This is a genomic window from Paenibacillus sp. CFBP 13594 (assembly GCF_014842675.1).
Taxonomy (GTDB): domain Bacteria; phylum Bacillota; class Bacilli; order Paenibacillales; family Paenibacillaceae; genus Paenibacillus; species Paenibacillus amylolyticus_B.
This window is the reverse complement of record NZ_JACYVQ010000006.1, coordinates 288,358-519,043: the sequence shown is the minus strand read 5'-3', so window position 1 is coordinate 519,043 and position 230,686 is coordinate 288,358. Positions and strand designations below refer to the sequence as shown.

Sequence of the window (230,686 nt, the reverse complement as noted above, 5' to 3'; positions counted from 1 at the left end):
TCTTCACGGTTACCCACAATCAGCAAGCTTCCAGCGTCAATATAACGGGCCATTGCCTGTTCTTTCATCGCACCAATCACATACTTGTGCAGCGGTTTGGCGAGACCTTCGTTCCCCCCCAGCACATGGCCTTCCACAATGGTCACAACATCAGCAAAGGTCAACTGTTCCGACATGCCCCGAGGTCTCTTCTCGATCCGCACCGTTCCAATTCGTTCTTTGGTCACGACCAGCCCGAAGTTCTCCGCCTCTTTCACCGCACGATATGCTGTCCCTTCACTTACACCCAACTCCCGTGCAAGTCCACGTACTGATATTTTGCTGCCAACCTTCAGTTGTTCAATATGTTGAAGTAACTGTTCATGCTTCGTTACGTTCTCTTCCTGTCCGTCCAACTGTACCACCCCCGAAGATGCATCTGTACTATACTGTATCTATTATAACACGGCTTTAGGAAAATAACCCCATATCCTATCCCGCTCTCAGGGGAATGGCACCGAATGAGTTCACTCTTCCATGTTGTACGCTAATCCGTTATATACCAAAAAGACCGGACCCCTTATGCGCAAGGTAATCCGGTCTTATTCCAGAGGCAGAACCAACGCTGTTGGCCCTGACGTGCAGAATGTATTTCCACACCTTATACAGACTCGCTCCGCTCCTGCTTGTCCAGCAGTTTCATCTCCCACTGCCGCAGCTTCGCCCGGCGGACGGCTTCCAGTGCACGCTTCTTCTCTTCATCCACACCGAGAATAAAATGCAGATGTGCACCAACGATTAATAAAGAGAACAGCACCCATACGATGCCAAAAATATTAACCCAGTCCATTCCTCCAGCAAAGGAAATCCGCGGCAGTGCAATGACCAGCATCGACAACGCAATAAGCAGATAGATCACATGTTTTGCTTTTTTCAACCTCTTCACCATTCACAGCTCCTTCGTTCTTGATCGACTCTATATGTCTAGTCTATGAACGATAAGGAGCCAATATGAAAGGTTCAGGTAAAAAAAACAAGACAACCTTTTTGAACTACCTTTTTACGCTTCAGCGCCACCGTACAGATGACCCAGACTATCAGCAATAATTTTATTCACGTCTTCAATGATGACACTAAGGCGACGCTCCGCATCAAACAAGCGACGGATGTTCAGATTCAAGCTCAGTACTTCAAACAGTTTCTCCATTTTCTCCATCTCATCCGGAGCTGGCATATCCCCGCTCATCATACGTTGTTGCAATTCCATTTGTTGATCACGGAAGTTATCCAGCATTGCTTTTGCATCCGGATCAGCTTCAATCAGCTTCATCGCGGAAGTAATCTCTTCCACCTCGCTGCTTTCTCTCAGTGCTTTGGCCAAATCATTGGCTTTGTCATAAATGTTCACTATTATTCCTCCTCAGATTGGTTTGTTCATCCGTGTTAATACACGCTTTTCTCTCCTGTCAAACAAGGACGATCTGAAACAGGCCATCCATAACCTGCCTTAAATCAAATGCATTTAATCCATATGGGTCAATCACCAAGGGTTATATGTCCTCATATGATGAAGCACATGCCATGTTCAGATGCCGTTCAACTTCGAGATCAGACATCAAGTTGCCGCCCGGAAGGAGATCCGTGATGTCCACTAAAAAAGTAACGATTCAGGTTACCGGCTCGGGCATCCTGCAGGACGACGTCATCATGCTGGGCGAAGGGGTGCTTAAGGCGCTTAAAATCCCTTCAGGAAGGCCGCTTCAGCTGCAATTTGGCTCTTTCCGCCGCGAAGTCACTGTTATTCCGGTACCAAGGTATGACGGGCTGCGCATCAATCAGACAGTTGCCACCAAGACCGGTCTCGTTCCACGTTCGGTCCTGAGGGTATCCTATCGTTCAGCCAGCCGTACGCTTCGCCTTGGACCCTACATCAGTGTACTGGTTAGCCAGGATTATCCCGATCAGCCCGATCGGCCCTTTGGCTCCATCACGATGTTCTGTCAAGAACTGGTGAACGCCTGCCGTAAGCAAGGCGCCTATGTATCCTTTTTCACACCGGAGGATATTGGAGCGGTAACGGGTTATATGAAAGGCTGGGTGTATGATGACGGCTGGAAAAAGACTGTTCTGCCTGTAGCAGACGTCGTCAATAACCGGCTAACGTCCCGCAAGCTTGAGAACAAACCTAGCGTACAGCATTTTATGAAAGAAGTAAAATCGCTCTACGGCACGCAAACCTTCAATGAAAAGTTTCTGGACAAAAACGAAGTGTTTGACGCACTCAAGTCCATTTCAACGCTTAAACGAGTTCTTCCCGAGTCTCATTTGCTCAAGACGTCCGCCATGCTCAAGACGATGTGCAACCGACATCCGGTTGTATTTCTGAAGCCCGTACGCGGTTCTTTGGGCAAAGGGATCATCCGGGTCTCACGTCAGACAGACGGAAGCTTCCTGACTCTGGCGACTGGCGTCGGGGGGACCCGGAAACAAACGTATACTTCTCTGGATAAACTGTATGCCAGTATGTCTGGGAAAATGAAAACAACGCGTTATCAGATCCAACAAGGGCTGACTCTCATTGACAACAGTGGCAGACCCGTGGATTTCCGTGCGCTCGTGCAAAAAAACCGTACAGGTAAATGGAGTGTAACCTCCATCGTCGCCCGGATTGCAGGCGGGAGTCACTACGTATCCAATCTGGCACGGGGTGGAAGTCTCAGCACCGTCAAGGATGCTGTTGCCAAAACACAGTTGTCTGGATCAGCCAAAGCTTCCGCGTATGCAGGATTGCACACCGCAGCACTGGATATCGCAAAAGGGATCGAGAGTGCCATCCCTGCTCATTTTGGTGAACTTGGTATTGATCTGGCTCTGGACACCACTGGGCGCGTATGGCTGCTCGAAGTCAACTCCAAACCATCCAAGAATGATAATACACCACTGAGTGAGAGCAAGATCCGCCCTTCCGTCAAAGCCATGCTTGAATACTCTACGTACCTGGCGGGTTTTTGAAAAGTTATTCCCTATTGGAAACAAATCTGATAGAGGAGAGGTGCAGCGTAATGTTTCCATCATCTCAGACCAAGATACTGGCCATTCTGGTACGTGCAACCGAAGGCTCACCTCCCTTTACAGATGAACTTTTCTGCCGTCGTCTCAGTTTGGGGAGCATGCGATACGCCCTTCAGATTATTGTGATTCCGATATCGAATGATGCAGTCCATCTCCCTCTTCAATGGGGATATGTCTATCATCAAGGGAAGTGGAATTCGGTACCTGTTCCTGCAGTCGATCTCATTATGGATCGTTGTCTTCGCCCTATCTCCAGGTACGTCAGACAACAGCTTAGGGAATGGATACCAACCAACGGCACAGATCAACACCGTTATTGGTCTGCTTCCCTTCCAGGAAAATGGGAGGTACATCGTGTGTTGTCCCGAAATCCTGAATTGAGGTCTCAACTTGCTCCCACAACCCGGATCGGATCGCATATTCCTTGGGAAACATGGCTGGACCGTTGGCCCAAAGGACTGTTCTTCAAACCGGTATCCGGGACTCATGGCAAAAATACCTTTCGCCTGTCTCAGGGAGCGACTCCATCAACATGGGTCGTGGAGGGGCGTAACAAGGACAATGAACCCTTTTTTCTTACATTCAACCATACCCAGGCTGTATCTTCCTGGCTAGCATCACATCAGGCTGAGCGTAAGATGATCGTACAGCCATATCTGGAGCTTAGCCATCATGGAAGAGCATTCGACATACGGGCTCTAATGCAAAAGAATGGGCAAGGTCGCTGGACGCTAACCGGATGTATGGTACGGGAAGGACCTGAAGGGTCACTCACGTCCAATCTTCACGGTGGGGGTAAAGCATATCCTGCCCACGCATATCTGCTCCAGCGATATGGAACGATCCGCACGGAAACTCTGCTGAAGAGCATCCGGCAGACTGCTACTCTTATCCCCACCCTGCTGGAAAGCCGTTTCGGCAGGTTAGCCGAATTGGGGCTTGATTTCGGAGCAGATGCAGAGGGCCAACTCTGGCTAATTGAAGTCAACTCCAAACCAGGCCGCACCTCATTCGCAGAAGCGGGCGACCGACGCATGCATACCCTGACTTATACCCGGCCGCTTGCCTATGCCCGTTATCTGTTGCAACAACATGTTCTCACGGACGTCATTCGTCCAATGAAATTGCCGAATACATCCAGCAAAGCTGGCCTGAAACCCATCCCGATTCACGGCGGCTGAGGCCCGCAGCGCCCGCTTGCCATGGAGCCCAAGGATCTTTTCAGGATAGGAGGATAAATCATGAGTTTGACCTTTTGCAATCTGCATTTCACCAAGCAACCGGATAAAGTGGTTTATGTATCCAACGCTTTAATGAAGAGCCTCAACCTGTCCGGCAAAAAAACGGTGCACCTTCGCTTCGGGCGTGACCGGGTACCTGCAACGATCAAACCAATCAAAAAAGCAGGTAAACATCTGTATCTCGCTTCAGGTATCCGTAATATGATGAACGTTCCCAAACGGGGCAGTATTTATCTCCGTAATTTGCAAAATGATGAGGTCCAGTTAGGTCCACTGATCGGCGTACTCTCTGATGGGCCTGCGACGAGCACGAATCCATTCGGTTCTCGTACTGGTTTCATCAAACAGTTACTCCGTGAAGGTAGCCGTAAATCCTACATTTACGCATTTACTCCTCGGGATATCAATTGGCAGAACGAGACGGTATCGGGTTTTTTCCTGAATGATAACGGAAGCTTCACCCGCAGAACGGTACCTCTGCCCGATGTTGTCTACAACCGATTACCGAGCAGACGCTCAGACTTCTCACCAGCAATCAACCAGCTGCGGGAACGATTTGTTCGCCGAAAAATTCCGTTCTTCAACTGGAGCTTCTTCAATAAATCGGATATCTATACGTTGCTGGAGAACGAGCCGGCGGCAGGACGGTATATCCCTGAATCGATTACCAACCCTTCCGTTGAACAGATGAAGGAAATGTTGGAACGCCATCAGTTCGTCTACTATAAGCCTACTGCAGGAAGTCTGGGGAACGGGATCTACCGCCTGACTTATTCGCCCAAACGTGGATATTTCGCACGTTATCGCAAAAAAGGTGGTAATGCACTCCTGCGTTTTGGGTCCTTCAACAGTCTGATGCGTATGCTTCAGGGAAGACATGGCAAACAGCTACGCGGATATGTAGTTCAGCAGGGAATACGTCTAATTGAGATTGATGAGTGTCCAATTGATTTTCGTTTTCACATGCACAAAAATGGTAACAATCAATGGGTTGTTGTCGGGATTGGAGCCAAAAAGGCAGGACGTGGCAGCGTCACAACACACATCAAAAATGGCGGCTCCCTAATGACTCCTGAGCAGGCGCTCAGTCGCAACTTCGGCGATCGTGCGGGAGAAGTTCTTCAGCATGCCAAATCCGTCGCTATTACACTGGCCCAGGCGATTGAAACCCAGCACCAGCATCTGATTGGTGAGATTGGCTTTGATCTGGGCATTGATCAGGAGGAACATGTATGGATGTTCGAAGCGAACGCCAAACCCGGGCGCTCCATTTTCCGTCACCCTTCACTCCGGGTGGAGGGCAAATCGTCGGTGGAGCACATCTTGGAACACTGCCTGTATTTGAGCAAGTTCCGGAAGAAGGAAGAAATTTGATGAGCCTTCATGATGATTTCAAACCTGTCATTGCTGTTTTGACCATGCATGATAAACAGCGCATGTTCAGGGGAAATCATCAAAATTTTCAGGATATCTTACAAACAGGCGAGAGCATGGGATACGTGGTTTACATTGTAACTGTTCGGGATCTGAACGTGAGTGGTCCCACCGTAAAAGGATACACGTACAACAAGGGGAGTGGAAAGTGGGTTTCACAACCTTTCCCCCTTCCCCATGTTCTGTACAATCGTATTCCCAACCGGGAGGACGAAGGAAAACCTTCCGTTCAGCGTAAAATTGATGAATGCATGCAATCAGGAATCGAACTGTATAACCCATTCTTTTTCAACAAATGGGATCTGTTCGAATGGCTTAAGAAATCCAAATCGACTCAGCAACTGATCCCTTATACTCGGCGGATGCGGAGTGCTTCTTCTCTGGGTGCCGTTCTACGGGCGTATCCCTATCTGTACCTTAAGCCCGAGAGCGGCAAAGCTGGTAAAGGAATCATGATGCTTAAATTCCAGGAAAAAGAACGGCTTCCCTATCGACTCAAAATACAAACCACACGTAGGAGCACGACCTATAAAGCATCTACACTTGCCAAGTTATGGGCACGAATTCGCAAAGAAACCGGACATACGCCCTATATCATGCAACAAGGCATTGAACTGGCATCCTCTCGTAAACGCCCCTTCGATTTGCGTGTTCTTGTACAAAAGAACACCAAGGGCCAATGGAGCGTAACCGGTGTAGGAGCGAGACTTGCTGGCTCCCGCAGCATTACAACGCATGTGCCGCGCGGCGGGAGCGTAGAAGACCCTGAGAAGCTGCTGACCGAGCTTTTTGGCGAAGAAATGTCAACAACCCTGATGAAACGTGTGAAATCCACTTCATTAATGATTGCAAGACAGGTAGAACGGGGATCAGGTTACACGCTCGGAGAAATGTCCATGGATCTGGGCATTGATGACCTAGGGGAACTCTGGTTCTTCGAAGCCAATGCAAAGCCCATGAAGTTTGATGAACCACAGATCAGACGGCGATCATTGGAACGTATATTTCACTACAGCGCTTATCTTGCCCGTCAGTCCAAACGATGATAGACAGGAATACTGCAAAAAGAAGGTGATTGTTTGTGTCCTCACCTGTTCTGGGCATTATGACGTTGTACTTAAATGAACATCGCGCTCTTGAAGAACGAAGCGTTTATCGCAGAATGATTCTTGAAGGGCGCAAGCGGGGACTCGATATCTATGTATTCACACCAGCCGACGTACACCCCGGCGGCAAACAAATTGAAGCCATGGTTTTTCATGAAGGAAAAGGCTGGTCCAGGGAGTGGCGATCATTCCCGGACCTGATCTTTGATCGCTGCCGAATTCAGCGTAACCGAAGGTTCCAGCAATTGCTTGCTTTTCGCGAGAAATATGGGCATCTGCTCTTTCTGAACAGGCCACTGCGCAATAAATGGACCATCCACCAGACCCTTTTACAAAAAGCTAACTTTCGTGAACACCTGCCGGAAACCGCTCTATTTCAGGATATGTCCGATGTAAACCGGATGCTCAAAGTTTCTTCTCTGGTTTATCTCAAACCCATTAATGGAACAGGTGGACGTGGTATTCTGCGCATTGAACGCAGCAGTAGCGAGGCTAATACGGTGCTTGTTCAGGGGCGGGATCAGAAGCGTCGTATCATCACTCCACGTAAAGTTCATTTATCACGACTTGGCGCGTTGCTCCAGCACTGGAACATGAAAGACAAGTATCTTGTACAAAAGGGCATTCAACTTCAGCTTCCGAATGGACGTGTGCATGATTATCGCATGCTCGTTCAGAAGAACGGTGAAGGACAATGGGAGCTTACTGGATGTGCTGGACGCATGGGTGCAGAAAAAAGCGTGACCTCCAATCTGCATGGCGGCGGTCAGGCAATAGCGATGGACCGACTCATGAAGCAATGGATCGAAGATGACGACCTCCGGGCAGAAATTAACACAACTGCAGAGAAATTCGGTATTGATGTTGCTTCGTTTCTGGAAGATACGTATGGGGACCTATGTGAGTTGGCACTGGATTTGGCGATTGACAGAAGCGGGCGTATCTACCTGCTTGAAGTTAACCCCAAACCTGCACGTGAAGTATTCGCTCGCATCGGGGAGCGGGATATCTATTATAAAGCCATCACTCAGCCGCTGGAGTATGCCTTATGGGTATATCGCAACAGACCTCCCGGAACGGCCAGAAAGCCAGCCATTCCTAGGCCCGTTACGCAAAAATCACCCAGAGTAAAAAGAAAAAGGAAAGCCAAGTGAGTGAAGAAAAAGCAGGAGTCTATGTTCGCCAAGTGCGAGCATCTGCTCCTGCTTCACTGTTTTTATTTCTGTTCTTTCGTCCATTGCAGCGTGTCGTTGTCAATCACAATATACCCTTTTTCCTCACCTTGCACATAAGATAATGACAATCTCATCAGGTCAGGTTCCAGTTGGCATGTGGTAACACGTGTAACCTGGTCTGTATGATCCGCGGGCAGGCACAACGTCAGAATACCCACTTTACCCGAGAAATCAGCCTTGCCCTGGATGACCGATGTTTCCGACTTGGAACCATACACCTCAGATACCCAGCCGGGCTGCTCCGTCAACGCGAAGGCTCCCTTTCCCATGCCTGCCGTAACCCATTGCATCGTCAGCGTTATAGAGGATGCCTCATAGCTCATATCCGCCGTCATTTCTCCAGCTTCATTGATCCTCAACGCAATATCCGTTTGCGGATGCAGGTGAAAACGTTGCTCCAAAGTATGCTCTGCTTCAGCCTCCAGCCAATCCACAATGAGTAGTATAGGGGTTTCCACCCCTGCCAGCATCCACCGACGATGTGTAACTGGATCTGACAAATGCGTATATCCATCCTGCGAAGCATCAATGAAGTGATAGCTGTCATTGCTCTCCCAACGTAACGTTGTGGCCTGAGCCTCCGGTTCACCCCATTGCTGTGTGGAGAGATAGGGTGTCTGATCCAGACCATCCACCGTGACGGTATTGTGCGCCCGCGTACTTTTGAAGTACCGACGCCATTTCCCTTCTTCATACGTATAACGTCCGGTGTCCGTGAAGAAAAGCTGGTTCTTCCACATCCACTCCACATTCAGCGCATCGGCATGTCCGTGTGCTCCGCCCATGGCAGCCGCATCAAAAAAAAGATATTGATACTTGTCCCTCATGACATAATATCCTGTCTGCGGGAAAGCTCGGGTCGACAACGCCGGAGAAGAAGAAGCCTGTAGTCGGAGGCATCGCTCATATTTCTCCACACCCAGCAACCAGAGACACTCCGAGCTATCCGTTCCGCGAGCCATCAAATCATCATCGTCCAGGATCGCGCCAAGCAAGGTCAGTCGTTGTCGTCCATCGCCAACCCAATCCGAATCACCAATACCGGTAGACTGATGATCTGGTCGGATCAGCGCCTCGGTGAATGCAGTCATTTGGCGCAGACAGCGGGCATACCATGCCGAGAAAGGATGCCCTGAAATCTCGCCCAACCGATAAGGCGTGCCAAACATCTCGATGCTGGCATTGTGGTAATGTGTTGTCAGTTCAACCTGTATTCCTTCTTCACCCAACTGATGCAGCAAACACAGCTCAAGACGTTCCATCGCCACTTGACGCCAGTATGGACTTCGCGGGTGCTGGTGGTAGAACGTAGCAATCATGAATAACCCTTGCATATGCATAATAGCATGATTGATTTCCGTGCTGCCGAGGTAACGGGTCAAAAACTCGGCGTGCTCGTCCAGACCTTGTCGAAACTCCGCCTGAAAGCCTTCGTCTATCAGTGAACTCGCTTCCATATATTTATATGCCGATATCCAGGACTGTACACGTAGCCCCGTCTCCAGCAGGCGCCACGGACCGGGTTTTTGAAAGAACACAGCCTCGTCGTAAACCAGATTTACAGGTACCGGGTTTTGCTGTCTCCAACTACGGAAGTGGTCAATAAATGCTGTTACATATAGCGGATTGCCCTTCATCAGATACGCCTTGCCCAGATCGAGCATATGCCAGTGTCGATTGATGCCCCATGTGAACTCCAGATCATTGGTCGGGTTGTGAAGCCAGTCCACAGGTGTCCCCATCGGAATCCAGCGATTCAGATCGTTGGTATAAGGAACGATAAATTCATTCAGGATGGCACGATTGGCAATCGTGAGCGAATTTCGGGCTTCTTCCGGAAAATGTTTTTCATAATATTGGGCAGCCCGTTGCAGATCCGTTGCCGAAAGGTAAAAATCGCTCATTGGGATGCCTCAAGGAAATCCTGACGGAACGGGGTAAATACATCCAGAATGACGGAGTCCTCCAGTGCCTTGACCCCATGCGGGACGTTAAAGCCGGCATAAAAGCTGTCTCCTGCTTTTAAGATGCGAGTTTCTTCACCGACCTGAACCTCAAAGCTGCCTTTGACGATATAACTGACCTGCTCGTGCGCATCATGGGAGTGAACTTCTCCAATACCACCTTTAGCAAAAGTAACCTCCACCATCATTAATGTACCGCCCATACCCAAGATCTTGCGGGAACTCGTTTCGTTCACGATATGTGCATCGATAGACGCATGATTAATAATCATTTTGCTTTCCCCTTTCCTTGTGAATAAGCGACCGAAGTAGTTAAACCACGGCCGCTATGAACGTTTATTAGTCTTCTGTGGACAATTTACCCTGAAGTTTGGAAGAATCAAACGAAGGATCAGCAGTTATGTTGGTCAACCCTGCCGCTTTGGTTTTCTCCAGAGCCGCATTGTACCTTGTATCCAGATCTTTGATCACAGCATCGAGATCGCCACCCGTGAATACAAAGATTGAGAAAGCCTCACCCCATTTGGTGCCTTCCAGTGAACTCTCGGTCACCACACTTGGATTTGCCGGGAAAATGGCATCATAACGTTTGGGCAGGAAACCTTCAATGCCCGGAATGCTTGGTTTTTTGTCAGAGCTTAATACAGCAGGAATCAGTGAGATTCCGTATCCTTTTTCGTAGTATTCACTCTGAAGATCTGTGCTGTACACATACGCCATAAACTTCCATGCCGCTTCCTTGTTGGCAGAATCTGCATTGATGCCGATGTAGGAGCCCCCGATGACTTGTGAAGCGCCCTTGATTGTTCCATCATTTGTTGGCACAGGAGCGGCTGCCCAATTTTCTTTTGTAGGAAACTGATCTTTATATACCCCTGGTTCACCGGAGTGGTTAATGTACATTCCGATTTTGCCTTGAGCAAACTGGGCTCTGAGCGGATCGATGTCCAGACTTTCAACCCCTGGCAGCATGCTGCCATCCTGATTCATCTGGCGAAGTGCCATTGCAATATCCTTGTACATCCCAAAATCAAATTGGCCAGTCTTGTAGTTGTAACCATCGATACCAACATTATTGCTTGCACCTGCAATCGTATTGGCTGCTCTCCAGAAGCCGCTGCTGCTCTTGAACGGGCTGGCAAAGCCATAGATGCCTTCACTTTTACCAGCTTCGGTAATTTTTTTGGCATCTGCAACCAACTCAGCCAACGTTTTTGGCGGGCTCTCGATCCCTGCCATTTTGAAAATATCCTTGTTATACACAAGTCGCCAGACCTGCCCTGTATTGGGGAGGGAATATATTTTTCCATCAATCGTGTTTTTATTTTCAATCAAGCTGTCTTTAAATACGGCTTTCATCTCATCACTCATATATCCATCGATCGGGGCGAGATACCCCTTCTGATAATACGTCTGAAAATCATTAACTTGCAGCACATCGGGTGCCTGCTTGCTGGCAAAAGCAATATCGACCGCTTGTGGATAGTTGTCCCCCATCACGGTCATCTCCACTTCAATGTTGTCCTTGTTCGTCTGGTTGAACTCATCGATCTTGGATTTCATAAAATCAGCATCATGGCGGTCCGGTGTCCAATATATGATTTTGGTTTTCCCTCCGGCATTCTCCCCGCTCGTCCCAGATTCGCTATTTGCCGAAGTACCACTGTCAGCAGAACAACCTGCCAAACTTAGCGCCAGTAATGCACTTAGCGTAGTCACCATCCACTTTTTAACCATTGATATGCCCCCTTATGCTTGTCTGGACAACCCGTTTGGTTATCCGTTAACGTAATGATAATCGCTACGCTTTCATGGAGGTGAGGGACATTCTGACTTTGCATGGTGGGAAAAATGACGATCCGTATCTGTTTTCAGTTCTCATACATTTGCCGGAAGCAGGTTGGCGTCATGCCGCAATATTTCTTGAACAAACCGCTGAAATAAGGCCTGTCCTCATAACCCAGCCTCTGGCAGATCTCTTGCACCTGTACACCTGCAACCAGCAACTCTTTTGCTTTTTCCATCCTCATCTTGGTAATATATTGAATCGGCGTTATGCCGGTTTCCTTTTTGAAGGCATTGGCAAAGTAACTTGGACTTAAATGCACGGATTGGGCACAGGCATGCAGCGTCAGATTTTCTGCAAGATTCAGACTGATATATTCCTGCGCTTTGCTAATCGCCTGTTTGACATCGGTGAGTCGTTTTTTGTCCATAATCTCACAACCCATACTGCTAAAATGCTTGATATATCCCCTCCAGCCCTCAAACGTCAAGGAACGCATCGCCTCAAGCACTGTCAGGTCGGCCTCCAGACGCAAGCGTTCCTCTGCTGTAATCTCATCACAAAAGGCACGGTAGATGGCAAAAGCCAATCCAGACAGCAAACGAATCATCGTGAGCGGCTCGGGAAAACCTTCGGAAACCTGCCATTCTTCGAGAATTTCATCAATGATGCGGTGACAGGTACTCTCATTACCACATTTGAGTGCGTAAAAAAGCTCTTTCTCCTTCTCCAAAGGATACACCGGAGCCACACAGGCCTGATTCTCCAGTTCAGCGTACTTGAGGATGCAATTTCCTTCACTGTAAAAACGATAGGATATCGCCTGATCTGCATGTGCGTAGGACGTCCAGACTTCCTGTGGTCTGCGGGCAATTGTACCAACACCAAGCGAGACTGTTTTTTTGCTGAATCGCTCCACATTTTGGCGGCATTGCTCCAGTAGCTCGGAGACATCTATGTGGCTTGGTGTGTTAAATATGGCTGCGAGCCGGTATCGGTTTTCCCGTAAAACAACGCCCTTGGTGTAGCGGTTTATGGTTTCTCCCATAATATTTTGGACCGCAAAAGGAACGATTTCGGCATCCAGATGCATCGTGTAACCATATCGCGTATATCCATCCACCTCGATGACCATGACGAGAAGATTGGATGAATCGAGATCAATATGCAGCTCGTTCCAGCGACTTTCATTCAGGAATCCCCCGATTTCATGACGCAACAAACCCAGTAGATAGCTGTGACGCTCGTACTGGCTGCTGCTCTCCACCTTCTGCTCCAACTGTTCCAACTGTTTGCACTGTGCCTGTTCTTCCTTAATCACCTGTCTTACCTTCAACACCGCACCGAGTATTTCTTCAGGGGTAAACGGTTTGAGCAAATAGTCGGATGCACCCAGCTTGATGGCCTCCTGTGCATATTGGAAATCCGAATAACCACTGATGAAAATAAATTTGGCTCGCAGTCCGGCATCCAATGCCCGCTTCATTAGCTCCAGCCCGCTCAACTTGGGCATCCGGATATCACTAATCACGATGTCGGGTTGCTGCTCCAGCAACAAGGACCAACCGCGCTCTCCATTATTCGCCGTGCCTACAATCCGAACCTGATGATCTTCCCACGGAATAGTTGAAGATATGCCCCTTACAACTGCCTGGATATCATCCATAACACACATCGTCAATTGGCCCATACTGCCCCTCCTCAGGTGATCGGAATCGTGATAACAACTGTTGTCCCTACATCTGTACTGCTATGAAATACAATCGAGGCCACATCCCCATAGTGCAGGCTTAATCTGCCATGGAGATTGGATAGGGCATAACCTTTGCGTCCCCCGTCAGGAGCCTCCTCAGCATAGATACTGGCTACATCCATACCACATCCATTGTCAGCCACCTCCAGCCGTAGTGTGTCACCCTGACGATCAATGCGGATCAGGATAACGCCCAAATCTTCTTTGTCATTGAATCCATGCAGGATGGAATTCTCGACCAAGGGCTGGAGCAATATTTTTAAAATATCGACAGCGTAACAAGACGGGTCACCCACCTCAATCCGATAAATGAACAGATCCTCATAACATTTTTGCTGAAGCTGCATGTATTGTTCGACATGTTTGATCTCCTGCTCCACACTGGTGATGTCTTTGCCATCATTCAGACCTAGACGGAATAACAAGGATAAGGAAACGATCATCTCACTTACATCCTTCTTCTCTCCGCTCTCACTTTTCCAGAACATCGTATTAAGCGTATTGTAGAGGAAATGAGGATCAACCTGCGCCTGAAGCGCCTTGACTTCAAACCGCCGTTTGTCTTGCTCCGTTGTCCGTACTTCTTCAAACAGAATCTGAATCTGGTCCAACATCCGATTGAAACGATGCCCTACGGCGCTGACTTCATCTTCATACTTGCTGCGAAACCGTACATCCAGATCATTGGACTCCACCTCAACCATTAGGCGTCGCAATTTGTTCAGTGGCTTCAGCAGAGCGGAGGCCAGCAGCCTGGACAACCCGAGTGCGAGTAAAATGCAAAACAACATAATCAGGATAATCAGCCAGCGTATCTTTTGTAGAGGAGACAACAAGTCAGCCTTGGACTGTACACTTACCATGACCCAATCCTCGTTCATCGACAATGCCGAATAGTTAACAAGCATGTCCTCTCCCTGATCGTTCCTGTAGATGAAATTCCCAGCATCGTCACGGCTAAACTGTTGGGTAAAGTCAGGCTCCATAATGAAATCGTAATTTCGGGACCTGGGCCGAATGACTTCATTTCCGTTTTTGTGCAGCAAAAACAGTTGAATCTGGTTATTCATGAGATCCTGCGTCAGAATGTCTCGCATCGCCTCTTCCTTCATATTGACGACCATATAGACATTGGAATAGGTATGATTATCGATCACAATGGGTTTGAGCAACAGAGATAACACATTTCCTCGGGATTGGAATAACTGACTCTGATGTGAACCAAACCACATCGTATTCCAGCCTTGCAGCTTCACGTAGCGTCCGTATTCCCTGTCGAACGAGTTATTGCGATTCGGAAAATCTTTGGTCGAGAAAAAATCACCGATGGGTGTTGTCAGATAAGCGGTATCAATCAGTGGCTCTACGAGCTTCAATTGCGCAAACGACGTTTGCAGCAGCGAGAGATTCTGATAATAATGAGATGTGTTATTTTTTCCCACGTCCTTCATGACCTGGGTGAACGTTTCATTAAGCATAAAAGAAAAAGAGGATACAACAATGTGCCTTAGATGTTCATCCATAACCTGCACTGATTTGTTCAGAATGCTTTGTTTCAGTTCAAGTGCATTCTGCTCAATGCTTCGTGCAGCAAAGAGATAAGAGCATATCCCGGTCACACTGATGCACAAGACTACAAGAAAAATGTACAACAGCTGTATTCTTTTTTTCAGGGACATTTTATAAAAGTCGAATATCATCGGCGCTCGCTCCTTGAACACGGCTTGGCCCGTCCGCTGTGAATTAAAATGAGTATAGCACAGTGGAATTACCCGTAAAACCGTTTCCATGATTGTGCTCACGCCTATCCTTTCACAGCTCCCAAGGTCACCTGCATGAATGATTTGTTGGCAAAAATATAAACGATGAGCAGCGGCAAAATGGACAGACAGGCTCCGGCCATCATCAGTTGGACCTCAGCCGCAGCTCCGATGCCATATCGCAGATTAGCCAGCCCAACCGGCAAAGTCTGCAAGTCCGGATTGCTCATGGTGAACACAAATGGAAGAATATATTCATTCCAAGAACTCTGGAATACACCCAGACCTGCAACGGCGAGTCCGGGCCGCAGGAGCGGAAGAATAATTCGCCAGTATGTGGTGAAAAAATTACAGCCATCAATCATCGCCGCTTCATCCAGTTCGCGCGGGATGCTCTTGAAGAATCCAATCAGAATAAAGTATGTGGCAGCGTGAGCGCTGATCAGTATAATAATAACGCCCCACAACGTGGTATTCAGCCCCAGCTTGACCATGAGGTCAAATTGCGGACGCAGCACAACTGCGCCTATGGAAATAAACAGAGTGGATGCCATGAGCAGGGTGTACCCCTTTTTCCCTTTGAAATTCACTCGATCCACAGCGTAGGCTGACATCGAAGCTACCAGCAACGTACCAACTGTTGTACTTATGCTAACAAACACGCTGTTCATCGTAAAACCCGAAAAATTGGCGGTTTTCCAAGCCTGAGCATAGTTGGAGAACTGCCAAATCTTCGGCCAGATGGTGGCTCCTCCGGTCAATTCCTGGTTTGTTTTGAAGGAACCGAGCAATACAAGTATGATGGGGAACAGCGACAGCAGAGCGATTGCGATCAAAAACAGCCAAAGTACCGTTCGCTTGGTCCAGCGAATGAGTTGGGGAGACCCTGAGGGAGCAAGTACGTTTTGAGTCATCATCGTTTCCTCCTGAATGGGATTAATAGACATCATTGAGCTTTTTGGATATCCGGAAATAAATGAGCGTCACAGCCCCTACGATGAGAGCCGTTGTGAAACCGACTGCACTGCCATATCCGAGCTGCTGGAGTGATTGTGTGTCAGCCGACACGGGAAACAACAGTTTGAACAAATACAGATACATCACCTCTGTTTTGCCATACGGTCCCCCTTCCGTCAGCACCATAATACTCTCGTAACCTTTCAGCGCCGTGGTAATTGCCAGCATGATGATCATCTGCAAGACAGGACCCAGCAACGGAATCGTTACATTCCGCAGTTTCTGAAACTCACTCGCTCCATCCAGCGATGCCGCCTCATATAACTCTTCAGGAATGCTCTGAAGACCCGCAATGAACAACAACATATAGTTGCCCACAGCCCCCCAGATGGCGATGATGATGGTTGTTAACATGGCATGTTCAGCCCCCAGCCAGCTAATGGATTCGGAGATCACATGATACTTAAGCAGCAATTGGTTCAATATTCCGTTATAAGAGTTGAAAATAATAAAAAATACAATCGCCATGACCGAAGCGCTAAAAATAGTGGGAAGATAATAGATCGCCCTAAAGAGGGATCGCCCTCTCCATTTACGATTCAGAATAATCGCCAGAGTTAACGATAGTGGAATTGTAACGACGAGTTTGCCCAGGGCATACACACCCGTGTTGCCTACAGAATCCCAGAATTGGCCGTCACGCAAAATTCGTCCAAAATTATCAAGCCCGATGAAGACAGGTGTCCCGATGCCTTGATAATCATAGAACATGTAACGCAGCGCCCATAACAGCGGATAGATCCCGAATACAACAGTTAAAAAAAGACTTGGAAAGATGAACATATAGGCATGTATTTTGGATGGTTTCACCAGAATCGAACCCCCTATAGCTTTTGAATGAAGTATAGAGGGAATATGAAGGAAAGCGGGATAGGGAAATCAACTTTCTACAGGGGAGAATGTGACTGCATGATCATACAAAAAAACCTGTATTCAACGAATTTCCGTTGAGTCTACAGGTTTATATCATGTGGTTCGTAATCTTAAATCTCTCAGTATACTTATACAGCGTAGAGGCTACTCTGCTTCATCATACAGACGCAGCAGTTCTGTAAAATCAGAGATGAGCACATCTGAGTCTGCAAGCTCCTCATCACGTCCGAACCCGGCATAGGCACAGCCGATGACCGCCTGACCGTTCATTTTACCCGCTTCCACATCAGAAGAGCGATCCCCTACCATCCATGCGTCCTGAATACGATGTTTCTCAAGCAGGATCTGCACCAGATTAATCTTGGAGGGAGTCTTGTATTGGCCTGCACTGTATACCCCTTCAAAGAAAGGCATAATCTCGTGTGCAAACGCCACACCCTTCACATAGTCCTCCAGCCCATTACTTGCGACAAAAAGACGCACTCCTTGTTGTTTTAATGCTTGCAGCGTTTCCTTCACACCCGGATACAATTGAGAACTTCCTTGATCAAGCCCCTCAATCTCCAGTTGAAGCAACAGTTCGTCTGCACGGCGATGTGCCGCTTCCGACGCCTCAGGCATAACCACTTTCCATATATCTTCGAGCAACATGCCCAAACTTCCCAGCATGCGTTCCTCGGGTGGAGTTTCTCCTTCAAAATGCCCTTCGGCACGCAATGTATCAAATAGTTGCTGGTAAGCTGGCAACAACAGGGTCTCTGTCTGGAATAGCGTACCATCCATGTCAAAAATCATCGCTTCCGGTTTGAGCAATATCTTCTCTTTAGTCATGTCCAATGTTCCTTTCGGATTGGGATATGTATGTGTAATTGGAATCGTTCCCTTCCCATGATAAACATAACGTTTGAACGTGTAAACCAACGATTGTAAACATCATTAACTCTAACCTTATACACAGTAGGCCAAACGTTATATAATAGTTAAACAAACTATATACAAAATAACTTTCTTTACGTATAATACTAAAAAATAGTGCTTTAGACACCTAATCTAAAGACCTACCATTATGACATTTCCGCTTTTTTCGACAACTACATATACCCCATAGAGAGGAATAACAAACATGAAAAAGCGTAAGACCTTTAAGATTTTTTATAAGATCGGATTAGGATATTTACTCGTACTGGCTGTACTGGCTGGTTGCATCCTGCTGATTCAGAACAGCACAAGTCAGCTCCAACGGGAACTGGATTTTCTGGTCGATCACGATATGAGGGTACATGCCCTCACCTATGAACTCGAAAGAAACATGGTAGATATGGAAACAGGTCAACGCGGTTACATCATCACGGGTCAGGACAATTATCTCGATCCCTACACCCAAGGAAAAGCGCAACTTATTACACTCAGAGATGAACTTGCTGCTTTAATTTCGGATAATCCGGCTCAACTTGCACTTTTGGAAGACATACATACTAATATGGAGAACTGGGTCCAGGTCGCTGGTGAACCTATGGTCGCCCTTCGCCAAGCCAATAATACACAGGCCATTCGAGATTTTTTCGCAGATGATCCAGGTAAAAGAGACATGGACCAGATTCGGACTGCTCTCGATACGTTTCGAACCAACGAGCATACGTTAACCGATAACCGTACAGAAGCACTGAAGCAAAAAAACACACTACTGAACTTGGAACTGTATGGGGCACTTATCGTTGTGGCCATTATCTCGTTCATTACTGCTTTGGTCCTGTCACGTGCCATTGTTAGAAACATTCGTACCGTAAAGCAGGCATTGAATGACATCGGTTCTTCCAATGGTGACCTGACACTGAGAATCGCTACGCCAATGAAAGACGAAACTCGTGAACTCGCGGAGGCAGCCAATACAATGCTCACTGGTTTGCAGCAAATGATGCTGGACGTTCAAAGCAATGCCATGATTCTGAGCACAGCTTCGGATCGATTGGATAAAGGGGTTGCCGATAGCCATCTTGCAGGAAAAGAAGTTGCCACTGCCATGGAACGCGTGGCTGAAGGCGCTGATGAACAGGTTGCTCTTACGCAAACCATGGTAGCTGCGATGCAGCAATCCCTCAATGGGCTTAATCGTGTCGCCTCCTCGGCAAGTGACGTGGCAGGCCGTGCAGTTCGTACCGAATCCATTGCTGTGGATGGGCAACAGCGCATTGATAATGCTGTAGGTAAAATGAGTTCCATTGAGCAATCCTTCCTCTCTGTACAGGAAGCCATTAATGAAATTTCGAAGATGTCTGATCAAGTGATCAACATTGCAGATTCAATGTCGGGTATTGCGAGACAAACCAATCTGCTTGCACTTAACGCTGGAATCGAAGCTGCCCGCGCTGGCGAAAATGGACGCGGCTTCGCTGTCGTTGCTGCGGAAATTCGTAATCTTGCAGACCAAAGTGCAACATCAGCCAAAGAGATTACAAGTATATTGGAAACCGTGGTAGCAGGTGTTCAAAGTACGGTGCAGGTGGTTGATGAGAGCACTCTACATGTGAATGAAGGGTTGCGGACCATTGAGGATGCAGGTAATGCTTTTTCAACCATTACTCAGCATATTCATAACCTCAGTGGTGAAGTTCTGGAGGTATCTACTGTTGTCGAGGAGTTAACTTCCGGTAGTGAGGCTGTGATGAGGTCAATCAATGAAGTATCGGCTGTTGTGGAAGATACTGCATCAGCTACAGAAGAAGTATCTGCGATGACGGAGGAACAACTTGCTTCTCTGCAGGAAATGTCTGACACGTCCAAGCAGTTGAATGAAATGTCCGATGCACTTGATCAGCTGGTTAAGCGATTCAAGCTTGCATAATCCGACTCAACCTAGTAATCGAGTATCTAAATAGCTGTATCATGAGCATATATCAAAGGAAAGAAGCATCGCAGACAGACTCACCCGAGCCTCTGCAATGCTTCTTTGTGTTAAGGAGAGCTGAATCAGGAAAAGGTGCACCGGGCACCTCATATGAAAAAACCTAAACACTCCTTTTCTTATCTCGATTGTTCCGTGTTCCGTAGCGCTTCCAGTATCAATTGTGCCTGATACCCATCGTTAAAATCATATATCTTAGCTGGTTTGCCCTGTATACGGGCAATAACATGTTTAAGAACCGGCAATTCACTGGCGGATTCAAGCACTTCTATTGGAGACAGTGGTTGCCCCACCAGACCCGTCTTCAAATCTTCCCAATTTTCCAGGGCAATCGTGCCTTCTGTGCCGTACACCACCATGGATACACGTTCTTCCCCCGCAAATTGAGAGATGCCATTTAACTGAATTCGAGTCCCGTCTTCCAGTTCCATTGCAGCCTGTACTTCTAGTTCACAGTCTCCATTCTCAGGATATTGAACCTGAGTGCTCACTACCCGGATGGCTCCAAACACCTTTTGAATCATATGAATCCAGTGAATCCCCACTTCAAGAATAAATCCACCCTGTTCCCGGCTCGTAATCCATGCATTCTGTTGCCATGATCGTGGCCACTGCGGGAATTGCAAAATGAGATCTATTTTGCGAATGGCCCCCACTGTACACTGCTCAATCATCTCTTGCAACTTCAGCACGGAAGGTTCATGCGGCATAGAGAAGTGGATGGCATGAACTACGCCCGCCTGCTCTGCTGCATCCAGCATCTTTTTGGCTTCTTCTACACTATTGGCAAGTGGTTTCTCGCAGAATACATGAATTTTGCGTTCCAGTGCTTCCATGACAACAGGGTAATGAAATTTAGGCGGAACTGCAATATACAGCAGATCAATCTGATGTTCATTCATCAATTGCTTGTAATCCGTATACGTCCTAACTCCCCGATGAGAAGCTGCAAAAGACGCCAAACCGTCCTCATTCGCATCACACACCGCTACAATCTCAATCTTTGTATCCATCTTTGTATTCTCGATTAGATGAACCATATGTAATCCCATTTTACCCAGCCCAATCAGAGCCATCTTGATGACTGTCATCCCATCCCCTCCCAATTCCTTTCCAGTATAGCAGAAAGCAAAGAATTGCGAATGCGATGCGTTGTTACGAAAAAAAATAAACCTCTAGCTTTCAAGTTGCTATTAGAGGCTGAAATTCTTCATTTACAGTCATCATTTTACATTATTTGTAATTCCGTTGCGATTGGGTAATTCGTTGCAGGGATATATAACCAATTATTTTCACTTTATCCAGCAACACTTAAAGCGTTACCAACTTAAGAATCAGGAATTCAGACTCATAAAAACAGGTTGACAAAAAACCACAAAAAAAGATACTCTTCCTAATAACAATGAATATTTCCTCTTACAACCTTAGACTGTAACTTGCATTCAATAAATGGAATATGCGTATGGTTCTAATAACCTATTTCATGAAGCGAGGTGTCCCGCATGAGAACAGTTGCGGACTATTTGGCAGAAACTCTGCGTAATCTAGGCGTTACTCATGTCTTTGGTATTATTGGTAAATCCATCTGTCCTGCTGTACTGAAAATGGTGGATTACGGATTAGAGTTCATTCCAGGCCGTCATGAATCCAGCTCAGGTTTTGCCGCATCCGGTTATGCATTACAGACAGGTAAACTCGGCGTTGCCTTTGCCACATCCGGTCCAGGCGGAACCAATCTGCTTACTGCAGCAGCCCATGCAAAGGCCAACAATCTGCCTGTACTGTTTATTACGGGTCATCAATCCATTCAGGAACTGGGGCTCCCCCAGTGTCAGGATTCTTCTTCCTATCTGGCTGATCTGGCCGAAATGTTCAGACCTGCTACACTATTCAGCAAACTGGTTGAGCGTGGAGATCACTTCGGCACACTGCTGAATCATGCCCTTTCCATTGCACTCGGCCCTAATAAAGGTCCGGTTCACCTCTGTATTCCTTTTGACGTACAGACTGAATTGTTATTCCAATGCCGGATTGTTATTCCCGAAACGGAACCTCTGTTTAGCGTATCTAATCTGAATCGCATTTTTCCTCTCATTCAACAATCCAACCGCCCTTTAATTATTGCTGGTAAAGGTGTAAGTCGCGCCAGAGCCCATGATGAATTGCTTCAATTGGCCGAATCGTTCAACATTCCCGTCATTACTACTCCTGGTGGAAAAGGAGCGATTGCGTGGGACCATCCCCTATACCATGGACCTTGTGGTGTTGGAGGTTTCCCGCATGCAGACGACATGTTGAACCAAAGTGACCTTTATATCGTACTCGGTTCACGTCTAAGTGACATGACCCTCTGCAATCTGAAGCCTGAACATCATCCGGTACACCTCATTCAATTTGACGCTGATCCTACATTTGTAGGCAAGATTCTGAGCGCTCAAACCTTACATATCACCGGTGATTTGAAGGACAACCTGCAATATTTGCTGGGCACATTAGAAGACCTCCCTACTCCTGTGAGAACCACTGCACCCATGGATTACACGGTCCCTTTACCAGATCTCCCCCAACTGTCTCTGGCTTCTGTGCTAGACGGAATGAGCGATCTGCTTCCGTACGATCATAAGCTGTTTGTTGATGATGGCAGCCATGGATTTCATGCGGTCCAGCGCTATAAAGTCAAGAAACCAGGCAGCTTTGTGTTTGACGCTTACTTTGCCTGCATGGGGAACGCCATTGGTATGGCGATAGGTGCAAAGGCCGCTTCACCTGAAGAGACCGTTGTATGTATCACCGGGGATGGATGTTTCATGATGCTTGGGACGGAGATCCATACCGCGGTATGCAACAATCTGAACGTCATCTTCATTGTTGTTAACAACAAACAACTGGACATGGCACTCAAAGGAATGGAAAAAACAACGGGCAGAATCGATGGTACTTTATACGAAGTTCCTATGGATGCAGCCAAATTCGCCGAATCTCTCGGTGCAGTTGCGTTTCGAGCAGAAACTCTTGCTGAGTTCTCATCTGCGCTGAACACAGCCCAGACGTTGAATCAGGTAACTGTTATTGAGCTTCTGACCGATCGAGATGAAATTCCACCCACGGCTCACCGCACCGTAACTTTGAATTAGGAGGAGCAGATCATGAGTGAACATGTAACTCAGGGACTAGACCGTTTCGCGAAGCTTTCTGGGGAGTACGGTGCAAGAGCCCTCGCCCCCATCAAAGAACATTTTCCCGAATTGTCGGAATTTATTATGGGGACGGCATACGGGGATATTTTTCAGCGCACCACGATTTCGGATCAATGGAAGGAAGTTGCTATCATCTCTTCGTTGATCACCCAAGGCCAGTATGAACAATTAGGGGTGCATTACACCATGGCTCTGAGCGTGGGAGTGACGGTGGATCAGCTCAAGGGAATATTGCTACATCTGGCACCATGTGTGGGTGCTCCACGCATTATAAGTGCATTTAATATTTTGCTTGTCACCTTGGACGAAATACAGTAATTCACTTTTCTACATTTTTATACATGATTCGACTTTTTTATTGATCTTTTTACATTCCTACCTTTATAATATGGTTAAATTATCCTTCGAACCAGCTCTCATCTTAGAAGCTTTCAGCAGAGGCCCTATGGGGCTGTGTATCCATTAGCAGGATAGCCTTAACTCATTTAAAGGAGAGAGATCAAACATGGGAAATTTCATTCTGAAGACTGACGTTCCAAACAAGGTGTTAAACATTGAACTGGAGGGTTCTTTCTCTCAAGAAGACGGTTTGCGTTCCATCTCGGCCTATCAGGATACGATCGCTTCTATTAACACCAAGGAGTATGACCTGAACATCGATTGCAAAAAGTTGAATGTTACTGCTCCGGAGATTGTTCCTCTTCTGGAAGGCTGCCTTCAATTGTTCAAAAAAGATGAATATAAAAAAGTCGTGTTGACCCTCGAGAACAACGCGATTCTAAAAATGCAATTGTCCCGGCTCGGCCGGTCAGTCGGTCTGGACAATCTCGAAATCATATCTACCGTTACCACTTAATAAACCAGGCGGACAAGCTGTGTATTCACCCTTCCGCTCAAGAGGAGAATGAAGATGGCCGGAATTCGTATTGTAGATATCGATATCTATCATCCAGCAACCAAGGTGCACAATGATTTTTATATTGAACATTTTGATGCAAGAGGTGTAGATATTCGTGGATTGTTACAGGCACTTGGTCGTGATACACGTTATAAAATTGACAACGATGACGAAAATTCACTAAGCATGGCCTATGAGGCAACCAGTAATCTACTGGAGAAAACCGGACTCACCGGTGCAGATATTGATCTGATTGCTTATGCAAGCCAAACGCCAGAATACATCTTTCCTACGAATTCCCTGATGATCCATCGCCTGATTAACGGAGCTTCTCACACGATCTGTATTGACAGTAACGCGAACTGTGCAGGCATGACCGCTGCTTTCGAACAGGTTAGCCGGCAGATGCTGGGCAATCCTCGAATTCGCCGGGCATTAATCATCGGCTCCGATTACGTGGCTCCTCATGCCAGTCCAGATGATCCCGTATACTTTGCCAATTTCGGTGATGCAGCAGCGGCGGTTATTGTAGAGCGGGATGAACATGCTGTCGGTTTCATTGATTCCATCTATCAGACGGATACCTGTGTGTATGGTAATTCTCTTTTTCCTGCAGAAGGCTTGGCGAAATTGGGCAAAACAGGTGTAGATGCGGGTGCCTTTCATGTGAAATTCATCCCATTTGATGATTCCATCTGTGTGGATGCCGCTTCCGAGTCCATTCGTACTTTGCTGACACGTAACGAGATTGGACCAGACGAGATCAAAGCCGCCTGCTTCTCCCAGCTATCTATTAGTAACATTCGCGCAGTATCCGAGAACGTCGGCATCGGTGATGACATTGCTGTCTATATCGGAGATGAGTTCGGATATACCTCAACCAGCAGTCCGTTCATTGCCTTGCATCGAGCGGTTACAAACGGGCAGATTCAGCGTGGTGACAAAGTGTTATTCTGGACCGTCGGAGCCGGATGGCAAAATGTTGCCATGGTGGTTGAATACTAGTTATACACTTCAAAATCCAATAAAACCATCTCTGGTACCACTACTGGGGATGGTTTTTTGTCTCTCCATTTTCCACCTATTACGTTCATTTAAGATTTATTACCTTTTATTGTGAAAATAGTCACTTACATATTATTACACAAAAGATATGATTTAGTAGTAATTAACATCCATAAAAGGAGATGTTTATGTTCAAGTACGATCTACCATTATCCTGAGTTGCTGCATTCGACGTAGTTAAAAATTCATTGCTAGTTATTCAACACACATTCCATTTGAGAGAGGAGTTTTTAGATTGAAGATAAGAAAATCGCTAACTTCATTATTATCCTTAGCTTTGTTATTAACTCCATTCAATCTTGTATTCGCAGATGGTAATATGGACACGATCACCATGAACAACGAACTAAAAAAAAGTATCGAAGTCAATATCGATTCATCAATCACAGGAAATGAGCGAGAAGTCATTGCTGACGTGATGGCCCGGCTCGACGAAGAAGATCGAGAAAATGTCATCTATGTCGCAGAAGACGGTGTCATTTACTCTAACAAGTCGGAACTTAAAGAGACGACAGAAGTATATGATCTGGTTGAGAACAATATCTATGAAAGTGCATCCGGAAAAGAACTTGTCGGTCCTGGAGTACCCACGAATGATTTTTCAGCATCTGCCGTTAAAGATGACACACAAATTTCGCCCGCTGCCGAAGTACCTAATCCAAGCGGAGGTTCCGGTCCTTATCGAAGAGTTTTCTCAAATAATGGATACAACTGGTTAAGTACGTATGTAACCATCCCAGGTGCCCCTTACGTAAAAGGTAATGTTTCGACAGATGTTCCTTATGTATACTTGGGAGGTTGGGGATCTAACGGAAATGGGATAGATGCAGGTTTACAATACAGCACAGCCTTTGATAATTGGTCCCCCACGACGCTAGCAAATGGATCGATGGTTCCGAGTAATACTCGCTATCGTTCAAATCAGGACATCTATATGAAATTTTATGTGACTAATCCCAATGAATGTACGTTGGCAGTATCAGGAATCACAACGACTGGCGAACAACTAACAACGACGATTGTAAGAAGCGGGGTAAGTGGCTGGGATAAAAGCGGTATAGGGATGAGAGTAAAACGAATGACCACCATTGGTCAAAAACCCGAGAATATGAACACAGGTTCAACCATTAAAAATGTGCGCTGGCACGATATCACTGTAGGCTACTATTCAGGAAGCAATCTGATATATAGCAGCTGGGGCAGTGGACAAACCGGAGGATATCACTCTGTGCCTTCCAATAAAGTAAGTGTTAATTATGTAAGCCCTGGTGAAGAAACCGTCAGCATACAACTGTAGTATCTATTTAATTGATGTAGTATTTATTTAACTAAAAAAGATGTTCTGAATAAAAAGTAGCAGTTTCAAGATTATTCAATCTTGAGAACTGCTACTTTTAAAACTTTTATAAAATCGTTGTTATAAGAATCTGAAGACGAAGTTTAATCTACCATTTCTGATTATCTGTAAACGGTCCCATCGTATCTAGCAGCAACAATTCCATCCACCGTATGATAACTAACCAACACCAAGGTGCCTACATAACCGTCTGGCGTTTTATAGTCCGTAAGATATTTTGGTACTCCAAAACCTACAGGGTAATAATGAACCACAGTAAAAGGTTTACTTTCAAGCATAGGAGTTACTACGTCTGATACACTTGTACTGGTATTCGGTTGGATAGTTGCCGCAGACACGCCTCCACTTGAAATGGAAGTGGTCAGAATAAAGGAACATGCAGTCAACATAAGAACTTTACTAAGTCTCAAAATGATCATCTCCTTAATAGAGTTTTTAACTACAATTTCAGTGTATAATATGTCAGTGTATTTAACAACAATATTTGTAAATTATATTATTATATGTAATTTAATCTTAAAAATTTTTTATTTAATTTTATTATCTTTTCATACAAAAAAGCAGCCCTACTGGACTGCTGAACTTCTGCCTCTATATCAAATATTCAGAAAATTTTCTTCGTATCCCGATCGTCTTTCAGAATCTCCACAGCCTCCCGGAAACGTAAGGAATGCACGATCTCCCGTTCCCGCAGAAACTTCAGACTATCCTGCAGATCTACGTCATCGGTCAGATCGATTAACCATTGATATGTAGCCCGGGCTTTCTCTTCTGCCGCAATATCCTCGTACAAATCCGCAATAGGATCACCCTTCGAAGCAATGTATGCTGCAGTAAAAGGTACACCTGAGGAATTCGTGTAAAATAAAGCAGAATCGCGCTGAGCATAGTTAGGCCCGAGGCCCGCTTCTTCTAGTTGCTCCACTGACGCGTCCTTTGTTAACTTGTAGATCATGGTGGCAATCATCTCAAGGTGAGCAAACTCCTCCGTGCCTATGTCGTTCAGCAGCCCGATAATCTTGTCTGGAATTGTATACCGCTGGTTCAAATACCGCAGAGCTGCTGCCAACTCACCATCCGCTCCTCCATATTGTTCAGCCAGCAATTTTGCCATATGAGGATCACATTTGCTAACCCGAACAGGATACTGCAATTTTTTCTCATACACCCACATGCAGAGCCCTCCTTTTTGAATCAAATCAATCTTGCTGGCATATTCCCCGAGTCCCCGGCGTGGCAATTTTGCACGGAAACCCGAGGAGATTGTTTCACACTTGCCATGGCCACGGTGTCTGTGACCATTCCCATGGATATTTGGAGAATGCATGACCAAAGTTCATCAGCGGTCCGTACAATTGTTGAAATTCATGTGCAACTCTCATGCGCTCCTGACTGAATTTGTTGTACTGTTCAATACTCTGAAAATCCCCCGGATGGGTGTCCAGATACAGATTCAGCTCAACTAATACAAAGTCCAGTGCCTGGAGCTCCTCTAACAGCTCATAATACCTTGCATCACAGGCTTTGGGCACTTCAGGCTCCATCCGATTCCACCTTCCTCCCTTTCGATCTTGCTGGTGTATAAGGGCTGTATAATGCAGGCCACAACGTTCCAATTCTTAAGGCTTCTGCCGGGCTGTACTGCGGCCAACCCATAGGTTGAAATGGAATAAATAATTGCGGAGGAACCAGATACGTTCGAATTTTTACGGGTGGACAAGGATCAAACGGTCCCACAAACGGGACATAAGCACGAAGCTGCGGATCTTTCATAGAACTACGCTCCTTTCTCAAGGTTTACTTGTATGCAACATACATTTCAAACGATTGTTTCCCGTCTCTATATCCATATGTTTCTGTTCCGTAAGTTAATCCCCTTTTAGCTGACACATCAAAAAAAACCTCTGAAAATCCACCACAGAGGCGGTACTTTCAGAGGTCTATTTATTGTGATGACTGATCTTCCGAATTCATGTCTTGAGGAACAGATTGCTTGAACACTCGAACCCGAGTAATCCGCAAACGAGAAGACTCTTCCACTTCAAAGACGTATCCATTCAGCTCCCGAGTTTTGCCCTTGGCTGGACTACCTCCAAGCTCTTTAAAAAGCCATCCGCCAATGGTATCCACTTCTTCATCCTCAATGATGGCTCCGGTCCACTTATGAACTTCTTCAATAAGCGAACGACCATCAATGGAAAAGGAATCTCCACTGCGTTCCATATGCGGACGCTCATCCTCAAACTCGTCATACAAGTCTCCAACGATCTCTTCCAGAATTTCTTCCGCAGTCAGCAATCCAGCTGTGCCGCCATATTCATCCACAACCAGCGTCATCTGAGAATGTTTCTTCTGCATCAGACGCAGCACATGGCTGATTTCCATGGATTCAGGAACGTTTAAGATTGGACGGACGAGTAAAGCCAGATCATGTTGTTGCTCCGGTTTAGCCAGCAACAGATCGGTGATGTGTATAAATCCAATGATCTCATCCTTGTCTTCTACTGCTACGGGATACCGGGAATGTTTGGTTGCATTAATGATCTCCAGGTTCTCTTCCAAAGACATATGTGTGTACAGACAATCCATGTCTGTGCGTGGCAGCATGACTTCACGTGCCAACATATCGGAGAAATCAAAGATATTGTCCATCAGTTTGATCTCATCTTTATCGATGACACCACTTTTAGCACTCTGCTTCATCAGAATACGAAGTTCATCTTCCGAGTGAGCTTCGCCTTCACTGGCAGGTTCGATACCCGCCAGACGCAGCAATGCATTGGCCGATACATTCAGTACCCAGATGAACGGGAAGAAGATTTTGTAGAACAACAGCAAAGGCGCAGATAAAAACAATGCCACTCCGTCTGTTTTTTGAATAGCTAACGATTTAGGTGCAAGCTCACCCAACACAATATGCAGAAACGTAATGATACAGAAACCGATAATGACCGACACGGTCGAAATAAGCCCTGTATCTCCTACACCAAGTTTAAACATGAGTGGCTCAACGAGCAATTCGGAGATGGCCGGTTCTCCCAGCCACCCGAGTCCAAGCGATGTCAGCGTAATCCCGAACTGAGTTGCCGATAGATAGGAATCCAGTTTACTATTCACCTTCAGTGCATAACCAGCCAAACGGTTTCCTTCACTCTGCAATTGAGTTAAACGTGTTTGCCTTACTTTCACAAGGGAAAATTCCGCTGCAACAAATACGCCATTCAAAAATACGAGCAAAAAGACACAGACCAGATTAAATACCAGCTGTCCAAGATGAAATTCGGTATGAATATCCAAGTTGAAACTCCCCTTTTCTATCTATTTCAGGAATACACCTGGAATATCAACGTGTGATTGCCTTTCTCGATTTGAAATCTACACCCTTGTAATACATATCTGCCACTAGCAGGTTTGGTCCGCAACAGGATGCAATATCGCAATGGCAATTGACCGTTTGATTCAACGGATGTTCAGCTGACCATTCATGGAACACTTCATCCAGTTTACGATCACGAATGTTGCCAAACGCCGGGATATCCGCAAAATCCGTCACATACACATTACCCGTGAACATGTTAACGTTAACGCGGTTGCGTCCGTCCGGATCGTTACGTACCGTCACATTTGGTTCGCTGTATAAACGGTTGATCAGTTCCCGATCCTGCTCTGCTGCACTGCACGCGAAGAATGGCAGGGTCCCGAATAACATCCACATATCTTTGTCACGCACATCAAGCAAACGATGAATCGCTGCTCTCATATGATCCAGTGATAACACGGGCAGTGACGAAGCAAAGTTCGAATTATACATCGGATGCACTTCATGACGAACACAGCCCATCTCACGAATCAATTGGTGAATACCATCCAGCTTGTCGTGTGTACGGAAGTTAATCATCGACTCCGCAGAGATAAACATGCCTGCTTCACTCAGTTTGCGTGAATTTTCAATCATTTTCTCATACATCTTCACCGCGACTTCACGTTTCACAGGTCTGCCACTATTCGCAAATCCAACTTGATGGAAATCGTCAGCATTCAGATAGTTGAATGAGATATGCATAACGTCCAGATAAGGTAAAAGTTGCTCATATCGACTGATATCCAGCGTTAAATTCGAATTGATCTGGGAACGAATTCCACGTTCCTTGGCATATTTGAGCAGCGGGATAATCATCTCATCCACTGTTTTCTGGCTAAAGCTTGGCTCGCCACCCGTCAGACTAATCGTCTGCAGATGCTCCACTTCATCCAACCGTTTCAGCATCAGAGGGAGCGGAAGAGCCGGCGCCTCACGCATCGTAAGCATATCTCCCACGGCACAATGCTCACATCTCATATTACACAGATGTGTCACGGTCATTTCTACACTGGTCAGCACATGGCGTCCATATGTACGCAAAGAGCCGATCGGATCCCATGGATCATTCGTTGGCGATAAAGGCATCGGTTGTACCGATCCTGAGTTTAGCATGGTCATTGTTCTTCACCTTATTCCTTTTATTAACCTAAAAAGTTTTATTTACATCATACCTTGTGTTTCTCTTTTTGGAGTTATCTTTTATCATAGCACAATTTTGAATGCTCCGGCATACGCAGACCCTGTCCATTACATGACAAAAAACGCTCAGGCAACTCTGGACCGAGTTACGAAACGGTCCGGATATTACGACATGAGCGCTAATCATCTTTCAAGTTGTTCAGCTTTCCACCTGTTCACTTTGAGCCGCTGAAGGTGTATCCTCCACACCCTCTACACCTGTGATCATCACAGACAGTGCTGTAGACAGGTTAATTTCGTAGGGCGAAGATAAGGTCTGGCCGTCGGCATCCTTGAGCACCCGGATAAGTGGACGTTGAGGAACACGTGGATGAATCGCTGCGACCACCCCGACCTCTCCCGTACTGAGCGTGACCGATAGACCCACGGGGTAGATCGCTACACAATCCCTGAATCTCTCCAGCATTCGTTGTTCATAAAGCGTTCCTGAGCCCGTATACAGCACCTCTACGGCCTGATGTGGCAGCAAGGCTTGCTTGTAGACTCGATTCGTTGTCATGGCATCATACGAATCAGCAAGAGCAATCCATTTGGCATACTCATGAATCTCTTTATCCTTTAGCCCAAAGGGATATCCACTGCCATCAATTCGTTCATGGTGCTGCAATGCACAATGCGCGGATAGAAGCGGTATACCTGGTTCATCTTTGAGAATACGGTGTCCATATGTAGTGTGCTGCTGAATGATTTTGAATTCCTCGTCACTCAATCTGGAAGGTTTATGCAAAATTTCTGGTGCAATCTGTGTTTTGCCGATATCATGCAACAAAGCGCCCAGACCAATCTCCATTAATTGCTGGCGTGTATAACCCGAAGCGACACCAAGAACCAGCGTGTACACACATACATTCAGAGAATGGTTATATAGGTCAAAATCACTGGAGTTCATGTCCATCAGCATAATCATGGCTTCCTTTTGGCTGCCGATGTCCTCCAGAATCGCATTCATCACACCACTAAGCGCTTTACCGAAATGAGGAATCCGATTCTTCGTTTTCATTCCCGACATGCTCTGAAATTGCTGTTTGATCTCGACCAGTGCTTTCCTTCGGGTCTCTTCCTGCAACATTTCAGGAACGATGATGTCCTCTGTCGCAGCATCTTTAATATACACATAACCGACTCCGAGATCCTTAAGGCGTCCAATCAATCGATTGGTTAGCTCTACATCTTCACTAAGTAATACAAGGCCTTCTTCACTATAAATACGTTTCCCCAGCTTCATGCCAGGCTGCAATAAGTTTATATGTACTAAACGCACAGCCTATCCTCTCCCGCTCCGTAGATGTAATTACCACTAGCCGCCGCTTCAGCAGAAGGCAAGTACTTTAAATTTAGCTTTGATGCCAGCGGGCTCGCAGGCTGTCGTCCAGAGCCCCTGGTCGTTTTATTTCCGTTTCCAGCAAATCGCGTATGAATTCCGGAAGATGATAGAGCGTACGGGTTCCATGAGCAAGAGGGGGATACCCCACATTGAACGTAAACATGTCCAGTGTCCCAACGATATACTCACATTGTTCGTCCATAGGCTCCCCATTGATGGATATGGCCTGGATCTTCTCATAGGCTGGCGCATCTGGATTGTATTGAACTTCCATTCCGTCCATACATAACGTGCCTAGAATATGACCACGAAAACCAAATCCCACAATGGGCTTACCTGAAAACTCGTCCAACAAGGACTGCTCAAGTGCTTCACGAATATGACTTCCACTCAAGCATATTGTACAAGCATTTATAGGAGATGGACATAGGGAATGCAACATTCCTTTTGTAATATTACCTTGTGGAAGATCTCCGAGAAGCTGACCTGCATTCACCAGAGACAGCTGTGCCCCCGTGAAATGACGTACAGCTTGTGCAAGCAAGGTTGCAAACGGGGATTCCCGGTCATACGTGATGGGCAGCACCCGATCCGTTATCACTGCCGTCTGATTGAGTGTCCTTTCAGCCTCCGTACGATTCGTAGCGATTGCCAGCGCGACCTGATCATCCAGTAATATACTCTTGGCAGCCATACAACCGCTACTTACCAGTTGGAGAGGTTCTCCCACACTTGTTCGTTCCAGAACCACTTTCCCAAGCCATTGACCAAATTTCCCGGCTGCGCCCAGCACGGTCTGACCAATGACTAAGGGTTCTTCGAGAACATGATGGGTATGTCCACCGAGAATAACATCAATTCCAGTAATCTGCTCTGCCAGTCTCCGATCTGTCGAAAGCCCCAGATGTGAAAGAACAACCACTACATCCACTTCATCACGTAATGCTTCCACTTGAGCTCTTAGTGACTCCACAGGGTCCAGAACATCCCACCCAAGCAGTTCATAAAACGTGGTAAAAGGGGCAGTTGCCCCCAGCAGACCAACGCGAAATGGACCTTTCTCCATAATCAGAGAAGGTTTCATCCACACTGGCGGAAGGCCAGTATCTTGCTCCACAACATTGCCGCATACCACAGGACACAGAAGTCCAGCGTATAACTGTGAGAGCTGATCTGGCGTAAAGGTTAGCCCTTCGTTGTTACCGATTGTAATGGCATCGTAGCCCGTCAGGTTAATAACATCAACATTAGCCGTCCCCAGCGTCCCTTCTGTCTCAACGGCCATCCGGTCCATATGATCGCCGATATCCACTACAAGGAAGTTGCCACCCAGGTCACGTTCCTCATTGATCATAGCGGCGATGGTGCTCATGGAGCCGAAGTGGCTATGAATGTCGTTGGTGTGCAGAATCGTTAACGTTTGCTTCTCCCTGGTGCTCATCACACCGCCTCCCCTGCTCTTCAATAAACGTTCATTCTTCTAATGGATAAGCATAACATTTTCCGCGTCGTTATGATATATTTATAGGGTTTAGAGATCAAAAAGAGGTGAGTCATATCTATGAAATTGACAATTCAACTATTTGCAGGCATTGCAGAACGTTTAAATACATCCCTTCTGGAGTTTGAGTACATTGGAGACATTCCAACCGCTGCCAATTTAAAAGAAAAACTGAGTTTGGCCTACCCGGAGGCAGCTTCTCAGATAAGGACATCCTTTTTGGCAGTTAACCAGCAGTACGCTCCTGCCGATACTATACTTAGCTCAGAAGATGAACTTGCGTTGATCCCTCCCGTCTCTGGAGGTGATGGTACGGATATATCCGATGAAAAGCTTCGCTCTACCGTTCCAGAGCATCGGACTGAAGATGGCCTATTTCTAATTACAGAATCCACTTTGTCCGTGGAAGCAACAACGGCGCTAGTGATTACCCCGAATCACGGCGCAGCTCTTACTTTTGTAGGTACAACTCGTGAAATGACCGGTGAACAGCGCACCGTTCATCTTGAATACGAGGCCTATGTGCCGATGGCTCTTTCTCAGATGGCAGCCATTGGTGTGGAAATCTCGGATCGCTGGCCTGGTGTGTTATGTGCAATCAGTCACCGAATTGGCAAAGTGGATGTGGCAGAGATTAGTGTAGTCATTGCCGTTTCCTCGCCTCATCGCAACGACTGTTATGATGCAAGCCGTTACGCCATAGAGAGACTCAAACAGACCGTTCCGATCTGGAAAAAGGAAATTTGGGAAGATGGATCTGAATGGAAGGGACATCAATTAGGACCATGGAACCCCATGGAGAACTAAATAATGAGTCTTTACACCTTTTAGGTAGAGTGGGTTAATAGTAAATAAGTCGTTGTCAACCCATTTTTTTCTTGTTATTATAATTATATGTGTCGATATTAGTCGAGAAAAGGTGGTTTATACGTGAGAGTGCATGTTACTGATCTTAAACCGGGTGACCTGTTAAAAAATGATGTATACAACAGTTCGGGTCTCCACATGCTGATGAAAGGTTCCACCCTCAGTGAAGATGACCTATCCAAACTGTTGCAACATGGAATCGAGTACGCAGATGTAGAACACACAACATCCGACCTACACTCTGATGCACAAACCTTACCTTCCGATCAATCCCGTCTGTTAACTAACTTGTTTAACGATACGATCAAAGGTACTGAATCTCTATTTCAACAAGCGATGGAGAAGGGTTTTATTGATGAGACACAGGTCGATGAGATTTTGTTTACCCTAACAGAACAGTTGGAAAAACAAAAAGATGTTGTCTCCTTGTTGCTTATGCTGGACGGGGATAGTGATTATACGTACAACCATTCATTGCAAGTCGGAATGCTCGCTTTTTATATCGCCGGCTGGATGGGTTACAACCCCGAGGAATGTCTAACGGTAGCCAAAGCAGGATATCTTCATGATATCGGCAAGTCTAAGATTCCTTCTGAGATTTTACATAAACCTGGTAAATTGACCACGGAAGAATTTGACGAAATGAAGAAACACACATTCTATGGGTACGATATCATTAAAGAATCCACGCAGGATGAAATTCTGGCAATGGTTGCACTTCAACATCATGAGCGCGAGGATGGGAGTGGTTATCCTCATGGACTGCGAGGAGACGAGATCCACCCATATGCCCGTATAACTGCTGTAGCAGACGTTTACAGCGCCATGACGACGAATCGGGTATACCAGACCAAACAGGAACTGATTTCTGTTCTGTGTGAGCTGTACAGTCTCAGCTTTGGTCAGTTAAATGCTGAAGCAACGCAGGAACTGATCAAGCACATGCTGCCTAATTTTATCGGTAAAAGGGTTCTGCTCACCACGGGTCAGACGGGACTCATTGTGATGAATAATCCTGCGGATTATTTCCGACCACTCGTTCAGACCTCTACGGCCTTTATCGATTTAGCGAAAGAAAGAGATATTGCTATCGTTGAGATTTATGTACAGTAACTGTTCATTGTACACAGCATGTATACGAAGAACCCCATAGTAACTGAAATAACCAACTCACAGGTTGGCATATGACAAAAGGGAAGCCATCATCGGCTTCCCTTTTGTCTATTCCGATTCGATCATGTTGGATTACACGCAGAATGCTTTTGTGATGATAACCAACAGAATGAACAGTACCAAGATTGCACCAGTGTTTGTGAACATATTGTATCCGCCAACGCCGCCTACTCCGCCTACGTTGCCACCACAGCCATATCCTACTTCGCTCATGTGATTGCCTCCTCTTCATCAGGTATACCCTAACATATGACGTTTCCGTTGGAATGAACCGGGCGAACAGGCAACATTTGATAAATGGTTGTCTGTCTGCATCTACCTGAGTGGGTTAGCCTTTTGTTATTCCCTGTTCTTTGCAGAGATCTATATGTCGGACTCCGAATGAACCTGGATGCCTTTTTCCTTGCGGTACATGATAACAAGTAATCTCCAAAATTCATAACTGCCTTTGTCATTCATAATAAACGGTCGATAATAATCAAATGCTTGCTGCGCCCATGCGGGACAATCCATATTGGAAAGTTGCTCCTGTTGCTGAATCCATCCCCCTTGAATCTCCAGCGTTTTCTGCATGGCTTCAAACACTTTCTTCTGCTCAGTGGTCATCTGCGGAGCCTCCTGTTCCTGAGATGCAGTTCCGTATTCGGCCTGTAGATAGGCACCCGGTTCCGTTACACCATCTTCGCTGGCTGTATACCCGTACGATGGCGCACTTGTTTTACGAATTTCATAATGTACATGCGGGCCAGTACTCTGACCCGTGCTTCCCTGATTACCGATAAGCTGCCCTCGCTTCACACGCTGCCCAACGGTTACGGCAATCCGCGAAAGGTGAGCATAACAATGCAAGTAGCCACGATGATCTTGAAGGGCAACTGTAAGCCCGTAACCACCGAATCCGGAGCCTGTAACTCCTTCGGAAGCAAAACGTACCCTACCTTCCATAAAGGCATAGACGGGGCCATTCCAAGGCTCTGTCACGAGATCAATTCCGCGGTGAAATGTCTGTCCACCATGAATAGGATGAATTCGATAGCCGAATGAACTTGTAATCCGATATCCCTCGAAAGGGTTCACGCTCATACACTCACATCCTTTTCTATCATTAAATGCTAAAATCTATGAAATGGCTTGTGCTAATGGTCTTATTTTATTCAACAAAAATACCGCTCAGAATATTATTAGGGAAACCAAATGGTCTCTCCAACGTATATCCCAAGCGGCGCGCTATGCTAATATGATTCCTCTATCAGTTACATATACTATGTTTTATTTCCACCACTACACACTCCTAATTCAGAGGTCTGTAGATGACCCCCAGCTGATCCAATTCCTGTCCTGCTCTTCCATAAAATCCGGCTATATACCACCCTGCTGGTGCCTCAAGTTTGATTTGATCCGAGGTCTTTTGTCCGCCTTCAACTTTATTCCCAAGATTGGTGGACAACTCCACGTAAAAGATCCGTTTATCTCCATTACGTGTCCCCTGACCAATTGTTGCCTCGGTTAAGTACTCTCCGTCTGCCAAGTTCAGTGTGGCAATGTTGGATTGACCACCATGTGCCAGGTTCGTTCCATCCCTGTACAGCGTTGAAATGCCGTCTACACGGTTGCCTGAATTAAGCACTACTGAGCTAGGTCTGGCATCGGGAATCTGATTCAGATCATTAAACCCAGTTCCTCCAGATCCTCCGATTGTTGAACTTAGTTGGTACTGAGAAGATGTGCTGTACACAAATTCCGCTGTAATCGGATAATGATCGGAGAGTTGCTTTCCACTCGGGTCAACAAACGTTTGATTTTCTAACCGAAAGCTCTGTGCATTAAGGGACAACGCTTTACTTCCGCGATACAAAATTTTGTCCACTATCTCATAGTTGGGTCCATTTAAATTGCTTGCATCCATAAGGGCGTCTCCATCAGCGGGAATACTCCCACCTCGAATCAAATCGATCCACGGATCTCTTAAACCATTCTCAGACATGAGTAGCTCTATATTATCAGCCGCACGGGTGTACCGTGTATTGGTATCCCCGAATACGATAACAGCGTTCCCGTCCGAGTGCTCCTTTATGTAATTGGAGAGTTGTCTGATATTATCTCGTCTGGCCTCAAGCGATTTATCATCGCTACCTGCGTCCGCATGCAAGTTGTACACGTCCACTTTCACCTGAGGTGTGATCTCATATGTAGCTGCTGTAAATCCTTTTGGAGTCAATTCATCACTTCCATTGTCAAAAAGACCAGATCGCTTATCCCAGGTAATACGTTTCAAGTCACGGAATGGATATTGGGACAGACTGTTCAACCCACTACCAAAACCCGCAATTCCGCTTGTTGTCGTCAAATACGGCAGAGTGACTTGGGATATCAGCTCATTATGATAATTAAAATCCTCTTGCACATTAATGATGTCATAGTCATTTAATTTTGGGGAAATCTGAACGGTGTACTCCTTGGGGTTGGAGCTGGATACCAGATCCGGAAGGCCACCTACATTGTAACTAAGTACCTTAAATGAACCCGATACCGATCCACCTTCTGCAGCACTCGCCGAGGATAAAAATAAAGGAGAGCTCGTAAAGGCAACAACAGCAGACAATACCAAGGCTGCTCCTTTTTTAACTATACTTCTTCGCATCATATACCCCCTTATATTTTAATCAATTCAAATATATGTAATATTCATTAATGGAAGAATAACGCTGGTCTATTCATTTGTAAATATACAATTTGAACTAAAGAATATTTACACTTGCCACTCCGATGACAGAATAACCTTCTGATCGCTGTTATCCCCAGATTTTTTAATAAAAATACCCCCTAGAGAGACTTTTTAAAAAGTCTGCTTTAGAGGGTATTCGATCACATAAAACTATATCTACCGCTAAGCATCAGCAACTAGCTTCAACTTCACCGCTTCAAAAAGCGCTGCATTGGATTAACCAATAGAGCCTTCCATTTCGAACTTGATCAATCTATTCATCTCAACGGCGTATTCCATTGGCAATTCCTTCGTGAATGGCTCAATGAAGCCCATGATAATCATCTGTGTTGCTTCTGCATCAGTCAGACCACGGCTCATCAGGTAGAAGAGTTGATCCTCAGACACTTTGGAGACTGTAGCTTCATGCTCCAGCATGATGTTATCATTCATGATTTCATTGTAAGGAATTGTATCCGATGTGGACTCATTATCGAGAATGAGTGTATCACACTTGATGTTGGATTTCGCGCCCTCAGCTTGACGTCCAAAGGAAGCCAAACCACGGTACGTTACTTTACCACCATGTTTACTGATGGACTTGGATACAATCGTAGATGTTGTATCCGGAGCCAAGTGGATCATTTTCGCACCTGCATCCTGATGCTGGTTTTTACCAGCTACAGCGATGGAAAGTACGGAACCTTTAGCTCCACGGCCTTTCAGTACAACCGCTGGATATTTCATCGTCAGTTTGGAACCGATGTTACCATCGACCCATTCCATCGTTGCATTTTCTTCTGCAACCGCACGTTTCGTAACGAGGTTGTAGATGTTTGGTGCCCAGTTTTGAATCGTTGTGTAACGAACACGAGCATTTTTCTTACAGATGATCTCAACAACCGCACTGTGCAGTGAGTTCGTGCTGTAGATTGGAGCTGTACAGCCCTCTACATAGTGAACGAAGCTGTCTTCGTCCGCAATGATGAGTGTACGCTCAAATTGTCCCATATTCTCAGAGTTAATCCGGAAGTAGGCTTGCAGAGGCACTTCACATTTAACGCCTTTAGGCACGTAGATAAAGCTTCCTCCGGACCAAACCGCACTATTCAATGCAGCAAATTTGTTATCTGCTGGTGGAATAACTGTTGCAAAATATTCACGCAGGATTTCCGGATGCTCTCTGAGAGCCGTGTCGGTATCCATGAAGATTACACCTTGGTCTTCCAATTCCTTTTGCATGTTGTGGTATACAACCTCGGACTCATACTGAGCCGATACACCTGCAAGGAACTTTTGCTCTGCTTCAGGGATACCCAATTTATCAAAGGTTTCCTTGATTTCAGAAGGAACTTCCTCCCATGTTTTACCTTGTTTCTCCGAAGCACGCACATAATACTGAATTTCATTGAAATCCAATCCGTCGAGATCTCCGCCCCATTTCGGCATTGGCATCTTTTCGAATTGTTTCAGGGATTTCAACCGGAATTCCAACATCCATTCCGGTTCGTTCTTAATCTTGGAAATTTCGGTAACCACTTCTGCAGTCAGACCTTTACCGGTTTGAAAGATGGATTTGTGCTCGTCGCGAAAACCATATTTGTACTCTTCCATTTCTGGTGCTTTTTTAGCCATCTTGCTCTACCTCCCTATCGTTATTGTACTTTGTTCTCTTCGTCAATCCCTTTGCGTAATGCATTCCAGGCCAGAGTGGCACATTTGATGCGTGCAGGGAACTTGTTCACACCGGATAGGGCTTCGAGATCTTCATAATCGTCGAAATCGACTTCTTCACCTTTCATCAGTGAGGAAAAACGGTTAGCGATATCGAGTGCCTGTTCCATCGTTTTGCCTTTGACGGCCTCTGTCATCATCGATGCAGACGACATGCTGATGGAGCAGCCTTCACCCGTATATTTGGCTTCCTGGACGATTCCGTCTTTCAGCAAAATTTGCAGTGAAATCCGGTCGCCGCACGTTGGATTGTTCAAATTCACCGTGACAGCGTCATTATCAAATGTTCCGCGGTTACGCGGGTTTTTGTAGTGGTCCATTATAACACGTCTGTACAGATCATCAAGTTGCATCGCCAAAATACTCCTTTGTCTGGATTAAGGCGCTGACAAGCCGATCTACATCTTGTTCGTTATTGTATAGATAGAAGCTGGCACGAGCTGTTGAGCTAACTTCAAGCCAGCGCATTAGCGGTTGACAGCAATGGTGTCCAGCACGAATAGCTACGCCACTCGCATCCAGTACGGTTGCCACATCATGCGGATGAACATCACCCAGGTTAAAGGTAACAACACCCACATGCCGCTTGGCTGGGCCATAGATCGTTAACCCATCAATTTCGGACAGACGTTCTGTTGCATAAGCTGCCAGCACACTCTCATGATGTGCGATCTCATCCATACCAATCTGCTCCAGAAAATCAATGGCAGCTCCCAACCCTACCGCACCTGCGATAATCGGGGTTCCGCCTTCGAACTTCCAGGGAAGCTCTTTCCAGTTGGATTCGTACAGACCCACATCATCAATCATTTCACCACCGAACTCAATGGGTTCCATGGACTCCAGCAGCGCCTTTTTGCCGTAGAGTGCACCGATTCCGGTTGGTCCGCACATTTTATGACCGGATAATGCATAAAAATCACAGTCCAGATCCTGAACGTCCACCTTCATGTGAGGTGTGCTTTGTGCGCCATCAACAACGATGACAGCACCATTGCGGTGTGCAATTTCAGCAATTTGTTTCACAGGATGGATCAGACCCATAACATTGGATACATAAGCGATTGCTACAATTTTAGTATTGTTCGTAATCGTCTTCTCGACATCAGCCAATTCAATATGACCGTCAGGCTGAAGCGGAATGTATTTCAATGTTGCACCTGTCTCCTTGGCAACCTGCTGCCAAGGAATCAGATTACTATGGTGCTCCATTTGCGTGATAACAATTTCATCGCCTTCTTTGCAATTGGCGCGGGCGTATGATGAAGCCACCAGATTCAGGGCTGTCGTTGTCCCGCGGGTAAAGATAATCTCCTGTGTACTACGTGCATTGATAAACTTGGCTACCTTCTCACGTGCGCCTTCGTAAGCGTCCGTTGCACGGCTTCCAAGGGTATGAACACCACGATGTACGTTGGAATTCTCATACTCATAATAATGTTTAACCGCTTCAATCACAGCACGAGGCTTTTGTGAAGTTGCAGCACTATCTAAATATACGAGCGGGTGTCCGTTGATTTCCTGGTGGAGGATCGGGAACTGCTCGCGAATGGACGGGTTCATTGACCCAGCTTCTTCTCAATCAGGGACTGCAATTGGGTGCGCAGTGCTTCCAGAGGAATATCCGCCACCACCGGAGCCAGGAAGCCATAGATGATCAGGCGTTCGGCATCCGTACGGTTAATTCCGCGCGACATCAAGTAATGAATCTGCTCGGCATTGACTTGACCAACAGAAGCCGCGTGACCTGCTGTTACATCATCTTCATCAATAAGGAGGATTGGGTTCGCATCTCCACGTGCTTTAGGGCTCAGCATCAACACTTTCTCTGTCTGCTGTCCATCGGCTTTGGTAGCGCCTTTCTCAATCTTCGTGATTCCGTTAATGATTGCAGAAGCTTCTTCACGCATAACTGCACGTGTAATCATCTGACTTGGTGTATTCTTGCCGAAGTGACGAGCTTCTGTGGTGTAGTTGATTTTCTGCGAACCGGAACCTACAGCGATGACTTTGGAATCAGAACTTGATCCATTACCTTTAAGCACAGTCATCGTGTTGCTGGCTGTGTCGCCATTATTCATTTCGCCTACAATCCACTCGATGGAAGCATCATTCTCCAACACTGCACGACGGAATGAAACATCAGTTACATTTACACTCAGTTGATGAACCGATGCGAAACGTACTTTAGCACCAGATTTTGCGAATACTTCCACAACACCATTATGGAAAACAGGTGCGGACAATTCGCCAGATACATAGTTATCAACATAAGTTACTGAACTGTTTGCTTCTGCAACCACAAGCACGTGAGGTGCAAAAGTTGCAGATGCGTCATCTGTAAGCAACACTGCTTGCAGTGGTACTTCGATTTCGACATTTTTCGGAACATACAGGAAGACCCCGCCATTCCAAAGTGCCGCATGCAATGCAGCGAGAGAATGCTCATCCGCTTTCACCGCTGTGTTCAGATATGATTTTACCAAATCGCCGTGTTCGCGAACCGCTGTAGCCAGATCCGTGAAGATGACTCCTTTTGCTGCCAGATCAGCAGACACCTTGGAGTATACCGTACCGGAATTGCGCTGGATAACCAGACTGCCTTCAGCTTGATCCTGAACCAGATCTTTGATAGAAGCAGGTACTTCTGTCAAAGAAGAAATAGCTTCACTTGTTTTATATGTTCCGTACTCGCTGACATTCCAGCGTTCAATTTTTTGTTTTTCCAGTTTAGGAAGCGCAAGCCCGCTCGCAAGCCTTAAAGCTTCGAGCCGCTGTTCGGTCAACCAGCCGGGTTCATTGTTGCTTTCCGACAAGGCGCGAAGCGCTTCAGATTCAACCGGAAGAATTGTTTGTGTAGTCATTGATTAATCCTCCTCCGTTTTGTCTTTACGCTTCTTGGCCTACAGTTTCGTCTGTAATTCCCAGCTCTGCCTTTACCCAGTCATACCCTTCCGCTTCCAGACGGTGAGCCAATTCAGGTCCGCCGGATTTCACGATACGACCTTGCATCATTACATGAACATAGTCAGGCGTAATGTAGTTCAACAGACGTTGGTAGTGAGTGATGATCAGGAAGCCACGATCTTCGCTCTTCATAGCGTTCACACCGTCAGCCACGATTTTCAAAGCATCGATGTCCAGACCGGAGTCAATTTCATCAAGTACTACGATTTTCGGATCAAGCAGCATCATTTGCAGAATCTCGTTACGTTTTTTCTCACCACCGGAGAAACCTTCATTCAGGTAACGGTGAGCGAACTCAGGGTTCATGTCGAGTTCTTTCATTTTACCTTCCATTTGACGAATGAACTTGATCAGGGAGATCTCGTTACCTTCGCCACGACGTGCGTTAATTGCACTACGCAAGAAGTCGGAGTTTGTAACACCTGCAATTTCACTTGGGTATTGCATAGCCAGGAAGAGACCTGCACGTGCGCGCTCATCTACAGCCATATCCAATACATCTTCACCATCAAGCGTAATTTTACCGTCTGTTACTTCATATTTAGGGTGACCCATCAAGGCAGAAGCCAGAGTGGATTTACCTGTTCCGTTTGGTCCCATGATTGCGTGGATTTCTCCACCTTTCATTTCCAGGTTGATGCCTTTCAGGATTTCCTTACCTTCGATCGTCGCTTTCAGACCTTCAATGACGAAATTCGTAGCCATGTGTATTGTTTCCCTCCATTGATTAAATTGATGTTGTTGTCGAAAACGAAAAAGCGCCTATTATATCTGAACAGGGCTTCCCCTGAATTTCTCTTGTACTCGAATCTTCAAAGCAAGAACACTTTAGAATAATTCTAAACTGATTCTCAATGATAATCAAGTCATTTCCTAAGAACGTTGGTCCTTACAGGAAACATTATTCTTTCTGATTCTATATTAAAAGACAAATTGAATCAAATCAGAAAACATCTTACGCAGAAATGTACAGTGAGAAAAATCACGGCAATTCAAGCTTTTATGTCCTCTGCTGTATACTAATCTAAAAAAAGGACTTATCCAAATTATGGACAAGTCCCTCCGTTTACCATTTACAATTTGAGCATCTCGTTAATCTTCTGTACCTGTTCGTCAAAATCCGCAACGTCCACCACCGGCGTCATTTCGCGCGGCACCGGACCATTCGGAATAGAAATCCATGAACGGCAACCATTATATTCAGGCAGTACGGGGATTTCCATCGGTTCTTTCAAAAGGTACACACGTAAAATCAATACATGGAGCGGATCTTTCCGTTTCCATTTCAAACGGTCTTCGGCAAAATCCGCTGTCCACATATGAAAGTCAAGAAGTCGATCCAGCATCTCCTGATCTCGTATCTCCAGATCCTGCGTTACTTCGGCATATGCAGTAATACGGATTGTCGAAGCTTCGGGCACCCATTCGGCCAGTGATTCTTCAACATAGGATTGATCCGAGGACTTAATCAGTTCTTTACGCTGATGTTCATAAGTCGGATACAGGTAAAACGCCGGGCTTTTCAGCTCAAAATGTCGGGTTTCCTCTACAATACCACCTTTGCGCATCACCATAATCTGGCGACCCGTTTCCAGTGCTTTGATTGCAGATGCCCATTCTTTTAAAGCCGGTATCGTTGGTTCTAACATAAGCGGTTCCCTCCCCTATCGTTCTTGTCAGCAGTATAGACGCTCAGTGCGTTTCTGACAACATGATCCGGGCTCAGAAAGCTTACGTAAGAGACCATTTGTATTAGGCAAAATCTTGGCTATATTAACCCAGGAAAGAGCGAAGCATCCACATGTGTTTCTCAAGGTCAGCCTTGAAACCTGTCAGCATATCGGATGTCGGTTGATCTTCAGCTGCATCTGCAACTTCGATACCTTCCTGATATTCATTCGAAAGTGTAGCGAAGTCCTCGATCAGGTTTTGCACCATTGTTTTTGCGTCTTCTCCACCTGCTGCTTCTTGGATAGAGGAAAGCTCCAGATACTCTTTCATTGTAGCCGCCGGGCTACCTTTCAGCGTAAGGATACGCTCTGCGATTTCATCCATTTGTACTGTAACTTCGTTGTAGAACTCTTCGAATTTCACATGCAACGTGAAGAAGTTAGGTCCTTTAACGTACCAGTGATAGTTATGGATTTTAACATACAATACGTTCAGGTTAGCTACCTGACGATTAAGTACTTGTTCCACCGATTTTGCCTGATCTGTTTTGTTTTTTGTAGCCATATTAATCCCATCCTTTATTTAAAATTAGTCTGTCATGCCGTGGTAAGCAGGTTGTCCCGCAATGCATAACAGAGAGTTAATAATGTGTCACCACATGTAGTGGAGAGGCTTGTTAACGGCGTTTCTCTCAGCCGTCCGGCCTATTTGTTTTTACCCTTGAACCGGAAGTTCGAATCAGGATCGACTTAACTTGTCTCAAAAAAAAGTTCAAAAACAGCGCTATTTCCGATATACTGACATATACCAAGCAAAGAAGTGGGTTTTCCTGTTTCTTCATATATATGGAGGTGGCACCTTTGTCCCAATATCGCCCGTTTACCCCCCAGGATGCAATTGAACTGGCCAAAACATTACCGGGTCCATTTGCGGCAGATGCAAATCTGGATTGTCACGAGATCGGCGACGGCAATCTGAATTTGGTATTCCACATCACGGATCAGAACTCCGATAAAAGTATCATTATCAAACAGGCGCTTCCTTATGCGAAAGTGGTTGGAGAATCATGGCCACTCTCTCTCGTACGTGCCCGAATTGAGCGTGAAATTCTTCAAGAAGAGTACCGTCTGTGTCCAGGGATGGTACCCAAAGTGTATCATTACGATAATGACCTCGCGTTAACCGTTATGGAAGATCTGAGTGATCATGTGATCATGCGTAAGGGCCTGATCGAAGGTGTTTCCTATCCTCTTTTTGCTCAGCACATTGGGGAATTCATGGCAAGAACGCTGTTCTTCACTTCAGACTTGGGCATGGATCAGCAATTGAAGAAGGAACAACAGGGCAGATTCATTAATCCGGACCAATGCAAAATAACGGAGGATCTGATCTTTGATGAACCCTACCGGATCGCCGAGAAAAATAATTATGATGCTTCCATTGAAGACGAGGCTGAAGCCCTTCGCACAGATGGAGAACTTCACCTTGAAGTGGCATTACTACGGGAAAAATTCCTGACACATGGGCAGGCACTGCTTCATGGAGATCTGCATACAGGCAGTATTTTTGTTACACCTGAATCAACAAAGGTCATCGATCCCGAATTTGCATATTACGGCCCCATGGGATTTGATGTTGGTGCAGTCCTTGCGAACCTGCTCTTGAATTACTCATCCCTGCCAGGATGGATTCAGGATGAGACTGCTTTGCGTGAGCGTGAGACGCTTATGCTGAATATGGTTCGTGATGTATGGACTGAATTCGAATCTCGTTTCCGTGCCCTCTGGGTTCACGACCTCGTTGATCCGATGGCAAAAACGTCAGGCTATCAGGATCTGTATGTGCAACAATTGTTCAGAGATTCGATCGGCTTTGCAGGTGCCAAAATGGTTCGTCGTATCGTGGGACTCGCTCACGTGGCAGATATAGATACCATTCCAAATGCGACTGAACGTGAACATGCTCAGCGTAAAGCGTTGTCCATTGGTAAAGCATTGATCAAGAACAATCGTCGCTTGAATACCATCGGCGAAGTAATGGATATTGTATCCACAGCTGTTACTACTACTAAGGCTTAACATAAGGAACGGAGGAATCACCCATGACAACCCCTGAATATCAGCCTCTGTCCTCTCTCATCTGGAAAAAGGACAAGCTTGAAATGCTTGACCAGCGTCTGCTGCCCGAAACGATCCTCATGTTGAAACTGTATACACCCGAGGAAGTATGGGAATCCATCCACTCCATGAAAGTACGCGGTGCTCCGGCGATTGGTATTGCTGCTGCATTTGGTGTTGTATTGGGTGCCAAATCATATGACGGAACAACCGTTCAAGGTTGGTTAGACCACGTAAAATCCATATGTGCTCATCTGGCTACTTCCCGTCCAACAGCGGTGAACCTGTTCTGGGCATTGGATCGCATGATGCAAAAAGCAAATGAGGTCGTTGAATCCGGCCTGAGCCTGGATGAGGGCAATGATGCTCTTGAAGTAGAAGCTCTGTTAATTCAGAAGGAAGACGAAGAAGTATGCCGCATGATCGGCGAGAATGCACTGCCTTTATTCGAAGATGGCATGGGTGTTCTCACTCACTGTAATGCAGGCGGACTGGCTACTGCGAAATATGGTACGGCAACTGCTCCAATGTATCTCGCACAGGAACGTGGCATTCACCTGAAGGTATTTGCAGACGAGACTCGTCCCGTACTTCAGGGTGCACGCCTAACTGCATTTGAGTTACAGCAAGCCGGCATTGACGTTACGCTGCTCTGTGATAACATGGCAGGCATGGTGATGTCCAAAGGCTGGATTCAAGCTGTTATCGTCGGAACGGATCGTGTTGCAGCTAACGGTGACGTAGCTAACAAAATCGGAACATACAGCGTGGCCGTGCTTGCCAAGGCTCACAATATTCCGTTTTATGTAGCGAGCCCATTGTCAACCATCGATTTGTCTACTCCATCCGGAGATCTTATTCCGATTGAGGAACGGGCTGCGGAGGAAGTGACCGAAGGATTTGGCAAACGTACCGCACCGCAAGGTATCAAGGTATTCAATCCAGCATTTGACGTAACGCCTAACGAATATGTAACAGCTATTATCACGGAAAAAGGCGTTGTTCGCGCTCCTTTCCAAGAAAATCTGGCTGCCTTGTTCGCAAAGGAAGAAGCTTAACTTAATAAGAGTATTCAAGAAAAAGGTTCGTGTATAGAGCTAGTAGCTACTGATGTGCCCGGCTCTGTATTAGAAACTAAGACGCTAAAGAAGGGCTTCCCACATGGGGAGCCCTTTTGTTAGTGCTTAGATCATTTTCAACAAAGCCTCTACACCCGTCATGCCAACCGTAATGCCCATGGCCTCGGCTTCTGTTGTCACCGACTCCATAGGTGCATGTAACAATTGCTCCAGTGTACGCACACCAACCGCTCGAGCTGCAATAATTTTTCGATCCCCGAGCTTCTCATTAAGTAATCCCACGTCGAGTGCTCCGCACATGATATATCCTTTGGATGTGTTAATGGTCAACAACGTTGTTTTCGGTAGCTTGACTTCTACCCCAACCAATACATGCTCTCCAACTATAATGGGCTCCATCGTCACCATAATTTCCCGATCCACCTCCTCTTCCACAGGTCACGATAATTGTATGCCTCATTCTGGATTGTCGTGTGGACACCTGCCGTGTTTGAGAAAATGTAGGTACTTACAGTTCAAATATATTGTTGGTAATTCTTCTCGCAGACTTAGATTGTAGATAAATGCTTTAGTTGGAATATAAAAAGCCACCTCACCCAAAGTGAGTCAAAGTGGCCCTTCCTTAAAACGTATGCTCATCATTCTTTAATCGTCTTATCTCCGTTAACTCTCTTCTAATTCCCAGTACACGTCTATGAAGTACACTGCGGTCTATTGATTCAGCTACCGACTTTTTGAACTGGACATCCAATTCACTGAACGGCTCATGAGCTAGTTTCTTTTTATGTATTGATTTGACTTGAAGATTATCAGTTTCAGACTTAATCGGCCTCAATCTCTTCTGCTTCATAATTTGTTCAAATACGCTGTCCTCTTGACGCATGGTCTTCATTCCTTAATATATGTGATGAACACATTGTATCATAACGAGAAGAGGACTGTTACATAATAAAGTACAGATGCTTAGAGTTGGGCAAGAGCCTAAACGCAAAAAAAGAGGGCAAATGCCCCCTTATATAATTAACTCATTTTATAAAATGTAAAAATACGCTTGATTCCCTGGACTCTTCACAATTACTGTGGTCACTAAGTCACTGGCATCCCGTTTACGGATACTTGTGATCGAACCTAACTCTTCATTCGAAATAACTCTCGGTTGGACATAAGCCGCCAGATCAGGCTTGGAAATTGTCATTTCAGTAGCCATATCCTCAATCTGTCTCACATCTACCGTAGACTGCATATCCTTCCACTCTCGCACCTGAAGATAGCCGTCCAAGTATTCTCTTTCTTTGATACTAATGTGGCCATCCAATACATCCATGTACTTGACCTCAATGCTGGAAAGTACATCAGGTCTGGAGATATATAATTGCCCAGGCTGTTCTTCCAAATAAGGAATCTCAAGACTCCCTGCTCTCTCATCATGATCTAATGCTCTGACTTGAAGAACACTATTCAGATCAGGCTTATTAACCTTAATCTCCGAAATGAAAGTCGAATCACCGTCGTACATGACCGTTAGCAAAGACCCCAACGTTGAAGTTGCTTTTATATAATTGGAGACTTCCAATGAAGCATGAAGATCAGGTATGGATACAATTAGACTCGTAACCCGTTCATCTTCAAACAATTGTGATATCGTTAACGTACTGACCAGAGACATTTGTCTATCTACCGTAATAGCTGAAGGTAAGTCAGGATGAGACACTGCGATTTCTACAGTTTTTTCGTCGTCCAGACCTGTTCTAACGGCAAGATTACCGTCTGTATCTTTAGTTGTTCGTATAGCAGTAATGAACTGCGAATGAAGCTCGGGTTTAGAAACAGCAACCCATGTTTCCTTCTCTTCTGTCCTACTTTCAGCAATAGAGATGTTCGAATCCAGTTCCGCATCTATACGTTTAGCTACTATCAGATCTACATCTAAGTCCGGACGGCTGACTGCGATTACTTGAGGTATATCATGATGCATGTGATCCTCATAGCGGTGGACGTACAACTGAGATTTGAGCCAGTCCAGCCCAATATCACTGTGTACAACTAACGTTGAAGCTATATCCTTGCGACCTACACCATAAATAAAAACTTCACTTTCAATTTCGGTTCGACCGATGGAATAGATCTGAGAAGTGATATATCTAATCTGCAAAACAGGTGGTTTGGAAGACTCACGAGTGTTGAAATATATCGGCGTGTTACCGCTAGACTGAATAACCATTCCAACGTTCGAAAGAATACCTTCTATCCACATTTGAATTAATGCCATCATATCAAACTCAACATAACGTTCAGTCGTATCAATGATATAATTGGACGATAAGAGCTGAATGGACTGAGGTCTGTTCGCATACGTAATCCCGTACTCCCGCCACAGTGTATCCGGCTGATGCAGCTCAATGTGTGCTCCTGGTGCCAGAGTTCCTGTGTAATATAACCTCAATTTAGCTTCTTCCAAATGTAACAAATCGGGTATTCTGGTATCCAGATCACCGAAATGTATAAACGATTCGAATTGTTCCATCTCGTCTCTGCCGATCATCATACGCTGTGTATCACCAAAGTTGATCGTCTGCAAGTGAGTTTGACTTCGCGTGGTTGCATCAGCAACAGGCTTAAGATTAACAGTTACACGCGGTGCTTCCAGTAATTCATATTTGCCATGTGCACGATTATGTGGCCGAACGTACAACATGCCTTCAAGATCAACTTTGGATGCCGCTTGAATGGTTGCGCTCAGATCTCCTTGCGCCTTGTACATTACATATAGCGAATTGCTCAATTCTTCTGACCGTCTGACACGTACGGATACACTAGAGACGATCTCGGACACTTTTCTTGTAGCAGCTATTAGAGTCGAAGACAGTTCTTCATCGACTTGATTGTACAGGATATACTTTGCTGCAAAACGATTTTCCGGACTTTTAATATGTATAACACTATCTAATAGAGTCTCCCCGTTATTAATTCCACTCACTTCCTGTCTCATTGTATTGAGAGCTATACACGGTCTGCTGTGACCTTCATTTCAAAATTACCATTCGGGTTCGGCTTGGCATGAATATCCGTTGCGATGCGAATATAAAAATCGATGCTATCCTCCGGTTGGATCAGACCATAGGTCAGATAATCGATTGGAAGAAACGGATCGGCCTGTCTGGATAATTGGACTTCAACACCGTCCGTTTCGAATTTCTTATCCATCTCCAGGTATACATGATCCACAGCATATCCGAGCATGTTTTTGATTCTGACTTTCTTCGTTAACGTCGTCTGTCCGGCAATGATCACCCCATAATCGAGTTGTTTCAAAATTCCGCCAAAGGTATCTGACAGAAAGTCTCCAGACTCATCCATAAACATTAATCCAGAATACGATCCGATAAACTTGGTTTCCCTGGATTCTACGGCACCCCAATAGTCCTGAAATTCAACCTTCAATATATTCTCTACGCCAAAATTAACATTTCTCTCGTCGATATTGAGTTCAATATTGAATGGTGAAGCTACTAATCGCGTAAAATTTCCATCCGCCGGATAATACGTTTTACCGTTCAACAAGACGCGGTATTTAACCTTGCCCTGATCTGCATCATCCAGCACACCTGTAAGTTTGTTACCAGAGAAGGTCAGATTGATTGTGGCCGTGGTGTTTAACAGTTGCAGTGACATATCTCTAAACTCCACTGCATGTCGCGGTGCATCAACGACCATCTTCACTTCGTCAAGCAAATAGCTGTTTTCATAATGCTTACTGCTATCGAAATAATAGGCGATTCGTGTTAAACCGATTAGATCCTTTTCAGGGATCGCGTTGAGTGTGTCCAGATTCATTCCTTTTCTTTTGAATAAGGTTATATACTTCATATCCATATCGAACCACTTGTTGAAACGGTATGTCTTCCATGTGAGCCCTGAGTCGAACGAAGCAGCCATTCTTAATGTACCTTCCGGACTGTTCTCCGTTACTTTCGTAGCGACAATCTTTTTCAGATCTCCATAGAGTGCTATGTCTGTTGCTTGCACAATTAATTGCTCAAACGGTAGCGCGTGATACGTTAGCATCATGTCCCGATTACCGGCAATTACCTCTTCATCATTCGTCCACGTAACCACATCAAAATCTCCCTCAAGTTCATCCAATGGGGAGTAGTTAGCTGTAATATTCAGTTCCGCTGATGTTTTGGATGGATCGTCCGTGTAGTATAGAACATCTACACTGTCACCTAATTCGTCATAGATGGTAAAAGGTTCAGTTTCAATTGTAATCGTTGATTCGGTTTGATTTGGGTCATCAGTGTATTCAATGATTTTTATCTCTTTGTCTTCCCATTCTTGGGCTAGGGTAAAGGGATCAGTTTCAATTGAAACTACCGATTCTGTTATTGTTGGATCATCAGTATAATAAAGCACTTCAATATCCTTGTCTGCCCATTCCTCTTCAAGAGTGAAGGGTTCGGTTTCGATGTTGAAGGAGGCTTCTGTTTTTGTTAGGTCATCCGTGTAGTAACACAGTTCAACTTCGCCAGTGAGTTGTAACCATACTGATTCAGGTATGGTGGAGATGTCGTCCATCCCATAGTCAATGTAATCTTGCTCCGTTGGTGTACTGTTAGATATCTTGTTCCATGCATTTGAATAATAGTAATATGACCCACTAAAATGAAAAAGTGTATTATAGTATTTCTTATCATAAATATCTATTGCATCAAAAAGAACGTAAGAAGCGTCATTTGTTGTTATTTTAACTGTGTGAATCCCTCTACTTAATGTTTTTTCGTATAACAATACTTGCTGGAGGACCGATTTTTGGTTATATTGGCTGTAAATTTCAGTAACTCCATCAATCATAATAGAGATATTAGATGATCCCATATTATGACTGTTACCAATTATTCTAATCTTAGTACCTTCAAATTGGAACTCTACGGTTGAATTTATTGACGATGAAAGCCTAGAAGTTCCGTTGTAATATACAGCGTTTGGAGAGAAAACGAATCCACTAGAGTACTTGAAAATATCGCTCGTATCATCGTACCTTTTCCAACCCTCTTCTGGAAGCGGTAGTGCTTGACCTAAAGTTGCCATTATCTCATCCCCCTTCTATATTCTAAATATATAGTTCATTTTATTAGCTCATGTAATTGATGCTTTCTTGATTGGGATTTCAGTTGTGTTGATTTTTTGTTTGAAGACTTTCCCTGGACCAATTTTTTCACTATCTTTAACCAACGACCTTCTTTCGCTGAATTCATCTTCTAGGTCAATAATCATTCCTTTATCCAGTCCATGTTTAAGGAAACTCGCTTCCAAATTGTCTACGGAAGATATGTATTTATCAAGTTCATACATACCTAAATCACCAATCGCCAAGAAGTCTCCCGCGCCTTGATTGGCAGTTACATTGATCCTGTATTTTTTATAAGCAACTTTATTTGTAAACTCGTAGAGACGATATTCCTCTCCCGCAAAGTTTGGTTCATTCATTCTTGAGTCTAATACAGTCCATTCTGATCCATTCCAACCCTCAAATGTCCAAGTTTTTGGAGGTCTGTTTACAGGAGTGGTTCCTGCTTGAATTGAATAGGCGCAGATTGTTTTAGCTGAATCAAATTCATAACTTAACCATCCAGTTAGAACATTGATATTAGCAACCCATCCATTTGGATCAACAATTCTATCAAATGCTTTCCATGGGTAAAATGTTGTATAAAACGAACTTGCATCAGCAATACCGTTTGGACTAGTACTAGATGTCATGGCAGGAATAGCATTATCTTTGTATTTATTTGTAATGCTGTAGTGCTGGCCCTCTGACGAAATCAAGAACTTATAAGAGTACACCAAATTGTAAGCTTTATATCCACTAGGAACGCTATATGCAAAAGGACTCGCACCAAAATTGATTGTTACAGTTTTACTATTTGAACTAAATGATCCCAAAGTGGGATAAACTTCTCCTAATTCCTTTACATTAGTGTGACTAACGCCGATACTAACACCATTCTTAAAAAACTCTAATGTTCCTTTGTTAAGATCAAGTGCAACACCCACAACATTCCCAACATCCCATACTGTACTATATGCTGAATTTTCTGGATACTTGTTGCCGCTATTCCCATAATAAGTTCTCCACATTGAGCTATCTGCAACAATATTCCCTGTTAAAGAGAATGATTTGTTGGATACTCCAATATGAACGTTTTTTACTCCAGCATCATATTTAACCTCCCAATACCATTTACCATTTGACTTACCGTGTGTAGCACGAATAGCACGATAATCAGTTGAGGTGACTATGGTGAGGTTACCATTAGATAACGTGAATCCAGAACCCATATCGTTCGGGTTTAATGTAACTGAGATTATTTCCATAATTGGAGCATCTCCTTTCAAAATAAATTGAACACCCCATATAGATGTACTCATAAAATCTAGCCTAATATAATCTTGTGTACTTGATGCTTAGACCTGTCCATGTTGTGTTTAAATATTTTTCCTGACCCTAATATACTATTGTTGCTATTTTGAAATGAACGTATCTCTAATTCAAAATGCATATCTATTTCATCTTTAGTGTTGCGCCCATAATTCAAGAAGTTTAATTCTGACATAGTATCTAAAAACTTCATTTTGGGAAATTCCAATATTTCATACATTAACAATTCTGCAACCTGTATTATACTACCACCATTATTGCTAGATATATTAATTCTATAAATTTTAAAACTGGTTGTATTTTTAAATGAAAAGCTTCTGACCTCTCCAAGTGTCCAATTAATCTGATTTATTTGTTCGTCCAAAGTTATCCAATGAACCCCATCATTTGAACCCTCAAATTTCCACGTTTTAGAATTGTTTTCGGTTGTGTATCCAATCAATGAGTATTTCCCAATAAGTCTCGGCTGAGCAAACTCATACTGTAAAGTTATTGGAAATGATGCTGTAGCATACCACGTTCCACTAGCATCTCCGTCAAATGCCCTATAAGGAAATGATGGGCTGTTCGTGCTACTTGCACTTGCCACACCCGAAGGAGCTGTATTGGATGTCATCTTTGAAATTACAGTGCTGTCGCTATGCTTTAAGGGTGAAACTGAATAATGATTATCTTCTAATGAAATCAAGAATTTGTTGTAAAATGCTCTTTCATACAATTCCAGACGACCAACAAGAGTGAAACTAGAGTACCCGCTGTTTGCTGTAATATTTAATCTGTATCTGGTATAGCTAATCTGATTTTCTATCTCATAATTCTTTTTCTCACTTTTAGCGAAAATTTGATTATTTTGCTTATCCAGTACAGTCCAATTAGTTCCATCATTGGAACCTTCAAAAGTCCAATTCTTAGGTGCAGCAGTTATAGTGGAACCAGTTGTCGCTAACAGTGAATATTTTTCTACCTTCTTAGATTGTCGTAACATAATCGCAATCCAACCTGTAACTCCGCGTGTTGCCCATTCACTATTAGACTCGTTAAACGCCACAAATGGGTCATTTCCTGATCCGAAGTAACTACTCGCACTCGACGTGTAACCTAATGTTGAATTACTTGTCATAATAGGGATAATGTTTTCTCCATACAACTTCGGAATAGCCATTAAATCATCTCCTTTCAAAAACAAATAGAACATACCGTATAGATGTGCTCCTCGTAAATTTAACCAAGCGAAACACTGTCCACTCGGCGCTTTGACATATCAATTGTGTGTTCAAAGGTTTTGCCTGATCCTACTGACTTTGTATTAGTGGAGATATCGTGCATTTCTTCAAACGATGTTAGTTCAATTCCACCATCTATGCCATACTTCATAATGGCGCTCTCGTTTACATCGTCTAACATTTTTACTATAGGAACTTCAATGGTAACATTGGTTGCTATGCCATAGTCTTCGCTTCCTATAGTATTTATAACAACATTATTTTCTAGTTTTTGTTCAAATCGATAGAACGCGCTCATTTTCCTTGTGATATTGTCGTATCTCTCCAATTGATATTGCTCCCCAGTTCCAGAGTCATATCCGCTAACAAAAATGATATCTTTTAGATTTGTGTTGCCTGAACCACTGCCAATATGCATTGTTCCGCTGTCAGCAATTTGACTGGCTTGTCCCATACTAGTCCGAGTAGCGTCAGGGTTTGTGAGATCATCGATATAAATATGCATTGTGTTTCCAGAACTATTTCTAGTTGTTTGAAAATAAACCACGACATCGTGCCATAATCCATCATTTACAGTTTTAGCTGATTGCAATGTCCCATTGCTGGCTCCTGCCAGTGATACATAAAATCCTCCTTGATTAAGTTGTATAGTGTAAATTACTCCTGTATCATTCCGACTTCTGAATAGTTGACCAGTTGATTCCATAGTTTTAATGCGAAACATTATGGCGGTTCCATGATTGTTTCTCATGTATTTGCTTGCAGGGCTTATCAATATATTAGAATCAGTTCCGAAGTGCGCGCCTTGATTTTCAGTAATCGAATAATATTTATCACCTGATGAAAGTAAGATTCTACTTGAAATTGCAGTTTCAATGAACCATTCGGAATCCAATCTAAATGCAGTTCCATATTCAAATCTATATCGTCCCGATGGAAGATCCAATATAGTTTTCTCCCACTGTGTTTCAGCAATCTGAGTCACTGTTTGAAGATAATTATTTGTTACATCTACATATGACGATCCATTCCAATACTTAATTTTTAATGAGCCTATGTATTGCTTCCAGCTAGTGGTTCCTGATCTCCAAATATTCACTTTTGGAGTTGATATATTTATCTCAATGAAGTTATCCGCAGTCTGCCAATACATTACTTTCAGAGTGTTCCATTCATTTGGATTATTTCCATCAAACAAACCGGGCAACTGCACTGTTCCACCTGAACCTTGAGACCCCACCAGTGAAAGTACTTGATATGAAGCTTCTTGTCCTAGATTTAATATGTTGGGCTTTGATTTTCCAGCCATTAACCCATCTCCTTTCTAATTAAAATCATTATTTTACAAACAAAAAGAAGTAGAACATTCAAGCCCTACTTCACAATTATTTTTGTTATTTCAAAGTACTTGTTCAAATCAATACTTGCCTTGAACAACTTACCTGATCCAAGTGATCCATTAGCAGTCATGGTTTGAACGATATTTTCGTCTTTCCTATCTAATACCGATAAATCATCCATTCCATCATTAATAAAAGTTTCTTCCGAAGGCAAAGTTGCGGATATTGTCTTCCACGTTGCATTGTCTACTTCGTACTTCTTATACGATCCATCACTATTTAAAAAGTGCTTTATCATAAGCAGATTTGGTAACATTATCATTGGTCTAAAACCAGTAGCAGTAGCTAATGTCGTATAAGAAGTTGGATTATATCCACTCGACCCCACACTAATACCACCTCGTCCAGTTCTATGAGTTGAGCCAGCAATATTAGTTGTAGAAGTCCACGATGCCATGCCATGCCAATTCCATAGACTGTTTTCTCCTGCTGTTATCTTACCATCCAACGTAGAACCCACAATATACTTATCCCACTCGTTATCTTTGTCTGTAGGAGATATGCCACCAGTTAAAAGTCTAATTGATAACGGCTTAGTGGTGATGATTGGGTCTGACTCCCAAAATTTAAACTCTGCAAGACCTGTATTAACAACACCTACAGTTGCAGTTCTATAGGATTCTGTTACATAGATCCTATAATAACGAAACGCATTATCGTTATTAAAATCGAAAGTACTGCTTACTCCTGCCGAAACACCTGAATCAATTACTGTTCTGAAGTCTATCCAATTAGCGTTATCGTTGCTTCCTTGAATGATGAAATTTTTAGGAGAGTAGTTATATGTGTGACTAAATCCATATAATCCAATTCTACTTATAACCCTTTCCTTCCCTGCTCCAAAATCATATCCTATCCATTGAACACTTGCCACAGCATCACTATACCAATAGATTGAACTACTTGAAACTATTCCATCAAATGCTTTGTCCGGTGTTCTTGATGCATCAAGTGAAGTACTTGCAAAGGGAGTCCCCTGTAGCTCTGTTGGAGTTAACTCTCTTTCAAAGATAGTATCTACACCATATACCATACCATCCTTATTAAGAGCATCCCAACTGATTAGATTCTGTACATTTCTATCTGCGATTAATCTTAAATCTCCATTCCAATTTTCAACTACTATAAAATAAAAGTCTCCATTTGGAGTAGAGATAGAACCTGATGTGGGTATAAACGAGGAATTTTCCTTCCCTAAGCCACTAAATGTACCCAACACACCAGAAGTAGAAGCTTGGAAATGACATCTGATACGCTTCCCAACTTCAAGCCCAATTATGCTTGTGACTTCATCAGGGTGAAATAATCTACCATCAGAATTAATATCTATGGCATCAAGCGCCATAAAGGTTGTCTTTGCATTTGTCGCTGATTCGCTGGCCTTGTTGACAATTTCCACTCGATGTCTTGCTTGGGTTAATCCAACAATTTCAACCTGAAGCGTCTGTGCAAGCTCTGACCCTAATTGTGAATGCGTCCCATGCAACTCGCCATCCACATAAACTTCGACTAAATCACTTCGATTGGTATATCTTGCTACAATTATTCTAAGTTTAGTTCCTTCAAAGTCAAAAACAATTTTGTCACCTATTGTTGAAGTGTAATTAGAGTATCCATTGTATGCACCAGCACCAACACCGTTAATGAAACTTCCAACATATTTAATTGAGGATATATTATCATCATACCTCTTCCAACCTGTTTCTGGAGAAGTTAGAGCGTATCCGCTCAGATAGCCTGACTCATTAATATCTATAGCATCCATGATGAAGTTAGTACGATTATGCCCTACTGTAATTGTAACTGTGTGAAATCCAAGGGTTAAGTTCGTTTTTTCATAGACGATTGCATTTAATACAGCAGTTCCCGATTTGTATGTATTAAATGATTCAGTTACACTATCTACAGTAATCGTATTATCAGAATGCCTATCTTGTGCAATGTCAGATATAATCCTAATCTTCGTTCCATAAAAACTAAATGAAACATAGTTGTTATCTGCGGCTTTGGTTGTTACATTCACACTGCCATTAAAATACTTATCTCCAGTTACTTTGTACCAACTTCCTGTATACTTAAATCCTGAATGTGTATCATCATAGCGCCTCCATCCTGCCTCCGGTTCTTTTATTTGATCTCCTACAGCTGCCATCATTACACCTCCTTATATTCAAATACCGGACGAAAGCCCACTGCTACATTGGAGTAATTGGAAGCTGTACTCCAAAATCTATCTTTGCTGTTTGTTGTATTTTCAGAACGCACTGTTCTGCCACCCGTTGTCCAGCCTCCGGGTACTGTTCCAGATAGAGATATTGTCGTTTCTTCACACCATGTCATGCACTTAAAGTTCCATACATCATTCAATGATTTTCCAGAAAGAATCTTATTCATTGGGAATTTAACAACATATGTATCCCACTCATTTATCGTAGGCCAAGCTCCATACCCTGTATTAGTTGTAGTTAAAACTTTATTTCCACTAGAATCGGCATATGCAACACCCCCACTTGGGCAACGCACAACACCTGATGTTTCACTTATAATGCGTGGCGAACCTTCGACGAACTTATTGGAATTTAACCAATCCCACGTTATCGAGTTACTTACAATTCTATCTGCTATTAACAAACTTTTATCCACTTTGATGGCATACCAGAAATATTTCAGAGGCATACTGGCTAATGGATTTCCTGTTAGCGGAATTTCTGTATAACCCGCCGTACTTCCTCCGAAAATGTATCCACTTATTGTATTGTCGTACTTCCAGACAATATAATCTCCGATCTCCATCTCAGAAAGTTTTTCTCTTAACTGCCCTGTAGTCGCTGGAACTGCCATAAAATCACCCCTTACTCACTCTAATCCTATCTAATTTCTTGAATTTCACTTTTTCAACCTTCTGACTTAGCACCATCCCTGTTGGAGTATCCAAGGCTCGTTCCATGTTCAATTGATATATTTTCTTTAAACCCAGTGAACCCGATTCACTTTCAATAAAGGGATTACTGTATTTCCCCTTCTGATTAAAATCGTCTATGTAGAAATTCGAATATTCTTTCTCAGTAACAATCTCAATTTTCACCTTCGCATACTTTGCAGGAGGTTTAGGGGCAGTCACATCTGCTAAAATTTCCTCATACGCCCCCCACTCAAAGCCATCCTCAGATGTACTCCAGTAGATTTTGAATGATGCTCCTCCCAATGCGTCTACACTTGCAGCCACACCTTTAAATGAAGCGATTTTGTCCTGAATTCGAATCGCGGTGGACTCCCAAGATCCATTAGCTGGATAGATTGAATTCCCGTCCGCATCCTGACTCAACTCTCTTAATTTCAATTTCTGATCCTCGAATATCGTATCTTGAAAAATACCTACAGATAGATCTATATCTAATGCAATTTCTTGAATCGCCATACTTTCACCACCTATCTCATCTCAAAATCCAACTCAACGAATGTCCCAGTTTATGATTCCTGCATGATTTGCCTTCAGAGGAGCTATGATTTGATCTATGACAAAGCCATTTTTACGAATAACCAATTGCCCAGGCAGGTCCTGATCTGAGGTAATTTTAATTTGGAGAAAGGCCGTTTCTTTCAAAGGCAGTGAACACACACACTGAAAGTTAATCTGCACATCATTCAAATTCATTGTTTTTTTGTATCCGAAATTAAAACATTCAATTGTATTATTGAAAGCCCCTGAGCCCCCAGGACCTGAGTGGCCACTCATGTTCACATCTGAAGAAACATTCTTGAACTGAATAATGTCACTATATAGAAAGGTCCTACCTGTTAGCGGGTATTCTTGATCGTCACATACGTATGATATAGAGTACCTATCCGCATTAATATGAAATACACCGTTGGCAACGTTGTGATACACGTGAGATCCTTGCCCGATCAATCCGAAAGAGACCATCTTTTCCTTGTTAATTTTATAAAAACTGTTTGATTGTTGTGTCTGCAAATCGAATTCGCTTAAATAAGTACCATCATAGTAATCAGCAATCCATACATAAGCTTGAGATACAGGTGAGCGTGTAAATTGTGTATTACCTAGAATCACAGCATTTCCCCCTTTTAATAAAAAGGACAGGCTGCAATAGCCTGTCCACATAATTATTTCTTTTTTACACGTAACGATAGGAGATACGTTTTTTGAACTGTTGCTTGCCACTTTTTGCATTCAGCGGTACTACACATTGAATGGAAAGGGTCACATAGTTACCAGCCGCATCTTGAGGATTTCCATTGTTACTCACGCCCAGGATTTCTTTCGGTCCCGGTGCAAATGGTGTTGCATAAGCGGTTCCTGTATAATCTTTGGTTGTCTTGCCTGTTGTTCCAATGGGTTTGGAAAAATCCCTGCCGATACGAGAACTTTCTTCTTCCAAATCTGTCTCTCCCAAGGAATCAACCTGAACGTGGAACCAGTTATTCTTCACCACTTCTACATCATGAGCCTCCGTGTCTCCAGTACCACCAGTCATATCTCGCGTTGTAATCGTGCAATCTTCCATTTTAGATACGTCCGAAGCACCATTCTTATTGTTCCACACATTAAAAATACGAATTTCACTTTTGGTATCTGCATCAATAACACCATAATCAAACGGTGCTACAATCTCCTTGCTGTGTGTTGCGTCCATCCATGTAATAATCGGTTGTGTCATTATATTCCATCTCCTTTTATTTATGTTCTGATCGTTAATTGAATCGTAAGATGTTGAATGTTTGAACCTGCTTCGATGATGTTGATTCTGAAGATATCTCCCGCCTCCACTTTTTTCAACCCAAATGTAGCCTCACCGTCATCTTGATGTTGATGCACTTCAAACTTCAGTGAACTCCCCATCACATCCTGCCAGTGAATGAGATCCTTGGATCGTTCAATTCTTATTTCAGTTGCAGTATCTCCAGAAACTCCACAGTAGCCCTTTACATGTAAAATCTCGCCATCGAATGGAAAAGGGGCTAAAATCCCCAGTACTTCCGGGTAAACCCGTGATTCTTTGCAAAAGACCATAACACGATCCTGTACTTCCAATGGAATCTCATTTAATTTCAAGTGTTCAGCTGTACTCATGAGCCCATCCACATCGGAATTAACCACCTGAAGGTTTTGACCAAATACATCAATCTCTACCCATGCCTTACCGTCATATCGATATCTCTTGCCATCCTTATACGTTTGTACCGTCCAGCCTATTTCAGGAGAAGGGTACTGCACACTTAACTCCTCAAAATCAGCAACTGGACTCTGGTACACAAGTCGAGTCGTTTGATAAGCCTCTTTTGCTTTTCCGGCAGCTTGCAAGGCTTCGCTAGCTGCCTCCAGTGCACGCTTGATGGCGAGTTCAGTTTCGCCAGTGTCCCCAGGCTGTCCCGGACTGCTATGTTTCACCGCTTCTCTAATTAATGACTCTACATGTGCTAAAGTTATCCCATTTGACATAATTCACCTACCTAAGCGTTATGTAGCATATTTTCTTCATAAGACTGTTTCCAAGTTGATACCTCCCCCATAACTAGGAAACCTGTCTCTGGCTTATCATTAAAGAAATTCTTGAACAACCATGCAAAGCATTGCTGTGTCTAGCTTTAAAGAAGTTTTCTAATGGGATAATTACCGGCTTTCTTGCATTCCTTGCAGTATTTCATTCGGTTCGATTTTGCCAGCATCCGTTTTCCGCATACGGTACAATTTTTGATATTTTCTCCTTTCCAGCGAGAGTACTCCAACACAAAGTCATCGAAGCGAACTAACTGGAAGGCAACCTCACCATGCTCCGCAGCGAACAAAACCTGTACGTTAGTTGAATCGACGCGTTGACTTTCTTTGAGGTACCCTAACTGAATAAGTTTGTGTACCAATAACCCCTGATCTTTTTTGCTTACGGCCATTTGACTATCACCGTAGATTTCTTTCCATTCATTATTAATCCAGTACGTATCATTTTCATTGATTCGATTATTAATCTTGCTGTAGACCAGTAAAACAAAGGCCAATTTCTCGAGTCGTTTACTTTTAAGTTGTTTGATCTTTTGAAGTTCTTCGAGTGTTACAGGTACATGATCAATCTCGATTAGCGTGCTCTTGCTTGTCTCCTCCCTTATCTTGATATACTTCTGCGACTGCTTAATGATCCGATTGAGAAATGTATCCCACTGGACAGCATTGTAGTCTGGATAATACTTGGTCATAAACTGATTTAACAACGCATATGCATCTTCAGCGTTCTTCCCCTGTTCAAGCCCGTATTTAGCTAAACAAATCAACGTTTTGGTTGGCTTCTTATCCATTTTCCCATGTGCAATTGCTTGCTCGGCATGATGACGTTCATTTAGAATGATTTTCAAGGGCGCTGCTCCTTCACATGCATTTGGGTCATTTTAAAGGTTCTTCCGGCATACTCAATATCGCCGTCCGGGTCTCTAACCGGATAATGGACGATGTGTTCATTGCTATGCAACAGATTGCGAATAATCTGATCTCCCGACACATCCCATACAAATTGCTTCGATTTCTCGACATTTCGATAACACATGTCCACAATCATATTGCACAGATCTTCTTCGTTATTACAGATCTCCAGCGCCTGCTCCTTAAAGCGTGAAACAAACAACTGCCATCGGGCAGATCTTTCTTCCTTTTTCACCTTACTCTTGCGCAAGTTAGTCATATAACTACGTAATTCTTCGTTATGGATCTGATATAATCGTTGAATCTCTTTGTAACGAGCCTGGGAATATTTCTTGGTACTCATCAATATCGTATGATCAAACGGACTTTCATTCTGATTTAACTTTAACTTGTTGAACTCATCTTCCACTTGATGGCATAACCGGTTCATCACAGAAGGTGCTGTGGATACAGGCATTCTCTGTTCATACTGTGCCAGGAACTGTTCCTGCTCCGGAGATAGCTCCTTCCTCGAATACAACTCATCCACAGTCATGCCAAATAACTGCAAGCACTTCTGACTCGTTTTTTCTATATAGGTGGTATATTCTTTTTTCTGTTCCGGGTCATTGTATATGAAAAAATAAGGCTTCTTGTGTGCTACCATTTTCAAGGCAGACTCGTCCGTTACCGCAGCGCGAATATCATACCAGTGCTTCGGCATTTTTTTGCATTCAATACCTTTGGCCTGATCAATGGCATTTTGTTGATAATGCTGACCACATTGAATTCGGTACATCATTTCCTGATATTCTGCACTTTGCTCCTCATAATTGGCTAAAATATCGAACATCGACGTAATTTTGTTCGTTGTAAAACCGATCAGATCACCAAAGCTGTCTTTGTTGGCCTGAATTAGATCCTTTTCATCCGGAATTTTTTGGGCTGAGGTTTTCTGTACACATACAATCGCATCAAGCTCCTGAATAGCCCCAAGAATTGTGTGATTGTCTGTAGTTAAGACCTGATCACTATCCATATCTGCACCATTTAAGGAATGCGTCGTCGTATCCCATGAATTTAAGATCGTGACCGTGTTCATATAACGATACCAATGCTGCATCTCATCTGTATTTTGAAAACGAAGCACCTTGATATTGTTATGACAAGTCATCGGAGCTCTGAAGCAAGCTACACGGTCCACATGGCGTCCGTTCCAATATTTGGAGTAGAACTCACCTGAACTCAGCAATCCTGTTAAAGGCAAACCAAATATGCTCTGACACAATGTATAGGGATCGCCAGCTATAATGCTGAAATTGCCTTTCACTCTTAGAACTCCGATCTTGGCTTCATTCATTCGTTTACGTATTAAGGTATGAATTTTGCTTCGCACAAAAGGATCATCTATAAGTCGTCGGTCTACCATCAACCCTTTAATATAATCATCTGGACTATTTCTATAATCGTTCTCATGGATGTGAATTCCTTTGAGAAATAACAGTGCCTTGCGATAGTCTTCACCTAGTACATCTTTAATCGAGTCTATCGTGGGACGAATAAGTTCACCAATCTCGTTATCATCCAATTGGAGTGACTGAATAAACTGGTAATTTAAATGACGCTCATCCTCCAGTTCTTCGGGTGTAACCTTCGTTACACTGAACGTGTAGCCATAATAACCGCAACATAACAGGTAATCATCGATACTGTTGTATGAGCTCCATAGTTTGAGCATGGACGTTGTGATGATCAGGTCTACCTCACGAATATCCACAGGATTACCCCAGGCATCGTCCACCATATAATTGCCTGCAACTCGATCTGCAAATTCGTGATAATCAAATGTAAATACCATCCCTTTACAGAAGCTATTACGAATACAAAATCCACCCGGGATATATGCATGTCCCAGCTCGGTTGCCCATCGTTCACTAAGTGCAGGAGAGATAAGACCAAATCCGTCACTCATATTCATCTGAATAGGCTCATTTTTCCTACTCTCAATGCGAGGGTATTCTGTCTCGGTATCATCAATCTGAATAATATCTGCGCCAAATTCAGTTATACAATCATGAACAACCAGTACCCGTTCCGGATGTGACACAGGCGTGCTTGTACTGCAAGCCAGGGCCTTATATGCCTCCAGTTTGGCAGGAACCAGCTCTTTATTGGGATCTCTGCCGTTATTCAATCTTTTCTCCAACAGCGGATGAATATCCTCACTCACATAGATGACTGTCGAACTTTTGGCTCCACCTGTCGTAGCCAATAACCGCTTATATTTTTTGCCGTTAACAGAGAAGGATTTCGATGAATTCAGCCGGTCATAGTCTTTATTATTTTCAATGACCAACAGCAAGTAATCATCGGCAAACTTCAGATTTTTCAGTTCTTCATGCAATTTCTTCATTGCTCTTTTATGTTCAGCATTGGTTTTCAAGGTTTTTAATCGCTCTATTTCCAGCTTGATTCTAGCCAGATCTTGTTCCCTCTCCTTATAGCCTCGAATACGATCGATAAAACGAAATACCTGATGGTTTCCAATAGATGCCACTTCTCCATTTACTGTCGCTTCTTGATAAGTAAGATGCAGATTATAATCCGCTTTTCTAATTCTGGAAGATGTAATTTTATAAACGTATCTCAATCGATCCTGATATGCATTGCCCATTCCCGATTCCCCCTGTTGATTCCTGTCCTGATTAAATAAATTATAGAGTAGACCCGCATGACTGACGCAGGCAAACAGGACGATCAGGGGATGAAAAAAGAAGATTATTTGTTCTATTCTGGGGAGAAATCAAGGGACACTCCGGGACTCGATTCATTTCGAATCGGCATATTTCTGCGTCTCTAGCACTATGATAATTTCCTTTTTAATGATATAGTGAATTGAAGCGTTTTTTTGAGCTGACATACTTTTTAACGGGGCTGGGATGAATGAAAGAAACCTTATCCAATCAAGAGGACATCGGCTTTTTATTTAATGTCGATATACTTATTAAGAGCCGCTCAAATGCATTGGCACTGCAGTCCCTGTTGGAGTTCATAAACAATGAAGAACAAATTGCGGACTTTCGGATTCAATCCGGCATAGAGCTAGGCAAAATTATTGAAGCGACACTCCAGTCCAAGAAGGACTCTTTCGTCACACTTCACAACGAACGCAAAAAAGCCAACGCAGCACAGAAGGCGTCCACTGCAGCTCAGACACCTGCCTCACCTGCTCCAGTCAAAACACAGAATCAACAAGAAAAACCGGTTAGCGAGAAAAAGCCTGCCACCCAAACATCCAATGTTTCCGATGGAAACTCGTTTGACGCGTGGATTGACACGCTCATTAAAGAGAATAAACTCACCCGTATTGTTGTCAATAACAAGAACGGTAAACATCAGAGCATTCCTTGCCGTATTCTGAATTTTGATCGTGATACCAGTATTGTGAGCATCTACCATGTCGATGAAAAACAAGTGTATACGTTCCGAACCAATGAAATCGATGAGTTTCTGTAACTAACTTCATCGGATTAAAACAAAAAGCAACTTGCGTTAGAATGACGGAACATTCTAACGCAAGTTGCTTTTTTAGTTCTATGGTTCATGCAGGATTGAACCCTCCGAGATTTGTTTGGACCGATCAGGAGCGATCCTTACCTCGCTGCCATACATCTAATGCCAATAACAACCATCCGGCTATGAAGGCTACCCCACCAATCGGTGTGATAGCACCCAGAATCTTGATGCCAGAAATACTAAGCACATACAAGCTGCCTGAGAACACGATAATTCCGATAAACAACAAACGTGCTGCCCACTTCAGTTTTGTAGATCCTCCAAGTTGACCAGCGGTCAAGCCAATAATGAGCAAAGCCAATGCATGAATCATATGATATTGCACACCTGTCTCATATGTAGCTATGGCCGCCGGTCCAATCGTATCCTTGAGCATGTGAGCACCAAACGCACCTATCGCCACTGATAGCATGGTCATTACAGCTCCAAGCATCATCCATCTTCGTTGCATATAAGTTCTCTCCCTTAATTCAACTCTTCCTCCTATTATTGTAGCGAATCCCCTCCTCCTTTACCAGTCGGGGTGGAGCTTCAAAGATCATATGTCTGTTTATACTTAACAATTCTATCCCTGCCCTATAAATTGTAGGAAACAAGCGTAAATCCTTGATTTTTATCGATATTTATGGAAAAGTAAACAGGTATGTAATCGTTGTATTTTAAGTGCAATTTCAAAAAGATTGGTTTTTAGTACCGAGAAGATGGGATGAAGCTAGTAATTACTCATCGATTAGGTTAATAACACTCAGTACGATGATTAAGGGAGGCAAGTCAACATTATGGATAATCGTGATTCCTATAATTCAGGTTATAACAACACGGATCAGAACCCTGGCCATGCAGATCCATACAATAACAATGGGTATGAAGCCTACCCGCCAGATCATGAGAGGCAACCAATGATACCACTGAAACATTCCGGACCTGGGATCGCCAGCTTTGTTATTGGATTGGTTGCAATCTTGGGTTATATTCTGATATTCTTTATTGCCACAATGGCTGTAAACGAGTCCATCGGAGTTCTCACCCCGTTGCAGACAGAAGAGATCGCCTTGCATCCAGCAGTGGTTCTGGCTTCATTAGCCATTCTGGTCTGCCTGATTCTCAATTTGGCCGGAGGCATCGTCGGAATTATTGGTCTTGTCCTCAAGAATCGAAAGAAAGTTTTTGCCATTATCGGAACCATATTAAATGGGATCATGATTCTGTTATTCGTTGGACTTATCTTGGTAGGCATGACGCTGATGTAACGCTTTGCATCAGCGTCATGTTTCCTTATAATTAAAATGAATGGGTTTACACATAAGTATAATCTATATTTTTTGCCAAAATCATTGTTTTTAAAGGAGATTGACATGTCACGAATCAAAATTTTTGCGGACAGCACAAGTGATCTGGCTCCAGAATGGATCCAGCAGCACGATATCGGAATCATCCCTTTATATGTCGTGTTCGGTGAAGAATCACTGAAAGACGGTGCTGAGATTAAACCTGAACAGCTATATGAACGTGTTAGCCAAGATGGGCGTCTCCCCAAAACAGCTGCACCTTCCCCCGCTGACTTCATAACGGCATTTCAACCTTACATAGATCAAGGGGATGAGATTTTATATATCAGCTTATCTTCTGAACTTTCTTCTACCTATCAAAATGCACGACTAGCGAGTTCCGAGTTCCCGGAAGGTCGAATTTCGGTCATTGACTCAAAGAATCTTTCATCAGGAATTGCTCTTATGGTGATGAAAGCTGTGTATGCAGCCGAAAAAGGTCAGACGCTGAATCAGATTACACACCTGATTGAGGCAATGAAATCAAATGTACGCACGGAGTTTGTCATCGATACACTGGAGTATCTGCATAAAGGCGGACGCTGTTCGGGCATGCAGAACCTGATTGGAAGCCTGCTCAAGATTCGTCCTGTCATCCGGGTAACGGATGGCAAGATGGCACCTGCCTATAAAGTGCGCGGCAAACGGGAGAAAGCTCTGGAACAAATGCTGAATAATACGCTCAGCCATAAGGATCAGATCGATCCAGACCTGCTGATTGTTGTGCACACCATGGCTGAAGAGGATGCGCTTGACTTGCAGAAGTCTTTGCAGGAACAAACCGGTGCCCGAGTTGAACTAACCACTGCTGGTTGTGTAGTATGCAGTCATTGCGGCCCGAAAACAATTGGAATCATCTATAATACTGTTTTATAGTATTACACGTTACATCGTATCGTATTACCCAATCCTTTCTTCTGGATCTGTATGTGGTACATCCATACTTGGACTGGCATACCGTTATAACTAAAAAGGGCATTCCGAGCTTAATCGCTCAGGATGCCCTTTAATATTTCGCTAAATTTTTTGATGACTTACGTTTGGTCCATTGTTCATTACGATACAGATCAATAATTTTTGGTCCGCAGATCATTCAGACTTTTGAATGCATATCCTTGCTTGCGGGCCTCATCAATAATGGAACCCAGAGCTTCCGTGTTATCTTTGGATACCGAATGAAGCAAAATGACAGCGCCCGGATGGAGTTGTTTCAACACCTGTTGATGAGCATATTGTGCGCCACGCTGCACATTGGTATCCCAATCTTTATAAGCAACAGACCAGAACACATTCACATAACCCTGAGCATGACTCTCTGCAAGCGTACGATTGTTAAAAATCCCGCGCGGTGGGCGTAAAAAGGGCGCTTGTTGACCCGTCAACCGATTGACCTCTGACTTGACCTTCTCAAGTTCCTCTCTAAGCTTTTCATTGGAGATGCGGGTCATATCCGGATGACTCCATGAATGATTACCGACAATATGACCTTCAGCCGCCATACGTTTGACCAACTCAGGCTGATCTTTCAGATAATGACCTGTCACAAAGAAAGCCGCTGGCACCTTTTTGGTACGCAAAACATCCAGTATGGCAGGTGTGAATCCATTCTCATACCCGTTATCAAACGTGAGATACAACTCCTTTTGCTTCGTATCCCCCAGGAAAATGGCATCGTTATGTTGTAAGATCGATTTAAAGCCTTCCTGATCAATGGAGGGCAGTTGACCGTTTTGACTTTTTTTGAAGCCAAAGTGATACGCTCCGGTAACCGGTGATGCTTCAGTCAGTGCCGGCACCATACTGATGGATAACAGTGTCACCAGTATATATAGAACCATTCGCTTCATTCCATCCGCTCCTGTTCCTGAAAATTCGGTTAGTCGTTTGCACACACGAACACCTTCAGGTAATATGCCACAGGAACAGCTAATGTATGTAAATCCTTAACGATCAAAACGTTTATTTTCAGGTTGTGGCGGAGATTGATAGAACAATTCAAGCAAGGTCTGGGGTTTGCCACTGGAGGCAAGCCATTCCCTCACGGTCTGTATGGCACGAGTTTGTCCATCTCCCCGATCACGCCATGTAAGCAACTCGATAACTTTGATAATCAAGGCAGACATATTATGATTATCCAGTTCAGATCGTTCTGCTCTCAGCTTGTGATATAACGCCTCCTGTTCCCAATCCAGAAGAATTTCATCACCAATGGTTGGCTTCAAAAGGGTGTACGCTCTGTCACAACCTTTACAACGAACTGTGCTGACCTGTTCATCTATAAATTCCACTCGAACCTCCTGATGGCAATCCGGGCATTTGAATCCAACTTGTATGTTTTGTATGTTTTCGTTCATGACATTGTTCCTCCTGCGATGTGAGCATTTTACATCATTTCATGCAAAAAACTCCTTGGATATATGCATAATGCTTATGTATGTACTACATCTATACCCGATATTTTGTCGATTCACGCTTATTTTGAAGAAATCTGTAAGGTGCTATAATCTTGTAAATATGTTAAAATATTATACATATCATGGTAGGGAAAAGGCGGGATACTCATGTCGAAGGAAGAGCGCAATATAACCTGGCAATCATCCAGCATCAACAGACAGGACCGGGAGAAACATAATGGGCACCGTAGTCGTGCCATCTGGTTCACCGGGTTATCAGGTGCAGGAAAGTCATCCCTTGCATTTGCCCTGGAGCAGTATCTTTACGACCAAGGCGTACGCTGTTATGTTCTGGACGGGGATAATGTACGTCATGGACTGAACCGTGATCTCGGTTTTACAACAGGGGATCGTCAAGAAAATTTGCGGCGAATTGGAGAAGTATCGAAGTTAATGGTAGATGCCGGGTTGTTTGTACTTTCGGCTTTTATCTCTCCTCATGAACAGGATCGGGAGATGGTTAGACAGTTATTTGAACCAGATGATTTCATTGAAATCTATGTGCGCTGTTCAATTCAAGAATGTGAGCGTCGTGATCCCAAGGGTCTATACAAAAAAGCCCGCAATGGTGATATCCCGCATTTCACAGGCATTTCCGCCCCCTATGATGTACCAATATCTCCTTCATTTATTATCGATACAGAGCAATGGTCCATTGAGGAAGCCGTGCAAGAGATCGTACAGCATTTGGAGCAGATCGGTGCTCTTCAACTGCCGCTTCCTACGAAAACAGCTGTTGTTCATTAATCCTTGGTCAATATACGAACCACCAACATGAAAGGCGCGCCCATCGTGGCGCGCCTCTTTTACGTGAACCCATTGCTGGTTATACCATCAATAAATGAATACAGAGAAGAAGATACACATGCTCTACCATCGCGTTTGAACGTCTTCTAATGTCCACTCACTTACTTACTCACTTACTGCCCCACGACACCCGCTTGCATATTAAGAAGCTTTCTGAACGTCCCTACCGGATCTGTAGATAACTGCTGGTACCCGCCTTCTTGAATCACCCGACCTTCATCAAGCACAATTACACGATCTGCCGTCCGTATCGTGGACAATCGGTGTGCAATCACGATAATGGTCACATGTCCTTTTAGCCGTTCTAACGCCTCATGAATGTACTGTTCATTCTCACTGTCCAGCGCACTCGTTGCTTCATCCAGTACCAATACAGAAGGATTACGCAGCATAGCCCGGGCAAGCACCAATCGCTGACGTTCACCCCCGGATAGACGAATACCCCGATCACCAATGATCGTATCCAGACCCTGAGGCAACTTCCGTACAAATGCCGCAGAGGAGGAAAATTGCAAAGCCTGCCACATCTGTTCTTCACTTGCATTTGGATCAACAAGACGCAGATTCTCACGAATACTCGTATGAAACAGGAATGGGTCCTGGGAGACATATCCGATGGAACTTCGCCAGCTCAATAATCGTTCTTCTGACAGAGGCACTCCGTCAATCAGAATACGACCAGATTCAGGCCTTACGAGGCCCATAATCAGATCTATCAGCGTGCTCTTGCCTGCTCCGGATTTCCCCACAATTGCGGTCATACCCCTTGCTGGAATCGAAGCGTGCACATTTCTCAATGAGTACGCATCACTTCCCTCATAGCGATAGCAGACATCCTCACAGGTGATAGATTCCTTCAGTTCCATAGGTTGAATCCCATCAGTTCCAACGTCTCCTGCCGAAGCAATCTCTGCACTAATCTCACGACTTTTCGCCGTCTGCGCTTGCAGTTCTCTGACTACCCGAAATGCAGGCAGCATGGAGCTGATGTACTCCAGATTGGACTGAATCGCCGTAAACCTTGGCCATAACCGGGAAAAGATAAGGATAATGAGCAGCAGACTTGCGGGTGGCACCGTCATTACACGGAGAGAAAGATAGATGAATGCCGCAATGATGATTGCCGCGGACATCCGGTGAATCAGCTGTGTCCCACTGTTTAATTGGCTAAATTGAATGACATTGCGTTCTATCTGTCTGCACATGCGCTCAAACCAGTTCATGTGTGAGCGCTCAAGCATATTGCTCTTAATATCTTTAATGCCGTTAAAATGCTCGGTAATGCCGTTATAATAACTTTGTGAGAATTCAGAGGTCTGGTCTCCGATCTGCTTGGCCCGCTTGACGAATTTTCGTAAGACGATAAATAATAACAATCCACAGACCAGCACAAGTGCCGTCAATTTGGCGGATAACCAGAAAGCAAGACCGATCTGAATACCCGTAAAGATCAGAGAGGCTGCCATTTGCAGCATAATGCTCGTTCCCTGGCTCACACGTGCAAGTTCAGTCGTTAATATATGGTTGAAATCGGATTTTCGTTTTTGGAGAAAAAATGACCACTGCGCCATAATAATAGCAGCATAGGTTTCCATGCGCAGCGTTCGTACAAATTGCTGCTGGATTCGAGTATTGCGGATCGTCTGGAGACGTTGCATCCAGGCCTGTCCGGAGACAATCAACACAAAGGTGAACAATACGAGTAACAATTGGCTATTATCAGAAAAACGATTCAACACCTCGCCAAGCCAGGGAATGTTTAAGCCTGTGGAGCCCATCTCAAATATGCCAATCAGACTCAGCATCGGAACAAGCATGTAGATACCGATCCCTTCCATGAGACTGATACAGATCATCCCTAGCAGATTCCAATATAAAATGGGCCCCGTGACATGATGCAACTTTCGCATGAAATACCTTAATTCCGAGATCATACTTTACCCCTTTCCGTCACCGTATACCTTTTAATTCGCCGCCAGAACCAGAGAAACGGACGTAACGGAAAGTATAGAAAAAACAAAGAACGTGGAAGTGGCAATTGATCCACATCCCATGTACTTGGATATAAACGCTCAATAAAGAAAAACCATTTCTGTTTTGTACTTCGAAGTTTAAACAGATACGATGGATAAGACTTCATATCAGCCGGACTTTCCAGCATGTCGTTCATGAACTTTGCACCTTCGTTGGCTAATCGCTTGCCTGTACGGTCACTCAAGGACATCAAGGACCTGTACTCTACATCCAGCGACGTATTCAACAGATCTGAGGCTAAGTGAAGAGCCTGCGAACCGATCGATAAACGTCCCTCCGCTTTCAGACGTCTCTCTAATTTCTTCACATCAAGTGGCATGCTGCGGATCATCTGGTCGATATCCAGTAACCAGCGCAGTCTGAACCAGCCGTGTCGTGCACCATGGGTTACGAGATAGGCCCATAGATCTTCTTGTTCAAGCATACGGACAGGTGTCTGTGTGTATGAACTGAACCGGCTGCGTTTCCACAGCAATTCAAAATCGGTTTCTTTGCCCGAATCCGGGTTCAGGCGCCAATGGATCTCCACTTGAGTCCTTTTGACCGGATGGGTGTAACAGATATGATGTTCCCGCCATTTCCAGCTGCGCACCGTAGGTGCCCGCTCCCCTTCCTTGGATACGTATCCGAGGGTAGCCAGAATGCCTTCAGCTGCTTCCACATCATCAAACGGAATCAGGATATCCAGGTCTTTGGAGGTTCGCATGGATACATCGCCATAGAGATCATGGGCGAGCGCTGGTCCCTTTAGTGTAATATTGCGGATACCGCGTTCACGAAAAGCTCCACAAACCTGTTCCATTTCAGCTGTCAGATGTAACATGCGGAACGTATTGACCGTATATTGTTGTCTCAGACTCTCCATAACATCTGCAGGAATGATTGCAGAGTTCAATTCTTTCATTTTCAAATAAAGGACAGAGTATAAGCGGTGATGATAGACAAGCCGCAGAAAGAGCTGCCAATCGGTTCCTTGCAAACCCGCCTTGAGTTCTTCAGGGGATAGAGCCGTCAGATCACCTCTAATCATGCTCAAAATCAGCTTAAGCTCCTTTGGAAACCCTGATGAATAGAGTTCACTTTCATGTATCATAGACAATCTCCCCAGATCCCTTCTCCGGACACCGTTTGCCAAACACACCGACAACCGTATATTGGTCCATAGTATCAGCTCCGGTCACGATCAATTTACCACTTCGCAGCCAGGCATGAGCCATCATATGTCCTTGCTTATTCCGCGCAGTCCCCATATATAACGTACTCTCTATCTTGCGTCGCTCAAGCATCTTCATCCCGGCAATCGCCATTACAAGGCAGCGGCTTTCCCATAACGTATATTTGCTGGCGAGCGAAATCGCTTTGGAAATATTCCGTATAGTAATGACCTCGCTGCGATCAAGTCCTGTCATCGGTGTTTCTACCATAGGCGTACCCAGCCCTGGCGCGATTTTGGCAAATGGCATAGCCTTCTGTATGCGTGCCCAGCCAAGGAGGATATAGGCCTCCCATACCAGTCGACGCATTGACCGCGGGAGCGAGAGATAAGCCTTTATTTTTCGCAACATGATTCTACACTCCGCGAGTAACGTCGATTAAACCTTCACGGGACAGATGTTCCAGGAATTGCACCACCTGCTCACGACATACATCTGGCTCAATCTCGTACTCCGCAGCAAGTACCTCAACAACTTCACCCAGCGTGCGTTCTTCTGCGATCAGGTCCCAGATTCGTCCACCGGTACTCCCCAGATTGTAGTATTTTCCAGAGCTAATGCTCATCATGACTTTCTCACTGCCCATATCACTGACCAGATTGCCTTCCTTCCGGGTTACCCGGTCTTCCACATTCATCGGCGTAGTCGCTGTCATTGTCCTGTATGCACTCCTTTACGTATATGATCTGTGATCCGATCCACCATCTCAAATGCTGTAAACTCAGCACCCGTTCTGACCAATCTGCCAATCTCCACACTTGCTGAAAGTCTTGAAGCCGTCTCAAACAACCATTGTGCCAGCCCCTGTCTTGCAACGAGTCCACCACGGAACGTATGCGAGCATAACAGATGCAGTCGTTCTAGCCCCGTCACTTCAACCAGTTGAACAGATGTTTGGTTTTCTTCCGGTTGGGGAGCAAGTTCGAATATTCCACCAAGTGGTACGGCCATCTCATGAAAATAGTGCTGAACAGGTATCGCATACTTCGTAATCTCTGCGTGAACCGTGGCATAATCCTGTTCCTTCATGCCGAAACCATCCAGACTGGGCTGCCACAATTTCTGCTGCGGATAACCAGGTGATACGATGGCTCTTCCCCCGGCATCCCAGGTCAGTGCGACAACATCATCGGTGAGAAGCGGATACCCACGTGATGCCAGTGCAGCCGACAACGTCGATTTTCCTGCCCCCGAATGTCCGACAAATGCGTAAGCCCAGCCATCAATAACCACAGCACTGCCATGCAATGGAAGAATACCACGCTGCATCATAATGACAGCCATACATGTGCCCAGGATGAATAATCTGACCTTTTTCTCGTCCGCTCCAGGCTGAGGGGATACAATGATACGCTTTCCATGCTCCATTAGAAACAGGCCTGCATCTTCGATTTTGAAAAAAAGGCTGCCATCCCGTGCCACAAAGTTGTCGTTGCCTACATCCCAATCCTCCCACAATGGGGTCAGATCTGAAGACTCGATGTGCACATCCACGACATCAAAATCAGTCTCCGCATCCTTGGGTGCAATCTGTAGTTCAGGCATTCGAATTTGGCTCGACCAGCGCAGACCATACGCCACATAATGCACAGCTAACAATGAACGACGCCTCCTTCGTAATAAAATGTAAAAAAAGCCCTTATATTCATGTTGCTCAATATAAGGGCGGAGGCGAAAAGCTGGATTTGTTGCATTTCCGCCCTTTAAGTATGATGACACATTTTGGAACTAAATAACTTAGGAAGTTGGATCGTACAGATCCGCATCGTGAACCGTGATCCAGTCAATTTGTCTGTAGCCAGTACCGGCCATTGTTTGATTGACTTCCAACACTTCAAGAGCTGGTGCTTGCCATTCCTTTTTTTCCATTTGCATCGTATTCACCTCCTTTTCGCAGTTCTAAGTATGATGGCATATGGTAAAGCTTTCTAACTAGTTCCGTAGAGATCCGCATCGTGAACCGTAACCCAGTCAATATGTTTGTAACCTGTGCCCGCCATTGTTTGGTTGACTTCCAATATTTCCAGTGCTGGTTCTTGCCATTCCTTTTTTTCCCTTTGCATCGTATTCACCTCCTATCATGAGTCAAATGTAAGGAAAAGCCGGGCCCACAGTTCACCGGGCTATATCAGAATTTCCGAATGAACCGATAGACGATCAGACTATGCATCATCAATCGCAGATCTGGATGCGAAGCAAGTTCAGGTCTTGGACTCGGAAAATTGGCCAGGGCAGACTTGATACGCTCCGTGTTTAATATGCCAGCAACCTTGCTGTCAGAACACAAAGCACGTAACTCAGCCGTAAAGGCATCCCAATTCGGAATGATGCGATGTAACCAATCTGCAGGCTGCACACCCCGTACCCGTTGATTCAATCTGACCTTGTCAGGCAACTCCGGTGAAGTAGCCCGGCGAATCAATGAACGATCCGTCCCTTGTTTCACATATTGTTCAATCGGAACGGACAAACAGAACCGGATGACTCTGGCATCACTTGTCGGATCACGTTCCCAAGCGCGGTAACGCAGAGAACATTTTGTAGCTACAGCACCGTTTTTGTTCGCAATAGCCAGGTTATTGAATTTCTCGGCACGTACTTTGAGTGCATCAGCCTGGGCACCGCCCTGCAAAACAATAATGGATTTGAGTCTTTCCAGTACACCTGTTCTTTGAGCAAAATCAGGATGGATCAACTGCACGGACGCGGCCTGGCTTGCTCCTTTGGACTGAGCCTTGAACCACTCCGGATATGCCTTTTTCCCGGTGATCTTAGCTATACGGGAGAAGGGCATTCCGGTCCGCTCACTATACTGCTGCATCTCACGGAACCAGCGATACCAGCGGCCACTTTTCAGTAGACTGGCGTAATAATCCAGAGCCGGCCCCCAGGAGATCGTGAAATTACCACGTGCGCCTGTGAGCAGGATGCCTGCATCTTGCTGGCTCGCTTTTTCATAGAATCCGCGAATCCAGAATGAATTTTCAAAGTATTTATAGGGCATTTCCATAATGTCGAGCCAGGTATCTACTTCACTGAGTGGACTTCTGCCTTCAAAATCAAGGTAGTTCTCTGTGATATTGCCGACATGATTAATGGTTGAACGTATGAAGGGCCGTTCGTCTGCGAGCAACGTTTTCGACGTATAATCTGTGAAATCCGGTACGGGAACATAACTATAGGCCTGCAGCCGTTTGCCCTGACTTCTCAGTGTTCCGGAAGCAAAACCAACCACGGCTCCCGAGTCCAGTCCGCCACTTAAAGCAGCAGCCACCTGCCTGTGAGTTCGCAATCGCGATCCAACCGCCTGCCCAAAGACCTCCCGAAACGCTTCTACATACTCACCATCGGATTTAAGCCTCAGAGGTTCGACTTCATTCCAGCGATGATATTGCTTCAGTTCCAGTCTCCCATCCCGAAAGACAAGTGTATGTGCAGAAGGCAGTTGGCTTATTCCCCGATATACGGTCGAATTGATATCTGCTGAATCATGCATGTCAGGAATGGCAAGGAATTCGGACAGCCAAGTCTCATCAAGTTCTTTATGTACCCCTTCAAGCCCAAGCAACGGATTCATGAGTGTGCAGAAAGCAAAACGTGAACCATCATGTCGGTAATAAAAAGCTCTCATGCCTGTAATGTCTCTCGCTGCATACAGTTTTCGATTCCGCTCATCCCATATCGCGAATACAAAATCCCCCAGCAATCGGACAGCCACATCGTCTCCCCAGCGTTGATAGGCACGCAGGATCAGTTCACTATCCGCCAACATTGCCAGTTCAGCTCTGGATATCTGTAGTTGATCAGCCAGTTGTTCCCGGTTATCCAGAATGGCATCTGCCGTGATGGTCAGACCACTTTCCTCATCATATAAAGGCAACTTCTCGCTAACCGATTCCGGTGTAATCCATTGGGCATGACAGCTGAGGAACGCCTCGTTGCCTTTCCACACCCCTGTTGTATCCGCAGGGACATGCCCCAGGCTTGCGTACAGACGCCAGCTGTCTTCCCATAGCGCCTGCTGACCATCGTTGTGTACAATTCCTGCTATGGCGCTCATGACTTGCCTCCCCGTAGAATCTTGCGCTGTGAAGCCCAGGCGCTGATCTGGTGACCAAATGGTACCCATGATTTGATACGCTGTATTTTGCTTTGAGCAGAAGCCAGCTGGACTTTCAAGCGTTCTCGCTCACTGTAACCCCGTTCAAGACGATGATCCGCCGCCCGTAATGCGGCTTGCAGCTGTCTGATCGTTGCCAGTGCAGCCAGTGTGGGATCTATCTTTTCCGGTTCCTCGACAACTTGGTCATTAAGATTGCCAAGCGGATCATGTACGACAGAATCTGCCGGTTGCATTCGGTATTGCGGTTGCCACTGGCAACCTGTCGCTGCTGTCAACTGATGCGTGATTCGATCAATGACCTCTTGATCCGGACTTGCATCATAATGTACACCCGTCCATTGTTCGGCTTCTGCCAGCTGTTCACTGTATCCCATCCGGTGGAACAGATCTGCCCCCATCACACGGCAATACAGTTCAACTTCATGCGGTTCTAATATGTTTTTCCAGTTGTTAACAGAACCCTGATGTGCCTTTTGATGCGAAGAGAGGAATGGATCACCCACGCCCATACTGTAGAACATGTCAGACTTGGCACTGTCCAGAAACTGTCCATACTGCTCCATACCCTGTTCATATCGAATTCCCAGAAACGCGCATAGTTTCTCGAGTTCTTCCTGAGGATTGGAAACCAATCGTTCATATTGCAATTCATATGCATTGGAATGTGGTTCGGCAAAATACTCATTCAAGCGGAGCATACCCAGTGTAAGATCTACAGATTTCATATTTAATTTGGGGCTCTGCAGACTATGAGTCAGGTCGAATCCTTCTCCTGTGTGGCGGTTTACCTTTTTGAATGATGCTGCTATGGCCAGAGGATTACGCTGGAGATGAATGCGCTTGGACTGAGGGAACAGACGATCCAGCCATTCCAGCATGTAATAGTATCGTGGAGATTTATCAACGATGAAGTCTGCTCCGCTCCCTTCCAGGAATCCATTATAGATCTCAAGAGCAAAACTTCTGCACGCCTTTTCGAAGACATCCTCAGATACCATGGCATTGTAGAACTGACGAATGATGGAGCTGCCACCATAAGCACGTGAATCAGCTTTGTTCAAATCGACAAGATTCATCAGAAACCACATTTCCTGGGTGGCAAATATACGACTATGATTTTGCAGCATGACGGTGGATAAGGAACTACCACTGCGGGGAACACATAGTAAGAAAACAAGTCCGTTACCTTGAGCATCGATCAATGGCAGCCTCTCCTCTGTTCATTAGTATAAATATGTAGCTGGGATAGACCAGACTCTACCTTTGTGTTTGGCAAAACGAGTAATATGCACGCTATAGGTCAGCGTTTTGCAATACTCCGTCGAAAGTTCACCCGGGAATGAAGCAAAACACTTGGTTACATTCGACAACTCTCAGATACAATATGTATTTATAGTTTTACTCTATGATACAAAATGTATCATGTCAATCTTTTATTTTCACCTTTTCATAAATTCATACTCTTTCACTGTATTCTGTTGTCTGTCATTTAAGCACTTATTCATGATCAATTATGTTCTGATTGCACAAACGCGAATAAGCTCCAGACATGTTCTGTGAGGAACAATGCCTGAAGCCATACGTAATCCGTTGAGAAACTTAATATGAAACCGGGTGAACAACCATCAGGTAAACCTTACATTTGAACTTTTCCCAGGAGCTCCAACACTCCCATTTCGCTCTTCTTCCTGATCTGCCTGTGTAGCATCCTGCATCCCCTTCTGTACCTTCACGGTTAACAATACAGCAATTCCCGCGACGAAAAAGAAGATGAGCGACAGAATACCCCAACGCGTGGAACCCGTGATCTGCCCAACATAACCAAACACAAATGGACCAAAGATCGCAGAGAATTTGCCTGTAATATTCACAAAACCAAAATACTCTCCTGTTCTGCCTGCCGGCATCAGATTGCTAAACAGGGAACGCGCTGTGGATTGACTCACACCCTGCACGACACCAACCAACCCGGCGAGTACATAGAAGTGGATCGCTTGTGTCATGAAATAACCTAGAATCACAATACATATGTAGACCGATAAGCTAACGATTAATACCTGCTTTGCTCCCCAACGCTGTGCCCACGCTCCCAGTAACAAAGTGCATGGGAAACCGATGAACTGGGTTAACAGTAGCGCGAGCATCAGGTCGGCTGTGCCTATGCCTATACTTGTTCCATAGATGGTAGCCATCAGAATGATGGTATTAATACCGTCATTAAAAAACCAGAAAGCCACCAGCATGCGGATTAACTGGGGAAAACGCCGCATCTGACGAAAGGTCTGCCGCAGTCTGCGCACGCCCACCGCAGTATACCTTCTCCACGAGCCGGGCATGTCCGGTGAAGCAGGCCGTCTCGGAGCATGGCGAAAGATCGGTATGGAGAACAGCAACCACCACAACGAGACGGAGATAAACGCAAGTCTTGTGCCTGCCAGTGTACTGCTCATCCCGAACCAGCCCGGTTGCTGAATCATCAGCAGGTTCACCGCAAGCAACAAACCTCCTCCAATATAACCATAGGCATAACCTTTGGAGGATATCATGTCCCTTCGTTCCACGGGTACCAGATCCGGCAGCATTGCATCGTAAAAGGTGTTACCACCTGCAAAACCGATCGTAGATATGACCAGCAACGCGGAAGCAAGGAACCAGTCCCCTTCACCGATTGCGCTGAATCCCAATGTAGCAAGGACGCCTATAATTGCAAATACACGCAGGAAGTCGCCTTTCCGTCCTGACAAATCAGCCAGTGTGCCTAGCAACGGTGTTAGCAGAGCTACGAACAACATGCCAATGGAATGGGTATAGGCCAGATAGGAAGCCGCGGTATCCGTATCCAGCGTTGCGGCAGCCACCGAAGCATAGAATACGGGCAGTACTGCCGCCAGTACAGTTGTCGCATAAGCCGAATTGGCCCAATCATACATAATCCAAGCCTTGATCGCCTTTTTATTCACATGAATCCTTCCTTTACATGCATCTCTATTGGATCGTGTTCATGAAATCTGGTTTTCAGTATCGAGAAAAGGAATGAAGCTAGAAATGGAGTAGATGTACTTCTCCTATTGTATAGGAAGGATATCACACTTGTTCACTGTTTCTGTAAAAAATGGAGCAATTCTGTTCTTACGACTCACCTTACCTCTGAGGTGAACTTGCGTAATTGTATCATTTTATATCCACTCTCATCACATATCGTCCTCGCCCGTGAATATACTTAATTACCGACAGGCCAAACTGTGCCGCGTAATCAATGGGGGTGCCTACATGTCAAATTCACACCAGCCTTACTCGTTCGTCGTGTCGAAGGAAGATTGGTCGCTTCACCGCAAAGGGTACCAGGACCAACAACGCCATCAGCAAAAGGTGAAAGATGTCATCAAACAGAATCTGCCTGATCTGATTACGGAAGAAAACATCATCATGTCTGATGGAAAACAAATCATCAAGGTACCAATCCGCAGTCTGGATGAGTACCGTTTTGTGTATAACTACCAGAAGCAAAAACATGTTGGTCAAGGAGACGGTGACAGTCAGGTCGGAGACGTCATCGGTCGTGATCCCTCTGCTTCTCAGAAACCCGGCAAAGGCGAAAAAGCTGGCGATCAGCCTGGTCATGATATTGTGGAAGCCGAAGTGAGTATTGAGGAATTGGAAGATATGCTCTTCGCTGAGCTGGAATTACCCGATCTGAAGCAGAAAGACAAAGACCTGATTGAGACACATACGGTGGTATTCAACGATATTCGCAAAAAAGGCATGCAGTCCAATATTGACAAGAAACGTACCATTTTGGAGAATCTGCGTCGCAATGCAACGACCGGTACGCCAGGTATCCATCACATCAGTCCGGATGACCTGCGCTACAAGACATGGGAAGACAAAATCATTCCACAATCCAATGCCGTTATCATTGCCATGATGGATACATCCGGGTCCATGGGTTCTTTTGAGAAATACTGCGCGCGCAGCTTTTTCTTCTGGATGACCCGTTTTCTACGCCGTCAGTATGAGAAAGTTGAGATTGTTTTCCTCGCCCATCATACAGAAGCCAAGGAAGTTACCGAAGAAGAATTCTTTACCCGTGGCGAGAGCGGAGGTACGATTTGCTCCTCTGTATATATGAAGGCGCTGGATATTATTGACAGCCGATATCCACCTTCCAGCTACAACATCTACCCCTTCCACTTCTCTGATGGGGATAATCTGACCTCGGATAACGAACGGTGTGTGAAGCTGATCGGGGAGTTAATGAAGCGTAGCAATATGTTTGGATACGGCGAAGTGAATCAGTACAACCGCAGCAGTACACTGATGTCGGCTTATCGTCATATCAAAATGGATCAGTTCATGTATTATGTGATCAAAGAAAAAGGCGAAGTGTACAAAGCTTTGCGCAGCTTTTTCCAGAAACGGGAAGGAGGCAGCGTTAGATGACAGATGAGATCCGCGACCTAGAATACGCTATTGCCGAGATTATGGAGATTGCCAATGGTTTTGGTCTGGACTATTACCCCATGCGGTACGAAATCTGCCCATCGGATATTATTTATACATTTGGAGCCTACGGCATGCCTACCAGATTCAGTCACTGGAGCTTTGGTAAAACATTTCATAAGATGAAAATGCAGTACGATTTTGGGCTCAGCAAAATTTATGAGCTTGTCATCAATTCCAACCCTTGTTATGCCTTCCTGCTGGATGGCAATTCCCTGATTCAGAACAAATTGATCGTAGCCCACGTCCTGGCACACTGCGATTTTTTCAAAAACAATGCCCGCTTCTCCAAATCCAACCGTAATATGGTCGAAAGTATGGCTGCTACGGCGGATCGGATCAGCAATTATGAGATGGAGTACGGAACGGAAGCGGTTGAAGCCTTTATCGATGCCGTGATCGCAATTCAGGAACATGTGGACCCACAGCTGATTAAACCCCGCCATTTGGACAAACAACGTTATATGGAGATGAAAATGCGGGAGCAGCGCGGTGAGAAAGCACCCAAGCCGGAAGGCCGCTATGATGATTTATGGTCGCTTGATGATGTGAAGACCGAAGAAAAACCGGCCGAAGGCATACAGGTCCATCACTTTCCCCCTGAACCGGAGAAGGATGTCATGTGGTTTATTCAGGAATTCTCGGAAGTGTTGACCGACTGGCAGCGGGATATCATGAGTATGATGCGTGAAGAGATGCTTTATTTCTGGCCACAGATGGAAACGAAAATCATGAATGAAGGCTGGGCATCCTACTGGCATCAACGCATTATACGTGAGCTCGATCTGAACAGTGAGGATACGATCGAATTTGCCAAACTTAACTCCTCCGTGGTGCAGCCATCCAAACAAAGTCTGAATCCGTATTATCTGGGACTGAAGATTTTCGAGGATATTGAACGGCGCTGGGATAACCCAACCCGGGAAGAACAGGATCGTTGGGGCCGTAAACCCGGTCAAGGTCGTGCCAAAATGTTCGAGGTGCGTGAGTTCGATTCCGATACCTCCTTTATCCGCAACTACATGACCAAGCAATTAACCGAGGATCTGGACCTCTACGTATTTGAGAAAAAAGGACCGGACTGGAAAATCACCGACAAGTCCTGGGAAAACATACGGGATCAGCTCGTATTTTCACGTGTCAACGGGGGATCACCCTATCTGGTTGTACAGGATGCCGATTATCTGCGGACAGGGGAACTCGTGCTGAAACATCAATATGAAGGCATTGAGTTGGATCTGAAATATATGGAACGCACCCTGCCTTATCTGTATCGCCTCTGGGGACGTACCGTACATGTGGAGACACGTGTCGAGGATAAACCGATCTGGTTTACGTATGATGGCAAGAAACACCACCGCAAGTTTATGTGAGGTTCCAACAATCCTTTCCTTTTTAAAAAAGAGAACCTTCGTATCACGTATGAAGAATGGCGACATACCATAAAAAAACAAAAAAAGCGGCAAGCTCCCGACATACACGGGGACTTGCCGCTTGGCATACATAAAATTAGGATGGTACCGGTGGTGCACCATTCCCCTGCAATCGCAGCGGTACAAAAAAATCATGCTCCACTTCACTTGCCGGCAGTGGGCGACTGAAATAATATCCCTGAATCTCCCGGCAATCATTCTGCATCAGAATATCCAGTTGGCCTTTCGTCTCAATGCCTTCCGCAATGACTTCCATCTTGAGATTCTGTGCCATCGATATAATGGTCGCCACAATGGCTTGATCGCTGTGACTCTCTGTAATGTCCGTCACAAACGAACGATCAATCTTGAGCTTGTGAATCGGGAAATGCTTCAGATAACTCAGTGAACTGTATCCCGTCCCGAAATCATCCAGGCTGATCTTGACACCCAGTGCGTTAAGTTCATTCAGAATTGCCGTAGAGACCGTGGCATCCATCATCATGCTCTCTGTAATCTCCAGCTCCAGGTACCGTGCCTCCAGCCCTGTCTCCAAGAGTGCGTTCTTGACCTGTTCTACCAAATTCGATTGATGGAACTGCTGGCTGGACAAGTTTACCGATACCGGAATGAGCGGCCCACCGCTGGCATGCCAGAGCTTCATCTGCCTGCATGCTTCGCGCAGCGTCCATTTGCCAATCTCATAGATCATACCTGTCTCTTCTGCAAGCGGAATGAACACATTGGGTGCGAGCAGTCCTTTGAGTGGATGGTTCCAACGTATAAGAGCCTCCACACCAATCATGCGGCTATCCTCGGTACGAATCTGTGGTTGATAGTACAGGACCATCTCATCGCGTTCCAACGCTTTACGAAGATAACCCTCCAGCTCAATGCGTTCATATAGTTCCGAATCCAGTTGGGCAGTGTAGAATTGGAAACCATTTTTACCGTTTTTCTTCACTTCATACATGGCGGAGTCCGCATGTTTCAGCAAAGCATCCACGCCAACTCCATGATCCGGGTACATCGCAATTCCAATGCTGGCGGTTACGTAAAAATCATTCTCCTTCAGTCGATAAGGTAACTGAATGGCTTCAACAATCTGTTTTGCAAGTTCTGCCACTCTTACTTCTGTCGCTTGATCCTGGGTCACAACGAGTGTGAACTCGTCCCCGCCCATCCGGGCCAGCATGACATTCTCCATAGCTAAGGGATCCGAAGATTCTATGGCTTTCATGATCCGGTTGCTGACTTCTCTTAGAAATACATCTCCAATGGAGTGTCCCAACGAGTCATTAATCATCTTGAAACGATCTATATCCATCACCATAACCGCAAAAGAATTCCCTTTTTCTGCTGAATCGTTAATCGTACAAGCCAGCACATCATCCAACTTGCGCCGATTGGGCAACCCCGTCAACGGATCATGCAAAGCTTGGTGACGAATCTTCTCCTGAGCCTGTTTCTCCTCCGTAATATCCTTGATCAGAATGTGGCTTCCCACATGGTTACCATCAATGACTACAGGAACCACAACAATACTAAGATCCAGAAGTTCACCCTGTATATCTCTCATCTTAGCCATATAATGCGCCTGCTCCAGCTTATGATCATCCCAATCGATTGAATCGAATTCACTGATCCATTCTATATCGATCTGCTGAACAATTTCATCAATGGAGCGATCCATGACCCTTGTTTCAGGATAACCGGTGATTGTTGTTACCGCAGCATTAATACCTTTGACAATACCTTCCTTGTCCACTGAAATAATGGCATCCGAATGGTTATGATACAGGGCCTGATACCATTGCTCATTCTCATGAATCCGTCGATCTTTCTGTGACATTCGCTGATTGATAAATATGCCGAACAACGTCAAGCCCAAAGCAATAAATGTGCCCGATGCGATCAAATAGGCGAGAATGCCTGGCTCAATCTGCATCCCTGAACTTACCATCGAGCCATGTGAATGATGGAAATGTGCGGCTGACATCCCGGTATAATGCATGCCAGAGATTCCAATACCCATAATGAGACCGCTGCCCATCTTGTAAACCCAGGTATGTCTTGATTGATGATAACGGAAGTAAAACATGAGCCACAATGCCGCAAAGGAAGCAAGTGCTGCAATCAGAATGGATAATACCACTCTGCCTGGTTCATACGTAACCGGAGTTGACATCGCTGCCATTCCCACATAATGCATCGAGCTGATCCCTGCTGTCATCAGTACTCCAGCAATCATCAGCTTGCTTATCCTGCCCGTTTGTCTACCCGCAATGTTCAAGGCCACCCCCGATGCAACAATAGCGAGTAGAACAGATAAAACAACCTTACCGGTAGAATAGGAGACTTGCGTAGGCAGAACAAAAGCCAGCATACCTACGAAATGCATGGACCAGATTCCCAGCCCCATTGAGAATGCACCGCAGGTAAGCCATACATTCCGCGCCATTCCGCTAGCCTGACTTACACGGCCTGCAAGGTCAAGGGCTGCGTACGAAGCTAACGATGCAATAATATAGGATAAAATAACAAGTTCTAAGTTGTACGTACCATGTAGGTGCTCCACTCACTCTGTCCTTTCAACCGGGAAATGCTTCGTATGTATGCAAAAATGTAAAAAAGAAGCGAGTGCGCTGTCTGGATGACAGGCACTCCCTCCGCATCATTTGACTCGTGACAACAGACTTAGTTGAAGCCGTTATCATACATTGGAACCCGTTTATTTGAATGTATATAGTCTAAACGTCCCAGCCTTTAAAATCAACACTTATTTCCAGATATACAATCTTGAATAGCTAACATTCTCATATTCTAATTCGCAACTAAATATTCTATTTACGAGTCAGTAACAGACTGCCAAAACCGGAAGTATCTTGATAAGAATTACCTGATGAATCGCTCCAGATGGACACACTGCTTCGCTTGCCATCTCCCGCGCCATCATCATTAACTTGAAGATCAAACCCAATCCATCTTTGCTCTTCAGCACGAACGCTATCTAGTGGGATTGCCACTTCAACTGTATACCCTCCGCTTGTTAATCGGGTAGCTGATTTGAAACTTTCTTTCCGTGCATTTCCTCCAAAAGAAGTCTCATTATCAAAATTGACCCGGTACTGGGCGTCATCCTCCTGATAAAATGTTGTCTGATCTTTGCTCGGGTCGATAAAAATCTCGATCGAATCCTGCTCATGTGCATTAGAGCTTAATTTGCTTCGCAAAGGATCTTTCACATCTGCCAATACGTACAGGTATTTCTCATCCCATAACAGTTGTGCAGTCACCGTTGCACCGGAGTTTCCGACCACCCAGACATCCGTTTTAACAGATGCAGCCTTTTTCCAGACGTTATCCTTTTTCGCATCAATTACAGGTTTGCCATAAGTGACCTTGGTTTGTTTCAAGACAGAACCGAGCTTCAGTTTGCCCCGGTTGGCTGGTTTGTCGGGCTGTTGATTGGAAATATCATTCCAAACAATGGTCGCTGTCTTTCCAGCAGCATATTCATCCGTAATCCGAAAATCCAGAGACAAGACCTGGCCTTCGGTAAGTAAAGCAGCTGACATAGGCAGTGATGCGTATACAACATAACCGGTTTTTGTCTCCTGTACGTTGTAAGTATTTTTATCTTTGCCTTTACCGCCATCCCGTTTAAATGTATATTGACCATTTGCAGACGGCGGATTTTTCTTCTTGGCTGACAGATCAGCTTCAGCAGTTGCAGCGCCTGTCCCCTTGACTTCTTCCGCGAGGAAAACCTGCACCTGATCCCCTTTGCGACGTGTGGTGTCCTTCACTTCCACTCGTAAATTCACCTTTTTCGCATCCCACATCATACGAGCCTCACCCGTAACCGCAGATGTACCATCTGCCAGGTGATTAATTTCGAGTCCTTTCACAGCACCCCAAAGAATATCTTCCTGTCCTTTGTGATTCGGGAAAGAAGGGCTGGCCTTCAATGCTGTCCATTCATTACGATAGATCGGAAGAGTGGTAGCATCCACCAGTGCCCAATAGGCCGGTTTTGCTTTCAATTTACGATCAAACAACAATGGTGCATCTTTGCGTCCTTTAACTGGATGGTTGTCAAGCCATGTACCATCATCCGCAAGTCCCCAAACGGTAACACTGTCCATTACGCCGCGTTTTCCCAACTCGTCAAACAGGTCGAACAGTTCACGATAACGGTAAGCTTGTTGCAACATTAATTCATCTGTGACAGGCATCTCCAGTTCAGAATTACTTGAATAGATCGAAACGTCCAGCTCCGTAACCTGTACATTCACACCAAGAGCAATCACTTTCTCAAAAGCCTCACGAATGAGCTTTACATCCGGTCCGTACATCGACACATGCATCTGGAATCCAACCGCATCAATCGGTGTTCCTTTGGCAAGCAGCTTCTCTACAAGCTTCACCATATCATTCACCTTGTTTCCATTGCCCTCCATTCCATAGTCATTAATAACCAGTACAGCATCAGGGTCAGCCTCACGTGCATATCGGAAAGCCAGCTCAATGTAATCACTGTCATCTCCGTCGCCATCTACATCCCCAATAATATCTCTCCACTTGGAATTACTGGCCTCATTCCGCAAGCCGCCTCCGTCCGCGATGACTTCATTGACGACATCCCATGTATGAACCTTTCCTTTGTACCGGGTAACGATGGTTTGAATATGGGTTTTCATCCGTGCAAGCAACTGTTCCCGCGTGGCAGGTTTGGAAGCATCATTCGGATCGGTAAAGAACCAGTCCGGCACCTGACTATGCCATAACAGCGTATGACCTCTGATTTCCATATCATTTGCTTCGGCAAACTTCACCAGGCGATCTGTCTCTGACCAGACAAACTGTCCTTCCTGAGGTTGCATCGCATCCATTTTCATAAAGTTTCCAGCTGTAATACTATTAAAATGTTTCGTCAACAGTTGGGAATGCGGATCTTCCGCATCCAGTGCAGACTGGTCGATTGCCGCTCCCATTGCATAGTGTTGTCCCACAACATCCACTAGATTCGGAATGTTCGGCTCTATTTCAATTTTTTCGGCTTCCGTGATCAGTACATCATCCACGTAAAAAGTAATCGTATCCGCCGGCGTCACTTCCGCTGACGTCTTCCAAGGTGTCTCTGCATACATGCGGAATCCGGTGATGCCGCTATTTTCTCCAGGGATCACCACATCTGCCTCGATTTTTTTCCACTGTCCCTTGTTCAGAGTTGCAGAGGCAAACGTAGCATATTCTCGACTTGAAGCGTCGTTATTGTACTCTTTCTCCAGTGAACCGTTGATGACCTGACTGTCCGGTCCTTCATCGTACATGGCCCAAAACGAAATATGAACCGTGCTGCCCTTCTGTACATGGTCTATGACTTCAATTAAGGGTCCATGGAACGTTTCGGTACGGGAAGAGGTTCTCAGGCTGCGTGTACTGTCGTGACCTGCTTGCGCTACGATATCAAGCTTTTCACTCGCACGTGGACGCCATTGTCCCAACACACCATCTTCAAAATTAGCCTCGAACAGTACTCCATCATCGCCAGTCTTAACGTCCGCAGCCGCAGCACGTGTCCCTCCTGTTCCCACACTTGGGAACAAACTGAAGATCAATACAGCCGACAAGCACAAGCTCCACCATTTTCTCAAATGCATCCGATCTCCTCCTTGGTTCGTTGTTTGTGAAGAATAACCTTTGCTCTGCCATGTGCCAGCCTTTTACAAGATCGTTATTCAGGATGGATAGATGCTAATGGACAGAAAATTGTAAGCACTTTCATTATACGATTGCCAGTAAACTTTGTTTACCCGTTAAACTATAGGACTTGCATCACTCCATTAACCATATGTTTCCAAGTTAGATATAGAACGACAAAAAGCACAGCTTATTAGCTGTGCTTCGCGTAAACATCTTTACTATTTACATTTTTAGGATTTTAAGGGTGCTGTCGTCTGACGGACGACCAGATTGGAAGGTTCCGTCACCACAGGAGGAGAATAAGATGGATTCTCGATCATGGCAATCAGATATTCGATGGACTTAATGCCAATAGAATAGATATTCTGATTCACCGTGGTCAACCCCGGTTTGAATACCTCAGCATAATACGTGTTATCGAACCCGACAACCGAGATATCTTCTGGTACACTCAGTCCATGCTTTTCAATTTCATGAATCGCACCAAAGGCAGACATGTCTGAAGCACAGACAATTCCCGTTGGTTGGTCCTGAAGTGCCAGCAATCTCCGGGCAGCCTTGCTCCCCCCGTCGAATGAGTAATCGCAGACTTCCAGATATACCGTAGAATATGGGATGCCGCATTCTCGCAGCCCTTCCCGATATCCTTCCAATCGCAGATTGGCTACTGCAGGTCCAAGTGTCCCTGAGATATAGGCAATTTTGCGGTGCCCAAGCTCATGCAGATGTTTGACACCCATCGAGATCCCGTTCGCGTTATCCGTAGTAATGTAACCAGCACGTTTGCCCAACATGTCCGTATCAACAAACATCGTTGGAATTTCTGCATCCACCAGTTCCTGAATACTCGCGTTTTCTCTGCCTTCCCCGAATACCACAACGCCATCCACATTACGACTGCGGCAATGTTTGATAAACGAGTACGCCGGATCATCGAATCGAGTAGACAACCGGACCAGGTCATATCCACTGTTCTCCAGCGCTGTCTTGATCCCTTCCAGCAACTCCGACACAAAAGGGTTCGTAAACGGAACTGTTAACAGCACTCCCACCGTCCATGAACGGCGTTTGACAAGTCCACGTGCGACCACATTGGGTTGATATTTCAATAATTCGATGGCTATATTGACTTTTTTGCGTGTTTTTTCACTTACATCAGGATAATCGTTTATTACTTTGGAAACGGTTGCAACAGATACTCCCGCTTCCTTGGCTACATCATGGATAGAAGCCATCTGATCACCTCAACCTCTTTCGAATCCCCTGTCTCCGGCTGCATTTTCTATAACATCGGCAGGTTTGTCTACCCATTATAGCTTAAAACAGCCTGAAACGGTATGGAAGGTTCCTAATGCTTTTAAGCTCTATTCCTGCTGTTCCAGATTCTTCAAATCCAGAGACAGTTTCTCCATTGTTGTTGCGAATACAGCGAGTTCAGCCGAGCGTGAAGCTTGGCTACGTGCCCCTCTGGACGTATGATCCGACTCCTGCTGCACACTGCTCAGTTTCTTCATGATCTGCTCCAGATTAGACTGAATCTTCCCCTGGGCATCCCGGGAACTGGCTGCAAGCTTGCGCACCTCACTAGCGACTACTTCGAAGCCACGTCCGAACTCTCCTGCATGAGCAGCTTCAATCGCTGCATTCAGACCGACAAGATGACTCTGATCCGATATCTCGCGAATGAGTTCACCCATTTTTCCAATCTGCTGGATCTCCCCTGTCAATTCGGTGAGCAGAACTTGGGCCTGATCCTGAGAAGCCGCTGTTTCTTTGGCTACACTCGATATAGCCATTGCACTCTCATTTAATTCACTAATCATGCCTGTAAGCTCTTGGGTAATCTGCGTAATCGCGTGCAATGTATGCTGTTGGTCATCGGCAAGCTGATGTAACTTTTCTTTTTCTTTCTTCTCATATGCCTCAAGGACAAGCTGTGAATCCAGATTAAACATTTTGCTGAGCGCCTGAATAACAAGATGCCAGGAATCAGGGATAACCTGTTGGAATATGCTCGTTGCAATATCAAGGTATACCATATAGGTACCCAGATAATAATCTTCGGACAGGCCAATACGGGAATGCACTAGCCCAATTGCAATCCGTTGCTCAATATATGCGTCGTCCACGATTCCATCTGTCATCGATAACCAGTACATCTTCTGTGTTTCTTTTAGACGATCAATGGTAGAGAATCGAGCGATCAGATCTACCAATTCAGGATAATTTCCCACATGATTGTAGAAATGATCTACTACTTCATTAACGACTTTTTTAAAAACAGGCCGATGATCGGCAAGCAGTTTTAGATCCCCTGCGGTTAATCCCATGTAATCAAGTTGCTTCTGTCTTGTTGCGGAAATACTACTCATATCTGGTTCAGTCAGCTCCTTAATAAACACTAAATTACTTTAAATTGTAAATATATGTATTGATTATAGACTAAAATACCTAAATATACATATACCATTAGAACTAATTCTCTTTAAAATTAACCCTATTTGTCAGCTTTTTAGACTAATATGGACCTTCATGTAATTAAAAAGGCCCTGACCCTGCTGTGAAGGAGCCTCACAGCAGACATCAGGAGCCTGATCCGGAATGGTTTGTTGCCGATTAGCGATTAAGCAAACTGCCCACATAACGTAACAGTTCATTCGCGCTGGCTGCGGTATATCCATGTTCCTCAATTAAGCGTTTAATGACTTCATTCATACGTTTCAATTGTGTTGCATCCGGTGTTTTGGTTGAGGTTGTGATCTTGACGATGTCTTTCAGATCGGTGAACAACTTCTTCTCAATCGCTTCACGCAAACGGTCATGGCTGCTGTATTCGAACTTGCGCTCCTTGCGGGAGTATGCCGAGATTCGGATCAGAATCTCTTCTCTGAACGCTTTCTTTGCATTCTCGGAGATCCCGATCTGTTCCTCAATGGATCGCATCAGACGCTCATCCGGGTCCATCTCTTCATCCGTGAGCGGGTCACGAATCTTGGACCAGTTGCAGAATGCTTCGATGTTATCGAGGTAATTCTCGAATAATGTTCTTGCGGATTCCTCGAATGAGTACACAAATGCTTTCTGCACTTCCTTCTTGGCCAATTCATCATACTCCTTGCGTGCAAGAGCGATAAAGTTCAGATAACGCTCCCGCTCTTCCTTCGTGATCGAGGCATGCTGGTCCAGACCATCCTTGATCGCCCGCAGAATGTCCAGCGCGTTAATGCACTGAAGATTTTGCTTGATCAAAGCACTGGAGATCCGGTTAATGACATACCGTGGATCAATGCCGGACATTCCTTCATCCAAATACTCATTTTGCATCTCCCGAAGATCGGCTTCTTTGTATCCTTCCACTTCTTCACCATCATACATGCGCATCTTTTTAACGAGATCCATGCCTTGTTTTTTCGTTTCCTTCAAGCGGGTAAGTATGGAAAAAATGGCTGCAGTCCGCAGTGCATGCGGTGCAATATGAACATGCTTCATGTCACTTTGCTGAATGAGCTTGGCATAGATTTTCTCTTCCTCGGACACTTTCAGATTGTACGGAATCGGCATGACAATCATCCGGGATTGCAGTGCTTCATTCTTCTTGTTGGAGATAAAAGACTTATACTCCGATTCATTCGTATGCGCCACAATCATTTCATCCGCACTGATTAAGGCGAAACGTCCTGCTTTGAAGTTCCCTTCCTGCGTGAGCGACAGTAGATTCCAGAGGAATTTCTCATCACATTTCAACATCTCCTGGAACTCCATCAGTCCACGGTTTGCCTTGTTCAACTCCCCATCAAAACGATAGGCACGTGGATCGGATTCGGAACCAAACTCGGTAATGGTGGAGAAGTCGATACTCCCCGTCAGATCGGCAATATCCTGTGATTTCGGATCGGATGGACTGAACGTTCCTATTCCCACGCGATTATCTTCGGAAACAATGACCCGTTCCACCGGCACCTTGCTGATATCACCACCGTATTCGGTACGCAGTCTCATCTGGCAGGATGGGCAAAGGTTACCCTCAATACGGACTCCAATTTCCTTTTCCACTTCAGGACGAAGCTCCAGTGGAATCAGATGCAGCGGTTCCTCATGCATCGGGCATCCATCAATGGCGTATATGGCACCTTTCTCTGTCCGCGAGAACTGTTCAAGCCCCCGCTTCAGCAGCGTCACCAGCGTCGATTTCCCTCCACTTACGGGACCCATCAGGAGCAAAATCCGTTTACGTACATCCAGACGACGTGCAGCCGAGTGGAAGTATTCTTCAACCAGCTTTTCAATCGAACGATCCAGTCCAAAGATCTCCTGTTCAAAAAACTTGTACCGCTTATGCCCACCTACTTCTTCCACGCCAAACGATTCAATCATCTCATACACTCTGGCGTGAGCCGTCATTGCCGGAGTCGGGTCCTCTCTCAGCAGTGCAATATAATCTTCAAATGTTCCGTTCCATGTCAAACGGTCACTCTCTGCCCGATGTTCCGCAACGCGTTCAAAAATATTCATGCTTGGTACCTCCCATGGCTCCTTTAGTGTGATTGTCAACCATTCCGAATGGTATGAAGAAATCAATAGAATTGCGGCTCCTGCTTGAATACCAATCTTGCGGTCCTGTGTAGTCCCGCCACCCTCTGTCCAAACGTCTTGTTTTGTTGTGAAAAGTGTATTACATACCTATGCGGCAATTCGGATAAGTTGACCTCTTTTTTTCAATCAACCGCTTCGAATTTTGGCTTTTCCCTGTTCTATCAGACATCTTGTGCCTTCAGAAAAAAAAGAACGAATATGATATAATGAGGGTTCTAAATTCAGGATAACGGACAACACCTGGTCAGAGACAGGCCACTTCTGGAAAGGAGCACGGACGATGGCAGTAAAATACGAAACCGAATTATATTCGCCTGTGAAGGCTTTCTTCGAGCAGCGTGGCTTCGACGTCAAAGCGGAAGTCAGACATTGTGACCTCGTAGGGGTCAGATCGGACCAGGACGAACCACTCATTGTGGAGATGAAAAAAACATTTAACCTCTCCCTGTTGTTACAGGGTATGCAGCGCTTGAAGCTTAGCCCGTTCGTGTATCTGGCCGTCGAGCGCAATCGCAGTAAACGCGGAGCTGTGAACCAGCGCTGGAGCGAACTGGCTGCACTATGCAGACAACTTGGTCTGGGGCTGCTGACTGTCACATTTTACAAAACCAAAGCTCCCCTGATTGATGTACTGTGCGAACCTTCCGCCCAGACGCCCCCTACTAGCGCCAATCAAGTTGCCCGCAAAAGCGGCGTTCGACGGAAACGATTGCTCAAGGAATTCGACGAACGCAGTGGAGACTACAATACGGGAGGCAGCACACGCAGACAGCTGGTCACAGCATATCGTGAGAAGGCTTTACGTGTCGCATCCGCTCTGCGGACAAACGGAGAAGCCTCTCCGGCCAACCTTGCCAGACAGACAGGCGTAGGGTCTGCAGCAGCTATTCTGCAAAAAAACTATTATGGCTGGTTTGAACGCCTCTCCCGTGGAAAGTATATTCTGACAATTAAGGGAGTACAGGCGTTAACCGAGCATGCACACATGCTTGAGGATAATGATATGATTGAACGAACCATTAATGAACTCGATGTAACGTATTCTGTATCTGGTGAAAATAAGGACGACCTTGCACACATTGCTGAATCAGCGGAGTTTTACTTAAAAAATACAGGCAGGATCTAAACTGGAATCATCTGAAGTAACGGATGTGAAAAAAATGAGAATGCAAAAAAAACACCTGTAATCTCCACTGGAGACTACAGGTGTTTTGATGTGTTCTATATAGAAGATTGTTATTAGAATTTTACTGCTACTTCGGAAGCCAATTTCAGACCTGCAGTAACGATTTCTTCAGCACGATCTGCAGAAGCATTATGTCCTTCAACGATAACTACTTCAGGGTTTTGAATGCCCCACAAGCCGAGAACTGTTTTCAGGAAGTTCAGGGACATTTCAGCAGCTGCCATTGGGCCTTCGGAATAAACGCCACCACGTGCGTTAAGCAAAGCTACTTTTTTGTCGCCAGCAAGTCCTACAGGACCTTCAGCAGTGTATTTGAATGTTTTACCAGCTTGGCTCAGGTAAGCAATGTAGTTTACCAATGGAGCTGGAACAGTGAAGTTCCACAGTGGGAATGCAAATACAACTTTGTCAGCTGCCAGGAATTGATCTTGCAATTGTGTTGCAAGTGCAGCTGCTTTTTGCTCGTCAGCTGTCAGTTCAAAACCGTTAGCTGCTTTGTAAGTACCTGTGATAGCAGTGTTACCATAGAATGGGAATTCTGTATTGTAGAGATCCAACTCAGTAACTGTGTCACCTGGGTGGGACTCTTTGTATGCGCTCAAGAATGCATCGTACAATTTAACGCTGACTGCTTGATCTGCAGGACGGTCATTTGCTTTAACAAATAAAATATTAGACATGTTGAATTTTCCCCCGTTAGATAAAATATATGAGTGCTTTTCCTGAACTGGCCACCATTGTAGCTTATATAAAGAAACCAACAACTCATTAATTCATATTATATATAAAAATGTTAGTGGATGCAATAACGTAATCACTTTGGTCATGAACCAATTTTTATTTTTGCTACAAAATCTATTTTTGATCTGACTTAGCTACGAGCCGTAAATTCGGAAATGGCTTCACTAATCAGGTTCATGCCAAGAAGCAATTCATCCCTGCCCGGATGGCTAAAGTTCAATCGGATGTAACGTTGATCCTGTACACCTGTGGAGCATAGTGATCCAGGAAGAAAAGATACACCTTTGGGCAAAGCCGCTTTAAGCAAAGCGCCACTATCCAATCCTTCCGGCAACTGTACCCATAGATACATTCCGCCCTCTGGAATGTTGTACTGACACCCTTTCCAGCCCGGTCTTTTCAACAGTTCAAGCATCAGCTTGAGCCTTGTCTTGTACTCCCGATTCAACATGGATAAGTGATCACTCCAACGAAAAGGGGAATGAGCAAGCAATTGATACAACAGCCGCTGATTCATCGGACTGGACTGACCATCTGCAATTCGTTTAACCGAGGCCATTGCCTGAATCAGCGCAGGATGTCCAGCGGCCCATCCGGTTCGAAGAGCGGGCGCTACTGTTTTGCTGAATGAACCAATGTAGAGAACATGTCCACCCTGATCGGCAGTATCCAGTGCAAAGAGTGAAGGATATTTACGATAGAATTCCGTTGGCTCAAGGCCATCGAAATGGAGCTCTCCGTAAGAATCATCTTCCACAAGCAGTACACCATAGCGCGAACACAGCTCAAGGACAGCCTCCCGCCGCTCCATACTCCACAAAGCACCGGTCGGATTTGAGAAACTGGGTGCAGCAAAAAGCAGCTTCGGTCTAACCTGCTGCATGTGATGCTCCAAAAGGTCTGGCAGTATGCCGTCCCGATCACCCATTACGGGCACAATCTTGGCTCCTTGCATCTCCAAAACCTCAAGACAGCCTGGAGATGTGGGATGTTCAACCAGTACAGAATCTCCTGGCTCAAGCAATAGACGCATCACCAGATCGATGGCCTGCTGGGTACCAGTGGTCAACAGAATCTGCTCGGGTACCGTTCGTATGCCTTTGCGTGCATTCCAGTCTTTGTTCAACCACTCTCTTAGGGGTGTGTAGCCTGCTGGCTCTCCATATTGCAATGCGGAGGGGCCTGAACTAAAGACAGACACCGCTGCTTCTTCCAACAATTTGAAAGGAAACAACTCCTCCGCAGGCAATTCTTCTGCCAGAGAAATGAAATAATCCCTGCCAGACATCTCACGTATATCCCTCAGTGGTGACGACAAAAGCCTGTTGGTACGGGAAGCAAAGAAATATTTCATCGATCCGTTCCCCTTTCATCCCTATTCCGAAACTGTACTCGCAGTCCGCAGCCCTACAACCTATTCCTGCTCGCCATCGAATATGACCGGATGCATACCGAACTGTTGTGATCATGGGAAGAACAAACCTGTTTCGTCAGGATCCCGTCTTCACTTGTCTTGCGTGCAAGGCATAACGTTCAATGGCCTGCGCTCTACTGCTTACTTCCAGCTTCACGTATATTTTACGCAGGTAATTATCAATGGAACGTCTGCTAACGTTGATCTCATTCGCTATTTTATCATAGGTTACACCCTGAACAATTCTTTCCATGATAAAAGTTTCGGTTTCTGTTAATTCAATGACACGTGATTCTGTCGGAGATTCCACAGGTTGCGCCCACTCCGCACTGTTTAACCACGCCAATGGAATGGACACATGGCCCTCACGTAACCCAGAGATCAGATGAATCAGCTGGCTAGGGGAAGCCTGTTTGGATAACATGCCGCTTGCACCAAGACTCATCAGATGACGAAACAGCTTCACATTGTCTTCATCCGTCAGAATGATGATGTGACTGTGAGGTGACAGATTCTTCATCTGGGCAATATATTGATCTGCCTGTCCCTCTGGAAGACGATAATCCATCAGAATCAGATCAGGCTGGTGAATATTCACCAGATCGAGCCCTTCTGTTCCGGTCGAAGTCATGCCACGTACCGTCAGATCTTGCTGCTCTTCCAAAATCAATTTTGTACCGAGCATGCTGGTGGGGTGGATATCTATGATGACCACCTGCCATACTTTTTTCATTGTTGTTCCCCCTGTTATGTATTGGACAAATAACTTTTAAATTCTGCCATGATGATTTCATCGTCTATGCGACAATCCGAGTATAGAAGAAGCATAGGTCGGATTATGTCGAAAAACAGAAAAATACAGGAGGCAGCCGATAAAAAAGCTCTATTTTCACTGTATTTTGTTATAAAAACACCATAACGTCCATCTTCCCATCCCCGGAAAGGTCAAAATATAGTATAAACTTCCTGCATTTCTATCTAAAAAAGTCGAAAAACCTGCCCAAAGTTCCTACTTATTGCATCTATAAGAAATTGTATCCTAGGACTTCCTTCCGATGCAATCTCTTTTTACTCTATTAAGTAAAGAATTTCATTTTTGCGTAATCAATAGGGGCATGATAGAATGAGGACTGGAAATTTTTTTGTACCTATTAATGACCAGGAGTGATGATATGAAACCATCTGCCCCGTCCTCTGACATCCATCACACCCGGAGCGCCAAAGGCAAGGCTGGATCTTCAATCAAGCTGTTTCTGGTAATGTGGATTGTTCTCATTGCACTAGGAGTCGTTGGAACCTACTATTATAGTAACCATCTCCAGCAACAGATGATTAATCAGCTTCAAGCCCATAATCAGCAGCAGATCGCAGCGCTAAAAACCGACTACGAAAATCAGCTAACAACGATATCAAAGGAAGTAGAAAACCTGCAGGGACAGGTTCAATCCTTTAATGAATTGCTGACTTTCACCAAGGATAATGCAAGTGACAAAACGGATAACAGCAACAAACTGTATACCCAGCTGAGCGAAGTCAAAAAACAACTGGAGACACTCCAGAAAAAGATGGACCTGCTCAAATGATTACACCCGTCAAACAGGTTAATCGTTTTTTTATGCTTGCACTCGCTCCTTTTGTTGGATTGATAATATGCCTGCTGCTGCTTCGTCCTCCACTTGAACCCGGAGGTTTGACGCCGACCGAACTGTCAAAGGATACGATTACACCCCGGACCCAAGCAATTAGCCAAGAGCTTGCGGGGGCAAAAGATGCTGCTGTCCAGACTTCTTCTTCTATTAAAAGAACGACACAGCTCTATAATAAAACAACAAGTACGATGTCTACACTTGTGCAGAAGGCTTCTGCCCAGGCGGATCGTCCGGAAACGATTTACAACAAACGGATTTCATCCAAGCTTGGCGTTCCATTTGAACGGGTAGACAGTGACCGGCTAACGATTGAAATGTACAGAGTGAATCCTGGCAGCTATAAGGGCTATGCCATGAAGATCAAGCTAAAAGACCCTACAGCCATGCAGATGGCTCTAGACAGTGAACCTGGGCGTTCTGAGACGACCATGCAGGCTGTGAAGCGTAACGGTGCAATTGCCGGAATTAACGCAGGTGGATTTGCTGACAGTGGCGGCAAACGTTATCCACTTAGCACAACCGTCATGGACGGGAAGTACGTGAACGGTTTCCAGGCCAGTTTCAAAGATCTGTTTTTTGTAGGACTTAACGATACCGGCAAACTGGTCGGAGGCAAGTTCTTCGACAAAAACTCACTGGATCGCCTGCAACCGCAATTTGGGGCTACGTTTGTTCCGGTGCTGCTAAAGAATGGGCGTAAAACCACAATTCCTGCCAAATGGAAAGTATCACCCAAACGAGCACCACGTACAGTCATTGGCAATTATAAGGATGATCAGTTATTGATTATTGTAGTTGACGGATATAATGAGGGCGGAAGTTCCGGTGCTACCCTTGAAGAGCTGCAAGGGCGGTTGTACAAGCTTGGGGTGATCGACGCCTATAATCTGGATGGCGGCGGATCATCCTCGCTTATTCTGAATAATCGGGTTGTGAATAACCCTTCAGATGGCAACCTCAGACCGGTGCCCACACACTTTTTATTTTACAAATAATAGGGTGAAGCATTTCTTTTCTACCTATAATGGTTATAATAGAAGAAAATGAGCTTGTGCAGGAGGTGCGAAGGGCATGTCATTTTCACTGACATTCTGGATTATTGCAATCGTATTGACTCTCTTCATTACAGGCATTCTCACTTCATCCTACAACAATGACAAAACAAAAGGCTTGTAAAGGCCAAGCCTCTCTCTGGAGAGGCTTTTTCTTTCTATTGCTTCATCCTCGAAATAGCAAGAGACAAGGCTTAAAAGAATGATTCGATTCTTCTAAGCCTTGTCTCTTGCTGTATTCGGGATCAATAGCTAACCGCCCGGTCATTCCGCATGGATATAACCGAATCAGACGGAATAGGCCCACTCACCGACCCACCCTCAACTAATGTCACATAAATTCGTTCATGATCGACGGGTTCTCCAGCAATAATTTTGATCAATTGTTCAGCAGCGAGCGATCCCCACTTGCGCTTGGAATAATCAATACTTGCCAATCTCGGCTGGACGTATTTGCTCAATTCAATATTGTCGAATCCGATGACATCAATCTCCTGACCAATACCAAGTGCACTGTCTGCCAGACGATCACACAAGCCAATAGCCATCTCATCATTGAGGCAGAATACCGCTGCGGGTCCATCATACACCTGTACAATCTGTTCTGCGGCTTGTTCTCCACCACTCTTCTCAAAATCTCCCGTGATCTCAATCCATTCCACATCGGCTTCACGTTCCGCAACCTGTCTCACAGCCTTTAACCGCTGCACAGAGTCAAACGAACCTTCCGGCCCTGTCACCACATAGATTTTCTTATGTCCCTGTTCAATAAGATGTTCCATCGCAAGTGTCGCCCCGGCTTTGTTATCCAGCAGAACCTGATTAATGTTGGGATGATCCATCTCACGGTCCAATACAACGATTTTGTGCCCACGATCGGCGTACTGCATCAGTTCCTCACTTGCAAACGTATGATCCAGAATGATCGCACCATCAATCATCCTCTCTGGAAGCATGCGATGGGATTGTTTACCACTGCACACGATCAGGTCATAACCTTGAGCATTACATACGGATTTCATGCCACTCAGCAAGTCCCCATACACATCTCCTCTAAAATCGGTCAAGAATACACCTAGAATTTTGGATTCCCTCTTCTTCAGTGTTCTTGCTGCGGCATTTGGAACATAGTTCAGTTCTTTGGCAATGGCCAAAATTTTGGAACTCGTCTCATCGGTCACTTTGTTGCTGCCATTCAGCGCATATGACACAGTAGAGATGGAAACTCCCGCCTGTTTGGCGATATCCTTGATACTGACCACATTTTTCGCTCCCCTGTTATGTTCATCAGGCCTTCCATAACAAAAGGCCTGACACATTACTCTTTCCATTCATCGGATTAAACAAGTCTGAATGATTTCTTCTGAGTATCCCGACTGTTTGCACCCACGAGAATATGGAACTCGCCTCGATCACTGCGGTAGCTTAAGTCAGAATGGTGATAACGAAGCTGTTCTTCATTTAACGTAAACGTGGCTGTACCACTCTCGCCTGGCGCCAGTGCAAGTTTCACATATCCTTTCAGCTCACGCATAGGACGAACGACTTCACCCGTTACATCACGAACGTACAACTGAACGGTCTCCACGCCTGCGCGCTCACCCGTGTTCGTTACACGTACTTGAATGCTCAGGGACTCTTCGGCAGTCATCTCGTTACTTGACACTTCAAGATCACCATAAGAGAACGAAGTGTATGAGAGACCATAACCGAACGGAAGCAAAGGTTCATTCGGGCTGTCAATGTATTTGGAGACATAACGTTCTTCCGTCTTCTCCGGGTTCAGCGGACGACCTGTATTGAAATGGTTGTAATAGACCGGAATCTGACCTACGGACTGCGGGAAAGACATCGTCAGACGTGCAGATGGATTCACTACACCTGTCAGAACATCTGCGATTGCTGCTCCGCCTTCACTACCTGGGAACCAGGCTTCAAGAACGGCATCCGATTCATCGATTACACCATGCAGATCCAATGGACGGCCGTTGAAAATAACGCTGGCAATCGGTTTTCCCGCTGCTTTGAGCTGTTTAACCAATTCCAATTGGGCTGCTGGCAGACGAATATCCGTGCGTGATCCACCTTCTCCACTCATCTCGGAGTCTTCACCAAGAGCGAGGACAATCAGATCTGCTTTGCTTGCCACTTCAAGGGCTTCCGCAATCTGCTCAGCTGTAATCGTATGAACATTACTGCCTTGAGCAAATTGAACTTTTCCATCCTTCGTCAGGCGTTCTTGCAGAGCTGTTCCGAGCTTGACTGCATCTTCCTTAACTCCTTCACAGGACCACCAGCCCAGAATATCAGGACTCTGTGCAAAAGGACCAATAAGGGCTACATTAGCGTCAGGTTGAAGTGGAAGCACGCTGTCATCATTCTTCAACAGAACAGCTGATTTTGTTGCCAGTTCGTACGATACCTGACGGTGCTCTTTGGAGAATACAATCTCACGTTCACGTTCAGGATCAGCTGCACGAAGTGGGTTATCAAACAATCCCAGCTTTTCTTTCAGTTGCAGAATTCGCAGAACGGCTTCATCAATGAGTTTCTCATCCACTTCACCACTCTCAATCAGTTCAGGCAAATGATGCACATAACAAGGTGTCATCATCTCCATATCTACTCCTGCGCGAATGGCACGATATGCCGCTTCACGATCATCTTCCGCAGCACCATGCGCAATCATTTCGCGAATGGAAGCCCAGTCCGAGATCAATACACCATCAAAGCCCCACTCGTCACGCAAAATGCCGCGCATTAACTTCTCATTGCCACTTGCCGGAATACCGTCAACCGTATTGAACGAAGTCATGACCATCTCCACACCCGCATCCAACGCTGCTTTGTACGCCGGCAAATAGTACTCACGCAAGTTACGCTCAGACATGTCCACCGTATTGTAATCCCGACCACCCTCAGCCGCTCCATAAGCCGCAAAGTGTTTAACACAGGCTGCAAGACGATCTGGCTCATCCTTCAAGCTGTCGCCCTGATATCCACGTACAAACGCAGCCGCAAACAAGCTGTTCAGATAAGGGTCTTCTCCTGTTGTTTCCATCACACGACCCCAGCGCGGGTCACGAACCAGATCCACCATCGGTGCAAAGGTAACATGCAAACCGGATACAGCTGATTCACGTGCTGCAATTTCAGCACTTTTCTCAGCCAGTTCTGTGTCCCATGAACAACCGATCGCCAATGGAATCGGGAAAATGGTTTTGAATCCATGAACTACGTCAGCCATGAACAAAAGCGGAATGCCCAAACGGCTTTTTTTCATATAAGCTTGCTGTACATCAATGATGGCCTGCGCACCCGACAATCCCAGAATGGACCCACTGGCATCCACGGACTGCTCCGTAATTCCCATCTCTTCCATCGGCCCTGTGATCTGACCTTCAACATTTGTTCCTTCATAGAAGTTGGCAGTTAACTGAAGAAGCTGAGCTGTTTTTTCCTCCAACGTCATCTGTTTTACCAGGTCTAACAACTGCTCGTTATTCATCTGATCATATCCTCCACTACAAGTTGTTGAAATAAAGAACCCGGCTGCGTTCGGGGAGAGACCGCGCACCGGGTTCAAAATTAATTACTGAATGATTACTAGAATTTATCGTTTAGCTCATCCAGATAAGGTTGAACCAGGGACATTTTACTGTTTACCCATTCTTTCCAGTTTGCCTCTAGATCTCCGTTTTTGAGGATCAAGTTGGCATATTCATTCTGGTAGTCGAATGAAGCCTGACTCTTAGCTTTGGAATCGTACAGGTTGACATCCCAATCGTATGGTGCAAGCGATTTGCCTTCTGTACCAAGTTTTGCTTTTTCTTCGAACAATTTAACGGCTCTATCACGGTAATCTTTTTTGATTGCAGGGTTTACAACACTGAAGTCGTCACCGAGCAGATACAGACCTTCGAAACGTGCTGGATATTTATCTTCCAATACCGTTCCTTCTGGCAACAAGCTAACGAGTTCGTTGTTTTCATCATATTTCCAATCTTTTCCTTCAAAGCCCATGTTGATGAGCAACTGTCCTTCTTTTGTTGCGGAGTAATCGATCAGATCCATGATCCGTTCGAATTTCTCGTCACTAATTTCTGGATTGAAGATCAATGCCGACCAGAAGTTGGCTTGCTCCATGTTACGGTATTTACCGTCATCGCCTACTACGATTGCTGTGTGTACCAGTTCATCACTATCTACACCCAGATTTTTTTTCATATCGGAATCCAGACCTTGTCTGTACGAAGCCAGTCCGCCCAGACTTGTTACAGCAGCTGTACCTGTTACTTTGAAGTTGTTTTGACCTTCATTGTTTTTCCATGTGTAGAACTCAGGATTGAGCAGTCCATCTTTATAGGCTTTTTGCATCAATTTAAGTCCTGTCAGCGTTTCAGGATCTGCTGGTCCCCAGTGAAACTTACCATCTTCACCTTTGTAGAACGGAGAGTCAGTCATGGCATGCACACTGTTTGGCATAATCATGTTTGTCATGGCATCTGCCGCATTGTAGGACAGAGGTACAAGTTTGTTACCCACTTTGCCTGGATCTTTTTCTTTCACTAGCGCAGCATATTCGTTCAATTCGGTTGTTGTATAAGCATCTTTCAGTTCAAAACCAACTGCTTCAGCCCAGTCTTTACGAAGCGCAATGACACCAATTTGGTTCGTGAGTGGGTCAGCCGGTTTGTTCTCGAAATAGATTGGTCTAGGCAGGACATATGTTCCACCTGTCAATTCTTCCAACTTGTCTCCAAGACCCGTCAAATTGTAAGCTGCTGCCACGTTAGGCCAGCGTTCTTTCCAGTCATCCGGGAATTTGTAGAACAAACCTTGTTCAATGCTGTTAATGGCATCGCCATGTACGTAGTTCCATACCGCTACATCCGGCAAGTCGCCAGAGTTGATCCACAGACGAAGCTTCTCGCCCCATGAATCCCAATCGATATAGTTGTAGTCCCATGTTAAATTAAATTTGTCTGTCCAGAACTTGTGGAAGTCATTATCCAGGTTCCCGTTTTTGATTTCTGTCAGGTTAGCTACAGAGATGGTCAGGTTGTCTTTGTAATTTCCCTCTGCATCTTTTTCGTTACCACCTGAAGCTCCTTGACTGGAACAAGCGGTCACCATCAGTATAACTACACTAAGCGTGATGGCAAAGAGAGCTCTTACTGACAACTTTTTCTTCGTTTTCATGTTTTACCCCCATGTTTTTGTGTTGAATTTTGATACAAAATCCTATACGTATATCAGGTTTTGATTGCCCCTGTTAATACCCCTTTGGCAAAGTGTTTTTGCAGCATTGGGAAGAAACACATAATTGGTACCATGGTGACAAATACGGCCGCCATCTTCATGCCCATTGAGAAGTTGCTTGCCTGGGCAGCATCCACACTGGATGCATTGGATGCATTCGTCGTAGATGTCACGATAATATTTCGGAGTACATTCTGGAGCGGTAACTGATCCGCTTTTCGAAGGAATATCATCGCATCATACCAACTGTTCCAGTAAGCCACACCGTAGAACAACGTGATTGTAGCCATAATTGGTGTAGCAAGCGGAAGAACAACGGAGAACAAAATTCTCCACTCTCCTGCTCCATCCAGTCTCGCCGATTCCATCAGCGATTCAGGCAAGGTGTAGAAGTAGTTCATCATCAGAATCATGTTAAACGCACTGAAGCTTCCCGCCAGGATAACGGACCACAGCGTACCTGTAAGATGAAGTGATTTCATGATCAGGTACAGCGGTACGATACCACCATTAAAGATCATGGTGAACAATACCAGGAAAAAGAGAAACTTCTTAAACGGAAATTTGTTGCGACTAAGGCCATATGCCATGCTTGTTGTCAGGAACAAGCTGAGTGGCAAGCCGATGACTAGCAATATAATTGTATTTTTGTACCCCGTCAGAATCGTTCCGTCAGCGAACAATGCCTTGTAGGAATCCAATGTCCATTCTTTAGGGAACATCAAAAATGGATTGTCAGCATATTCTTTTTGTGTCGCAAATGAAATCATGATGACATTCCAGAACGGAATCAGGATCATCAGGGCAAGCACTAATAATACGGCGAAAATAATGTAATCGAGAAGTGTCATTTTTTCTGTACCAATTCTCGGTTTTTTGTTAGCTTTCTTGCTCATCTCATTTTTCCTCCTCTCTTATCGGAACAAACCGTCTCCGCCAAGCCACTTGGCAAATCTGTCAGCAAGAAGCAGCAAGGCCATATTCACCAGGGAACGGAACAAGCTGACCGCTGTCGAGAATGAGAAATCGGTAGATGACTGGAACGTAATCCGATAGATATATACATCGAGTACTTCCGATACATTTTTGGTAGCGGCATTTGCCAAGTTGAAGATCTGGTCAAACCCGGAAGACATCAATCCACCAACCGAGAGAATAAACATGATTGTGATGGTTGGAAGGATGTTCGGTAAAGTAATTTTGAACATCTGTTGCATACGGGAAGCCCCGTCAATCTGTGCTGATTCATACTGATCCTGATCAATACCGGAAATGGCAGCCAGGAATATAATCGCGCCCCATCCACTTGATTTCCAAATATCAGTTAACAGCAACATTGGTACAAAGTTGGATTCAGACCCCAGGAAGTTAATCGTTGGCAATCCGAGTAATCCGAGCGCGCTGTTTACCAGTCCGTCATATGCCAGCACATTGATGACTACCCCGGATACGATGATCCAGGACAGGAAGTGCGGGAATGTAAGAACGGTTTGGAACAATTTTTTCCCTCTGCGCATCCGCAATTCATTCAGCAACAGCGCCAGAATGATCGGGAACGGGAACTGAATAATCAGTTTCAGAATATTGATGTACAGCGTACGCCATACTGCATCGATAAAGGTTGGATCACGGAAAACATATTTGAAATTCTCGAATCCGCTCCATGGACTTCCCCAGATGCCCAGGTTGGCCTTGTAATCTTTGAATGCCAGAGACAGGCCACCCATCGGCATGTAGGCAAACAGAATTAGCCAGACAAGCCCCGGAATAAGCAGGGTGTATGTCATTCGGTGCTTCCAGATTTCAGTCCAGAGCGAATTGCCCTTCACGTTTCCCTTCAGCTTTTTGCTAGGTCCTTCGGCTGCAGGTTTCACATTGCATCTCCTCACTCTACTATGGTCTTGTCGTTGTACAGAAAATCAAACATTGTTCTCAGGTGGTGCTCCCAAAATTTCCATTCATGAGCCCCCGGCGTCTCCACATACCGAAAATCAAAGGCAGTCCCTTGCATGTATCTCGCATAGTCGCGATTCATCTCTACGAAGGGGTCACTATCGCCACAGCAACTGAGGATATCCGGTAAAGGAACACCCTGTTCAAGCAGCTTGGCCGACAGTGCGTAAATATCCTGATCGGCTTTTACCTGTAAACATTCTCCAAAAACCGCTTTCATTTCCTTGATCATGGTCGCTGGCATATGGGGATCATGGAGTCGTGTCTGGATATCCGTTACGCCGGATAGGGACACTACTTTGCGATATCGCTCTGGATAAGTTAGTCCACATTTCAGTGCACCATATCCACCCATGGATAAACCGGCGACGTATGTTTTCTCCGGATCAGGATTCAGATTGAGCAGACGCTTGCATATTTCAGGTAACTCCTGAGTGATGTAGTGGAAGTAATTCAGGCCGTATTCCATATCGGTGTAATAGCTTCGATTCGCTTCCGGCATAATGATAGTACAGCCATATTGCGCTGCATACATCTCAATTGTGGTTAACCGCTGCCAGGTACTCGCATTATCGCCTGCCCCGTGCAACAGATATAGTGTACCGCCTGAAGTCTCTCCGGAGTCACTGGACACAACATGTATGCTGGTATTCATGCATAAGGTTGGCGATCCAGTTTCGATCGTTATATGTGCCATAAATGTAACCCCTCTCATCATCGCCTGCTGTCTTTACTCATTCGTTTCTCTGGCGTTGGATTGCAGGCTGTTGTAGATTCCCTTGTATTACGATGGGTTATCGAAACGATTTTCTCGAATCGTTTCAAAACATAGCCAACGTTGATTCACATGGACTTCATTACAACACTTTTAATGTGGAAGCGATTTCTTCGAATCGTTTCGAATAAATCATAAGCCCGATGAGTAAATCCTGTCAATAACCTTTTTACAAATTTCGCGTTTTTTTCTCGAAAAAATGCTCTTTTAAGTCTAAATTTGCGTCCAAAGACACTATTATTACGAAAATATGAAAATTTAGTAAGTGCTATTACAACTTTAATTGACACCAAACCAGGTTTATACTAACATGGGTTCTGATTTTGCATTCAAATTACGGAAACGTTTCACCAACCGATTTTACTCAGGTTTCACCTGATATTAGGGAGGTTAATATGTCTGAGCAACTCAAAGGTTTCATTCATTCGATTACGGAGCAACAATTGAACGTTTTTTCCATTCGTATATTACAAAAAGGGCATCTGCTTGCCCATTGGGACCGGGATAAGGATCAGCGCAGGGTACAACATTCCATCAGTAAATCCTTCACGTGTATGGCCGTTGGTCTTGCGCTTGAAGAAGGTCTGATACATCTGGATGCGACACTTGGTGATTATTTCTCTTATGATCAGGTACCCTCTGCACAGCGCAATCTCCCATCGCCGCAGGAATTGAAACTACGTGATCTTCTCCGAATGTCTTCGGGTCATGACTCTCCCCCTCTTTGGGCTGATGAGCGAGCTTCATTGACCGAAAAGGACTGGGCGAAATATTATATGTCTCTGCCTCTGGACCGGGTACCTGGAGAACAATTTACCTATAGCAGTGGGGATACATTTATGATCTCAGCCATGCTACAGGCTGCTACCGGCCAAACCGTGAAAGATTACCTGACTCCACGGTTATTTGATCCACTTGGCATCCATGATGTAGAGTGGGAAACCTCTCCACTCGGCGTAACACTTGGCTGTGCAGGTCTTTGGATAAGTAATGAGGAACTGAGTCGATTTGGACAGTTACTGCTGCAGGAGGGCTTTTGGGAGGGCAGACAGCTTGTTCCTGCGGATTGGATTCGACAGGCTACGTCCCAGCAGATCGAAACGACTGGAGACGGTGATTGGGGAAAAGGTTACGGGTATCAGTTCTGGATGTGTTCCCATGATGCTTACCGCGCCGATGGCGCCTATGGTCAGTTGTGTATCGTAATTCCCTCAAAGGAAGCTGTCATATGTATTAATAGTGAGGAAGAAAATATGCAAGGCATCCTGAATGCCGTCTGGAATGAGGTTTTACCCCTTTACACCCAGCGTTAGTCTACTTATTTTATCTTTTTTCAATTTGCAATTATGCCATCCAATTGATAATAAAACAAAAAAAACGCCACGGGGTCAATGGACCCCATGACGTTATTTCTTATCCGTGTTGTGGAAGCTGAGTCATTTCATCTAAACATTGTGCGCATATGTAACGCTCTTTGAACTCGTTGACTTCCTCGATGGATCCGCAGAAAATACATTTTGGACGATATCTCTCCAAGATAATATGGTCCCCTTGTACTAAGATTTCTACAGGATCTCCCTCATTCATTTGATACCTTTTACGCAAAGATTTAGGCAATACGATCCTACCTAATTGGTCAACTTTGCGAACTACTCCAGCTGGCTTCATAGCTACGGCACACCTCTCCTATCTTACTCTAAATTTCTAGGTACATTTGTACTATGTTTATAGATTCGCCAAGATTTTGTCGAATCCTGCTGGAAATAAACATTTTTTGTCCTTTTTTTTGAAAAATGTTTTTTTACCGAATTCTAGCCGTCATTTATAACCTCAATTTATCCTTCTAACCCCGGGAAATTGAGCTGGCGCAACGCTTCATATACAATAATTGCTGCCGAATTGGACAGATTTAATGATCTAACGTCACCAGTCATTGGCATTTTCATGCATGTATCGGGATTCGCAGCAATTAATTCAGGTGGCAGGCCTTTAGTCTCTTTACCAAACACGAGGAAATCTCCATCCTGAAAATTAAAATCACTGTATCGGTTCTTGGCCTTCGTAGTTGCGTAGAAGAAACGACCTTCCGGATATTTTTCCTGAACCTCAGCAAATGAGTCGTGGTATTCAATATGAACAGCATGCCAGTAGTCCAGCCCTGCACGTTTCAATGTAGCATCATCTGTTCGAAATCCAAGTGGACGTACGAGATGCAGATGGGTACCGGTTGCCGCACAAGTACGCGAAATATTGCCTGTGTTCGCCGGAATCTCTGGTTCAACCAGAACGATGTGTAAAGCCATATGTGTTCAATCTCCTTTTCATTTCATGTTGACGACAACCCTCTAATCTTAAAGAAAAGCCCTCCACACGTCAATGTGGAAGGCTCTGGTAAGACACAGGATTAGACACGAAGGTCCATTACACCGTACCTATACTTAATTATCCATTTATCTTCTGGAAGTGGCTCATAAAGTCTGTCAGTGCCTTAACACTCTCATAAGGAGCAGCATTATAAATGGAGGCACGGAGACCACCCACACTGCGATGTCCTTTCAGACCTACAAATCCTTCTTCCTCTGATGCCTTGATGAACTTTTTCTCCAGTTCCTCAGAAGCAAGACGGAAGGTTACATTCATCAGGGAACGATCTTCTGTTTCCACACAACCACGGTAGAAATCGCCGGAAGCGTCAATTGTGTTATAGAGCAATTCCGCTTTTTTCGTATTTTTTTGCTCAATACCAGCCAGTCCGCCCTGTTCTTCAATCCATTTCAATACTTCATTCACCATATATACCGAGAAGGATGGCGGCGTATTGTACAGGGAGTTGTTATCTACATGTGTGCTGTAACGAAGCATGGTTGGAATCGTTTTAGGCGAATCGCTCACCAGTTCCTCACGAGCAATTACAACCGTAATTCCGGATGGACCCAGGTTCTTCTGTGCACCCGCGTAGATCATGCCGAACTGATTAAGATCAAATGGTTTACAGAAAATATCACTCGACATGTCCGCAATCAGAGGTACTGAACCGGTATCCGGGAACGACTTGAATTGCGTACCTTCAATTGTTTCGTTGGAAGTCAGATGTACATAAGCCGTACGTTCTGGCAAACTCAGATTCGAAACGTCCGGCAATTTCATAAACTTCTCTGCTTCTGAAGATGCAGCAACATGTGTCTCGCCGATCAACTTCGCCTCAGACAGAGCCTTTTTGGCCCAGCTGCCAGTCATCACGTAACTTGCAGTCTGCCCTGCACCGAGCAGGTTCATTGGCAACATCGCGAACTGAGTGCTTGCACCGCCCTGCAGAAAGAGAACCTTGTATCCTTTTGGATTGCCTAGAAGCGACAACAAGCGCTCCTGAGCTTCATTATGTACAGACTCGTACACCGCTCCACGGTGAGACATCTCCATAATCGACATGCCTGTATTACGAAAATCTACAAATTCCGCCTGTGCACGCTCCAGTACCTCAAGTGGCAACGCCGCAGGTCCTGCATTAAAATTATACGCTCTTTTTGTCACAAAGTCCCCCGCCCTTTCCATCCGTAACTCTGACATATTAGGTGAATATTATCGCTATGATATCAGTATTCTCTATCTGCTTCAAGGGCAATATGCACTGAAGTGTTGAATTCAGGTCATCAAATTCCTTTATCACCCTGCAAAGTTAAAGCACTACATTGTTTAATTCAAGGAAAAGCCTCCGAGAGCGTGTCCCGGAGGCTTTAAGTTGGAACAAAAACTGTTCCGACCCCGACCGATTAGCAGTCGAAGTAGAGGCTGTACTCGTGCGGATGAATGCGAATCGCTACTGCTTTCGCTTCATCACGTTTGAGGTTGATGTAGTTTTCAATGAATTCTTTTGTGAATACGCCGCCTTCAGTCAAGAACTCGTTATCAGCTGCCAATGCATCAAGTGCTTCTTCGAGGGAAGCTGGCACACTGCGGATGTTTTCTTTATCTGCATCAGACAGGTCATAGATGTTTTTATCGAGCGGACCATATCCAAGCTCAGTTGGGTTGATTTTGCGTTTGATTCCATCCAGACCAGCCATCAACATTGCGGAGAATGCCAAGTATGGGTTAGCTGTGGAGTCTGGTGTACGGAACTCGATACGACAACCTTTTGGTGTCACAGCTGCAACCGGAATACGAACTGCTGCGGAACGGTTACCTTTGGAGTAAACCAGGTTAACTGGTGCTTCGTAACCAGGTACAAGACGTTTGAATGAGTTTGTACTAGGGTTAGTCAAAGCGATCAGTGCCGGAGCATGGTACAAGATACCTCCGATGTAGTGCAATGCCATTTCACTCAGGTTAGCATATCCCGCTTTGTCATAGAACAATGGGGAATCGCCATCAAAGATAGATTGGTGAACGTGCATTCCGCTACCATTATCACCGAACAATGGTTTTGGCATGAATGTTGCTACTTTACCATATTGACGTGCAGTGTTGTGCACGATGTATTTGTATGCAAGCAGGTTATCTGCTGTTTTCTTCAGTGTATCAAAACGGAAGTTGATTTCAGCTTGACCCGCTGTCGCCACTTCATGGTGATGACGCTCAATCGACAGGCCTGCTTCTTCCAAAAGGCGACACATTTCGCTACGAATATCTTGTTGTGTATCCACTGGCGCTACTGGAACATATCCACCTTTAGTGCGAACTTTGAAACCCAGGTTTCCGCCTTCTTCTTTGCGGTTAGTGTTCCATGAAGCTTCTTCGGAATCTACATAGTAAGAGGAGCTGTTCGTGCCGCTCTCATAACGTACATCGTCGAAGATGAAGAACTCGGATTCAGGTGCGAAGAATGCCGCTGTACCTACACCGCTCTCTTGCAAATAAGCTTCTGCTTTAACAGCGATGCTGCGTGGGTCACGCTCATAACGCTCGCCATCCGGAGTGAAGATATCACACATAACATTCAATGTAGGGTGTGCAGTGAACGGATCGACATAAGTCGCTTCAGGGTCTGGCATCATAACCATATCGGACTCTTCAATTCCGCGGAAACCTTGGATAGAAGAACCGTCAAAAGCTACTCCATTTGCGAACGTGTCTGCATCAACAGCCGAAGCTGGCAAGGAAATGTGATGTGCACGACCAGCTAAATCTACAAAACGAAAATCTACCCACTCGATGTTGTTCTCTTGAATTGATTTCAATACGTTTTCAACCGACATGTATTCGTCCTCCCAAATATTCCGAACATTAAACAACCCCACTAAGAAAATGTCTAAATTCGAATTTTTTTCTGTCGTCATTATAAATTTTAAAACCTGACATCGTCAATACTTATGTAAGGTATTTTTTGCGAGTATGTTAGCTATACTCACATTTTATAAATAACAAAAATTCATATAACAACTAGTTTCATATACATTTAACTGGTTTAATGCGGTAAAGCGACCCCTTTTTTATCCTAAATCATGGAAAAAACTTCACATCATAAATGTTTCTTATCACTATTGATTAATAAATACGTTCAAAACTGCAAAATATGCAAAAAACCGAGCATCTATCTGTTTCCGTTGCAATGAACGAGACCAGATGAGATGCCCGGATGATAATCCAGACCTTGACTATGAAATTCTTATTACACGCCTACACGTGCCGGGAAAAATTCTGCCGGTTGTTTGGCTGTGCTGAATGATTTACCCACGATTGGTGCCAATTTCTCCAGATCCTGCAACAGGTTGGCGAATTGGTTAGGGAACAAGGATTGCACGCCGTCTCCTGTCATGGAGTTATCCGGATCGGTATGCATTTCAATGATCAGGCCATTGGCACCCGCAGCAACGGAAGCTTTTGTCATCGGTTCCACCAGTTCACGTCGTCCAGTACCATGGCTCGGGTCAGAAATAACCGGCAAATGGCTGAGAGACTGCAGAACAGGGATCGCGGACAGATCCAGCGTATTCCGTGTGTAGGATTCAAACGTACGAATACCACGTTCACACAGCATGACATTTGGGTTACCACCTGCAAGAATGTATTCAGCCGCATTCAACAATTCATCGTATGTCGCACTGAAGCCACGTTTCAACAATACCGGTTTGCCACACTCGCCCAATTTGCGGAGCAGGTCAAAGTTCTGCATGTTACGTGTACCTACTTGCAGAATATCTGCGTACTCGGCGCAAATATCCACATACTCAGGTGTCATGACTTCTGTAATGGTCAGCAGATCATGTTTCTTGCCTGCTTCCGCCATCATGATCAATCCCTCTACGCCCGTTCCCTGGAAGCTGTAAGGACCTGTACGCGGCTTGAATGCACCACCACGTAACACTTGCCCACCAGCAGCTTTCACAAGCCCCGCAATCTCATCAATCTGCGCAGCGGATTCAACTGCACATGGTCCACCCATGACGACAAGTTCTTTTCCGCCGATATCTACACCTTTGATGGAAATCACCGTATCTTCCGGATGGAAGTCACGGCTTGCCAATTTGTAGGATTTCGAGATTTTCACGACATTCTCGACACCTTTCATTTGGCGAAGATGCTCTTGCATTTTAGGTTCAACTTTGCCAATCAAACCAATGATCGTACGATCCTCTCCGCGAGAGATATGCACCTGAAGCCCTTCTTTTTCAATAACTGCAACGATATCCTGAATCTGTTCCTCCGGTGTAGCTTTGCCTGCAATAACGATCATATTAATTCCCATCCTTCCTTGTATGAGAGCACCATAATTTCTTAACGTGCGTCTGATTAAATGTAAAAACTCTGTCGCGCTTAAACGCTTGTTCGCTTTTAAGCTTTTATCCGTTAAAGTGAATATACCATAGTTATCTTATTGCGTCAAGGTACACATTCCTTATCCATATACAAAAAGAATCCTGCTCCACAGGCTCCGACATTCGGATCTGCATAACAGGATTCTTCTCATTCACATCTCGTTTTTAACTCACATACACTTGGACTTACTTTTACATTACCTTTGCCCTAAGGTGTACGTGTTTTTTCTCTAACTGGAGGCAACAGTTTGCTCATGTTCACGGTACGTTTGATCTCCCACGTCTCCGGCTTGTCATGTTCATACTGCTCCAGGTAAAGGATGACTTCCTTCGTGATCGGTGTTGGTGTTGATGCACCCGAAGTAACCGCCACCTTATTTACACCTTTGAGCCATTCTTGCTGAATCTCGGAAACATCAGATACACGGTAGGCCGTAACACCCGCAATCTCCTCCGACACTTGTGCCAGACGGTTAGAGTTATTGCTGCGAGGATCACCCACCACGATAACCAGGTCCGCTTGACCTGCCTGTTCCGCGACAGCTTCCTGACGAACCTGAGTTGCAAGGCAAATCTCATTATGAATCTCTGCGCCCGGAAACTTCTCTAGCAGACGGCTCATGATGTGTTTGATATCCCACTGGCTCATCGTGGTCTGATTCGTAATAAGGATTTTGCCTGGAGATACGTTCAGTGCTTCGATCTCTTCTTCCTTCTCGATCAGATGAACGAGATCTGGTGCAACACCAACGGCACCTTCTGGTTCAGGATGATTCCTTTTGCCGATATAGATGATCTGATAACCCTCTTTTGTCTTCTCCCGAATGAGATCATGGGTCTTGGTGACATCAGGGCATGTTGCATCCACTGTTGTCAATCCTTTGTCCCGTGCCAACTTGCGCACTTCAGGAGATACACCATGAGCTGTGAAAATAATCGTGCCACTCTCCACTTGGCTCAAAATATCCATCCGGTTCGGACCATCCAATGTAATAATACCTTCATCTTCAAAGGAATCCGTCACATGTTGGTTATGCACAATCATACCCAATATATAAATAGGTCGTGGTAAATCCAGATTGCGTGCCGCTTGACGCGCGAGCACCATCGCATCCACAACGCCGTAACAATATCCCCGCGGCGAAATTCGTAGTACTTCCACTTGGTTGCCACCCGCTTTCTTTCTCGGCAACGTTGCCGATGTAATTGCAGTCCTGTCTATTATACCTTTATTCGATAGGCGGAGCAAAGACAACCGGCAACCAGATAATAAAGGTGGTTCCTTCTCCACGTCTGGTCACAACCTCAACCGATCCATGGTGTTCCTCAATAATCCACTTCGCAATCGAAAGTCCCAGACCTATGCCCGGTGTAGCCCCGCGGGATTCGTCTGCCCGATAGAAGCGATCAAAGATGAACGGCACTTCGTCCCGATCCATCCCAATACCGGTGTCGCTGATGCGTAGTCCCACCTGACCTTTGTATAATACGGCATCCAGCGTCACAGAGCCTTCAGGTGTGTATTTAAACGCATTTTCAATGAAAATAAACAACATCTGTTGCAGATAGTCCTTGCTACCGTTCACATAAATGCCGTTAAGGATGGAAAAATCTCCTGGAAGCCAGTCTGCCTGACGATCCAGAAATTGTGCTCTGCGTGCCACTTCCTGTACGAGTATCTGCAGCGGGATCGGATTCAGTTCAATTTTCTGACCCGTATCCGCTCTCGCCAGCGATAACATGTCGCTGATCAGCCTGCTCATACGTTTTCCCTCGTCCGCCATGTCTTCAATGGCTTCCAGCGACATTTGCTTGACAGTCTCCTCATCCAGATTCGGTCGGTCGGTTCCCTCCTGATCCCACAGCTTCTTCAGGAAGTCTACGTTCCCGCGAATGGTGGTCAGCGGCGTACGCAGTTCATGCGATGCATCGGATACAAAGCGGCGCTGGGCAGCATTTGTCTCCTCCAAACCACGGAATGACAATTCTGTACGTTCAAGCATATTATTCACCGTTTCAATCAGACGCCCAATCTCATCCTTCGGCCCAGCATATTGAATACGTACACTTAAGTCATCTCCAGATTGAATCTGATTGGCGGCATCAATGACAGTCACGAGCGGACGCATCGACTTGCGGGCCAGCACAAGGCCTGAGGTTATAGCCAATGCCATCGCTACCAGCCAGCCAAAAACTAAAATATTAAGCAACGCTTCCAGCAAGCGCTCTTGTGAACTTACATTCGCACCAACCTGAAGAATTCCACGTACTTCATTGGTTCCCTGAAGAGAAAGGGGGAGCTGATTCACCAGAAACGGCGTTCCATCCACATAGATCTTGGATATGCCTCGCTTTTTAAGTATCTCATTGGCTTTTAATACCGGAAACTGAATCTGCAGTTTCTCCATATTACCCGAAATTCTGCCTGAGCGACTCTGATAATCCCAGAGTTGAATATAGATTTGTGCCTCCTGAAGCTGACTCTCTGTAAATGGGTCCAGATCCAACGACTGTGAAAGAGGATTAACACCGATCTGCTCCGTAATCCGGGTACTCTTCACTTTCAGTTGCTGTTCGACTTCCTGATAGGAGTTAAAATACACAAAGGCATAGATTACAACGCCCCAAAAAATAAGCACAGCCGCCAAAATGCCAGAATACCATGCGGTTAGTCTTAACCGGATGGACATATCAGGAGTCACCTCTCAGGATATAGCCGGCTCCCCGGATGGTCTGGATTAGACGCTTGCCACCGTATTCTTCGGTCTTCTGTCTGAGCATGGCAATGTACACTTCGAGCACGTTAGATTCGCCGCTGTAATCATAACCCCAGATTTTATCCATAATCAGATCGCGAGATAGGACCCGTCTTGGATTTTGCATGAACAGATTCAACAGCTCGAATTCTTTGGCAGTCAGCTCCAGACGCTGCCCATCTCGCAAAACTTCGCGTGAGTCATTGTCCAAAATGATATCTTCATACATTAAGCGGTTGTCCGGCGTGCCCCCACTATCAGACTTTCGGCGGAGCAATGCGCGGACACGTGCCAATAATTCTTCCAGCGCAAAAGGTTTTACAAGGTAGTCATCGGCTCCTGTGTCCAGTCCGGTCACCCGGCTCTGTACTTCATCCTTGGCCGTCAGCATTAGCACAGGCACTTTGCTGCCTGCTTCTCTCAATCTGCGACATACCTCAAATCCGTCAATCTGCGGCATCATCACATCCAGCACAACGATGTCCGGTTCCTTGTCCATCAGTTTGCTGAGGCCTTCGGCTCCATTGGAAGCCGTCTGTACCTCATATCCTTCAAAAGCCAGCCCCCGGCGAAGCATGGACACAATTTTTTCGTCATCATCGACAATCAAAATAGTTGAGCGCATGGTGGTCTTTCTCCTTTTTCCTAACGTTTTATCCCATTGTAACAGGCAGAAGCACAATCTGCATCTTCAAGTAGGCGGTCTCCAATCCGTACTGGTCCATTGTAACCTTGCTCAATCAGGGCAAAAAAACGGAAGGGCCTTCAATCCCTTCCGTTCTGTTAATCCTTGCCCGATATTTATGGTTGCTGCTGTTGTGTATCTGTTGTTTGTGAAGTATCAAAATCATTTTTGTTGCCGATTTTGATTTTCAGATCCATTTTCTTACCATCACGCACCACATTCAGTGTAACTTCACTGCCGATTTCCTGTTTCTTGATAAAATCAATCAGATCCTGACTTGTGGCGTACGGCGTACCGTTGGCACCTGTGATGATGTCATATGCACGAAGATCTGCTTGGTAAGCCGGTGATTGGAAGATCGTGCTGGCTACCACTGAACCTTCGGTAACATCTGTTCCCATTTGTTTAGCAACTTCAGGCGTAAGAGCCATCAGAGACGCGCCGATAAATGGTACTGGCTCTTTGGGAACTTCTTTGTTCTCTTTGAGATATTTAACGGCTTCAGAGATGACGCTCGATGGGATTGCAAAACCAATTCCCTGTGCATCTGCGCTTACTGCAACGTTCATTCCGATAACTTCCCCATTCAGGTTAAGCAACGGACCACCGGAGTTACCCGGATTAATCGAAGCATCGGTTTGCAGCAAATGGCTGTACTCACGTGTTTTTCCTGTTTCTTCATCTGGAATGCTGATTGTACGTTCTTTGGCACTCAGTACACCTGCTGTAACGGTGTGTTCAAATCCTTCCGGGTTACCAATAGCTACAAGCCATTCACCGACTTGGGTACTGTTGGAATCACCCAGTGGAGCTACAGGGAACGCATCGTCACCACTGTTTTTCTCAATTTTCAATACAGCCAAATCCAGATCAAAGCTGCTTCCCAGCAGTTTAGCTTCATAAGGCTTGCTGTTGTTCTCCAGGGTTACCTGGATTACGTCTGCACCCTGAACAACGTGTTGATTCGTCAGGATATATCCTTCTTTGTCAAAAATGAACCCGGAACCAATGCCCATAGGTACAAGCTGATTACTACTTTGTGGTTGCTGGCTTTGGCCTTGATTGCCTTCCGTTCCACCGCCATTACCAAAGAAGTATTGGTACAACGGATCACTTGTGTTTGATCCACCCTGACCCAATCCTGTACGTGAGGACTGCTTCGCGAGTGTTTCGATTTTGACGACTGCTGGACTTGTACTCGTCACTACGGAAGAAACATCTTCTTTGCCTGTTGGCAGTAACGACGCTGTGACATTGTTGCCTCCGCCTGTGTTTGTGGATGCTTCCTGTCCTGAACTTTGATTGTCCGTGTTCGTAAGTGCCGTCTCCGGTGTGAACATGTTTGTTCTGTCAGCTGTGTACATGAGAACGGTGATGACCAGCATACCGGCAATAAAGGAAAATAGAAGTGATCTTACGGAAGAACGCGGTTTGCGGTTATTATAGTTCCAGTTGCCTTTGCCGCCATTCCCTTGATCTCCACCGTTACCTGAGCCGTTTCCACCGCCTGCTGATGATCTCTTCGCTTGTTCAGATGATTCACTATTATAGTAAGTAGGTACGGGTCTCACCGGATCAGGTTTTGTAATCTCTACATTTCCTTCTTCACGTTGATTATTGCTTCCCATGTGATTTGCTGTATCTTCCTGATTCACGGACTGAAAAGGTCCATAAGAATAATAATAGGAGGATTCGTCCGTTCCGGAAGAATTGCGGTTCTCCGTTTGTTTGGTTTCGTTTTCCTCGTCTTGACGGTTCGATCTATAGTTGCGTTCGTCCATGCCTCTCTACCTCCCAATCTCTTATTCCCAAGAGATATTCTTTAACTGTCCTTATTTTGTACTTTAAACCTTAACCGTACCTTAAAAACAATTAAAAAGGAGATAAAAGCACGTAAGAATAGACTCTGTTCCCCGTCACGACAGCATTTTACCCTTTCGTTTTCACCCAACCCTGACGATGCGCATAGATGGCCAATTGTGTACGATCGTCCATTTCACATTTCATCAGCAGGTTACTTACATGTGTTTTGACGGTTTTGATACTGATATGTAATTCTTCTCCGATATCTTTGTTGGTCTTTCCCTCTGCAATAAGCAGCAGCACTTCCTTCTCCCGTTCAGTCAGACCGGATTCACTCTCTCTTGCTGTACGTTGTCTGATTCCCCGGGTTAACGCCTGCGACACATCACCTGTCATAACAGGCATGCCTCTATAGGCCCCTTGCAGAGCATAGATCAGTTCTTCAGCAGAGACTGTCTTCAGTACATAACTTACCGCACCCGCTTCAATCGCTTGCACAACCAGATCATCCTCCAGGAAACTGGTGAGCATTACAATTTTCATCCCTGGAAATTCAGTCATGATGGCTTTTGTTGCTTCAGCGCCATTCATTATCGGCATCATCAGATCCATCAGGATCAGGTCCGGCATTTCACTATCATTTAACTTACGTAACTGATCAAGCGCATCCTTCCCGTGGCCCGCTTCTCCCATCACATGAAAAGTTGGTTCCAGCATCAGATATGTTTTCAACCCCATGCGCACCATATCATGGTCATCCACAATCATCACGTTTACTTTACCACTCATTCAGTCTCCCCCTCTGGTTCACTCAGGAACGTTCGGGAATTTCGGGATCAATACCCGCACCGTCGTTCCCGCTCCCGGTTTCGATATAATCTGAACTTGCCCCCCAAGCTTCTCCGCCCGTTCACGCATGGTAGATAACCCGTATGAACCCGGACGCTCCGCTTGCTGCAAAAATCCCTGACCATCATCGCTGATGCTCATGCTAATCTGATGTTCACTTTCCCGTATGGACAGACTGACCACCCCTGCCTCTGCATGCTTCACGACATTGGCAACTGCCTCCTGAATAACAAGAAACAGCTGGTGCTCAATGGCATCCGAGATTCCGCCATCCAGTTCCAGCTCTTTAACACCTTTAAGACCATTCTGCCTGCAATAATCAGGAAACCAGCTATCCAGTGCTGCGGTGAGGTCACGCCCTTCCAGCTCCACCGGTCGAAGCTGAGCAATCAGTCCTCGCATCTGACGCTGTGCAATATGTGACATCTGGATTAACTGGTCCAGTACTTTACCACCATGTTCCGGATTCATCTCCAGCAGACGAGGTAAAGACGAAGCCGACATATGCATGGCAAACAGCTGCTGGCTAACCGTGTCATGGAGGTCCCTTGCCATTCGTTTGCGCTCTTCAAGCACAGCCTGCTCCGAAGCTTGCTCCTTCTCAATGACTTCCTGCTCACCGAGACGCTGAAGCAGTCTCATCTTTTTCTCAATCGAATCCATCATGACATTGAACTCCTGGTAGACACGACCAAACGAAGCGTCATCCGCTTCAGGCATGCGCACCGCCAGATTACCCTTGGACACTTTCAACATGTTGAGATCAAGCAGGTCGATCTTGCGCTGAAGTCGTAATGCAGCGATATATCCGGTGATAACGGTGGCCAGCACAACAACGGCCACATAGGTCCATGCCCGCTGACGACCAGCCCCCATCAACACCTCTCCATACAATAGATAGAATCCGCCCAGCGTAATCAGACCAGTTAGCGCAAAATACATCATCAGTTCCCATTTATTAGCTTTGAGAATTGTTCGAATCATGCGTTAACCCACCTTATTCACTTTGACGTCTCCGATAAACACACTTACAATAATCCGTACCTTTTTGCTTGCTTCATGGTAATGGGCAGTTTCAGCCTGGGCACTACTCAGGAATCCGCCACGTTTCTGGTTCAACAGTGACATATCTCCAATGAAGGAATTTGTCGTCACCGTCACACCCAGATCCATATCTTCTGGAACAAATACTTTCACATCCCCAATAAATGAAGAAATAACAATCTTTGTCTCACCGTATGGAATCTGTGCTTTGGTCAAATCAATTACGGTATCTCCGATAAAAGCCGAGATGTTCATTGGTTTTAACGAGAAAACTTCCTGCCCCATGTACAGATCCCCGATGAAAGCCGATTTGTTAATGGTATTGCCATTGCCATAATCCCCATAACCATTTCCGTAGCCATCATCATAATGTTCTCCATATCCGGTATCATTAGAGTTATACGATTGATGTTTCTTCTTATATTGATGCTCTTGTGATGATGAATCCGTTGATCCTGTGAAATGAGGGCCATGTGCATCATTCTTCTGTTCCTGTTTTGGTTTGCCAAATGTTTTCTCGAACTGTTCGTCAAACGATGACGGCATCTCCAGATCCTCCGGAGCCAACGGTTTATAAGGTTGCTCAGGTGCTGGAGGTGGCTGCATCTTGTCATGATGTTTCCGATCACGACGTCGTGGCCCAATCAGTACAAACAATCCTCCGCCAATCAGCATAACCGGGATCAGATAACGAATGAACTCTCCCATGGAGTAATCAATCCATCCCAGGTTACGGGCAAGAAAGTAACCACCAATCGCCAGTACAATTACGGGTCCAATAAAGGCGTAACCCCCGTTGCGACGAATCTCGGAGATTCCTTTGACCCCCCACCAGATTAGAAATAACGGCCAATATGTTCTGAAAATATATCCTACATCAATGTCATATCCCAATTGTCTGAACAAGATCATCGCACCAATAGCAATAAGAGGTATGCCAACCCACCAGCGGTCACGCGTCGATCGTTTCATCACCCATGTCTCCTTTGTCTGTATTATGTATCCAGTGTAACTCAGACAAGACAATGAGAACAGCGGCGGCAGGTGGAATTCATCTCGGTCTCGAGACTGAGATGGGAGGATATTAATGTAAAAAACTTCGCATATGTAAAACACCCCGGAGCTGGTGCTCCAGGGTGCTGAATCATCATTTGATTAATGAATCTTCAATTATTTTTTGTATTTTGATGCTTTGCCTTGACCTTGGCCAGTTTGGCCTGTGTTTTCTACACCGAACTCGGCATTGTATTTTTCATCAGGTGTTTGGAAATTATCTTGTACTTTGTTTTGAGCGGATTGCTTCACTTTTGCTGCTGCATTCTCTTCTCCAAACTCTGCATTGTACTTCTCGTTTGGCGTTTGGAACCCTTGTGATTTTTTAGCCACAACGAATCACCTCTCTCTTCATATTTACGATGCATTGCTGCACCGCGGGGTTCGTCCCCAGTCAGTATTATGTGGAGAGAGCACTTCAGTTATTCATTTGACCATGTGAAATTAAATGGCCTTGTCCAACCACGAATCCGGTACGGATTTGTACACGTCGATTGCATCGGCCAACTCGCTGAGCATCTTTTCTGTACACTTTCCAGCGCCTTGCCTGATCACCTGTACCTCCACATCCTTTTTGCCCCACTCTTTGTACACTTGCTTGGTTGTCGGGAAATACAGATCGATTTTATTGCCTTTGATCGCTGAACCAGTATCTGCAACAATTCCGTAACCATAGCCCGGAATGTACAGAATGGAACCCATCGGGAACAATTTTGGATCAGCTGCAATCGTGGAAACTGTTTCTTTATCACGACGTACTTTTACACCAGAATACGTAATTCCGTATTGAGGATGTTTTGGTCCTTTTCCTGTAGACTCTACACCTGCCGTATATCCCGTTGCTGTAACCTTTTGTGTACCCAGGATTTGTTCTGACCGCGGAGCAAGCACCAGCATAGACGGATCTGCCACTTGTTTCTCTGGAAGCTCACGTCTTGGAATGACCATTGGTTGTGGTGACCACAATAAAGCCATATACACCATGGTAGTCAGCTGGGCCTCATCGCTGTATTGATGGCTGACCTGTTCTGGAAATTTTTGATCAGACTTGTTCGAAGTTTCATTAATCAGGACTTCACTGCCGCTGCTCTGACTCTCGACATGCAGTACTGTACTTTCCTCTTCAAATGTATAGGCATCCGCCTGATTCAGGTTAATCATCATCCCGGCGAACATCGCACAGCTAACCAATAAACCCCGTATATGTTTCTTTTGAATTGAGAATTGCTTTTTCATTGTATAACCTCCCCCTCACTGCAAAGGTTTTCCAAAAAGCAATTAATCTATACTTTTTACTGCAAACACTACGAAAAAACGCCTGAATAACATAGGTCAATCCCATGTTATCCAGGCGTTATGCAGAGTGATCAGCACAATTTATGCACTGGTTATCTAATAGATCATTTGTTCATTTTATACCAAACGTGTTGCAATTTCTTCTTTCAGTTGAGCGATAATTTCATCGACCGGTTTCATGCCCAAATCGCCTTCTCCACGCTTACGTACGGATACTGCTTCTGCATTACGCTCATTCTCACCGACAACAAACATATAAGGCATTTTCTCAAGCTGCGCCTCACGGATTTTATATCCAAGCTTCTCATTCCGCAGATCGGCTTCCGCAGAGATTCCCGCACGTTTCAGCTTCGCTTCCACTTCACGCGCATAATCGTCGAAGTTTCCGGATACCGGGATCACTTTTGCCTGTACCGGAGACAACCACAATGGGAAAGCTCCTGCAAAGTTTTCCAGCAAGAATGCTGTGAAACGTTCCATTGTACTAATTACACCCCGGTGAATAACAACCGGACGATGTTTCTGTCCGTCATCTCCCACATATTCAAGTTCAAAGCGCTCAGGCAACAGGAAGTCCAGTTGAACTGTAGACAATGTCTCTTCTTTGCCCAGGGCTGTTTTGATCTGAACATCCAGTTTCGGACCGTAGAACGCCGCTTCACCTTCAGCTTCATAGAAAGGAAGGTCAAGTTCTTCCACAACTTCACGCAGCATGCGTTGGGACATCTCCCACATCTCGTCGTTCTGGAAGTATTTCTCGGTATCCTTCGGATCGCGATAGGACAGACGGAAACGGTATTCGTTAATACCGAAATCCTTGTACACGGTTTGAATCAACTCGATAACACGAGCGAACTCTTCTTTGATCTGATCCGGGCGTGCAAAAATGTGTGAGTCGTTCAGTGTCATTGCACGTACGCGGTGCAGACCTGTTAATGCCCCCGACATTTCATAACGGTGCATCATACCAAGCTCTGCAATACGGATTGGCAGATCACGGTAGCTGTGCATGCTGGACTTGTACACCATCATATGGTGAGGACAGTTCATTGGACGGAGAACGAGTTCCTCGTTATCCATAACCATTTTTGGGAACATATCTTCCTGGTAGTGCTCCCAGTGGCCAGATGTTTTGTACAATTCCACGTTACCTAGAACCGGTGTGTATACATGCTGGTATCCCAGGCTTTCTTCCAGATCCACAATATAACGCTCCAGAGTACGGCGCAGCTTCGCACCGTTAGGCAACCAGATTGGCAGGCCTTGACCGACCAGTTGGGAGAATGTGAACATTTCCAGCTCTTTACCTAACTTACGGTGATCCCTTTTGCGAGCTTCTTCGAGGAAGTGCAGATGCTCGTCCAGCTGTGCTTTTTTCACAAAAGCCGTACCATAGATACGTTGAAGCATTTTGTTTTTGCTATCTCCACGCCAGTAAGCACCCGCTACATTCATCAGTTTGAACACTTTGATTTTGCTAGTTGATGGTACGTGAGGACCACGACACAAGTCGAAGAATTCACCTTGCTCATAAATCGTAATCACGCTGTCCGCTGGCAAATCACGAATCAACTCAAGTTTGTAAGGATCGCCCACTTCTTCGAACGTTTTGATCGCGTCCTCGCGGCTAACTTCCTTACGTACAATTGGCAAGTTCTCATTCACAATACGTTCCATTTCCTTCTCGATCTTTTGCAGATCTTCAGGATTGAGCGCATGTTCGAGGTCCATATCATAGTAGAAACCATCTTCAATGACAGGGCCGATACCGAGGCGTACCTCTTTGTTACCATATAAACGTTTCACTGCTTGAGCCATCAAGTGAGCTGTACTATGACGCATCACTTCAAGTCCTTCTGGTGAATCCAGAGTTACGATCTCCACCAATGCTCCCTCATGAAGTGTTGTGGACAAGTCCACCACGATACCATCCAACTTGCCGGCTACGGCATTTTTGCGCAATCCGCTGCTAATTGAAGCGGCTACGTCCTCAATCGTGCTGCCATCCGCGTACTCACGTACCGAACCATCCGGTAATTTAATGTTCACTGCCATTTGTCTCATTCCTCCTGTTAATGTAACCTTCGTGTCCAGATATTTATGGACTGATTATCTATTGCTATTCCAGTCATTTTGCAAAGGAACGCAAAAAACACCCGTCCCGGCAAAGGGACGAGTGATATATACTCGTGGTTCCACCCTAATTCAGCTGATTCATCCATATTCGGAAATACAGCCCTCATTGGCATGACGATAACGGGCATGACCCGGCAGATCCTTACTCGCGGATAATCCCAATAAAGGCGATATTCTAACTCCACTTTCAAAATTGCAGCTACAAAGGGGTAAACCATACGTGATATCCGGAGGAAATTTCAGCCTTGGTTCCTCTCTCTGCACCGATCTTGCGTGTGGTTGTTGTCTTTGTCAACGCTTTTGGTTCAATGGTTCACATAAAAAATTCATGGATCAACAGTTATTATAATTGCCGAGATCACTTGCGTCAAGACCTGTCAACAATCCTGAGCGCAGCACTTCGCATTCCGGGCAATGATGACATATTTGCACTTTGTCTTCAAAGATCTGGCATATGGTCGAGATGATTGGCAGATCCGGGGTGCTTGTATGGAGCATGACCTTCTCAGGAGAGATGGAGATGAGTGTACTTACAATCATATCTTCGATATCCATCTCCAGTTCCAGACCCGGCATTTCAACAACAACCTGTTCATCCTTTTGCACGGGTAACAGATTAAGTCCAGCATCCAGCACCTGAAATTCATGCATTCCCTTGTGTACAAGATGAACCAGAGGTACTTTGGCTTCTTGAAAAAACACAAAATATTTTAACAGTCCCATAAACTCTTCATACTGCCGATCCATCCAAAATTCATCCAGCGCATACTCCACTAACTCCTGAAGTTCCTGCTTATATGGCCGTATACGGAAATTGATAATGCCTTCAAGGTGAAAAAAGTGAACATCCTCCAGATCCTGCCGTAGTCCACTGGCTAACGTAGTACGGCGGCGCTCCCGAAGTCCGGGCTGATCCAGATCACCATTTAATAGAAGTGGCATGCAGATTCGATTGACCTTTTCCACTTCATGCTCATCCATGACAGAACACGCCTTGGCGATCATATCCTCCACCATGCTCCGTTCTTGTGTCTCCATAATGAAGTCGGCGAGTCCAAGGGAGAGCAGATCACTGATCCGGGGAAGCCATTGCTGGAAGTCTTCGTGATTCTCATTCCCTCTGCACACCCAGGTTGCTCTTCCATCATTATGTTTGAAGGTGAGCCGAAATCCTCTTTTACTTATATGTAAACCTTTGGTTTTTTCCTTGACACAACGATAAAATTGATCCGCTTCCTCTTGCCCCGATACATCGGTCCATACAGCAAACAGTTCCACAAGAATCACTCCTTTCCTTCCTGTTCAAAGTATATGGCAAGGCCGATGGGGATATACGAAGCGGATTGATGGAAAGCGTGTCATGATTTCTCAGTATATTATGAAGAGGTTTGGAGTTAAGACAAAAATGTGTTATTATTTTAATAACAGTATGTTTCACGGGAAAGGAGGGAAGCCAAAATGAGACAACAACCTAGAATACTCCACTACACTATCATTATCATTTTGTGCGTTTTCCAAGCCTTGTGCTTCCCTATTCCAATGCAGACCGAATCTGCCGTTGGGGTGTCTGTAGAAGCAACTTCCAACAAGGAAGTGCTGTTGCAAATACCCGAATCCCAGCAGAAATCTGTCATTCGCAAATACCCACAAGTCATGTCCAAGCTGATTGCGGTTACGCATAATAAGCCTGTCTTTCTTGTCCTCGCATTGTTATTGATGCTGCGAATCCCTACAACGGGTCTGTCCTTTAAACCGTGGTATTGTCTGTTTAAACGCAAATTATTTCTGCTACCTATTAAGTTTACCAGCATGTATGTATCCCTCACCCCTATAGCACCTAAGTACGTGAACGCTCTTCACTAGCCGTTGCGACGTATTTACAGGTTGCTTTTGCATGGAGACACCTCTGTATTTAAAGACGGTGTGCTTGTGCATAACTTATAACCCTTTTAGCACACGTTAGATAAACCCATGTTTATAACAGTACCTATTTTTGTTGTACCCACACCGACAAATTCAAATCATATGGCTGTGTCAGGAATTTCTGGCTCTGTTTACCCGTATCTTTTGATGTTCCCTTGAGCAGCAGATTAATCATTTTCGGGAAATAAGCCTGTCTTCTGTGGCCAGCCCCTAATTATAAGGAGGCAACAATCCATGGATGTACGCGAAACAGACTTGCCGGGAATCGGCAAAAAATTTCAGATTGAAACAAGCAGCGGTGATAAAATTGTCATTATTATTCACGATGACGGTCGCCGGGAAATGTACCACTTTGAGTATGATGATCCCGATCAAAGCATCTCGATGATCACACTTGACGATTACGAAGCACGACAGATTGCTGCTATTGTTGGCGGATTAACTTACAAACCAAAGCAGCTTGAAAATATTGAAGTAACGTTTAACGACCTGATTATCGAGTGGTACAAAATCGAACCCTCCTTCGGAAGTATCGGTAAATCCATCGGTGAATTGGACGTACGTCAAAACTCTGGGGCAACGGTTATCGCCGTTGTAGAGAAAAATCACAAAAAACATATCAGCCCAGGTCCGGAGGTAGTTATCAGTGCAGAATCCACGGTGGTAGCCGTTGGCGAACGCAATCAGCAGAAACTGTTTAAATCCCTCCTCCTGACTGGAAGGGGGTAAATAGATGGATCATTTGATATTCGAAGTAGGTCTGGCCCTTGTTCTCATTGCAGCAGCCGGCCTTTTATCGGCAAAACTAAGATTTTCGGTCGTTCCATTTTATATTCTGATCGGGATGGCCGTGGGGCCACATGCCATGAAAATCTGGCATCTGGACTTCCGTTTTATTGAGAGTCAGCCTTTTATTGAATTTATGGGTCGGATCGGTATCCTGTTCCTTCTCTTCTACCTTGGACTTGAATTCTCGGTAGGTCGTTTAATTAAATCGGGTCGCTCTATTGCAGTTGGCGGCTCGATCTACATCGGCATTAACTTTACGCTGGGATTAATATTCGGTTTTGTGTCCGGTTTCCCAGTTGCAGAAGCACTTATTATCGCAGGTATAACTACCATCTCTTCCAGTGCCATTGTGGCCAAGGTACTCGTTGATTTGAAACGAACGGCCAATCCGGAAACAGAGATGATATTGGGTATTATCATGTTCGAAGATGTATTCCTCGCTGTATATATCTCGATCTTGTCCGGACTTGTGCTTAGTGATTCATCCTCCATCGGAGGCGTCATCATGTCTGCACTTATTGCCCTCGGATTCATGCTTATCGTGATTATCCTTGGACGCAAAGCAACACCGCTACTAAACAAATTGCTTAAAATTCGCTCGAATGAGCTATTCTCTCTCGTTGTATTCGGAGCCTTGTTCCTGGTAGCTGGTTTCTCTGAAACTATTCATGTTGCCGAAGCGATTGGTGCATTACTGGTTGGTCTGGTGCTTGCTGAAACAGAACATGCAAAACGGATTGAGCACTTGATTCTACCGTTCCGTGACTTCTTCGGAGCAATCTTCTTCTTCAGCTTTGGATTGTCCATTGATCCGTTGTCCTTGGGTGGCGAAGCCGTATGGTTAGCTCTGATTGCAGTTGTTATTACATTGTTCGGTAACTTCCTGGCGGGTATGCTGGCCGGGCGCAGTGCAGGACTATCACCCAAAGCATCGGCCAATATCGGATTAACCATTGTGTCACGGGGTGAGTTTTCCATCATCTTGGCCAACATGGGTAAAGCCGGAGGACTGTTGCCAATGATTCAGCCATTTGCCGCGCTGTATGTCCTAATTCTGGCCATTCTGGGTCCTTTATTAACCAAAGAGTCCAAACATGTATTCCGTTTATTGGATAAAATATTCAAGTTCAAAGATCCTCGGAAAAAGAAAGAAGAACCGAAGGTTCTGCAGAAAGAAGGATAACTCCTATGTCTGTACAGAACAGATATACTAACGTACTTCGCGGCTCTACGCCGATCTTTCTGTGACTAACCCAGGGAGAATGGCTCGAAAGCCGCACTAAGGAGGATGACCTATGAAAGCACCTCTGATATCGGCTAATCCGGTGCCAAACACCGCCAAGACCAGGATATCGTCTACCCGCCGCTGGTTAAACCTGTTTCTCGTTATTGCGGGCGGAATTCTGGCCTCCGTGGGACTTGAATTGTTCTTACACCCCAATAAAATTATTATTGGAGGCATTACAGGCATTTCCTCACTCTTCGCCCACTGGACCGAAATGAGGATTGGTTTGTTCCTATTTTTATTCAATGTTCCGTTTATATTTCTGTCTTACAAGATTGTGCAGAAGAAATTTGTACTGGTTACTGTTCTGGGTCTGGTTGTCTTTTCGATCGGTGCCATTGTGCTTCATCCCATGCCGCCACTTGTAGAGCATCCGCTGGCTGCCGCCATGTTTGGCGGATTATGCCTCGGACTCGGAATTGGACTCGTCGTGCGGTATGGCGGGACACTGGATACGCTGGAAATCGGTGATCCGTCTTCCCGCCCACCTGAACGTGTATTTAGCGGAAAACGGATGCTTATCGAAAAAATAATCATGCTGCTTAACTTGCTGATACTGACAGCCGCTGGTGTTGTCTTTGGCTGGGACCAAGCGATGTATTCCGTAATCGCCTACCTTATTGCTTATGAAATGGTGTACATTGCGTTCAGGGGCTTCTCTTCCAAACGCAAAGTATGCATTTTGACCACACAAAGCTCTCAAGTTGAAAAAGCTGTACGCAAACGGCTGCGCCGTGAACCTGGAACGCTGAAAGCCACTTCTGAATCAACACAACTCGCGATGGCGGAAGGATGGATCAAGCAAATCCCGGGTGCACTTTATTATGAGGTACATGTGCTCGAGATGATCTGGTTGAAGTCCATTGTGCGTCACATTGATCCACATGCGGGCATTGTGACAAATCCGGAAAAATAAAAAAACGCTCTCTTCCCCTATGGATGGATGGTATTGTCCACCAAGGTCAGAGAGCGTTTTTTTGTTATCCGATTTACTTGTGTTTATAGTTCAACGATGGCTTTGACTACATGTGAATCTGGCAATAGCCATTGGTCTATTGCAGTAGGTAACTCATCAAATTCCACGCGGTGTGTGATATATCCATCCATACTTAATTTCTTTTGACGCAAGATTGACAGGACCTGTTCAAAATCTTCACGGGTTGCGTTTCGACTGCCCAGGATGCTCATCTCCCGCTTGTGAAACTCAGGATCATGAAAGGTAATATCCGCTTTCACCAGTCCAACAAAAATGAGTTGACCACTATGCGCAACATATTGAATGGCCTCATTCATGGAATTCACGTTACCGGTTGCATCGAAGACAGCCGTAGCATAGTCACCTCCCGTGATTTCAGCCACTTGTTGTACAGAATGTTCATTAGCCTGAACCAAGTCATCCGCTCCAGCCCAAGTCCGGCTAAGCTCCAGCCTGTCCAGATTACGATCAACGGCAATAACACGTGCCCCCGCCTGTTTGGCAAATGCCATCACGCCAAGTCCAATGGGGCCAGCTCCAATCACAACCACATGCTCACCAGGCTTGATTCCTGCTCTTCTGACGGCATGGGCTCCAATGCTTAATGGTTCTACCATTGCCGTTTCATCCAGCGTCAAACCTTCTGCTGAGAGCAGATGTGAGACAGGAACACTGATTTTTTCTCTCATGCCTCCGTCTACGTGCACACCCATGACTTGCATGGACGCACAACAATTGGTTTTTCCACTGCGACATGCAATACAGTGCCCGCAGTGCAGATACGGAATAATACTTACCTGATCCCCAGGCTTTAATCCTGCCTCGTTCGGACCGATTTCTTCAATAACAGCCGCCAGTTCATGACCCAGAACACGAGGATAGGTAAAGAAAGGTTGGTTGCCTTTGTACGCATGCAGATCCGTTCCACAGATCCCAATCCGCCGAATGGCAACCAACGCCTCTCCTTCTGCTCGTTCCGGTTGAGGCAGGTCCTGGAGTTTCAATTGATCTATTTCTTCACATACAATGGCTCTCATCGTTGTTCCCCCTTGGATGCTTCTGCTGACGTGTTGCTTGGCTTCGTATTATATTCAGGTCGTCCGCTTGACCACGTCTCGTTATGCAATGGGGCCAGAATGCGCAGCACTTCATCCAGCAAGCTCTGATCGATCGGTTCCTCTACCCAGGCTGCATTATTGAGGATATTGCGCTGGCTGGCACTGCTCACCAGTGTTGTTGGAATTCGTTCATTCGACGTAGAGAATTGCACGGCCAGCTTGGCAATGTCACTGCCTTGTTCTGCACAGAAGCGGGCAGCCTTCAAGCAGAGCTGTTTCACCCGATCATCTGCCGGATGCCAGGCAGGAGCCCCTCGGGTACTCAACAAGCCCATAGAAAGAGGTGAAGCATTGACGAGGCCAATTTCTTTTTTTTCCAACAGGGGCAATAACGATAATAATGAGGTATCATTCAATGAATAATGACAATACGAGATGATCGCATCTGCATCGATCTGTGGCAGAACCTTCTCGAACAACGGTAAGGGTAATCCACAAATGCCCGCATGTCGTATAACTCCCTGCTCTTTCAGACGCAGCAACGTTGGAAAAGCTACTTCGATAATAATCTCTGCTGGCACAAATTCAATATCATGCAGGAACAGAATGTCGATATAGTCTGTATGCAGTCGATCCAGGCTCTCTTGCACACTATTCAGAATTCGCTGACGTGAGAAATCAAACTCATTTTCCCCATACCGTCCGGCTTTGGTTGATAACATATATGAACTGCGCGGCAAGCTGCGAATGGCCTCACCCAACACTGTCTCCGCCTTTGTCAGCCCGTAGTAAGGCGAAACGTCTATGTAATTCATCCCTGCATCTACGGCCGCATGTACAGTGCGAATCCCTTCGTCCCGGTCAATGTCACGAAATACAGAACCGAGTGAGGATGCTCCAAAGCTCAATACAGGTACGTCCAGTTCCGTCTTGCCAAGTATTCTTCTCTTCATCGGTTTAACCCCTTCCAGCGTGTCTGACTACACAAGTTCCCTTTCATTGTAACAGTTCAATTTCAATATAAAATATCGCCAATTGCGTAACATGTACTGTTTGATGACCTCGAACCGCAGAAAGAAATCAAAAAGCCCGCCGTCTCTCCAAACGGAGTAGTCAGCGGGCTTGGCTTCATAAATACTTATCTAACGATCAGCATTTATGGGAGTAGTATTCAAATAATCAGGATTAGTTCTGCATTACGAAATCTTCATGTACGGCATTCTCTTCATCGAACATACGCACGATGTCATATCGGGTATTACGTTGTGCCGGGATATAACCGGACTCCCGAATTAAACGCAGAATCGATTCGATGTTAACTTTGTAAGTTGCACCAGCAGCAGATACAACGTTCTCTTCAATCATCGTGCTACCGAAGTCATTACAGCCAAATTCAAGCGACTTCTTACCGATCTCAGGACCCATCGTTACCCAAGAGGATTGCATGTTCTTGATATTATCCAGCACCAGTCGGCTAATAGCTACAGTCTTCAAGTACTCTTCCGGAGTCTGACGCTCCAGCTTAAGGTTGGTATTGTCTGGCTGGAAAGTCCAAGGAATGAATGCCAAGAAACCTTCGGAGTCATACTTGTTCGCAATACATTCATCCTGAGCCTCACGTACACGGAGCAAGTGTAATGCACGCTCTTCCATCGATTCACCAAGTCCGATAACCATCGTTGCCGTGGTGTTCATACCGATGCGGTGTGCAGTTTGCATAACGTCCATCCAATCCCGCCAAGAACCTTTCAAACGGCTGATCTTCCGACGTGTGCGGTCATCCAGAATTTCAGCGCCGCCGCCAGGCAAGGAATCCAGTCCAGCTTCGTGAATGGCACGAACAACTTCTTCCAATGTAAGGCCATCGGATACTTCAACCATTTTCATAATCTCCGCTGGGGAGAAAGAGTGCATCGTGATGTTTGGGAAACGCTCTTTGATGGCTTTCAACAGGTCTGTATAATAGCTGAAAGGCAAGTTTGGATTCGTTCCACCTTGCATCAAAATTTCGGTACCATTCACATCTTCCGTTTCCTGAATCTTCTGGAAAATCACTTCGTCCGGAAGCACATAACCTTCATCCGAACCAGGTCTGCGGTAGAAAGCACAAAAACGGCAGTACACATCACACACGTTTGTGTAGTTGACGTTACGCCCAATTACAAATGTTCTGTATGGTTCAGGGTGCATGCGTTTCATAATGACATTAGCAGCTGCCCCGATTTTGTCCACTTCATTGGATTCAAATAGCTGAATCGTGTCTTCCAAGTCCAAACGTTCGCCCCGAAGGGCTTTATCTAAGATACGGTCTACCGTACTCATCGTAAAAAAGCCTCCCTCATGAAGAGAAATTATATAACGATCCGTCCCAACTTGTTCAAGAGAAGCAAGTTCTGGTGGCAACATCGTATTTCTGTACTCCACATATCGTAACACAGGTTACATGTGAAAAAAAGCACCTTATGTACAGGTGCTTTAAAAATAAGTAAAAATTTTTACATATGGAAAAGAATTAGTTCGAGATTAAGTGATACGCATCGGCGTATTCGGGCATCCACTTTTGTTAGGATTCCTGAAGTGCTTGTTCCAAATCTACAATCAGATCTTCGATATCTTCCAGACCTACCGAGAAGCGCAGCAACCCATCTGTAATGCCACGGTCACGGCGAACGTCAGCCGGCATTGCCGCATGAGACATCATCGCTGGGTAGGAAAGAATACTCTCCACAGCTCCCAGGCTTACTGCAACAATGGGGAGCTTCACCCGGTTAAGAACTGCTTTTGCACGATCGCCTGAACCGACGTCAAATGAAACGACAGCTCCATATCCTGTGGACTGGCGCTCATGTGCCTCACGGCCCGGATGATCCTCCAGTCCAGGATAAAAGACAGCGGTAATATCACTGCGCTGATTAAGCCATGCCGCCAGTTTGGCTGTGCTCCGTTCACTATGAGCCATGCGAGCCCCTAAGGTTTTCATACCGCGCATCAGAAGCCAGGATTCTTGTGCCCCGAGTACAGTTCCAAGTCCATTTTGCAACTGTTTCAGTTGTACACCAAGTGATTCCGTGCGAGCAACCGCTAACCCTGCCAGTACATCACTGTGACCTCCGAGAAACTTCGTAGCACTATGTACGACGATGTCCACACCAAGCTCAATTGGACGCTGATAGTACGGTGTCATAAAGGTGTTGTCCAGAATCGTGATCAGGTCATGTTCCTTCGACCAGTCAGTTACAGCAGCGATATCCGTAATTCGCAGTGTAGGGTTGGACGGTGTCTCCATATAAACTGCCTTGGTGTTTGGTTTGAGTGCCGCTTTTACTTCATCTATATTGGTCATGTCTACAAAGGTTGTCTCGATCTGCATACGGCTTAATATGGAAGTAAGCAAACGATACGTACCTCCATATACATCTTCCGTTACAATCATGTGGTCCCCTGCGGAGAACATCATGAACACGCTTGAGATCGCAGCCATCCCTGAAGAATAGGCAAAACCTCGTGCCCCGCCCTCCAGCAATGTGATGTAATCTTCCAAAGCCTGACGTGTCGGATTACCCGAACGACTGTAATCATGTTGAGGCGGATTGAAGATATCAAAATGATGGAATGTTGATGCTTGGTAGATCGGTACACTCGATGCTCCAGTCGTTTTGTCAATTTCATCGCCAAAATGGAGCAACTTGGTATCAAATTTTAACTCGGAATTGGGTTTGTTGTTGGACTCACTCATGAGTGCACGCCTCCTTCCACTTCCTGTTGTGCAACTGTCAGAGCATTGCCGAGATCTGCAATCAGATCATCTGCATGTTCAATGCCTACGGAGAACCGGAGCAGACGGTCATCCACACCTACGGCTTCACGAATTTCAAGCGGAATATCTGCATGAGTCTGTACTGCGGGATAAGTCATGAGTGATTCAACTCCGCCGAGACTTTCGGCAAAAGCAATGAGTTTGATATGACGCAGCAACGGTTCAACATAACGTGCATCCTTCACTTTGAAAGAGAAGATACCTGTGTTACCGGTGGATTGTTTATTCTGTATTTCATACCCCGGATGATCGGATAGGCCTGGATGATACACTTCAACCACCGCTGGGTGCTCAAGCAAGTATTTAGCAATAGTAAGTGCATTGTGCTCATGACGCTCCATGCGAAGAGCCAGCGTTTTCATCCCTTTCATCAACTGGTAGGAGTCACTTGGAGACAATACCGCTCCAATGGAATTATGCAAGAACGCCATCTCTGCAGATAACGCTTCACCTTTGGTAATAATTAGTCCAGCGAGCACATCATTGTGTCCACCCAGATATTTGGTAGCGCTATGAATGATGATATCGGCACCCAGTTCAATCGGACGTTGGAAAAATGGAGTCAACAACGTGTTGTCAACAATGGTCAACAGGTTGTAACTTTTCGCCCAGGAAGCAACGGCTTCCACATCGGTGATCATCATCAGTGGATTGGTTGGTGTCTCAATAAATACCGCTTTGGTATTCGGCTGACGAACCTTCTCCAGTGCTGCAAGGTCATTCGTGTCCACATAACTTGCAGTTACGCCGAAACGGGACAGAATACGTTCCAGCAGACGATAGGTTCCACCATACAGATCCAGCGATACAATCAGATGATCCCCTTGACCAAACATGGCAAAAATCGTTTGCAGCGCGGCCATTCCCGAGCTACAGGCAAACCCTGCATCACCGGACTCCAGCGCTGCAGCGGCTTCTTCCAATACTTTACGGGTTGGATTAGTCGTACGAATATAATCAAACCCCGTGCTTTGTCCAAGCTTCGGGTGGCGAAACGCAGTGGATTGATAGATCGGAAAGTTAATGGCGCCTGTTACCGGTTCATTGATGGACCCAATTTGTGCTAAGCGGCTTTCGATTTTCAACTTGTTGTTGTCTTCCATTGCTGCATCCTCCTGTAATCTCGATTAGATTTGCGGACCAATATCATAAGGTGTTTCTTGATACACATAGTAATTGAGCCAGTTAGAGAATAATAAGTTGGCATGAGCGCGCCAAGTAGCCGGTGGCACACGGGAAGGGTCGTCATTCGGATAATAATGTCTAGGCAATGCGATATCCAACCCTTTGGCTGCATCCCGGTCATACTCCCACTTTAATGAGAACGGGTCATACTCGGCATGTCCTGTGGCAAAAATCTGTTTGCCGTCTTTGGTAGCAACCAGGAAGATCCCCGCTTCCTCGGATTCAGCCAAAATCTCTAAATTCTCATTCTTTTCAATATCTTCGCGTCTCACTTCCGTATGACGGGAATGTGGAACGTTGAATACTTCATCGAATCCACGCAACAACGGAACATGTGGTTTATTAATGGTATGTGGGAAAACGCCAAAACACTTTTCATCAAGTGCAACCTTGGGTACGTCAAAATGATGGTATAAACCTGCCTGGGAAGCCCAACATATGTGGAGGGTTGAAGTCACATTGGTTTTGGTCCATTCGAAGATCTCCTGGATTTCATTCCAATAGTTCACGTCTTCGAAATCCATCTGTTCCACCGGGGCACCCGTAATAATCATTCCATCGAAACGGCGGTGCTCAATCTCATCGAAGGTTTTATAGAACAGATCCAAATACTCCTGAGACGTATTCTTCGACGTATGGGATTTGGGATGTACGAGAACGACATCCACCTGAATAGGCGTGTTTCCCACCAGACGAAGCAATTGTGTTTCGGTCGTTTCCTTTGTGGGCATCAGGTTTAATATAGCGATACGGAGTGGACGAATATCCTGCTGATATGCAGAAGTTTCATCCATGACGAAGATATTCTCTCCTTCAAGTACTTCTTTTGCTGGTAGAGTATCAGGTATTTTGATTGGCATAGTAAATCTAACTCCTCCTTGTGCATAGATAGATGCAGCCACCCCTGGCTTGATGTCTTCACATCAATACAGTTATAGACTGCCTTGAGCTTGTAAAAACATTGAATTGTTCTTTCATCCAACGTTACAAACAACCTCAAGTTCCTTAGCGAAAATCACTGCTGAGAAGTCGGGGCATATGACAAAGACCTTCCTCGGATTTCGAGAAAGGTCATATGTAAAATAGATATGCGCCTCTCTCATCTCTCAGTTACAACAGTGCCACTTGACACTTAGTCGCTGCAAGAATTAGCACCGTGCGGTATACCGCCGGTTGCCGGGTTTCATCGGGCCAGTCCCTCCACCTACTCTTGATAAGATTTCGCTGTATTAGATTGTAATTTAATATGGTTCACCGTCTACTTTATTACATTAATGCCCTCACGTCAAGATGCAGTTCGATGTCTGCTTCCCAGATCGGAACCGTTCATCATCCGTTGTCATACACTGCCTCAGGGCGCGAAATAGACACATTTTTGCGCTTGAAAGCACCTTGTACCAGCGGTATACTAAACAAGGTGTTATAAACCCTTATGTGAGAGGTGACATATTAAATGGATGGCGACCCGAGGCCTGACTGGCAGCCGAATTCCGACAAACTGCATAGAGAATTGACATCAGCATGCCGGCAGCGGGACGTGACTTCCGTTTGATTTTATAGTGAACGCAGCCCTGATCTCCAGGCTCCGCTGCCGACCGGCTGATTTGTTCTTTTTGCGCCCATAATGATAATATCCGCCAAGTTGGCGGGTGCAGAAGGAGTAGATTAACGATGAAAATCCGGTTGGTAAACAACGGTGTATTTATTCCGGTGGACGACATTCAGCAGGCGCTGACTCCACCAGCGGAAGGATTTTACTGGATTGATGCAGACGTAGACGATTTGGCGGTACTTCAGCCGCTGTTCTTGATGCATGATCTGGCTGTGGAAGACTGTCTTAGTGACGAAGAACAACGTCCGAAGATTGAAATTTATGAGAACCATTATTTTATTGTGATTAATAGCATCCGTTTCGATGATGAAGAGATATTTCTACGTGCGGTGAACTTATTCCTCGGCAGACATTTCATTATTAGTGTTACCAAGCAAAAGGTCAGCGAATTGCGCACACTGAAACCCATCCTGTGGGAACAGGAAATCAGCACACCGGATCGTCTGCTGTATTTGCTGGTTGACTTGATTGTTGATAATTATTTCACCGTAGGTGACCGAATTGAAGCACGGATCGAGAAGCTTGAGGAAGACATTCTGATGCACACCAAAAAGTCACATCTGAATGAAATCATCGGGCTGCGCAGTGAGATTCTGTGGCTGAAAAAAGTCCTTGGACCTCAGAAAGAGGTCATCAACACCCTGAACAAAAAAGATCTGCGTCTCATCGATGATCAACTGCAAAAGTATTTCAGTGACATCTATGAGAATGCTGTAAAAATATCTGAAACCTTTGAGACTTATCGCGACCTGATGGGCAACTTGCGAGAAGCCTACCAATCCAGTATTGCGAACCGGGCGAATGAGATCATGCGTGTATTTACCGCCATTACCACGGTCTTCATGCCGCTGACGGTCATTACCGGTATATACGGCATGAACTTTACGAATATGCCAGAGCTTAACTGGAAATACAGCTATTTTGTTGTAATTGGCCTGATGGTTACACTGGGCCTGAGCATGTTCTTCATTTTCCGCAAGAAAGACTGGGTATGAACTCGTATGAAATGAAAAAAGACGAAGCGCTCCTCCGGGAGAAACGCCTCGTCTTTTTTCATTTCTGATCATTAACCAACATTCTTCTCTGTCTCTGCGTGCCGACGGAAGCGAATTCGAATCATGCGCAGTCTTTCATAGACCTGCTCCAGACTTCCTCCATCGGGTTTCTCTCCTCCATACACCTTATGTAATACTGGCTTCAGGAACGTATCTCCCAGCTCCTCATACGCACTCCATACGGCCTCTTGTTCGTTCTCTGGCATCACTGCCAGCTCCACATCAAGAAGACAATCGGTGTCATAACCTTCGTGATCCAGTGCCTCTAACAGCTCAACCAACTCACGTCGGGATAATCCGGATCGATTAACAATCTCCTCTAACGTATACCCTTCCTTCATGCCTTCAAGCACCTGCTTACGCGTGGTGAACTTATCAAGTTCCTGCTTATACTTCTGCTCTCTCTGCTTGTATAACCAACTCTCATACTCTTCCTCCTTCAGCGCCGTGTATACCCAGTCCAGCGGGAATGTCGTTGAACGCTCCAACCCGTTTGTAATCTCCATCCATTCCGTACCATACTCAGTTGCTTTGCTCTCTCCTACGCCCGGCAGTTGCATCAGTTCATCCAGCGATTGCGGAACAAAGGCACTGATCAAACGCAGCAAACGATTTGTTGCAATAAAATACGGTGCCTTCCGGTCAGACACAGCTCTCTTCCTGCGCCATGTGCACAGATCCGTATATAATTGCTCATTGCCGTATAACTCACTGTAACAATGGAGCCGCTGTCCACCATAACTGCGTGACTTCAGATCATCATTCTCATGAAATAACCCCTGCAACTGCGGTCGGTACCCCTCACTCATCTGTATGGCAAGCTGATGACGGTAAATATGAAGCAGCTCCTCCCAAGAAGTCCCTTCATACCAGATGCTGTCCTCACGCTCTCCTTCCTCGTAGCGACTCCATCCCAGCTGCCAACTATCTTCCTCTTCCCCAATCCATAACTGTGCATACTCTGCATTCTGATCCGACATTCTGGACAATCTGTTCATGAAAATGACTTCCATTTTCGTTCCCTCCCTTTGAATATTCAGCTTATACGAGTTAGAGATACTACCTATAGGCAGCAAAAAAAAACACCCCTCCTGCAAAATCCATGCAAGAGAGGTGCTTCCTCATTAACCGTACTATGCTGTTGCCCATATCATACCACAATGGTAAAATTCGTCAATCCCTTAATGACCTACTTATTCAATGCCAACTTGGCAAGCGCCAGCGAACCACACAGCCCTGCATTGTCGCCAAGTCCTGGTGAAACAACATACTGGTCAATGTCGGATTGAAGTGCCGGATGCTGAACGTATCCAGCCAGCAACTCCTGCAGTTTGCTACGCACCATCGGGAACAGGTGCTCCTGCTTCATTACTCCGCCACCCATGACGATTTTCTGCGGAGAAAGAATGAGAACATAATTCATCAGTGCATGTGCCAGGTAATGTGCTTCGATCTCCCAAGCTTTATGATCTGCAGGCAGTTCATAAGCCGGTTGCTCCCAACGTTTGTTAATGGCCGGTCCTGCTGCAAGGCCTTCGAGGCAGTCACCATGATACGGACAGAAACCCTCGTATGTATCCTCCGGATGTCTGCGTACAATGATATGTCCCATCTCTGGATGTGACAATCCATGGACCATTTTACCGCCAACCACAGCACCTGCACCAATACCTGTACCCACAGTGATATACAGACAGCTCTCAAGGCCTTGTGCAGCGCCCCAGGTTGCTTCTCCAAGTGCCGCACCATTCACATCCGTATCAAATGTCATCGGCACATCAAAATGCTCCTTGAGCTTGCCTATCACGTTATACTGTCCCCAATGTGGTTTAGGTGTTGTTGTGATATATCCATATGTTGGGCTTCCTTCAATCGGATCAATCGGACCAAATGAACCTACGCCCAGAGCTTCAATGCCTTTGCCTTCAAAAAACGAAATCACTTGAGCCATGGTCTCTTCCGGTGTTGTTGTTGGAAAACTTACGCGTTCCAAAACTTCTCCGTTTTCTGTGCCAATACCACATACAAATTTGGTTCCGCCTGCTTCAATTGCGCCTAAGATCGTCATGTTAGTCACACTCCCAAGTTAGTTTAAAAAGGAATTCGAATTGCTTTACTTGATGACACTATAATTACCCTGCTACTTGTTCTCCAGCTTGGACAATCGTTTCATTAACGTTTGCCTCCAGCTGTCTGACAGCGCAGGAATGGCCAGCAACGCCTGAATACCTTCGACATTTTCTTTCCCCTGATGCATGATTCGATTGGCTTCAAGAACCGTCATTGAGGCTGGACCGGTGCTGATCCGTCGAAATATCGATGAAGGCCCTACCTCACCTTCTTGCAGTACACGAAAGTAAAAGCCGGTATATCCACTCTCCTGAAAATAAACAGGCAGGTCCTTAAAGTCATACCTTGCACCCAGCTTGAAGCAAGGTTGTCTGGGCTGACTGACCTGCACTGTAGCTTCGCCCAACTCGTACACATCACCAATCCGGACGTCTTCTTCGGCACAGCCTTGAACTGTCAGATTTTCTCCACAAGCTCCCCAATCCAGCGTGCGATCCATCAGTTGTTCCAGCGCCGGATAACGACTGTAATCGTATACACAAACGGCTTTGTCAGGCCCACCATGATGCACCAGATCCGCCTGCGCATCCCCTGTCATTCCAGTGAATGACAGGAAAACCGCGCCGGATACAGGATGTTTCACAATGCCGCTCAGCACCTCACGCTTCTGCCCAGGGAGCGGCTGCGGCAGTCCTACATTAATGGCCAGAACAGCTGTATTGTCCTCCCCTGGCTTTCGATCCGATGTGAGTGTCATTTGGCATCATACCTCCCATAATCACTTTCTTTTAACGCACAGAGCCGCCAAATACGAGTGTATTACTCAAGAGCCGGCCTGGTGAAGTCAGCATTTTGCCCCCGGCATACATACCCGAGGAAGCACCGCCATCCAAATTCATGGCCTGTTTGGCACCAAGCTTCTGCATCACCGCTGCCCACTCCTTGATTGTTGCTCCGGAAACGGTAGCCAGCATAACAGAACCGTCCGCCATAATCGCAATACCACTTCTGGCTCCAGAAGCATTAAGAATCTTGGCATCCTTGAAACCTTCGCTCGTCGGATTGACAGCTACCTTGCCGTCTTTCACCAGACGGGGTCCTGCTCCCACAGCAGTCACTACATCTTGCCAAGGGATCTCTTTGCCTGCTGCGTTCGTATACTTATAATTCATTTCTACGGTCGAACCAACGGTAAAACGGTCCGAAGAAGACTTCTGATTACCTGTGAAGACCAATACCGAGCCATTCTTAGGAATCGCTACATTGGTATTGGGCACTTTTTTGGTCACGATACCTTTCTCCATGACAACCGCAGTGCCACCTTTGAACCCAACTGTGGCACCTCGTTCAGGCGTATACAGCATCGTAATGCTTGCGTTCGCTGAAGGGGTTCGATTAATAAAAGTCGCATACCAACTGCGTGATTTACCTTTTTTATCCGTTACTTTACCTGTCAAACTCACCTGAAGTGAATCCATGATCGCCGAGCCGTCTTCCTTAAATCCGATGGATGTTCCATATCTTCCAATATGTATGACCTTACCATTTGCTATTAACATGCCATATGGATCTGGTGCTCCGTTATATGCTTCAAAAAATGCTCCGTTAATGGCTGCTTGCGCACCATAGGCTTTCACGATCGATGGCAATGTTGCCGTCTGGCCAACTTGCTTCTTCGCGAGTCCGACAGTAACCGGTGTTCCCTTTGGAATCGAAACGGTCTGTACGGTAAAATTACGTCCTGCTGCTTTTACTTTCTGTACTTTGGTACTAATTGCTGCTTTGGCATCCACTGTCTGTGGTGCACTTACTGCTCCCGAAAGAATTACGGGCAAGGCCAGGACAAGGGCCATAGCCCCTGTCCACCACTTTTTGCCTGTTCGTACGTTCTTCATGTTGCTCACCCTATTGCCACTCCCATCCAAGAGCCAAGGCTCTTCATCTCAAGTTGTTCAAACTTGTCCATCACCATATCCGGATCAAGACGCAATTCACAGATATCCAGCGCACAGGCAACCGGAACAGCACAATGAATCTCTGCCAGTTTGCGAGACAGATGAAGCATGTCCAGATCATTCTCAATCTTGTTACGCACCGAAGGGGTCAGTTTATCCATGTTGCTCAAAATCCCTTCAATGGAGCCGTATTCCTGTACAAGCTTCAACGCTGTTTTCTCACCAATTCCCCGTACGCCGGGATAATTGTCGCTGGCATCTCCCATCAGACCCTTCATGTCAATCACTTGACGAGGTGTCAGTTGTTTCTCGGCCATGAGCGTTTCAGGATTATACACCATGTAGTTGCCATGGCCTTTTTTCATAATAATGATACTCGTGCGGTCATTAATCAGTTGCAACATGTCGTGGTCACCCGTCAGTACCATAACATTCATATCTGTCTCTTCGGTATAATACTTCGCAAGCGTCCCGATACAATCGTCGGCTTCGAATCCTTGTGCACCTATATTCGGAATACCCAGGCTATCCATCACTTCACGAATCAGGGCAAACTGGGGAATCAGGTCATCCGGAGCTTCGGCCCGGTTGCCTTTGTAGGCTGCATATTCTTCACCGCGGAACGTCTTACCGCCCATATCCCAACAACAAACGACATGACTTGGTCCAAAAGTCTGAACCGCATCCCAGAAATAACGGATAAATCCGTAGACTGCGTTGGTAGGCAATCCTGCCTTTGTACGTCTGATATATCCGCTTGCAGATGTCGCATAAAAAGCACGGAACAACACCGCCATACCGTCTACCAGCAACAAAGTAGGTTCATTACGTTGATTCACTTGAATTTGTTCTCTCCTATCTAAATCTAGCATATAAAATACGAAACTAATTCTATCATTATAGCATAGTTCCGCCAACCATCGTTCAGCCAAAAAAGCCCTGAATTTTGAACAATTCAAGGCTGATATTCAGCGCGTTTATGCGTTGTTCCATTCCTGCTCATACGTTTCTTCCTTGAATCCAACCGTCACCTTTTCTCCATCCGTAACGATCGGACGTTTGATCAGCCGACCATTGGAAGCCAACAAACGAATCTGTTCATCAGCGGACATGCCCGGAAGCTTATCCTTCAATTGTTGTTCTTTGTACACTTCCCCGCTCGTATTAAAGAACTTTTTCACTTCCAGTCCACTCTTTTGGATGAGTTCTGTTAGTTCAGATTCGGATGGCGGTGAGTCAAAAATAGGGATTAACTCCAGCTCATGTCCTTGCGCTTCAAGCCATTTTACAGCTTTGCGGCATGTGCCGCATTTGGCATATTGATATACTTTTAAGTTACTCATGTGTGTGTTCCTCCAAATGCTCCGGTTTCGACTTCTCGCTTCCCTTGGTTTGCTTCGCAAATCCAAAAGTCGCTCCAAATCGATACCATCGCCATGTAATTTTACTGATTTTTGCGAATGAGATCAAAAAAACATATTCGCTATATTTTTTTGGATCAAAATCTTACAGCTTTTATATCTTTAAAAGCTTCAAAAGATTTGAAATCTTAAAAGATTTAACATGAAAATGCTAAACATCAATACATTAACGATAGAACATAATGATTAGCCTACGGCATGTTGTTCGGGTGCATGGTGGATCCCTCACGCAAGTTAGCCAACCAAGGTTAACTGCCAAACAGGACAGGCCGTGCAGGAAACTGCGATACGAGGTGCAAAACTAAGAGCCCCGTCGCAGCTTCCTACAGTTCTTCTCTGGGAGTTGCCTCATCATTCAAACGCTGCTCTAGCGCGGCCATATCTGCTGGAAAAGGGGCTTGGAACGTTATGCGTTCCTGTAGAATGGGATGTTCAAATGTCAGCTCACAGGCATGTAATGCCTGGCGTTCGATCCAGGTATCCCGTTCTTCTCGAACAGCCATGGTCTGCTCATCGATCTCGTGCACAGGTAATGTCTTGTACATTCGATCACCGATTAATGGACAGCCGATGGACGTCATATGTACCCTGATCTGATGGGTTCTGCCACTTTCCAGCTTGAGGCTTATCGCACTGGCGCTGCCTTCTGCCCAGCGTGTTAAGGTTGTGTACAGCGTTCTTGCAGCGTAGCCATCAGGTGTAACGATTCGGCGGTGTGGCTCTTCAGGATCGCGATCAATCGGGCCATCTACTGCCCCCTGTTCTGGGACAGGGCTGCCGTGCACAAGTGCAATATATTTCTTATCCACTGTTCCTGCAATCATCTGTTCGGACACATGCTGATGCACATAAGGGTTCTTGGCTATGGCCAGCACACCTGACGTTTCCTGATCGAGTCGATGAATCGGTCTGAACCGGAAGCGCTCGCCCTTGGATTTCCAGTAATGAACAACGCCATTTGCCAAAGTACCCGTGTAATGTCCATGTGTCGGATGAACGATGATGCCTGCATCCTTGTTTACAACAAGTAAGTGCTCGTCTTCATACAGAACGGTAAAGGGAATAGGTTCAGGCAGAATATCATCCGATTCCTCTTGCTCCATCCGAACTTCAACGACATCACCCGCAGCTACCTTGACGCTAATGTACACGCGCTCTCCATTAAGCATGACACCTTGCTCAGTCAGCTTAATTTTAGATAAAAGCTTACGCGACACCAGCAACCGGCGCTGAAGCACGGTCTTCAGCAGCCAGCCATCTTCTTGTTCGGTCACCGTGTAGACAATCGGCGAATAATATTGGCTCATTCTTTGCGGCGGAAGACTTTTTTGCTCCGCACATATTCAATATCCGCCACCTGTTGTCTCGCGTTGGCCGTCCGTGCAACCACGAAGAAATAATCAGACAGTCGGTTTAGATACCGTCGTACAGACGGATTAATATCTGTATGTTGTCCAAGTGTTACCGTGCGACGCTCTGCGCGACGACACACAGTACGGCATACATGAAGAGCAGAAGACAGCTGACTGCCACCTGGAATAATGAACCGTTCCACTTTTGGATTCTCTGCATCATACTGGTCGATCCATTGTTCCAGACGTGTGACCATTTCATCTCTCACCTTATATTTGGTCTCACTAATCTTCACAAAGGCCAGATCCGACCCACAATCAAACAGTTCCTGCTGCACTTCCAGCAGATGTTCACGCAGATCCTCGAATTCGCCCTGAGCAGAGTCAATAAGGCTGATCGCCTGACCGACAAAACAGTTCAATTCATCAATCGTGCCATAAGCCTCTACTCGGTCATCATCCTTGATGACGCGTCCACCAATAACCGAAGTCTGACCTTCGTCACCTGTTCGTGTATATATGCCCATCGTTACCCCTCCAATTGTTAATATCATTAATGAATACGGGAATGCTATTTTTCAGAAACCCGCCTATCGCTTTACACGTATATAAGAATTGGTGTGCTCTGCCGAGTATACGACAAATCGAAGGAAACCAAAAGTAAAGGAGACGATTATGCAAAACTGGATAACCGATTTCATGGAACAATACGGCTACATAGGCATTGCACTCATTATTGCTCTTGAGAACGTATTTCCCCCAATTCCATCCGAGATCATCTTGCCGTTTGGCGGTTTCATGACCACTTATACCAGCCTAACTCTTCCAGGGGTTATTATCGCCGCTACCATTGGCTCCGTCCTTGGTGCTGTGATCCTGTATGGTATTGGTCTACTCATTGACGTCGAACGCCTTGAGAAAATTGTGGAACGCTGGGGACATGTTCTGCGCATCAAAAAAGAGGATATTCACCGTGTCGATGCATGGTTTGACAAATATGGCATGTGGACCGTATTATTCTGCCGAATGGTTCCCCTCGTTCGTAGTCTTATCTCCATTCCCGCAGGCATGTCCAATATGAAATTTGGTTTATTCCTTCTCTTTACAACCATTGGTACATTGATCTGGAATGTCATTCTTGTCTGCGTTGGTGCTGCGCTTGGCGCATCGTGGGAGAGCATTTTGCACTTTATGGACGTCTATTCCATTGTAGTGTACGTCATTCTCGCCATCATTGTCATCGGATGTATCATCTGGTGGATCAGACGTAGCAAAAAGCAGAAATAAAAAGGACAGCTTAATAAATGAAGCCTCCTCGCCACCAATTCGTGGTTAAGGAGGCTTCTTTATGTCACCCGTTTATGTCATCTCGCTATCGTTCATCTTCATTTCGCATGCCCTGACTCTTAAGATCGATAGCCAGACCAGATACCAGCATGTACATCTTTTCAGCATGTATCTGCAGCATCCGATTAACCGAAGCCATTCTCGCTGTAAATATTCGTTCTTCCTCGGTAGGATGCAATGTGCCATGCATTTCATTGGTAATCACAAGCAACTTCCCCTGATAAGACAATAGAGCATCAAGCAAAAGCTGTGTCTCTGAACGCTGATGATCCAGATCCTCTGTTGCCCTGAAACCGGCAGCCATCCATGAGGTCAGACTGTCTACAATTACAATTCGCTGATCCGCCAAAAACAGATTGGATTCCCGATTAATCTGGGTGATCACCTCTGTCAGATGCTGACCGTTCCCGGCATGAATGGCACGATAATGAGCGGATGGCAATTCGGGAATAACGGGATCATGATCACCGGTGGATAAATATACACCCTCCCGGCTAATTCCGGCTGCGTACTTGAGGGCAAACCGGGTTTTACCACTACCTATGCCGCCTGTGACCGTAATCAGCAATCCGCTTCCCTCCTTCCATAGCCATTCTGAATTTTCTTTACTCTGTCAGCGCCTTCAGCACTTTTTTGGATTCTTCGACATTGGAAGATGACACTGGAATGGTAGCGAACAGATTGCTCGCAGCATATTCTACATCTTTAAACATTTTCATATCTTCGAGCGGAATGCCGTAAAGATGTGATTCTTGTTTGATATCTGAACCTCCATCTCCTTCACCCTTCTCTACCAATACTCCACCCTCAAATACACCCCGTTCAAACTTCTTGGGATCAAAAGTATCATCCAGCGGAACATTGGAGCCATTACTTCCGTATTGTTTCATGTCGGACTCAGGCAAAATGAAAATATCATGTCCTCCAGCCGCATACTCTACCATAATTTTCTGAACATCATACATCGCACTGGTAATCACTTCCACCTTGGGTTCCTCACCCAGTTTCTGTTGCAGATTGGCCTGTAACTGCTCTGAGATTACAGATGGATTTCCTTGGTTATCAATGATGAATATGGAAAAACCATCTTTACCTCCACAACCAGCAAGCAGAAAAACGATAGAAATGATTGCAGTAAGCCCCCAAAATCTCTTCATTCCAGTTCCCCCTTTAGTCTCCTATGTCCAATATATCACAATTGTTCCACTCAAAAAAATAACCTGGCTTATCGGGGGATCACCCTGCCTTTACACACAAAAAAAAGAAGACCTTCTCAGGTCTCCCTTTCTAATTCGATTAATGAAACGTTTCAATCCAGCATAAACGTTATTTTGCTTTAATCGGGTTAGCCTTCATATATTCATTAATCTTTAAATCCAGCAAACTGCTGATTTCAATTACAATATCGGATGTGAATGATTTCTCTTCGAGGAAGATCTGTTCCATCTTGCGACGAAGCATATGAATTTCATCTTCCAAGGAAATGTCATGCAAAGATGCGTTATCGGGTTTCACCGACCATCGGTCGCCATGATCGCCTTCTGCCAGAACGTGCCCACGATTCGTCGGTAAATCATATTCAACACAAAACAAAGCTAACCCCTCCTTGGAAAAATGGTTTCCAAATATATGAAAACTTATTTCAAATTTGAATTATATCACACTATTTTGTAAAAGAAAGTTATTTTTTTCCAATGATAACAATGTCACAATTGTAAAAAGATTCTACTTTAGTATTAACCCTCTTTTTGCAGTTTGTAAACAAAGTTTCCGATTCGTTCCAAAGCTTCATTTAATTGGGTTACAGAAGTAGCATAAGAACAACGCAAGAAGCCTTCACCCTGAGGGCCAAAAACATTGCCCGGAACAGCAGCCACTTTATTCTCCGTTAACAATCGCTCAGCAAACAGGTCGGAACTCATACCCGTCTTTTGAATGCTCGGGAATGCATAGAATGCTCCCTGAGGTTCATGACAATCAAGTCCAATATCTCTGAAGCCCTGCACAATTAAACGTCTACGCTGATTATACGATTCTACCATCCGATCTTTCTCACCCAAACCATTCGTCAACGCCTCAAGTGCAGCAACCTGACCCATGGCCGGCGCACACATTACCGTATACTGATGGATTTTGAGCATGGCTGCAATAAGCTCAGGATGACCACACATGTAACCGATCCGCCAACCTGTCATTGCAAAAGCCTTCGAAAATCCGCTTACGAGAATGGTCCGCTCCTTCATGTCAGGGATAGCTGCAAAACTAACATGTTTTTGCGTATACGTCAATTCAGCGTAAATTTCATCCGCGATCACAATCAGATCATGCTTTTTAATCACTTCAGCAATAGGCAGCCACTCTTCATACGTCATGATGGCTCCAGTGGGATTACTCGGATAACACAGAATAACCACTTTCGACTTCGGTGTGATGCCAGCTTCAAGTGCTTCCGCCGTTAACTTGAACTGATCTTTTGCGTAGGTTTCAACACCAACTGGTATACCGCCACCGATTGAAGCGATTGGTGAATACGCCACGTACGAAGGTTCAGGAATGAGAATCTCGTCACCAGGTACGATTAATGCGCGCAAAGCCAAGTCTATCGCTTCACTGCCACCCACCGTAACAATAATCTCATCCTTGGGATCGTATTTGGTATCAAACTGAGTATCCAGATATTCACTGATGGCTTCTCTCAACTTCGGCATACCTGCGTTGGATGTGTAACTGGTCATACCTCTTTCCAGCGAGTATACACAAGCTTCACGCATATGCCAAGGGGTAACAAAATCAGGTTCACCCACACCCAATGTGATAATATCCTTGTTGTCTCCAACCAGATCAAAGAATTTGCGAATTCCGGATGGAGGTATCTGCTGCACGAGGGGTGCCAGATAAGATGTCATTTTCTTGTTGTTCCCGGTTGTCTGTTCATTCACTATCATGACACATCTTCCTTTACGGCGAGATCATGAGACGGTTGTCTTCTTGATGGTCTTCAAAGATAATCCCGTCCTGCTTATATTTTTTAAGAATAAAATTCGTTTTGGTTGAAAGTACAGAGTCTATCGGAGACAGTTTCTCCGACACAAAATTAGCGACTTCACGCAGGTTGCCACCTTCCACTTCTACGAGCAGATCGTATGCACCGGACATGAGATATACGGACTTCACTTGCGGATAGAGATAAATGCGTTCGGCAATCCCTTCAAAGCCACGACCACGCTCCGGCGTGATCTGCACCTCAATCAGAGCTGTTACTTTTTCATCATCTATTTTGCTCCAGTTCACGACGGTAGCGTATTTTACGATGACGTGGTCTTGTTCAAGCTGTGCAACGGCGTTCTTGATCTTGTCTTCCGACTCCCCCAGCAGCGTCGACAGCAGTGCGGGAGTCCTTCTCGCGTCTTCCTTCAGCAGATCCAGAACTTTTAATTGCAGATCGTTCAAATCTTTCATGGTTTTCCCTCCAGCATCATCCAGGTTCCTGAAAATGAATTAATACTTATATTACATGAATTTGACGTTGATGCATAGACAAAAGACCGCCTGCCCTGAATTCAGGCAAGCGGTGGTATGGTCCTTTACCATTAGGTGCTTCAAACCTCTTTTGCAAAGGTTACATGTAATAAGGGTTACCGTAATTCGGTTGATGCTGCGGCACATTAGGAGCTTGGCTATATGAACTGTTCTGCGTATTCTTTTCCTGAATGAATTGCTGACACTTTTGTTGGGTCTGGTGGGCGGACTGAATTTGCTTGTCCACATCCTGACGAAGTGCTTTGGACGAAACAGAATACATGTTGTTTTGCTGCATCAGATTGAACAGTTCCCCTTGTAATCTTAGGGTATCGTTTGTCAGGTCTGTGAACATTCGACGTGTCATGGGGCAGGAAGCTTCCGTTGTCGCAGTCGTATATTCGCGCGAGGTTCGTCTTAAATCTGCAAGAATCGACTTCAGCAGATCCTGCTCCTGCATAAAAGCGCCATTAGATGATGGAGATTGAGAATACATGCGTTTTCCTCCTATACAGTTAGAGTTGTTTTCAATTACTGACTTGCGCCGGTGCAAGAGACTGATGTTGTTGCAGTGCATTGACAAGCGTGTTCAGATGTTGTTCATGTGAGCGAACATAGTGATTCAGTGCCTGTTGAATTTGTGGATTATGTGTGATGGAAGCTGTAGCTGCACACTGCTTAATCAGCAGTTCTTCATTGGTGATAGAGTCCGCAATGTAGTTCAATTCCTTGGGACTCAGCGCTTGCATAGTCTGATTCTGCATGTTTCGATGGCCTCCTCGGCATAAAGTTTATGCGCAATTATTGTTAACCCGGTCGCACAAAAGTATACAAATTCAAATTATAAAGGAGATGTTTCTAATGGATCTGGTCTATGGCACACCTTTCTGGCCCTCCACTTTCAATTCAACATTTAATTATTCTGCTCTGCAAGAAGACATCTCTTGTGACTGCCTCATCATTGGTGGGGGCATGGGGGGCGCATTAACATCTAAACTACTTACGGAACAGGGTGTTAACACTGTTGTGATTGATAAGCGAGACATTGCCAACGGCAGCAGTTCTGCCAATACAGGTCTTTTACAATATACCAATGACAAAACATTAACCTCATGTATCCATACTTTTGGTGAAGCAACAGGCGTACGTTTTTATGAGCTTTGTCGTGAAGCCATGAAACAACTTGCTCAAATTGCAGACAGCCTGGATACAGACCCTTGGTTTATCCCACGTACAAGTCTTTGTTTTGCGAGCAATGAAGACGATGTGGCCCTATTGGAGGAAGAATATCAGACCTTGAAGCGTTATGGTTTTGAAGCGGAACTGTGGGATGCCGACAAAATAAGCCAGCATTTCCCCTTCAGCAAACCCGCTGCACTGTACACAATGGGAGATGCAGAAGTGAACCCCTATCGTTTTGTTCATGCCTTGTTTGAATCCGCCAATAAGCGTGGCGCTCGAATCTATGGTCAGACAGAGATGATACACTGTGAATACAATGAAGATGGTGTAGTATGCCACACTTCCAATGGTAAAATCCGTGCGAAGAAGGTCATATTTGCTGCCGGTTACGAAACTCAGGATATCAAAAAGGATCGTGGAGCCTATTTGAAAACGACCTACGCGATTGCTACCAAACCGTTGTCTGATCTTAGTGAATGGTTTGAACACAGCATGATTTGGGAGACAGCACGTCCTTATTTATATATGCGAACAACACCCGACGGCCGAATCATCGCAGGCGGTTTGGATGAAGAAACACCTCGGGAGGATCAACGTGAAATACGGGCATATCATCGGGGAGATACACTCTTGGAAGAAGTTCTTTCCTATTTCCCTTTAGATGATCTTGAAGTCGATTATGCTTGGGGTGCTGTGTTTGGTAATACGAATGATGGCCTCCCCCTGATTGGCACACATCCGGATTATCCGCATTCGTACTTTGTAGAAGGGTATGGAGGTAACGGAACCGTATACAGCATGATTGCTGCTTCCTTAATTGTGGATGCTATTACTGGCAAACGAAACCCTGATATGGACCTGTTCTCTCTCACACGTACAAGTAAACCATCTCCTGTATAACATCAAAATAAATCAATACAAACAGGGTACAGCACACGGAAAGTTCTCTTTCCCCGCCGCTGTACCCTGTTTATATATTGGGGAGCCTGCTAAGCCGAAGGCTCTTGCCCTTCCGTTCGGTTCAATAACTTGCGCATAAAGATCCATCCAATTAGCGGAGAAGCACCGAGGACAAAAATAAGCCAGGTTAACATGCGTAGAGACGGAGCATTTAAGACCGTCACAATAAATATGGCCAACCCACATAGTCTGCCAAGCATCAGGCATAACTCTCTCAAAACGACAAGTTCAACCCTTTTCTCCACATTTTCGCCACTTGTACCCATCATGTCGAATCCCGCTGATATCATCGGCAGTACATATAACGGCATCGCAACAGCACTCCCAATCCCCATGATTAACAGCGTTCCATAGGTCACTTTCCAGAGAAGAGGAAGAAGCACAACGAGCAGAATGAGGGCTCCGATGAACATGCCTCTTGATCTATACTGTGGTTTGAACCATTTCCCGGCTGCCCAATAACTTACTAGTGCCACAGCTGAAGTGATGAGTGAGAACTGCCCCAATTTGTACTCCTGTGCGGTAGCCAAATATACAAGCAGTGCAATCAGGAAGGCAAAGACACCTTCACGTGCACCCTGAGCGAATAAACCCAAGCCTAAGGTCCTCCAGGGACTATCCCGCTTGGATAACTGTATCCAAGGTTCCGACCAGCGGTATGTACCGCTCACCTTTCTTTTTTTCAGAAAAAAACTAAAAACTACCGCTATGACATAAATAACGAGTGATACCGTGAAGATGAGCCGATATCCTGTGTTGTCTGTCATGCGAGTAATAATCAGACCGGAGAACCATGGACCTATAATTCCTGACATCGAACCAAGTAACCCCACCCAGCCGTTGAATAGATCCCTGTTTTCCCGATCCGTTATTTCAAAATACACAACATTAAATGCAATCCAGAATAGCCCCAAGGAACAACCTAGTAGCATACCCAGAGGCCATATCCAGTCTACAGCTTTGGAACCAGCCCAGAGGACGATCATATAAAATATGCCGGACAGCGCAGTACCTAGTCGTAGTGCACTCATTTTATTGTGTTCCTTGACCCATTTGCCAGCAAGCCAGAATGTCAGTCCAATGGCCAGTTGCTGGCTGAGAGTGAACCACCCCAACATGGCATAATCCGGACGGCTTTTCCACAGAAACACATTCAAAAAGGTTCCCGACAGCGCTCCGGCTAACGCAAACAATCCATTCACGCCCAAAAGCAGAATGGATTGTCGGCCTAAAGTAATCTTCATCTGCTCCTCCTTCATCCACCTGAAGTGAACTATGTACAGGTAGGTCTTAGGGTTAACGTACCCCAAGCAAGAAGAAAACATGATGAATCTTCAGGATTGCTATGAAATTGGTTATAATCTCCGAAATAAATGTTTATTCCTGCGTACTTAGGTTCTTGATCAGACGCAGACGATCTTCCTCAGACAGACTGTATTGAACTTGGAAACATCCCGAGCATACATAGGTCAATACTTTAAACGGTGATGCCAATAGTGACCCTTCGCCTGAAGCTGCGTTAGCAACTGGTGTGAAGTTATCCTGCGTTGCAGCTTGTGTACCTACGAGAATCATGAATTCCCGGCAATTCGGGCACTCTGGTACTTCTTCTTGATGATCAAGTTGCTTCTGTACACCTTGTTCATACTGAATGAGATCATTACCTTCATCCGCGTATTTGGTTAACGTTCGCAACTCCGGCAATTTGAGTTCGACTTCATCCCCCCACAGATCAGAAAGATCCGTAGTCTGTTTCTCGTTCGTTACATCATCTACATCATAGATGTCGTCCTCAGCTTCATCGTTCTCTTCATCATCGATGTTAATGTTGAGCGTACGGTATCCTTTTAACTCATTGTGGCAATAAGGACACTCTTCTTCAGGACCGAGCTCCTCATCCCATACAATCTCCGTCTGACACCAAGGGCATACTGTTGTTTCCATATTAATCAACCTTTCTCTTTCATATCATCATGTATTCATAACATAGATGACACCGATGGCAAAAAACACGATCGATGCCGCAAACAGAATCCGTATCAATATCTTCATGACCGGTCCCCCTAGATAATGCTCGCGCCAATAACAAACGACAGCGAGACTGAAATAATCATGGATATCAATCCGACAGCTCGGTTATCCGATTCGATCTCCTTATCAATGGAGAACACGGGTGTCAGGAATTCGAACAAAAAATAGGCAATTAGCAGAAGGATAAACCCTACAAATGACCACGTCATGGCTTCATACACCGAAGATTTCGCTTGTATGCAGAACCGCAATACGTTGCAGATCCCGAAGATCTTGCCTCCTGTAGCCATCGCAACGGCCACATTACCCTTCTTGATCTCCGTCCAGCATTTATACTTAGTCACCAGTTCGAAGCAAGCCAGAAATACGAGCAGCTCCATAATCGCTACCGAGAAAAAACCGAGTACCATCCCCAAGGGATGAGACAGCAATTGGTCAATGCTTTCTATCACGCACCGTTCCCCTCTCCCCATCTGCGACCTTCATGAATAAGTCGCAGAATATCATTGATTCATGGACCGGCTACTCCAATTCTGCGACGGTCACACCGTTCCCGCCTTCTCCGTAATTTCCCAGCCGGTAGCTTTTAATATGTTTATGCTTACGCAGGTAATCCTGAATACCGGAACGTAAAATTCCTGTACCTTTACCGTGAATAATATAAACTTGGCCCAGGTTGGCAAGGAAAGCTTCATCAATGAACCGGTCTGTCTCCATCAGGGCTTCTTCCAGGTTGGTACCACGCAGATCCAATTCACTTTTCACATTGTCATCACGTGTGCGCTTCATACCCGTTACCGGTTTTTGCTTTGGTTTGGCTGCGGGAGCCGATTGCTGCAGTTCCAAGTCATCCAGGGATACTTTCATTTTCATAATCCCCAGTTGTACCATAGCGTCTTTGCTGCCCGCCATCTCTACAACATGGCCTTTTTGATTCAAACTGTAGACAAGCACTTCATCACCAGGACCGATGGCACGAGTCTTCGGCGCTGTTGCCGTCTTTTTGACCGTTTTCCTGCGTTTCTCCGGTTCAGCCTCGTCCAGCTGTTTGCGGGCAGCAATGAGTTTGTGCTCCTTCACAGAAGCACCTTCTTCCATAGCCAACAGGCGAAGATCGGCTATAATCTTCTCCGCTTCCGCGCGAGCCTTGTCCACAATGCTGCGTGCATCTTCTTCTGCTTTTTCAATCCGGCGATCACGCTGCTGTTCCAGCTTCTCCAGTTCGGTCTGATGACGACTGCGTAATTTCTCCATATCCTGGCGCAAGCTCTCTGCCTTCTCACGCTCTTGTTCAGCCGTAAGACGGTTCTCTTCAAGAGAAGCAATCATGTGCTCAATTCGTTGATCCTCTTCCTTCACTTCGCCACGGGCGTAGTCGAGAATGTAACCCGGCAATCCCAGTCGCTCTGCAATGGCAAATGCATTACTTCGTCCAGGTACACCCACCAGAAGGCGATAGGTTGGACTCAGTGTGTTGATGTCAAATTCCATGCTGGCATTAATGACACCTTTACGCTCATATGCGTATGCTTTCAGTTCACTGTAGTGAGTGGTTGCAACCATGCGACATCCCGTCCGGTGCATATGCTCCAGCATAGAAATCGCCAGTGCGGAACCTTCAGCCGGATCTGTCCCTGCGCCAAGTTCATCGAGCAATACCAAACTTTTTGGTGTCATGTTTTTCAGAATACGAATGATGTTGGTCATATGACTGGAGAAAGTACTCAGATTCTGCTCGATACTCTGCTCGTCCCCAATGTCTGCATAGATCGCATCAAATACACATAACTGACTGCCATCCTCAGCCGGAACAAATAAACCGGACATGGCCATCAGGCTCAGCAATCCAATTGTTTTGAGCGTTACCGTTTTACCACCCGTATTCGGACCTGTCACGATAATGGATGTGTAATCATTGCCCAACTCTATGTCAATTGGAACCACGTTTTCAATCGGAATCAGTGGATGACGGCCTTTCTTGAGCTTCAGGAACCCGCGGTCATTCATGCGAGGCAATGTTGCTTTCAGTTCACGAGCGAGACGTGCTTTGGCAAAGATAAAATCAAGTGATCCCAGCAAGTCGACATCATACAACAGCCACTCTCCCTGCTCACTGACAAGTGCCGTCAATTTCTGCAAAATAATTTCTATTTCGCGTTCTTCCCGAATCCGGGTTTCGCGTAATTTGTTGTTCATTGCAACAATGGATTCCGGCTCAATGAACAATGTCGCACCCGAACCGGATTGATCGTGCACAATCCCGCCAAAGTACGAACGATATTCAGCTTTCACCGGGATAACAAAACGGTCTCCTCTGATGGTGATGAGCTGATCTTGAAGCATCTTGGATACGGTAGAGGATCGAATCATGGAATCCAACTTTTCGCGAATACGAGCTTCTCCGCCTCGCAGCTCACGACGAATCTGCGCCAACGTTACGCTTGCACTGTCGGCAACCTCTGCATTATCGTCAATACAGATTTTGATGGCATCCTCAAGCGTTTTTTGCTCTGACAGTTGATCACTAATATAGAACAATGATTCGATGGGCTCATCTTCATGCAAAGTACCAATCTGACGTTTCAATCGCCGCGCCGCATAGGTTGTATTGGATATTCCCAAAAGTTCGTGAGGGTTAAGTGTGCCTCCAATTTCAGCACGTTTAATGGAAGCCGTAATATCTACAATTCCCCCAAACGACGGTGAGCCTTTCAGGCGATCAAATGTGAAGGCTTCATCGGTTTGCTGCAGCAACCGCTTCACTTCTTCAAGTTCACTGCTTGGTTCAAGTTGCTCCGCTTTCTTTTTTCCCATAGTTGTCTGGGCAAAGCTAAGCAATGTATTTAAAATTTTGCGATATTCCAATGTGTGTAAAATTTTCGTGTCCAAGTGTACAACTCCTTCCAAACTATATCTGTATTATAACGAAAGAAACTTTCTTACGCTATTTAACGAATCCTTCCACACATAACTTCAACCATAACACCACAAACTACAGGTGTCAGGATTGTGCAACCTCTCCATCCCCTTGGAGTTGCCCTGCTCAGTTCAATCCGAATAAAAGGAGGTAAACACCATGAATTTCCTGGGACATGTCGTGCGATTTATCATCGCTGCAATTGTATTAATGGTGGTTAGCTGGATCGTTCCCGGATTCGCCGTTGGTGGCTTCTGGAGCGCCCTGTTGCTTGCTCTTGTCATTGCCCTGCTCGGCTGGATCGTTGAAGGTATCTTCGGCAAAAGAGTCAACCCGTTTGGTCGCGGTATTGTCGGATTTATCGTTAGCGCACTGGTGATTTGGCTTGGTCAATATGTTGTAGATCATGTTGAAGTCAGCCTGCTCGGTGCCATTCTCGCTGCGCTGGTTATCGGGATTATCGATCTCTTCATCCCGGTATCCACCCCTTTTGATGCCGGACGAAGCTCCAAAAGTTAATCTCCACTTCACCTTAACGTCCCCATGAATTCTCCTAAACCTCTGAAGGCCCTGGGCCGGAAGGGGTTTATTTTATTCGGGCAGTACGGACGCTCTGCTGTACACGTACAATTTTCAAAAAAACGACATACGCAGCGTGTACAGGCATCCACATATTGCGGTATGATGACTGGAGCAATCATTCAAATTTTATCCATATCACGCTTTAAGGAGGCACATGATGAAGAAAGGCATAACATGGCTTGCTGCCTGTATGTTAATTCTGGTCCTAACTGCATGTGGAGGGGCGAAACAGTCCGCAGAATCTGGCAGCAATGGAACCGATGCTGATGCTGGAGTCACAGCCAGTGAAGAATTGGTGATCAAGGCAAGTAACTATGAATTCGATCAACCTGAGTACCATCTTAAAAAAGGCGTTCCCGTTAACATTGTTTATAAAAATGAAAACGGAAATCACGGTATCCTTGTGCCTGAGCTGAATCTTCAACTGGATACCAGAAATAGCTCCAAAGTCATAACCCCGGACAAAGTTGGTGAGTTTGAAATGTCCTGTTCTGTCTTCTGTGGTTCAGGACACAGCAGCATGATCTCCAAAATTATCGTTGAAGAATAGGTTTCAAGACAAGGAGCCCCCGCAGCGACGGGAGCTCCTTCTTTAGTATAACAAATTGTACCAGAGTACGTTGCCCACGAGCCAGTTCTGCTACATTCATTCCGCTAGGTCTGGTCCTGTTCAATCAATTCAATCCATTCGTTATATTCCGTCTGCAATTTCGTATATTCATCATGCAACTGACGATATTCCGTGTTCAGCTGCTCTGCTTTCTCCTGCTCCATTTCACGTTCAACCTGTAACAAACGTAATTGATTGGCCGCTAGTTCGTAACGTTCACCCATCTCAAGCAGTTCAGTTTCCATGATCTCTTTCTCTTGGGTCGCTTCTGCACGTAACTTGTCAAGCTGCTGTCGTTCTTGCTCCAATCCCTCCAGCAACTCACTACTTGCCGCACTTTCTTTCTTCCAAACCGTCAGTTCATTCTCAAGTGCAGCCCAGCGTTCCTGCCAGGATTGTTCCTGAGCCGCCCATTCATCTGCACGGCGTTGCCACACCTGGTCGTTCCGCTCTGCTTGTTCAACACTTGAGCGAAGTTCTTCTTCACGTCTTGTCAACTGCTCCAGACGGGATACCAACTCGGCCTGTTTGGCTGACAGTTCTTCGTGTTTGATCTGCCACTCCAACGCTTCTTCCTCAGTCTGGGCTAGCCGGCTCTCTTGCTCCGAGTAGCGCTCGGAAAGTTTAACTGAAGACTGTCTTGCTTCTTCAAGTGCGCTCACAATCTCTTGTTTCTCTTTGCTCAATTCATCCAGCTTGGAACTGTAATTCTCTTCCCGTTGTAATGCATCACTGTAATCATTACGGATTTGTTTATAGTTATCCTGAAGTCGGTTCAGCTCTTCCCGAACAACATTTAGCTCAACTTCAAGCTGATTGCGTTTCTCTTCCAAAAGCTCTGCATCCTTCTGGTATTGCACAGCCTCTTCATGGTTGAAACGAGACTCTTCCTTCACCACGGACAATTCATCATGAAGGGATTGCACACCAGACTCCAACGTTTCATTTTGTTCAGCAACTTCAAGAATCTGATTCTCCAGGTCTCCGATCTCAGCTAACCGCTGCTCTGCAAGGTCCTTCAAGGACTGCTCACGTTCCGTAAGCGTCCCGATCTCATTCTGCAATGTACGCACCGCAGCATGAGCCTGTTCAAGCACTTTTTGCAGTCTGCGCTGTTCCTCTTCCGACTTCACTTCAGCCTCACGAAGCTTTTGAGCTTCCTGTTCAAGCTGTGCATGTTGCTCCTGAAGTTTGCGTAGCTGTGCTGTGAGAGAGGTTTCTCTATCCACAGTTTCATTATACTTCTGCTTCCATTGTTCCTGTGAATCACGGGATTGCTGGGCAGCCTGTTCCGTTTCACGCAGAAGTTCCTGCAACTGGGAACGGTCTTCTTTCAACTGCTCCAGTTGTTGCTCCAGTTCCGTAATTCGGCGAGTCTGAACTTCCTGCTCCTGTTTACGGACCCCATGCTCATGACGTAACGATTCCAATTGACCACGCTCGTGCTGAAGCTGCTGTTCTTGCTCTGCAACCATGTCCTGTGCACTGATGAGCTGGGTCATCACTTCTTCTAATTGCTCTTCGACATCTAATAGTCGAGTCTCCGCCTGTTTACGTTGTTCCTCAAGTTGCTGTTTGAGCTTGCCCTGTTCTTCTTGCAATAAGGCCTCTGCCGCCGCTGCGGCTTCTTTCGCCTGGGACGCTGCTGCTTCCTTGGCTTGCTGCAATTGTTCCTCGAGGGCTGCTTCTTTCTCCATCCATTCGAGTTCCAACTGCTCGGATAACGTCTTGAACTCCGCAGTCAACTGATTTATCTCAGTCAGGCGCTTCTGCTCCGCTTGTTCCTGCAAGTCAGCCCGTTCCTGATTCGCCTGATTCGTGAGCTCTTGTGTCTGTTGCAACGCTTTTTCTTCAGCCTGTTGAAGACGAAGTTCCATTTGTTGCTGAAGTTCGTTATATTGCAGCGCTGCTTCTTCCTGAGCTTTCTTCAGATTTCTCTCTGCCTGCTCCAACTCGGACAAAATGGCCGACTCGGCTTCTTCCTTGGCTGTCTGAATCTGCTGCGCAGCCTTGGCTTCAATCTGTTGACGTTCTGCAACGGCGCGGCTTTCGGCTTCTTTTAATTGAGCTGCAGTCCTGTCCTGCAACTCTTTATATTGCGCCGCAGCTTTGGCCTGCGCCTGCTGCAATTCGGCTGCAGAACGGTTCTGAGCTTCTTTGAGCTGGGAAGCTGCCTGTGCCTGTGCATTTTTAAGCTGATTAGCCGCTTTCTCTTCCATTTCCTTCAGCTGTTTCGTTCCCTTGGCTTCTGCTTCCTTCAGTTGTGCCGTCGCTTGGGCCTGCAATTTCTGCACTCGCTCCGTTGCTTGGGCGCGCTCTTGCTCCAGCAGCTTATTCAACTTGGCTATCTCTGAATTTTTGTCCGATTCGGACTTTTGCAACGCCTGCTCTGCTTCAATCTTCAGCTGTTGCAAATCAGCAAGAGCCTGGTCACGCCGTTCCAATTCTTGTTGATGTTCATTTTGTATGGCGTTTAACCGATTCAATTCGTTTCTCAGTTCTGTACGTTCTCCAGTAAGCATCTTCAGTTCATTACGGATTTCCTGAGTCTGAAGAGACTGTTCAGCCATATGTACAGCCGCCAGTACCGCAATACGCGGAGTATCCAGACGGGAATTTTGCTTGGAGATTGCGCCCATACGCTCATCTACCAGGTTAGCTACTTGTTTCATATAGTCGGCACTGCTGCCAACCAGTTTATAGGAAGTCCCGTAGATCTCTACGGTGACGCGTGTACGATCAGGTGTAGTCACAGTTGTGCCCTCCTTCAAGTCTGTATGTTGATTCTAAGCTGTAATCACAAAAAAGTCACATCGATCCTCTAATGCTAAGGATTCGATGTGACTTCAAACAATTCCTGCTAATCTTTGTTCAAAAAATCTTCTTTTGTCCTATTTACGCAATTCCGCTCCGAATTGCTCTTCCAGACGAGCCACTACACGGGCATGAACTTCAGTGACTTCCTCATCGGTGAGTGTACGTTCACGATTCCGGTATACCAGTGCCATCGCCACGCTCTTCTTGTTTTCACCCAGTTTACTGCCAGTAAACACATCGAATACCTGTACGTTTTGTAACAATTCACCCGCCGATTCACGAATGGCGCGCAGCATATCTCCAGCTTCAACATCCTCATTCACAACAACCGCGATATCACGTTCCATGGCTGGGAAACGCGGAAGCTCACGATAACGAATGTCAGCGTCTGCTTCGCTGTAGATCGATTCAAGTGCAATCTCTGCGATGTACACATCATTCAGATCATACTGCTGTTGCAGTTCCGGATGCAATTGACCCAATGTACCGATCAATGTGCCTTCCCCGCCATCCTTACCTTCCAGGTAAACCGATGCGGAACGTCCCGGATGGAATCCTTCAGGGCTGTTTGCTACCAAGCGAATGCGTTGTTCAAGCCCCACATAGGCGAACAGATGCTCAAGAGCACCTTTCAGATCGAAGAAGTCTACTTTCTCCGCTCCAACATTCCACTGCTGGCTTGCACGATTCCCGGTGAGCAGCAGCCCCAGTACTGGGATTTCATGCGGTTGTTTGGTCAACTGATCTTCTTCGGTGAAGAACACATTGCCCACTTCAAATACAGCCAGTGAATCCTGTTTACGGTTCATGTTATACACCGCTGCATCCAGCATTTGTGGCAAAATACTCGTACGAAGCACACTGCGGTCCTCGCTCATAGGCATCGCGAGTTTCACGGCTTTACTTCCTTGTGTCAACGCCGGGAACAGGGTCGCTTTATCCGGGTGCACAAAGGAGTAACTGATCATTTCCTGCCAGCCACTGCCTGAGAGTAATCCACGAATCGTGCGACGCATCGCTTGAGAGCGTGTATATGCCCCTGGAGTCGTGGGTCCTTCAATCCATGTGGTTGGAATGTTGTCGTATCCGTACAGGCGTGCAATCTCTTCAAACAAGTCTACATCGAGCGTAATATCCCCTCTGCGTGTTGGCACTTCCACATCCAGCAATCCTTGATCAGCATCACCACATGCAAAGTGCAAGCGAGCGAAGATCGTTTTTACCTCAAGCAAAGACAGATCAGTTCCCAGATAACGATTCAGTCGGTCCAGCGACAATTGAATGACACGTTTCTCCGCAGCTTCTGCTCCAGCTTCCACGATTCCTTGGTGCACTTCACCTTCAGCATAACGCTGAATCAGTTCAGCCGCACGATCCAAAGCCGTAATCACCGCACCCGGGTCTACTTCCTTCTCAAAACGCATGCTTGCTTCGGAACGCAGCCCCAGTTGGCGCGACGTTTTCCGAACGGTCCCGCCGTCGAACTTGGCGGACTCCAAGAGCAGATTCACCGTGCCTTCCGATACCTCGGAATTCTCGCCACCCATAACCCCAGCGATGGCTACAGGTTTCACTCCATCCGTGATGAGCAACATGTGCGGCTCCAGCTTGCGCTCCTGTCCATCCAGCGTAACAATCGTTTCGCCTTCGTTGGCCATCCGCACTTCAATATGGCCCTTTTCCAGCTTATCCGCATCGAATGCATGTAGCGGTTGACCGTATTCCAGCATGACATAGTTCGTGATATCAACGATGTTATTGATTGGGCGAACACCTGCCGCCATGAGACGGTTTTGCATCCACAGCGGGGAAGCAACCAGCTTAATGCCAGTTACATAACGAGCTGCATAGTGACTGCATTGCTCCTGTGCCTTAATCTCTACAGAGATATGATTCGCGGCTACATCACCAATTTCAACCAGTTGGTCTTTGGGACTTGGCAGCTTCACTTCACGACCCAGAATGGCACCCACCTCATAGGCAACACCACGCATGCTGAGACAGTCGGAACGGTTCGGTGTCAGGTCCAGTTCAAGCACATGATCGTCGAGACCAAGAACCTGGCTGATTGGCGTGCCAACCTCCGTTTGTTCCGGCAGAACGAGAATACCTTCCTGCTGATCTTTGGGAAGCAATTTGTCGTTCATGCCCAGCTCTTTGGCGGAACAGATCATGCCAAGGGAGACAACACCGCGCAGTTTGGCTTTTTTGATATCCATTCCACCAGGGAGCTTCGCTCCAACCAGTGCTACGACTACTTTTTGGCCTGCATCCACATTTTTCGCACCACACACGATCTGCAGATCTTCTTCCTGGCCGGCATCGATGACACATACATTCAGTTTGTCTGCATCCGGGTGTTTCTCCTTGCTCTTCACATAACCTACAACAACTTTATTCACGCCCTTGTTGCGGTTCTCCACTACATCAATTTCGACACCCGCACGGGTGATTTTCTCCGCCAATTCCTGTGGCGTCACACCTTCAAGGGAAATATAATCAGACAGCCAATCTGTCGATACTCTCATGGACGTTCACTTCCTTCATCTATAAATTGGTGTTCCCAGTTCATTCGCTTGCTCTATATGGTTAATCTTTCTTGTCTTAAAGTTATAGCCGTCCGAATTGCTTCAGGAAGGTCAGATCGCTATTGTAGAAGTGACGGATATCATCAACACCGTACTTCAGCATCGCGATACGCTCTACGCCCATACCAAATGCGAAACCACTGTATTTCTCCGGATCATAACCACCCATTTCCAGTACTTTCGGGTGAACCATACCGCCCCCCAAAATCTCAAGCCAGCCTGTTTGCTTACATACGCGACAGCCGCTGCCGCCACATTGTACACAGGTTACATCCACTTCCGCACTTGGCTCTGTGAACGGGAAGAAACTTGGACGCAGACGAATTTCCGTGTGGGAACCGAACATTTCGCGCACGAATTGCAGCAGGGTCCCTTTCAGATCGCTCATACGAATGTTTTCGCTAATGACCAACCCTTCAACCTGGTTGAATTGGAAAGAGTGCGTCGCATCGTCGTCATCACGGCGGTATACTTTACCTGGGCAGATGACTTTGACAGGCACTTCGCCCTTCATGCTCTGCATGGTACGTACTTGAACCGGCGATGTATGGGTACGCATCAACAAGTCTTCGGTAACATAGAAGGAATCCTGCATATCGCGCGCCGGGTGATTCTTCGGTAGATTCAATGCTTCAAAATTGTAATAATCCATTTCGACTTCAGGACCTTCCGCAACGCGGTATCCCATACCGATGAAAATATCTTCGATCTCCTGTACCACTTTGGTCAGTGGATGCAGTCCGCCTTGACGTCCACGACGTCCTGGCAGAGTCACATCAATTTTCTCGGATTGCAGACGCTTCGCCGTCTCTTCCTTCTGGAACTGATCCTGCTTGCTGTCGATGACTTCCTCAATGGCAGCCCGAACATCATTGGCTACTTGACCAATAACTGGACGTTCCTCCGCACTAAGTGCACCCATACCGCGCAAAATTTCAGTTAATGCACCCTTTTTCCCCAAATACTTTACACGCAGATCACCGAGCGTCTGCGGATCATTCACACCAGACAACTGCTCCAGCGCTTCGATCTTCAATGCCTCTAATCGTTCTTTCATGTGTAATTGCCCCCTTTTTGTGGTGTTTTTGCAACAAAAAAAGGCCTTCTCTCCCCTGAAGGGACGAAAAGACCGTGGTACCACCCTTGTTAGACATCCATTGCTGCGTGGCCCTTCTGGCCTGCAACCGGTTCTGTCTCACTTTGTACGGAATAACGACCGTTAACCGTTTGCCCCTACTGTTGCCTCTGTGTCTGCACACAAACAGGTTCAGGGAACCGCTTCGGAGTGAATTTCGGCAGCCTTGTTCTACAGAAACGCTCTCAATCTACGGCGCTTCCTCCCTGTCCAGAGGCACTGCTTACTTATCTCCATCATCACGTTTACTTGTTAGTTAAACCCATATCGATATAATCATCGATGATCGTTCATAATTATATGCAAAATAGATCGAAATAGCAAGCCGTCCATGTTCTAATTTATGCTTGCACCCTTATCTTTCAATTGTTTTAGGCGCTGCTGGATTTCGCGAATCTCAGCTGCCTCGATTGCTCGCTCATTCGATTGCTCGCGCTGTGTCAGAATGTCTTTTCCAGCATTGCTCACAGGAGACAGCAACTCCGACAGGCGCATCTCCAATCGCAACCTCTCGTCATCGAATTCCCGGGTCTCCAGCGCATGCTTCCGAAGTTTGCTTGACTGCTCCCAATCCGACACGCCTCCTTCAAACAAAGTTGTTGTGCCTCCAGCCTCCAGATCGCACAATCGATTCGCGAGTGTCTTTGTCAGCATCCGGTCATGGGATACAAGCACCAAAGCACCTGAAGCCTGTTTTAATACATTCTCCATGACTTCCTGGGTATCAATGTCCAGATAGTTCGTCGGTTCGTCCAGCACTAGCAGATTTGCTCCGCCAAAATACAATCTCAAAAATGCCACTCTGCACTTTTCTCCCATGCTCAAATCCCCAATGCGCTTGAACACATCATCTCTGGAAAACAGAAAACATCCCAGAATGGTCCGTGCCGCACTTTGTGTCATGGATGGAAGGGTAAGCAAGCTGTCCAGCAGGGTCAGATGCTCGGGAAGTCCCTCCAGTTCCTGTGAAAAGTAACCGATTCTCAGCTGTGGATGCCGTGTGACCTTGCCTTGCGAAGGTTCCAGCTCACCAATCATCAGCTTCAACAGTGTAGTTTTTCCTGTTCCATTGGGGCCTCTTACGGCAAGACGGTCTCCACGTTCAACAGTGATTCGAAGGTTGCGAAGCACTGGCTCGTTACCCGTGTATGAAAAACTCACTTCTTCCAGCGCAAGAAGCTGGCGTGCAGCCAGTGGATTCATCTGTAATTCCATGTTCAACTTTGCAGCTTCACGAGGTTTATCCACCCGTTCCCGCTCCAAACGTTCCAGCTGTTTTTGTTTCGCATGGTATCGTGAAATATTTTTGTTGGCTTTGGCCTTGTAGAAGCTCTGGGTGATTTTCACCTCCACATCAGTCGCTGAATTATGCGCTTTATGGAACCATTCCTGATAATTTCGAATCGTTTCTTCCAGCGCCTTACGTTCCAATTCCTGCCTGCGGTAGATCGTTTCCTGTTCGCGTAATTCTCGCTCTTTGTGGAGCTTGTAGTCGGAATATCCGCCCTTGTATTTGGTCAGTGCATCTGGACTGAACTCAATGACTCCTGTTGCTACCTGATCAATAAACGTACGATCGTGTGATACAAATAACAGCGTACCTTCATATGAGGATAACCACTCTTCAAGCCAGCGCATGCTTCCCTCATCCAGATGATTCGTCGGTTCATCTAGAATCAGGAATCTGGGTTCACTGACAAGCAGTCCCGCCAAACGAGCCTTTGTTTTTTGTCCACCGCTCAAGGAATGATAGGGTCTATTCCAATGCTCTGCAGATAATCCAAGGCGAGTCAGTACTTTCTCTACCTCAGTCTCCCACATATAACCGTTCAACTGTTCATATTGCTCCATCACTTGTGTATAAGCTACAAGCAGCTCTTCGTCCGCTTCAGTGCTGATGCTCAAACGTTGTTCCAGTTCTTCCAAGTTCCGTTTTACTTCATAGATCTGACCGCTCTCACGCCGGACCGCATCCAGTACATTCATCCCGGCCTCAATCTCCGAGCGCTGGCGCATGAACCCCCATTCCTGCTGAGGGATATGACGTTCAATCCGTCCACCACCATGCTCCTCACCCAAAATGATGCGTAACAACGTTGTCTTGCCGCATCCGTTGCGACCCAGAATGGCGAGTCGTTCGCCCTCATTAATCTCCAAATTCAATCCTGTAAACAATTCATTACCGTTCCACTCTTTTGATACTTCATGTAAGCGAACCAATGTCATCATGAGGCCTCATCCTTCCTGCATCCTTTTTGCTGAATAAAAAAAAACGCTGGCATCAGCCGGCGGTTTGGCAATTCAGGGTTGGATCAAGCATTCAAAGACAGATCTAAGGTAAGCTACGGCATGAACAAAGAAACCCCAAACACAGGGTACACGTAAACCTCAATGGCTTACTTGTTCCATACCTTTTCCCATAGCTGAATTTGGACACACGAATCCCCTCATTGCTCAGCCGCTCTGGCTGACTGCTTCATAAAACCGTCTGCAGTTAACTGGGGTTCAATTCATGTGTTTTACTTCATGGGACGTATGGTTACCTCTCATTCATGTGTAGTATCAATTTCTCCGTTATTGTACCAGATCATTGTAAAAAAGCAAAGGTTATATAAATTAAACTAAAGAATACTTACTTACTCGCCACTCCGATGACAAAACAACCTTCTGCTCGCTATTACCACGAGATTTCCTTTAGCCCAATAGAAAAAAGCCCCTGCATCGCAAGGACTCCGGTACTGCTTCGTTAAGCGGGTGATGGGAATCGAACCCACGCTATTAGCTTGGAAGGCTAAAGTTCTACCATTGAACTACACCCGCATGATTGAAGATTTAAATGCTAAGTTCCTTAGGAATTTAACAGTGATTTTACAAATAATAATATACCATGATCCTCTATAGCATGCAAGTCATATTTCCCATTTTTTTCATTACGCATCCATCAAAAAAAGCAGGAGCACCCTCGCACCCCCGCTGTTCCCTAGCCTGTAGGCTTATCCACATCTCTCAAAAACTGCTTTTCAAATTCAGCGGCTTTAATCGGTTTGCTGAAGAAATAACCCTGAGCCTCGTGACAGTGTTGATTGCGAAGAAAGACCATCTGATCTTCGTTTTCCACGCCCTCAGCTGTGACTTTCAGTTGTAAATGATGTGCCATTGAAGTGATGGTAGATACGATCGCGGCGTTATTGCTGTCCTCCATGACTTCATTCACGAATGAACGGTCAATCTTGAGCCGATCAATCGGCAGATCCTTCAGATAGTGCAACGAGCTGTATCCCGTTCCAAAATCATCAATACTGATATGCACACCAATTTCTTTGATTTTGCGCAACTGTTCGAATGATCGGTCTTTGTCAAATGTCATGCTCTCTGTAATCTCCAGTTCAAGCCATACAGGCTCTAGTCCCGTCTCTTTGAGAATGCCATTGATATTGTCCAACAAATGGGAATGCCTGAATTGTCTCATCGACAGATTCACCGAAACACACAGTTTACGATAACCGGCTTCCTGCCACTGTTTATTCTGTGCACACGCTTCACGAAGCACCCATTCGCCCAGTGGTACAATCAGCCCACTTTCTTCTGCCAGAGGAATAAATTCCGCCGGAGATACCGGGCCTCGCTGCGGATGCTGCCAACGCACCAAGGCTTCCATGCCAACGATTAGCCCACTTTGCAGATTAACCTGCGGCTGGTAAACCAGGTAGAACTGACCTCGATCCAACGCCTTGCGCAGATCATTCTCAAGCTGCAAACGCTCCTGTGCCTTCATCTGCATCGCATGGGCAAAACGATTCAGTTCCATTCCTTGTTCCTTAGCACTGTGCAAAGCCGTATCGGCATTCTGAATAATCTCCAGTGGTGACTCGCCATCATGTGGGAAAATGGCCATCCCGATTCCAAGTGTAAGATGATACTCATTGCCATCAACCAAGACCGGCTTCTCAAAAAGTTGCAATATGGATCTTGTCCGACGCAATGCTGTATCGGTTGAACTGAAATCTGTCATCGTTAATGCAAACTCATCTCTTCCCAATCCAAAGACTTCTTCTCCTGGAAGTGACAAATGTTTCAGTCGTTGGCCTACCTGACGCAAAACCCGGTTAGCTGCTTGCTGTCCGAGCGAATCATTAATGGTTTTGAACCGATTAATATTCAGGACCAGTACACCAACAAGCTGTTCCTCCACCACGGCATCATCCATCATCTTTTTCAACCGCTGTGAAAGGCGACGACGGTTTGGAAGTCCCGTTACATCATCATGATGAGCAATATAGTTCATCTTGGCTTCCGCGACCTGCTGTTGCAGGAAAGGCGTGTCCACTACGGATGTATACAGCCCTTTTTGAATGAAAAAATAGGCCATACAATTACTCAGCAATCCTAACAGCAAATTGAGATCGTTCACCCCAGTTGCTGAAACAAAATAACATTCACCAAAAAAGAAACACAGAATGCCACACAGAATGGTTGGTAGATCACCATCTTTGGTTTTTTTCCATTGTACAAACAGAAGAACGGCAATAACGCCATAGAGCAATCCGACCATAACATGAACTCGGGTGAAGGTCCCTCCAAGCACATCTCCATCAAGCATACTTGGCAACATGCTCCATTCCTGAATAGCCAGTATGTACAAAATAACAAAGGTGCCCAATGTCCCGCTGAACAGTAAAAATTTGCGCGGTAATGCAATTTCTTTCTCATTTAAGGTATACACGAGCAGTAAACCTACGGAACATACCAAAGATCCCATGGTTGACATCATTAAGGAGAACTCCGATTCCATCATGGCTCCATTTGGAATCTCTTCTGCAAATGAAACGATATGTACCAGTTCAAACAGCCCAATCAATAAAAAGAGTGTTGTTAATAATGCCCTCCGAAGCGTTAGCTTCTGTGTCCGAAACAACCAGCTTTGATTATAGATACCGATACAAGCGGCTGCCGCAGCGAATCCACCCAAGAGTGTCAAAACCGGGTAACCCGATATGATCAGATCAGAGCTTGAAGAAGAACGAAACCATTGACTTGCGACGAAACACAACAAGCCGCACACAGCGACCCAACTTATTTTTCTCTGATCTTGCAGATTAACCTTCATGCCGTGTTGTCCTTCCCGGGATCACCTATCCTGAATTACATTAACCAAACTTAACAACTTACTACACAATTCGACAAAAAAACGTATTAACCAACGTTCAATTCACATGCATACACATGCTATCTGGTACATAATAACATTTAATTTTGTATCCGTGAACTAAAAATTAGTTACTCCTAGGAATATTTATTCATAAATCAAGAGATAAACAAGGCATTAAGAACTAAAAAAACATGGATCTCCAGTTAGAGTCCATGTTTTCCTAATTTGCAACTGTATTTTAGACTATATTACTTATCAAAATTCACTTCAGGTGTTGTCAATTTATCATAGAAATCAACCACATTGTCTTTGTCTTCCGATGAACGAAGCGCCATCGCAGAACGTGGATGCTCGTCCAATGCACCTGTGATCATGTAAGGCAGAATGTAGCCCCATTCTTCTTTTTCTCTAAGAGGTACCATCAGCTGTTCCAATACACCGAGTACTGGGCGCAGATTGTATTTCGTACCTTTCAGATGAGCTACGAGCAATTCGGTTGGGCAGTTACCTGCCGCACGTCCCATACCATATACAGAAGCATCAAGCAGCTCAACTCCCAGTTCCGCCGCAACCAATGTGTTGGAGAACGCAAGCTGCATATTGTTATGGGTGTGAACGCCAAGACGCTTGTTAGGCAAGTGAGTCTTGAACTTCTCTACCAAGTATTTCACATCATTATGATCCAGGCTACCGTATGAATCGACAATGTAAACTACATCTACGGAGCTTTCTTTGATCAATTCAAATGCTTCCAGCAACTCATTCTCCATAACATTGGAGAGTGCCATAATATTCAGTGTTGTTTCATATCCACGATCATGGAATGTTTGGACCAGTGCAAGTGCCTTGTCTACATCTTTGCTGTAGCAGGCAACCCGGATCAGATCCAGCATGCTCTCGCTGCGAGGCAAGATATCATTCTCGTCCACACGTCCAACGTCAACCAGTGCAGACAGTTTGGTATTGCCTTTTTGAGGAATAACTTTACGCAGGAAATCATCGTTCAGGAAACGCCATGGTCCTGCTTCCTCGGCACCTTTCAGTAACTTCGGAGAGTTTTTGTAACCAATTTCCATATAATCAACGCCAGCTTCGTTCAACCCAGCATACAGCTGCTGAACAAAGTCCACGCTAAAGTCCCAATTATTCACCAGTCCGCCATCACGGATCGTACAATCTACAATTTTACAATGATTTGTCTTCATTAATGTCTGCTCCTTTTCTGACCAACTTGTGTATTCCTCTCATGATACTTGAACGTGACAAGAAAAGTAAAGGGATTCCGGACTTATTTACTTCGATAAGATTTCCAGATTCGATCAATCTCAACCATATCTGTTTGATCCGGAACCTTCCCTCCATACCGTACGCTGTTATACGTATCTGGCAGTCTCGCAGACAGTTCATCTTCTTCTAACTTCACACCATTCTGAATAATGGTCTGTGCAGCCTCGAGCGGAGTGTGCGTCCCCTGTATCCCCACTCCTCGATGAGTAGCTCTTTCTATCCAAGTCCGATAGTAATACCGAACACGTTCAGCATCCTGTGCAGGTATCATTTCTTTCTTCCGAAACCAATTCTTTCGAACTTTTGCTGGTGCATCAAGCGTCTCACTCACATCGATATATTCCGTCCGTGGTTCTGCCTTTTTTTCACCAGGCTGTAACATTCCCTTGAATCGGTCCATAAGTCTGTTTATCGTTTTTTGCCCCAACCTCAGAAGCAGCCACAGGATTGCTCCTGCTACAGCACACATCACTACCCATCCGAGGATGTTCCAGAAGACTGAGGGCTCGGATGGCGGCTCTCTCCAGTCATTCGGTATATTTAGCGGCTGATTGGGGTTATCCATTGGCAATTGTGGCTCCTCGCCGGATATCGGACCAAACCATCCCCTGATCCATGCAAGCAAGCGGTCACGTAGCGGCCCCAGCCAGGCAGCTAGACTTGGGAAAGCACCGATCGCGACGATGACAATAATCATCCACATGAACCGCTGATGATTCGCACGTGCAAAATCTCGTAATACCAATCTTCTCTTGCCGTCATTGAGCATTGCCTGATCTAGTTGCAACATATATCGTCCAACCAGCCAAAAGGCAAAGCTGATCACTCCCGCAATATAGATCCATATACTGTAAGTTCGAATCGGCTGCATGAATTCCAACGAGTTCGAAGCAATCATAAGCACGATCGCACTGATTACACCCATAATCTGCAAGCGCCATAACAACACAGAATGAAAGACTGGCTGGAAGGTCAGACCTGCATAAGCCGAGATGACTCCACACAGTACCAAGGTGATGATATCCGGCAACGGTAAAATGAGACTCATCCCAACAACGAATGCGAAGATAAATCCTACGACGAGTGCCGTTACTCCACGAATGAATGAACTTTTCTCGCTAAAATCCGAAATTTTATGCTGAATGAATTGTCCCATCCCACCCAGGAGTACAACCAGGATGAATAATATATACGGCAAATGTTCCATTGCATAGAATGAAGCGAGCGTAAATATCGGAAATAGGTATATAGCAGCCATCAAGACGGCAAGCATCGCTATAAGTCCCTTGGTTGTCGCTACATGTCTGTTCCTCATGCACTCACCGCCTTCGTATTCCCCTTAACGTCCTCTACTGGCAGAATCGTCACACGATGTCCTTGTTCGTGCAGACGCGCAATCTCGTACTCCATAGCGGCAGACACATAGGATGTAATCAGCAGATAGCTGCGGATTTGCTGTGCTTCTTCATTCAGACGTACTTCATCACTCAGGAATTGCTCCATGGGCACCATGCATTTCAATTCTGTCTCAGCCATAGCTTCCAGTAACTGCTCCAGATGGGGCGTACCATAATCCGGCTCAATCCGAAGGGTATCGCGGCCTCCACCCACATGATAACCATTATGGGCAAAGCCTGCCGGCAATCCTCTACCGATGGCATCCACTGCAGCCGTAGCAGCATAACGAAGTGCCCGTTCAATCTTTTCCGGTCGCGTGACAACACTCCACATATCTGCTGATTCCTGAATGTTGACTACAATCCAGGATTGCGGATCAGCTGTCCATCCCTGTTTGTAAACTTGTAATTCACCTGTACGTGCACTCGCTTTCCAGTGAATACGATTCATAGGGTCGCCTGCACCATAAGGCCGAACACCCAGAATCAAGAAAGGATCTTCAACGATCCATCGAGATACTTCCACTTCTCCCTGCCATACCTGATAAATTGCAGGAAGTTCCTCTACATTCACTAATGAAGGATACACGACCATAGACATTTGCAAAGGAATCGGTTTGGTGGAACGCCACACACCAAAGAGATCCCCCCCTGTCATCGTTGCTGAATTTAATGGATAAATTCCACGCTGAGTACATGTAAAAGGGTGTTTGCGCGTAATACGAGTAAATGGTTTTAACGTAAAAATACTCTTATGATTTTGATAGATTTCGCCTTGGCTAATATCCATACCTGAGCCGGAACGAAATACAAACGACACGGGCATCATCGATTCAAGTCTGAGCCACGGTACGGAGACTCGTTTCTCATTCGAGATCGTCTCCACCATCTCAAGTTCATCTCCAGCGTAACAACGCAGCTTGCTGAATTGTCTGCTGTACTTGAGGTTTCGCAGTGCAGGTCGTCCGAACCACATACCATGTATAACAACGACAATGCCTCCTACAAGGACAAGCCATAATAATGCCATAAGACTAACGCCCGCTTGTAGCGAGGTTCTCCGTTGGCACTTCTGTCTGATTCAGAAGTTCCTGGATGATACGCTCTGCCAAGCCTTCTTGTTGTCTGATCCGGTTACGGAATACAAGTCGGTGGGCGAGCACGGGTTCCGCCAGAACTTTAATATCATCCGGCAAAACAAAGTCTCTGCCATGAAGTGCAGCCCAGGCCTGACTCGCCTTGAGTAATGCCTGAGCTCCGCGTGGACTTACGCCAAGCGAGAGTTCGGGATGTTGCCTTGTCGCTTCGGTTAACTGAATGATATACCGCAGCAAATCTTCGTTGATTTGCACGGTTTTATACGTATCCTGCGCCTTCAAAAGTTCTTCACGACTGATCACTGACGTGAGATCATCAACAGAACGACTGGCTACCGTACGTCTCAAAATTTCTACACTCTCTTCACTGCTTGGATAACCCATGCGAATTTTCATCATAAACCGATCCATCTGAGCCTCGGGTAGTGGAAAAGTTCCTTGGTTATCCACGGGGTTCTGGGTGGCAATAACGATAAATGGCCGTTCCAGCTGTCTCGTTGAGCCGTCGATACTGATCTGGCGCTCTTCCATGCACTCCAACAAGCTTGATTGCGTACGCGGTGTAGCCCGGTTAATCTCATCGGCTAATACAAGATTAGCGAACAGAGGCCCCGGTCTGAATTCAAAATCACCTTCTTTTTGATTAAAAAAATGAATACCTGTTAAGTCAGAGGGCAACAAGTCCGGTGTAAACTGTATCCGCTGGAATGTGCAGTCCAATGAAGAGGCTACCGATTTGGCGAGCATCGTTTTCCCGGTACCTGGTACATCCTCCAGCAGCACATGTCCTGACGCTATGATCGCTGTCATCACCAACTCTATGGTATGCTCTTTACCCACAATTACTTTTCCCACGTGATCCATCAATTGTTGATTCATTCGTTCCATGTCTTGGATTTCCATCTGCATCTCATCCTTCCGTTATGGAGCTTATGTATTCGCATTCATTACTAACTATAACCCTAATTGGCAACATAAAACAAAGGAGTCGGCAAATGGCCAACTCCCTTATTCCCCGCTTTTCTCAATATACCAAGGGTAACATAATCATAAACCGTGTACCTTCGCCCTTTTTGCTATCGACAGAGATGGTACCTCCATGATTCTTGATGATCCGGTAACTCACCGAGAGTCCAAGCCCCGTTCCGCTCTCCTTGGTCGTGAAGAATGGATCAAACAGACGTACAAGCGTGTTATGGTCCATTCCTTGACCGTTATCCTCAATGGAGATCTGCACGAACTTGTTTTCCGTAGCAGTAGATATTCGAATTAGACCGGTATGCTCTTCGCCGACTTCCTCAATGGCATCCATTGCATTTTTTACCATATTCAAAATAACCTGCTTAATCTGTTTGACATCAATGGACACATTCAGCGGGGCATCCCCTTCATCCAGTATGATCTCGCACCCTTTCATTAAACCTTCACTTTCTGTCAGCAAGACCACCTCTTTGAGCAAAGAGTCAACGGACATCACGGTCTTCTGTGGAGCTGACGGTTTGGAAGAATTCAAAAATTCGTAGATGATGTCGTTCGCCCGATCAATCTCCGTCAGTATGATTCGAGCGTACTCGTCTTTGCCGAGCTGCAGCAAATGGGGTCTAAGCAATTGGATGAACCCACGGATTGCGGTCAACGGATTACGAATTTCATGAGCAATAGATGCTGATATCCGCCCCAGCATCGCAAGTTTGTCATTTTGATAAGCAGTCTGTTCAATTTGTTTATAATCAGATACATCCTTGACACTGAACAAGAAGTCGCCATCCATCTGATCACCATACGTTACAGTAACCAGCCAATGCCTTCCGTACTCATCAATCAATTCATGATAGCGCTTACGGTGGAAGATGGTTTCCCGATAGATTCGTAGAATTTTCTTTTTCTTGAATCGGCTCATTTGTGGATGATGCAGCATTTGCATCAGGGTACAGCCGCTCAATAGACTTCTTGGAAGCTCCAACAACTTTGCCATCTGAACGTTAATAAAGGTCAATACACCGTGACTGTCAAACAACATAATACCGCTATCCAGATGCTCCAGTACGTTCTCATACTTGTTGTAATCCAGATGCACAGGTGGGAATCCGTCCGTTGATTGAGGCACTGTATCCTGAAATTCACTAATCACGTCAGGTTCCTCCTTTTCACGTAAATGATAAACTTGCCATTCGGACATCATATCATCACAGAAACAGGAAGGGCCGATTTTATTTTTCATTACCGGTGCCCTTTCGTTGGGGGGTGAGCCGAAAATATGGATGGCATGTCCGGAACTCAAGTTGGACTATTCCCAAACACGAACATTTTTTGCTCCGCCTCTTTTGCAAGTCTGTTTTTATCATAGACAAGTTTATAGAAGAGAGTCAATCGGAGAAAGTGTCGAATGGAAATTATTTTAAAAAAAACCTCGAATTAGTCCCAGAACTAACGCACAAAAACGAAGCCGTCTCACCCCCTCGGGCAAATCAGCTTCGTTTTTAATATCTTTAACTTGTGATATATTCAAGATTATCTATAGTCCGGTCTTATTATGCTGAATTTTCAGTCTGCGCTGACTCATCACAGCTAATCGACGTTTAAGTTCGCTTTCCCACTTCTCGTCTTTGGTTTCTTTGGCGAGCCTTAGCAAATCCAGAGCCATATCAATCTGGCGCTGTACAATGACCATGGCGTCCTCACTCTCACGGTTCACACAGTTTTCGAAAATTGCATCCTCGTCTTCTGTAACATAATCTTGAAAGTCGATCTCAGATGCACCGTCACCATGCGCATATTCAGCCAGAATTTCATATTCGTTTTCAACTTTATAATGCACCTCAACCCGATGACACACCGGGCAAAACAGCAGGGGAACATTATGAACCTGGGTGCGGTAATGCTTCAGCGTGCCCTTCGTTCCAACCATACTTGCCCCACAACAGTAACTCATTTTTGTTCACCCTCCTTATTACGTGCCGGGACTTTTTTGTTAAAATGCAATCCCGTACACTTCCAGCACTTCCGAAAAGGAATAGTTCCATCAGTGTATCACATTCATGTACAGATTATAAATGCAGAGCACCGGAATATTTACCGGGTTTCCATACCCTATTCGCCTTAAAGGCCATCAATTCCTCTTTCAACAGATAAAAGAAGACTTTCTTCTAATATATTATTAACACGCTTAGCTGCTTGTTCAAACACTTTTGATTAACTTCGTGATAAATTTAGGCAAAAGGGTGCAAAAAGCCCTCAATCCCTAACGGGATGAGGGCTTGAACAAAAACCGTTCAAGTTAACCTGGCTTACAGGTTAGTGTCGCCTGGTTTCCAGTTCATTGCACACAATCCGCCGGATTGCAGTGCTTGCAGTACGCGAAGTGTCTCTTCAACACTACGGCCTACATCGTTGTGGTTAACCACTTGATATTTCAATTCGCCTTCTGGATCGATGATGAACAAGCCGCGCAATGCTACGCCCTCTTCTTCGATCAGAACGCCGTAATCTTTAGCTACTTGCTTCGTGATATCGGAAGCCAGTGGGAAGTTCAATTGACCCAGACCATTGCTGTCTACAGGTGTATTGATCCATGCTTTGTGGCTGTGTACGGAGTCTACGCTCACGCCAAGGATTTCAGTATCCAAAGCTTTGAATTGCTCGGAAGCAACGCTCAAAGCTGTAATTTCAGTTGGGCACACAAATGTGAAGTCCAAAGGATAAAAGAAGAATACAAGCCATTTGCCACGATAATCGGACAGTTTAACGGAACCAAAATCTTGTCCATCTCCCGATACTGTTTCCATTGCGAAATCCGGTGCTGGTCTACCAACCAAACGTTCTGCCATAACTAAAAATTCCTCCTTTGGGATTATGTAAGCATCCTTACGGATTGCTCATCATCAAGAAAAACGCGAACGCTTTTCCTGTAATTAAAATGATTTGAACCTTGATAACAAGTACAAGTAAAATGTTATCATCCGGACTTGCCAAAGTCAAGATTATAAACATTATTTTTTTATAATAATTATAAATAAGGATTTTTCGTGGCAAAAATCAGAAAGGAACAGCCCTCTGTTCATTCCATAACTGGAAACAAAGGGCTGCCATATTGGTGGTAATATAATTACGCCTGTTTCTGAATAGCCGCTACGATCAAATCGCCCATTTCGGTCGTGCTGATCGCTGTGCTCTTGTCTACAGCAATATCACTTGTGCGGTGTCCTGCGTTCAATACATCCGACACAGCTGCTTCAATGGCATCTGCACCCTCTGTATATCCAAAGGTCGTGCGGAACATCAACGCCAAAGAGAGAATGGTTGCAATTGGATTAGCTAGGCCTTGACCTGCGATATCAGGTGCAGAACCGTGTACCGGCTCATAGAGTCCGAAGCTGCCCTCTCCCAGTGACGCAGATGCGAGCATACCGATGGAACCAGTCAACATCGCTGCTTCATCACTCAAGATATCTCCGAACATGTTCTCCGTTACGATGACATCGAAGCTGGCTGGGCGACGAAGCAATTGCATCGCGCAGTTGTCTACAAGCACATGCTCCAGTTCAACATCCGGATAATCTGGTGCTACCCGGTTAACGACTTCACGCCAGAGACGGGAAGTTTCCAACACGTTGGCTTTGTCTACAGAAGCCAGCTTTTTGCGACGTCCTTGCGCAATTTCGAATGCTTGACGAACGATCCGCTCTACTTCCGTTACATTATATGCACATGTATCTACAGCTTCTTCGCCCTGTGCACTTTCACGTCTGAACTTCTCACCGAAGTAAATTCCACCTGTCAACTCACGTACCACCATCAGATCTGTACCTTCAAGTACTTCCGGCTTCAGAGTTGAAGCATCCTTCAGGCAATCAAATACGACAGCCGGACGCAGGTTGGAGAACAATCCGAGTGCTTTGCGGATTCCCAACAGGCCTGTCTCCGGGCGAAGCTCCTTGCTGTTGTTATCCCATTTTGGACCGCCAACTGCTCCAAGCAAGACGGCATCTGCACTTTTACATACGCTCAGTGTTTCTTCAGGAAGAGGTGTGCCCTTCTCATCGATTGCAATTCCGCCAAACAGCGCGTGCTCTGTCTCAAAACGATAACCGAATACTTCCTCCGTACGTTTAAGCACTTTCTCAGCCTCAGCTACGACTTCAGGGCCGATTCCGTCACCTGCAATAACTGCAATTTTTTTCACGTCTGCCATTGGGTTATTCACTCCTTATATTTCACTCATTAATGATTCTTAATGTAACGTCTCATATTAACTCTCTCTTTTGTATCATATTCCAAGGTCATTTGACCAAGATATACAATCTATGACTTTAATAGATTTTACCTATAAGCCAATAGAGAATAGCCTTTCCAAGTTGTTCTGACCTCCCGGCTGAGTTAAAATATAGCTGAATTCAAATCAGGTACGCAGGAGGGATAAGCAACATGCAATATTCGTATTTGGGTAAATCTGGACTCAAGGTCAGCCGAATCTGTCTCGGTACCATGAATTTCGGGCCCGCTACAGATGAAAAAGAAGCTTTCCGCATTATGGATGCAGCACTCGATGCAGGCGTAAACTTTTTTGATACCGCTAACATCTACGGCTGGGGTGAAAATTCTGGGCTTACCGAAGAAATTATTGGACGCTGGTTCAATCAGGGCGGAGGCAGACGCGAAAAAGTGGTTCTGGCCACTAAAGTTTATGGCTCCATGCATGATGATACCGACGGTCCCAACAACGAAGCCGGCCTCTCTGCCTACAAAATCAGACGTCATCTGGAAGGTTCCCTCCGCCGCTTGCAGACGGATCATATCGAGTTGTATCAGATGCACCATGTAGACCCTGCCGTATCGTGGAACGAGCTGTGGGGCGCATTCGAGAATGCCGTTCACCAGGGTAAAATCGGTTATGTAGGATCGAGTAACTTTGCTGCATGGCAGATTGCAATCGCTCAAAGCGAAGCCAACAATCGTCACTTCCTCGGCCTGGTTTCCGAACAACATAAATATAGCCTCAACTGTCGTTTGCCTGAGTTGGAAGTACTGCCTGCCGCCAAAGAGCTGGGTCTCGGCGTCATTCCATGGAGTCCACTGGATGGTGGATTACTGGGACGGAACGCTCTACAGAAACTGGAAGGAACGCGCAGCGGAGGCATCGCTGGACGGATTGAGCAGCAGCAAACTCAGCTTGAAGACTTCGCCGCACTCTGTCGTGATCTCGGCGAACCGCAGGATACGGTGGCTTTGGCATGGGTTGCAGCCAATCCGGCAGTAACTGCCCCGATTATTGGACCACGTACACTGGAGCAGTTTGAGACCGCACTCAAATGTCTGGATGTGACTTTGGATGAAGCCGTGCTCAAACGTCTGGATGTGATTTTCCCGGGTCCAGGTGGACATGCACCTAATGCATACGCGTGGTAATCACTTGATAGCGTAATTCAATGCAAAAAGGTACCCATAAAATGTACTGTGTTTCATTGCTATAATCATATAAATACAAACAAAAGAGTCTGACCCTCGACAAGAGAGTCAGACTCTTTACGCTTCTCAGTGAACAGAGCATAGCAGGCGGAAAAATCCCTTATCCAAATAAGGAGTTAAAATAGATCATCCTGACAGATGAATTCCAGCTTGAATTTCAGTTCACTAAAGAATTCGTGCTCACTGCACCGGAACCCTACAGGTTCACGTTAACACGGTTCGTATATGTCTTGCGTTTTTCAATCAATTGATTCAGGCCGTCCACATAAGCACGTGCACTTGCACCAAGTATATCTGTGCTTACGCCACGTCCTTGTACCGAAACCTGGTTTTGAGTCAGCACAACATGTACTTCACCCAATGCATCCTTACCATGCGTTACCGATTTGATGGAGTAGTCAGATAACGTTACGTCTTCCCCACTCACTTGGTCAATTGCATTGTAGATTGCATCTACTGATCCGTTACCCTCTGCCTGCTTCTCAATCGTATCCCCGTCAAGCATTGCAATGCGGACTTTGGCCGTTGGAACCGATTCATCTCCGTACGTTACGAAGATGGATTCCAGTTTATACACCTCAGGTGCATCCTGCAATTTCTCTTCAATGACGGCGAGCAGATCTTCGTCAGTCACTTCTTTCTTCTTATCAGCTAAATCTTTGAACTGAGCGAAAGCACGATTCAACGCTTCTTCTTCCAACTCATATCCCAGATCAATCAAACGCTCACGGAAGGCATGACGACCGGAATGTTTACCCAGTACGAGCTTACTTTCCTTCAAACCGATAGACTCTGGCGTCATAATTTCGTACGTGGTTTTTTCCTTCAGCATGCCGTCCTGGTGAATTCCGGATTCATGTGCGAAGGCGTTCGCCCCAACAATGGCTTTATTGCCTGGCACAACCATACCTGTCAAACGGCTAACCAGACGACTGGTCCGTGCAATCTCAGACAACTGCAGTGAAGTTTTCGCCTGGAAAAACTCCTGACGTGTCTCCAGCGCCATAGCGATCTCCTCGATCGCCGTGTTGCCGGCACGTTCACCAATACCATTGATCGTACCTTCGATCTGATCGGCTCCGTTGAGAATAGCTGCAAGTGTATTGGCAGTAGCCATACCTAGGTCATTATGACAGTGGGCACTTAGCTGTACTTTTTCAATACCGTGCACATTCTCCTTGAGATGTTTAAAAATGTTTCCGTATTCATATGGGCTCAGATAGCCAACCGTATCCGGAATATTCACCACGGATGCACCTTCTTCGACAGCCATATTCACCATTTCCACGAGGAAATCATACTCGGTCCGACCCGCATCCTCAAGCGAGAATTCGATCTTCGAAAATGTTTTCTTCGCATAACGAATCGCGGAACGAGCCGTATCCAGGACCTGCCCTTTGTCCATGCGCAATTTATGTTGACGGTGAATAGGCGAAGTTGCCAGGAAAACGTGAATGCATGGGTCCTGTGCACTTTTAAGTGCTTCCTTAACCGCATCAATATCTTGCTCTCTCGAACGGGACAAGCCAATTACAGTTACATTTTTGACCGCTTTTGCTACTGCATTGACAGCCGCCAGGTCACCTGGAGATGCCGCCGGGAAACCAGCTTCCATCCGGTCAATACCAAGCCGCTCGAGCTGATGGGCAATTTCCACCTTTTCACGAGTGTTCAGATTGACTCCCGGGGATTGCTCTCCATCACGCAGCGTTGTGTCAAATACATAGATTTTACGCACGCTTCGCACCTCCTGTACTTGTATTATAATGTTTCTCTGAACCAGCAATAGCGGCTCACGCATAAGCACGGCCGCTATTCCCAGTTAAAGCTCTAAGTTTACTTGAATACCTTAAAGTGCATATTCTATAAGTTAATGCTTACTTCTTGATCCAGTGCATCATCTCACGCAATTGTCCGCCAACCACTTCGATTGGGTGTTCAGCTTCGTTACGACGAGTTGCTGTCAAGAATGCACGTCCGGATTGGTTCTCCAAGATGAAGTCGCGAGCGAATTTACCTTGTTGGATATCCGTCAGCACTTCTTTCATTGCTTTCTTCGTATCTTCAGTTACAACGCGAGGTCCAGTTACGTAGTCACCGTACTCAGCTGTGTTACTGATGGAATCACGCATACTTGCGAGTCCGCCTTCATACATCATGTCAACGATCAGCTTCAGTTCGTGCAGACATTCGAAGTATGCCATTTCAGGAGCATAACCCGCTTCTGTCAATGTTTCGAATCCAGCTTTTACCAATGCACTCACGCCACCACACAGAACAGCTTGCTCACCGAACAGATCTGTTTCTGTTTCTTCACGGAAGGAAGTTTCGATAACCCCTGCGCGTGTACAACCGATACCTTTAGCATAAGCCAAACCGATTTCTTTCGCTTTACCTGTTGCATCTTGCTCGATCGCAATCAGGCCCGGTACGCCAAAACCTTCCACATAAGTACGACGTACCATGTGACCAGGGGACTTAGGAGCTACCAGCAATACATCACTGTTTTTTGGAGCAACGATTTGACCGAAGTGAACGTTGAAACCGTGTGAGAAGAGCAATGCAGCGCCTTCTTTCAGGTTTGGTTCGATTTCGTTTTTGTATACGGAAGCTTGAGTTTCGTCTGGCAGCAGGATTTGAACTACATCTGCGCGGCTTGTAGCTTCAGCCGGGGACAGAACTTCAAATCCGTCATTTTTTGCGGAGTCGAAGGATTTACCTTCACGAAGTCCGATGACTACGTTCAATCCGCTATCACGAAGGTTTTGGGCTTGGGCGTGGCCCTGGCTACCATAACCGATTACCGCAATCGTTTTTCCTTTCAATACGTTAAGCTCTGCATCCTGTTCATAATAAGTAGTTACTGGCATGTTTATAAGTCCTCCTTTTATTGTAAAGAACCCTTCATTAATGAGCGGGTGTCTCAAGGGACCGACTCGTTTGGAGTGTCCAAAGCATCGCTGGTCTGATCGATCCGTTCAGACACCCGCCCATTAATGCGGGAATGTAGCTATATTTTCAAGCGTTACATCACTAAAATGTTACATTACAACTATTAAGGGACTGACATTCACCTAAGATCAACTATATATACGTTAGCTAACCGTCGTCCCTCTTCATTCATTATAACTTTATACGTTGCCGCGTACCAATGCAGTTATGCCTGTACGGGACAATTCACGAATGCCATATGGCTTGAGCAATTCAATCATGGCATCAATTTTGTCCGTATCTCCGACCACCTGTACAATCAGACTGCCTGGCCCAACATCTACAACGGATGCGCGGAATGTTTCTACCACACCCAGAATCTCAGGACGCTCGGAAGGCTCTGCTTTAACTTTGATCAGGGCAAGTTCACGGGCTACCATCGGCTTCAGGCTAAAATCAACCACTTTAATAACATCGATGATTTTGTACAATTGTTTCTCAATCTGCTCCAGTGTTTTATCGTCACCAATGGTGACAATAACCATCCGGGAGAGTCCGGGTTCTTCCGATTGACCTACTGTAATACTCTCAATATTAAATCCGCGTCGACCGAACAACCCTGATACCCGCTGAAGGACGCCAGGCTGATCGTTTACCAGTATCGAGATCGTATGTCTTATCATTCGTCAGCATCCCCCATCAGCATTTGATCAATTGTCGCTCCTTGCGGAACCATTGGATATACATTTTCTTCCTTGCGTACTACGAATTCAACAACGACCGGTCCCGGTGTATCCAAAGCTTCCTGCCAAGCACGCTCGGCTTCTTCCTTGTTGGTTGCGCGCAAACCTTTTACACCATAAGCTTCAGCCAATTTTACAAAATCCGGACTTCCTGCCAGATCGATATGGCTGTAACGGTTCTCATAGATAATTTCTTGCCATTGACGAACCATTCCAAGTACCTGATTGTTAATGATTACAATTTTAACCGGTATATTGTTAATGGCACAGATCGCAAGTTCTTGGGAACACATCTGCATTCCGCCGTCACCGTTAATGGAGATAACGAGTCTGTCCGGATTGGCCATCTGAGCACCTATGGCAGAAGGGAATCCAAAGCCCATTGTTCCGAGACCACCCGAAGTTACCCATGAACGCGGTTGATTAAATTTATAGTACTGTGCTGCCCACATCTGATGCTGTCCCACATCCGTAGTCACAATCGCTTCACCTTTGGTTGTATCATTCAGCATTTCAACAACCCACTGTGGTTTCAGCACTTCGTCTGAATCGGTATAGCTATAAGGTTTCTCTTGTTTCCACTGTTTGATCTGGTCTCTCCATGCATCTGCACGCTCGGCACGTCCAACTTCTTTGTTGGCTATTTCCAGTACGGTCTTCACATCACCAACGATTGGAATATCGGTTGCAATGTTTTTACCAATCTCAGCCGGATCAATATCGATATGAACGATCTTGGCATGTGGAGCGAATCCATCCAGCTTACCTGTAACCCGATCATCGAAGCGTGCGCCGATATTAATCAGCAGATCCGCTTTTTGAATAGCCTGATTGGATGTGTACGTTCCATGCATACCTGGCATACCCGTCCATAATTCATGACCGCTTGGGAATGCGCCTAGACCAAGGAGAGTCGTTGTGATTGGAATACCTGTCTTCTCAACAAACTCGAACAGTTCTTCATGTCCTCCCGAGTATACCACACCGCCACCAGCCAGAATCATTGGACGCTCTGCTTCCTGAATGGCTTGAGCCAAACGGTCAACCTGCAGTTTGTTTGGTACTGTCCGTGGATTGTACCCTCTCAATATAACAGGTTCAGTTGTCGGTTCAAACAATGTTTTGTTCGCCGATACATCTTTTGGGATGTCGATCAGTACAGGACCTTTACGACCGGTATTGGCAATATGGAATGCCTCATGAATTATGCTGGACAGATCTTTTACATCTTTCACCAGGTAACTGTGTTTCGTGATTGGCATTGTAATCCCGGTAATGTCCGCTTCCTGGAAAGCATCTGAACCGATCAGGCTCGAAATAACGTTCCCCGTAATGACTACGAGTGGTACTGAATCCATATACGCTGTTGCAATACCCGTAACCAGATTCGTTGCTCCTGGTCCGGAAGTAGCGATGCAGACACCAACTTTGCCACTTGCACGTGCATATCCGTCAGCTGCATGTATTGCCCCTTGTTCGTGACGAGTGAGAACGTGTTTGAAATCCTCAAAACCATACATCGCATCGTAAATGTACAACACTGCGCCGCCCGGGTAACCAAATACGCATTCGACACCTTCAAGTAACAAGCTTCTCAGCAGAATTTCGGATCCGCTAATGACCTCCGGCTTCATCCATTTTTCACGTAATTCATCTGTTGACCGTACTTCTGGAATTTGAGCTCCCATCAGTCATCCTCCTCTCGGAATTTACACCATTCTGACATTTAAAGTTACAAAAAAAACCTTCCATCCCTGCAAACAAGTTCATGCTTGCGAGGGACGAAAGGTTATCGCTTCCGTGGTACCACCCAACTTTGCCCGAAATTTCGCAATAACGGACCTTACCAGGTATAACAAAACGATAGCTCAAACGAACACAGTCGTTTCCCATACCTGTTGTCTGTAACGCAGACATACGATTTTCCCTAATACGCGAAAGGAGTGACATCCAGTGCTTTTCAGGAAAACAGCTCCGAGGTGAGCTCGTATATAAGGGATAATGGTGGTGGTTTCAGCAATTCCAGCCACTCTCTGAGCAAAAGAGCCCTTAAAACTTCGTCCTCTTCATAGCCGATGAAATATTCTCGTTAAATGTTAGGAACATTATATGATTCCTCCAACCGATAAGTCAATACCTGTTTTGCATAAAAATTCAGAGAACCTTCCTTCCTCCCTCTTCAACCTTTAAGGTTGCCCTAATCCCGGTGCTTCATTCAGTCACCTTTTATCTTGCCTCGGGCATAGGATATACGAGCAGCACGACTGGTCCTGAAAGGAGGCTCCGTATGGTGATTCGGCAACGCACATCCAAGCTGGATGATGGCGCCATCATGAAGCTGATTGACACTCAACTTGTTCCTTTATCTCATATGAGCGAAAAGGAAATTAATAAAATCCGCAAAGAAATACCCCTGCGAATGAACAGGGGCATGACCTTTGTTGTCTCGCCGGAGCCAGATAAAGCTGCTGTGGCATTCATCCATTTTCTCATGCATGGGGAACTGCTCTATGTCGATATGATGGCCGTTAGCCCGAAAGAGCAACGCAAACGTTACGGGCAAACTTTATTGCTCAAAGCAGAGAGCTTTGCGGCATCCCGAGGTTGTCGAAGATCTAAAGTAATGGTGGATGAAGGCAATACCAAAGGACTTCAGTTTTATCAAAAAAATGGATACAGCGCCATTCGATACATCATGATAAGCCGCTGCTACGAATTGGAAAAGACTTTATAGAATGTCCTAGAAAAATCCTGGTGGTCGTGGACCCGGACCATAAGGGCCGAATCCAAGTCCCGGGCCAAAACCGCCTCCAGGTCCTCCAGGTCCACCATATCCCGGTCCGTAGCCTGGACCATAACCTGGGCCTGGTTTTGGTCCAGGTCCATATCCGGGACCGAAGCCGGGACCAGCGCCATAAGCATAAGGCAGTGTGGCTATAGCAAGCAGATCAAATAATACCAGTGGCAGAATCGCTTTAGTACGTACTTTTTTGCCATTCAGACGCTTCAGAACCAGTTTGTTGCCCGATACTTTTAACAGCTTTCCCGTAACCCGAGTGCCGTCTTTTTTGATTGCAACAATATTTTTGCCTATTAGTTTCATCGCTTCATCACGCGTAACTTGTTGTTTCATACTTTCCCCTCCTCCTCGGATCGTTCAAAACAGTGTATTCGTCCATGACCGAATTCGCCTGTTTCTTTGTCCCTACCTGAAAATATGGGTATCTGCACGAGAACCAAAGTAAATGTGAAAAAGTCGCTTGACAACTCTCAAGCAAACAAAAAAAAGGCCCGCACAAGGCGGACCCTTTTATCAAGCTTTTGAATAATAAATTGACATGTTGCACGTTGCTACCTTTTCCCCGGGTCATACGCTTCACCGAGTGCAGACGGAGCCGAAGAACGTCCAACCGCTGCAACGAGAACGATGATGGTAAGCAGGTATGGCAACATGAAAATAATTTCCTGGGGAATACTTTGTGACCATTCAAACAACTGCACATAGTTTCGGATTGCTTGTGAGAATCCAAAGAAGACAGCCGCACCAAACGCACCAATCGGATTCCACTTACCAAAGATCATAGCTGCAATGGCAATATAACCTTGGCCGGAAACCGTATTGTGTGAGAAAGTACCCGTAGTCGTCAACGTGATTGCAGCACCACCAATGGCAGCAAGCGCACCACTGATCATAACGCCAACATAGCGATAACGACGTACTTTAACACCAACTGTATCAGCCGCACTTGGATGTTCACCTACAGAACGAAGGCGCAGACCAAATGGCGTTTTAAACATAATGTAATACGTCAAGAATACGAACAGAATGGCCAGATATGTCGTTGGATATACGTTCTTGAAGAAGGCTTCTCCAAGCAAAGGAATGTCTTTCAAGAACGGCACATCAAACTTGCTGAAGCCTTGAACCAACGGTGAATCACCAGAACCTTCGAACAACAGTTTAACCAAGTACAACGTACTTCCTGCTGCCAAAAAGTTAATGACAATACCACTGATAATCTGGTCTGCCTTAAATGTGATAGACGCAACGGCATGAATCAACGATACCAGTATGCCTAATACAATCGCAAGCAGAACCCCCATCCAGGCCGACGTCGTTCCGCCCATGCCCGCTTCTTGAGCATAATGCGCCCCGATACCAGCTGCAAAGGCACCAAAGACCATAAAGCCTTCAAGTCCAAGGTTCGTTACCCCTGATTTTTCCGAAAAAATTCCGCCGAGTGATGCAAAAATCAATGCCGTAGCAAAGACAAGCGTCGTATTGATAATTTGCCCAATTGTCAACAAGTCCATCTACAACACCTTCTCTTTCTTACGCTTCGAATAGAACGGTTTGAGTATCCAGCGCACGATGCCTTGTGCCGCAATGAAGAAGATAATCGAACCGATCACAATCCGAATAATCTCAGGCGGAACGTCCGCAGCAAAACTCATACCTGCAGATCCGTATGTGAGGGTACCAAACAACACCGCACCCAACAACACCCCAAACGGATGATTCAAACCAATCAGGGCAACTGCTATTCCGTCAAAACCTGTACCTGGTGAACCCGACATTACAGTCTGGTAATGGAACACACCAAGAACCTGGAATGCACCACCAAGTCCGGCAAGCATACCACTGATAAACATTGCTTTTACGATATTCCGGTTAACATGCATACCTGCATATTCAGCCGCATTCGGGTTGTAACCTACCGCGCGAATTTCGAAACCTTGTTTAGTTTTCCACATATAGATATAAAAGAGCACAGCCATCACAAGGGCAATCAATGTACCCATGTGCACACGGGAGTTACCCATTAGTTCAGATAACCATGTGAGACTGATCGAAGCCGATTCGCTGATATCCACCGAACGATTCTCGCCCTTTAACAACAAAAATTGGCGTACGATAAGGTTCGCCAGATATAGACCAATCCAGTTCAACATGATACTGCTGATAACTTCATTGACCCCACGTGCCGACTTCAGATAACCAGCAATAGCGGCCCACAGACCACCAAACAATGCACCGGCAATCAAAGCCAGTGGCGCATGAAGGTAGATCGGCAAACCTGCAAATTTAACACCAACAAATGTTGCAGCGGTCATACCAACGAGAAATTGACCTTCTCCCCCGATATTAAACAACCCTGCACGGGATGCAAATGCAAATGCAAGTCCAGTCATAATTAGTGGTGTCATTTCCCGTACTGCTTCACCAAAGTTGTACATGTCACCAAATACCTTGGTGAACAGTGCACCATAGGCTTCAATTGGATTGTAGCCACCAATCAGCATGACAACCCCACCGAGTATCAGACCCATAATAATGGCGACTACAGGCAAAATAAATGAATCTCGGGTAAACCATTTCAATACGTTATTCATGCGCAGTACCTCTCTTTTGGGTGCTGCCCGCCATCATCAAGCCGAGCTCCCTGTCATTGGTTTCTTCCGGCAGCACCTCGCCAACGATCTGGCCTTCATAGATCACAGCAATTCGGTCAGATACATTGATAATCTCATCCAGTTCAAATGAAATTAGCAGAACAGCCTTGCCTTGATCGCGTTGTGCAATCAACTGCTTTTGCACGAACTCAATAGCCCCTACGTCCAAGCCACGGGTTGGCTGTGCAGCAATAAGCAATTCAGGGTTTTTATCCACCTCACGCGCGATAATAGCCTTCTGCTGGTTCCCCCCGGACAAGGAACGGGCTTTGGTCTCGATGCTTGGTGTACGCACGTCAAATGCCTCCACAAGCCGCTTTGCCTGCTTTTTGATTGCATCGAAGTTAAGGAACCCCTTACGGGTGTATGGTGCTTTATAGTACGATTCCAGAACGATATTTTCGCTCACTGAAAAATCAAGTACAAGTCCGTGTTTATGTCGATCTTCCGGAATGTGGGCTACACCCGACTCCGAGATATGGCGCGGAGAATGATTGGACAGCTCCTTGCCCTCCAAAAGAATTGAACCACTGTCGACTTTACGAAGTCCGGTAAGGGCTTCAATCAGTTCGCTTTGACCGTTACCATCCACGCCTGCGATTCCAACAATCTCTCCAGCACGAACGTTCAGGTTAAGTTGATTCAGAACTGCAATACCCTCTTTGTTCTTGGAAGTTAGTTTGCTAACCTCGAGCACATTGGCTCCAGGTGTAGCCGGCTTTTTGTCCACTTTGAATGTGACATTCCGCCCCACCATTTTCTCTGCCAGCTCATTCGGGTTCGTTTCCGAAGTTTTGACGGAATCAATGACTTTACCCCGACGAATAATCGTTACGGTGTCGGAAATTTCCATAATCTCTTTCAATTTGTGCGTAATCAAGATGATTGACTTGCCTTCTGCGACGAGCTTCTTCATGATGATCATCAGTTCTTTGATTTCTTGAGGAGTCAATACGGCTGTAGGCTCGTCAAAGATAAGAATGTCCGCACCGCGATACAAAGTTTTAACAATCTCCACACGCTGCTGCATTCCGACAGAGATATCATGAATCTTGGCATGAGGATTTACTTTCAGTCCATACTGTTCGGATAGACGCTGAACTTCAGCGGCTGCTTTTTTATAATTAATATTGAGACCCTTCGTTGGTTCAGATCCCAAAATAATGTTCTCTGTTACCGTGAACGGCTGTACAAGCTTAAAGTGCTGATGCACCATGCCGATGCCAAGATCGATCGCTCGGTTAGGGCTGTCGATGATGACAGGCTTGCCATTCACTTCAATGGAACCTTCATCTGGCTGATAGAGACCAAATACAATATTCATCAACGTTGACTTACCAGCGCCATTTTCGCCCAGTAGCGCATGGATCTCGCCTTTACGAAGCTGAAGGCTGATGGCGTCGTTGGCAACAATGCCTGGGAAACGCTTCGTAATTTGTTTTAACTCAACGACGGGGGTTGCTGCACCCATGTAATCACCCTTATAACTGATATAGTGTGGTTCCGCAAACGTAAAAAAAAACGTCTATCGACGTACTTTCAAAGAAGACAGACCGCGCTTAGCTGAAGTTTTTCTTGCGATAATCGAATGGTTCAGCTCATTAAGAACATATCAATTCCATTATCTTAAGAAAAGCTCCTACCGGAGCGTTGGTGCACAGTGACCTTGTACAATTGTTATGATGACTTGATCAAATGTTCCTGTTCTTGCAATCATAAGGCCGGTCAAGACCGGCCCCAATGATTATTCATTTGCGACTAAGATCAAAATTACTCTGTAGGAACTTTGATTTCGCCGCTGATGATTTTTTCTTTGTACTCTTCCACTTTTGCAAGTGTATCAGCAGATACATTGGCAGTAGAAGTATCAGCAATACCTACGCCGTTTTCTTTCAAAGTCAGGTTCTCGGAACCGCCAGCGAATGTACCATCAACTACTTCTTTGTTAACGCGCTTAACTGCTTCGTCAACTTTTTTGATCATGGAAGTCAATGTGATCTCATCACCAAACTCAAGAGATTGGTCTTTGTCCACACCGATAACCCATACATCTTGACCTTGTTTCTTACGAGCACTTGCTTCGTTAAACACACCATTACCTGTTGCGCCAGAAGCGTGGAAGATAATATCTACGCCTTCATTGTAAAGTGTCGCTGCTGCTGCTTTACCCAAGTCAGGTTTATCAAATGCACCTGTGTAGTTAGAAATGAATTGAGCATCAGGGTTAACTGCTTTAACGCCTTCTCTGAATCCTACTTCAAACTTTTTGATCAGTGGGCTTTCCATACCACCTACAAAACCAATTTTGTTGGATTTTGTTGTCAGACCAGCCACAACACCAACCAGGTAAGATCCTTCTTCTTCAGCAAATGTTACGGATTTAACGTTAGGAGCATCAACAACACTGTCGATGATCGCGAGTTTGGAATCAGGGTTTTGCTCAGCTACAGTCTTGATTGCATCAGCCAATTGGAAACCGATACCCCAAGTCAGATCATATCCACCTTTGACGAATTCGTTCAAGTTAGGAATGTACTCTTCATCGGATTTACTTTGCAGGTATTTAACTGCTACACCTGTTTCTGTTTCAGTCGCTTGCAGAGCTTCCCAAGCGGATTGGTTAAAGGATTTGTCATTAACTCCACCTACGTCAGTAACCATACCGATTTTGAGATCGGATTTCGCTTCAGTGGGAGTTCCACCTGTATCTCCTCCGGCATTTGTTTCTTCTTTCGGTTTGCTACCGCAACCCGCGAGCATAACCGATACCGCCAGCAACATTACCAAAGACAAGCTGAGCATCTTTTTCATTTCTCTTTTTCCCCCTTAATGATATATCCCTCATTCCAATCCAGCCTACAATTGAACGGTTAACAGATAGCAGAAATGACTTTTATGCAGAATGTATGGTTTCTTCGACATTCAAAGCGCATTTTCACCCTTGTGGCATCCTATCATCTGTCGAAAAACCGAACATTATGACATGGAGAGAAAAATCTAGGACTAGCCTACTAGAGGTGATTATACAATCAACCAGTGTTAAAATCCAGATGTTTCATCACCAAATATCACATATTTTTGTTCTTTTTTTATTGAAAACGCTTAATAATTTAGCGTTTTAACACACTAACGTTACAATGATGTGATGTTATATCACAAAAACATATCGTGAACTTTAGTGATGAGTGGGATTCACCTGTATTCATTTGTATTATTTCACCGTTCGTATTTTATGTATTCTCATGGACGGTTATTCAACCAGTTATCTGGTTTCATTGTTCCCCTCCAGACTACAGCCTATTCGCTCTACTCATTCAGAGATTCATCTTCGAATTTCTTCCAAGCCGTAAAAAAAGCCGCCATATAGGTACGGCGGCTTGGATCATACAATTTAAGCGTTGATTTTGCCTTTAGCTACAGTAGCCAAAGAGTTGAACGCATTGATGTCGTTAACGGCCAGATCAGCCAACATTTTGCGGTTCATGTCTACTCCAGCAAGTTTCAAACCATGGATCAGTTTGTTGTAAGACAAACCATTCATACGTGCTGCTGCATTGATACGAACGATCCACAGTCTGCGGAAGTTACGTTTCGTGTTGCGACGGTCACGGTATGCGTATACCAGGGATTTCATTACTTGCTCGTTAGCTGTTTTAAAGATACGGTGTTTGGAACCGAAATAACCTCTTGCCAGTTTCAAAACCTTTTTATGACGACGACGTACTACAAAACCGCCTTTTACTCTTGCCATATTAAAGAACCTCCCAAATAAATATAAATATATCCGTGGTATGTGTACGGCCGTAGCCGATCCCCCATACGGAATGTACTAATTAGAATTAGCCTTTCAAGTTAGCCAAACCTTGTTTCAAACGTCTAACATCCCCGGCAGCCATAACTGGGTTACCGTTCAGAACGCGCTTAGCACGTTTGGATTTGTGGGAAAGCAAGTGGTTTTTGTGAGCTTTGTAACGAAGGACTTTACCGGAACCGGTAATTTTGAAGCGTCCTTTCAAACTGCTGTGTGTTTTCATTTTAGGCATTTTGTGTTTCCTCCTCCAATGTTATCAGGCTTTAGGAGCCAAGATCATGATCATACTGCGGCCTTCCAATTTTGGTTGACGTTCAACAGTACAAAGTTCTGCAACTTCTACCTTAACGCGCTCCAAAATCCGTTGACCAATCGCGGCATGTGCAATTTCACGTCCGCGATAACGAACAGAACATTTCACTTTGTCGCCTTCGTTCAAAAACTTAACTACATTACGAAGCTTCGTTTGATAATCGTGCTCCTCAATATTGGAACGGAACCATACTTCTTTAATATCAACAATTTTCTGGTTCTTACGGGCTTCTTTATCTTTCTTTTGTTGCTCATAGCGGAATTTGCCATAGTCCATAATACGACACACCGGCGGTTTAGCCTGTGGTGCCACATTGACCAGATCCAAATTCAGGTCAATCGCCATTTGCAGTGCTTCGCGAATGGGCGTAATCCCAATTTGTTCTCCTTCAGCTCCGACAAGGCGTACTTCCTTCGCCCGAATCTCATCATTAATCATGTGATCTTTACTAATAATCGTCCACCTCCAGGTCATTTTGAATATCCAGTTAAACAAAAATAAAAGGGATGCCGGTCAAGCTACCGACATCCCTGTAATCAACACAATTCTTCATGAGTATACACTTCATAAATTATTGGGATCGTTGACCAGCCAACATGTTTGTTGATCAGGTGAGAAGTCGGACTTCTGCTTGTGATTCCATTTCTATTCGTTTTAAGGCACTTGAATACTATATCACCCATGAAATACATTGTCAACATTCTTCACAACATTTTTCGTGAATTATACATTTGTGATATCAGATGTCAACAAATTATCGCATGCATGTTCCTTACCCTTGTTTGCTTTGCACCTCATCCAACCGTACAACACGTGTATGTTGAGTGTGGCTCCACTGTTTGTTGTTCTGCGTAAAGAAAGCGTAGAACGTAATCGGGTACCAAGACAGCAGGTAGATCGGGAACAAAATCAGATATAGATAAACTTTGGCAAAGGTAACCTTCTCCAGCGCCATGGACAACAGGAACGTTAGAATGTTCAAACCAATAGCCACGAACCCAACCCATAATGGGAAGTATCCATAAATATTAGCAATGTGCGGACCACTGAATATAGCCATGTCTACCCACATCACAGCCGTCATCAGGAACGTAAGCAACACCACATAGACATTGGCTCCATAGATAGCAAGGTCGAATTTCACTAGGCTTCTTTCCTTAATGGACTGCCATAGCAGCGGGAAGAAGTATCTACGCGCAACTGTAAAGTGACCTTGCATCCAGCGCAGACGTTGTCTCGCTGAAGCTTTGAATGTTAATGGCTTCTCATCAAATACTTTGGCGTCATAGTTGAAAACAGGATACACATTACGTTGCACACTGCGCATCGTAAACTCCAAATCCTCAACCAGACTTGTTGCACCCCAACCAATTTCCTTCAACAGGTTGGTCTCAAAGCACATTCCGGTTCCTCCGAGGAAATTCGCCATATTCAAGTTATGACGAGACAACTGCCACAGACGGTTGATGTACCAGTAAGATACACCATAAGCTGCAGTAATCCAGGAATCCTCCGGATTTTTTGTATCAATGTATCCTTGGATAACACGCGAACCATTGTTCAAGTCATCATTCATCTCAAGCAAGAAGTTACGGTCAACCAGGTTATCCGCGTCAAACATAACAACTGCGTCATACTGACGTGGCAATTTCCACAGGTACTTAAGCATCCATTCGATGGCGTACCCTTTACCTCTTAAATCGGCATTGGTACGTACACAGGCGTTTAATCCATGCTCTCTGACAATTTGAGCCGTTCCATCCGTACAGTTGTCACAGATGACAAACACATCGTACAGATCTTCCGGATAATCAAGTTGTTTCAAGTTCTCCATCAAGGCACCAATGACTTGTTCCTCATTGTGTGCTGCGACGAGTACAGCGAATGATTTTGTCGCCGGATAATGTTTCTTTTTCTTTTTCTTAATCAGACCGAACAGCGAAAACGTGAATTGGTACACGGCTAGCAGTGCCAGAATGACCTGCATCGTGACGAATATAGCGTCCAACATCGTTCTCTGTTACCCCCTTTTTTTCAAAACCCAGTTTACTCAAGCATTTCTCTTCCTGATTCTGCAATTTATTTTTTTTTGATCTGCAGAATATGACCCTGTTCTTTTGTGTACTACGTGAATATATCAGGCAATGTTTCAAAGCTTGGTTGCTATCAGTTGGCTGCTTTATCGATTCTGTATCCTTTTCAGTCATTTGTCAAAACCCCAATTCCACTTTCTGAAGCAGAAATGTGATCTTTAAACGCTGAATAGACACTTCGTGATACCACAACCTCGCATTCATGCCTGTTATATCTTATTTTCAGCCGTTTACTTGATTTTTATTTCTAAAGTCCCTGCTTTTTTCATCAGCATGTTATTCTTCGTCAGAGGCTCTATAACAAATAACGCAAACAGAACTCAAAAAGTTTGAAACAGAACTCACATTTTTTTACCTCATTTCAGCCATGTTGAATCATTGTATCTTTTTTGGTTGACCCAAGTCAAAAAGTTAAGATGGGTATATATCCACTCTTTAACATGAATTTCACTTTCTTTACATGGGTTCTTCTTGAAAAGGACAACATTTAAAAATATGATAAACATATACCTGAAATAACCTCAAGTTCACGAAAAACGGTTATATACTAATCAGGACGAAACCGGATGCAGAAAATCACCGGAAATAATGCCGCCATTACGGGCGGCCTGACTGGCAGGAGGCCAATATGAGCCGTTTATTCTTAAAGTTTCAAGATTATGATCGAAATGTTTTTATGTGGATCAACGGCCGACTTCATAATCGTTTTATGAATTTTTGGCTGTATTATTTCACCCATCTGGGTGGAGCAACATCTTCTATTGCAATATCCTTGTTAATCTGGCTGCTTGCTCCAGCCCCATGGAGCACAACAGGACTCCAGGCTTGTATCGCTCTTGCGGTCAGCCACATTCCTGTAGCCATCGCGAAAAAATTGTATCCCCGCATTCGACCTTATCTGGCCTTGCCGGATACAATTACGTTCCGTAATCCCCTGACGGATCACTCGTTTCCTTCAGGGCACACAACTGCCATTTTTTCGGTCACAGTTCCCTTTATGACCACTGATCCGATCTTATTGCTAATATTGTTGCCTGTGGCCCTTATTGTCGGATTCTCTCGAATTTATCTGGGATTACACTATCCTTCCGATGTTCTGGCAGGTGCCACAATAGGTACTTTAGTCGCACTTGCAACAGTTGCATTCTGGTCTTAAAGCCGATATGTTAGACTCAGAAAAACCTAGCAGGAACAGGTGAAGCAAGCGTGGAGAAAAAAAGAGTATTACTATTATCTGAAGGCTTTGGTACGGGTCATACTCAAGCCGCCTATGCACTGTCCAGCAATTTGCGAAAGCTTTCGCCAGACGTGCAGACAAAAGTGCTTGAACTGGGAAGTTTCTTAAATCCCAAGGTTGCACCTCTGATTATAACAGCATACAAAAAAACGGTTACCAACCAACCCAAACTTGTCGGATACGTATACAGACACCAATATAAAAAATCATTAAACAGGCTGACAACACTGGCGCTGCATAAACTGTTCTATACACATACACGCAGCGTTGTGCGCCAGTTACGTCCCGATGCAATCGTCTGTACACATCCGATTCCAAGTGCTGTCATATCCAGACTGAAGCGTCTGGGTGTACAGGTTCCCCTATGCACAGTCATCACCGACTATGATGCACATGGGACGTGGATTAACCGTGAAGTAGACCTTTATCTGGTTTCTTCAGATGAGGTTAAGTCCAAACTAATGCTACGCGGCGTACCTACAGACAACATTCGAGTCACGGGCATTCCGGTACATCCAAATTTCTGGGAGCATCCCGGGCGAGAAGAGATTCGAAACAGATTTAACCTCAAGAACATGCCTACTGTACTGGTGATGGGTGGCGGCTGGGGAATGCTCAGTGACAAGCTGGTCCACCCGCTGCTGACACGCTGGCATGAAGATATTCAGATCATTTTTTGTCTGGGTCGCAATGATAAAACACGGATCAGCATGGAACAGAACCCCATGTATCGCAAAGAAAACATTCATATTATGGGGTACACCAACGAAGTGGACAAATTGATGGAAGTATCCGACCTGCTGATCACCAAACCTGGGGGAATGACATGCAGTGAAGGCTTGGCCAAAGGAATTCCAATGTTGTTCCACAACCCTATACCTGGTCAGGAAGAAGAAAACGTCCATTATTTTACGGCAAGAGGATTGGGAGAACCCATAACTTCGCATGACGTAGTGGTCAAATGGATGAACAAGCTGTTGCATCACTACCCGGATGTTGTACGTAAACGCAAACGTCATCTGGCCGAAATCGCCAAGGTTCATCCGATGCAGAGCGCTCAAAGTATTATCGATCTGCTGGAGGACGTTCGTCCTTCATCCGCAGAAGAGGCCCGTTTATGAATTTATCCAAATAAAGTGCTGCTTCCCGTAATCTTTATCCAATCATGCCTCTAACCAACGGCTTCAAACAAGCCTGCAACCACATTGAAAAGGTGCCTTCGGATTTGAAGGCACCTTTTCTTTATGAAGGAAAGTACAAATTATTGAATGCCTGTTGACTTCAAGTACTCCTGCCACTGCTTGGTGTATTCCGCCTGAATTTTTTCCAATCCTGCTTGCTTCGCCTTCTCCATAAATGTGTTCAATCCAGCCTCTACGTCTGCCACCAAACCTACATTAAGCGGATACAAATATTGTTTTTCCACTTGTTCCAATGCAGCCTTCTCGGCTTGGTACGGAGTCCAGTCTTCAGCAAATCCTGTAAAGATATCCGGCTTTTTGATTTTGTCGAGATCTTCAAACATGGTCAGCACGTCATCAAAGGTTTTATCATAGAGCATGAATTCCGGATTACGCCAAGCCCACCCATTCATGCCCTCACGCGGGAAGCCGTTTGTTTGTGCATCTCCGACCATTTTGTAGTATCCATTATCTACCTCGAAGTTTTTGCCTTCAACGCCGTATTCAGTCAACCAGTTATATCGTTTATCTGTCACCAGTTTCTCATAAAATGCCAATGCTTTTTCCGGGTTTTTACTGCTACGCGGAATCGCAAAACCATTGTGGATCGGGTGAACCGGTTGTGCAAACCCTTTTGCATTCGGGTAAGGGAAATAAGCCAATTTCCAATCTGGATGCGTAGACTGCACCTTGATTACATCTGCATTAAATTTGTTAGGGTTTTCCCCAGACAGAACAACAGCCGCTTTTCCATTTTGCAACAACGAGTTGGATGTATCTTTTACATTCAGTACGTTTTTCGGGAAAAATCCTTTATCCATCCAACGTTTGTATGTTTTCAGGTCTTCCAGGTGTTGCGCGGATCCCCAGTAGGGCGTCACGGTTGATGGTGTGTCATACATAATATCCAGTCCATATGGAAGTTGACCTGCTGTATTAACCAGCTTGGATGTCAATTGACGAATACCATGGGTATGGTTGGCATTGCTATCCGCAATAGGAATCATATTGGGTTCGTTGGCTTTGATGCCCTCCAGATACGCTTCGAGCGTCTCCAATGATTCCGGTTTTGGAAGATTGTACTTCTCGCGCAAGTCCTCACGGTACGCAATCCCCTCGGTTACATACTCAATCCAAGTGGATGGAACAGTATAGATTTTGTCATTGATTTTGACAGCATTCCACATGTCATCAGGGACATGAGCTTTCAGTGCTGGCGCTGCTGTAGGCAACATTTCATCCAGTGGCAGGAACGCGCCCTTCTTGGCATAGGACTGGTAGAATGTCCAATCCGCTGTGAAGATCAGATCGATCGGCTGTCCCGAAGACAGCAGCAGTTTATATTTTTGATCCCAGTCGGTCCATGAGGTGTAGTTGAATTTCACATTGACGTTCAGATCAGCCTCCGCCAGCTTATTGATCTCAGATTCAATAACAGGCAGATCTTTCGGAGCATCCCCAAGCATGTAAAATTGAAGCGTGACTTTCTCGCCTTTGTTCCCGGATGTTCCTCCCTGCTCGCTTCCTTGCGTCGATCCCCCCGAACCGTTATTACATGCGGCAAGTACCCCGGCGAACAACATCAGGGCAAGTACCAGAGACAGGTGCCGAATTGTTTTGTTACGCATACGCATCCTCCCTTTTTATGGTGAACCTTTATATGTTAGCGCAGACTCGCCATGTTTCAGACCGGAAATGATGTCAATGGCCTGACACCCACAGCGTGTTCGCGTTCTAACCTTTCACTGCACCAATGGTGAGTCCTTTGACAAAATAACGTTGTACAAACGGATACAGGAACAAAATCGGTCCCGTTACAACGATAGCCATTGCCATCTTGGTTGATTCCGTAGGCACATCCTGACTGAGTGTGATTCCTGTGCCAATCGCCATCTGGTCAATGAATGTAATCGTGTTCATCGTGTTGTAGAGATAAAATTGCAGTTGGTACATATCCGGGTTGTTAATGAAGAGGGATGAGGTAAACCAGTCATTCCAGTAACCCAGTGCCAGGAACAGACCTACGGTGGCGATACCAGGCATCGCCAGTTTCAACACAATGCTGAAATAGATGCGGAAGTCATTCGCTCCATCAATTTTGGCGGACTCAATCAATTCATCCGGCACTGCCGAGCGAATGAAGTTTTTCATCAGGATAATGAGGAATGGCGTCATCAACCCCGGGAAAATAAGTACGGTGTACGTATCTGTGAGATTGAAGTAGTTCGCCAGCATAATGTACCAAGGCACAAGTCCCCCACCGAACAGGGTTGTGAAGTAGATAAAAAACGAGAACGTATTCCGATATTTAAAGTCCTTACGCTGGAGCACAAATCCGGCCATCGTGATGAGGAACAGCCCTAGCGTAGTCCCCACCACCGTTGTAAAGACCGTTACCCCATAAGCTTTGAGTACCTGAGTCGGGAATTTGAACACCATTTTGTAACCTTCCAGGGAAAAGTCCGTTGGAAAGAGGTGATAACCATCCCTCACAATGGACTCGTTGCTGCTGAATGAACCGGATAGGATCAGCAGAAACGGTAGCAAGCACATGATGGATAAAATGATGATGAAGCTGTAGGAAATCAGTTGAAACATGAAAGTGAATTCCGAATCTCTGAGACGCGTATTCGTACGCGTGTGAGTATTCATTGGCGTGTTCATGATCGTTCTCCCTCCTGCCCTGCGGGCGTTCTAGAACAAGGCGTAGTCCTCATTTACTTTGCGGATAATATAGTTGACGGTCATGATCAAAATGAATCCAAACAACGATTGATAGAGACCAGCAGCCGTTGCCATCCCGATATCAAACGTTACTTTCAGAGAACGATAAACATACGTATCAATAATATCTGTAGCGTTGTATAGCACCCCGTTGTTGCCAATCAGTTGATAGAACAGGTCAAACTGTCCCTTCATGATGCTGCCGAGCGAGAACAACAATAGGATGACAAAGGTTGGCTTCAACATTGGTACCGTAATGTACCAGATCCGCTGAAATATATTGGCTCCGTCGATTCGGGCAGCCTCATAGTACTCGTCACTGATCCCCGTTATGGCGGCCAGATAGATGACCATGCTGTATCCAAGATTTTTCCACAGATAAAAGATGATGATCAGGAACACCCAGATCCAGGGTGTGTTATAAATATCGACCGGACCGGCCTCAAAACGTTTGAGCACCGTGTTCACAAAACCCGACTCGTAGTTAAACATGTTGTAAGCGATTACACTTAATAGTACAAATGAGATGAAATACGGCAAGAACATGACGGATTGCGTGATTTTTTTGAATAACCTGCCCCGGATTTCGCTAAGCATGATCGCACAGAAGATCGCCAGACCGTTTCCTAATATAATGAAGGCGAGATTGTAACCCACAGTGTTGGTTGTGAGCTTCAGCAGCATTCCGGATTGCCACAGGAACTTAAAGTTCTCCAGACCGACAAATGGACTACCAAATAATCCGCCTTCAAAATCATACCGGGTGAACGCATAATAGATGCCGACCATCGGAAAATACGAGTTAATCAGAAAAAAGATCAGCGTGGGCAACAGCATCAGAAACATGATTTTGTTTTTGTTCAATTCTTTGAGCATGGCTCGATCCCTCCCGAATTTCTTGCGGTGCTGCGTGGTGGAGCTCTCTTTTTATTGTAGATGCTCTCTTCACTCACGGATACTGAAGCTTCCCTTCAGAAAATGAACGATTCTGCGAAATGAACTATGAACAAAATGAACGAACCATGAAATGAACAGACATCCACACACATCCGTTCACAAATGTTGATATCGTGCATAGGCTACACCTAGTGAACAATCCAGCGAAAGTTGAACTTTATGTAGAGAAAACAGGCAAAATGGCCTGTCCAGCATTGATGTAAACGCATACATAATATATAATTCAAGTTACTCTTGCTCTTCTGCTCATCCATGTATGAAGCCCCACTTATGTATATGAAATTCTATGTTGTTCACCCAAAACAGGAGGTTCGAGGGGGAAGATGAATGCGTAAACGTTCAGAGGACAGTCAGAAGGTCTTCACACGAATTCTGATCGGCATTATTATCAGTACCGTCGCTACCTTACTTGTGGCTTCTACTATTTTGTACGTCAACTATAATCGGATTGCTCTTCGTCAGGTGTATCGTACAGATATGAACAGTCTTACTCAAACCAGCCGTGAAGTGGCGAAAATGACCGAGACTGCAAAATCATTGTCATATCAGATCTATCAGGACTACACCATCTCTTCATTACTGCTTTATTCCAAACCAAATATCTATGAGATCACATCGGCGATGGAGCAGCTAGACAACTACCGTATGTCCCTTCCCTTTATCGAATCCATCTATGTATATAACTCCAAAAGTAATGAATTCTATATCAGTTCCAACGTGCGCAATGGGCAGCAGTCCATCTCGGAGATCGATGATCAGGGGATTACAAGCATCCTCCAACGCTTCCATGACTATAAACCTTTTGTGCCCATCCCGCGTACATATCAGGTCGGCTCTACCGAAGCAACAGAGGTTAACAGCTACACCTATCTCTGTTATGACACGATTAATGATAACGCAAAGCTAAACTATGCTGTCATCGTTAATATCAAGGATGATTGGCTCAGTCCGAATATGAATGCTGTGGATCAACCAGGCAAAACCTTTATTGTAAATGAGAATGGAGACCTTTTATCTGACTTTGGCGACCGTGCATTGATGAAAAATCTTTCCAGCGAAGCTTTTATGAAGCCAATTATGCAGGATACGGAGCAGTCAGCTTACTTTACCGAGAAGGTCGACGGAGAAAAATCTCTCATCACCTATACCGCTCCCGATGACCTGGGTTGGCGTTATGTGAGAATAACACCTTATGATCTGATTACCTCAGATATACGGAGTATGCGCACACATACCGTTCTGTTTTGTGTTGGACTTCTCTTCGCAGGCTTACTGCTCTCTTACCTTGTTTCCCGAAAACTATATCACCCTATTGACAAGGTGCTTGTTCGTTTACGTGTGATGGAAGCTGAGCGACGTGGCAGTCTTCATTTGTTACGGCAGGATTTTCTACGAGGGGCCCTACAGGGCCGCGAAACAGTAACTGGAGGTATGCTGGAAGAACGGATGAAGTTCTACGGTTCCTCCATTGATGTTCAGCATGCATCCAGACTGGTATTGCTGCGTATTGACCATTTTACCGAATTCTGCGAAACGTATCGTGATGAGACCCAGCTTGTAAAATACGCCATGATGAACATCTGCACCGAGACAGCCAATCTCCACTATAATGCAGAAGCTGTGGACATGGGCGGTGATCTGATCACACTCATCTTCAATGAAAAAGCGGAAAACCATGAACTTGGGCAACCTGCTCATCATCCGATCGAGGAGCTGCTGCGCATGATGCAGGCTGCTGTAATGACCCATTTGAAATGCTCTATCTCCTGTACGATCGGCACGGAAGAAGATTCATTGGAAGACAGTATTGCATCCTACACCAGATCAGCCGAAGCCTCACTACATCGTTTGTTCATGGGACCGGGCTGTCTGATCTATACCTCTGACATCATGGCTTATCACGCCAAGGAGTACGCCTTCCCAGCAGGTAAGGAAAGACAGCTTGTCGACCATCTAATGACAGGCAAGACGCGAGAAGCCAAACAAGTCTATGCAGATATCGTCGGCGAAACAGCCGCATATCCATTTACCGTCTTCCAGCTAGCCTTATCCCATCTGACGATGACACTGAACCATGTACGAAATACCCTCAAGAAGAATAATCAACTCACGCTTGATTCAGTCTCGGATGGTCTAATGCTGCCTGTCAAAGACGCTGAAGACATCAGTGAAGTACATGAACACTTCTATCGGATGTTTGATGAGCTTGGTTCCAAAGTCGAGGAGAAACGTACACTGAAGCACGAAGAGTTGATTCGTAAAATCAATGGCATTATTGAGCGGGACTATGCGGACCCCAATCTATGTCTAACTTCTATCGCAGATGAGCTTAACATGTCGCCCATCTATGTAAGCAGGCTCTACAAACAGCTCACCCTGAAAGGGCTCACGGACGTGATTAACGAAACCCGCATAGCCAAGGCCCAGCATCTGCTGGTGGAAACGGAGAACTCCGTTGCCGACATTGCCGAGAGAACTGGATTCACCAACAGTTCATACTTCTATCGCATGTTCAAAAAGTTCAATGGTGTTACACCAAACGATTATCGTCGCAAAGAGTTTCATTCAGAGAACTTTTGAAATCATACCAGGCTTGAGTTTATGGAGCATTGCACATTGTTGTTAATGCAAAAAAAGAGCGACCTATGAGAATGAATCATTCACCTCATGTGTCGCTCTTCTTTGATAAGTTTAAGTTAGATTTCGATTTATTCCTGTTCCTGATCTTCGCCGGACTCATCCGAAGCTTCACGAACTTTATACTTGTCCAGGCGTGTCTGCTGATACTCACGCAGGGCCTCTTCACCAACAATCACTTCAACCCGGTGAATGTTCATACCTTTGCCCATGAATTTCTGCTCGTACTCGGTCATCACATGTTCTTCGTTTAGTCCATCGCGATGCAGATTCAAAGAAATATTGGTCATTTGCAGGCCGAAATCGGCAATGGCATTGAGTGAGAAATCAAACAGCGTCTCCGAATCGGTTTTGAAATGAATCTGACCTTTGGGATTAAGCAATTCCGTGTATTTCTTCAGGAAGCGCGGGTGCGTCAACCGACGACGTGCATGCTTTGCTTTTGGCCACGGATCGCTGAAGTTCAAATAGATACGTTCCAGTTCTTCCGGCTCAAAAACTTCCTCGATCTGTTCAATATTTGCCAGCGCAAGCTTCAGGTTAGGGGGTGTCTCCACATCAGCCTGACTCCACGCATTACGAGCTTTCTCACTGGCACGACGCACCAGTTCATCATACATATCAATACCGATGAAATTAAATTCCGGATATTTATAACTCATTTGGCTGATAAATTGACCTTTACCCATACCAAATTCCACGAAGATCGGATGGTCATTGCCAAACAGTTCAGACCATTTTCCTTTATGTTGCTTGGGGTCCAGTACAACAAGATCAACTTGTTGCTCCAGATTTTCTCTTATCCCTTTTCTGCCACGTAAACGCATTTTATTCCTCCGTTTGTCCCATACTTGTCTCAGACTTATTTTGCCGAAGAACTGGCAAATTGTAAAGAGCAATGAAAAGGGAATCTTCGGATCTGCCACTTTGGGCAAATCTCAAAGATTCCCTCTTCGATTTATTTGGAATTGGGGTCCAACTACTTTAGTAGTTCATAGTCTACCTTATCTTGGTGTGAAAAATCAAATGTCTTTTCGAAAGCATCGCGAACTTTTTGTCTTGCAGCCGCTTTCACTTTCGGATTTCCATTAAAACGAACACCTGTTAAAGCCAGTGCTTCTTCTGCCGTCAATTCAACAGACACACGATTCAATTCATTGTTTTTAACTTGGGAATTCATTCATATCACCTCACGGTATAGTATGGTCCATGACGTCAATCTTGATTCAAATGCTATGATGAATAATACCCACTAGATGGTGTCTGACGCTGATTTAAATATAACACAATGTGTAAACTATAGCAAGGAGAAAACCTTGATTTTACGGCCTATTTTTGCGTTTCGATTCCCTTTTTTTTTAGTTTTTTGATACAATGATAAAGTGAGCATTTTGCATAAATACCATAAGCGTCTTCCAATCAGCAAGATATGGATCAGGATGATTTTTCCTGTCCATATCTTGTACCCGTGAGCGATTCAAATCGAATAATGCAAAATGCTAAAGTTCATGAAGACCCCTATAATCGCTATCCATCGTCTATGACGGAAATCGCATAGCGCTTCTTCTTTTGTTCACGTATGATTACTGTAATTCGACAGCCAAAGGAGTACCCTGAAGATGAATGCACCTGCATTACAGTCCCCTATGTTGTGGGGAGATAAACGATTCCATACCTGGAATTATGAGATGCGTGATCAATTTAACAATAAGGTTTTCAAAGTGATGCTGGATGCTGGATTCACCTGTCCCAACCGCGACGGTTCCATCGCCAAAGGTGGTTGCACCTTCTGCAGTGCGCGTGGATCAGGCGATTTTGCTGGCAGCAGACGTGAAGATCTGGTCACCCAGTTTAATACAATTCGAGATAAACAGCACCTCAAATGGCCTACAGCCCATTATATTGGCTACTTCCAAGCCTATACGAACACGTATGCTCCAGTTGAGGAGCTGCGCGAATATTTTGAAGAAATTCTTGAGCAACCCGGTGTTGTTGGTTTGTCCATCGCCACTCGCCCGGATTGTTTGCCAGATGACGTTGTTGATTATTTGGCTGAACTGAACAAACGCACCTATCTGTGGGTTGAGATGGGACTTCAAACGATCCATGATTCCACATCAACATTGATTAATCGGGCGCACGACACGAAGTGTTACGAAGAAGCGGTTGAGAAACTGCGCAAACGGAATATACGAGTGTGTACACATATCATATATGGTCTGCCTCAAGAGACACATGAGATGATGCTGGACACTGGACGGGCAGTTGCCAATATGGATGTACAGGGAATCAAGATTCACCTGTTACATCTCATGCGCAAAACACCGATGGTGAAGCAATACGAAGCCGGACTTTTACGTTTTCTGGAACAGGATGAGTACATCAAACTGATCGTAGATACACTGGAGATGCTTCCACCGGAAATGATCGTACACCGTCTTACAGGCGACGCACCGCGTGATCTGCTGATTGGACCAATGTGGTCCATGAACAAATGGGAAGTGTTGAACTCCATTGATCGCGAGCTGGTTGAGCGGGATTCATGGCAAGGTAAGTATTGGAGGCGAGCATAGATGGGCTTTCTTTCAGTTCTCAGCTGTGCTCATCAGTGGATCGCTTCCCGTCTGCAGCCAGGTGATCTGGCCATAGATGCAACGGTGGGTACAGGAGCAGACACACTATTTTTGGCACAACAAGTTGGCAGGCGTGGTCAAGTCATTGGATTCGATATTCAAAGTGAAGCCCTCACACTGGCACAGGCCCGGATTCGAAAACAAACCGACGAAGCCAAGCTTGGCTCCATTTCCATGCTTCAACTAAGCCATGATCGAATGACAGAAGCGGTGCCTGAGTCATGGCCTGGTGCGGTTGGTGCAGTCATGTTCAATCTGGGGTACCTGCCTTCAGAAAGTGCAGATTCCTCCATCATCACCGAGACTGACAGCACGATCGCTGCACTCGAGGCTGCACTCACTTTATTACGTCCTCGCGGAATCATTACGGTTGTGCTTTACCCCGGTCATGACGGAGGCGCACAGGAAGCATCAGCCGTATTGGAATGGTCCTCTGCCCTGCCGGTGGAACAGGCACAGGTTGTGATGTATCGCCAATTGCAGCGAGAAACTTCTCCTTTTCTGATCGGAATCGAGAAAAAATAATTTCCTTTGTTCACCAAATACAATAAACTAGACACAATCGCAAGGCGAGCTATTAACGGCTTTTTCTTACTGCGATCTGTGTTCTACATCTACATATGCAAACGTATTCACTTGTTTGCTCATGGCGACTACATGCCCATGACTGATTAAAGCGATCCACCACTTCATATACTAGAGGAGAGATTACTGATGTCTACGCCATACCCATTACAATTCCAACCTGAATTCAAAGAACGTGTGTGGGGCGGTCGTGCGCTGGAGCAATTCGGCCTTACGCCCCCTGAAGGACATATCGGAGAAGGATGGATGATTGCGGATCATCCAAACGGTACAACCAAGGTATTAAATGGAGCACTTGCTGGCAAGGGTCTGGATGAAGTTCGTGAACAACTGGGCACCAAATGGCTTGGAACCAAAGGCGTTTCCGAAAAAGGCGGCCGTTTCCCCCTTCTGATTAAGCTGCTTGACTGCAACGATGACCTGTCTGTTCAGGTTCATCCAACAGACGAGTATGAGGCACTGCCTCCTGGCGAGCTTGGCAAAACAGAAATGTGGTATGTACTCGACGCAAAACCGGGCGCACACATCATCTACGGGTTGAATGAAGGCGTTGATCGGGCAACATTAAAAGAAGCATTGGAAAACGGCACGGTGATGGATACCCTTCGTCAGGTGCCTGTAGAAGCTGGTGATACGTTCTTTATCCCTGCTGGAACAGTGCATGCGCTCTGTGCAGGTGTCGTTGTCGCTGAGATTCAGCAAAACTCGGATACGACGTACCGGATATACGATTATAATCGTCCAGGGCTGGATGGCAAACCACGTGAGTTGCATGTTGAAGACTCATTAAATGTCACCGCCTATGAGGGCGCAGGTGCCTCAACGATGAAAACAAATAACGCTACTCCTGGTGAATGGCTCAAGCTTGCGGAATGCCCTTATTTTGTAGTTGAAAAAGGGGTTGTGAATAAACGTTGGGAACTCTCCACCAATCCTGACAGCTTCACGATTCTCGTTGTCTGTGAAGGAGAAGGAACTCTGGAGTGGGCACATGCTGAATCAGACAGCATTGAATTGAAAGCTGGACAATGTTATCTCTTGCCAGCCAACCTGGGTTCTTACACATTAGATGGAAATACCACTGTGCTTCGCTCTTATCTGCCATAAATCAAGCTTATATGTAACCTGTGAAGGAGGAATTACACGAGATGCAGGAATCTACCTTTGCCTTGGTCGCTAGTGAAGGTACCCGTATTCATGTGTACCGCTGGCTTCCCGATCCGGAATGCAACGTTAAAGGTGTAGTGCAAATTGCACATGGCATGGGCGAGACGGCAGCCCGATACGCCGAATTTGCCGACATTCTTACCCAAAATGGCTATGCGGTTTATGCCAATGACCATCGGGGTCATGGCAAAACCGTGGAGAATGCCAAATTGCTTGGTAATGCTGGTATCGATGCCTTCCGCTGGATGGCGAGTGATATGATCAATCTCGGCGAAGTAGCCGCCAAGGAGAATCCTGGGGTGCCCCTGTTTCTAATGGGACATAGCATGGGCTCATTCTTGGTACAACATCTCATGTACGCTGGTCATGAGCAGTACCACGCCTTTATTTTATCCGGTACAAACGGCAGACGCGGTCTGCTCCGGTTTGGAGAGAAGCTCGCCTTTTTGCAATGTGGTATTCAGGGGGCTACTCATCCCAGCATGCTGCTCAACGCGATTGTGTTTGGTGGATTTAACCGCTCTTTCCGTCCTGCCGCGACACCGTTTGATTGGTTGTCCCGGGACTCCCAAGAGGTTCAGCGATTCATTGATGATCCCCTGTGCGGAGCAGTCTGTACAGCAGGCTTTTTCCGCGACTTCTTCAAATTGCTGCTTGAAGTCCATCTTCCACACAATATGGAGCGCATACCCAAACACAAACCCGTATACCTGTTCTCAGGTGAGAAGGACCCTGTCGGACTTCATGGCAAAGGCGTTCTTAATCTGGTCTCGCAGTATAAGAAGCTTCAGCTGGAGAATATTGAGTATCGCCTGTATCCGGATGGACGCCATGAAATGCTGCATGAGATCAACCGAACAGAAGTGGCTCAGCATGTTGTGAACTGGCTAGAGCGGAATACCCCTGGCTCGAATACACACCCTAGCCCGATGAACCCTACTGAGACGGCTGACTCTATCTAATAGAGTCGAAGGCAACATACCATGAGCAACAGCAAAAGAAACCCCTGGATCGGATGTGCAGCTCACGCTGCGCTCCAGTTCAGGGGTTTTCTTGTTAAGCGATATGAATAATAGCTATAACCAAGCTTTATGGATTAACCTTCAATTAACAGAGATTCCGGGTCTTCCAGCAGTTCCTTCACGGTCACGAGGAAACGAACAGCTTCACTTCCGTCGATAATCCGGTGATCGTAGGACAGCGCGATGTACATCATTGGACGGTTCTCCATCCGCTCTGCATCAATCGCCACTGGACGAAGCTGGATCTTATGCATCCCCAGAATACCCACTTGAGGTGTATTCAGAATTGGCGTTGACAACAAGGAACCAAATGTTCCACCATTGGTGATGGTGAACGTTCCACCTTGCAGATCAGATAACGCCAGTGTGTTGGAACGAGCTTTGGATGCCAGGTCCGCAATGCTCTTCTCGATCTCGGCAAAGCCCAAACGATCAGCATCACGTACAACCGGTACAACCAGTCCTTCCTTCGCAGATACGGCGATGCCGATATCATAATACTTTTTGAGCACAACATCTTCGCCATCAATCTCTGCGTTAATTGTAGGGAATTTTTTCAGAGCCCCCACAACCGCTTTGGTGAAGAAGGACATGAAGCCCAGGTTAATCTCATGTTTCTCTTTGAACTTGTCCTTACGGCGTTTACGTACATCCATGATCGCAGTCATATCAACTTCATTAAACGTAGTCAACATGGCTGCTGTCTGCTGAGCCTCTACCAGACGTTTGGCAATGGTCGCACGGCGGCGAGACATCCGCTGACGCTCCACTGGTTTGGTATAGGTAGAACTTCCAGCTGCCGGAGCACTTGGTGCTGCAGGAGCTTTACTCGCAGGTGGAGCAGCAGGAGCAGGCGCCTGATTGTTATGGCTCTTCACATCATCCTGGTATACCCGCCCAATTGGATCTTTGCTCTGAACCTGATCTAACTCGATACCACGTTCACGTGCAAGCTTACGGGCAGACGGCGAAGCCGTCTTGGCACTATCGGATGACTCCGGTGCTGCCGCAACAGGTGCTGGTGGTGTTGGAGCTTCAGGTGCAGGAGTAACGGCCTTTTTCTCTTCAGCTACTGGTTCGGAAGCGGGTGCACCGCTTCCTCCTCCAGAACCAGCTGAGAGTGTACCGATCGTTTCACCGATCTCTACCGTCTCTCCTTCCTGACGAATGATCTTCTCCAGCACGCCACTTTCTTCTGCGCTGATCTCAATATTTACTTTATCCGTTTCCAGTTCAAGAAGCACATCACCCTGATTAACGGTATCCCCTTCTTTAACCATCCATCTGGATACAGTTCCCTCAGTTATTGACTCACCCATTGCAGGTACTTTAATTTCACTCACAGCTGTTACCTCCCCAGTGGAATATTATTCTTCGTCGTTTGTTTCAACGCAGATGTAATAATCTGTTGCTGTTCCATACTATGCACAAGCTGATAACCGCTGGAAGGACTTGCGTGTTCCGGGCGACCTTCGTATCTAACGGTTGTGCCTTCCGGGGCAACTTCACGAAGACGAGGCTCCATGTATGTCCAGGCACCCATGTTTTTGTTTTCTTCCTGCACCCATACCAGTTCTTTTACATTGCTGAAACGTGCAAGTATACGTTTGATCTCTTCTGCCGGGAACGGATACAGTTGTTCCACTCGAATGATGTGAAGCCATGACCAATCTGCTTTATCTTTTTCAAAAGCATCTTCCAAGTCGATGGCAATCTTGCCACTGCACAAAATAATGCGCTCTACGCGATCCGGCTGTGTCCCAAGTCCAGCTTGCTCCAGCACAAGCTCAAACTTGCCTTCACTGAATTCCACTGCCGGTGATGCAACACGCGGATTCCGAATGAGACTTTTCGGTGACATCATCACAAGTGGACGGGCATCTTCTGTTTCAGTCAACGAAGCTTGACGACGCAACAAGTGGAAGTACTGAGATGCACTTGACAAGTTAGCAACCGTCATGTTGTCTTCTGCACACAACTGAAGGAAGCGTTCCAGACGAGCACTTGTATGCTCAGGTCCTTGACCCTCATTCGCATGTGGCAACAACATCACCAAACTGGACTTCTGAGACCACTTGGCGCGGCCGGATGATACAAACTGGTCGAATATAACCTGTGCGCAGTTGGCAAAGTCACCGAATTGAGCTTCCCAGATAACCAGTGTATCGGGTGAATATACGTTATATCCGTATTCGAATCCAACAACGGATTCTTCAGACAACGGACTGTTATAGATTGCAAAGGATGCTCTTGCCTGTGGCAAGTGATGTAAAGGGCAGAACTTTGCTCCATTCTCCGAATCATGCAACACCAGATTCCGATGAGCGAATGTAGCACGCTCGGCATCCTGTCCACTAATCCGAATCGGTTTGCCATCAGCGAGAATGGTTGCGAATGCAAGTGTCTCCGCAAGGCTCCAATCCACTTTCTCCCCTTCATTCAAGGAAGTGCTCCGGCGTTGCAAAATCCGCTGTAACTTCGGATACACGTTGAAGTTCTCAGGCCATTTCAGCAGATCGGCATTAATGCTGCGCAGATTCTCCAGTGGTACCGCTGTCGGAGTAATCGTAACAGTTTCCGGCTCACTGATTTTCCGTTGATAATATTCATGTACTTCATTTTTCTTCATCTGGTCATAAGCTTCTTTTAATTTGTTCGTTACTCCATCGCGAATGCTCGTGATGGACGCATCATCGATAACCGATTCCTGCTTCAACTGATCCTGATACAAGTGGCTTACCGTTGGATGGTTTTTCACCTTGTCATAAACGATAGGTTGAGTTGTTTCGGGATCATCGGTTTCATTATGGCCGTAACGACGGTAACCGATCAAGTCGATCAGGAAATCCTTTTTGAAACGATTGCGATACTCTGCTGCCATACGAATGGCTGCAATACAAGCTTCCGGATTGTCCGCATTCACGTGTACAATCGGAATTTCGTACCCTTTAGCAAGGTCACTTGCGTAGTATGTTGAACGGGAATCACCGCTATCTGTAGTGAAACCCAGACGATTGTTGACGATAATATGGATGGTTCCGCCATTCTGATATCCTGGCAGAGCTTTGAAGTTAAGCGTCTCCGCAACGATCCCTTCTCCAGGGAATGCAGCATCACCGTGCATCAAAATGGTAGCTGCCTTCGTTACATCCTGCTTCGGATATCCAGGGTCACGACGGTCATCCTGAGCCGCACGTGCAAAACCCTGTACAACCGGATTGACGTATTCCAGATGGCTCGGGTTATTCGCCAGAGTAAGGCGGGCCTGCACAGTTTCCCCGTCTTTTACAAAACGGTTGGCACCCATATGATATTTGACATCCCCCGTCCAACCGTAGTTGATTCCCGTCGAACCTTCCGATGGAACCAGGTCTTTGTTCGGAGCATGATGGAATTCAGAGAAAATTTTGCTGTACGGTTTGCCCAATACATGGGCAAGTACGTTTAACCGTCCACGGTGGGCCATACCCATCAGAATGTGGCTTGATCCCGCTTCTGCCATGATGCGGACCGCTTCGTCCAACATCGGTACAAGCACATCATTACCTTCGATGGAGAAACGTTTCTGTCCAACAAATGTTTTGTGAAGATAATCTTCAAATTGTTCAACTTCAACCAAACGTTCCAGCAAAGCCTTACGTTCTTTCGGCATAAGCGGAGCTGGTGAAGTCCGGGACTCCGCACGGCGATTCAACCACTCACGTTCTTGAACTTCGTGTACATGACTGAATTCATAAGCCATGGGTCCAGTGTAAATCTGACGCAAGCGTTGGATTGCATCCCATCCGGTTGCTGTCTGCCCATCTGCACCTTCCCAGATCAGGGAAGCAGGCAAAGCTTTCAGATCTTCTTCGTTTAATTCAAAATGCTGAGGTTCCAGCAAAGATGTATCTGTATCTTCACTGATTCCAAGCGGATCTATGTCTGCAGCAAGATGACCATACGTACGGATATTCCATACCAGCTTACCTGCTGTAACCGCTTTCTGTAATAATTGAATGTCTACGCTTCCGGAAGCCGATTGGGCGTTGCCGGAATTCGAGGTTGTGCGTGCATCCCTGCCAGACATCGGCGGTGCACCCCATTGTTCAAATAGTTCCCGATAGGCCGGTGTAACCGAACCAGGATCTTGAGCAAATAATTCATATTGTTCCTGTACGTATCCCATATTGGGGCCATAGTAACTTTCCCAGGGCTTCTTGTTGCCTTCCACGATCGTCATCGACGTTCCCTCCGTCTTGATTTAGTCATAAGTTTTTGACGGAAATCATTGACTAAGCCGTAATTTGCGTTCGTTCAACATTTTAAGCTAAATTTTTCATGAAGTCCAATAATCGTGCTGTTGGTGGTAGTAACGTTAGTCCGACGCTCCCGTCAAGGTTTGTCTGCGTTTTCAAAATCAAAGTAAAACAATGATTGTATATACCGTCGCACAGATGTCGAATACTGTCCTGATCCGTTCGAAGGTTACACTTTCTCCTCTTCTTCAAGTGAAGTCCATGTTCTAATATCTATTCTATAAACTTTTACGCTCAGGAGCATTTCCTATTTTTAGTTCAATTGATGCATAAATTAGATGAATCGAATAAATCGAGCAATTTGGATAGAACAACGAACGCTTAATTACAACAAAATAGGCATACGATCTCCCATTTACCTCCTTAATTAAATTGTGGTCCATTATGTTCAAAAACAAACCGTCCAGTTAAACATTAACCAATTGACATCACATTCAACAAATAATTGGGGTTTTCTTGAGGAGACCAACTGAAAAAAGCTCGCCCAGACATAAATTATCCGAGCAGCTTCTTTGAATTCAGCAAATTTCACCTCAGCAAATACTTCCTATTTCTTTTCATCCTCTATAACAGCATCCAGATCTATGGCCATACGGATCATATCCACACAGCGGATACCATCCTCTATAATCTCTTCCTCATAATGTCTCACAAAGAAATCACGATCAACCCCGATAATGCGGAAACCGCAACGTTGGTATAACTTCAATTGATGAAAGCTGGAGTTGCCTGTTCCAATCTCGAGAATCCGGCAGCCCAATCTACGTGCAGCTTCCATCGCTTCCTTAATCATGTGTTTGCCTACACCTTGTCCCTGCAGTTCTTCCTGTACGGCAATATTAACAATCTCGGCAGTCTCCGGACGAGTCTTCAACAATACGAACTCTCCAACCATCTCTCCTTCATATTCAGCAATAAAACAAACACCCCGACTCAGGTACTCATCAACAATTGCTTTTGAAGGATCAGCCATCAATAAAAGTTCGTACGGTCGCTCTTCTTCCCAGTCCAAAATCCGGAACGACAATTTCATGCCAATCTCCACCTTTTCATCGTACAATATTCATTCTCGTTCTGTTTGCAGAAGCCTATGTATGGCAGATCTACAAATATATCTTGCTTGAGTCTAACAAACCTATCACCCAATCTATTAACCAACTACTGTACCCGATTGATTTTGATAATGACGAATAACCATTCCTGATGCTTTGGACATCCCCTGTTTCTCATAGAACGTCTGCAGCTCCGGATCACATAAGAGATCAATCATATAAAGATCACGAAGACGTTCAAATATGCGTTGAACAAGAGCCGTCCCGATTCCCCGACCCTTATACTCTGGGACTACTTCCAGTAAGGGGATATACGCGCTGAGAACACCATCAGAGATGGCTTGTATGAATCCGACCACCTTTCCGGTATCTTCATCAACAGCCAGTTCAATGGCATAGGACTTTTCCAGCAACTTTAGAAAAGTTGGCGTAGACGGCGGGTTTGGCCAACCATAAAAAAAATTCCCATCTAGCTGTTCAAGATCTATATCTTCCAACTTATCACGAAATACGATCCCCACAGACTACTCATCTCCCATAAAAATAGTAAACTTCATTATATCATAATATCTGGATATAAATATATAGATATGGATGATACATTATGACCGATCATTAATTGAGAATTTTACATGCTGTATCCAACCTTCAATCCCCTTACCGGACTTCGCGCTGTTCAAGAACAGAATCGCTATACACCATAAATGTCTCTTGCAACGTACGTCCGGATGACTTCTCCCAGATCACACTCCGCTCAAAAGTGCCTTTTTGGAAAAAACGTGGGAAACGTTCAGCAAACCAATCCTGCATAGGCAGCTCAAAAACCCGCTTCATCGGCACCCATAACAGCTCGCCTTCGGGCGGATCTTGCAATAACTGACCCTCGAATGAAGTCGCCAAATAGTTAAATACCATGTACCGCAATCCTTGTTCGGGATCACAGAACTCATCAAGCCCTTTATACGTAATTTCATTGACTACTAGCCCCGTCTCCTCCAGAACCTCCCGCATGGCACCATCCACGATACTCTCCGGAAAGTCTACCTTCCCCCCAGGAGCAATGTATCCCGGAAATCCTTTGCGGTCCGGCCGATTCATTAACAACACCTGATCATTCATTTTGTCCCATACCATACACATCGTTAATATTTCTATCCTAGTATCCATATTCGTCCTCCTGCTAACATGCGCTTCTCTGTTGTACACTAACATTTCTGGGAATAACCTGTGTTTTCCTTCTTTATTCCCACTCTGATTCATTCGTATTTTCACCGGTCTCACAGTATAGTCTATGATGATATATATGCATGCGAAAGGCGGACGCCCTGTACACCTGTACATCAGAAGCCCGCCTGTTTTGTTATATTCTATGCTGCTATTTCCTCAAGCCTGGAGTTTCCAGTTCTCAGTTCAATTCGGTAATCAACACCCGGCGTTCCTTCCATTCAGCCCGGCGATAAGCCTGTTGCATACCAAATTTGCGGATACTTGCCTTTGGTACCGATTTATATGGTAAAACGATCGTAAAGTCCTCATCAAACGGGAAAAAAGACAGGCCTACTTTTTCATTGGATAACCACTCTGCCTGAATCGGTTGTCTGGAACAGGCATCAAATGTACAACTGAGCCCTTCTGCAAAAAAATCATAACGCGCAGCAGGTGTTCCAGGTTCCTCCATACAGAGAAACAGACTGAGCTGATCACAGAAAAGCATGATCTCCACATCACTTTGCAGCCTCTGTTTCAGTGCTTCAGCATCACCACCAAGCTGTTTCTCCCAATCCAGATGACGTTCGTGTTCTTGTTGCAGATAATCTCGGATGTCATCATCATCCTGAGCATTGGCCCCCAGATTTTTCTGAAATAGCTCCGTGTACATCAAGCTACACAATAATCCGGCGTAGAGGTTTTTCTGACGAACTTCTTCAATCCCTTTATGGTAGAATACAAAACGCGGACGCAATGGAAAGTCACGAAACGAATACGGCGATTGACTGTAATCATTCCAGAACGGAGACGAATCCAGTTCAATCCAGCCACGGTCATGTTCCTTGGCCGCTAGAATCAATTCATCCCGATGCGCAGCATCGGATAATAATTCATTTTTCCAGTGGGAAGCCATCTCTCCGGCTACTAATCCATGCTCATGCTGTGCAGTCAAAACAAAATCATGCTCTCTCTCATATACGATCATGTGCTGTCACCCTTCCGCATGGTATACGTTGACTTTAACATAAATTGGGTTAAACTTTCCTAGTAAGTTGTTTTTCGCTCCATTTTGACGAGAGGCATTATGAAAGGCACAATGTAAAGGTGTTGTCAGTTTCCTGAAATTTGATACACTAAAGGTTGTGTCCACAATTATATTACATACAGAAAGCGGGATCTCATGAATTTATACTCTCCTTACATCGAGTTTAACCGCAAGGAATGGGCTGAACTTAAAGAACATCAGACCACTCTTCCACTGACGGAAGCCGAATTAGAACAGTTAAAGGGATTGAATGAAGAGGTATCGATTCAAGAAGTCGAAGATATATATTTGCCTCTTACCCACTTTATTGACCTATATGCAAGAGTTTCACGAGAGCTGAATCAACTGACGGCCTCCTTTATGAAAAAAGAAGCCCTCCCCACTCCCTACATCATTGGAATCGGGGGGAGTGTTGCCGTGGGCAAAAGTACAGCGGCCCGCTTACTACAGGCACTGCTCGCCAGAGGTAAGAAAAGCCCGAAGGTTGACCTTGTCACAACCGACGGTTTCTTATATCCCAATGCGGTGCTGCAAGAGAAGGGCATCATGAACCGCAAGGGATTCCCGGAAAGTTATGATATCAAATCCCTGATTCAGTTCATGGGTGATGTAAAATCTGGCAAACCCGAAGTGAAAGCACCCGTCTACTCTCACCTCGCCTACGATGTCATTCAAGGAGAAGAGAAGCAGATCTGTCAACCGGATATTCTCATTATTGAAGGTATCAATGTACTTCAGATCAAAAAGGAAACGCCTTTGCTGGTTAGTGATTTCTTCGATTTTTCCATCTACATTGATGCGGAAGAAGAGCATATACGACACTGGTACGTTGAGCGTTTCAAGCTACTCCGCAATACAGCGTTCCAGAACACAGATTCCTTTTTCCATCAACGATTCGCCAATATCGATGAAGAGGAAACCGTGCGTACGGCCAACCAGATCTGGCAGGATATCAATGCCAAAAACCTGCATGAAAACATTTTGCCAACCAAAGGACGTGCCAGACTGATTCTGAAAAAGGAAGCCGATCACTCCATTGGGCAGATTCAATTGCGCAAACTGTAGACAACACTCGTGCAGTACACTTTGATGTTATATCTAATTACCCTTAAAAGGAGAGAAAAACACATTGCAAACCCTGATTATACTCGGCAGTATTATGATGTTCCTGGCTGTTGCTTTGGGTGCCTTTGGCGCACACGCGCTCAAGCGCAAACTATCCGCTGACATGATCAAAATCTATGAAACCGGTGTTCAATATCACCTCATCCACGGACTTGGCATCATCCTGATCGGACTGCTGGCAGACCGTCTTGAATCCTCTTCACTCGTCATGCTTGCCGGATGGCTGATGTTCGCCGGAATCATCCTGTTCTCTGGCAGCCTGTACGTTTTAAGTGTAACGGGTGTTCGCAGATTGGGAGCCATTACCCCACTTGGCGGAGTCGCATTTTTGGCTGGATGGGTTATGATCATGATTGCTGCATTGTAATATGCCCCGTGGATAAACGAAAAGAGTATTCTGGCTGATATAATATCGCTGGAGCACTCTTTTGCTGTTTAATCTGTCCAGATTCTTCGAATGGTGGACAGCCCTGCATCCGGTCGTTGTCTCTCCAGCACATACACATCCGGGTTAGACAGTTTGGTCCACTCTTCATAACCAAAGGATGGTTCATACTCACGAATAAGCAGTGATAACAAGTTTCCATGTGTAACCACGGCCGCGTGCTGTTCCGGTCTGCTCCACAATTCTTCCAGTAGTGCCAGCCCCCTTGCAGCCGCGTTTCTCGAAGATTCCCCGCCTTCTTCCATCCAATCCACATCATCGTATGTACGTTTCAGTACATCCATCCAGTTAGGCAGATCAAGAGAGCTAAGTACCCTCTCCTGGAGACGTTCATCCGTATGTATATGTTGCAGCGTTGCTATGCCCAGTGGCATAGCCGTCTGAACGGCCCTTTTCCATGGACTGGAGACAATATACGTTATGGAATGATGAGCCAAGATATCTGCAAGTTTTTCAGCCTGCCTGATCCCTTCATCTGTAAGCTCTGCATGGGGTTCCTGCCCTGTGGCCTTGGCGTGACGTATAAGATAAATGGACTGCATAGCTATCACCTCCTATGGTGTAACTTACTTGGAGTTCATCTCAAGATATTGAAGTGCACTGTACATCTTCTCCTGCTCTTCCGGTCGGCCTGATGAACTGAGGAAAGTGACCTGTTCCCCTGTTCTGTCTCCATGTTGAGCCACCAGTCCAAGCCGCTGCTTCAGATGGTTCACTGTGCCTGTACTGCCATCAATGATCTGTATATGATCGGGCAGAACCGTGCGCAGAATGGACGTATAGAATGGATAATGCGTGCAGCCAAGCACCACTGTGCCATACCCTGGAAGATCAAGATCTGCCAGCTTAAACCGGAAATAATCAGCGATTTTGCGCGGATCAAAATCCAGCTGTTCACACCATTCCACAAGTTCCGGCAACGCAATGGAATCCACACTGTGGTGATCATCAACACGTGATACCAGTTCGTTATACTTGGTTTGGCTCAAGGTGAGGGCCGTGGCAAATACAAGCACTCTCTTCCCACTGTTGCGATTCATCTCCACGGCTGGTTTCACCGCAGGCTCCATGCCAATGATCGGGATATCATACTTGGCGCGCAGATCCTTCACAGCCAGACTTGTTGCTGTATTACAAGCAATCACGATGGCTTGAACATCCTCCTGAACGATGGCTTCCACACAATCAAAAATATGTCCTCTAACCTCATCCGCAGACTTCGTTCCATAGGGGACATGCAAGGTATCCGCATAATACAGAAATTTTTCTTCTGGAAACTGTTGTAATGCCTTATGCAAAACGGTTAAACCACCGATGCCTGAATCAAAAAAAGCAATTTTCTTTTTCAAGGATTTCACCTCTATAATGTATTCTTCCGGTTCCAAGAACCTCTCAATGCTGCTCATGCTGACTGGAGGTGAGGTTTGTACTTCCGGCTCATCACACACTACAGTGCTTGACGGCTTGCGGGAACCATTCCGGTTACGGATCGTTCTTCTGATCGCTGTTGTCTCCAAATTTTCTTGAATAACCTTATAGATGTATAAATTCGGAGACAAAGGCGAACGCTATCGCTTCTTCAGAATCGATTCCGCCCCCTCCATTACTTCCGCTAAGTCAGGTACTATAGAGAAGATAAGCCATTATTCTACGCTCATTTTATACTGTCTGAGCCAGTCCTTGCCACTATGCCACGCCTCAACAGGGTTAAGCTCTCCAAGCAGTTCAGTACTTGCCTGAGCCATGATCCATTCCTTAAGACCATTATCCGGACTGGATTCGAGCTGCTGTAGCAGCAGATGCAATCCTTCCTCACCGGTATTCAAGATTTCGTCGTATGCCTCCCGGTTACCAGCAATATAATCATTCGGATTGCTACTGGTCAGGAGGACAGGGTCGCTAACCATCTGCTGCAGGTTGCTTTCAATCGATGCTGATAATGCTTGGTCTTCTGTCCGAATCGAACATGCTGCTACCGTCAATGCTGTGCATACGGATAACAAACCCAGAATCAGTCTTCTGCGATTCACTGTACCACTCCTTTCAACAACGAGTTAACGCAACAGATTCGACTTTCATGCTCAAGCCCTCGGCCAACTACAGAACAAGTTCCCATTGTTCTTCGGTAAGCCCCTGACCTGACAACATCTCCTTGCGGACTTCCTTCACTTCAAAGCCCACAGATTGATATAATCTACGCGCGCTGATCAAAGACTCATTGGTCCACAGGATCACAGATGTGTAGTTCTTTTCTTTTGCAAAAAGAATTGCCTGTTTGATAAGCTCCCCGCCCCATCCTGCACCACGTGCTTCCGGTTCGATCAAAAACCAGCGAAGTTGAGCCGTATTTTCATTCACCTGAGTAAGTCCTATGGAGCCGGAAGCTGTCTGATCTAACTCAACAATCCATAACATCTCCCTCGAATGATTGCCTTTAAGTCCAAGCGAATTCACCGCGTTGGTGATAAATTCAGCAAAGCTATGATCATAATTATACTCGTTTCGATAAATTCGGATATGCGCTTCAATGACATACTGCAGATCCTTTTGTACGAAAGTGCGAATCATCAGACATCACAGTCCTTCCTCAAATCCACAGTTGTGATACTGAAATCCACACCGAACTGAATTAATCCGAGTTTACGGGCAACTTGCTGTGAAGCAAGATTATCCCAAGATGTACTGTAGATTGGCATGCGTCCACGCTCCTTGACATAATACTGCCAGCACTTTACTGTCTCCGCTGCATATCCATGTCCTCTATAACCGGGGGCCGTATACAGACTCGCTTCCGCCCCATGATCGGAGAGCCTTGCGGAGCAGCACACTGCCACAGCAGAATCCCCAATAACATAAGCGGCAACAGGGCTTTTTTCATATAAGTGATCTGTTAATTCAGGAAAATGCTCTGCCAGCAAATAACGCTGCTCCTGACCAATCAACTGAACCTTCTGATTCCACTCGTAAGATATCTCAGGAAAAGCATAGGCGGGTCCCATCCACACACGGTTAACTAGCTCAAAGGTTTCCACCTTGCGAATTAGTTTCGGAATATCCAACGGAAGCTCGCAATCCTTCCCCAACTCATCCATTAGATCCGGCGGTAACTGCTCATGATAATAGATCAGTGAACTGGCAGAAGTCATACCGATAAAAATGGCTGGAGCCTGCCCACCACCCGGCTCGTTGATGCTTAATAGACGCTGCTGCTCGTTGATCGTATATAAAGTACTCACCTGTATTTTCAACATTTCCATAGACGACAGGTTCGATTTTGGAACCATAACTAAGAAGTTAACCTTTGCAATAATCGTTTGCCTACACTGCCTTTACCAGCTTCCTGTTGCTCCAGAAATTCGGATAATTGACGTAATTCTGCAGGACGATATCCAGCCCCGCACCCGCAATTATGATAGGTATAACCATGACGGTACAGCATCATCACTTTGGTCCATTGTTTGGTATCATTTTGCTTGGGCGCCTGGAAATCGTGTCCCATGCTAACCATAGATGTGGCACATTGCGGGCATTTATATTCAAGTTGTGCCACCACCTCAGGGCTCAGGTCATGTCTGGAAACTTGTTTAAATGATTTGCGACAAATGAAACATGCATAGATGTCTTTATATGGTCCTGACAAGGCATATCTGCACATCATCTGCACCCCCTTAATAATTTCCATTATACGGGATTTCACACACGTATACGAATGGATTTTGCACATTTGCGAAAATTCCACCACTCACTCATTGACCTTAAATCGTAGCTTGTTTCCAGGCCTCACCAAGTTCCGCAATCGATGCGTACCGCTCGGACCGATCATCGCTCACTGCACGTATCACAACCTGATACAATGCTTCTCCGGCATCCCATCTGTCATAAGAACGATCTTTCTCCCCACCAAGCAACCCAAACGCCATTGCCCCCATGTTGAATACATTGGTAACCGCATCTATGGGTGCACCCAACTCAAATTCCTCAGGGGACATAAAGCGGGAAGATCCCCACATGCGCCCCATGGTATTGGTAAAAGAGCCCTTCCGATACAAGTCGATATCACAAATTTTCATAAAGTTTCTGTCAAAATCATAGATCAGACTGCCATCATACAAATCAACAGCCACATAACCTCTTCGTTCCACCTCGATATGAAAATTCAGAATCTGCTCCATTGCCCGAATGCGTGTCTCAACAGGAAGCTGTCTGAACCGATAGTAGGGCGAACGCGGATCTTCATATTTGGCCGGAGGCGGAAAATACCAGTGGGAATGCAAACACTCCCCATCCACCCAATCGAATACACAGGCATACCCCTCATCCGTTGTAAAATGATCCGTTAGTCGAATCAACGTGTCATGCGCCAAATCTTCGTAAACGGAAACAGATGATTTCAGATTACGAATGGCTTCCGGGGGACTTCCCGTATGATTCGCATGAATTGTATGTGCTCCCGCATATTTAACGAACAATCGCTTTCCATCCTTTTGCACAATACCAAAAGAGAGATTCCCTGAATCCTGCTGATCGAATACGCGAAAAACCTTACCCAAGGGCTGTAACCAATCGAAAGAATGAGACTCTTTTAAGACAAAGGAAACACCGTCGATCTCAAGTTCAACATGATCTGTCATCGGACTCCTCCTGTGGTGATATCAGCATCCAATCTTGAGGGCTCTGTATAAAAGTAATTCATATGCGCCTCATCATATCCCTGACCATAGACTTCCAATGCGTTACGCTCGATGCCGTAGACTTCAAATCCATATCGCTCGTATAAACGTCGGGCTGATTCATTGGTTGTCACTACACTCAGATTAATCTGTTTGATACCTTCCAGATGTCTTCCCCGATCCAGCACCTCGCGGAGCAACCGTGAAGCCAACCCACTCCCCCGATATGGGGGAGCAACATAGACGCCCCATATCATGCCTTTGTGCCTGAGCTTTAGGCCATGTTCCCTTTTGAAACCCATCATTCCCGCCAAGGTTCCTTCTTCTGTGTATGCTCCCAGAATATAATCATCGGGCTCATTATGTATGCGTTCCTGTACTTCATTCATGGGAATCTCAATCAACAATTCAAACGAAGCCCCGAAGGCTTCAGGATGTGTTTTCAATGCTTCCAGTCGTAAATGCCAGTAGATGTCTGCTTCATCCCGCTGAATATTGCGAATGGTACAGGGCTCTTGCTTTCGGCCTTCATTCATTCTTCAACCACTCCCTGCATCTCATAAGGATAATCGATCTGAAGTTTTACATTCGCTGCCGCTTCCTGTCCTGCAAGCAACCCAACAACATAAATCCCAAGGTCAATGGACGTGGCCACACCACCGGCAGTAATTACATTTCCATCTTTTACAATCCGCTTCTGAATCACCTCGGTGACATACGGCTCAAGCAAATTATATGCATGTGGATGTGTTGTTGCTTTTTTACCGGATAAAAAACCAGCTGCACCCAGTAGCAGAGAGCCTGTGCACACGGAAACCTTCAAAGGCACAGACTCAGCCTGTTTCAGCCAACCTACGAAGGCCTCGTCATATCGAAGCTTGCGCGTTCCCATGCCTCCGGGGATAAACACGAGATCGTATTCCGATAGGTCAGGCTTCACTCGATCCACCTTCATCGTTAAACCAGACTCATCCGTGACCTGATCTGTCATTGCACAGGTTTCCCACGTCGTTCCTTTGGTTTGCTCAAAGAAATTCAACCGATTGATCACATCATAAAACCCTGCAAAATCAAGGAAAGTCAGTCCATCAAACAAAACGAATGCTATTTTCATTGGTAACCTCCGCTTTTTTTAATTTGGAGCATCCTGGTTATGTTTCTGATTCCGATCCCGTTCCATGGCTTCCTTCACCCGGTCACGAGCTGGCAACTTGCTATTGATATGAAAGAGCAGACCCACAATCGCAAGAAGTAATATAATGACGATGAATTCGAATACGGCTAATCCCTCCCATTCGGAAATTGTGCAATCTTGACTCGTACCTAATTTCTATTTTAATCCACGGGCAATGATCCACTCCAGCCACTTCCAGGGTAGAAACAACTTGCCTATGATGAGCACACGTGAACCTTTTCCGAGAGCATATCGAAGTCTTGGTGCACGCATCCGTGCAATTCGGCCAATCAGATCAGCTACCTCCTGTGGATCAGGTGCCGTCTCGCTCGCATGTTTGGAATAACGAAGAACCGTATCCAGTTTATGCTTATATGGAGAGTTTTCGCTCCGGTGAATCTCACCCAAACCTTTATTCCAGATCGGCGTACGATAAGCGCCTGGTTCAACCAATACCACGCGAACGCCGAACGAAGACATCTCATGCCGCAGACTTTCCGTGAATCCCTCCACAGCGAATTTGGAGGCAGCATACGGAGCATATCCTGGAAAACCGGACAACCCGCTGACACTGGACAAGTTAACGATTAACCCCTGCTTCTGTTCACGCATCACAGGCAAGACCGCACGTGTCACAGCGATTAACCCAAACAGATTCGTATCCATCTGGCGCCGCCAATCCTCCATCGATACTTCCTCAATGAACCCGCCAACCGCAAATCCTGCATTGTTCACCAGCATGTCGATTCGGCCATACTCCAGAACGACTTTGGTTATAGCTGCTTGCACCGATTCAGAATCCGTAACGTCCAACTGCTCGTACACCAAACGTTCTGTTATGCCTGCCTCTCCTGCAAGTCTGACCAACTCTCCTCTTCGACTAAGGTCGCGCATGGTAGCAACAACAAGGTATCCCTGCTTGGCAAGAGTAATGGCCGTTAACATACCGAAGCCACTGGATGTGCCTGTGATGAGAGCCACGGGATCATGTGCACCAGATGTTGATAGTCTTTTTTCCTTTGTTTCTTCATTTCTATGATCCTCTGTCTGCATCCGCCGCTGTCCATCTCCTATCTTGTATGTCACCACTGTCATTCAGCCACCTGCTCTTCCCCAATATTTTCCCACCAGCTCAATCAAGCTGTCTCTCCACCCTGCGTAGCTTGGTGACCCCTGGTTTGAACGTATACGGAACGAATCTCACCTCAGGCAAAGTACAATCCATCCTGTCTGCCAACTTGTTCAATTCCTGCAACACAGCAGCATTTACTTGCCCCAGTGCTGCATTTCCTCCAAGTTGTAGCGATACCTCCATCGTCCCGTCCCCACGTTGCACCACACGATAATGTTCAATATCTGGCGACGCCGCAATGACCGAACGGGTGACGAAATCCGGAAAGACCGGCACCGCCTCACCCGTATGTAGTTGTGAAAAATATAGCGTGTCATCACAGCGGCCTTCAATCCGCTCAATGGCGGTAAACAGGGAACCACAGGCACATGGCATCGCCGCCTCGGTCAGAATATCATTCAGCCGATACCGGATGATCGGCTGTGATATTCTGGAGAAGTCTGTGATAATGGGCACGAACCGCCGGGTGGCGGGATCAATGTAGTCTTTTTCAATATGGACTATATCCTCATTCAAATGTAGTGTGCCAAAACGACAAGTAGCACCCAGGAACCCTTCTGTGCACTGATAGACTTGATGAACGGTCTGTCCGAAGACCCGCTCCAGCACCTTGCGATCCAAGGGGTCCAGCACCTCGGCAACAGAGATGATTTTATCCGGTACAGCAGTCAGGTGGCCTGCCACATAGGCGTCCGCCAACAGACGCAGCATGGATGGAGGAGCCACCCACACGGTAGGTTGGTAGGTTTCCAGCCGATTGACCAAGGTCTCCACACGCTCCAGCAGATCAAAGTACTGAAACTGCAACTTACCACGCTGCACCGATTCATACAGATTACTGTTGGCCCGCAGGAAAAACGCAATCTTGGCAGGTTTCCACAGTCCACCAGGCAGCAGCTTGGCCAGCACCGTGCCCGTCCACGCATCCTGCTCCCGATCACTTACCAGAAATATTCCCCGGTTCCCTGACGTACCCGAGGACAATCCAACAGTCACTCCCTGAATGGAGGGTTTGAAGTCACGCGTTTCTTCACTTTCACCTGCTAGAGCCAACGCTTCATCTTTGGTAATGCCTACCGTATTCAGTGTATCAAAGTTCTCCATCATGATTGATTTGTCAATCAACGGAAAGCTTCTCCAGTTGGATGCGTCCACGCCACCCCACCACTTTCGGTAAAACGGAGATCGGGCGCGGATCTGATGGACATGTCGAATAATCCGGCGCTCTTGCCAGCGCTCCAGTTGTTCTCGCGTTTTCCATGTTCGCAGCCCACGTGCAAGCGCATAATGAACCACAATACGAAAGGTATTACTCATCGTTTCGGCCCTCCCACACCCCAAGCTTCCAGTACATCTCGACAATGACTCGGCACTATCCGAATGTGGGGGAACTGCTGATGCAGCTGAACCAACTTGTCAAAGTTACGGTGGTATTCCTGTCGATCAGACATAATGATACCCGCGAGCGCATGAGGCCTACGCTGTTCACGAAAAGCCCGAC

The 230,686-nt window shown here is 45.6% G+C and carries 207 protein-coding genes, 1 tRNA gene and 1 riboswitch (2 of these 209 running past the window's edge); of the genes, 45 read left to right on the top strand and 163 right to left on the bottom strand.

Features of this window, described 5'->3' with window-relative positions; translation table 11 throughout:
• The 3 genes from IFU39_RS21630 to IFU39_RS21620 form a co-directional block, all read right to left on the bottom strand.
• Positions 1 to 395, bottom strand: partial view of a DRTGG domain-containing protein gene (locus IFU39_RS21630; RefSeq protein WP_091014583.1) — the 5' portion only. 940 nt of this gene lie to the left of the window's left edge; only the first 395 of its 1,335 coding nucleotides appear in the window; it begins with the start codon at positions 393 to 395; its stop codon lies off the left edge, out of view.
• 245 nt (positions 396 to 640) lie between these two features.
• The gene (locus IFU39_RS21625) at positions 641 to 925 is read right to left on the bottom strand and encodes a hypothetical protein (protein WP_085981456.1); all 285 of its coding nucleotides are present in this window, start codon (positions 923 to 925) and stop codon (positions 641 to 643) included.
• Positions 926 to 1,039: 114 nt separating this feature from the next.
• A complete protein-coding gene (locus tag IFU39_RS21620; protein WP_036609862.1) occupies positions 1,040 to 1,387 on the bottom strand; it encodes a YlbF family regulator in 348 nt (115 codons plus the stop codon).
• Between the two features lie 236 nt (positions 1,388 to 1,623).
• Here IFU39_RS21620 and IFU39_RS21615 point away from each other — a divergent pair, with 236 nt between their 5' ends.
• Genes IFU39_RS21615 through IFU39_RS21595 form a run of 5 tightly spaced genes read left to right on the top strand, consistent with a single transcriptional unit; the run spans position 1,624 to position 7,986 of the window.
• Entirely contained in the window at positions 1,624 to 2,991 is a 1,368-nt protein-coding gene (locus tag IFU39_RS21615) for a YheC/YheD family endospore coat-associated protein (protein WP_091014585.1), read from the top strand.
• A gap of 50 nt (positions 2,992 to 3,041) precedes the next feature.
• Positions 3,042 to 4,232 carry a YheC/YheD family endospore coat-associated protein gene (locus IFU39_RS21610; protein WP_105598056.1) on the top strand — a complete coding sequence of 397 codons (1,191 nt, stop codon included), beginning with the start codon at positions 3,042 to 3,044 and terminating at the stop codon, positions 4,230 to 4,232.
• Positions 4,233 to 4,292: 60 nt separating this feature from the next.
• Positions 4,293 to 5,666: a YheC/YheD family endospore coat-associated protein gene (locus tag IFU39_RS21605; protein WP_036609869.1), complete on the top strand. Its 1,374-nt coding sequence runs from the start codon at positions 4,293 to 4,295 to the stop codon at positions 5,664 to 5,666.
• Positions 5,666 to 6,772 carry a YheC/YheD family endospore coat-associated protein gene (locus IFU39_RS21600; RefSeq protein ID WP_091014589.1) on the top strand — a complete coding sequence of 369 codons (1,107 nt, stop codon included), beginning with the start codon at positions 5,666 to 5,668 and terminating at the stop codon, positions 6,770 to 6,772. Before IFU39_RS21605 ends, IFU39_RS21600 begins: the two co-directional genes overlap by 1 nt.
• Positions 6,773 to 6,807: 35 nt before the next feature.
• Positions 6,808 to 7,986 (top strand): YheC/YheD family endospore coat-associated protein, encoded by a 1,179-nt coding sequence (locus IFU39_RS21595; protein ID WP_105598055.1) that lies wholly within the window; start codon positions 6,808 to 6,810, stop codon positions 7,984 to 7,986.
• 62 nt (positions 7,987 to 8,048) lie between these two features.
• Here the strand turns inward: IFU39_RS21595 and IFU39_RS21590 are convergent, their stop codons facing one another.
• The 8 genes from IFU39_RS21590 to IFU39_RS21555 all read right to left on the bottom strand — a co-directional run bounded on the left by IFU39_RS21590 (position 8,049) and on the right by IFU39_RS21555 (position 18,051).
• Positions 8,049 to 9,971 (bottom strand): alginate lyase family protein, encoded by a 1,923-nt coding sequence (locus IFU39_RS21590; RefSeq protein WP_105598054.1) that lies wholly within the window; start codon positions 9,969 to 9,971, stop codon positions 8,049 to 8,051.
• Complete coding sequence (locus tag IFU39_RS21585; protein WP_036669940.1) at positions 9,968 to 10,303, bottom strand: cupin domain-containing protein; 336 nt, start codon at positions 10,301 to 10,303, stop codon at positions 9,968 to 9,970. Before IFU39_RS21585 ends, IFU39_RS21590 begins: the two co-directional genes overlap by 4 nt.
• Before the next feature lie 67 nt (positions 10,304 to 10,370).
• Entirely contained in the window at positions 10,371 to 11,768 is a 1,398-nt protein-coding gene (locus tag IFU39_RS21580) for an ABC transporter substrate-binding protein (RefSeq protein ID WP_105598053.1), read from the bottom strand.
• A gap of 134 nt (positions 11,769 to 11,902) precedes the next feature.
• Positions 11,903 to 13,507 (bottom strand): helix-turn-helix domain-containing protein, encoded by a 1,605-nt coding sequence (locus IFU39_RS21575; RefSeq protein ID WP_105598052.1) that lies wholly within the window; start codon positions 13,505 to 13,507, stop codon positions 11,903 to 11,905.
• An 11-nt stretch (positions 13,508 to 13,518) separates the two neighbouring features.
• Positions 13,519 to 15,372, bottom strand: a complete 1,854-nt coding sequence (locus tag IFU39_RS21570; RefSeq protein WP_258170211.1) for a sensor histidine kinase — start codon at positions 15,370 to 15,372, stop codon at positions 13,519 to 13,521.
• 2 nt (positions 15,373 to 15,374) lie between these two features.
• On the bottom strand, positions 15,375 to 16,244 hold the full coding sequence (locus tag IFU39_RS21565; protein WP_076327005.1) for a carbohydrate ABC transporter permease: 870 nt from the start codon (positions 16,242 to 16,244) through the stop codon (positions 15,375 to 15,377).
• Positions 16,245 to 16,266: 22 nt separating this feature from the next.
• The gene (locus IFU39_RS21560) at positions 16,267 to 17,157 is read right to left on the bottom strand and encodes a carbohydrate ABC transporter permease (protein WP_091014599.1); all 891 of its coding nucleotides are present in this window, start codon (positions 17,155 to 17,157) and stop codon (positions 16,267 to 16,269) included.
• Between the two features lie 207 nt (positions 17,158 to 17,364).
• Positions 17,365 to 18,051: an HAD family hydrolase gene (locus tag IFU39_RS21555; RefSeq protein ID WP_105598451.1), complete on the bottom strand. Its 687-nt coding sequence runs from the start codon at positions 18,049 to 18,051 to the stop codon at positions 17,365 to 17,367.
• A gap of 292 nt (positions 18,052 to 18,343) precedes the next feature.
• On the opposite strand from IFU39_RS21555, the gene IFU39_RS21550 reads away from it, so the two are divergent.
• Positions 18,344 to 20,062: a methyl-accepting chemotaxis protein gene (locus IFU39_RS21550; RefSeq protein ID WP_105598050.1), complete on the top strand. Its 1,719-nt coding sequence runs from the start codon at positions 18,344 to 18,346 to the stop codon at positions 20,060 to 20,062.
• Between the two features lie 179 nt (positions 20,063 to 20,241).
• Here the strand turns inward: IFU39_RS21550 and IFU39_RS21545 are convergent, their stop codons facing one another.
• On the bottom strand, positions 20,242 to 21,213 hold the full coding sequence (locus IFU39_RS21545) for a Gfo/Idh/MocA family protein (RefSeq protein WP_105598049.1): 972 nt from the start codon (positions 21,211 to 21,213) through the stop codon (positions 20,242 to 20,244).
• A gap of 411 nt (positions 21,214 to 21,624) precedes the next feature.
• On the opposite strand from IFU39_RS21545, the gene IFU39_RS21540 reads away from it, so the two are divergent.
• The 5 genes from IFU39_RS21540 (at position 21,625) to IFU39_RS21520 (ending at position 26,579) form a co-directional block, all read left to right on the top strand.
• The gene (locus tag IFU39_RS21540) at positions 21,625 to 23,256 is read left to right on the top strand and encodes a thiamine pyrophosphate-binding protein (RefSeq protein ID WP_105598048.1); all 1,632 of its coding nucleotides are present in this window, start codon (positions 21,625 to 21,627) and stop codon (positions 23,254 to 23,256) included.
• A gap of 12 nt (positions 23,257 to 23,268) precedes the next feature.
• The gene (locus tag IFU39_RS21535) at positions 23,269 to 23,637 is read left to right on the top strand and encodes a carboxymuconolactone decarboxylase family protein (RefSeq protein ID WP_192134759.1); all 369 of its coding nucleotides are present in this window, start codon (positions 23,269 to 23,271) and stop codon (positions 23,635 to 23,637) included.
• A gap of 187 nt (positions 23,638 to 23,824) precedes the next feature.
• Complete coding sequence (locus IFU39_RS21530) at positions 23,825 to 24,175, top strand: hypothetical protein (protein ID WP_036609902.1); 351 nt, start codon at positions 23,825 to 23,827, stop codon at positions 24,173 to 24,175.
• A gap of 54 nt (positions 24,176 to 24,229) precedes the next feature.
• Positions 24,230 to 25,222 (top strand): 3-oxoacyl-[acyl-carrier-protein] synthase III C-terminal domain-containing protein, encoded by a 993-nt coding sequence (locus tag IFU39_RS21525; RefSeq protein ID WP_192134756.1) that lies wholly within the window; start codon positions 24,230 to 24,232, stop codon positions 25,220 to 25,222.
• A 295-nt stretch (positions 25,223 to 25,517) separates the two neighbouring features.
• Positions 25,518 to 26,579, top strand: a complete 1,062-nt coding sequence (locus IFU39_RS21520; protein ID WP_192134754.1) for a YrpD family protein — start codon at positions 25,518 to 25,520, stop codon at positions 26,577 to 26,579.
• Positions 26,580 to 26,740: 161 nt separating this feature from the next.
• Here the strand turns inward: IFU39_RS21520 and IFU39_RS21515 are convergent, their stop codons facing one another.
• The 8 genes from IFU39_RS21515 to IFU39_RS21480 all read right to left on the bottom strand — a co-directional run bounded on the left by IFU39_RS21515 (position 26,741) and on the right by IFU39_RS21480 (position 33,965).
• Positions 26,741 to 27,049 (bottom strand): hypothetical protein, encoded by a 309-nt coding sequence (locus tag IFU39_RS21515; protein WP_105598047.1) that lies wholly within the window; start codon positions 27,047 to 27,049, stop codon positions 26,741 to 26,743.
• 194 nt (positions 27,050 to 27,243) lie between these two features.
• Complete coding sequence (locus tag IFU39_RS21510) at positions 27,244 to 27,813, bottom strand: manganese catalase family protein (protein WP_091014606.1); 570 nt, start codon at positions 27,811 to 27,813, stop codon at positions 27,244 to 27,246.
• A gap of 94 nt (positions 27,814 to 27,907) precedes the next feature.
• Positions 27,908 to 28,183: a spore coat protein CotJB gene (locus IFU39_RS21505; RefSeq protein ID WP_091014607.1), complete on the bottom strand. Its 276-nt coding sequence runs from the start codon at positions 28,181 to 28,183 to the stop codon at positions 27,908 to 27,910.
• Positions 28,173 to 28,412: a spore coat associated protein CotJA gene (locus tag IFU39_RS21500; RefSeq protein ID WP_091014608.1), complete on the bottom strand. Its 240-nt coding sequence runs from the start codon at positions 28,410 to 28,412 to the stop codon at positions 28,173 to 28,175. The genes IFU39_RS21505 and IFU39_RS21500 overlap by 11 nt, the downstream gene beginning before the upstream one ends.
• Before the next feature lie 171 nt (positions 28,413 to 28,583).
• On the bottom strand, positions 28,584 to 29,936 hold the full coding sequence (locus IFU39_RS21495) for a hemolysin family protein (RefSeq protein WP_192134752.1): 1,353 nt from the start codon (positions 29,934 to 29,936) through the stop codon (positions 28,584 to 28,586).
• Between the two features lie 46 nt (positions 29,937 to 29,982).
• A complete protein-coding gene (gene yfkAB / locus IFU39_RS21490) occupies positions 29,983 to 31,119 on the bottom strand; it encodes a radical SAM/CxCxxxxC motif protein YfkAB (RefSeq protein WP_091014610.1) in 1,137 nt (378 codons plus the stop codon).
• Between the two features lie 220 nt (positions 31,120 to 31,339).
• On the bottom strand, positions 31,340 to 32,461 hold the full coding sequence (locus tag IFU39_RS21485; protein ID WP_192134750.1) for an HD domain-containing phosphohydrolase: 1,122 nt from the start codon (positions 32,459 to 32,461) through the stop codon (positions 31,340 to 31,342).
• Positions 32,462 to 32,534: 73 nt separating this feature from the next.
• A complete protein-coding gene (locus IFU39_RS21480) occupies positions 32,535 to 33,965 on the bottom strand; it encodes a bifunctional metallophosphatase/5'-nucleotidase (protein ID WP_105598044.1) in 1,431 nt (476 codons plus the stop codon).
• 120 nt (positions 33,966 to 34,085) lie between these two features.
• Here IFU39_RS21480 and IFU39_RS21475 point away from each other — a divergent pair, with 120 nt between their 5' ends.
• Together IFU39_RS21475 and IFU39_RS21470 are read left to right on the top strand one after the other, a co-directional pair.
• On the top strand, positions 34,086 to 34,832 hold the full coding sequence (locus IFU39_RS21475) for a molybdenum cofactor biosynthesis protein (RefSeq protein ID WP_105598043.1): 747 nt from the start codon (positions 34,086 to 34,088) through the stop codon (positions 34,830 to 34,832).
• Positions 34,833 to 34,955: 123 nt separating this feature from the next.
• The gene (locus IFU39_RS21470; protein ID WP_091014614.1) at positions 34,956 to 36,005 is read left to right on the top strand and encodes an HD-GYP domain-containing protein; all 1,050 of its coding nucleotides are present in this window, start codon (positions 34,956 to 34,958) and stop codon (positions 36,003 to 36,005) included.
• A gap of 132 nt (positions 36,006 to 36,137) precedes the next feature.
• On the opposite strand, the gene IFU39_RS21465 is transcribed toward IFU39_RS21470, so the two are convergent.
• The 10 genes from IFU39_RS21465 to IFU39_RS21420 all read right to left on the bottom strand — a co-directional run bounded on the left by IFU39_RS21465 (position 36,138) and on the right by IFU39_RS21420 (position 45,705).
• Positions 36,138 to 36,278 carry a hypothetical protein gene (locus tag IFU39_RS21465; protein WP_017689533.1) on the bottom strand — a complete coding sequence of 47 codons (141 nt, stop codon included), beginning with the start codon at positions 36,276 to 36,278 and terminating at the stop codon, positions 36,138 to 36,140.
• A 150-nt stretch (positions 36,279 to 36,428) separates the two neighbouring features.
• On the bottom strand, positions 36,429 to 37,148 hold the full coding sequence (locus tag IFU39_RS21460; protein ID WP_192134749.1) for a M23 family metallopeptidase: 720 nt from the start codon (positions 37,146 to 37,148) through the stop codon (positions 36,429 to 36,431).
• A gap of 208 nt (positions 37,149 to 37,356) precedes the next feature.
• A complete protein-coding gene (locus tag IFU39_RS21455) occupies positions 37,357 to 38,706 on the bottom strand; it encodes a jacalin-like lectin (RefSeq protein ID WP_192134747.1) in 1,350 nt (449 codons plus the stop codon).
• Between the two features lie 300 nt (positions 38,707 to 39,006).
• The gene (gene sufB, locus IFU39_RS21450; protein ID WP_036669904.1) at positions 39,007 to 40,404 is read right to left on the bottom strand and encodes a Fe-S cluster assembly protein SufB; all 1,398 of its coding nucleotides are present in this window, start codon (positions 40,402 to 40,404) and stop codon (positions 39,007 to 39,009) included.
• Between the two features lie 20 nt (positions 40,405 to 40,424).
• Positions 40,425 to 40,856 carry a Fe-S cluster assembly sulfur transfer protein SufU gene (gene sufU / locus IFU39_RS21445; RefSeq protein ID WP_017689537.1) on the bottom strand — a complete coding sequence of 144 codons (432 nt, stop codon included), beginning with the start codon at positions 40,854 to 40,856 and terminating at the stop codon, positions 40,425 to 40,427.
• Positions 40,846 to 42,066, bottom strand: a complete 1,221-nt coding sequence (locus tag IFU39_RS21440; protein WP_091014616.1) for a cysteine desulfurase — start codon at positions 42,064 to 42,066, stop codon at positions 40,846 to 40,848. The genes sufU and IFU39_RS21440 overlap by 11 nt, the downstream gene beginning before the upstream one ends.
• Complete coding sequence (sufD, locus tag IFU39_RS21435; RefSeq protein WP_105598041.1) at positions 42,063 to 43,367, bottom strand: Fe-S cluster assembly protein SufD; 1,305 nt, start codon at positions 43,365 to 43,367, stop codon at positions 42,063 to 42,065. The genes IFU39_RS21440 and sufD overlap by 4 nt, the downstream gene beginning before the upstream one ends.
• Before the next feature lie 25 nt (positions 43,368 to 43,392).
• A complete protein-coding gene (sufC, locus tag IFU39_RS21430; protein WP_036609931.1) occupies positions 43,393 to 44,175 on the bottom strand; it encodes a Fe-S cluster assembly ATPase SufC in 783 nt (260 codons plus the stop codon).
• A 368-nt stretch (positions 44,176 to 44,543) separates the two neighbouring features.
• On the bottom strand, positions 44,544 to 45,119 hold the full coding sequence (locus IFU39_RS21425) for a DUF1802 family protein (RefSeq protein WP_017689541.1): 576 nt from the start codon (positions 45,117 to 45,119) through the stop codon (positions 44,544 to 44,546).
• Between the two features lie 124 nt (positions 45,120 to 45,243).
• Positions 45,244 to 45,705, bottom strand: coding sequence for a Dps family protein (locus tag IFU39_RS21420; protein WP_017689542.1), 462 nt, complete (start codon positions 45,703 to 45,705; stop codon positions 45,244 to 45,246).
• Positions 45,706 to 46,001: 296 nt separating this feature from the next.
• Here IFU39_RS21420 and mtnK point away from each other — a divergent pair, with 296 nt between their 5' ends.
• Together mtnK and mtnA are read left to right on the top strand one after the other, a co-directional pair.
• Positions 46,002 to 47,219, top strand: coding sequence for an S-methyl-5-thioribose kinase (mtnK, locus tag IFU39_RS21415; RefSeq protein ID WP_181155335.1), 1,218 nt, complete (start codon positions 46,002 to 46,004; stop codon positions 47,217 to 47,219).
• A gap of 23 nt (positions 47,220 to 47,242) precedes the next feature.
• Positions 47,243 to 48,316 carry an S-methyl-5-thioribose-1-phosphate isomerase gene (gene mtnA / locus IFU39_RS21410; RefSeq protein WP_192134744.1) on the top strand — a complete coding sequence of 358 codons (1,074 nt, stop codon included), beginning with the start codon at positions 47,243 to 47,245 and terminating at the stop codon, positions 48,314 to 48,316.
• Positions 48,317 to 48,442: 126 nt separating this feature from the next.
• On the opposite strand, the gene IFU39_RS21405 is transcribed toward mtnA, so the two are convergent.
• The 15 genes from IFU39_RS21405 to IFU39_RS21335 form a co-directional block, all read right to left on the bottom strand.
• The gene (locus IFU39_RS21405; protein ID WP_091014620.1) at positions 48,443 to 48,745 is read right to left on the bottom strand and encodes a YunC family protein; all 303 of its coding nucleotides are present in this window, start codon (positions 48,743 to 48,745) and stop codon (positions 48,443 to 48,445) included.
• 214 nt (positions 48,746 to 48,959) lie between these two features.
• Positions 48,960 to 49,229: a hypothetical protein gene (locus IFU39_RS21400; protein WP_192134742.1), complete on the bottom strand. Its 270-nt coding sequence runs from the start codon at positions 49,227 to 49,229 to the stop codon at positions 48,960 to 48,962.
• A 138-nt stretch (positions 49,230 to 49,367) separates the two neighbouring features.
• On the bottom strand, positions 49,368 to 51,314 hold the full coding sequence (locus tag IFU39_RS21395) for a CBM96 family carbohydrate-binding protein (RefSeq protein ID WP_206759579.1): 1,947 nt from the start codon (positions 51,312 to 51,314) through the stop codon (positions 49,368 to 49,370).
• A gap of 23 nt (positions 51,315 to 51,337) precedes the next feature.
• Complete coding sequence (locus tag IFU39_RS21390) at positions 51,338 to 52,912, bottom strand: hypothetical protein (protein ID WP_206759578.1); 1,575 nt, start codon at positions 52,910 to 52,912, stop codon at positions 51,338 to 51,340.
• A 561-nt stretch (positions 52,913 to 53,473) separates the two neighbouring features.
• Entirely contained in the window at positions 53,474 to 54,712 is a 1,239-nt protein-coding gene (locus IFU39_RS21385; protein WP_206759577.1) for an SPRY domain-containing protein, read from the bottom strand.
• A gap of 59 nt (positions 54,713 to 54,771) precedes the next feature.
• The gene (locus IFU39_RS21380) at positions 54,772 to 55,938 is read right to left on the bottom strand and encodes a discoidin domain-containing protein (RefSeq protein WP_192134733.1); all 1,167 of its coding nucleotides are present in this window, start codon (positions 55,936 to 55,938) and stop codon (positions 54,772 to 54,774) included.
• A 59-nt stretch (positions 55,939 to 55,997) separates the two neighbouring features.
• A complete protein-coding gene (locus tag IFU39_RS21375) occupies positions 55,998 to 57,308 on the bottom strand; it encodes a laminin G domain-containing protein (protein ID WP_192134731.1) in 1,311 nt (436 codons plus the stop codon).
• A gap of 65 nt (positions 57,309 to 57,373) precedes the next feature.
• Positions 57,374 to 59,551: a discoidin domain-containing protein gene (locus IFU39_RS21370; RefSeq protein WP_192134730.1), complete on the bottom strand. Its 2,178-nt coding sequence runs from the start codon at positions 59,549 to 59,551 to the stop codon at positions 57,374 to 57,376.
• 2 nt (positions 59,552 to 59,553) lie between these two features.
• Complete coding sequence (locus IFU39_RS21365) at positions 59,554 to 60,240, bottom strand: hypothetical protein (protein WP_192134728.1); 687 nt, start codon at positions 60,238 to 60,240, stop codon at positions 59,554 to 59,556.
• Positions 60,241 to 60,244: 4 nt separating this feature from the next.
• The gene (locus tag IFU39_RS21360; protein WP_192134726.1) at positions 60,245 to 60,817 is read right to left on the bottom strand and encodes a hypothetical protein; all 573 of its coding nucleotides are present in this window, start codon (positions 60,815 to 60,817) and stop codon (positions 60,245 to 60,247) included.
• Positions 60,818 to 60,850: 33 nt separating this feature from the next.
• The gene (locus tag IFU39_RS21355) at positions 60,851 to 61,471 is read right to left on the bottom strand and encodes a hypothetical protein (RefSeq protein ID WP_192134806.1); all 621 of its coding nucleotides are present in this window, start codon (positions 61,469 to 61,471) and stop codon (positions 60,851 to 60,853) included.
• A gap of 64 nt (positions 61,472 to 61,535) precedes the next feature.
• Positions 61,536 to 62,078 carry a hypothetical protein gene (locus IFU39_RS21350; RefSeq protein ID WP_192134724.1) on the bottom strand — a complete coding sequence of 181 codons (543 nt, stop codon included), beginning with the start codon at positions 62,076 to 62,078 and terminating at the stop codon, positions 61,536 to 61,538.
• Between the two features lie 20 nt (positions 62,079 to 62,098).
• Positions 62,099 to 62,860 (bottom strand): hypothetical protein, encoded by a 762-nt coding sequence (locus tag IFU39_RS21345; protein WP_192134722.1) that lies wholly within the window; start codon positions 62,858 to 62,860, stop codon positions 62,099 to 62,101.
• Between the two features lie 146 nt (positions 62,861 to 63,006).
• Positions 63,007 to 63,765, bottom strand: a complete 759-nt coding sequence (locus tag IFU39_RS21340; protein WP_192134720.1) for a hypothetical protein — start codon at positions 63,763 to 63,765, stop codon at positions 63,007 to 63,009.
• Entirely contained in the window at positions 63,762 to 66,482 is a 2,721-nt protein-coding gene (locus IFU39_RS21335; RefSeq protein ID WP_192134718.1) for an RNA dependent RNA polymerase, read from the bottom strand. Before IFU39_RS21335 ends, IFU39_RS21340 begins: the two co-directional genes overlap by 4 nt.
• A gap of 269 nt (positions 66,483 to 66,751) precedes the next feature.
• Between IFU39_RS21335 and IFU39_RS21330 the strand changes: the two genes are divergently transcribed.
• The gene (locus IFU39_RS21330) at positions 66,752 to 67,324 is read left to right on the top strand and encodes a hypothetical protein (protein ID WP_091014625.1); all 573 of its coding nucleotides are present in this window, start codon (positions 66,752 to 66,754) and stop codon (positions 67,322 to 67,324) included.
• 124 nt (positions 67,325 to 67,448) lie between these two features.
• On the opposite strand, the gene IFU39_RS21325 is transcribed toward IFU39_RS21330, so the two are convergent.
• Positions 67,449 to 67,835 carry a DUF423 domain-containing protein gene (locus IFU39_RS21325; protein WP_091014626.1) on the bottom strand — a complete coding sequence of 129 codons (387 nt, stop codon included), beginning with the start codon at positions 67,833 to 67,835 and terminating at the stop codon, positions 67,449 to 67,451.
• Positions 67,836 to 68,163: 328 nt separating this feature from the next.
• Here IFU39_RS21325 and IFU39_RS21320 point away from each other — a divergent pair, with 328 nt between their 5' ends.
• Together IFU39_RS21320 and IFU39_RS21315 are read left to right on the top strand one after the other, a co-directional pair.
• Entirely contained in the window at positions 68,164 to 68,634 is a 471-nt protein-coding gene (locus IFU39_RS21320; RefSeq protein ID WP_091014627.1) for a hypothetical protein, read from the top strand.
• A 105-nt stretch (positions 68,635 to 68,739) separates the two neighbouring features.
• Positions 68,740 to 69,588 (top strand): DegV family protein, encoded by an 849-nt coding sequence (locus tag IFU39_RS21315; protein WP_192134716.1) that lies wholly within the window; start codon positions 68,740 to 68,742, stop codon positions 69,586 to 69,588.
• 191 nt (positions 69,589 to 69,779) lie between these two features.
• Here the strand turns inward: IFU39_RS21315 and pdaA are convergent, their stop codons facing one another.
• Both pdaA and IFU39_RS21305 read right to left on the bottom strand, forming a co-directional pair.
• Positions 69,780 to 70,559, bottom strand: coding sequence for a delta-lactam-biosynthetic de-N-acetylase (gene pdaA / locus IFU39_RS21310; RefSeq protein ID WP_192134714.1), 780 nt, complete (start codon positions 70,557 to 70,559; stop codon positions 69,780 to 69,782).
• 96 nt (positions 70,560 to 70,655) lie between these two features.
• Complete coding sequence (locus IFU39_RS21305) at positions 70,656 to 71,066, bottom strand: hypothetical protein (protein WP_091014632.1); 411 nt, start codon at positions 71,064 to 71,066, stop codon at positions 70,656 to 70,658.
• Positions 71,067 to 71,273: 207 nt separating this feature from the next.
• Here IFU39_RS21305 and cysC point away from each other — a divergent pair, with 207 nt between their 5' ends.
• Complete coding sequence (gene cysC, locus IFU39_RS21300) at positions 71,274 to 71,912, top strand: adenylyl-sulfate kinase (RefSeq protein ID WP_091014633.1); 639 nt, start codon at positions 71,274 to 71,276, stop codon at positions 71,910 to 71,912.
• 173 nt (positions 71,913 to 72,085) lie between these two features.
• Here the strand turns inward: cysC and IFU39_RS21295 are convergent, their stop codons facing one another.
• The 10 genes from IFU39_RS21295 to IFU39_RS21250 form a co-directional block, all read right to left on the bottom strand.
• Positions 72,086 to 73,882, bottom strand: coding sequence for an ABC transporter ATP-binding protein (locus IFU39_RS21295; RefSeq protein ID WP_223199905.1), 1,797 nt, complete (start codon positions 73,880 to 73,882; stop codon positions 72,086 to 72,088).
• A 20-nt stretch (positions 73,883 to 73,902) separates the two neighbouring features.
• The gene (locus IFU39_RS21290; RefSeq protein ID WP_244661066.1) at positions 73,903 to 75,036 is read right to left on the bottom strand and encodes a nucleotidyltransferase domain-containing protein; all 1,134 of its coding nucleotides are present in this window, start codon (positions 75,034 to 75,036) and stop codon (positions 73,903 to 73,905) included.
• 52 nt (positions 75,037 to 75,088) lie between these two features.
• On the bottom strand, positions 75,089 to 75,571 hold the full coding sequence (locus IFU39_RS21285) for a lasso peptide biosynthesis B2 protein (protein ID WP_091014637.1): 483 nt from the start codon (positions 75,569 to 75,571) through the stop codon (positions 75,089 to 75,091).
• 4 nt (positions 75,572 to 75,575) lie between these two features.
• On the bottom strand, positions 75,576 to 75,875 hold the full coding sequence (locus IFU39_RS21280) for a lasso peptide biosynthesis PqqD family chaperone (RefSeq protein ID WP_017689560.1): 300 nt from the start codon (positions 75,873 to 75,875) through the stop codon (positions 75,576 to 75,578).
• Positions 75,872 to 76,819, bottom strand: coding sequence for an aldolase (locus IFU39_RS21275; protein WP_192134712.1), 948 nt, complete (start codon positions 76,817 to 76,819; stop codon positions 75,872 to 75,874). Before IFU39_RS21275 ends, IFU39_RS21280 begins: the two co-directional genes overlap by 4 nt.
• A 138-nt stretch (positions 76,820 to 76,957) precedes the next feature.
• On the bottom strand, positions 76,958 to 77,095 hold the full coding sequence (locus tag IFU39_RS21270) for a paeninodin family lasso peptide (protein WP_174806426.1): 138 nt from the start codon (positions 77,093 to 77,095) through the stop codon (positions 76,958 to 76,960).
• A gap of 53 nt (positions 77,096 to 77,148) precedes the next feature.
• The gene (locus IFU39_RS21265) at positions 77,149 to 77,283 is read right to left on the bottom strand and encodes a paeninodin family lasso peptide (RefSeq protein WP_105598020.1); all 135 of its coding nucleotides are present in this window, start codon (positions 77,281 to 77,283) and stop codon (positions 77,149 to 77,151) included.
• A gap of 65 nt (positions 77,284 to 77,348) precedes the next feature.
• On the bottom strand, positions 77,349 to 79,280 hold the full coding sequence (locus IFU39_RS21260; RefSeq protein ID WP_091014639.1) for an asparagine synthase-related protein: 1,932 nt from the start codon (positions 79,278 to 79,280) through the stop codon (positions 77,349 to 77,351).
• On the bottom strand, positions 79,277 to 80,545 hold the full coding sequence (locus IFU39_RS21255) for a sulfotransferase family protein (protein ID WP_105598019.1): 1,269 nt from the start codon (positions 80,543 to 80,545) through the stop codon (positions 79,277 to 79,279). The genes IFU39_RS21260 and IFU39_RS21255 overlap by 4 nt, the downstream gene beginning before the upstream one ends.
• Positions 80,546 to 80,968: 423 nt before the next feature.
• On the bottom strand, positions 80,969 to 82,303 hold the full coding sequence (locus tag IFU39_RS21250; protein ID WP_192134710.1) for an MFS transporter: 1,335 nt from the start codon (positions 82,301 to 82,303) through the stop codon (positions 80,969 to 80,971).
• Positions 82,304 to 82,613: 310 nt separating this feature from the next.
• On the opposite strand from IFU39_RS21250, the gene yhbH reads away from it, so the two are divergent.
• Positions 82,614 to 83,783, top strand: coding sequence for a sporulation protein YhbH (yhbH, locus tag IFU39_RS21245; protein WP_036609998.1), 1,170 nt, complete (start codon positions 82,614 to 82,616; stop codon positions 83,781 to 83,783).
• Entirely contained in the window at positions 83,780 to 85,216 is a 1,437-nt protein-coding gene (locus IFU39_RS21240) for a SpoVR family protein (protein ID WP_192134708.1), read from the top strand. Before yhbH ends, IFU39_RS21240 begins: the two co-directional genes overlap by 4 nt.
• Positions 85,217 to 85,352: 136 nt before the next feature.
• Here IFU39_RS21240 and IFU39_RS21235 read toward each other — a convergent pair whose 3' ends face one another.
• The 5 genes from IFU39_RS21235 to IFU39_RS21215 form a co-directional block, all read right to left on the bottom strand.
• Positions 85,353 to 87,833, bottom strand: coding sequence for an EAL domain-containing protein (locus IFU39_RS21235; RefSeq protein WP_192134707.1), 2,481 nt, complete (start codon positions 87,831 to 87,833; stop codon positions 85,353 to 85,355).
• Between the two features lie 265 nt (positions 87,834 to 88,098).
• The gene (locus IFU39_RS21230; RefSeq protein WP_192134705.1) at positions 88,099 to 90,921 is read right to left on the bottom strand and encodes an endo-1,4-beta-xylanase; all 2,823 of its coding nucleotides are present in this window, start codon (positions 90,919 to 90,921) and stop codon (positions 88,099 to 88,101) included.
• Between the two features lie 273 nt (positions 90,922 to 91,194).
• Positions 91,195 to 92,199 carry a LacI family DNA-binding transcriptional regulator gene (locus tag IFU39_RS21225; protein WP_091014649.1) on the bottom strand — a complete coding sequence of 335 codons (1,005 nt, stop codon included), beginning with the start codon at positions 92,197 to 92,199 and terminating at the stop codon, positions 91,195 to 91,197.
• Positions 92,200 to 92,328: 129 nt separating this feature from the next.
• On the bottom strand, positions 92,329 to 93,336 hold the full coding sequence (locus IFU39_RS21220; RefSeq protein ID WP_091014650.1) for a globin-coupled sensor protein: 1,008 nt from the start codon (positions 93,334 to 93,336) through the stop codon (positions 92,329 to 92,331).
• A gap of 244 nt (positions 93,337 to 93,580) precedes the next feature.
• Positions 93,581 to 95,476, bottom strand: coding sequence for a PrkA family serine protein kinase (locus IFU39_RS21215; protein WP_036610009.1), 1,896 nt, complete (start codon positions 95,474 to 95,476; stop codon positions 93,581 to 93,583).
• 361 nt (positions 95,477 to 95,837) lie between these two features.
• On the opposite strand from IFU39_RS21215, the gene IFU39_RS21210 reads away from it, so the two are divergent.
• Positions 95,838 to 96,683 (top strand): DUF2161 domain-containing phosphodiesterase, encoded by an 846-nt coding sequence (locus IFU39_RS21210; protein ID WP_192134703.1) that lies wholly within the window; start codon positions 95,838 to 95,840, stop codon positions 96,681 to 96,683.
• 113 nt (positions 96,684 to 96,796) lie between these two features.
• Here IFU39_RS21210 and IFU39_RS21205 read toward each other — a convergent pair whose 3' ends face one another.
• The 3 genes from IFU39_RS21205 to IFU39_RS21195 form a co-directional block, all read right to left on the bottom strand.
• A complete protein-coding gene (locus IFU39_RS21205) occupies positions 96,797 to 97,423 on the bottom strand; it encodes an FMN-dependent NADH-azoreductase (RefSeq protein WP_091014655.1) in 627 nt (208 codons plus the stop codon).
• A gap of 191 nt (positions 97,424 to 97,614) precedes the next feature.
• The gene (locus tag IFU39_RS21200; protein WP_036610015.1) at positions 97,615 to 98,838 is read right to left on the bottom strand and encodes an aminotransferase-like domain-containing protein; all 1,224 of its coding nucleotides are present in this window, start codon (positions 98,836 to 98,838) and stop codon (positions 97,615 to 97,617) included.
• A gap of 136 nt (positions 98,839 to 98,974) precedes the next feature.
• Positions 98,975 to 99,631, bottom strand: a complete 657-nt coding sequence (locus IFU39_RS21195; RefSeq protein ID WP_091014657.1) for a response regulator transcription factor — start codon at positions 99,629 to 99,631, stop codon at positions 98,975 to 98,977.
• 439 nt (positions 99,632 to 100,070) lie between these two features.
• On the opposite strand from IFU39_RS21195, the gene IFU39_RS21190 reads away from it, so the two are divergent.
• Both IFU39_RS21190 and IFU39_RS21185 read left to right on the top strand, forming a co-directional pair.
• Complete coding sequence (locus IFU39_RS21190; RefSeq protein ID WP_091014659.1) at positions 100,071 to 100,481, top strand: uroporphyrinogen-III C-methyltransferase; 411 nt, start codon at positions 100,071 to 100,073, stop codon at positions 100,479 to 100,481.
• Positions 100,478 to 101,542, top strand: a complete 1,065-nt coding sequence (locus IFU39_RS21185; RefSeq protein ID WP_192134701.1) for a phosphodiester glycosidase family protein — start codon at positions 100,478 to 100,480, stop codon at positions 101,540 to 101,542. Before IFU39_RS21190 ends, IFU39_RS21185 begins: the two co-directional genes overlap by 4 nt.
• A gap of 302 nt (positions 101,543 to 101,844) precedes the next feature.
• Here the strand turns inward: IFU39_RS21185 and IFU39_RS21180 are convergent, their stop codons facing one another.
• From IFU39_RS21180 to IFU39_RS21155, 6 genes are all read right to left on the bottom strand, one after another.
• Positions 101,845 to 102,861: a LacI family DNA-binding transcriptional regulator gene (locus IFU39_RS21180; protein ID WP_091014664.1), complete on the bottom strand. Its 1,017-nt coding sequence runs from the start codon at positions 102,859 to 102,861 to the stop codon at positions 101,845 to 101,847.
• Between the two features lie 77 nt (positions 102,862 to 102,938).
• Complete coding sequence (gene bglX, locus IFU39_RS21175) at positions 102,939 to 105,107, bottom strand: beta-glucosidase BglX (RefSeq protein WP_192134699.1); 2,169 nt, start codon at positions 105,105 to 105,107, stop codon at positions 102,939 to 102,941.
• A 98-nt stretch (positions 105,108 to 105,205) separates the two neighbouring features.
• On the bottom strand, positions 105,206 to 106,801 hold the full coding sequence (locus IFU39_RS21170; protein ID WP_192134697.1) for an ABC transporter substrate-binding protein: 1,596 nt from the start codon (positions 106,799 to 106,801) through the stop codon (positions 105,206 to 105,208).
• A 53-nt stretch (positions 106,802 to 106,854) separates the two neighbouring features.
• Complete coding sequence (locus IFU39_RS21165; RefSeq protein WP_036610027.1) at positions 106,855 to 107,757, bottom strand: carbohydrate ABC transporter permease; 903 nt, start codon at positions 107,755 to 107,757, stop codon at positions 106,855 to 106,857.
• Between the two features lie 18 nt (positions 107,758 to 107,775).
• The gene (locus IFU39_RS21160) at positions 107,776 to 108,735 is read right to left on the bottom strand and encodes an ABC transporter permease (protein WP_017689585.1); all 960 of its coding nucleotides are present in this window, start codon (positions 108,733 to 108,735) and stop codon (positions 107,776 to 107,778) included.
• Between the two features lie 11 nt (positions 108,736 to 108,746).
• A complete protein-coding gene (locus IFU39_RS21155) occupies positions 108,747 to 109,511 on the bottom strand; it encodes an alpha/beta hydrolase (protein WP_091014675.1) in 765 nt (254 codons plus the stop codon).
• 473 nt (positions 109,512 to 109,984) lie between these two features.
• On the opposite strand from IFU39_RS21155, the gene IFU39_RS21150 reads away from it, so the two are divergent.
• A complete protein-coding gene (locus tag IFU39_RS21150; protein ID WP_192134695.1) occupies positions 109,985 to 110,902 on the top strand; it encodes a serine hydrolase domain-containing protein in 918 nt (305 codons plus the stop codon).
• Positions 110,903 to 111,002: 100 nt separating this feature from the next.
• Here IFU39_RS21150 and IFU39_RS21145 read toward each other — a convergent pair whose 3' ends face one another.
• The 16 genes from IFU39_RS21145 to IFU39_RS21070 all read right to left on the bottom strand — a co-directional run bounded on the left by IFU39_RS21145 (position 111,003) and on the right by IFU39_RS21070 (position 129,253).
• Positions 111,003 to 111,257: an AbrB/MazE/SpoVT family DNA-binding domain-containing protein gene (locus IFU39_RS21145; RefSeq protein ID WP_036610032.1), complete on the bottom strand. Its 255-nt coding sequence runs from the start codon at positions 111,255 to 111,257 to the stop codon at positions 111,003 to 111,005.
• A gap of 167 nt (positions 111,258 to 111,424) precedes the next feature.
• On the bottom strand, positions 111,425 to 111,892 hold the full coding sequence (trmL, locus tag IFU39_RS21140) for a tRNA (uridine(34)/cytosine(34)/5-carboxymethylaminomethyluridine(34)-2'-O)-methyltransferase TrmL (RefSeq protein WP_017689589.1): 468 nt from the start codon (positions 111,890 to 111,892) through the stop codon (positions 111,425 to 111,427).
• Positions 111,893 to 112,031: 139 nt separating this feature from the next.
• Complete coding sequence (gene serC / locus IFU39_RS21135) at positions 112,032 to 113,120, bottom strand: 3-phosphoserine/phosphohydroxythreonine transaminase (protein ID WP_105598007.1); 1,089 nt, start codon at positions 113,118 to 113,120, stop codon at positions 112,032 to 112,034.
• A 239-nt stretch (positions 113,121 to 113,359) separates the two neighbouring features.
• Positions 113,360 to 114,784: a type I glutamate--ammonia ligase gene (gene glnA / locus IFU39_RS21130; RefSeq protein ID WP_091014681.1), complete on the bottom strand. Its 1,425-nt coding sequence runs from the start codon at positions 114,782 to 114,784 to the stop codon at positions 113,360 to 113,362.
• Between the two features lie 413 nt (positions 114,785 to 115,197).
• On the bottom strand, positions 115,198 to 116,262 hold the full coding sequence (gene aroF / locus IFU39_RS21125) for a 3-deoxy-7-phosphoheptulonate synthase (RefSeq protein WP_192134693.1): 1,065 nt from the start codon (positions 116,260 to 116,262) through the stop codon (positions 115,198 to 115,200).
• A 290-nt stretch (positions 116,263 to 116,552) separates the two neighbouring features.
• The gene (locus IFU39_RS21120) at positions 116,553 to 117,506 is read right to left on the bottom strand and encodes a 4-hydroxy-3-methylbut-2-enyl diphosphate reductase (RefSeq protein ID WP_192134804.1); all 954 of its coding nucleotides are present in this window, start codon (positions 117,504 to 117,506) and stop codon (positions 116,553 to 116,555) included.
• Positions 117,507 to 117,573: 67 nt separating this feature from the next.
• Complete coding sequence (locus IFU39_RS21115; RefSeq protein WP_105598005.1) at positions 117,574 to 119,034, bottom strand: sensor histidine kinase; 1,461 nt, start codon at positions 119,032 to 119,034, stop codon at positions 117,574 to 117,576.
• A gap of 1 nt (position 119,035) precedes the next feature.
• A complete protein-coding gene (locus IFU39_RS21110; RefSeq protein ID WP_091014684.1) occupies positions 119,036 to 119,725 on the bottom strand; it encodes a response regulator transcription factor in 690 nt (229 codons plus the stop codon).
• Between the two features lie 176 nt (positions 119,726 to 119,901).
• The gene (locus IFU39_RS21105; RefSeq protein ID WP_091014685.1) at positions 119,902 to 121,566 is read right to left on the bottom strand and encodes a S1C family serine protease; all 1,665 of its coding nucleotides are present in this window, start codon (positions 121,564 to 121,566) and stop codon (positions 119,902 to 119,904) included.
• 148 nt (positions 121,567 to 121,714) lie between these two features.
• The gene (locus IFU39_RS21100; RefSeq protein WP_192134691.1) at positions 121,715 to 122,377 is read right to left on the bottom strand and encodes a response regulator; all 663 of its coding nucleotides are present in this window, start codon (positions 122,375 to 122,377) and stop codon (positions 121,715 to 121,717) included.
• Positions 122,378 to 122,395: 18 nt separating this feature from the next.
• The gene (locus tag IFU39_RS21095; protein WP_091014695.1) at positions 122,396 to 123,421 is read right to left on the bottom strand and encodes a HAMP domain-containing sensor histidine kinase; all 1,026 of its coding nucleotides are present in this window, start codon (positions 123,419 to 123,421) and stop codon (positions 122,396 to 122,398) included.
• 3 nt (positions 123,422 to 123,424) lie between these two features.
• Positions 123,425 to 124,453, bottom strand: a complete 1,029-nt coding sequence (gene liaF, locus IFU39_RS21090) for a cell wall-active antibiotics response protein LiaF (RefSeq protein ID WP_192134689.1) — start codon at positions 124,451 to 124,453, stop codon at positions 123,425 to 123,427.
• 198 nt (positions 124,454 to 124,651) lie between these two features.
• Entirely contained in the window at positions 124,652 to 124,867 is a 216-nt protein-coding gene (locus IFU39_RS21085) for a hypothetical protein (protein WP_091014696.1), read from the bottom strand.
• Positions 124,868 to 124,978: 111 nt separating this feature from the next.
• On the bottom strand, positions 124,979 to 125,770 hold the full coding sequence (locus IFU39_RS21080) for a 3D domain-containing protein (protein ID WP_244661047.1): 792 nt from the start codon (positions 125,768 to 125,770) through the stop codon (positions 124,979 to 124,981).
• A 177-nt stretch (positions 125,771 to 125,947) separates the two neighbouring features.
• Positions 125,948 to 127,885 carry a threonine--tRNA ligase gene (gene thrS / locus IFU39_RS21075; RefSeq protein WP_091014697.1) on the bottom strand — a complete coding sequence of 646 codons (1,938 nt, stop codon included), beginning with the start codon at positions 127,883 to 127,885 and terminating at the stop codon, positions 125,948 to 125,950.
• 414 nt (positions 127,886 to 128,299) lie between these two features.
• The gene (locus tag IFU39_RS21070) at positions 128,300 to 129,253 is read right to left on the bottom strand and encodes a putative sporulation protein YtxC (RefSeq protein ID WP_091014698.1); all 954 of its coding nucleotides are present in this window, start codon (positions 129,251 to 129,253) and stop codon (positions 128,300 to 128,302) included.
• A gap of 171 nt (positions 129,254 to 129,424) precedes the next feature.
• On the opposite strand from IFU39_RS21070, the gene IFU39_RS21065 reads away from it, so the two are divergent.
• The 4 genes from IFU39_RS21065 (at position 129,425) to IFU39_RS21050 (ending at position 132,879) form a co-directional block, all read left to right on the top strand.
• A complete protein-coding gene (locus IFU39_RS21065; RefSeq protein ID WP_091014699.1) occupies positions 129,425 to 129,829 on the top strand; it encodes a hypothetical protein in 405 nt (134 codons plus the stop codon).
• A gap of 294 nt (positions 129,830 to 130,123) precedes the next feature.
• Positions 130,124 to 130,618: a cation:proton antiporter regulatory subunit gene (locus tag IFU39_RS21060; protein ID WP_192134686.1), complete on the top strand. Its 495-nt coding sequence runs from the start codon at positions 130,124 to 130,126 to the stop codon at positions 130,616 to 130,618.
• A 4-nt stretch (positions 130,619 to 130,622) separates the two neighbouring features.
• On the top strand, positions 130,623 to 131,861 hold the full coding sequence (locus IFU39_RS21055; RefSeq protein ID WP_091014701.1) for a cation:proton antiporter: 1,239 nt from the start codon (positions 130,623 to 130,625) through the stop codon (positions 131,859 to 131,861).
• A 112-nt stretch (positions 131,862 to 131,973) separates the two neighbouring features.
• Positions 131,974 to 132,879 (top strand): YitT family protein, encoded by a 906-nt coding sequence (locus tag IFU39_RS21050; RefSeq protein ID WP_091014702.1) that lies wholly within the window; start codon positions 131,974 to 131,976, stop codon positions 132,877 to 132,879.
• An 83-nt stretch (positions 132,880 to 132,962) separates the two neighbouring features.
• Here the strand turns inward: IFU39_RS21050 and IFU39_RS21045 are convergent, their stop codons facing one another.
• The 6 genes from IFU39_RS21045 to metA form a co-directional block, all read right to left on the bottom strand.
• The gene (locus tag IFU39_RS21045; protein ID WP_105598002.1) at positions 132,963 to 133,976 is read right to left on the bottom strand and encodes a zinc-binding alcohol dehydrogenase family protein; all 1,014 of its coding nucleotides are present in this window, start codon (positions 133,974 to 133,976) and stop codon (positions 132,963 to 132,965) included.
• Positions 133,973 to 134,950, bottom strand: coding sequence for an aldo/keto reductase (locus IFU39_RS21040; RefSeq protein ID WP_105598001.1), 978 nt, complete (start codon positions 134,948 to 134,950; stop codon positions 133,973 to 133,975). Before IFU39_RS21040 ends, IFU39_RS21045 begins: the two co-directional genes overlap by 4 nt.
• 232 nt (positions 134,951 to 135,182) lie before the next feature.
• Positions 135,183 to 136,319 carry a cyclic dehypoxanthinyl futalosine synthase gene (gene mqnC / locus IFU39_RS21035; protein ID WP_105598448.1) on the bottom strand — a complete coding sequence of 379 codons (1,137 nt, stop codon included), beginning with the start codon at positions 136,317 to 136,319 and terminating at the stop codon, positions 135,183 to 135,185.
• 241 nt (positions 136,320 to 136,560) lie between these two features.
• Complete coding sequence (locus IFU39_RS21030) at positions 136,561 to 137,733, bottom strand: trans-sulfuration enzyme family protein (RefSeq protein ID WP_105598000.1); 1,173 nt, start codon at positions 137,731 to 137,733, stop codon at positions 136,561 to 136,563.
• Positions 137,730 to 138,917, bottom strand: coding sequence for a PLP-dependent transferase (locus tag IFU39_RS21025; RefSeq protein ID WP_105597999.1), 1,188 nt, complete (start codon positions 138,915 to 138,917; stop codon positions 137,730 to 137,732). Before IFU39_RS21025 ends, IFU39_RS21030 begins: the two co-directional genes overlap by 4 nt.
• A gap of 24 nt (positions 138,918 to 138,941) precedes the next feature.
• Positions 138,942 to 139,859, bottom strand: coding sequence for a homoserine O-acetyltransferase MetA (metA, locus tag IFU39_RS21020; protein WP_036610071.1), 918 nt, complete (start codon positions 139,857 to 139,859; stop codon positions 138,942 to 138,944).
• A 236-nt stretch (positions 139,860 to 140,095) separates the two neighbouring features.
• Positions 140,096 to 140,219, bottom strand: a riboswitch (SAM riboswitch).
• 451 nt (positions 140,220 to 140,670) lie between these two features.
• Between metA and corA the strand changes: the two genes are divergently transcribed.
• Positions 140,671 to 141,606, top strand: coding sequence for a magnesium/cobalt transporter CorA (gene corA / locus IFU39_RS21015; RefSeq protein ID WP_062833460.1), 936 nt, complete (start codon positions 140,671 to 140,673; stop codon positions 141,604 to 141,606).
• Between the two features lie 71 nt (positions 141,607 to 141,677).
• On the opposite strand, the gene IFU39_RS21010 is transcribed toward corA, so the two are convergent.
• From IFU39_RS21010 to IFU39_RS20975, 8 genes are all read right to left on the bottom strand, one after another.
• Positions 141,678 to 142,679, bottom strand: a complete 1,002-nt coding sequence (locus tag IFU39_RS21010) for an HRDC domain-containing protein (RefSeq protein WP_047844208.1) — start codon at positions 142,677 to 142,679, stop codon at positions 141,678 to 141,680.
• A 176-nt stretch (positions 142,680 to 142,855) separates the two neighbouring features.
• A complete protein-coding gene (locus IFU39_RS21005) occupies positions 142,856 to 143,734 on the bottom strand; it encodes an ROK family protein (RefSeq protein WP_047842269.1) in 879 nt (292 codons plus the stop codon).
• A gap of 72 nt (positions 143,735 to 143,806) precedes the next feature.
• Positions 143,807 to 144,493 carry an MOSC domain-containing protein gene (locus tag IFU39_RS21000; RefSeq protein WP_105597998.1) on the bottom strand — a complete coding sequence of 229 codons (687 nt, stop codon included), beginning with the start codon at positions 144,491 to 144,493 and terminating at the stop codon, positions 143,807 to 143,809.
• A 31-nt stretch (positions 144,494 to 144,524) separates the two neighbouring features.
• Positions 144,525 to 145,631 carry a phosphodiester glycosidase family protein gene (locus IFU39_RS20995; RefSeq protein ID WP_197997846.1) on the bottom strand — a complete coding sequence of 369 codons (1,107 nt, stop codon included), beginning with the start codon at positions 145,629 to 145,631 and terminating at the stop codon, positions 144,525 to 144,527.
• Between the two features lie 5 nt (positions 145,632 to 145,636).
• A complete protein-coding gene (locus IFU39_RS20990; protein WP_017689620.1) occupies positions 145,637 to 146,530 on the bottom strand; it encodes a 5'-3' exonuclease in 894 nt (297 codons plus the stop codon).
• 138 nt (positions 146,531 to 146,668) lie between these two features.
• Positions 146,669 to 147,034, bottom strand: a complete 366-nt coding sequence (locus tag IFU39_RS20985; RefSeq protein WP_017689621.1) for an arsenate reductase family protein — start codon at positions 147,032 to 147,034, stop codon at positions 146,669 to 146,671.
• 401 nt (positions 147,035 to 147,435) lie between these two features.
• Entirely contained in the window at positions 147,436 to 148,419 is a 984-nt protein-coding gene (locus IFU39_RS20980) for an RluA family pseudouridine synthase (RefSeq protein WP_192134684.1), read from the bottom strand.
• On the bottom strand, positions 148,416 to 148,991 hold the full coding sequence (locus IFU39_RS20975; RefSeq protein WP_036610088.1) for a cob(I)yrinic acid a,c-diamide adenosyltransferase: 576 nt from the start codon (positions 148,989 to 148,991) through the stop codon (positions 148,416 to 148,418). Before IFU39_RS20975 ends, IFU39_RS20980 begins: the two co-directional genes overlap by 4 nt.
• 148 nt (positions 148,992 to 149,139) lie before the next feature.
• Between IFU39_RS20975 and IFU39_RS20970 the strand changes: the two genes are divergently transcribed.
• The gene (locus tag IFU39_RS20970; protein WP_017689624.1) at positions 149,140 to 149,751 is read left to right on the top strand and encodes a DedA family protein; all 612 of its coding nucleotides are present in this window, start codon (positions 149,140 to 149,142) and stop codon (positions 149,749 to 149,751) included.
• 85 nt (positions 149,752 to 149,836) lie between these two features.
• Here the strand turns inward: IFU39_RS20970 and IFU39_RS20965 are convergent, their stop codons facing one another.
• The 7 genes from IFU39_RS20965 to IFU39_RS20935 all read right to left on the bottom strand — a co-directional run bounded on the left by IFU39_RS20965 (position 149,837) and on the right by IFU39_RS20935 (position 154,094).
• On the bottom strand, positions 149,837 to 150,379 hold the full coding sequence (locus tag IFU39_RS20965; protein ID WP_076209196.1) for a bifunctional adenosylcobinamide kinase/adenosylcobinamide-phosphate guanylyltransferase: 543 nt from the start codon (positions 150,377 to 150,379) through the stop codon (positions 149,837 to 149,839).
• Between the two features lie 37 nt (positions 150,380 to 150,416).
• On the bottom strand, positions 150,417 to 150,968 hold the full coding sequence (locus IFU39_RS20960) for a hypothetical protein (protein WP_091014722.1): 552 nt from the start codon (positions 150,966 to 150,968) through the stop codon (positions 150,417 to 150,419).
• Positions 150,969 to 151,137: 169 nt separating this feature from the next.
• Complete coding sequence (locus IFU39_RS20955) at positions 151,138 to 151,359, bottom strand: aspartyl-phosphate phosphatase Spo0E family protein (protein ID WP_179198508.1); 222 nt, start codon at positions 151,357 to 151,359, stop codon at positions 151,138 to 151,140.
• Between the two features lie 188 nt (positions 151,360 to 151,547).
• Positions 151,548 to 152,756, bottom strand: coding sequence for an aminotransferase class I/II-fold pyridoxal phosphate-dependent enzyme (locus tag IFU39_RS20950; protein ID WP_036610094.1), 1,209 nt, complete (start codon positions 152,754 to 152,756; stop codon positions 151,548 to 151,550).
• Between the two features lie 13 nt (positions 152,757 to 152,769).
• Positions 152,770 to 153,270, bottom strand: coding sequence for an Lrp/AsnC family transcriptional regulator (locus IFU39_RS20945; protein ID WP_024628343.1), 501 nt, complete (start codon positions 153,268 to 153,270; stop codon positions 152,770 to 152,772).
• Positions 153,271 to 153,430: 160 nt separating this feature from the next.
• Complete coding sequence (locus IFU39_RS20940; RefSeq protein WP_091014731.1) at positions 153,431 to 153,826, bottom strand: spore coat protein; 396 nt, start codon at positions 153,824 to 153,826, stop codon at positions 153,431 to 153,433.
• A 31-nt stretch (positions 153,827 to 153,857) separates the two neighbouring features.
• Positions 153,858 to 154,094 (bottom strand): hypothetical protein, encoded by a 237-nt coding sequence (locus IFU39_RS20935; protein WP_091014732.1) that lies wholly within the window; start codon positions 154,092 to 154,094, stop codon positions 153,858 to 153,860.
• A 97-nt stretch (positions 154,095 to 154,191) separates the two neighbouring features.
• Between IFU39_RS20935 and IFU39_RS20930 the strand changes: the two genes are divergently transcribed.
• Positions 154,192 to 155,412 carry an NAD(P)/FAD-dependent oxidoreductase gene (locus IFU39_RS20930; RefSeq protein ID WP_192134682.1) on the top strand — a complete coding sequence of 407 codons (1,221 nt, stop codon included), beginning with the start codon at positions 154,192 to 154,194 and terminating at the stop codon, positions 155,410 to 155,412.
• A gap of 89 nt (positions 155,413 to 155,501) precedes the next feature.
• On the opposite strand, the gene IFU39_RS20925 is transcribed toward IFU39_RS20930, so the two are convergent.
• The 4 genes from IFU39_RS20925 to IFU39_RS20910 all read right to left on the bottom strand — a co-directional run bounded on the left by IFU39_RS20925 (position 155,502) and on the right by IFU39_RS20910 (position 160,392).
• A complete protein-coding gene (locus IFU39_RS20925) occupies positions 155,502 to 156,716 on the bottom strand; it encodes an MFS transporter (RefSeq protein WP_105597993.1) in 1,215 nt (404 codons plus the stop codon).
• Positions 156,717 to 156,849: 133 nt separating this feature from the next.
• A complete protein-coding gene (locus IFU39_RS20920; RefSeq protein ID WP_192134680.1) occupies positions 156,850 to 157,416 on the bottom strand; it encodes a hypothetical protein in 567 nt (188 codons plus the stop codon).
• 119 nt (positions 157,417 to 157,535) lie between these two features.
• A complete protein-coding gene (locus tag IFU39_RS20915) occupies positions 157,536 to 157,976 on the bottom strand; it encodes a DUF350 domain-containing protein (RefSeq protein ID WP_082219034.1) in 441 nt (146 codons plus the stop codon).
• 49 nt (positions 157,977 to 158,025) lie between these two features.
• A complete protein-coding gene (locus tag IFU39_RS20910) occupies positions 158,026 to 160,392 on the bottom strand; it encodes an endonuclease MutS2 (protein ID WP_091014746.1) in 2,367 nt (788 codons plus the stop codon).
• A 187-nt stretch (positions 160,393 to 160,579) separates the two neighbouring features.
• On the opposite strand from IFU39_RS20910, the gene IFU39_RS20905 reads away from it, so the two are divergent.
• Both IFU39_RS20905 and IFU39_RS20900 read left to right on the top strand, forming a co-directional pair.
• Positions 160,580 to 160,939, top strand: coding sequence for a phage holin family protein (locus IFU39_RS20905; protein WP_017689637.1), 360 nt, complete (start codon positions 160,580 to 160,582; stop codon positions 160,937 to 160,939).
• Positions 160,940 to 161,159: 220 nt separating this feature from the next.
• Positions 161,160 to 161,552 carry a cytochrome C oxidase subunit II gene (locus IFU39_RS20900; RefSeq protein WP_091014748.1) on the top strand — a complete coding sequence of 131 codons (393 nt, stop codon included), beginning with the start codon at positions 161,160 to 161,162 and terminating at the stop codon, positions 161,550 to 161,552.
• Positions 161,553 to 161,656: 104 nt separating this feature from the next.
• Here the strand turns inward: IFU39_RS20900 and IFU39_RS20895 are convergent, their stop codons facing one another.
• From IFU39_RS20895 to leuB, 14 genes are all read right to left on the bottom strand, one after another.
• Entirely contained in the window at positions 161,657 to 164,365 is a 2,709-nt protein-coding gene (locus IFU39_RS20895; protein ID WP_192134678.1) for a hypothetical protein, read from the bottom strand.
• Positions 164,366 to 164,503: 138 nt separating this feature from the next.
• On the bottom strand, positions 164,504 to 166,957 hold the full coding sequence (gene pheT, locus IFU39_RS20890) for a phenylalanine--tRNA ligase subunit beta (protein WP_192134676.1): 2,454 nt from the start codon (positions 166,955 to 166,957) through the stop codon (positions 164,504 to 164,506).
• 82 nt (positions 166,958 to 167,039) lie between these two features.
• Positions 167,040 to 168,074: a phenylalanine--tRNA ligase subunit alpha gene (gene pheS / locus IFU39_RS20885; protein ID WP_017689641.1), complete on the bottom strand. Its 1,035-nt coding sequence runs from the start codon at positions 168,072 to 168,074 to the stop codon at positions 167,040 to 167,042.
• Positions 168,075 to 168,488: 414 nt separating this feature from the next.
• Complete coding sequence (abc-f, locus tag IFU39_RS20880) at positions 168,489 to 170,381, bottom strand: ribosomal protection-like ABC-F family protein (RefSeq protein ID WP_192134674.1); 1,893 nt, start codon at positions 170,379 to 170,381, stop codon at positions 168,489 to 168,491.
• 520 nt (positions 170,382 to 170,901) lie between these two features.
• Positions 170,902 to 170,972 (bottom strand) — tRNA-Gly (locus tag IFU39_RS20875).
• Between the two features lie 160 nt (positions 170,973 to 171,132).
• The gene (locus IFU39_RS20870) at positions 171,133 to 173,259 is read right to left on the bottom strand and encodes a bifunctional diguanylate cyclase/phosphodiesterase (RefSeq protein ID WP_192134672.1); all 2,127 of its coding nucleotides are present in this window, start codon (positions 173,257 to 173,259) and stop codon (positions 171,133 to 171,135) included.
• A gap of 290 nt (positions 173,260 to 173,549) precedes the next feature.
• A complete protein-coding gene (locus IFU39_RS20865; RefSeq protein ID WP_192134670.1) occupies positions 173,550 to 174,506 on the bottom strand; it encodes an aldolase catalytic domain-containing protein in 957 nt (318 codons plus the stop codon).
• An 83-nt stretch (positions 174,507 to 174,589) separates the two neighbouring features.
• The gene (locus tag IFU39_RS20860; RefSeq protein ID WP_192134668.1) at positions 174,590 to 175,903 is read right to left on the bottom strand and encodes a hypothetical protein; all 1,314 of its coding nucleotides are present in this window, start codon (positions 175,901 to 175,903) and stop codon (positions 174,590 to 174,592) included.
• Positions 175,900 to 177,015, bottom strand: a complete 1,116-nt coding sequence (locus IFU39_RS20855) for a DUF58 domain-containing protein (protein ID WP_192134666.1) — start codon at positions 177,013 to 177,015, stop codon at positions 175,900 to 175,902. Before IFU39_RS20855 ends, IFU39_RS20860 begins: the two co-directional genes overlap by 4 nt.
• A gap of 4 nt (positions 177,016 to 177,019) precedes the next feature.
• Positions 177,020 to 177,985: an AAA family ATPase gene (locus IFU39_RS20850; protein WP_192134664.1), complete on the bottom strand. Its 966-nt coding sequence runs from the start codon at positions 177,983 to 177,985 to the stop codon at positions 177,020 to 177,022.
• Positions 177,986 to 178,106: 121 nt separating this feature from the next.
• A complete protein-coding gene (locus tag IFU39_RS20845) occupies positions 178,107 to 179,213 on the bottom strand; it encodes an ATP-binding protein (RefSeq protein WP_192134662.1) in 1,107 nt (368 codons plus the stop codon).
• Positions 179,214 to 179,597: 384 nt separating this feature from the next.
• On the bottom strand, positions 179,598 to 180,014 hold the full coding sequence (locus IFU39_RS20840) for a hypothetical protein (protein ID WP_017689649.1): 417 nt from the start codon (positions 180,012 to 180,014) through the stop codon (positions 179,598 to 179,600).
• A 355-nt stretch (positions 180,015 to 180,369) separates the two neighbouring features.
• Positions 180,370 to 180,909 carry a peroxiredoxin gene (locus IFU39_RS20835; RefSeq protein WP_036610146.1) on the bottom strand — a complete coding sequence of 180 codons (540 nt, stop codon included), beginning with the start codon at positions 180,907 to 180,909 and terminating at the stop codon, positions 180,370 to 180,372.
• Positions 180,910 to 181,187: 278 nt separating this feature from the next.
• Complete coding sequence (leuB, locus tag IFU39_RS20830; protein ID WP_192134660.1) at positions 181,188 to 182,273, bottom strand: 3-isopropylmalate dehydrogenase; 1,086 nt, start codon at positions 182,271 to 182,273, stop codon at positions 181,188 to 181,190.
• A gap of 233 nt (positions 182,274 to 182,506) precedes the next feature.
• Here leuB and IFU39_RS20825 point away from each other — a divergent pair, with 233 nt between their 5' ends.
• Positions 182,507 to 183,487 (top strand): aldo/keto reductase, encoded by a 981-nt coding sequence (locus IFU39_RS20825; protein WP_192134658.1) that lies wholly within the window; start codon positions 182,507 to 182,509, stop codon positions 183,485 to 183,487.
• A gap of 256 nt (positions 183,488 to 183,743) precedes the next feature.
• On the opposite strand, the gene IFU39_RS20820 is transcribed toward IFU39_RS20825, so the two are convergent.
• The 4 genes from IFU39_RS20820 to ilvB form a co-directional block, all read right to left on the bottom strand.
• Positions 183,744 to 185,285 (bottom strand): 2-isopropylmalate synthase, encoded by a 1,542-nt coding sequence (locus tag IFU39_RS20820; RefSeq protein WP_192134656.1) that lies wholly within the window; start codon positions 185,283 to 185,285, stop codon positions 183,744 to 183,746.
• Positions 185,286 to 185,424: 139 nt separating this feature from the next.
• On the bottom strand, positions 185,425 to 186,417 hold the full coding sequence (ilvC, locus tag IFU39_RS20815; protein WP_192134654.1) for a ketol-acid reductoisomerase: 993 nt from the start codon (positions 186,415 to 186,417) through the stop codon (positions 185,425 to 185,427).
• Between the two features lie 261 nt (positions 186,418 to 186,678).
• On the bottom strand, positions 186,679 to 187,161 hold the full coding sequence (gene ilvN, locus IFU39_RS20810) for an acetolactate synthase small subunit (RefSeq protein WP_024628317.1): 483 nt from the start codon (positions 187,159 to 187,161) through the stop codon (positions 186,679 to 186,681).
• A complete protein-coding gene (gene ilvB / locus IFU39_RS20805; RefSeq protein WP_192134652.1) occupies positions 187,158 to 188,909 on the bottom strand; it encodes a biosynthetic-type acetolactate synthase large subunit in 1,752 nt (583 codons plus the stop codon). Before ilvB ends, ilvN begins: the two co-directional genes overlap by 4 nt.
• A gap of 602 nt (positions 188,910 to 189,511) precedes the next feature.
• On the opposite strand from ilvB, the gene IFU39_RS20800 reads away from it, so the two are divergent.
• Entirely contained in the window at positions 189,512 to 189,955 is a 444-nt protein-coding gene (locus tag IFU39_RS20800; RefSeq protein WP_237176231.1) for a GNAT family N-acetyltransferase, read from the top strand.
• A gap of 6 nt (positions 189,956 to 189,961) precedes the next feature.
• Here the strand turns inward: IFU39_RS20800 and IFU39_RS20795 are convergent, their stop codons facing one another.
• The 9 genes from IFU39_RS20795 to IFU39_RS20755 form a co-directional block, all read right to left on the bottom strand.
• Positions 189,962 to 190,354 (bottom strand): hypothetical protein, encoded by a 393-nt coding sequence (locus tag IFU39_RS20795; RefSeq protein WP_192134650.1) that lies wholly within the window; start codon positions 190,352 to 190,354, stop codon positions 189,962 to 189,964.
• A gap of 218 nt (positions 190,355 to 190,572) precedes the next feature.
• Positions 190,573 to 191,535, bottom strand: a complete 963-nt coding sequence (locus IFU39_RS20790; protein WP_192134648.1) for an ABC transporter permease — start codon at positions 191,533 to 191,535, stop codon at positions 190,573 to 190,575.
• On the bottom strand, positions 191,536 to 192,615 hold the full coding sequence (locus IFU39_RS20785) for an ABC transporter permease (RefSeq protein ID WP_192134645.1): 1,080 nt from the start codon (positions 192,613 to 192,615) through the stop codon (positions 191,536 to 191,538). It abuts the gene before it with no gap.
• Positions 192,608 to 194,146: an ABC transporter ATP-binding protein gene (locus IFU39_RS20780; RefSeq protein ID WP_192134643.1), complete on the bottom strand. Its 1,539-nt coding sequence runs from the start codon at positions 194,144 to 194,146 to the stop codon at positions 192,608 to 192,610. The genes IFU39_RS20785 and IFU39_RS20780 overlap by 8 nt, the downstream gene beginning before the upstream one ends.
• A gap of 299 nt (positions 194,147 to 194,445) precedes the next feature.
• Positions 194,446 to 195,486 carry a BMP family lipoprotein gene (locus IFU39_RS20775; RefSeq protein WP_091014850.1) on the bottom strand — a complete coding sequence of 347 codons (1,041 nt, stop codon included), beginning with the start codon at positions 195,484 to 195,486 and terminating at the stop codon, positions 194,446 to 194,448.
• A 580-nt stretch (positions 195,487 to 196,066) separates the two neighbouring features.
• On the bottom strand, positions 196,067 to 196,426 hold the full coding sequence (gene rplT, locus IFU39_RS20770) for a 50S ribosomal protein L20 (protein ID WP_017689664.1): 360 nt from the start codon (positions 196,424 to 196,426) through the stop codon (positions 196,067 to 196,069).
• Between the two features lie 88 nt (positions 196,427 to 196,514).
• Entirely contained in the window at positions 196,515 to 196,718 is a 204-nt protein-coding gene (gene rpmI, locus IFU39_RS20765; protein ID WP_017689665.1) for a 50S ribosomal protein L35, read from the bottom strand.
• A gap of 24 nt (positions 196,719 to 196,742) precedes the next feature.
• A complete protein-coding gene (gene infC / locus IFU39_RS20760) occupies positions 196,743 to 197,237 on the bottom strand; it encodes a translation initiation factor IF-3 (RefSeq protein WP_017689666.1) in 495 nt (164 codons plus the stop codon).
• Positions 197,238 to 197,571: 334 nt separating this feature from the next.
• On the bottom strand, positions 197,572 to 198,810 hold the full coding sequence (locus IFU39_RS20755) for a glycosyltransferase family 2 protein (RefSeq protein ID WP_036610177.1): 1,239 nt from the start codon (positions 198,808 to 198,810) through the stop codon (positions 197,572 to 197,574).
• Positions 198,811 to 199,520: 710 nt separating this feature from the next.
• Between IFU39_RS20755 and IFU39_RS20750 the strand changes: the two genes are divergently transcribed.
• Both IFU39_RS20750 and IFU39_RS20745 read left to right on the top strand, forming a co-directional pair.
• The gene (locus IFU39_RS20750; protein ID WP_017689668.1) at positions 199,521 to 200,048 is read left to right on the top strand and encodes a phosphatase PAP2 family protein; all 528 of its coding nucleotides are present in this window, start codon (positions 199,521 to 199,523) and stop codon (positions 200,046 to 200,048) included.
• 50 nt (positions 200,049 to 200,098) lie between these two features.
• Positions 200,099 to 201,250, top strand: a complete 1,152-nt coding sequence (locus IFU39_RS20745; RefSeq protein ID WP_192134641.1) for an MGDG synthase family glycosyltransferase — start codon at positions 200,099 to 200,101, stop codon at positions 201,248 to 201,250.
• 140 nt (positions 201,251 to 201,390) lie between these two features.
• On the opposite strand, the gene IFU39_RS20740 is transcribed toward IFU39_RS20745, so the two are convergent.
• The 3 genes from IFU39_RS20740 to IFU39_RS20730 form a co-directional block, all read right to left on the bottom strand.
• Complete coding sequence (locus IFU39_RS20740) at positions 201,391 to 202,944, bottom strand: ABC transporter substrate-binding protein (protein ID WP_373419814.1); 1,554 nt, start codon at positions 202,942 to 202,944, stop codon at positions 201,391 to 201,393.
• Between the two features lie 100 nt (positions 202,945 to 203,044).
• Positions 203,045 to 203,908, bottom strand: a complete 864-nt coding sequence (locus IFU39_RS20735; protein ID WP_370511436.1) for a carbohydrate ABC transporter permease — start codon at positions 203,906 to 203,908, stop codon at positions 203,045 to 203,047.
• 96 nt (positions 203,909 to 204,004) lie between these two features.
• Positions 204,005 to 204,910 (bottom strand): ABC transporter permease, encoded by a 906-nt coding sequence (locus IFU39_RS20730; RefSeq protein ID WP_017689672.1) that lies wholly within the window; start codon positions 204,908 to 204,910, stop codon positions 204,005 to 204,007.
• Between the two features lie 408 nt (positions 204,911 to 205,318).
• Between IFU39_RS20730 and IFU39_RS20725 the strand changes: the two genes are divergently transcribed.
• The gene (locus IFU39_RS20725; protein ID WP_192134639.1) at positions 205,319 to 207,571 is read left to right on the top strand and encodes an AraC family transcriptional regulator; all 2,253 of its coding nucleotides are present in this window, start codon (positions 205,319 to 205,321) and stop codon (positions 207,569 to 207,571) included.
• 128 nt (positions 207,572 to 207,699) lie between these two features.
• Here IFU39_RS20725 and trmB read toward each other — a convergent pair whose 3' ends face one another.
• Both trmB and IFU39_RS20715 read right to left on the bottom strand, forming a co-directional pair.
• Positions 207,700 to 208,455: a tRNA (guanosine(46)-N7)-methyltransferase TrmB gene (trmB, locus tag IFU39_RS20720; protein WP_076252463.1), complete on the bottom strand. Its 756-nt coding sequence runs from the start codon at positions 208,453 to 208,455 to the stop codon at positions 207,700 to 207,702.
• A 152-nt stretch (positions 208,456 to 208,607) separates the two neighbouring features.
• The gene (locus tag IFU39_RS20715) at positions 208,608 to 208,808 is read right to left on the bottom strand and encodes a hypothetical protein (RefSeq protein ID WP_105597935.1); all 201 of its coding nucleotides are present in this window, start codon (positions 208,806 to 208,808) and stop codon (positions 208,608 to 208,610) included.
• Between the two features lie 439 nt (positions 208,809 to 209,247).
• On the opposite strand from IFU39_RS20715, the gene IFU39_RS20710 reads away from it, so the two are divergent.
• The 4 genes from IFU39_RS20710 (at position 209,248) to IFU39_RS20695 (ending at position 212,975) form a co-directional block, all read left to right on the top strand.
• Positions 209,248 to 210,201, top strand: coding sequence for a TIGR01212 family radical SAM protein (locus IFU39_RS20710; RefSeq protein ID WP_192134637.1), 954 nt, complete (start codon positions 209,248 to 209,250; stop codon positions 210,199 to 210,201).
• Complete coding sequence (locus IFU39_RS20705; RefSeq protein WP_192134635.1) at positions 210,202 to 210,786, top strand: class I SAM-dependent methyltransferase; 585 nt, start codon at positions 210,202 to 210,204, stop codon at positions 210,784 to 210,786.
• Positions 210,787 to 210,975: 189 nt separating this feature from the next.
• Entirely contained in the window at positions 210,976 to 211,953 is a 978-nt protein-coding gene (locus tag IFU39_RS20700; protein ID WP_192134632.1) for a type I phosphomannose isomerase catalytic subunit, read from the top strand.
• Positions 211,954 to 211,994: 41 nt separating this feature from the next.
• Positions 211,995 to 212,975 carry an alpha/beta fold hydrolase gene (locus IFU39_RS20695; protein WP_192134630.1) on the top strand — a complete coding sequence of 327 codons (981 nt, stop codon included), beginning with the start codon at positions 211,995 to 211,997 and terminating at the stop codon, positions 212,973 to 212,975.
• A 134-nt stretch (positions 212,976 to 213,109) separates the two neighbouring features.
• Here the strand turns inward: IFU39_RS20695 and odhB are convergent, their stop codons facing one another.
• The 6 genes from odhB to IFU39_RS20665 form a co-directional block, all read right to left on the bottom strand.
• Positions 213,110 to 214,378: a 2-oxoglutarate dehydrogenase complex dihydrolipoyllysine-residue succinyltransferase gene (gene odhB / locus IFU39_RS20690; protein ID WP_105597930.1), complete on the bottom strand. Its 1,269-nt coding sequence runs from the start codon at positions 214,376 to 214,378 to the stop codon at positions 213,110 to 213,112.
• 5 nt (positions 214,379 to 214,383) lie between these two features.
• The gene (locus IFU39_RS20685; RefSeq protein ID WP_192134628.1) at positions 214,384 to 217,257 is read right to left on the bottom strand and encodes a 2-oxoglutarate dehydrogenase E1 component; all 2,874 of its coding nucleotides are present in this window, start codon (positions 217,255 to 217,257) and stop codon (positions 214,384 to 214,386) included.
• Positions 217,258 to 217,880: 623 nt separating this feature from the next.
• Positions 217,881 to 218,366 (bottom strand): GNAT family N-acetyltransferase, encoded by a 486-nt coding sequence (locus tag IFU39_RS20680; RefSeq protein WP_192134626.1) that lies wholly within the window; start codon positions 218,364 to 218,366, stop codon positions 217,881 to 217,883.
• A gap of 117 nt (positions 218,367 to 218,483) precedes the next feature.
• Positions 218,484 to 218,906, bottom strand: coding sequence for a GNAT family N-acetyltransferase (locus IFU39_RS20675; protein WP_306299270.1), 423 nt, complete (start codon positions 218,904 to 218,906; stop codon positions 218,484 to 218,486).
• Positions 218,907 to 219,042: 136 nt separating this feature from the next.
• Positions 219,043 to 219,552: an 8-oxo-dGTP diphosphatase gene (locus IFU39_RS20670; protein ID WP_192134625.1), complete on the bottom strand. Its 510-nt coding sequence runs from the start codon at positions 219,550 to 219,552 to the stop codon at positions 219,043 to 219,045.
• A gap of 238 nt (positions 219,553 to 219,790) precedes the next feature.
• Positions 219,791 to 220,579, bottom strand: a complete 789-nt coding sequence (locus IFU39_RS20665; RefSeq protein ID WP_192134624.1) for a DUF3891 family protein — start codon at positions 220,577 to 220,579, stop codon at positions 219,791 to 219,793.
• 195 nt (positions 220,580 to 220,774) lie between these two features.
• Here IFU39_RS20665 and coaA point away from each other — a divergent pair, with 195 nt between their 5' ends.
• Positions 220,775 to 221,704: a type I pantothenate kinase gene (gene coaA / locus IFU39_RS20660; RefSeq protein WP_192134623.1), complete on the top strand. Its 930-nt coding sequence runs from the start codon at positions 220,775 to 220,777 to the stop codon at positions 221,702 to 221,704.
• 64 nt (positions 221,705 to 221,768) lie between these two features.
• Positions 221,769 to 222,131: a DUF423 domain-containing protein gene (locus IFU39_RS20655; RefSeq protein WP_047842233.1), complete on the top strand. Its 363-nt coding sequence runs from the start codon at positions 221,769 to 221,771 to the stop codon at positions 222,129 to 222,131.
• A 68-nt stretch (positions 222,132 to 222,199) separates the two neighbouring features.
• On the opposite strand, the gene IFU39_RS20650 is transcribed toward IFU39_RS20655, so the two are convergent.
• The 12 genes from IFU39_RS20650 to IFU39_RS20595 all read right to left on the bottom strand — a co-directional run.
• A complete protein-coding gene (locus IFU39_RS20650; protein WP_127544485.1) occupies positions 222,200 to 222,751 on the bottom strand; it encodes a histidine phosphatase family protein in 552 nt (183 codons plus the stop codon).
• 24 nt (positions 222,752 to 222,775) lie between these two features.
• Positions 222,776 to 223,594, bottom strand: a complete 819-nt coding sequence (murI, locus tag IFU39_RS20645; RefSeq protein WP_446740350.1) for a glutamate racemase — start codon at positions 223,592 to 223,594, stop codon at positions 222,776 to 222,778.
• A gap of 258 nt (positions 223,595 to 223,852) precedes the next feature.
• Entirely contained in the window at positions 223,853 to 224,239 is a 387-nt protein-coding gene (locus IFU39_RS20640; protein WP_192134622.1) for a hypothetical protein, read from the bottom strand.
• Positions 224,240 to 224,306: 67 nt separating this feature from the next.
• Positions 224,307 to 224,777 (bottom strand): GNAT family N-acetyltransferase, encoded by a 471-nt coding sequence (locus tag IFU39_RS20635; RefSeq protein ID WP_192134621.1) that lies wholly within the window; start codon positions 224,775 to 224,777, stop codon positions 224,307 to 224,309.
• Positions 224,777 to 225,493 (bottom strand): GNAT family N-acetyltransferase, encoded by a 717-nt coding sequence (locus tag IFU39_RS20630; RefSeq protein WP_192134620.1) that lies wholly within the window; start codon positions 225,491 to 225,493, stop codon positions 224,777 to 224,779. The genes IFU39_RS20635 and IFU39_RS20630 overlap by 1 nt, the downstream gene beginning before the upstream one ends.
• A gap of 2 nt (positions 225,494 to 225,495) precedes the next feature.
• Positions 225,496 to 225,891, bottom strand: coding sequence for a hypothetical protein (locus IFU39_RS20625; RefSeq protein ID WP_374048429.1), 396 nt, complete (start codon positions 225,889 to 225,891; stop codon positions 225,496 to 225,498).
• Positions 225,892 to 225,964: 73 nt separating this feature from the next.
• On the bottom strand, positions 225,965 to 226,840 hold the full coding sequence (locus IFU39_RS20620; protein ID WP_192134618.1) for a serine/threonine-protein kinase: 876 nt from the start codon (positions 226,838 to 226,840) through the stop codon (positions 225,965 to 225,967).
• Positions 226,837 to 227,415, bottom strand: coding sequence for a GNAT family N-acetyltransferase (locus IFU39_RS20615; protein WP_192134616.1), 579 nt, complete (start codon positions 227,413 to 227,415; stop codon positions 226,837 to 226,839). Before IFU39_RS20615 ends, IFU39_RS20620 begins: the two co-directional genes overlap by 4 nt.
• On the bottom strand, positions 227,412 to 227,993 hold the full coding sequence (locus tag IFU39_RS20610; protein ID WP_091016132.1) for a DJ-1/PfpI family protein: 582 nt from the start codon (positions 227,991 to 227,993) through the stop codon (positions 227,412 to 227,414). Before IFU39_RS20610 ends, IFU39_RS20615 begins: the two co-directional genes overlap by 4 nt.
• Before the next feature lie 216 nt (positions 227,994 to 228,209).
• Positions 228,210 to 229,106, bottom strand: coding sequence for an SDR family oxidoreductase (locus IFU39_RS20605; RefSeq protein ID WP_192134798.1), 897 nt, complete (start codon positions 229,104 to 229,106; stop codon positions 228,210 to 228,212).
• Between the two features lie 79 nt (positions 229,107 to 229,185).
• Entirely contained in the window at positions 229,186 to 230,502 is a 1,317-nt protein-coding gene (locus tag IFU39_RS20600; RefSeq protein WP_192134614.1) for a F390 synthetase-related protein, read from the bottom strand.
• Positions 230,499 to 230,686, bottom strand: partial view of an MBL fold metallo-hydrolase gene (locus IFU39_RS20595; RefSeq protein ID WP_192134611.1) — the end only. The gene runs 673 nt beyond the window's last position; 188 of the gene's 861 nt are visible here — the last part of the coding sequence; its start codon lies off the right edge, out of view; its stop codon occupies positions 230,499 to 230,501. The genes IFU39_RS20600 and IFU39_RS20595 overlap by 4 nt, the downstream gene beginning before the upstream one ends.

Bases quoted from the DNA above. Each gene is read 5' to 3' on its own strand.
- metA (WP_036610071.1), bottom strand. From the start codon at position 139,859: ATGCCAATCAAAATACCTGATACTCTACCAGCAAAAGAAGTACTTGAA.
- IFU39_RS21170 (WP_192134697.1), bottom strand. From the start codon at position 106,801: ATGAAAACGAAGAAAAAGTTGTCAGTAAGAGCTCTCTTTGCCATCACG.
- IFU39_RS21265 (WP_105598020.1), bottom strand. From the start codon at position 77,283: ATGCAAAGGGAAAAAAAGGAATGGCAAGAACCAGCACTGGAAATATTG.
- IFU39_RS21230 (WP_192134705.1), bottom strand. From the start codon at position 90,921: ATGCATTTGAGAAAATGGTGGAGCTTGTGCTTGTCGGCTGTATTGATC.
- IFU39_RS20920 (WP_192134680.1), bottom strand. From the start codon at position 157,416: ATGGAAACAACAGTATGCCCTTGGTGTCAGACGGAGATTGTATGGGAT.
- IFU39_RS21540 (WP_105598048.1), top strand. From the start codon at position 21,625: ATGAGAACAGTTGCGGACTATTTGGCAGAAACTCTGCGTAATCTAGGC.
- IFU39_RS20685 (WP_192134628.1), bottom strand. From the start codon at position 217,257: ATGACGATCGTGGAAGGCAACAAGAAGCCCTGGGAAAGTTACTATGGC.
- trmB (WP_076252463.1), bottom strand. From the start codon at position 208,455: ATGCGTTTACGTGGCAGAAAAGGGATAAGAGAAAATCTGGAGCAACAA.
- IFU39_RS21390 (WP_206759578.1), bottom strand. From the start codon at position 52,912: ATGGACGACATCTCCACCATACCTGAATCAGTATGGTTACAACTCACT.
- IFU39_RS21155 (WP_091014675.1), bottom strand. From the start codon at position 109,511: ATGGCACATATAACGATCGAAACTGGATCGCCAACCTTATGCATGAAT.
- sufB (WP_036669904.1), bottom strand. From the start codon at position 40,404: ATGGCTAAAAAAGCACCAGAAATGGAAGAGTACAAATATGGTTTTCGC.
- IFU39_RS21060 (WP_192134686.1), top strand. From the start codon at position 130,124: ATGGATGTACGCGAAACAGACTTGCCGGGAATCGGCAAAAAATTTCAG.
- IFU39_RS21500 (WP_091014608.1), bottom strand. From the start codon at position 28,412: ATGAAAGATCCGCAGCTTCGTGCTTATGTCCCGTTTGTGGGACCGTTT.
- cysC (WP_091014633.1), top strand. From the start codon at position 71,274: ATGTCGAAGGAAGAGCGCAATATAACCTGGCAATCATCCAGCATCAAC.
- IFU39_RS20835 (WP_036610146.1), bottom strand. From the start codon at position 180,909: ATGGCAGAACGTTTGGTTGGTAGACCAGCACCGGATTTCGCAATGGAA.
- IFU39_RS21320 (WP_091014627.1), top strand. From the start codon at position 68,164: ATGGATAATCGTGATTCCTATAATTCAGGTTATAACAACACGGATCAG.
- IFU39_RS21550 (WP_105598050.1), top strand. From the start codon at position 18,344: ATGAAAAAGCGTAAGACCTTTAAGATTTTTTATAAGATCGGATTAGGA.
- IFU39_RS21025 (WP_105597999.1), bottom strand. From the start codon at position 138,917: ATGGAAGACAACAACAAGTTGAAAATCGAAAGCCGCTTAGCACAAATT.
- IFU39_RS21185 (WP_192134701.1), top strand. From the start codon at position 100,478: ATGATTACACCCGTCAAACAGGTTAATCGTTTTTTTATGCTTGCACTC.
- IFU39_RS20925 (WP_105597993.1), bottom strand. From the start codon at position 156,716: ATGAAGATTACTTTAGGCCGACAATCCATTCTGCTTTTGGGCGTGAAT.
- IFU39_RS21055 (WP_091014701.1), top strand. From the start codon at position 130,623: ATGGATCATTTGATATTCGAAGTAGGTCTGGCCCTTGTTCTCATTGCA.
- IFU39_RS21280 (WP_017689560.1), bottom strand. From the start codon at position 75,875: ATGACAGCGACTACGCCGATGAATGTGGAAGACCGGGTAACCCGGAAG.
- sufU (WP_017689537.1), bottom strand. From the start codon at position 40,856: ATGCAACTTGATGATCTGTACAGACGTGTTATAATGGACCACTACAAA.
- IFU39_RS21190 (WP_091014659.1), top strand. From the start codon at position 100,071: ATGAAACCATCTGCCCCGTCCTCTGACATCCATCACACCCGGAGCGCC.
- IFU39_RS21200 (WP_036610015.1), bottom strand. From the start codon at position 98,838: ATGAAATATTTCTTTGCTTCCCGTACCAACAGGCTTTTGTCGTCACCA.
- IFU39_RS21145 (WP_036610032.1), bottom strand. From the start codon at position 111,257: ATGAAGCCAGCTGGAGTAGTTCGCAAAGTTGACCAATTAGGTAGGATC.
- infC (WP_017689666.1), bottom strand. From the start codon at position 197,237: ATGATTAATGATGAGATTCGGGCGAAGGAAGTACGCCTTGTCGGAGCT.
- IFU39_RS21380 (WP_192134733.1), bottom strand. From the start codon at position 55,938: ATGGCTATTCCGAAGTTGTATGGAGAAAACATTATCCCTATTATGACA.
- IFU39_RS20695 (WP_192134630.1), top strand. From the start codon at position 211,995: ATGCAGGAATCTACCTTTGCCTTGGTCGCTAGTGAAGGTACCCGTATT.
- IFU39_RS21425 (WP_017689541.1), bottom strand. From the start codon at position 45,119: ATGTTAGAACCAACGATACCGGCTTTAAAAGAATGGGCATCTGCAATC.
- leuB (WP_192134660.1), bottom strand. From the start codon at position 182,273: ATGGCAGACGTGAAAAAAATTGCAGTTATTGCAGGTGACGGAATCGGC.
- pdaA (WP_192134714.1), bottom strand. From the start codon at position 70,559: ATGAAGCGAATGGTTCTATATATACTGGTGACACTGTTATCCATCAGT.
- IFU39_RS20740 (WP_373419814.1), bottom strand. From the start codon at position 202,944: ATGCGTATGCGTAACAAAACAATTCGGCACCTGTCTCTGGTACTTGCC.
- IFU39_RS21210 (WP_192134703.1), top strand. From the start codon at position 95,838: ATGGCAGTAAAATACGAAACCGAATTATATTCGCCTGTGAAGGCTTTC.
- IFU39_RS20915 (WP_082219034.1), bottom strand. From the start codon at position 157,976: ATGGGGAGAGGGGAACGGTGCGTGATAGAAAGCATTGACCAATTGCTG.
- ilvN (WP_024628317.1), bottom strand. From the start codon at position 187,161: ATGATAAGACATACGATCTCGATACTGGTAAACGATCAGCCTGGCGTC.
- IFU39_RS20950 (WP_036610094.1), bottom strand. From the start codon at position 152,756: ATGATAGTGAATGAACAGACAACCGGGAACAACAAGAAAATGACATCT.
- IFU39_RS21440 (WP_091014616.1), bottom strand. From the start codon at position 42,066: ATGAACCCGTCCATTCGCGAGCAGTTCCCGATCCTCCACCAGGAAATC.
- IFU39_RS21615 (WP_091014585.1), top strand. From the start codon at position 1,624: ATGTCCACTAAAAAAGTAACGATTCAGGTTACCGGCTCGGGCATCCTG.
- IFU39_RS20755 (WP_036610177.1), bottom strand. From the start codon at position 198,810: ATGTTGGACGCTATATTCGTCACGATGCAGGTCATTCTGGCACTGCTA.
- mtnA (WP_192134744.1), top strand. From the start codon at position 47,243: ATGACAACCCCTGAATATCAGCCTCTGTCCTCTCTCATCTGGAAAAAG.
- yfkAB (WP_091014610.1), bottom strand. From the start codon at position 31,119: ATGACCATGCTAAACTCAGGATCGGTACAACCGATGCCTTTATCGCCA.
- IFU39_RS21225 (WP_091014649.1), bottom strand. From the start codon at position 92,199: ATGGCTTCTATCCATGATGTAGCCAAGGAAGCGGGAGTATCTGTTGCA.
- IFU39_RS20735 (WP_370511436.1), bottom strand. From the start codon at position 203,908: ATGTTTCAACTGATTTCCTACAGCTTCATCATCATTTTATCCATCATG.
- rpmI (WP_017689665.1), bottom strand. From the start codon at position 196,718: ATGCCTAAAATGAAAACACACAGCAGTTTGAAAGGACGCTTCAAAATT.
- IFU39_RS21220 (WP_091014650.1), bottom strand. From the start codon at position 93,336: ATGAGTAGTATTTCCGCAACAAGACAGAAGCAACTTGATTACATGGGA.
- IFU39_RS20850 (WP_192134664.1), bottom strand. From the start codon at position 177,985: ATGGAAATCCAAGACATGGAACGAATGAATCAACAATTGATGGATCAC.
- IFU39_RS21095 (WP_091014695.1), bottom strand. From the start codon at position 123,421: ATGATTCGAACAATTCTCAAAGCTAATAAATGGGAACTGATGATGTAT.
- IFU39_RS20630 (WP_192134620.1), bottom strand. From the start codon at position 225,493: ATGGTTCCAAAATCGAACCTGTCGTCTATGGAAATGTTGAAAATACAG.
- IFU39_RS20600 (WP_192134614.1), bottom strand. From the start codon at position 230,502: ATGAGTAATACCTTTCGTATTGTGGTTCATTATGCGCTTGCACGTGGG.
- IFU39_RS20935 (WP_091014732.1), bottom strand. From the start codon at position 154,094: ATGCAGAATCAGACTATGCAAGCGCTGAGTCCCAAGGAATTGAACTAC.
- IFU39_RS21405 (WP_091014620.1), bottom strand. From the start codon at position 48,745: ATGGTGACGATGGAGCCCATTATAGTTGGAGAGCATGTATTGGTTGGG.
- IFU39_RS21315 (WP_192134716.1), top strand. From the start codon at position 68,740: ATGTCACGAATCAAAATTTTTGCGGACAGCACAAGTGATCTGGCTCCA.
- IFU39_RS21475 (WP_105598043.1), top strand. From the start codon at position 34,086: ATGAAATTGACAATTCAACTATTTGCAGGCATTGCAGAACGTTTAAAT.
- IFU39_RS21005 (WP_047842269.1), bottom strand. From the start codon at position 143,734: ATGACGATCTTAGGCGCAATTGAAGCAGGCGGAACCAAATTTGTATGT.
- IFU39_RS21510 (WP_091014606.1), bottom strand. From the start codon at position 27,813: ATGTGGGTGTATGAGAAAAAATTGCAGTATCCTGTTCGGGTTAGCAAA.
- IFU39_RS20930 (WP_192134682.1), top strand. From the start codon at position 154,192: ATGGATCTGGTCTATGGCACACCTTTCTGGCCCTCCACTTTCAATTCA.
- IFU39_RS21240 (WP_192134708.1), top strand. From the start codon at position 83,780: ATGACAGATGAGATCCGCGACCTAGAATACGCTATTGCCGAGATTATG.
- IFU39_RS20620 (WP_192134618.1), bottom strand. From the start codon at position 226,840: ATGACAGATCATGTTGAACTTGAGATCGACGGTGTTTCCTTTGTCTTA.
- IFU39_RS21110 (WP_091014684.1), bottom strand. From the start codon at position 119,725: ATGCGCTCAACTATTTTGATTGTCGATGATGACGAAAAAATTGTGTCC.
- IFU39_RS21040 (WP_105598001.1), bottom strand. From the start codon at position 134,950: ATGAAGAGAAGAATACTTGGCAAGACGGAACTGGACGTACCTGTATTG.
- IFU39_RS21205 (WP_091014655.1), bottom strand. From the start codon at position 97,423: ATGTCTAATATTTTATTTGTTAAAGCAAATGACCGTCCTGCAGATCAA.
- IFU39_RS20855 (WP_192134666.1), bottom strand. From the start codon at position 177,015: ATGGCATTATTATGGCTTGTCCTTGTAGGAGGCATTGTCGTTGTTATA.
- IFU39_RS21325 (WP_091014626.1), bottom strand. From the start codon at position 67,835: ATGCAACGAAGATGGATGATGCTTGGAGCTGTAATGACCATGCTATCA.
- IFU39_RS20905 (WP_017689637.1), top strand. From the start codon at position 160,580: ATGAATTTCCTGGGACATGTCGTGCGATTTATCATCGCTGCAATTGTA.
- IFU39_RS21525 (WP_192134756.1), top strand. From the start codon at position 24,230: ATGGCCGGAATTCGTATTGTAGATATCGATATCTATCATCCAGCAACC.
- IFU39_RS20710 (WP_192134637.1), top strand. From the start codon at position 209,248: ATGAATGCACCTGCATTACAGTCCCCTATGTTGTGGGGAGATAAACGA.
- IFU39_RS21590 (WP_105598054.1), bottom strand. From the start codon at position 9,971: ATGAGCGATTTTTACCTTTCGGCAACGGATCTGCAACGGGCTGCCCAA.
- IFU39_RS20995 (WP_197997846.1), bottom strand. From the start codon at position 145,631: ATGAAGAACGTACGAACAGGCAAAAAGTGGTGGACAGGGGCTATGGCC.
- IFU39_RS20945 (WP_024628343.1), bottom strand. From the start codon at position 153,270: ATGAAAGATTTGAACGATCTGCAATTAAAAGTTCTGGATCTGCTGAAG.
- IFU39_RS21290 (WP_244661066.1), bottom strand. From the start codon at position 75,036: ATGATTAGAGGTGATCTGACGGCTCTATCCCCTGAAGAACTCAAGGCG.
- IFU39_RS20975 (WP_036610088.1), bottom strand. From the start codon at position 148,991: ATGGGCATATATACACGAACAGGTGACGAAGGTCAGACTTCGGTTATT.
- IFU39_RS20650 (WP_127544485.1), bottom strand. From the start codon at position 222,751: ATGCAGTCCATTTATCTTATACGTCACGCCAAGGCCACAGGGCAGGAA.
- IFU39_RS21165 (WP_036610027.1), bottom strand. From the start codon at position 107,757: ATGAGCAAGAAAGCTAACAAAAAACCGAGAATTGGTACAGAAAAAATG.
- IFU39_RS21000 (WP_105597998.1), bottom strand. From the start codon at position 144,493: ATGACACTCACATCGGATCGAAAGCCAGGGGAGGACAATACAGCTGTT.
- IFU39_RS20790 (WP_192134648.1), bottom strand. From the start codon at position 191,535: ATGGACTTGTTGACAATTGGGCAAATTATCAATACGACGCTTGTCTTT.
- IFU39_RS21370 (WP_192134730.1), bottom strand. From the start codon at position 59,551: ATGGCAGCTGTAGGAGATCAAATAAAAGAACCGGAGGCAGGATGGAGG.
- ilvC (WP_192134654.1), bottom strand. From the start codon at position 186,417: ATGCCAGTAACTACTTATTATGAACAGGATGCAGAGCTTAACGTATTG.
- glnA (WP_091014681.1), bottom strand. From the start codon at position 114,784: ATGTCGGTTGAAAACGTATTGAAATCAATTCAAGAGAACAACATCGAG.
- IFU39_RS21575 (WP_105598052.1), bottom strand. From the start codon at position 13,507: ATGGGCCAATTGACGATGTGTGTTATGGATGATATCCAGGCAGTTGTA.
- aroF (WP_192134693.1), bottom strand. From the start codon at position 116,262: ATGATCGTTATTGCAGGCAAAGCTACACCGGAGGAACAGATTCAGGAT.
- IFU39_RS21555 (WP_105598451.1), bottom strand. From the start codon at position 18,051: ATGACTAAAGAGAAGATATTGCTCAAACCGGAAGCGATGATTTTTGAC.
- ilvB (WP_192134652.1), bottom strand. From the start codon at position 188,909: ATGGGAGCTCAAATTCCAGAAGTACGGTCAACAGATGAATTACGTGAA.
- abc-f (WP_192134674.1), bottom strand. From the start codon at position 170,381: ATGATGACATTGGTTCGCTTACATGAAGTATCAAAAGAGTGGAACGGT.
- IFU39_RS21105 (WP_091014685.1), bottom strand. From the start codon at position 121,566: ATGGACGAACGCAACTATAGATCGAACCGTCAAGACGAGGAAAACGAA.
- IFU39_RS21375 (WP_192134731.1), bottom strand. From the start codon at position 57,308: ATGGCTGGAAAATCAAAGCCCAACATATTAAATCTAGGACAAGAAGCT.
- IFU39_RS21580 (WP_105598053.1), bottom strand. From the start codon at position 11,768: ATGGTTAAAAAGTGGATGGTGACTACGCTAAGTGCATTACTGGCGCTA.
- IFU39_RS20900 (WP_091014748.1), top strand. From the start codon at position 161,160: ATGAAGAAAGGCATAACATGGCTTGCTGCCTGTATGTTAATTCTGGTC.
- IFU39_RS20825 (WP_192134658.1), top strand. From the start codon at position 182,507: ATGCAATATTCGTATTTGGGTAAATCTGGACTCAAGGTCAGCCGAATC.
- IFU39_RS20780 (WP_192134643.1), bottom strand. From the start codon at position 194,146: ATGGGTGCAGCAACCCCCGTCGTTGAGTTAAAACAAATTACGAAGCGT.
- IFU39_RS20715 (WP_105597935.1), bottom strand. From the start codon at position 208,808: ATGAATTCCCAAGTTAAAAACAATGAATTGAATCGTGTGTCTGTTGAA.
- sufC (WP_036609931.1), bottom strand. From the start codon at position 44,175: ATGGCTACGAATTTCGTCATTGAAGGTCTGAAAGCGACGATCGAAGGT.
- IFU39_RS21195 (WP_091014657.1), bottom strand. From the start codon at position 99,631: ATGAAAAAAGTATGGCAGGTGGTCATCATAGATATCCACCCCACCAGC.
- IFU39_RS21385 (WP_206759577.1), bottom strand. From the start codon at position 54,712: ATGGAAATAATCTCAGTTACATTAAACCCGAACGATATGGGTTCTGGA.
- IFU39_RS20865 (WP_192134670.1), bottom strand. From the start codon at position 174,506: ATGAAGACAAATCATTGTAAAATTGTAGATTGTACGATCCGTGATGGC.
- pheS (WP_017689641.1), bottom strand. From the start codon at position 168,074: ATGAAAGAACGATTAGAGGCATTGAAGATCGAAGCGCTGGAGCAGTTG.
- yhbH (WP_036609998.1), top strand. From the start codon at position 82,614: ATGTCAAATTCACACCAGCCTTACTCGTTCGTCGTGTCGAAGGAAGAT.
- IFU39_RS21460 (WP_192134749.1), bottom strand. From the start codon at position 37,148: ATGAGCGTGAACCCTTTCGAGGGATATCGGATTACAAGTTCATTCGGC.
- IFU39_RS21080 (WP_244661047.1), bottom strand. From the start codon at position 125,770: ATGAAAAAGCAATTCTCAATTCAAAAGAAACATATACGGGGTTTATTG.
- thrS (WP_091014697.1), bottom strand. From the start codon at position 127,885: ATGGCAGTGAACATTAAATTACCGGATGGTTCGGTACGTGAGTACGCG.
- IFU39_RS20700 (WP_192134632.1), top strand. From the start codon at position 210,976: ATGTCTACGCCATACCCATTACAATTCCAACCTGAATTCAAAGAACGT.
- liaF (WP_192134689.1), bottom strand. From the start codon at position 124,453: ATGAAACGATCGACGCGTGACCGCTGGTGGGTTGGCATACCTCTTATT.
- IFU39_RS21530 (WP_036609902.1), top strand. From the start codon at position 23,825: ATGGGAAATTTCATTCTGAAGACTGACGTTCCAAACAAGGTGTTAAAC.
- IFU39_RS21065 (WP_091014699.1), top strand. From the start codon at position 129,425: ATGAGACAACAACCTAGAATACTCCACTACACTATCATTATCATTTTG.
- IFU39_RS21260 (WP_091014639.1), bottom strand. From the start codon at position 79,280: ATGAGCGCCATAGCAGGAATTGTACACAACGATGGTCAGCAGGCGCTA.
- IFU39_RS20615 (WP_192134616.1), bottom strand. From the start codon at position 227,415: ATGAATGAAGGCCGAAAGCAAGAGCCCTGTACCATTCGCAATATTCAG.
- IFU39_RS21535 (WP_192134759.1), top strand. From the start codon at position 23,269: ATGAGTGAACATGTAACTCAGGGACTAGACCGTTTCGCGAAGCTTTCT.
- IFU39_RS20635 (WP_192134621.1), bottom strand. From the start codon at position 224,777: ATGATTCGCACTTTCGTACAAAAGGATCTGCAGTATGTCATTGAAGCG.
- IFU39_RS21455 (WP_192134747.1), bottom strand. From the start codon at position 38,706: ATGCGAAGAAGTATAGTTAAAAAAGGAGCAGCCTTGGTATTGTCTGCT.
- IFU39_RS21480 (WP_105598044.1), bottom strand. From the start codon at position 33,965: ATGAGCACCAGGGAGAAGCAAACGTTAACGATTCTGCACACCAACGAC.
- IFU39_RS20705 (WP_192134635.1), top strand. From the start codon at position 210,202: ATGGGCTTTCTTTCAGTTCTCAGCTGTGCTCATCAGTGGATCGCTTCC.
- IFU39_RS21030 (WP_105598000.1), bottom strand. From the start codon at position 137,733: ATGAGTGAGTCCAACAACAAACCCAATTCCGAGTTAAAATTTGATACC.
- sufD (WP_105598041.1), bottom strand. From the start codon at position 43,367: ATGACTACACAAACAATTCTTCCGGTTGAATCTGAAGCGCTTCGCGCC.
- IFU39_RS20610 (WP_091016132.1), bottom strand. From the start codon at position 227,993: ATGAAAATAGCATTCGTTTTGTTTGATGGACTGACTTTCCTTGATTTT.
- trmL (WP_017689589.1), bottom strand. From the start codon at position 111,892: ATGGCTTTACACATCGTTCTGGTTGAACCAGAGATTCCGGCGAACACA.
- IFU39_RS21365 (WP_192134728.1), bottom strand. From the start codon at position 60,240: ATGGCAGTTCCAGCGACTACAGGGCAGTTAAGAGAAAAACTTTCTGAG.
- IFU39_RS20960 (WP_091014722.1), bottom strand. From the start codon at position 150,968: ATGAAGAGATTTTGGGGGCTTACTGCAATCATTTCTATCGTTTTTCTG.
- IFU39_RS21295 (WP_223199905.1), bottom strand. From the start codon at position 73,882: ATGCGAAAGTTGCATCATGTCACGGGGCCCATTTTATATTGGAATCTG.
- IFU39_RS20870 (WP_192134672.1), bottom strand. From the start codon at position 173,259: ATGAAGGTTAATCTGCAAGATCAGAGAAAAATAAGTTGGGTCGCTGTG.
- IFU39_RS21400 (WP_192134742.1), bottom strand. From the start codon at position 49,229: ATGAAGACCATGCGTCAAGAGGACAGCGTATTTGAACAAATTATGAAG.
- IFU39_RS21605 (WP_036609869.1), top strand. From the start codon at position 4,293: ATGAGTTTGACCTTTTGCAATCTGCATTTCACCAAGCAACCGGATAAA.
- IFU39_RS21565 (WP_076327005.1), bottom strand. From the start codon at position 16,244: ATGACTCAAAACGTACTTGCTCCCTCAGGGTCTCCCCAACTCATTCGC.
- IFU39_RS20970 (WP_017689624.1), top strand. From the start codon at position 149,140: ATGCAAAACTGGATAACCGATTTCATGGAACAATACGGCTACATAGGC.
- pheT (WP_192134676.1), bottom strand. From the start codon at position 166,957: ATGAGAGTATCGACAGATTGGCTGTCTGATTATATTTCCCTTGAAGGT.
- coaA (WP_192134623.1), top strand. From the start codon at position 220,775: ATGAATTTATACTCTCCTTACATCGAGTTTAACCGCAAGGAATGGGCT.
- IFU39_RS20860 (WP_192134668.1), bottom strand. From the start codon at position 175,903: ATGAGGAACAGACATGTAGCGACAACCAAGGGACTTATAGCGATGCTT.
- IFU39_RS21115 (WP_105598005.1), bottom strand. From the start codon at position 119,034: ATGTCCATCCGGTTAAGACTAACCGCATGGTATTCTGGCATTTTGGCG.
- IFU39_RS20605 (WP_192134798.1), bottom strand. From the start codon at position 229,106: ATGCAGACAGAGGATCATAGAAATGAAGAAACAAAGGAAAAAAGACTA.
- IFU39_RS20785 (WP_192134645.1), bottom strand. From the start codon at position 192,615: ATGAATAACGTATTGAAATGGTTTACCCGAGATTCATTTATTTTGCCT.
- IFU39_RS20795 (WP_192134650.1), bottom strand. From the start codon at position 190,354: ATGAAACAACAAGTTACGCGTGATGAAGCGATGAAACTAATAGGCAAA.
- IFU39_RS21285 (WP_091014637.1), bottom strand. From the start codon at position 75,571: ATGTTGCGAAAAATAAAGGCTTATCTCTCGCTCCCGCGGTCAATGCGT.
- IFU39_RS20665 (WP_192134624.1), bottom strand. From the start codon at position 220,579: ATGATCGTATATGAGAGAGAGCATGATTTTGTTTTGACTGCACAGCAT.
- IFU39_RS21600 (WP_091014589.1), top strand. From the start codon at position 5,666: ATGAGCCTTCATGATGATTTCAAACCTGTCATTGCTGTTTTGACCATG.
- IFU39_RS20775 (WP_091014850.1), bottom strand. From the start codon at position 195,486: ATGAAAAAGATGCTCAGCTTGTCTTTGGTAATGTTGCTGGCGGTATCG.
- IFU39_RS21050 (WP_091014702.1), top strand. From the start codon at position 131,974: ATGAAAGCACCTCTGATATCGGCTAATCCGGTGCCAAACACCGCCAAG.
- IFU39_RS21335 (WP_192134718.1), bottom strand. From the start codon at position 66,482: ATGGGCAATGCATATCAGGATCGATTGAGATACGTTTATAAAATTACA.
- IFU39_RS21330 (WP_091014625.1), top strand. From the start codon at position 66,752: ATGAAAGAAACCTTATCCAATCAAGAGGACATCGGCTTTTTATTTAAT.
- IFU39_RS21420 (WP_017689542.1), bottom strand. From the start codon at position 45,705: ATGGCTACAAAAAACAAAACAGATCAGGCAAAATCGGTGGAACAAGTA.
- bglX (WP_192134699.1), bottom strand. From the start codon at position 105,107: ATGAATAACGAGCAGTTGTTAGACCTGGTAAAACAGATGACGTTGGAG.
- IFU39_RS21545 (WP_105598049.1), bottom strand. From the start codon at position 21,213: ATGACAGTCATCAAGATGGCTCTGATTGGGCTGGGTAAAATGGGATTA.
- IFU39_RS20680 (WP_192134626.1), bottom strand. From the start codon at position 218,366: ATGAAATTGTCGTTCCGGATTTTGGACTGGGAAGAAGAGCGACCGTAC.
- rplT (WP_017689664.1), bottom strand. From the start codon at position 196,426: ATGGCAAGAGTAAAAGGCGGTTTTGTAGTACGTCGTCGTCATAAAAAG.
- IFU39_RS20625 (WP_374048429.1), bottom strand. From the start codon at position 225,891: ATGGAAATTATTAAGGGGGTGCAGATGATGTGCAGATATGCCTTGTCA.
- IFU39_RS21360 (WP_192134726.1), bottom strand. From the start codon at position 60,817: ATGGCGATTCAAGAAATTGCATTAGATATAGATCTATCTGTAGGTATT.
- IFU39_RS21610 (WP_105598056.1), top strand. From the start codon at position 3,042: ATGTTTCCATCATCTCAGACCAAGATACTGGCCATTCTGGTACGTGCA.
- IFU39_RS21345 (WP_192134722.1), bottom strand. From the start codon at position 62,860: ATGTCAAATGGGATAACTTTAGCACATGTAGAGTCATTAATTAGAGAA.
- IFU39_RS21045 (WP_105598002.1), bottom strand. From the start codon at position 133,976: ATGAGAGCCATTGTATGTGAAGAAATAGATCAATTGAAACTCCAGGAC.
- IFU39_RS21270 (WP_174806426.1), bottom strand. From the start codon at position 77,095: ATGCAAATGGAAAAAAAGGAATGGCAAGCACCAGCTCTTGAAGTGTTG.
- IFU39_RS20725 (WP_192134639.1), top strand. From the start codon at position 205,319: ATGCGTAAACGTTCAGAGGACAGTCAGAAGGTCTTCACACGAATTCTG.
- IFU39_RS21100 (WP_192134691.1), bottom strand. From the start codon at position 122,377: ATGAGTGGTAAAGTAAACGTGATGATTGTGGATGACCATGATATGGTG.
- mqnC (WP_105598448.1), bottom strand. From the start codon at position 136,319: ATGAGTACGGTAGACCGTATCTTAGATAAAGCCCTTCGGGGCGAACGT.
- IFU39_RS21505 (WP_091014607.1), bottom strand. From the start codon at position 28,183: ATGGAGCCTGAAGTGCCCAAAGCCTGTGATGCAAGGTATTATGAGCTG.
- IFU39_RS21010 (WP_047844208.1), bottom strand. From the start codon at position 142,679: ATGGAAGTCATTTTCATGAACAGATTGTCCAGAATGTCGGATCAGAAT.
- IFU39_RS20980 (WP_192134684.1), bottom strand. From the start codon at position 148,419: ATGAGCCAATATTATTCGCCGATTGTCTACACGGTGACCGAACAAGAA.
- IFU39_RS21215 (WP_036610009.1), bottom strand. From the start codon at position 95,476: ATGAATATTTTTGAACGCGTTGCGGAACATCGGGCAGAGAGTGACCGT.
- corA (WP_062833460.1), top strand. From the start codon at position 140,671: ATGAAAATCCGGTTGGTAAACAACGGTGTATTTATTCCGGTGGACGAC.
- IFU39_RS20940 (WP_091014731.1), bottom strand. From the start codon at position 153,826: ATGTATTCTCAATCTCCATCATCTAATGGCGCTTTTATGCAGGAGCAG.
- IFU39_RS20750 (WP_017689668.1), top strand. From the start codon at position 199,521: ATGAGCCGTTTATTCTTAAAGTTTCAAGATTATGATCGAAATGTTTTT.
- IFU39_RS21585 (WP_036669940.1), bottom strand. From the start codon at position 10,303: ATGATTATTAATCATGCGTCTATCGATGCACATATCGTGAACGAAACG.
- IFU39_RS21305 (WP_091014632.1), bottom strand. From the start codon at position 71,066: ATGAACGAAAACATACAAAACATACAAGTTGGATTCAAATGCCCGGAT.
- IFU39_RS21150 (WP_192134695.1), top strand. From the start codon at position 109,985: ATGTCTGAGCAACTCAAAGGTTTCATTCATTCGATTACGGAGCAACAA.
- IFU39_RS20840 (WP_017689649.1), bottom strand. From the start codon at position 180,014: ATGAGTTACTGTTGTGGGGCAAGTATGGTTGGAACGAAGGGCACGCTG.
- IFU39_RS20985 (WP_017689621.1), bottom strand. From the start codon at position 147,034: ATGAGTAACTTAAAAGTATATCAATATGCCAAATGCGGCACATGCCGC.
- IFU39_RS20670 (WP_192134625.1), bottom strand. From the start codon at position 219,552: ATGGATACTAGGATAGAAATATTAACGATGTGTATGGTATGGGACAAA.
- IFU39_RS21465 (WP_017689533.1), bottom strand. From the start codon at position 36,278: ATGAGCGAAGTAGGATATGGCTGTGGTGGCAACGTAGGCGGAGTAGGC.
- IFU39_RS20730 (WP_017689672.1), bottom strand. From the start codon at position 204,910: ATGCTCAAAGAATTGAACAAAAACAAAATCATGTTTCTGATGCTGTTG.
- IFU39_RS21350 (WP_192134724.1), bottom strand. From the start codon at position 62,078: ATGACACAACCGATTATTACATGGATGGACGCAACACACAGCAAGGAG.